The organism is Thalassospira permensis NBRC 106175, assembly GCF_000714555.1.
GTDB lineage: Bacteria > Pseudomonadota > Alphaproteobacteria > Rhodospirillales > Thalassospiraceae > Thalassospira > Thalassospira xiamenensis.
In genome coordinates, this window is the sequence record NZ_AUNC01000034.1 from 1 (window position 1) to 230,686 (window position 230,686).

General features: G+C 54.9%; 211 protein-coding genes and 3 tRNA genes. 67 read left to right on the forward strand and 147 right to left on the reverse strand.

Annotated elements, in window-relative coordinates; translation table 11 throughout:
* Nucleotides 1-802: 802 nt before the first annotated feature.
* Nucleotides 803-1,777: an HAD-IIA family hydrolase gene (locus SMB34_RS14840; protein WP_037991210.1), complete on the reverse strand. Its 975-nt coding sequence runs from the start codon at nt 1,775-1,777 to the stop codon at nt 803-805.
* A 484-nt stretch (nt 1,778-2,261) separates the two neighbouring features.
* Between SMB34_RS14840 and SMB34_RS20920 the strand changes: the two genes are divergently transcribed.
* Nucleotides 2,262-2,420: a DUF1127 domain-containing protein gene (locus SMB34_RS20920; RefSeq protein ID WP_082242478.1), complete on the forward strand. Its 159-nt coding sequence runs from the start codon at nt 2,262-2,264 to the stop codon at nt 2,418-2,420.
* A 117-nt stretch (nt 2,421-2,537) separates the two neighbouring features.
* On the opposite strand, the gene SMB34_RS14850 is transcribed toward SMB34_RS20920, so the two are convergent.
* Both SMB34_RS14850 and SMB34_RS14855 read right to left on the reverse strand, forming a co-directional pair.
* Nucleotides 2,538-4,052: a malonate--CoA ligase gene (locus SMB34_RS14850; RefSeq protein ID WP_037991575.1), complete on the reverse strand. Its 1,515-nt coding sequence runs from the start codon at nt 4,050-4,052 to the stop codon at nt 2,538-2,540.
* A 125-nt stretch (nt 4,053-4,177) separates the two neighbouring features.
* A complete protein-coding gene (locus SMB34_RS14855; RefSeq protein ID WP_037991212.1) occupies nt 4,178-5,344 on the reverse strand; it encodes a type III PLP-dependent enzyme in 1,167 nt (388 codons plus the stop codon).
* Between the two features lie 232 nt (nt 5,345-5,576).
* On the opposite strand from SMB34_RS14855, the gene SMB34_RS14860 reads away from it, so the two are divergent.
* Nucleotides 5,577-7,064: an aldehyde dehydrogenase family protein gene (locus tag SMB34_RS14860; protein ID WP_037991214.1), complete on the forward strand. Its 1,488-nt coding sequence runs from the start codon at nt 5,577-5,579 to the stop codon at nt 7,062-7,064.
* 342 nt (nt 7,065-7,406) lie between these two features.
* On the forward strand, nt 7,407-8,627 hold the full coding sequence (locus tag SMB34_RS14865; RefSeq protein WP_205618054.1) for a threonine ammonia-lyase: 1,221 nt from the start codon (nt 7,407-7,409) through the stop codon (nt 8,625-8,627).
* Nucleotides 8,628-8,665: 38 nt separating this feature from the next.
* Here SMB34_RS14865 and SMB34_RS14870 read toward each other — a convergent pair whose 3' ends face one another.
* Nucleotides 8,666-9,148, reverse strand: a complete 483-nt coding sequence (locus SMB34_RS14870; protein ID WP_037991222.1) for a flavin reductase family protein — start codon at nt 9,146-9,148, stop codon at nt 8,666-8,668.
* Between the two features lie 252 nt (nt 9,149-9,400).
* Here SMB34_RS14870 and motA point away from each other — a divergent pair, with 252 nt between their 5' ends.
* From motA to SMB34_RS14890, 4 genes are all read left to right on the forward strand, one after another.
* On the forward strand, nt 9,401-10,255 hold the full coding sequence (motA, locus tag SMB34_RS14875; protein ID WP_007089504.1) for a flagellar motor stator protein MotA: 855 nt from the start codon (nt 9,401-9,403) through the stop codon (nt 10,253-10,255).
* A 42-nt stretch (nt 10,256-10,297) separates the two neighbouring features.
* Nucleotides 10,298-11,254, forward strand: a complete 957-nt coding sequence (locus tag SMB34_RS14880; protein WP_037991223.1) for a flagellar motor protein MotB — start codon at nt 10,298-10,300, stop codon at nt 11,252-11,254.
* 111 nt (nt 11,255-11,365) lie between these two features.
* Nucleotides 11,366-12,106 carry an arginyltransferase gene (locus SMB34_RS14885; RefSeq protein ID WP_037991224.1) on the forward strand — a complete coding sequence of 247 codons (741 nt, stop codon included), beginning with the start codon at nt 11,366-11,368 and terminating at the stop codon, nt 12,104-12,106.
* A gap of 165 nt (nt 12,107-12,271) precedes the next feature.
* On the forward strand, nt 12,272-13,366 hold the full coding sequence (locus tag SMB34_RS14890; RefSeq protein WP_037991225.1) for a TRAP transporter substrate-binding protein: 1,095 nt from the start codon (nt 12,272-12,274) through the stop codon (nt 13,364-13,366).
* 76 nt (nt 13,367-13,442) lie between these two features.
* Here the strand turns inward: SMB34_RS14890 and SMB34_RS14895 are convergent, their stop codons facing one another.
* From SMB34_RS14895 to folK, 15 genes are all read right to left on the reverse strand, one after another.
* On the reverse strand, nt 13,443-14,819 hold the full coding sequence (locus tag SMB34_RS14895) for a TRAP transporter large permease (RefSeq protein WP_007089500.1): 1,377 nt from the start codon (nt 14,817-14,819) through the stop codon (nt 13,443-13,445).
* Entirely contained in the window at nt 14,819-15,364 is a 546-nt protein-coding gene (locus SMB34_RS14900) for a TRAP transporter small permease subunit (protein WP_037991226.1), read from the reverse strand. Before SMB34_RS14900 ends, SMB34_RS14895 begins: the two co-directional genes overlap by 1 nt.
* 251 nt (nt 15,365-15,615) lie before the next feature.
* Nucleotides 15,616-17,859, reverse strand: coding sequence for a DNA topoisomerase IV subunit A (parC, locus tag SMB34_RS14905; protein WP_051682324.1), 2,244 nt, complete (start codon nt 17,857-17,859; stop codon nt 15,616-15,618).
* A gap of 139 nt (nt 17,860-17,998) precedes the next feature.
* Complete coding sequence (recO, locus tag SMB34_RS14910; protein ID WP_037991230.1) at nt 17,999-18,754, reverse strand: DNA repair protein RecO; 756 nt, start codon at nt 18,752-18,754, stop codon at nt 17,999-18,001.
* A 9-nt stretch (nt 18,755-18,763) separates the two neighbouring features.
* Complete coding sequence (locus SMB34_RS21080; protein ID WP_156962684.1) at nt 18,764-18,931, reverse strand: hypothetical protein; 168 nt, start codon at nt 18,929-18,931, stop codon at nt 18,764-18,766.
* Nucleotides 18,931-19,134: a hypothetical protein gene (locus SMB34_RS14915; protein ID WP_007089496.1), complete on the reverse strand. Its 204-nt coding sequence runs from the start codon at nt 19,132-19,134 to the stop codon at nt 18,931-18,933. Before SMB34_RS14915 ends, SMB34_RS21080 begins: the two co-directional genes overlap by 1 nt.
* 77 nt (nt 19,135-19,211) lie before the next feature.
* Nucleotides 19,212-20,150 (reverse strand): GTPase Era, encoded by a 939-nt coding sequence (gene era, locus SMB34_RS14920; protein WP_007089495.1) that lies wholly within the window; start codon nt 20,148-20,150, stop codon nt 19,212-19,214.
* Nucleotides 20,143-20,826 (reverse strand): ribonuclease III, encoded by a 684-nt coding sequence (gene rnc, locus SMB34_RS14925; RefSeq protein ID WP_007089494.1) that lies wholly within the window; start codon nt 20,824-20,826, stop codon nt 20,143-20,145. Before rnc ends, era begins: the two co-directional genes overlap by 8 nt.
* Nucleotides 20,826-21,560: a signal peptidase I gene (gene lepB / locus SMB34_RS14930; RefSeq protein WP_007089493.1), complete on the reverse strand. Its 735-nt coding sequence runs from the start codon at nt 21,558-21,560 to the stop codon at nt 20,826-20,828. The genes rnc and lepB overlap by 1 nt, the downstream gene beginning before the upstream one ends.
* 42 nt (nt 21,561-21,602) lie before the next feature.
* On the reverse strand, nt 21,603-21,998 hold the full coding sequence (acpS, locus tag SMB34_RS14935; RefSeq protein WP_007089492.1) for a holo-ACP synthase: 396 nt from the start codon (nt 21,996-21,998) through the stop codon (nt 21,603-21,605).
* The gene (locus SMB34_RS14940; RefSeq protein WP_037991233.1) at nt 21,998-22,744 is read right to left on the reverse strand and encodes a pyridoxine 5'-phosphate synthase; all 747 of its coding nucleotides are present in this window, start codon (nt 22,742-22,744) and stop codon (nt 21,998-22,000) included. Before SMB34_RS14940 ends, acpS begins: the two co-directional genes overlap by 1 nt.
* Nucleotides 22,741-23,403, reverse strand: a complete 663-nt coding sequence (locus SMB34_RS14945) for a DUF2062 domain-containing protein (RefSeq protein WP_223305105.1) — start codon at nt 23,401-23,403, stop codon at nt 22,741-22,743. The genes SMB34_RS14940 and SMB34_RS14945 overlap by 4 nt, the downstream gene beginning before the upstream one ends.
* A 179-nt stretch (nt 23,404-23,582) precedes the next feature.
* Complete coding sequence (locus SMB34_RS14950; protein WP_037991234.1) at nt 23,583-25,724, reverse strand: RelA/SpoT family protein; 2,142 nt, start codon at nt 25,722-25,724, stop codon at nt 23,583-23,585.
* A gap of 141 nt (nt 25,725-25,865) precedes the next feature.
* The gene (gene rpoZ / locus SMB34_RS14955; protein WP_007089488.1) at nt 25,866-26,204 is read right to left on the reverse strand and encodes a DNA-directed RNA polymerase subunit omega; all 339 of its coding nucleotides are present in this window, start codon (nt 26,202-26,204) and stop codon (nt 25,866-25,868) included.
* Nucleotides 26,205-26,320: 116 nt separating this feature from the next.
* On the reverse strand, nt 26,321-26,848 hold the full coding sequence (gene folK, locus SMB34_RS14960) for a 2-amino-4-hydroxy-6-hydroxymethyldihydropteridine diphosphokinase (RefSeq protein WP_037991235.1): 528 nt from the start codon (nt 26,846-26,848) through the stop codon (nt 26,321-26,323).
* A gap of 191 nt (nt 26,849-27,039) precedes the next feature.
* Between folK and SMB34_RS14965 the strand changes: the two genes are divergently transcribed.
* From SMB34_RS14965 to recQ, 3 genes are all read left to right on the forward strand, one after another.
* Nucleotides 27,040-27,648 carry a LabA-like NYN domain-containing protein gene (locus SMB34_RS14965; RefSeq protein WP_007089486.1) on the forward strand — a complete coding sequence of 203 codons (609 nt, stop codon included), beginning with the start codon at nt 27,040-27,042 and terminating at the stop codon, nt 27,646-27,648.
* Nucleotides 27,649-27,713: 65 nt separating this feature from the next.
* A complete protein-coding gene (locus SMB34_RS14970; protein ID WP_007089485.1) occupies nt 27,714-28,355 on the forward strand; it encodes a uracil-DNA glycosylase in 642 nt (213 codons plus the stop codon).
* A gap of 1 nt (nt 28,356) precedes the next feature.
* Entirely contained in the window at nt 28,357-30,207 is a 1,851-nt protein-coding gene (gene recQ / locus SMB34_RS14975; RefSeq protein WP_051682325.1) for a DNA helicase RecQ, read from the forward strand.
* Between the two features lie 12 nt (nt 30,208-30,219).
* On the opposite strand, the gene SMB34_RS14980 is transcribed toward recQ, so the two are convergent.
* The 4 genes from SMB34_RS14980 to dapA form a co-directional block, all read right to left on the reverse strand.
* Complete coding sequence (locus tag SMB34_RS14980) at nt 30,220-30,720, reverse strand: glutathione peroxidase (RefSeq protein ID WP_240478842.1); 501 nt, start codon at nt 30,718-30,720, stop codon at nt 30,220-30,222.
* 88 nt (nt 30,721-30,808) lie between these two features.
* Complete coding sequence (locus SMB34_RS14985; protein ID WP_037991244.1) at nt 30,809-31,468, reverse strand: sulfite oxidase-like oxidoreductase; 660 nt, start codon at nt 31,466-31,468, stop codon at nt 30,809-30,811.
* A gap of 119 nt (nt 31,469-31,587) precedes the next feature.
* On the reverse strand, nt 31,588-32,064 hold the full coding sequence (smpB, locus tag SMB34_RS14990) for an SsrA-binding protein SmpB (RefSeq protein ID WP_037991245.1): 477 nt from the start codon (nt 32,062-32,064) through the stop codon (nt 31,588-31,590).
* A gap of 30 nt (nt 32,065-32,094) precedes the next feature.
* On the reverse strand, nt 32,095-32,973 hold the full coding sequence (gene dapA, locus SMB34_RS14995; RefSeq protein ID WP_007089480.1) for a 4-hydroxy-tetrahydrodipicolinate synthase: 879 nt from the start codon (nt 32,971-32,973) through the stop codon (nt 32,095-32,097).
* Nucleotides 32,974-33,182: 209 nt separating this feature from the next.
* Between dapA and SMB34_RS15000 the strand changes: the two genes are divergently transcribed.
* Both SMB34_RS15000 and SMB34_RS15005 read left to right on the forward strand, forming a co-directional pair.
* Nucleotides 33,183-35,225, forward strand: coding sequence for a lytic transglycosylase domain-containing protein (locus SMB34_RS15000; protein WP_037991246.1), 2,043 nt, complete (start codon nt 33,183-33,185; stop codon nt 35,223-35,225).
* A 107-nt stretch (nt 35,226-35,332) separates the two neighbouring features.
* On the forward strand, nt 35,333-36,031 hold the full coding sequence (locus SMB34_RS15005) for a haloacid dehalogenase type II (RefSeq protein ID WP_037991247.1): 699 nt from the start codon (nt 35,333-35,335) through the stop codon (nt 36,029-36,031).
* Nucleotides 36,032-36,159: 128 nt separating this feature from the next.
* Here the strand turns inward: SMB34_RS15005 and SMB34_RS15010 are convergent, their stop codons facing one another.
* Both SMB34_RS15010 and SMB34_RS15015 read right to left on the reverse strand, forming a co-directional pair.
* Nucleotides 36,160-36,618 (reverse strand): bactofilin family protein, encoded by a 459-nt coding sequence (locus SMB34_RS15010; protein ID WP_007089477.1) that lies wholly within the window; start codon nt 36,616-36,618, stop codon nt 36,160-36,162.
* Nucleotides 36,578-37,924: a M23 family metallopeptidase gene (locus SMB34_RS15015; RefSeq protein ID WP_007089476.1), complete on the reverse strand. Its 1,347-nt coding sequence runs from the start codon at nt 37,922-37,924 to the stop codon at nt 36,578-36,580. Before SMB34_RS15015 ends, SMB34_RS15010 begins: the two co-directional genes overlap by 41 nt.
* 225 nt (nt 37,925-38,149) lie before the next feature.
* Here SMB34_RS15015 and SMB34_RS15020 point away from each other — a divergent pair, with 225 nt between their 5' ends.
* On the forward strand, nt 38,150-38,632 hold the full coding sequence (locus SMB34_RS15020; RefSeq protein ID WP_007089475.1) for a phosphatidylglycerophosphatase A family protein: 483 nt from the start codon (nt 38,150-38,152) through the stop codon (nt 38,630-38,632).
* 6 nt (nt 38,633-38,638) lie between these two features.
* Entirely contained in the window at nt 38,639-39,142 is a 504-nt protein-coding gene (locus SMB34_RS15025; protein WP_037991249.1) for a CinA family protein, read from the forward strand.
* Nucleotides 39,143-39,188: 46 nt separating this feature from the next.
* On the opposite strand, the gene SMB34_RS15030 is transcribed toward SMB34_RS15025, so the two are convergent.
* The 12 genes from SMB34_RS15030 to tpiA all read right to left on the reverse strand — a co-directional run bounded on the left by SMB34_RS15030 (nt 39,189) and on the right by tpiA (nt 52,583).
* Complete coding sequence (locus SMB34_RS15030) at nt 39,189-39,647, reverse strand: type II toxin-antitoxin system RatA family toxin (RefSeq protein ID WP_037991250.1); 459 nt, start codon at nt 39,645-39,647, stop codon at nt 39,189-39,191.
* Nucleotides 39,648-39,694: 47 nt separating this feature from the next.
* Nucleotides 39,695-40,690 carry a lipoyl synthase gene (gene lipA, locus SMB34_RS15035; RefSeq protein ID WP_007089472.1) on the reverse strand — a complete coding sequence of 332 codons (996 nt, stop codon included), beginning with the start codon at nt 40,688-40,690 and terminating at the stop codon, nt 39,695-39,697.
* Nucleotides 40,691-40,808: 118 nt separating this feature from the next.
* Complete coding sequence (gene lpdA / locus SMB34_RS15040; RefSeq protein WP_037991253.1) at nt 40,809-42,206, reverse strand: dihydrolipoyl dehydrogenase; 1,398 nt, start codon at nt 42,204-42,206, stop codon at nt 40,809-40,811.
* A 95-nt stretch (nt 42,207-42,301) separates the two neighbouring features.
* Entirely contained in the window at nt 42,302-43,633 is a 1,332-nt protein-coding gene (locus tag SMB34_RS15045) for a pyruvate dehydrogenase complex dihydrolipoamide acetyltransferase (RefSeq protein ID WP_037991260.1), read from the reverse strand.
* A gap of 63 nt (nt 43,634-43,696) precedes the next feature.
* Nucleotides 43,697-45,130, reverse strand: a complete 1,434-nt coding sequence (locus tag SMB34_RS15050; protein ID WP_037991262.1) for a pyruvate dehydrogenase complex E1 component subunit beta — start codon at nt 45,128-45,130, stop codon at nt 43,697-43,699.
* Between the two features lie 53 nt (nt 45,131-45,183).
* Nucleotides 45,184-46,194 carry a pyruvate dehydrogenase (acetyl-transferring) E1 component subunit alpha gene (gene pdhA / locus SMB34_RS15055; RefSeq protein WP_037991264.1) on the reverse strand — a complete coding sequence of 337 codons (1,011 nt, stop codon included), beginning with the start codon at nt 46,192-46,194 and terminating at the stop codon, nt 45,184-45,186.
* 544 nt (nt 46,195-46,738) lie between these two features.
* Nucleotides 46,739-47,089 carry an FtsB family cell division protein gene (locus tag SMB34_RS15060; protein ID WP_051682326.1) on the reverse strand — a complete coding sequence of 117 codons (351 nt, stop codon included), beginning with the start codon at nt 47,087-47,089 and terminating at the stop codon, nt 46,739-46,741.
* Between the two features lie 288 nt (nt 47,090-47,377).
* On the reverse strand, nt 47,378-48,649 hold the full coding sequence (gene eno, locus SMB34_RS15065) for a phosphopyruvate hydratase (protein ID WP_037991266.1): 1,272 nt from the start codon (nt 48,647-48,649) through the stop codon (nt 47,378-47,380).
* A 104-nt stretch (nt 48,650-48,753) separates the two neighbouring features.
* A complete protein-coding gene (gene kdsA / locus SMB34_RS15070; protein WP_037991591.1) occupies nt 48,754-49,611 on the reverse strand; it encodes a 3-deoxy-8-phosphooctulonate synthase in 858 nt (285 codons plus the stop codon).
* Nucleotides 49,612-49,639: 28 nt separating this feature from the next.
* Nucleotides 49,640-51,268: a CTP synthase gene (locus SMB34_RS15075; RefSeq protein WP_007089464.1), complete on the reverse strand. Its 1,629-nt coding sequence runs from the start codon at nt 51,266-51,268 to the stop codon at nt 49,640-49,642.
* Between the two features lie 124 nt (nt 51,269-51,392).
* Nucleotides 51,393-51,728, reverse strand: coding sequence for a preprotein translocase subunit SecG (gene secG / locus SMB34_RS15080; RefSeq protein ID WP_007089463.1), 336 nt, complete (start codon nt 51,726-51,728; stop codon nt 51,393-51,395).
* Between the two features lie 99 nt (nt 51,729-51,827).
* Nucleotides 51,828-52,583: a triose-phosphate isomerase gene (gene tpiA, locus SMB34_RS15085; protein ID WP_037991268.1), complete on the reverse strand. Its 756-nt coding sequence runs from the start codon at nt 52,581-52,583 to the stop codon at nt 51,828-51,830.
* 327 nt (nt 52,584-52,910) lie between these two features.
* Between tpiA and SMB34_RS15090 the strand changes: the two genes are divergently transcribed.
* Both SMB34_RS15090 and trpE read left to right on the forward strand, forming a co-directional pair.
* Entirely contained in the window at nt 52,911-54,803 is a 1,893-nt protein-coding gene (locus SMB34_RS15090; protein ID WP_037991269.1) for a peptidyl-prolyl cis-trans isomerase, read from the forward strand.
* 103 nt (nt 54,804-54,906) lie between these two features.
* The gene (trpE, locus tag SMB34_RS15095) at nt 54,907-56,403 is read left to right on the forward strand and encodes an anthranilate synthase component I (RefSeq protein ID WP_037991270.1); all 1,497 of its coding nucleotides are present in this window, start codon (nt 54,907-54,909) and stop codon (nt 56,401-56,403) included.
* Between the two features lie 59 nt (nt 56,404-56,462).
* On the opposite strand, the gene SMB34_RS15100 is transcribed toward trpE, so the two are convergent.
* Entirely contained in the window at nt 56,463-57,641 is a 1,179-nt protein-coding gene (locus SMB34_RS15100) for a divergent polysaccharide deacetylase family protein (protein WP_037991271.1), read from the reverse strand.
* 229 nt (nt 57,642-57,870) lie between these two features.
* Between SMB34_RS15100 and SMB34_RS15105 the strand changes: the two genes are divergently transcribed.
* Genes SMB34_RS15105 through trpC form a run of 3 tightly spaced genes read left to right on the forward strand, consistent with a single transcriptional unit; the run spans nt 57,871 to nt 60,305 of the window.
* A complete protein-coding gene (locus SMB34_RS15105; RefSeq protein WP_007089454.1) occupies nt 57,871-58,443 on the forward strand; it encodes an anthranilate synthase component II in 573 nt (190 codons plus the stop codon).
* A gap of 33 nt (nt 58,444-58,476) precedes the next feature.
* Nucleotides 58,477-59,511 (forward strand): anthranilate phosphoribosyltransferase, encoded by a 1,035-nt coding sequence (trpD, locus tag SMB34_RS15110; protein WP_037991272.1) that lies wholly within the window; start codon nt 58,477-58,479, stop codon nt 59,509-59,511.
* The gene (gene trpC, locus SMB34_RS15115; RefSeq protein WP_037991273.1) at nt 59,508-60,305 is read left to right on the forward strand and encodes an indole-3-glycerol phosphate synthase TrpC; all 798 of its coding nucleotides are present in this window, start codon (nt 59,508-59,510) and stop codon (nt 60,303-60,305) included. Before trpD ends, trpC begins: the two co-directional genes overlap by 4 nt.
* Nucleotides 60,306-60,335: 30 nt before the next feature.
* Here trpC and SMB34_RS15120 read toward each other — a convergent pair whose 3' ends face one another.
* A complete protein-coding gene (locus SMB34_RS15120; protein WP_156962685.1) occupies nt 60,336-60,881 on the reverse strand; it encodes a hypothetical protein in 546 nt (181 codons plus the stop codon).
* 82 nt (nt 60,882-60,963) lie between these two features.
* Between SMB34_RS15120 and moaC the strand changes: the two genes are divergently transcribed.
* Together moaC and lexA are read left to right on the forward strand one after the other, a co-directional pair.
* Entirely contained in the window at nt 60,964-61,443 is a 480-nt protein-coding gene (gene moaC / locus SMB34_RS15125) for a cyclic pyranopterin monophosphate synthase MoaC (RefSeq protein ID WP_037991275.1), read from the forward strand.
* A gap of 147 nt (nt 61,444-61,590) precedes the next feature.
* Nucleotides 61,591-62,298, forward strand: a complete 708-nt coding sequence (lexA, locus tag SMB34_RS15130) for a transcriptional repressor LexA (protein ID WP_007089450.1) — start codon at nt 61,591-61,593, stop codon at nt 62,296-62,298.
* A 63-nt stretch (nt 62,299-62,361) separates the two neighbouring features.
* Here lexA and SMB34_RS15135 read toward each other — a convergent pair whose 3' ends face one another.
* Nucleotides 62,362-64,299, reverse strand: coding sequence for a ComEC/Rec2 family competence protein (locus SMB34_RS15135; RefSeq protein ID WP_240478843.1), 1,938 nt, complete (start codon nt 64,297-64,299; stop codon nt 62,362-62,364).
* Nucleotides 64,300-64,620: 321 nt separating this feature from the next.
* On the opposite strand from SMB34_RS15135, the gene gltX reads away from it, so the two are divergent.
* Nucleotides 64,621-66,030 carry a glutamate--tRNA ligase gene (gltX, locus tag SMB34_RS15140; RefSeq protein ID WP_007089448.1) on the forward strand — a complete coding sequence of 470 codons (1,410 nt, stop codon included), beginning with the start codon at nt 64,621-64,623 and terminating at the stop codon, nt 66,028-66,030.
* Between the two features lie 110 nt (nt 66,031-66,140).
* Nucleotides 66,141-67,448: a citrate synthase gene (locus tag SMB34_RS15145; RefSeq protein ID WP_007089447.1), complete on the forward strand. Its 1,308-nt coding sequence runs from the start codon at nt 66,141-66,143 to the stop codon at nt 67,446-67,448.
* A gap of 75 nt (nt 67,449-67,523) precedes the next feature.
* On the opposite strand, the gene SMB34_RS15150 is transcribed toward SMB34_RS15145, so the two are convergent.
* The 41 genes from SMB34_RS15150 to SMB34_RS15350 all read right to left on the reverse strand — a co-directional run bounded on the left by SMB34_RS15150 (nt 67,524) and on the right by SMB34_RS15350 (nt 109,600).
* The gene (locus tag SMB34_RS15150) at nt 67,524-67,964 is read right to left on the reverse strand and encodes a VOC family protein (RefSeq protein WP_007089446.1); all 441 of its coding nucleotides are present in this window, start codon (nt 67,962-67,964) and stop codon (nt 67,524-67,526) included.
* A 46-nt stretch (nt 67,965-68,010) separates the two neighbouring features.
* The gene (lpxB, locus tag SMB34_RS15155; protein ID WP_037991279.1) at nt 68,011-69,204 is read right to left on the reverse strand and encodes a lipid-A-disaccharide synthase; all 1,194 of its coding nucleotides are present in this window, start codon (nt 69,202-69,204) and stop codon (nt 68,011-68,013) included.
* The gene (locus SMB34_RS15160) at nt 69,197-70,054 is read right to left on the reverse strand and encodes an LpxI family protein (protein WP_037991281.1); all 858 of its coding nucleotides are present in this window, start codon (nt 70,052-70,054) and stop codon (nt 69,197-69,199) included. The genes lpxB and SMB34_RS15160 overlap by 8 nt, the downstream gene beginning before the upstream one ends.
* Nucleotides 70,035-70,838, reverse strand: a complete 804-nt coding sequence (lpxA, locus tag SMB34_RS15165; RefSeq protein ID WP_037991283.1) for an acyl-ACP--UDP-N-acetylglucosamine O-acyltransferase — start codon at nt 70,836-70,838, stop codon at nt 70,035-70,037. The genes SMB34_RS15160 and lpxA overlap by 20 nt, the downstream gene beginning before the upstream one ends.
* 2 nt (nt 70,839-70,840) lie before the next feature.
* Nucleotides 70,841-71,290, reverse strand: coding sequence for a 3-hydroxyacyl-ACP dehydratase FabZ (gene fabZ / locus SMB34_RS15170; RefSeq protein WP_007089442.1), 450 nt, complete (start codon nt 71,288-71,290; stop codon nt 70,841-70,843).
* Between the two features lie 11 nt (nt 71,291-71,301).
* Nucleotides 71,302-72,321, reverse strand: coding sequence for a UDP-3-O-(3-hydroxymyristoyl)glucosamine N-acyltransferase (gene lpxD, locus SMB34_RS15175; protein WP_037991286.1), 1,020 nt, complete (start codon nt 72,319-72,321; stop codon nt 71,302-71,304).
* Entirely contained in the window at nt 72,321-72,896 is a 576-nt protein-coding gene (locus SMB34_RS15180) for an OmpH/Skp family outer membrane protein (RefSeq protein ID WP_007089440.1), read from the reverse strand. Before SMB34_RS15180 ends, lpxD begins: the two co-directional genes overlap by 1 nt.
* Entirely contained in the window at nt 72,896-75,190 is a 2,295-nt protein-coding gene (gene bamA / locus SMB34_RS15185) for an outer membrane protein assembly factor BamA (protein WP_240478844.1), read from the reverse strand. Before bamA ends, SMB34_RS15180 begins: the two co-directional genes overlap by 1 nt.
* 26 nt (nt 75,191-75,216) lie before the next feature.
* On the reverse strand, nt 75,217-76,320 hold the full coding sequence (rseP, locus tag SMB34_RS15190; RefSeq protein ID WP_037991288.1) for an RIP metalloprotease RseP: 1,104 nt from the start codon (nt 76,318-76,320) through the stop codon (nt 75,217-75,219).
* 43 nt (nt 76,321-76,363) lie between these two features.
* Nucleotides 76,364-77,527 (reverse strand): 1-deoxy-D-xylulose-5-phosphate reductoisomerase, encoded by a 1,164-nt coding sequence (locus SMB34_RS15195; protein WP_037991289.1) that lies wholly within the window; start codon nt 77,525-77,527, stop codon nt 76,364-76,366.
* A 42-nt stretch (nt 77,528-77,569) separates the two neighbouring features.
* Nucleotides 77,570-78,388, reverse strand: a complete 819-nt coding sequence (locus tag SMB34_RS15200) for a phosphatidate cytidylyltransferase (protein WP_223305109.1) — start codon at nt 78,386-78,388, stop codon at nt 77,570-77,572.
* Nucleotides 78,375-79,115 carry an isoprenyl transferase gene (locus SMB34_RS15205; protein ID WP_037991291.1) on the reverse strand — a complete coding sequence of 247 codons (741 nt, stop codon included), beginning with the start codon at nt 79,113-79,115 and terminating at the stop codon, nt 78,375-78,377. Before SMB34_RS15205 ends, SMB34_RS15200 begins: the two co-directional genes overlap by 14 nt.
* A 2-nt stretch (nt 79,116-79,117) precedes the next feature.
* The gene (gene frr / locus SMB34_RS15210) at nt 79,118-79,681 is read right to left on the reverse strand and encodes a ribosome recycling factor (protein WP_007089434.1); all 564 of its coding nucleotides are present in this window, start codon (nt 79,679-79,681) and stop codon (nt 79,118-79,120) included.
* 2 nt (nt 79,682-79,683) lie between these two features.
* Nucleotides 79,684-80,415, reverse strand: a complete 732-nt coding sequence (pyrH, locus tag SMB34_RS15215; RefSeq protein ID WP_037991293.1) for a UMP kinase — start codon at nt 80,413-80,415, stop codon at nt 79,684-79,686.
* 166 nt (nt 80,416-80,581) lie between these two features.
* Complete coding sequence (gene tsf, locus SMB34_RS15220; RefSeq protein WP_007089432.1) at nt 80,582-81,505, reverse strand: translation elongation factor Ts; 924 nt, start codon at nt 81,503-81,505, stop codon at nt 80,582-80,584.
* Nucleotides 81,506-81,590: 85 nt separating this feature from the next.
* The gene (gene rpsB, locus SMB34_RS15225) at nt 81,591-82,373 is read right to left on the reverse strand and encodes a 30S ribosomal protein S2 (protein ID WP_007089431.1); all 783 of its coding nucleotides are present in this window, start codon (nt 82,371-82,373) and stop codon (nt 81,591-81,593) included.
* Nucleotides 82,374-82,608: 235 nt separating this feature from the next.
* The gene (gene dnaE / locus SMB34_RS15230) at nt 82,609-86,094 is read right to left on the reverse strand and encodes a DNA polymerase III subunit alpha (RefSeq protein WP_037991593.1); all 3,486 of its coding nucleotides are present in this window, start codon (nt 86,092-86,094) and stop codon (nt 82,609-82,611) included.
* 99 nt (nt 86,095-86,193) lie between these two features.
* Nucleotides 86,194-86,928 (reverse strand): ABC transporter ATP-binding protein, encoded by a 735-nt coding sequence (locus SMB34_RS15235; protein ID WP_037991295.1) that lies wholly within the window; start codon nt 86,926-86,928, stop codon nt 86,194-86,196.
* Nucleotides 86,921-88,171: a lipoprotein-releasing ABC transporter permease subunit gene (locus SMB34_RS15240; protein WP_037991297.1), complete on the reverse strand. Its 1,251-nt coding sequence runs from the start codon at nt 88,169-88,171 to the stop codon at nt 86,921-86,923. Before SMB34_RS15240 ends, SMB34_RS15235 begins: the two co-directional genes overlap by 8 nt.
* Before the next feature lie 88 nt (nt 88,172-88,259).
* Nucleotides 88,260-89,579, reverse strand: coding sequence for a proline--tRNA ligase (gene proS, locus SMB34_RS15245; protein ID WP_007089426.1), 1,320 nt, complete (start codon nt 89,577-89,579; stop codon nt 88,260-88,262).
* A gap of 176 nt (nt 89,580-89,755) precedes the next feature.
* Nucleotides 89,756-90,250 carry a hypothetical protein gene (locus tag SMB34_RS15250; protein ID WP_240478852.1) on the reverse strand — a complete coding sequence of 165 codons (495 nt, stop codon included), beginning with the start codon at nt 90,248-90,250 and terminating at the stop codon, nt 89,756-89,758.
* A 491-nt stretch (nt 90,251-90,741) separates the two neighbouring features.
* Nucleotides 90,742-90,981 carry a DUF1467 family protein gene (locus SMB34_RS15255; protein ID WP_007089424.1) on the reverse strand — a complete coding sequence of 80 codons (240 nt, stop codon included), beginning with the start codon at nt 90,979-90,981 and terminating at the stop codon, nt 90,742-90,744.
* A gap of 54 nt (nt 90,982-91,035) precedes the next feature.
* Entirely contained in the window at nt 91,036-91,440 is a 405-nt protein-coding gene (mce, locus tag SMB34_RS15260) for a methylmalonyl-CoA epimerase (protein ID WP_037991302.1), read from the reverse strand.
* A 103-nt stretch (nt 91,441-91,543) separates the two neighbouring features.
* Nucleotides 91,544-93,220 (reverse strand): ribonuclease J, encoded by a 1,677-nt coding sequence (locus SMB34_RS15265; RefSeq protein WP_181849851.1) that lies wholly within the window; start codon nt 93,218-93,220, stop codon nt 91,544-91,546.
* 85 nt (nt 93,221-93,305) lie between these two features.
* Nucleotides 93,306-94,088: a type III pantothenate kinase gene (locus SMB34_RS15270; protein WP_037991305.1), complete on the reverse strand. Its 783-nt coding sequence runs from the start codon at nt 94,086-94,088 to the stop codon at nt 93,306-93,308.
* 34 nt (nt 94,089-94,122) lie between these two features.
* A complete protein-coding gene (locus SMB34_RS15275) occupies nt 94,123-94,881 on the reverse strand; it encodes a biotin--[acetyl-CoA-carboxylase] ligase (protein ID WP_007089420.1) in 759 nt (252 codons plus the stop codon).
* 2 nt (nt 94,882-94,883) lie between these two features.
* Nucleotides 94,884-96,323, reverse strand: a complete 1,440-nt coding sequence (nuoN, locus tag SMB34_RS15280) for an NADH-quinone oxidoreductase subunit NuoN (RefSeq protein ID WP_037991310.1) — start codon at nt 96,321-96,323, stop codon at nt 94,884-94,886.
* A gap of 11 nt (nt 96,324-96,334) precedes the next feature.
* Nucleotides 96,335-97,852 carry an NADH-quinone oxidoreductase subunit M gene (locus SMB34_RS15285; RefSeq protein ID WP_037991316.1) on the reverse strand — a complete coding sequence of 506 codons (1,518 nt, stop codon included), beginning with the start codon at nt 97,850-97,852 and terminating at the stop codon, nt 96,335-96,337.
* 6 nt (nt 97,853-97,858) lie between these two features.
* A complete protein-coding gene (gene nuoL / locus SMB34_RS15290) occupies nt 97,859-99,856 on the reverse strand; it encodes an NADH-quinone oxidoreductase subunit L (RefSeq protein WP_037991317.1) in 1,998 nt (665 codons plus the stop codon).
* 7 nt (nt 99,857-99,863) lie between these two features.
* Nucleotides 99,864-100,172: an NADH-quinone oxidoreductase subunit NuoK gene (gene nuoK / locus SMB34_RS15295; protein WP_007089416.1), complete on the reverse strand. Its 309-nt coding sequence runs from the start codon at nt 100,170-100,172 to the stop codon at nt 99,864-99,866.
* Nucleotides 100,172-100,780 (reverse strand): NADH-quinone oxidoreductase subunit J, encoded by a 609-nt coding sequence (locus tag SMB34_RS15300; RefSeq protein WP_007089415.1) that lies wholly within the window; start codon nt 100,778-100,780, stop codon nt 100,172-100,174. Before SMB34_RS15300 ends, nuoK begins: the two co-directional genes overlap by 1 nt.
* 81 nt (nt 100,781-100,861) lie before the next feature.
* Entirely contained in the window at nt 100,862-101,350 is a 489-nt protein-coding gene (gene nuoI, locus SMB34_RS15305) for an NADH-quinone oxidoreductase subunit NuoI (protein ID WP_007089414.1), read from the reverse strand.
* Nucleotides 101,351-101,381: 31 nt separating this feature from the next.
* On the reverse strand, nt 101,382-102,395 hold the full coding sequence (gene nuoH / locus SMB34_RS15310; RefSeq protein ID WP_007089413.1) for an NADH-quinone oxidoreductase subunit NuoH: 1,014 nt from the start codon (nt 102,393-102,395) through the stop codon (nt 101,382-101,384).
* A gap of 87 nt (nt 102,396-102,482) precedes the next feature.
* Complete coding sequence (gene nuoG / locus SMB34_RS15315) at nt 102,483-104,543, reverse strand: NADH-quinone oxidoreductase subunit NuoG (protein WP_037991318.1); 2,061 nt, start codon at nt 104,541-104,543, stop codon at nt 102,483-102,485.
* 27 nt (nt 104,544-104,570) lie between these two features.
* Nucleotides 104,571-105,851 (reverse strand): NADH-quinone oxidoreductase subunit NuoF, encoded by a 1,281-nt coding sequence (gene nuoF / locus SMB34_RS15320; RefSeq protein WP_037991319.1) that lies wholly within the window; start codon nt 105,849-105,851, stop codon nt 104,571-104,573.
* Nucleotide 105,852: 1 nt separating this feature from the next.
* Entirely contained in the window at nt 105,853-106,515 is a 663-nt protein-coding gene (nuoE, locus tag SMB34_RS15325; RefSeq protein WP_051682327.1) for an NADH-quinone oxidoreductase subunit NuoE, read from the reverse strand.
* Complete coding sequence (locus tag SMB34_RS15330; protein WP_037991326.1) at nt 106,512-107,690, reverse strand: NADH-quinone oxidoreductase subunit D; 1,179 nt, start codon at nt 107,688-107,690, stop codon at nt 106,512-106,514. The genes nuoE and SMB34_RS15330 overlap by 4 nt, the downstream gene beginning before the upstream one ends.
* Nucleotides 107,690-108,319: an NADH-quinone oxidoreductase subunit C gene (locus SMB34_RS15335; protein WP_007089408.1), complete on the reverse strand. Its 630-nt coding sequence runs from the start codon at nt 108,317-108,319 to the stop codon at nt 107,690-107,692. Before SMB34_RS15335 ends, SMB34_RS15330 begins: the two co-directional genes overlap by 1 nt.
* Before the next feature lie 18 nt (nt 108,320-108,337).
* Nucleotides 108,338-108,880, reverse strand: a complete 543-nt coding sequence (locus tag SMB34_RS15340; RefSeq protein WP_007089407.1) for a NuoB/complex I 20 kDa subunit family protein — start codon at nt 108,878-108,880, stop codon at nt 108,338-108,340.
* Entirely contained in the window at nt 108,871-109,236 is a 366-nt protein-coding gene (locus SMB34_RS15345; RefSeq protein WP_007089406.1) for an NADH-quinone oxidoreductase subunit A, read from the reverse strand. The genes SMB34_RS15340 and SMB34_RS15345 overlap by 10 nt, the downstream gene beginning before the upstream one ends.
* A 287-nt stretch (nt 109,237-109,523) precedes the next feature.
* A tRNA-Asp gene (locus SMB34_RS15350) sits at nt 109,524-109,600 on the reverse strand.
* 316 nt (nt 109,601-109,916) lie between these two features.
* Between SMB34_RS15350 and fliG the strand changes: the two genes are divergently transcribed.
* Nucleotides 109,917-110,936, forward strand: a complete 1,020-nt coding sequence (fliG, locus tag SMB34_RS15355) for a flagellar motor switch protein FliG (protein WP_037991328.1) — start codon at nt 109,917-109,919, stop codon at nt 110,934-110,936.
* 743 nt (nt 110,937-111,679) lie between these two features.
* Here fliG and SMB34_RS15360 read toward each other — a convergent pair.
* From SMB34_RS15360 to SMB34_RS15400, 9 genes are all read right to left on the reverse strand, one after another.
* Nucleotides 111,680-112,348 (reverse strand): hypothetical protein, encoded by a 669-nt coding sequence (locus tag SMB34_RS15360; protein WP_037991330.1) that lies wholly within the window; start codon nt 112,346-112,348, stop codon nt 111,680-111,682.
* 190 nt (nt 112,349-112,538) lie between these two features.
* Nucleotides 112,539-112,615: transfer RNA gene (locus SMB34_RS15365), tRNA-Val, on the reverse strand.
* A 110-nt stretch (nt 112,616-112,725) separates the two neighbouring features.
* Entirely contained in the window at nt 112,726-112,998 is a 273-nt protein-coding gene (locus SMB34_RS15370) for an HU family DNA-binding protein (protein WP_007089403.1), read from the reverse strand.
* 263 nt (nt 112,999-113,261) lie between these two features.
* Nucleotides 113,262-115,676, reverse strand: coding sequence for an endopeptidase La (lon, locus tag SMB34_RS15375; RefSeq protein ID WP_037991332.1), 2,415 nt, complete (start codon nt 115,674-115,676; stop codon nt 113,262-113,264).
* Between the two features lie 130 nt (nt 115,677-115,806).
* Entirely contained in the window at nt 115,807-117,072 is a 1,266-nt protein-coding gene (gene clpX, locus SMB34_RS15380; protein WP_007089401.1) for an ATP-dependent Clp protease ATP-binding subunit ClpX, read from the reverse strand.
* A gap of 303 nt (nt 117,073-117,375) precedes the next feature.
* A complete protein-coding gene (clpP, locus tag SMB34_RS15385; RefSeq protein ID WP_007089400.1) occupies nt 117,376-118,005 on the reverse strand; it encodes an ATP-dependent Clp endopeptidase proteolytic subunit ClpP in 630 nt (209 codons plus the stop codon).
* A gap of 46 nt (nt 118,006-118,051) precedes the next feature.
* Nucleotides 118,052-119,509: a trigger factor gene (gene tig, locus SMB34_RS15390; protein ID WP_007089399.1), complete on the reverse strand. Its 1,458-nt coding sequence runs from the start codon at nt 119,507-119,509 to the stop codon at nt 118,052-118,054.
* A 114-nt stretch (nt 119,510-119,623) separates the two neighbouring features.
* Nucleotides 119,624-119,708, reverse strand: a tRNA-Leu gene (locus tag SMB34_RS15395).
* 259 nt (nt 119,709-119,967) lie between these two features.
* Nucleotides 119,968-121,425, reverse strand: a complete 1,458-nt coding sequence (locus SMB34_RS15400) for an NAD(P)H-hydrate dehydratase (protein ID WP_037991334.1) — start codon at nt 121,423-121,425, stop codon at nt 119,968-119,970.
* Nucleotides 121,426-121,584: 159 nt separating this feature from the next.
* Here SMB34_RS15400 and SMB34_RS15405 point away from each other — a divergent pair, with 159 nt between their 5' ends.
* Both SMB34_RS15405 and SMB34_RS15410 read left to right on the forward strand, forming a co-directional pair.
* On the forward strand, nt 121,585-122,835 hold the full coding sequence (locus tag SMB34_RS15405; RefSeq protein ID WP_037991335.1) for a D-amino acid dehydrogenase: 1,251 nt from the start codon (nt 121,585-121,587) through the stop codon (nt 122,833-122,835).
* A 39-nt stretch (nt 122,836-122,874) separates the two neighbouring features.
* A complete protein-coding gene (locus tag SMB34_RS15410; RefSeq protein WP_037991336.1) occupies nt 122,875-123,987 on the forward strand; it encodes a PAS domain-containing sensor histidine kinase in 1,113 nt (370 codons plus the stop codon).
* Nucleotides 123,988-124,041: 54 nt separating this feature from the next.
* Here SMB34_RS15410 and SMB34_RS15415 read toward each other — a convergent pair whose 3' ends face one another.
* From SMB34_RS15415 to bfr (SMB34_RS15435), 5 genes are all read right to left on the reverse strand, one after another.
* Nucleotides 124,042-124,482: a c-type cytochrome gene (locus SMB34_RS15415; RefSeq protein ID WP_240478845.1), complete on the reverse strand. Its 441-nt coding sequence runs from the start codon at nt 124,480-124,482 to the stop codon at nt 124,042-124,044.
* A gap of 73 nt (nt 124,483-124,555) precedes the next feature.
* The gene (gene cueR, locus SMB34_RS15420; protein WP_007089394.1) at nt 124,556-124,939 is read right to left on the reverse strand and encodes a Cu(I)-responsive transcriptional regulator; all 384 of its coding nucleotides are present in this window, start codon (nt 124,937-124,939) and stop codon (nt 124,556-124,558) included.
* Nucleotides 124,936-127,422: a heavy metal translocating P-type ATPase gene (locus tag SMB34_RS15425; RefSeq protein WP_084716645.1), complete on the reverse strand. Its 2,487-nt coding sequence runs from the start codon at nt 127,420-127,422 to the stop codon at nt 124,936-124,938. Before SMB34_RS15425 ends, cueR begins: the two co-directional genes overlap by 4 nt.
* A 178-nt stretch (nt 127,423-127,600) precedes the next feature.
* A complete protein-coding gene (gene bfr, locus SMB34_RS15430) occupies nt 127,601-128,092 on the reverse strand; it encodes a bacterioferritin (RefSeq protein ID WP_007089392.1) in 492 nt (163 codons plus the stop codon).
* A 21-nt stretch (nt 128,093-128,113) separates the two neighbouring features.
* Nucleotides 128,114-128,590 (reverse strand): bacterioferritin, encoded by a 477-nt coding sequence (gene bfr / locus SMB34_RS15435; protein ID WP_037991343.1) that lies wholly within the window; start codon nt 128,588-128,590, stop codon nt 128,114-128,116.
* Nucleotides 128,591-128,871: 281 nt separating this feature from the next.
* Here bfr (SMB34_RS15435) and SMB34_RS15440 point away from each other — a divergent pair, with 281 nt between their 5' ends.
* The gene (locus tag SMB34_RS15440) at nt 128,872-130,446 is read left to right on the forward strand and encodes a cryptochrome/photolyase family protein (RefSeq protein WP_037991350.1); all 1,575 of its coding nucleotides are present in this window, start codon (nt 128,872-128,874) and stop codon (nt 130,444-130,446) included.
* Between the two features lie 121 nt (nt 130,447-130,567).
* Here SMB34_RS15440 and SMB34_RS20925 read toward each other — a convergent pair whose 3' ends face one another.
* Complete coding sequence (locus SMB34_RS20925; RefSeq protein ID WP_007089389.1) at nt 130,568-130,732, reverse strand: DUF1127 domain-containing protein; 165 nt, start codon at nt 130,730-130,732, stop codon at nt 130,568-130,570.
* Nucleotides 130,733-131,020: 288 nt separating this feature from the next.
* Nucleotides 131,021-131,800 (reverse strand): prephenate dehydrogenase, encoded by a 780-nt coding sequence (locus SMB34_RS15445; RefSeq protein WP_037991353.1) that lies wholly within the window; start codon nt 131,798-131,800, stop codon nt 131,021-131,023.
* A 561-nt stretch (nt 131,801-132,361) separates the two neighbouring features.
* On the opposite strand from SMB34_RS15445, the gene SMB34_RS15450 reads away from it, so the two are divergent.
* The 4 genes from SMB34_RS15450 to SMB34_RS15465 all read left to right on the forward strand — a co-directional run bounded on the left by SMB34_RS15450 (nt 132,362) and on the right by SMB34_RS15465 (nt 136,629).
* A complete protein-coding gene (locus SMB34_RS15450; protein WP_037991354.1) occupies nt 132,362-133,624 on the forward strand; it encodes an ABC transporter substrate-binding protein in 1,263 nt (420 codons plus the stop codon).
* Nucleotides 133,625-133,723: 99 nt separating this feature from the next.
* A complete protein-coding gene (locus SMB34_RS15455) occupies nt 133,724-134,632 on the forward strand; it encodes a carbohydrate ABC transporter permease (protein ID WP_007089386.1) in 909 nt (302 codons plus the stop codon).
* Entirely contained in the window at nt 134,625-135,512 is an 888-nt protein-coding gene (locus SMB34_RS15460) for a carbohydrate ABC transporter permease (protein ID WP_037991355.1), read from the forward strand. Before SMB34_RS15455 ends, SMB34_RS15460 begins: the two co-directional genes overlap by 8 nt.
* Nucleotides 135,513-135,516: 4 nt before the next feature.
* The gene (locus SMB34_RS15465; RefSeq protein WP_037991357.1) at nt 135,517-136,629 is read left to right on the forward strand and encodes an ABC transporter ATP-binding protein; all 1,113 of its coding nucleotides are present in this window, start codon (nt 135,517-135,519) and stop codon (nt 136,627-136,629) included.
* A gap of 95 nt (nt 136,630-136,724) precedes the next feature.
* On the opposite strand, the gene SMB34_RS15470 is transcribed toward SMB34_RS15465, so the two are convergent.
* From SMB34_RS15470 to SMB34_RS15480, 3 genes are all read right to left on the reverse strand, one after another.
* On the reverse strand, nt 136,725-138,233 hold the full coding sequence (locus SMB34_RS15470; protein ID WP_037991360.1) for an ATP-binding protein: 1,509 nt from the start codon (nt 138,231-138,233) through the stop codon (nt 136,725-136,727).
* Between the two features lie 11 nt (nt 138,234-138,244).
* Nucleotides 138,245-139,003 (reverse strand): response regulator, encoded by a 759-nt coding sequence (locus SMB34_RS15475; protein ID WP_240478846.1) that lies wholly within the window; start codon nt 139,001-139,003, stop codon nt 138,245-138,247.
* A 147-nt stretch (nt 139,004-139,150) separates the two neighbouring features.
* On the reverse strand, nt 139,151-140,749 hold the full coding sequence (locus tag SMB34_RS15480) for a choice-of-anchor I family protein (RefSeq protein WP_167332773.1): 1,599 nt from the start codon (nt 140,747-140,749) through the stop codon (nt 139,151-139,153).
* Nucleotides 140,750-140,921: 172 nt separating this feature from the next.
* Here SMB34_RS15480 and SMB34_RS15485 point away from each other — a divergent pair, with 172 nt between their 5' ends.
* Nucleotides 140,922-141,947, forward strand: coding sequence for an NAD(P)/FAD-dependent oxidoreductase (locus SMB34_RS15485; protein ID WP_037991363.1), 1,026 nt, complete (start codon nt 140,922-140,924; stop codon nt 141,945-141,947).
* Nucleotides 141,948-141,953: 6 nt separating this feature from the next.
* The gene (locus tag SMB34_RS20930) at nt 141,954-142,151 is read left to right on the forward strand and encodes a DUF2256 domain-containing protein (protein ID WP_074624813.1); all 198 of its coding nucleotides are present in this window, start codon (nt 141,954-141,956) and stop codon (nt 142,149-142,151) included.
* Nucleotides 142,152-142,175: 24 nt separating this feature from the next.
* On the opposite strand, the gene pgi is transcribed toward SMB34_RS20930, so the two are convergent.
* From pgi to SMB34_RS15520, 7 genes are all read right to left on the reverse strand, one after another.
* Nucleotides 142,176-143,822, reverse strand: a complete 1,647-nt coding sequence (gene pgi / locus SMB34_RS15490) for a glucose-6-phosphate isomerase (protein ID WP_037991364.1) — start codon at nt 143,820-143,822, stop codon at nt 142,176-142,178.
* 142 nt (nt 143,823-143,964) lie between these two features.
* Nucleotides 143,965-144,936 carry a PfkB family carbohydrate kinase gene (locus tag SMB34_RS15495; protein WP_037991365.1) on the reverse strand — a complete coding sequence of 324 codons (972 nt, stop codon included), beginning with the start codon at nt 144,934-144,936 and terminating at the stop codon, nt 143,965-143,967.
* Between the two features lie 151 nt (nt 144,937-145,087).
* Complete coding sequence (locus tag SMB34_RS15500) at nt 145,088-145,672, reverse strand: tyrosine phosphatase family protein (protein ID WP_037991367.1); 585 nt, start codon at nt 145,670-145,672, stop codon at nt 145,088-145,090.
* Nucleotides 145,673-145,784: 112 nt separating this feature from the next.
* Complete coding sequence (gene speB, locus SMB34_RS15505; RefSeq protein ID WP_007089376.1) at nt 145,785-146,756, reverse strand: agmatinase; 972 nt, start codon at nt 146,754-146,756, stop codon at nt 145,785-145,787.
* A gap of 27 nt (nt 146,757-146,783) precedes the next feature.
* Nucleotides 146,784-148,289: an aldehyde dehydrogenase gene (locus tag SMB34_RS15510; protein ID WP_037991369.1), complete on the reverse strand. Its 1,506-nt coding sequence runs from the start codon at nt 148,287-148,289 to the stop codon at nt 146,784-146,786.
* Nucleotides 148,290-148,358: 69 nt separating this feature from the next.
* Nucleotides 148,359-148,907, reverse strand: coding sequence for a cupin domain-containing protein (locus tag SMB34_RS15515; protein WP_037991371.1), 549 nt, complete (start codon nt 148,905-148,907; stop codon nt 148,359-148,361).
* 54 nt (nt 148,908-148,961) lie between these two features.
* The gene (locus tag SMB34_RS15520) at nt 148,962-150,344 is read right to left on the reverse strand and encodes a glutamine synthetase family protein (RefSeq protein WP_007089373.1); all 1,383 of its coding nucleotides are present in this window, start codon (nt 150,342-150,344) and stop codon (nt 148,962-148,964) included.
* A gap of 301 nt (nt 150,345-150,645) precedes the next feature.
* Between SMB34_RS15520 and SMB34_RS15525 the strand changes: the two genes are divergently transcribed.
* The 4 genes from SMB34_RS15525 to SMB34_RS15540 all read left to right on the forward strand — a co-directional run bounded on the left by SMB34_RS15525 (nt 150,646) and on the right by SMB34_RS15540 (nt 154,955).
* Nucleotides 150,646-152,016, forward strand: a complete 1,371-nt coding sequence (locus tag SMB34_RS15525) for an aspartate aminotransferase family protein (protein ID WP_037991374.1) — start codon at nt 150,646-150,648, stop codon at nt 152,014-152,016.
* A 115-nt stretch (nt 152,017-152,131) separates the two neighbouring features.
* Nucleotides 152,132-153,481, forward strand: coding sequence for an NAD(P)/FAD-dependent oxidoreductase (locus SMB34_RS15530; protein ID WP_037991377.1), 1,350 nt, complete (start codon nt 152,132-152,134; stop codon nt 153,479-153,481).
* Nucleotides 153,482-153,564: 83 nt separating this feature from the next.
* Complete coding sequence (locus tag SMB34_RS15535) at nt 153,565-154,047, forward strand: group III truncated hemoglobin (RefSeq protein ID WP_037991379.1); 483 nt, start codon at nt 153,565-153,567, stop codon at nt 154,045-154,047.
* A 236-nt stretch (nt 154,048-154,283) separates the two neighbouring features.
* Nucleotides 154,284-154,955: a cysteine hydrolase family protein gene (locus SMB34_RS15540; RefSeq protein ID WP_051682328.1), complete on the forward strand. Its 672-nt coding sequence runs from the start codon at nt 154,284-154,286 to the stop codon at nt 154,953-154,955.
* 4 nt (nt 154,956-154,959) lie between these two features.
* Here the strand turns inward: SMB34_RS15540 and SMB34_RS15545 are convergent, their stop codons facing one another.
* The 5 genes from SMB34_RS15545 to betI all read right to left on the reverse strand — a co-directional run bounded on the left by SMB34_RS15545 (nt 154,960) and on the right by betI (nt 162,018).
* Nucleotides 154,960-156,273, reverse strand: a complete 1,314-nt coding sequence (locus SMB34_RS15545) for an NAD(P)/FAD-dependent oxidoreductase (RefSeq protein ID WP_051682329.1) — start codon at nt 156,271-156,273, stop codon at nt 154,960-154,962.
* 177 nt (nt 156,274-156,450) lie between these two features.
* Nucleotides 156,451-158,040: an L-serine ammonia-lyase, iron-sulfur-dependent, subunit alpha gene (locus SMB34_RS15550; protein ID WP_037991612.1), complete on the reverse strand. Its 1,590-nt coding sequence runs from the start codon at nt 158,038-158,040 to the stop codon at nt 156,451-156,453.
* A 124-nt stretch (nt 158,041-158,164) separates the two neighbouring features.
* Nucleotides 158,165-159,850: a choline dehydrogenase gene (gene betA / locus SMB34_RS15555; RefSeq protein ID WP_037991381.1), complete on the reverse strand. Its 1,686-nt coding sequence runs from the start codon at nt 159,848-159,850 to the stop codon at nt 158,165-158,167.
* Between the two features lie 56 nt (nt 159,851-159,906).
* The gene (gene betB / locus SMB34_RS15560; protein WP_037991383.1) at nt 159,907-161,364 is read right to left on the reverse strand and encodes a betaine-aldehyde dehydrogenase; all 1,458 of its coding nucleotides are present in this window, start codon (nt 161,362-161,364) and stop codon (nt 159,907-159,909) included.
* A gap of 63 nt (nt 161,365-161,427) precedes the next feature.
* The gene (gene betI, locus SMB34_RS21480; protein ID WP_007089364.1) at nt 161,428-162,018 is read right to left on the reverse strand and encodes a choline-binding transcriptional repressor BetI; all 591 of its coding nucleotides are present in this window, start codon (nt 162,016-162,018) and stop codon (nt 161,428-161,430) included.
* A gap of 378 nt (nt 162,019-162,396) precedes the next feature.
* Between betI and SMB34_RS15570 the strand changes: the two genes are divergently transcribed.
* The 3 genes from SMB34_RS15570 to choV all read left to right on the forward strand — a co-directional run bounded on the left by SMB34_RS15570 (nt 162,397) and on the right by choV (nt 165,496).
* Nucleotides 162,397-163,356 carry a choline ABC transporter substrate-binding protein gene (locus SMB34_RS15570; protein ID WP_007089363.1) on the forward strand — a complete coding sequence of 320 codons (960 nt, stop codon included), beginning with the start codon at nt 162,397-162,399 and terminating at the stop codon, nt 163,354-163,356.
* Nucleotides 163,357-163,448: 92 nt separating this feature from the next.
* Entirely contained in the window at nt 163,449-164,297 is an 849-nt protein-coding gene (gene choW / locus SMB34_RS15575; protein ID WP_037991385.1) for a choline ABC transporter permease subunit, read from the forward strand.
* Between the two features lie 2 nt (nt 164,298-164,299).
* Nucleotides 164,300-165,496 carry a choline ABC transporter ATP-binding protein gene (choV, locus tag SMB34_RS15580; protein WP_037991387.1) on the forward strand — a complete coding sequence of 399 codons (1,197 nt, stop codon included), beginning with the start codon at nt 164,300-164,302 and terminating at the stop codon, nt 165,494-165,496.
* A gap of 60 nt (nt 165,497-165,556) precedes the next feature.
* Here the strand turns inward: choV and moaD are convergent, their stop codons facing one another.
* Entirely contained in the window at nt 165,557-165,808 is a 252-nt protein-coding gene (gene moaD / locus SMB34_RS15585; RefSeq protein WP_037991388.1) for a molybdopterin converting factor subunit 1, read from the reverse strand.
* A gap of 84 nt (nt 165,809-165,892) precedes the next feature.
* A complete protein-coding gene (locus tag SMB34_RS15590; protein ID WP_240478847.1) occupies nt 165,893-166,837 on the reverse strand; it encodes a LysR family transcriptional regulator in 945 nt (314 codons plus the stop codon).
* 152 nt (nt 166,838-166,989) lie between these two features.
* On the opposite strand from SMB34_RS15590, the gene SMB34_RS15595 reads away from it, so the two are divergent.
* From SMB34_RS15595 to SMB34_RS15640, 10 genes are all read left to right on the forward strand, one after another.
* A complete protein-coding gene (locus SMB34_RS15595) occupies nt 166,990-167,862 on the forward strand; it encodes an ABC transporter permease (RefSeq protein ID WP_037991393.1) in 873 nt (290 codons plus the stop codon).
* 9 nt (nt 167,863-167,871) lie between these two features.
* Complete coding sequence (locus SMB34_RS15600; RefSeq protein WP_037991397.1) at nt 167,872-168,681, forward strand: ABC transporter permease; 810 nt, start codon at nt 167,872-167,874, stop codon at nt 168,679-168,681.
* A 109-nt stretch (nt 168,682-168,790) separates the two neighbouring features.
* On the forward strand, nt 168,791-169,945 hold the full coding sequence (locus SMB34_RS15605) for an ABC transporter substrate-binding protein (RefSeq protein WP_037991399.1): 1,155 nt from the start codon (nt 168,791-168,793) through the stop codon (nt 169,943-169,945).
* A gap of 90 nt (nt 169,946-170,035) precedes the next feature.
* Nucleotides 170,036-171,133 (forward strand): ABC transporter ATP-binding protein, encoded by a 1,098-nt coding sequence (locus SMB34_RS15610; protein ID WP_037991401.1) that lies wholly within the window; start codon nt 170,036-170,038, stop codon nt 171,131-171,133.
* Nucleotides 171,134-171,156: 23 nt separating this feature from the next.
* The gene (locus SMB34_RS15615) at nt 171,157-172,530 is read left to right on the forward strand and encodes an aminotransferase family protein (RefSeq protein ID WP_037991403.1); all 1,374 of its coding nucleotides are present in this window, start codon (nt 171,157-171,159) and stop codon (nt 172,528-172,530) included.
* A complete protein-coding gene (kce, locus tag SMB34_RS15620; protein ID WP_037991405.1) occupies nt 172,527-173,456 on the forward strand; it encodes a 3,5-dioxohexanoate:acetyl-CoA acetone transferase in 930 nt (309 codons plus the stop codon). Before SMB34_RS15615 ends, kce begins: the two co-directional genes overlap by 4 nt.
* A gap of 55 nt (nt 173,457-173,511) precedes the next feature.
* Nucleotides 173,512-174,555: a histone deacetylase family protein gene (locus SMB34_RS15625; protein ID WP_084716649.1), complete on the forward strand. Its 1,044-nt coding sequence runs from the start codon at nt 173,512-173,514 to the stop codon at nt 174,553-174,555.
* Nucleotides 174,552-175,694, forward strand: coding sequence for an NAD(P)/FAD-dependent oxidoreductase (locus tag SMB34_RS15630; RefSeq protein WP_037991408.1), 1,143 nt, complete (start codon nt 174,552-174,554; stop codon nt 175,692-175,694). Before SMB34_RS15625 ends, SMB34_RS15630 begins: the two co-directional genes overlap by 4 nt.
* A 21-nt stretch (nt 175,695-175,715) precedes the next feature.
* Nucleotides 175,716-177,011 carry a M20 family metallopeptidase gene (locus SMB34_RS15635; protein ID WP_037991410.1) on the forward strand — a complete coding sequence of 432 codons (1,296 nt, stop codon included), beginning with the start codon at nt 175,716-175,718 and terminating at the stop codon, nt 177,009-177,011.
* Between the two features lie 42 nt (nt 177,012-177,053).
* Nucleotides 177,054-177,401 carry a RidA family protein gene (locus SMB34_RS15640; RefSeq protein ID WP_037991412.1) on the forward strand — a complete coding sequence of 116 codons (348 nt, stop codon included), beginning with the start codon at nt 177,054-177,056 and terminating at the stop codon, nt 177,399-177,401.
* Between the two features lie 86 nt (nt 177,402-177,487).
* Here the strand turns inward: SMB34_RS15640 and SMB34_RS15645 are convergent, their stop codons facing one another.
* Nucleotides 177,488-178,726: a bifunctional alpha/beta hydrolase/OsmC family protein gene (locus SMB34_RS15645; RefSeq protein ID WP_037991415.1), complete on the reverse strand. Its 1,239-nt coding sequence runs from the start codon at nt 178,724-178,726 to the stop codon at nt 177,488-177,490.
* A gap of 102 nt (nt 178,727-178,828) precedes the next feature.
* On the opposite strand from SMB34_RS15645, the gene SMB34_RS15650 reads away from it, so the two are divergent.
* On the forward strand, nt 178,829-179,338 hold the full coding sequence (locus SMB34_RS15650) for a GNAT family N-acetyltransferase (RefSeq protein WP_037991419.1): 510 nt from the start codon (nt 178,829-178,831) through the stop codon (nt 179,336-179,338).
* Between the two features lie 57 nt (nt 179,339-179,395).
* Here the strand turns inward: SMB34_RS15650 and SMB34_RS15655 are convergent, their stop codons facing one another.
* The 3 genes from SMB34_RS15655 to SMB34_RS15665 form a co-directional block, all read right to left on the reverse strand.
* Nucleotides 179,396-179,896 carry a thioesterase family protein gene (locus SMB34_RS15655; protein WP_051682330.1) on the reverse strand — a complete coding sequence of 167 codons (501 nt, stop codon included), beginning with the start codon at nt 179,894-179,896 and terminating at the stop codon, nt 179,396-179,398.
* Nucleotides 179,893-180,843: a bifunctional Delta(1)-pyrroline-2-carboxylate/Delta(1)-piperideine-2-carboxylate reductase gene (gene lhpI / locus SMB34_RS15660; protein WP_037991421.1), complete on the reverse strand. Its 951-nt coding sequence runs from the start codon at nt 180,841-180,843 to the stop codon at nt 179,893-179,895. The genes SMB34_RS15655 and lhpI overlap by 4 nt, the downstream gene beginning before the upstream one ends.
* 138 nt (nt 180,844-180,981) lie before the next feature.
* Complete coding sequence (locus tag SMB34_RS15665; RefSeq protein ID WP_037991425.1) at nt 180,982-181,833, reverse strand: alpha/beta hydrolase; 852 nt, start codon at nt 181,831-181,833, stop codon at nt 180,982-180,984.
* Nucleotides 181,834-182,035: 202 nt separating this feature from the next.
* On the opposite strand from SMB34_RS15665, the gene SMB34_RS15670 reads away from it, so the two are divergent.
* Nucleotides 182,036-182,530 (forward strand): hypothetical protein, encoded by a 495-nt coding sequence (locus tag SMB34_RS15670; protein WP_037991427.1) that lies wholly within the window; start codon nt 182,036-182,038, stop codon nt 182,528-182,530.
* A gap of 11 nt (nt 182,531-182,541) precedes the next feature.
* Here the strand turns inward: SMB34_RS15670 and SMB34_RS15675 are convergent, their stop codons facing one another.
* The 5 genes from SMB34_RS15675 to SMB34_RS15695 all read right to left on the reverse strand — a co-directional run bounded on the left by SMB34_RS15675 (nt 182,542) and on the right by SMB34_RS15695 (nt 188,160).
* On the reverse strand, nt 182,542-183,612 hold the full coding sequence (locus SMB34_RS15675; RefSeq protein WP_084716651.1) for a D-TA family PLP-dependent enzyme: 1,071 nt from the start codon (nt 183,610-183,612) through the stop codon (nt 182,542-182,544).
* A 38-nt stretch (nt 183,613-183,650) separates the two neighbouring features.
* Nucleotides 183,651-185,120, reverse strand: a complete 1,470-nt coding sequence (locus SMB34_RS15680) for a M81 family metallopeptidase (protein WP_037991616.1) — start codon at nt 185,118-185,120, stop codon at nt 183,651-183,653.
* Between the two features lie 90 nt (nt 185,121-185,210).
* Nucleotides 185,211-186,266, reverse strand: coding sequence for a TRAP transporter substrate-binding protein (locus SMB34_RS15685; RefSeq protein ID WP_139192095.1), 1,056 nt, complete (start codon nt 186,264-186,266; stop codon nt 185,211-185,213).
* 95 nt (nt 186,267-186,361) lie between these two features.
* Entirely contained in the window at nt 186,362-187,642 is a 1,281-nt protein-coding gene (locus SMB34_RS15690; protein WP_007089339.1) for a TRAP transporter large permease, read from the reverse strand.
* The gene (locus SMB34_RS15695) at nt 187,639-188,160 is read right to left on the reverse strand and encodes a TRAP transporter small permease (protein WP_037991430.1); all 522 of its coding nucleotides are present in this window, start codon (nt 188,158-188,160) and stop codon (nt 187,639-187,641) included. Before SMB34_RS15695 ends, SMB34_RS15690 begins: the two co-directional genes overlap by 4 nt.
* Before the next feature lie 375 nt (nt 188,161-188,535).
* On the opposite strand from SMB34_RS15695, the gene SMB34_RS15700 reads away from it, so the two are divergent.
* Entirely contained in the window at nt 188,536-189,420 is an 885-nt protein-coding gene (locus SMB34_RS15700) for a MurR/RpiR family transcriptional regulator (RefSeq protein WP_007089337.1), read from the forward strand.
* A gap of 27 nt (nt 189,421-189,447) precedes the next feature.
* Nucleotides 189,448-190,398, forward strand: a complete 951-nt coding sequence (locus tag SMB34_RS15705; RefSeq protein WP_037991434.1) for a sugar kinase — start codon at nt 189,448-189,450, stop codon at nt 190,396-190,398.
* Here the strand turns inward: SMB34_RS15705 and SMB34_RS15710 are convergent.
* On the reverse strand, nt 190,392-194,810 hold the full coding sequence (locus SMB34_RS15710; RefSeq protein ID WP_037991437.1) for a translocation/assembly module TamB domain-containing protein: 4,419 nt from the start codon (nt 194,808-194,810) through the stop codon (nt 190,392-190,394). The two genes, SMB34_RS15705 and SMB34_RS15710, sit on opposite strands and share 7 nt — an antisense overlap.
* The gene (locus SMB34_RS15715; protein ID WP_037991439.1) at nt 194,807-196,801 is read right to left on the reverse strand and encodes an autotransporter assembly complex protein TamA; all 1,995 of its coding nucleotides are present in this window, start codon (nt 196,799-196,801) and stop codon (nt 194,807-194,809) included. The genes SMB34_RS15710 and SMB34_RS15715 overlap by 4 nt, the downstream gene beginning before the upstream one ends.
* Nucleotides 196,802-197,080: 279 nt before the next feature.
* On the opposite strand from SMB34_RS15715, the gene SMB34_RS15720 reads away from it, so the two are divergent.
* Nucleotides 197,081-199,054, forward strand: a complete 1,974-nt coding sequence (locus SMB34_RS15720) for a GNAT family N-acetyltransferase (RefSeq protein ID WP_007089333.1) — start codon at nt 197,081-197,083, stop codon at nt 199,052-199,054.
* A gap of 39 nt (nt 199,055-199,093) precedes the next feature.
* On the opposite strand, the gene SMB34_RS15725 is transcribed toward SMB34_RS15720, so the two are convergent.
* The 5 genes from SMB34_RS15725 to SMB34_RS15745 form a co-directional block, all read right to left on the reverse strand.
* Nucleotides 199,094-200,206 carry a peptidase C39 family protein gene (locus SMB34_RS15725; protein WP_240478848.1) on the reverse strand — a complete coding sequence of 371 codons (1,113 nt, stop codon included), beginning with the start codon at nt 200,204-200,206 and terminating at the stop codon, nt 199,094-199,096.
* A gap of 112 nt (nt 200,207-200,318) precedes the next feature.
* On the reverse strand, nt 200,319-202,082 hold the full coding sequence (locus tag SMB34_RS15730; RefSeq protein ID WP_037991619.1) for a SulP family inorganic anion transporter: 1,764 nt from the start codon (nt 202,080-202,082) through the stop codon (nt 200,319-200,321).
* Between the two features lie 73 nt (nt 202,083-202,155).
* Nucleotides 202,156-202,569, reverse strand: a complete 414-nt coding sequence (locus SMB34_RS15735; protein ID WP_051682338.1) for a protein tyrosine phosphatase family protein — start codon at nt 202,567-202,569, stop codon at nt 202,156-202,158.
* Nucleotides 202,570-202,616: 47 nt separating this feature from the next.
* The gene (locus tag SMB34_RS15740; RefSeq protein WP_051682332.1) at nt 202,617-203,525 is read right to left on the reverse strand and encodes an MBL fold metallo-hydrolase; all 909 of its coding nucleotides are present in this window, start codon (nt 203,523-203,525) and stop codon (nt 202,617-202,619) included.
* Nucleotides 203,526-203,559: 34 nt separating this feature from the next.
* Nucleotides 203,560-203,790: a YgaP family membrane protein gene (locus SMB34_RS15745; protein WP_037991445.1), complete on the reverse strand. Its 231-nt coding sequence runs from the start codon at nt 203,788-203,790 to the stop codon at nt 203,560-203,562.
* A 199-nt stretch (nt 203,791-203,989) separates the two neighbouring features.
* Here SMB34_RS15745 and SMB34_RS15750 point away from each other — a divergent pair, with 199 nt between their 5' ends.
* Both SMB34_RS15750 and SMB34_RS15755 read left to right on the forward strand, forming a co-directional pair.
* Nucleotides 203,990-204,730, forward strand: coding sequence for a TenA family protein (locus SMB34_RS15750; protein WP_037991621.1), 741 nt, complete (start codon nt 203,990-203,992; stop codon nt 204,728-204,730).
* Entirely contained in the window at nt 204,727-205,209 is a 483-nt protein-coding gene (locus tag SMB34_RS15755; protein ID WP_240478849.1) for a GNAT family N-acetyltransferase, read from the forward strand. Before SMB34_RS15750 ends, SMB34_RS15755 begins: the two co-directional genes overlap by 4 nt.
* A 47-nt stretch (nt 205,210-205,256) precedes the next feature.
* Here the strand turns inward: SMB34_RS15755 and SMB34_RS15760 are convergent, their stop codons facing one another.
* The 8 genes from SMB34_RS15760 to pcaD form a co-directional block, all read right to left on the reverse strand.
* Nucleotides 205,257-206,597 (reverse strand): 3-carboxy-cis,cis-muconate cycloisomerase, encoded by a 1,341-nt coding sequence (locus SMB34_RS15760; RefSeq protein ID WP_037991455.1) that lies wholly within the window; start codon nt 206,595-206,597, stop codon nt 205,257-205,259.
* Between the two features lie 139 nt (nt 206,598-206,736).
* The gene (gene pcaF / locus SMB34_RS15765; RefSeq protein WP_037991456.1) at nt 206,737-207,942 is read right to left on the reverse strand and encodes a 3-oxoadipyl-CoA thiolase; all 1,206 of its coding nucleotides are present in this window, start codon (nt 207,940-207,942) and stop codon (nt 206,737-206,739) included.
* An 11-nt stretch (nt 207,943-207,953) separates the two neighbouring features.
* Nucleotides 207,954-208,727: a CoA-transferase subunit beta gene (locus tag SMB34_RS15770; protein ID WP_037991458.1), complete on the reverse strand. Its 774-nt coding sequence runs from the start codon at nt 208,725-208,727 to the stop codon at nt 207,954-207,956.
* Nucleotides 208,728-208,741: 14 nt separating this feature from the next.
* Nucleotides 208,742-209,596, reverse strand: a complete 855-nt coding sequence (locus tag SMB34_RS15775; RefSeq protein ID WP_037991460.1) for a CoA transferase subunit A — start codon at nt 209,594-209,596, stop codon at nt 208,742-208,744.
* 131 nt (nt 209,597-209,727) lie between these two features.
* Nucleotides 209,728-210,315 carry a protocatechuate 3,4-dioxygenase subunit alpha gene (pcaG, locus tag SMB34_RS15780; protein ID WP_037991462.1) on the reverse strand — a complete coding sequence of 196 codons (588 nt, stop codon included), beginning with the start codon at nt 210,313-210,315 and terminating at the stop codon, nt 209,728-209,730.
* Nucleotides 210,316-210,318: 3 nt separating this feature from the next.
* Nucleotides 210,319-211,020 carry a protocatechuate 3,4-dioxygenase subunit beta gene (gene pcaH / locus SMB34_RS15785; RefSeq protein ID WP_037991464.1) on the reverse strand — a complete coding sequence of 234 codons (702 nt, stop codon included), beginning with the start codon at nt 211,018-211,020 and terminating at the stop codon, nt 210,319-210,321.
* A 4-nt stretch (nt 211,021-211,024) separates the two neighbouring features.
* The gene (gene pcaC, locus SMB34_RS15790) at nt 211,025-211,417 is read right to left on the reverse strand and encodes a 4-carboxymuconolactone decarboxylase (RefSeq protein ID WP_037991466.1); all 393 of its coding nucleotides are present in this window, start codon (nt 211,415-211,417) and stop codon (nt 211,025-211,027) included.
* The gene (gene pcaD, locus SMB34_RS15795) at nt 211,410-212,210 is read right to left on the reverse strand and encodes a 3-oxoadipate enol-lactonase (protein ID WP_037991468.1); all 801 of its coding nucleotides are present in this window, start codon (nt 212,208-212,210) and stop codon (nt 211,410-211,412) included. Before pcaD ends, pcaC begins: the two co-directional genes overlap by 8 nt.
* A 130-nt stretch (nt 212,211-212,340) precedes the next feature.
* On the opposite strand from pcaD, the gene pcaQ reads away from it, so the two are divergent.
* The 5 genes from pcaQ to SMB34_RS15820 all read left to right on the forward strand — a co-directional run bounded on the left by pcaQ (nt 212,341) and on the right by SMB34_RS15820 (nt 217,559).
* Entirely contained in the window at nt 212,341-213,282 is a 942-nt protein-coding gene (gene pcaQ, locus SMB34_RS15800) for a pca operon transcription factor PcaQ (protein WP_037991474.1), read from the forward strand.
* A 236-nt stretch (nt 213,283-213,518) separates the two neighbouring features.
* Nucleotides 213,519-214,553 (forward strand): TRAP transporter substrate-binding protein, encoded by a 1,035-nt coding sequence (locus SMB34_RS15805; protein ID WP_037991622.1) that lies wholly within the window; start codon nt 213,519-213,521, stop codon nt 214,551-214,553.
* 95 nt (nt 214,554-214,648) lie between these two features.
* The gene (locus SMB34_RS15810) at nt 214,649-215,152 is read left to right on the forward strand and encodes a TRAP transporter small permease (RefSeq protein ID WP_037991476.1); all 504 of its coding nucleotides are present in this window, start codon (nt 214,649-214,651) and stop codon (nt 215,150-215,152) included.
* Nucleotides 215,145-216,536, forward strand: coding sequence for a TRAP transporter large permease (locus SMB34_RS15815; RefSeq protein ID WP_037991478.1), 1,392 nt, complete (start codon nt 215,145-215,147; stop codon nt 216,534-216,536). The genes SMB34_RS15810 and SMB34_RS15815 overlap by 8 nt, the downstream gene beginning before the upstream one ends.
* 102 nt (nt 216,537-216,638) lie before the next feature.
* Nucleotides 216,639-217,559, forward strand: coding sequence for a helix-turn-helix domain-containing protein (locus tag SMB34_RS15820; protein ID WP_037991481.1), 921 nt, complete (start codon nt 216,639-216,641; stop codon nt 217,557-217,559).
* A 23-nt stretch (nt 217,560-217,582) separates the two neighbouring features.
* On the opposite strand, the gene SMB34_RS15825 is transcribed toward SMB34_RS15820, so the two are convergent.
* The 4 genes from SMB34_RS15825 to SMB34_RS15840 form a co-directional block, all read right to left on the reverse strand.
* Nucleotides 217,583-218,038 carry a host attachment protein gene (locus tag SMB34_RS15825; RefSeq protein WP_037991483.1) on the reverse strand — a complete coding sequence of 152 codons (456 nt, stop codon included), beginning with the start codon at nt 218,036-218,038 and terminating at the stop codon, nt 217,583-217,585.
* Nucleotides 218,039-218,129: 91 nt separating this feature from the next.
* Nucleotides 218,130-218,963 (reverse strand): ABC transporter permease, encoded by an 834-nt coding sequence (locus SMB34_RS15830; RefSeq protein WP_156962686.1) that lies wholly within the window; start codon nt 218,961-218,963, stop codon nt 218,130-218,132.
* The gene (locus tag SMB34_RS15835; RefSeq protein ID WP_037991484.1) at nt 218,953-219,726 is read right to left on the reverse strand and encodes an ABC transporter ATP-binding protein; all 774 of its coding nucleotides are present in this window, start codon (nt 219,724-219,726) and stop codon (nt 218,953-218,955) included. Before SMB34_RS15835 ends, SMB34_RS15830 begins: the two co-directional genes overlap by 11 nt.
* An 84-nt stretch (nt 219,727-219,810) precedes the next feature.
* A complete protein-coding gene (locus SMB34_RS15840; RefSeq protein ID WP_240478850.1) occupies nt 219,811-220,881 on the reverse strand; it encodes an ABC transporter substrate-binding protein in 1,071 nt (356 codons plus the stop codon).
* Nucleotides 220,882-221,497: 616 nt separating this feature from the next.
* On the opposite strand from SMB34_RS15840, the gene SMB34_RS15845 reads away from it, so the two are divergent.
* Nucleotides 221,498-222,703 carry a TIGR03862 family flavoprotein gene (locus tag SMB34_RS15845; RefSeq protein WP_037991487.1) on the forward strand — a complete coding sequence of 402 codons (1,206 nt, stop codon included), beginning with the start codon at nt 221,498-221,500 and terminating at the stop codon, nt 222,701-222,703.
* A gap of 20 nt (nt 222,704-222,723) precedes the next feature.
* Here the strand turns inward: SMB34_RS15845 and SMB34_RS15850 are convergent, their stop codons facing one another.
* Genes SMB34_RS15850 through SMB34_RS15860 form a run of 3 tightly spaced genes read right to left on the reverse strand, consistent with a single transcriptional unit; the run spans nt 222,724 to nt 224,858 of the window.
* On the reverse strand, nt 222,724-223,371 hold the full coding sequence (locus tag SMB34_RS15850) for a hypothetical protein (protein ID WP_156962687.1): 648 nt from the start codon (nt 223,369-223,371) through the stop codon (nt 222,724-222,726).
* Entirely contained in the window at nt 223,368-223,772 is a 405-nt protein-coding gene (locus SMB34_RS15855; RefSeq protein WP_037991489.1) for a hypothetical protein, read from the reverse strand. Before SMB34_RS15855 ends, SMB34_RS15850 begins: the two co-directional genes overlap by 4 nt.
* A 33-nt stretch (nt 223,773-223,805) precedes the next feature.
* Nucleotides 223,806-224,858: a hypothetical protein gene (locus SMB34_RS15860; protein ID WP_156962688.1), complete on the reverse strand. Its 1,053-nt coding sequence runs from the start codon at nt 224,856-224,858 to the stop codon at nt 223,806-223,808.
* Nucleotides 224,859-225,306: 448 nt separating this feature from the next.
* Between SMB34_RS15860 and SMB34_RS15865 the strand changes: the two genes are divergently transcribed.
* The 3 genes from SMB34_RS15865 to SMB34_RS15875 are packed head-to-tail and all read left to right on the forward strand — an operon-like array spanning nt 225,307 to nt 228,067.
* Nucleotides 225,307-226,728, forward strand: a complete 1,422-nt coding sequence (locus SMB34_RS15865; RefSeq protein ID WP_084716653.1) for an MFS transporter — start codon at nt 225,307-225,309, stop codon at nt 226,726-226,728.
* Between the two features lie 45 nt (nt 226,729-226,773).
* The gene (locus SMB34_RS15870; RefSeq protein WP_240478851.1) at nt 226,774-227,259 is read left to right on the forward strand and encodes a MarR family winged helix-turn-helix transcriptional regulator; all 486 of its coding nucleotides are present in this window, start codon (nt 226,774-226,776) and stop codon (nt 227,257-227,259) included.
* A gap of 28 nt (nt 227,260-227,287) precedes the next feature.
* Nucleotides 227,288-228,067, forward strand: a complete 780-nt coding sequence (locus SMB34_RS15875) for a siderophore-interacting protein (RefSeq protein ID WP_037991499.1) — start codon at nt 227,288-227,290, stop codon at nt 228,065-228,067.
* 8 nt (nt 228,068-228,075) lie between these two features.
* Here SMB34_RS15875 and SMB34_RS15880 read toward each other — a convergent pair whose 3' ends face one another.
* Nucleotides 228,076-228,996 (reverse strand): LysR family transcriptional regulator, encoded by a 921-nt coding sequence (locus SMB34_RS15880; RefSeq protein ID WP_037991501.1) that lies wholly within the window; start codon nt 228,994-228,996, stop codon nt 228,076-228,078.
* Nucleotides 228,997-229,144: 148 nt separating this feature from the next.
* Here SMB34_RS15880 and SMB34_RS15885 point away from each other — a divergent pair, with 148 nt between their 5' ends.
* Nucleotides 229,145-229,993, forward strand: a complete 849-nt coding sequence (locus SMB34_RS15885; RefSeq protein ID WP_037991504.1) for an oxidoreductase — start codon at nt 229,145-229,147, stop codon at nt 229,991-229,993.
* Between the two features lie 14 nt (nt 229,994-230,007).
* On the opposite strand, the gene SMB34_RS15890 is transcribed toward SMB34_RS15885, so the two are convergent.
* The gene (locus SMB34_RS15890; protein WP_037991506.1) at nt 230,008-230,649 is read right to left on the reverse strand and encodes an exopolysaccharide biosynthesis protein; all 642 of its coding nucleotides are present in this window, start codon (nt 230,647-230,649) and stop codon (nt 230,008-230,010) included.
* Nucleotides 230,650-230,686 lie beyond the last annotated feature (37 nt).

Below are 230,686 nucleotides of genomic sequence, written 5' to 3' on the forward strand. Positions count from 1 at the left end.
GCATGCGAGATTTACGGAAACGGGTGTTTATCATGACGGGAGAGATGTGCCCTTGGGGCAAGGGTGTTTGTTCGGGGCAGCGAGAGCCGGGCTGAGGTCAGCCCATCCCGCCGCTCCCCAACAGGTCGGTGAAGTCTGGCAATGCCGAGGATCAGCAGGCCCGAATTGCGTCTGCATTGGATCGGCTGGCTGAATTGGTAGGCTTGGCGATGGGGTCGATGGATCATTCGGAGATGCCGAAAGGCTGGTCACCAATGGCGGGATTTGTGCCTGCCCTGCGACAACGCCTTCGTCCTTGGGGCGAGGTGCGCTTGTAGTGTCCATCGAAAGCCCGAGGCGTTTGTTCGGGGCAGCAGGGACTGGGCGTGGTCGGTCTGGTGCAATCCAGTTCTGTCCAGCCTACCCGGTCGGTAGCGTTTGGCTATGCCGAGGGGTAGCGGGATCGATTGCCAGTGGGCCGAAGGAGCGTTCGAAGATGCCGAAAGGCTGGTCATCGATGGCGGGAGGTGTGCCTGCCGTGCGACAACGCTGTTGCCCGTGGAGTGAGGTGCGTTTTGGCGCAACCGAGAGCGACGGGCGTTTGTCCGGTCTTCCGGTCGGTGGCGTTTGGCGATGCAAAGGGCAGCGGGGTTGGCTTGGCTGGATTGGCTTGGCGATTGATCAAAATCGTCATTCCGGGCGCAGCGCAGACCCGGAATCCATGCCCTGTTGGAAGAGGCTGGATTCCCGCCGTTACGGGAATGACGATCAGGTCGGGAGTACCTTGTCTGCGGCCCTTCTTACCGGGCCGTTTGATCCATCATCAGGCGCAACAGGCTTCACTTTTGGCACCAGGCACGGCAAGACCATGACCGATGGCGCGCGCACAAAAATGCGGACGCAGACCCGACTTTTCAAACAGGCTTTCGATATCGTCCTGACCATCGAGGAATCCCCCCTGATGCACCAGAAGTGTCTTGATGCCGGCTGCCAGCCCGCCCAGCACATCGGTATGGATTGTATCGCCCACCATCAGGACCCGATCCCGGCTGATATCGGGATGACGGTGCAGGACTTCATCAAACACGTGACCGTAGGGCTTGCCAACGCAATCCGGTATCACGTTGCAACGATCCGCTGCCTTATGGGCGAAATATCCGGACTCAACGGACAGGAATGCCCCCATCGGCGCGCAGATATCGGGATTGCCAACCAGAATGGGGCGCGGATTGGCGGCAAGGCTTTCTTCCAGATGATTCTGCTGGATATCGGACCAGTTTTCAGAATCAATAAGAACAAAACCGTCAACCGCATCATAAAGCGCGCGATCCGCACCAAGCGGTTCCACCCTGCCCGGCAGGATATCAAATGGCCAGTGAGCCGGTGCCATGGCTCCCCAATGGGACAGATCCCTGTAGGTTTCCATCATCGGGGCCACGAATTGCTGGCTGCTGATCAGGTTTGTCGTGTTGAAATCGAACCCGCGCCCGCGATGCCGTGCAAGGATTGCCTCGGCCGAACTCGATGCATCATTGGTGACAACGGCAAGTTTCTTTCCCGATTTCTGAAGGGCAGCCACGGTTTCGACCGCGCCGGGAATGGCTTGCGCCCCGCTGTTGAGCACACCAAAAGCATCGAACACGATCAGATCAAATTGGTCCGCGATTTCCAGAAGGTTTCCAACATACTGTGTTTTTGCAGGAACAGATGCCGGATCAACCTGCGGCAAACGCGGCGCATATTGCAGATAAGCGGCGATTGCCTGCTCAAAGCTGAGCTTCGGGCGGTTGATACTCATCTGTCCGTGTCTCCTGTCCGATAGAAAGCCATCCGTGAATTCGCCTGAAGGCATCAATCCGGATATGTTCGTATGAAAATCGCGATTGCTGTTGTAGCGGTTCCGCTTTCAATTGGAAAGCGATTGGTAATTTAATTAGCTATGCGCTGAAAACATAGCAATAAACAACGAAGCAAATCTGTATTATGACGTTATTTAAGCGTTTTCGTTGCAAAAACATGACTTTCTGCGCTTTCCAGCCTCCAGCCATGCAAAAAACGCATTGGATTTCACAATCAACCGGGCGTAGTTTGCACTCACGAAATAAAAACGATGTATCGACTGGCTGATGCGAAAAATGCAGATGATCATTCGGTACATATCAAGCAGACCGACACGTCAAACCAGTTAACTATTCCTTCATGGAATATCTTCGGTGAGCACATGCCGGTTATCTGAATGACAGTGCCAATTTGAAATTGGCCGGTTTGAAATAGGTGATGAAATGATCGTAACCAAGATTTTTGCTTTCCTGCGCGCCCTTCGTGTTCAGTACCAGACCCAGACTGCGCTCCGTAAACTTGATGCACGTGAGCTGGCAGATATCGGCCTGAACCGTGACATGATTGACGATGTCGCACATCGCGTTGCTTTCGGTCGCTAAGCCAGACCGTAGCCGTCCAAAAGAAAAGCCCCGGCATTGATTGCCGGGGCTTTTCTTGTTTTCGGGATAATGTGCTGACGGGGCAAGCTGTCCCTCGCCCCGTTGTAGCGCCCCGTTCTAGTTGGCAAATACCGCGCTATAATCCTCTCGCAGGATATTCTTCTGTACTTTTCCCATCGCATTACGCGGAAGTTCGGACACGAAGAAAACGCGCTTGGGTACTTTGAAATTGGCAAGCTGCCCCTTGATCGCATTGACCACGTCATCTTCGGACAGTTTATCGCTGCTGCGGACGATCACGGCCACGACGGCCTCGCCAAAATCCGGATGCGCAACGCCGATCACGGCACTTTCGACAACACCATCCATCTTGTCGATGACCGTTTCGATTTCTTTGGGATAAACGTTAAACCCGCCGGAAATCACAAGATCCTTGGCGCGACCAACGATATGGACATATCCCTTGGCATCGATTTTCGCGATGTCACCGGTAATGAAGAACCCGTCTTCGCGGAATTCCTCGGCCGTTTTTTCCGGCATTTGCCAGTATCCGGCAAAAACGTTCGGCCCGCGTGCTTCCAGAACGCCGATCTCGTCGGTTCCAAGCACATTCCCTTTATCGTCACAGACCCGGACTTCCACATCCGGCAGAGCCGGGCCGACCGTATGCACGATCCGTTCCCCATTGAGCGGATTGGACGTAGCCATTCCCATTTCAGTCATGCCGTAACGTTCCAGCAACGCCTTGCCGGTCCGTTCCCTGAAGGCGACAAATGTTTCGGGCAACAAGGGTGCCGATCCTGAAATGAACAGCCGCATGCCCGAGGTCACATCGGCATTGAAATCATCACCAGACAGCAGGCGGACATAGAATGTCGGTACCCCCATCATGACGGTACTGCGCGGCAACAGCGCCATGACCTGATCGCGATCAAATTTCGGCAGGAAGAACATTTTCGATCCCGACAGCATCACGCAATGACACGCAATGAAAAGCCCGTGCGTATGGAAAATCGGAAGCGCATGTAAAAGAACATCGTCCGGACCAAAGCCCCACAGCTTTTCCAGGGTCGCGGCATTTGACCATAAATTGGTCTGGGTCATCATGGCACCCTTTGGCTTGCCCGTCGTTCCAGAGGTGTAAAGAATGGCTGCAAGTTCATCATCTGCACAGGCAACCGGGGTAAATTCGGCGGGGAAATCCGCCGCCTGATGGATCAACGTCCCCTCGCCCGATGTGCCAAGTGTTAGAACCTTTTCAACGCCCTGCGCATCGGCAATTGCCGTTACTTCATCTTCGCGGTGTGGCTGGCAGACAAAAATAATAGGTGCCGCATTCCCCATGAAATAGGCAAGTTCACCTGCCTGATACGCGGTATTCAGCGGCAGATAGACCAGACCTGCGCGGATACAGCCCAGATAAAGGAACAGGGCTTCGGGGGATTTATCGACCTGAACCGCGACGCGATCACCTTTTTTGGCACCAAGGGCTGTCAAAAGCCCGGCAATACGTGCGGACGCAGCATCGGCATCACCGTAGCTGTATGTTGTGCCCTCTGCCGTTTCGATCAGGACCTTGGACAGGTCGGATGGAAATCGGCTTCGTATGCGCATGAAAAGGCTGTTGGTCACGGCGTATCTTCCCTGTTTCAGATCTTGTGCCGGGCATTCATGCTGCCCGATGTCATACCGGGCAGCATAGTGCACACAAGGATATCCGCAAACAAGTACTGTTTTACCGCTATGACCGATTGTGGTCAGCCGACCTGCGGAAATTCGCCATCAATGAACGGGAATGTTTCGCCAACCGTCACCAGTAATTCCGGGTAAAAACCGTTGAAATGGGTGGCCAGCGCGTTGCTGTAGGCACCGATATGACCAAACTCGATCCAGTCCCCTTCGCGGATGTCGGCGGGCAAGGTTACCGTTGCCGGAAGCACATCCATATTGTCGCAGGTCGGGCCATAGATCGTAAAATCAAGGGTATCGGTGTCGTTGAAATCACCGCCGATCCGCATCGGTCGTACCGGGAAACGCAACTGCCCGGTGACCGCCTCGGAAAGGCTGCCATAGACTCCGTCATTGATGAAGAGCTGGTCCTCTTTACGCAGATGCACCTGCGTGATCAGCGACACGCCACTCGACACCAGTGCGCGGCCCGGCTCGCACATAAAGGTGGTATCAGGCAGGCCAAGCCAGCGAATGCAGTCCTTGATTTCCTCCATGAAGACCTCAAGCCCCGGTGCGCGCTGGTTCATATATTGGCCGGGGAACCCGCCGCCAACATCGATATACCGGACTTTGACCCCGGAAAAATCGACAACCTGCCGGATCAGTTCGACGGCAATGCGATACCCGTTCGGCGTTGTGCATTGCGACCCGACATGGAAGCAAAGCCCGGCGGTATAGCCATAGCCATCAACCTTTTTCAAAAGTTCCGATGCCGTCATCGGACGGGCACCGAACTTTGCCGAAAGGTTATAGGCCGCGCCTGCCGGCGGGGTTGCCAGGCGGACATGAATGACCAGATCGGTCTCGCCGTCGGTTTCGGCGCGGACTTTTTCAAGTTCATCCTCGGTATCGATCACGTAATGCTTTACGCCGAAAACACGGTGCGCGCTGCGAATGGCATCCCGGCTTTTGACAGGATGCATGAAATAGACGTTCATGCCGGGAAACTGGCGGCGGACAAGGGCAATTTCCTCGGGCGATGCGGTATCGAAATGACGAACACCGCCTTCATGAAGGTAGCGCATGATTTCCGGATGCGGATTGCATTTGACCGCATAAAGGACATTGCCGGGAAACATATCGACAAACCGTTTGGCCGATTCACGCAGGATGTCAGGGCGCAGGCAATAAACCGGGTAAGAAGGCTTAAGTTCACGAACAACATCAAACGTCGTATCGAAATGGCGCGGCATGGGTATCCCCTTGTCCTTACGGAATTGTATCTGTGGCGCATTCACAATTCGAAATGCAGCCCGCGTTTAAGTAACCCTATCAACCCTGCCCCTGACTGTCATGCCTAACATGGTGAAAGGACCTTGCCTTTCCGGTATCGGATCGATAAATTGGTAAACCAATACCGAATAACCGTTTATTTTGCGACGCAGCCGGAAAACGGGCGCGCAGCTATATGACAGGGAGCCTGAAATGTCTATCGAACCCGTGCTTGATCCCCACAAACTGGTCAAGGAACTTGATGGCCGTCACCTGATCGACGGGGAACTTGTACCGGCCAGAAATGGCAGAAATTTTGACGTGCTGAACCCGGCAACCGGCAAGGTTATTGCGCAGGCTGCCGAAGGTGACGCCGATGACGTCGATTTCGCGGTTTCGGTGGCAAAGAAGGCCCAAAAGGATTGGGCAAACCGCCCTGCCCGCGAACGCGGTAAGCTGGTGGCGGAATGCGGGCGTATCCTGACCCAGCATGTCGAGGAACTCGGCCGGATGGTGGCCCTTGAGTCCGGCAAGGCGTTGCGGACGGAAAGCCGGGTCGAGGCATCGGTCCTGGCCGACATGTTCACCTTCTTTGGCGGCCTTGCCTCGGAACTGAAGGGTGAAACCATTCCGTTCAACCCGAACATGATGACCCTGACAACACGTGAACCGGTTGGCGTTGTCGGTGCGATCATTCCGTGGAACGTGCCGCTGCTTCTGATGGCGATCAAGGTTGCCCCGGCCTTGGTGGCGGGCAATACGGTTGTCGTTAAATCGGCAGAAGACACACCCTTTACCGTTCTTCGCGTCTGCCAGATCATGCAGCAGGTATTGCCAAAGGGTGTTTTGAACATCCTTTCCGGTTTTGGCCCGGGATGTGGCGGCCCGCTGGTGGCGCACAAGGATGTCAAAAAGGTATCCTTTACCGGATCGGTCGAAACCGGTCGCACGGTCTACCGCGCAGCGGCGGAAAAACTGATCCCGGTCACGCTGGAACTGGGTGGCAAATCGCCGATGATCGTGATGGGTGACGCCGATCTGGACAAGGCAATTGCCGGAGCAATTGGCGGCATGCGCTTTACCCGTCAGGGCCAGAGCTGCACGGCATCGTCGCGCATTCTGGTTCATGAAAGCCTGCATGACGAGTTTGTCAGCCGCCTTCTGGCCAAGGTAAACACCCTTAAAATGGGTGATCCGCTGGACGAGGAAACCGATATCGGCACCATCATCAATCGCAAACAGCGCGACAAGGTGTGCGGTTATATCGAGATCGGCGAACAGGAAGGTGCGACCAAAAATGAACTCAGCGCCCTTCCGACCGATCCGGCACTTACGGACGGCATGTTTGTCCGTCCGGTCGTCTTTACCAACGTCAAGCCTGATGCGCGGATTGCCCGCGAAGAAATCTTTGGCCCTGTTGCGTGTGTGTTCAGGTTCAAAACCTTTGACGAGGCGATCGAGCTTGCCAATGACAGTGACTTTGGCCTTGCCGCAACTGTCTGGACCAAGGACCTTAAAACCGCACTGACGGCCACCAAACGGCTTGAAGCGGGCTTTGTTCAGGTCAACCAGAACCTTGTCGTGCAGCCAAACCTGTCATATGGCGGCGTCAAGCTTTCGGGTCTTGGCAAGGAGGCATCGCTTGAAAGCATGCTTGAACATTTCACGCACAAGAAAACCATCATCATGAATATGGAATAACCCTGCCTGCGTTCCCAAACCGGCCGGGTTGCAAATGTTGCAACCCGGCCTTTTTGTTTGCAAACTTGACCTTGCGCGCCTAATCCGCAAAGCTGCATCACGATTACCGACCCATAACCCGGAAAGAACATGGCTATGTCTGCTTGCCTTGACATCCTCGCATCGCATCCCCGTCCGACGCTTCGTGCCGGTGCGATGGCCATGATTATCGGGATTTCCGCCCTGCGAATGTGATCCCTGTCATCCGCGGATGACAGGCTTGGTTAAACATCCGAATTTTGCCCACACATGATAAAATGCCAGCACATCACGTAAGGTGCGGCTGGCCGCAGGAGTATGGAAATGACCGTTTCCTATCACGACATCGTACGCGCATCCGGCTTGCTTGAAGGCATCGTCAGCAAAACGCCATTGGTAAAATCGCAAACACTTTCAAATATTTGCGAGGCCGAAGTTCACCTGAAACTTGAAAACCTGCAATATACGGCCTCCTTCAAGGAACGCGGCGCTTATATCAAACTTGCCAGCCTCACCCCCGAGGAACGCGCGAAGGGTGTCATCGCCGTATCGGCCGGCAACCATGCGCAAGGTGTGGCCTATAACGCCAAACGACTTGGCATTCCGGCAACCATTGTCATGCCGAAAAACACACCCTTTACCAAAGTCCGTCACACCCGTTCACACGGGGCGGAAGTTGTCCTTAAAGGCAGTGTTTTCGCCGAAAGCCTTGAAGCCGCATCGAAAATTCAGGAAGAACGCGGCCTGACCTTTGTTCACCCGTTCGATGATCCGCACATCATTGCCGGTCAGGGGACTGTTGGGCTTGAAATCCTTAATGATGGGGCGGACATCGACACCATTATCGTCCCCATTGGCGGCGGCGGTCTTGCGGCCGGTATTGTTACGGCCATCAAGGCCCGACGCCCCGACATTGAAGTGATCGGCGTCGAAACCAAGCTTTATCCTTCCATGTATGAAGGCATCAAGGGCCTGCCGCTTTCGGGCGGTGGTGTGACGATTGCCGAAGGCATTGCGGTCAAGCAGCCGGGCGGCCTGACCCTCGAAATCTGCAAGGAAAAGCTTGATGATGTTCTGCTGGTCGAGGAAAGCTCTATCGAGCGCGCCATCCAGATGCTGATCGAGATCGAGAAGACGGTTGTCGAGGGTGCTGGTGCGGCCCCTCTTGCGGCTCTACTTGACCATCATGACCGTTTCAAAGGCAAGAAGGTCTGCATGATTGTCAGTGGCGGCAACATCGATACCCGTCTTCTGGCGCAGGTTCTGATGCGTGGTATGGCGCGCGAAGGCCGCCTTGTGCGTGTGCGTATCGAAATTCCCGATGTTCCGGGCGCACTTGCAACCATCAGCGCGCTGATCGGCGACGCCGAAGCCAACATCATTGAAGTGTATCACCAGCGTCACTTCTATGATGTGCCGGCAAAGCAGACCGACGTCGACATGGTGCTGGAAGTCAGAGACACCTCGCACGCGGAACAGGTGATTACAAAACTGACCGGTGCCGGATTTGGCAGCCGCCTTCTGGGCAACACATCGCTCGACTGAAATTACAAGGGCCAGCGACAATGCCGTTGGCCCTTTGCTCATTTGCCAAGGGAGCGATAACGGCCACCATAGTAAAGCAGAGGATCACCGGTATTCCCCAGTGAGATATCCTGCACATGCCCCACAATGATGCTGTGATCTCCGCCATCGTGAATTGCATGTCGTTTGCAGGAAAATGTCGCAAGATTACCGATCAGCTTTGGCACACCATGGCAATCATCTTCGAAAACAAGGTCTTCCCAACGGTCGTGAACCGGTGATGAAAACAGGTCAGACAGGTCGCGTTGATCGCGATTAAGGATATTGATGCAAAAACGGTCACACTCACCTGCAAACAATGAATGTGTGGTCGCGCGCTGGTCTACTGAAAAAAGTACCAGAGCCGGATCGAGCGACACCGACGCAAACGAATTGATCGTAATGCCTGCTTTTGCGCCATTATTCGCCCGTGCCGTAACAACCGCAACACCGGTTGCGAATTGTCCCAGACAGTCCCGAAAATCGCGCGATGAAAATGACATATTGAAGAATGCTCTTGCTGATAAAACCTATTGGACATGCCCTGCGTACAGGATCAGGGAAAATGGCGGGAAAAACTTGTGCTGTCAAACCCCACGCGTCAGCGTTTTAAACGCTATATTAATAAGATTAAAAGTTAATATGAATCATATAAATACAAGCGCTGCGACCCTGAAACTCCGGCTTCCCGGAAGGCTGTCCATAATAAGGAATTTACGGTTGCGGCGTATTTTGGGGTTAATGGGGACTGCATAATGTTTCTGATTATCGGTTACGTCATAGTACTCGGCTCGGTACTTGGCGGATATTTACCACACGGGTCATTTAGCATTCTCGTTCAACCGCTTGAAGTTCTGATTATTTTCGGGGCTGCGTTTGGTGCCTTTCTGACAGCAAATCCGCTAAGCGTTGTCAAACGGTCCTTCAGCTATACCCTGCGTGCCATGAAAGGCCCCAAGAAGAAAGCTTCCTATCTTGAGCTTTTGACCTGCCTTTATGCGGTTTTTCGTCTCGCCAAATCAAAGGGCGATCTGGCGCTTGAAAGCCATGTGGAAAACCCCGAAAGCTCAAGCCTTTTCGCAAACTTTCCGGGCGTCACCAAAGACCATCACGCCCTTGAATTCATGTGTGATTATCTTCGGTTGCTGACCCTTGGCACCACCAATGCGTACGAACTCGAAGCCGTGATAGATCAGGAACTGGAAACCCATCACGAGGAAGAACACGCGGTTTCCGATGCGGTTCAAACAGTTGGCGACGGTCTTCCCGCGCTGGGTATTGTCGCGGCCGTTCTGGGGGTTATTGTCACCATGAGCTCCGTGACGGAACCGCCTGAAATTCTGGGCGGCCTGATTGCGGCAGCACTGGTCGGGACATTCCTTGGTATTCTTGGCGCTTATGGTTTTGTCGCGCCGACGGCATCCATCATCAAGAAAACCGTTGATGCCGACGCGAAATACTACAGCTGTATAAAGGCGGCACTCATCGGACACATGCAGGGTTATGCGCCGCAGGTTTCGGTAGAATTTGCACGAAAAACCCTGCCACATGATCTTCGGCCAAGCTTCAAGGAACTTGACGAAGCTTTGCAAAATGCACCAACCGCTTGATTTTTGAATAATCCATTTCCGGTTTAGAGAAAAACGCGACGCATGCCCGATATCGTTATAAAGAAAATCAAGAAAGGCGGTCACGGCCACCATGGTGGTGCATGGAAGGTTGCGTATGCCGACTTTGTGACAGCAATGATGGCGTTCTTCCTGCTGCTTTGGCTGCTTAGCAGTGCCACTGAAGAACAGCTACAGGGTGTGTCGAACTATTTCACCCCGGAAACGATTTCTCAAAGCGAGTCCGGTTCTGGCGGCATTCTGGGTGGCCAAAGCCTTGCAGAACAAGGTGCCTTACGCTCCGAGATGGGGGCACCGACGGTCAGCATTGACATTCCCCCGGTGAAAACACCGGAAGAAATGGCCGAGCAACGTCTTGCCGAACAGGAAGACAAGGAATTCAAGGAAGCGGAAGAAGAACTTCGCAAGGCGCTTGAAAGTTCCCCTGATTTGCAGGAACTTGCCAAGAATATCCGGATCGAAGAAACCGACGAAGGTCTTCGCATTCAGATTTTGGATGAAGACGGCACCGCAATGTTCCCAAGCGGTAGTGCCGTCATGGCCGACCACACCAAACTTCTGCTGTCAAAGGTTGTCGAAGCTATCCAGGGTATGCCGCAGGATATTTCGATTGAAGGCCATACCGATGCCGTGCCCTTCTCGACAGTCACTGGTTACAGCAACTGGGAACTATCCTCGGACCGCGCCCTGGCAACCCGCCGGGAACTTGAAACCCAGGGCCTTGCATCCGGCCGCTTCGCCAAAGTTGCCGGCCTTGCCGATACGGACCCGCTGCTTCCCGAAACGCCGGAAAACGAACGCAACAGACGCATCAGCATCACGCTTCTGCGCGGAACCGGTGAACGCCCGGCCGTTGATGGCGAAACCTCCGCCCCTGCGCAGTCTGGCACCCCATCCACCGAACAGGGATCAGGACAAGAATCGGGCAATTCAGCGCCTTCAAACCGGCGCCCCAGCTTCTCTGTCCCTTCAAACCGCTAGGGAATTTTATGGCGAGCTCAGACAATCGTCGGGTTCGCCCTTTAAACCGTCATGATTCATACCTAATCTCATATTATCAGAAGAACCTCTGAAGCCGGGGCAAAACGGTAAATGACAGTCAATCAAAGGCGACTGACACAGCATTACTTCATGACCGCTCCCATGCCATGCCCCTATCTGCCTGGCAGGTTCGAGCGCAAGCTGGTGACAGAACTGCGCGGTCCCGAAGCAAATAACGTTCATGATCTGCTGTCTCGCGCCGGTTTCCGCCGCAGCCATTCTATTGCCTATCTGCCGGCCTGCAGCGAATGTGACGCGTGTGTTCCCGTCCGGGTACGTTCCGAAGATTTCCGCACGACCAAATCGTTTCGTCGTATCGCGGCAAAAAACAATGATCTGATCCGGGCCGTCTCGCCATCCGTCGCCACACAGGAACAGTTTCAGCTTTTCAGTCAGTATCAGGACGCCCGTCACGGCAATGGCGATATGGCGCGGATGGATGCCCGCGACTATCGGGCCATGATCGAAGACAGCACTGTCGACACCTCCATTTTTGAATATCGGCGCCAGAATGGCAGCCTGATCGCGGTTGCACTGGTCGATAACCTCTCTGATGGCCTGTCTGCCGTATACAGCTTCTTTGATCCCTCCGAACAGCGCCGCGGACTTGGAACCTTTATCATTCTTGATCTGATAAAAGAGTCCCAAACCCTTGGTTTACCCCATGTTTATCTTGGTTACTGGATCGGAGAGTGCCGAAAGATGTCCTACAAGATGCGCTTTCAGCCTCTGGAAGGTTTTCGGGGCGGAAACTGGGTTAGCCTTCCGGCCAGTGACGGTATTGACGGTTGATCTTTGGCTCGCGATACCCCGCCGCAACTACTAGACCAAAGTAGTAGCTCCCCCATCGATCCCCGGTTGCCACATTCTACAGACGCATATAAGCTTTGCTCCAAAGCCGCATGACGGCTTTGAGGCAATAAATCATGAGCTTGCATCTTTGGGAGGCTGTAATCTATGAAACGTCGCCAATTTCTTTCCGGCGCTGCGGTAGCCGGTGCGACCGCGGCGGTCGCGTCTACCTTTGCCAAACCGGCAATCGCACAGGAAGTCCGTGAGTGGCGCATGGTCACGACCTGGCCAAAAAACTTCCCGGGTTTGGGGACCGGGGCGAACCTTTTGGCTGAATATATAAACAAGGCATCAAACGGCCGCATGAAGGTGACCGTTTTTGGCGCGGGCGAAATCGTTCCCGCCTTTGAAGCCATTGATGCTGTCGGTAATGGTACCGTCGAAATGGGCCATGGCGCGCCTTATTACTGGAAGGGTAAAGTCGATGCCACCCAGTATATCGCAGCGATGCCATTCGGACTGAACGCTCAGGAACAGAACGCATGGTTCCAGTGGGGCGGCGGTCAGGAACTTGCTGACAAAGTCTATTCCGAACTGAACTGCAAATTCTTCCCGTCCGGCAACACCGGCACCCAGATGGGCGGCTGGTTCAACAAGGAAATGAATACGATTGATGACTATAAAGGTCTGAAAATGCGTATTCCGGGCCTTGGCGGCGAAGTCGTCAAAGCTGCGGGTGGTAACGTTGTGAACCTTCCGGGTGGCGAAATTCCGCCTGCCCTTCAATCCGGTGCAATTGATGCGACCGAATGGGTTGGTCCGTATAACGACCTGGCGTTTGGTCTCTATAAATCAGCCAAGTTTTATTACTATCCGGGCTGGCATGAACCGGCGACCGTTCTGGACAACTTCATCAACCTTGATGCGTGGAATGCCCTTCCCGACGATCTCAAGGCAATTGTCGAGCAGGCCAACCGTGCTGTGAACCAGATGGTTCTGTCGGAATTCACCGCACGGAACAATCAGGCGCTCCAGACCCTGCGCGACAAGCACAATGTCGATGTTCGCCCGTTCTCGGACGACATTCTGACAAACCTTGGCGCATTGTCGGGCACGGTTCTGCGTGACCTTGTTGCTTCAAATCCGCTGTCGCAGGAAGTTTTCGAAAGCCTGATCGCGTTCCGTACCCAGTCGATTGGCTGGTCGAAATTCTCGGAATCGGCTTTTGCCCAGGCACGTATCCTGCCGTTCAAATACTAAGTTTTCAGATATCGAAACCGAAAAGGGTCGGCATTTGCCGACCCTTTTTGCATGACAGGTTTTGGCAGGCCTGCGGTTACTTGAACAGCAAATCCGGAAGCCATGTCGCCAGTGCCGGGAACGCCGCCACAAGCCCCAAGCCCAGAACCTGGATCAGGACAAACGGGACAATCCCCCGATAAATGTCCCAGGTCTTGATTGCCGCCGGAGCCACCCCGCGCAGATAGAACAGCGCAAAGCCGAACGGCGGCGTCAGGAAGCTGGTCTGCAGGTTGATGGCAATCATCACGCCAAGCCAGACCGGATCGATATCCATCTTGAGCAGGATCGGGCCAACGATTGGCACAACCACAAACACGATTTCAATGAAATCAAGGAAGAAACCCATGACAAACATCAGCAGCATGACGACCAGCATGGCGCTGAAAACACCGCCAGGAAGGTTATGCAGCAGTTCTTCGACCAGATGATCCCCGCCAAGGCCACGGAAGACCAGCGAGAACACCGATGCGCCCAGCAGGATGACGAAGACCATTGCACTGATCTGAACCGTCTGGCGTGTCACATGGCGTAAAACGTCCCATGACAGGCGTTTATAGAACGCCGCCAGAATGACCGCACCAACACCGCCAAATGCGGCGGACTCAGTCGGTGTTGCAATACCTGTAAGGATCGAGCCCAGCACGGCAACGATCAGCAACCCCGGAGGCATCAGCGCGCGCAGAACTTCACCCCAAAGGCCATCCGGCCGTTTGTCGGTCACCAGCGGCGGTGCCGATTTGGGGTCAATAAAGGCCTGAATGATGATCCAGCAGATATAAAGCCCGACCAGAAGCATGCCGGGAATGAATGCACCGGCAAACAGGTCGATAACCGAAACCGGCTCCGGGGCCCAATTGCCCAGCGAACGTTGTGCTTCGGCGTAAGCGCCTTGCAGGATATCACCGAGCAAAACCAGCACGATCGACGGCGGTATGATCTGCCCCAATGTACCGGATGCACAGATTACCCCGGTCGAAAGACGCGGACTGTATCCGGCCTTTTGCATCGCCGGAAGGCTGAGAAGCCCCATGGTTACAACGGTTGCCCCAACGATACCGGTCGAAGCCGCCAGCAGCATCCCGACCAGCACAACCGAAATGCCAAGCCCCGCCCGCATGGTGCCAAACAGAAGCCCCATGGTCGTCAGCAGCTTTTCGGCAATCCGGGCACGTTCGAGCATGACGCCCATGAAAACGAAAAGCGGGATCGCGACATAAAGCTCGTTGGTCATCACACCGAAATAGCGTGACGGCAACGACCCCAGAAGCGGCATGTCAAACACGCCCATCGAGTTGCCGATCAGCGCAAAGGCAAGCCCCGTTCCTGCCAGGGAAAACGCAACCGGAAAACCGAGAAGAAGAACGCCGCAGGCTACTGCGAACATTACAAGGCTAAGAATTTCCCCCGACATCAGACGCCCTCGTGCTCTTCTTCTTTGATTTCAAATTCTTTATGCCCGGTCAGCACGAGAATGCTACGCGCGGCGAGTGACAGCCCCTGCAAAGCAATCAACACGCAGAAAACGAGAATAACCGATTTATAAAGGAACAGCCCCGGCAAGCCGCCGGTTTCATGTGACCCTTCAAGACGAAGCCAGCTGGTCATCACATAGGGGTAACTATAGATATAGACCATAATGATCACCGGCAGCAGCAGCAGCAGGGAACCAAAAAGATCAACCCATGCCTTGTAGCGCGCCGAAGCCGGACGATAGAAGACGTCCACTCGCACATGACCGCCATGTAGCAGCGTGTAACCGGCACCGACCATAAAGACGATACCATGCAGCCACATATAGCTTTCCTGCATCGAAACCCAGCCAATGGAAAAACCGTACCGTAATGTCGCGACCAGGAATGTGATCACGACCATCGGGATTACCAGCCAGGCCACGCCACGTCCGATCCAGTCATTCAGACCGTCAACGAAACGGACGAAACTCCCTAGAAAATTCACGTTTTCACTCCCACGCCCTTTTGGAACTCACAGGGAAATTGCGGGCTCCCTGCCAATCAGGATGCGAAGTTACATATTTACGCCTTAAAACGCTATATATTTTGCCCGTTTCCCGCCTTGTTCAGCATCCTGGATAAAATCAAACCGCGTTTTCACCCGTGATTGACAAATTTCGCCCGGAAACGAGAAAAGGGATAAGAACATCCCTGCCCATATCCCTTTGGAATCTCATCCATTCTGCGAAGGATGCGTTATTCGAACCTGTTTGACCGCGGGAACCCGGTTGGCGGCATGCGCCCGGCACCGGCACGCTTGCCAATCCATTCTGCAAGCTCGGTAACGGTACGTGTACGGCCCTCGCTGCCGCCCATGGTCCAGCTCAGTCCTTCTTCAAGATTGAACAGGACCAAATCAGCCATGCCACCCTGACGGTATTTCTGCAGGATAACACCGCGCCCACGGGTCATTTCAGGGACTTCGGAAACCGGATAGATCAGAAGTTTACGGTTTTCGCCCAGAACAGCAACATGATCCTTGTCGACCGGAAGGCAGATTTTTGCCTCTTCATCCTTGCCAAGGTTCAAAATCTGTTTGCCGTTCTTGGTCTGGGCCACCACATCGGCTTCGGCCACCTGGAAACCGCGACCGGCAGAACTTGCAACAAGCAGGTTCCGGCCCGGCTTATGGATGACCATCGCAACGATGTCATGTTCCTGGGGCAGATCAATCGTCAAACGGATCGGCTCACCATGACCACGTCCGCCCGGCAGCTTGTCGCACGACATCGTGTAACAGCGGCCTTCGGTGCTCATGATCAGAAGCTTGTCCGTCGTGAACGCCTTCAGCGCAAAACGCCCTTCGTCACCGTCCTTGAATTTCAGGTCGCTGATGTCTGACGTATGCCCCTTAAGGGCTCTGATCCAACCCATTTTCGAACAGATCACCATAATGGGTTCACGTTCAATCAGGGCTTCCAGCGGAACTTCGATTTCTTCCGGTGCATCACCGATTTCGGTACGGCGCTTGCCAAGGGCTGTCTTCTTGCCGAATTTCTCGCGCATTTCCTCGACTTCGTCGCGGATTTTCTCCCAGCGCAAGCTTTCACTGGCAAGAAGCGCTTCGAGACCTTCTTTTTCTTCGGTCAGTTTCGCATGCTCGTTCTTGATTTCCATTTCTTCGAGTTTGCGCAAGGACCGCAGACGCATGTTGAGGATCGCATCCGCCTGAACTTCCGTCAGGTCGAAAGTCGACATCAACGACACCTTCGGCTCATCCTCGAAACGAATGATCCGGATGACCTCGTCAAGGTTCAGATAGGCAACAAGATAACCATCAAGCACTTCAAGGCGATGATTGATCTTGGCCAGTCGATGGTTGGAACGACGGATCAGAACGTCCTGACGATGGGCCAGGAACGCACGCAGTACTTCGCGCAGATTCATGACGCGCGGCGTATTGTCCCCGTCCAGAACGTTCATGTTCAGACCAAACCGGATTTCCAGTTCGGTATTCTTGAACAGCATCTCCATCAAATGTTCCGGCTCGACCGCACGGGTCCGCGGCTCAAACACCAGACGGATCAGGTCGGTCGACTCATCGCGCACATCAGCCAGAAGCGGAAGCTTTTTCAGAACCATCAGATCGGCAATACGCTCGACCAGTTTGGCTTTCTGAACCTGATAGGGAATTTCGGTCACAACGACCTGGAACAGTCCATGACTGAGCTTCTCGACTTCCCATCTGGCGCGCAGACGAAATGAACCGCGCCCGGTGGCATAGGCCTCAAGAATGTTTTCGCGCGGCTCAACCAGAACCCCACCGGTCGGGAAGTCCGGACCCGGCACACAGCGGACGAGTTCCGCAATCGAGGTATCAGGATTATCGATCAGCTTGATCAGGCCGGCACATAGTTCGCCAGCATTGTGCGGCGGAATGTTGGTGGCCATACCAACCGCAATACCGGCCGCACCATTGGCCAGCAGGTTCGGAAACGCTGCCGGCATGACAATCGGTTCGTGATCCTCGCCGTCATATGTCGGGCGGAAATCAACCGCATCTTCGTCAAGGCCATTCATCAGTGCCGCGGCAACGGCTGTCATGCGGGCCTCGGTATAACGCATTGCCGCTGCGTTATCGCCGTCAATGTTGCCAAAGTTCCCCTGCCCGTCGACCAACGGATAACGGACGGCAAAATCCTGTGCCAAACGCACAAGCGCGTCATAGACAGACTGATCACCATGCGGGTGATATTTACCGATCACGTCACCGACAACACGGGCGCATTTCTTGAACCCCTGCGCCGGATCAAGTTTTAGCTGGCGCATGGCATACAGCAGACGCCGATGCACGGGTTTCAGACCATCGCGTACATCGGGAAGAGAACGCGACATGATCGTCGACATGGCATAAGCGAGATAACGTTCGCTCAACGCGTCGGCAAGGCGCGTTTCCCTGATTTGGCCGGCATTGGCCGGATCGGAAGTCTTGGTGCTCATGAACGATTTTTCTTGTTGTTTGGCAGGTTGCAATCAATTCGGCAATTCAGTCCGGTGTCCGGTGCTCAATCACCATTTTGGCAACATACTACGGTGGGTACGGTTATGGTCAACACAAGTCCGCATCAAAGTACGGTATTTATTTTTCATCGGCGTCTACTGCGCGCCAGATATGGCTTACCAGCCGGTCGCGGGCGGCAACGGGCTTCACACCCTTTGCCTCAAAAATATCGCGATGAATGAAAAATCCGGTCAGTTTGATCCCTTGGCGAAACTGTTCATTCAATCCCTGATCGCGGCTGCTTTGTGCGGCCCTGCCTGCGGCAAGGAATGCCGGTAACGGCAACAGGCGATCACGATATGCCGTTCCTGCGGCCTCGGAAACGGCCCGGCCGCTTTTGGGGGATACAAAGCAGAGGCCATCGGCAACATCGGTTGCCGCACAACGATCAAGGCTAAGCCCATAGCCAAGCTCGTCAAGCAACCCGACTTCCCATCGGATGTAAGACGCCAGCCATTGTTCCGTCTTAAGGGCGGAAAGCAGTGCAACCGTCCCCTGATACAATGTGGTGTGCGCTTCGCGTTCGGGCAATGTGACTTCCAGCATCGCACAGGCAGAACTCAACGCCATCAAGGGCCCGGGGGATAGCAGCAAATCGGCAACATGCGCGCCCGTCAGTTCGCAACGGAACTGCCCCAGATGTTCTGATAATCTGGCAGACCATCCGACACGAACTTCATTCCCCGGCTCCAGCGTACCGCGCATTGATTTGCTGGTGGCACCACGCACCATGCCTGCATATCGACCATAGTCGCGCGTCAGCACCGACAAACGGACCGAGTTCTCACCGAGCTTGCGCGTGGAAAGGACGATCGCATCATCACGCCAGTCCATCCTGCACCTCTAGAAAAAACCGCGCGGCACGATCAGACGGGTAACAAGGAAGAAAAGCCCGACAAGGCTGGATGCAAGACAGATGAACGCAACAATAAAAACAATACGTTTCAATGTGTTGCTGCTTGCAACGTGATCAATTGCATCATCAATCGGGTCATTTTCGTGCCTGGTCATTACGACGGTCCATTTCCATTCAAACGCCAAAGCAACCCAAGAACGAAGGTGGCAATAGCCGCCAACAAAGCCAGCAGATTAACCGGGCGCGAAAGGAATGATTTGTCGCGCTCGATATTTTTACCATCATGCCGGTAACGAAACGGTCGCCGGGCGACACGTGCAACGATCATCGCGGCAACGGCGCCAACGACGATCAACACTATTCCCCATAAAGATCCGTTTTCCATATCCAAACCTGCAGGCAGGGCAAATGTGCGCGAAATTGACGCGCCATATATCAAGCGTTGGGATCAAGTCCCCACATCGCAAAGCGATTGGGATCATCGCCCCAATTTTCGCGCACCTTGACGAACAGGAACAGATGAACCCGACGTTCGAAAATCGCTTCAAGTTCCTTTCTGGCATCACTGCCAAGAGCCTTGATACGCTTACCACCCTTGCCAAGGATGATGGCTTTCTGGCCTTCGCGCTCGACGAAAATCGTCTGCTCCAGCTTGACGGAACCATCCTTGCGTTCTTCCCACAATTCGGTTTCGACCGTTGCGGAATACGGCAATTCCTGCTGCAGCTGATAGTAAAGTTTTTCGCGTGTTATTTCTGCGGCCAACAACCGCAACGGCATATCCGAAACGTCATCTTCGGGGAACATCCACGGACCATCGGGCATCTTGGCCGCAAGGAAATTCACCAGATCCTGCGTACCAGAACCCTTTTTGGCCGAAATCATGAAGACATCGGTGAAAACTTCCTCGGCAAAGAATTCCTGCGACAGACGCAGCAGCTTTTCCTTGTCGGCCACCTTGTCGACTTTGTTCATCGCCAGAATGGCTTTGCGGTTCTGGGATTTAAGCTGATCAATGATCGCGCGCACCTCGTCGGTGATCCCTGCCCCGGCATCAATCACCAGAACAACAAGATCGGCATCATCCGCACCGTTCCAGGCGGCTTTGACCATTGCACGGTCAAGACGGCGCTTTGGCGCAAAGATGCCCGGCGTGTCGATAAACACCAGCTGCGCGTCATCGGTCATGACAATGCCGCGCACGCGCGTGCGTGTTGTCTGCACCTTGGGCGAAACGATGGATACTTTTGTGCCAACAAGCTGATTGAGCAATGTCGATTTTCCGGCGTTTGGCGCCCCGACAAGTGCGACAAAGCCGCAACGCTGCTGATAAGGTAATCTGTCTTCGTTCACCGGAGTGGGAACCTCATTCATGGTTCAGTGTATCCAACATCAATTGGGCAGCCAGTTGTTCTGCCTCGCGTTTCGATTTGCCCTCGGCCTTTACACTTTCACCGTCTCCGGTGCTCAGTTCAATGGTAAAGACAGGTGCATGCGCGGGGCCCTGACGACCGACCATTTCATATTTCGGCAATGGCTTGCCACGTCCCTGCAAAAGTTCCTGCAATCGGGTTTTTGCATCTTGCGGCGGCTTGGGCGCTTCATCGAGAAGCGGCAACCAGAGCCGTTCGATAAATTCTCTTGCCGGTTCCAGACCACCGTCAAGATAGAGTGCGGCAATCACCGCCTCCATGCAATCAGATAAAATGGCGGGATTGGTATCCGCACCGGCGGCACGTTCGCCTTTTGCCATCTGGATATGACTGCCAAGGCCGATCTGCTGTGCCAGTCTGGCAAGCGTTTCACGACGGACCAGCGCGACAAAACGCTTGGCCATCGCGCCTTCGCGCTCGCGCCCGAAACGCGTATAAAGCATTTCGGCAACCACCAGCCCCAGAACCCTGTCGCCCAGAAACTCCAGCCGTTCATTGCCGCCGCTTAACGCATCCTTGCCTTTTGCGGCACTGCGATGCGTCAACGCAACCCGAAGCAGATCGGGTTGCGCAAACTCGTGATCAATCTCGGCAATCAATGGCACCGTTTCGGCCATCAGTTGACCCCCTGGAACAGCCGGTCAAACCTGATGCTGCCCAAGTCATAGATCGGCTGGGAACTGTCTTTGGAATAGAACAGGAATTCAGCACGCCCCACGAGGTTTTCGATCGGGACAAACCGGAAGCGCGACGGGAAGGCCCGGCTATCGGCCGAATTGTCGCGGTTGTCGCCCATCATGAAGAAATGCCCTTCGGGGACGGTAAACGGTTCGGTGTTATCGCTTGGCCCCTGATCGCCAAAGATCTCGAGGATGCGATGAACCTTACCATTCGGAAGTGTTTCGATATATTGCGGAACGGCAATCGCCTGCCCGCTGCCATCGGTCAGGATATAGTCTTCGATCCGGTCACGTTCTACCGTCTGGCCATTAATCAGCAAACGGCCATTGGTGACCTGAACCGTATCGCCCGGCAGGCCGATCACGCGTTTGATATAATCCTGCGACGGATCAGCAGGCAGTTTGAAAACCACCACATCGCCGCGTTCCGGTTCGGACGACATGATGCGACCGGGAATCAGCGGCACGCTGAACGGCAGGCTGTGCTTTGAATATCCATAGGAAAATTTCGACACAAACAAATAGTCACCAACCAGCAAGGTCGGGATCATCGAACCGGATGGAATATTAAACGGTTCGAAGGCGAATGTCCGAACCAGAAGCGCGATCACAATGGCCCAGAAAACGGTTTTGAAGGTGTCCAGAAGTCCACCCGTTTTCTTCTTTTGCACTAGCTTTTCCATTCAGTATTTAAACCAATCACTTTTTGCCAATCAATCGGCCGAAATTACAACGACCGCATTCGCCAGCGGGTATTCGTCTGTCAGCGTTACATAAACTGATGCAACTTTTCCCTCTGGCGTCAATTCTTCAAGTCTTTTCAGCGCCCCGTCAATCAGGACCATGTCGGGTTTGCCGCTCGGCTGGTGCACAACACCCATCGTGCTGTGATACACGCCACGACGAAACCCCGTACCCAGCGCCTTGGAACAGGCTTCCTTTGCCGCAAAGGACATCGCCAGTGACGACGCCGTGCGGTGCGGGCGACGTTTGGCACGCGCAATCTCGACGTCGGTGAAAACACGGTTCATGAAACGCTCGCCATGGCGTTCCAGCGCGGTTTCAATCCGCCGGATATCACACAGATCGGTGCCAATGCCAATAATCATTATTGGTCGCCACTTTCCTGACGTGCCTCGTCCATCAACCGGCGCATTTCCGCGATACTGTTTTCAAGCCCGGCGAAGACGGCCTCGCCGATCAGAAAATGCCCGATATTGAGTTCGGCAATCTCGGGCATCGCCGCAATTGGTGAAACGGTATCAAAGCCAAGCCCATGCCCGGCATGAACTTCAAGGCCGATACTTGCACCATAACGCACGGCATCCCTAATGCGGTCCAGTTCGCGCGCCTGTGCGGCACCGGTTGCTTCGCAATAGGCACCCGTATGGATTTCAACAACAGGCGCGCCAAGATGTCTGGCCGCATCGAGCTGCGCCTTCGATGCTTCGATAAACAGCGATACCCGAATACCGGCAGCCCCCAGTTCGGCAACATATCTTTTCAGGTGATTGTGACCACCCGCCGCATCCAGCCCGCCTTCCGTCGTGCGTTCTTCACGCTTCTCCGGAACAATGCAGGCGGCATGGGGTTTTGCCGCAATCGCAATGGCCAGCATTTCATCGGTTGCCGCCATTTCAAAATTCAGTGGAAGATCAATTTCCGCACGCAACCGCTTGATATCATTATCGGAAATATGGCGACGATCTTCGCGCAAATGGGCCGTAATACCGTCAGCGCCGGCCTTTGCGGCCAGTTTGGCAGCCCGGACCGGATCGGGATGCGCCCCACCCCGTGCGTTACGGATCGTGGCAACGTGATCGATATTCACACCCAGTCTTAATTTCGCACTCATTGCGTTTCGTCCTGCTTTTTGGTGGCACTGGCCGCTGCCGAACCGATTTTCTTTTTGGCACTTTCAAGCATCGGTCCAAGACCGTGGCGTTCGGATGTTTTCATCCGGCGCAGAATGCGATTGTGACGATAGATGACCACTGCCCGACGTACCGGGAAGTAAAACAGCATCCAGACGACAAGTGAAGTGGGAACACACCCGACCATCATCGGCCAGATAATATCGACGATACTGTCCCACAACTGGCCAAGCCGGGCCTGATCGACCGTATCCCAGTGACCGAAAATCAGGCCACCACCGATATAGCTTAATCCCATGACCACAAAATCCCAAAGGACCGCCATGTTGAAATGCACGGTATCCGCGGCACGATCAACGCCAAGGATCCAGTTCCCGCACGTATATAACCACAGCCATATGAAGGGGAATGTCCAGGGATTGCCGACAATGGTGCCAAGCAATGACGCCACCAGATTGCTGCGCGTCAGCATGCTGAACAATGCCGAAAGGACAAAATGGAAGCCGATAAACGGGGTAAAGGATATTGCCGCCCCAATGGCAAAGCCCGAAGCAATGCTATAGGGCGTCCCCGGAAGTCGCGCGACCCGATGGGCGAAATATCGCGAAGACCTACGCCAGCCGCCGCGCGGCCAAAGCACATTTCTTATGCGTTGAAAAGATGTCGGTTTGATACGGCGCCGGAACATGCAGGATCAATTCATAGGCCAAACGGGACAGGCATAAAACAGGTGTGGCATATGCGTAAGTGTTAGCCGCCCGAATGGCAAGGGTTTTGCGCCCGATTTGACCAAAAGGCGAACTCCTTCACAATCCTGTTTCATCCGCGTGCACGCTCGACGGTGTTGACCACAGGTGTCGCGCGCAATGCCGCGATAATGTTGGTCAGATGTTTGACGTCAACCACATCAATATCGATCAGCATTTCAAAGAAATCCTGCGTGCGGTTGGTGAAGCGAAGGTTGGTGATGTTGCCGTGGTTCTTGGCAATCACACTGGTAATGGAACTTAGTGCCCCCTGTTCATGGCCAACCGTAAGGCCAAGGCGGCCGATGAAATGTTCTGGTTCACCGTCATTATCCCAGCCGACATCAAGCCAGCGTTCCGGCTGTTCGGTAAAGGTTTCAAGCGTATCGCAATCAATCGTGTGAATGGTAACGCCCTTGCCTGTCGTGACGATCCCGACAATGCGGTCCCCCGGCAGCGGATGGCAGCAACCGGCATAATGCACGGCCATTCCCGGTATCAGCCCCTTAAGCGGTATGGCGTGATCATGCTTGCGGTTTCGCGCACGCTCATGCGGGATCACTTTCCGGGCGGTTTCGACGTCCTTTGAGCCCGGGAACACCGCATGCACGACTTCCCGACCGGTATGATGTCCCGCACCAACCGATGCCAGAAGCGTATCAACACTCGGCATTTTGAAGATTTTCAATACGCCATCAATGGCCTTGTCGGAATAGTCATACCCTTCCTGGCGGAATGCCTTCTGCAGGATGGCTTTCCCAAGGTCCTTGTATTGTTCATCCTGTTGTTGCCGGATAAAGCGGCGAATACGCGCGCGCGCCTTGCCTGTAACAACGAAGCGCTCCCATGTCGGATTCGGGGTCTGCGCCTTCGAGGTGACAATTTCGATCTGATCGCCATTGTTCAGCGTCGTGCGCAACGGCACCATCGCGCCGTTGACCTTCGCCCCGACACAGGTGTCGCCGATATGGGTGTGGATCATGTATGCGAAATCGACCGGCGTCGCACCAGCAGGCAGGGCAATCACATCGCCCTTGGGGCTGAAACAGAATACCTGATCCTGGAACATCGCCAGCTTGGTATGTTCCAGAAACTCTTCGGGCTCGGATGCGTGTTCAAGGATATCAAGCAGATCGCGCAGCCAGCGATACTGAACACCTTCCTTGTTTTCATCCCCACTGCCCTGCTTGTAGGCCCAGTGCGCAGCAACACCGTTCTCGTTGACCTCGTGCATCTGTCGCGTGCGGATTTGCACTTCGATGCGATGGTTTTCAGGGCCAAGGACGGTGGTATGTATCGACCGGTAACCGTTGGGCTTGGGCGTTGATATGTAATCCTTGAACCGGCCCGGAATGACCTTGTAATTGGCATGCAGATAGCCAAGAACCTCATAGCATTGCGGCATGTCATCGACCAGAACGCGGAACGCCATGATGTCTGACAGCTCGCCAAATGTGATGTTCTTGCGCTGCATCTTCTGCCAGATCGAATATGGCCGTTTTTCACGCCCGTAAATATCGACCGACAGCCCCTGGCGGCTGATGACGTCTTTTAGCTCGGTAACGATGCGGTTGACGACATTGTCGTCCTTCTCGCGCAGGAATTCCAGCCGGGCGCGGATCGAATCACGTGCTTCGGGATTGATATGCTGAAAGGCGAGATCTTCAAGTTCTTCCTTGATGTCATGCATACCGATGCGTTCGGCAAGCGGGGCATAAATCTCAAGCGTTTCTGCCGCAATCCGCACCCGTTTTTCGGGTTTCGGGATGTAATGCAGCGTGCGCATGTTATGCAGACGGTCGGCAAGCTTCACCAGAAGAACACGGATGTCCTCGGACATCGCCAGCAACAGCTTGCGGAAATTCTCCGCCTGCTTTGAATCGGCAGATTTCAGTTCAATCTGTGTCAGCTTGGTCACACCATCGACCAGCTTCATGATGTTGCTGCCAAACAGCTTGGTAATTTCCTGCGGCGTTGCGTCGGTGTCTTCGATGGTGTCGTGCAGCAGCGCCGTGATGATCGTGTCGCAATCCAGCTTGTAGTTCGTCAGGATACCTGCAACTTCGATCGGATGGGAAAAGTACGGGTCGCCATTGGCACGCTTTTGCGAACCATGTTTCTGGGTCGCATAGACATATGCCCGGTTCAGCGATGTTTCGCATGCATCCGGATCATAGGCCTTAACCCGTTCCACAAGTTCGTATTGGCGCATCATTCAGTGGCTTCTCCGTATTCATCCAAAGGCCGAAATCCGGCCCTTTCATAAGATAGTACGATTTGGATAAAAAAAAGCCACGGAAGATAATCACCGTGGCTTTTCTTTTGAACTTTGCCTCAGAACAAGATTTCTTTGGCCTTATTCGTCTTCGTCAGCAGACGGAATGGTCACACCAACCGAGGCATCCTGAATTGCTTCTGCCATCAGTTTCGGACCAAAATCGTCTTCGGATTCTTCGGGTTCATCGACTTCAACATGCCGCTGCAGGCCGGAAACCATGCCATTGCGCAGATCGTCATAATCAACGGTCTGTTCTGCGATTTCACGCAAAGCGACAACCGGGTTCTTGTCGTTGTCACGATCAATGGTCAGTTCGGCACCGGCCGAGATGTTGCGTGCACGCTGAGCTGCCAGCATCACGAGCTCGAAGCGGTTCGGAATCTTTTCAACGCAATCTTCGACGGTAACGCGCGCCATAAATGTCTCCAGAAATACTTTTGGGGTGTCCAGACCGGACTTTATAGCGTCGCATTTGCTTTGTTGCAACAGCGAAGCCATCGGGATGAACAGGTTTTTAGCGGATTTTTTGCATATCAGGATTGTTTTCGGATTTCCTGATCCGTCGGAAGGTCCGATATCAGATCGTTAATCGACCGATGAAGTTGCGGATGATGCCATTCGGGCACGATATCGCGCAGCGGCAGCAGAACGAACGCCCGTTGGTGCATGCGGGGATGGGGCACCTGAATGCCGCCCTCCTCGATCAGCAGATCATCCCCGTAGGCAATCAGATCAAGATCAATCACCCGTGCTTCGTTTCTTTCGCGCCGAACGCGGCCAAATTCCGCCTCGACATGATGAAGACGTGCCAGGAGATCATGCGCACCCAAAGCGGTTTCAAGCCGCGCAACGCCGTTGACATACCAAGGCTGATCCGAAACCGGAACCGGTGCCGTCTCGTAGAACGGGGATACGTTTGCCACAGAAATGTCGCCATCCTCGGTCAATCGTCTAAGGGCTGCTTTCAATGTATCGGCTGGTGCCCCATATTCCTCCGTAGGAAGATTGGCTCCAAAGGCGATCAGAATCACCCTGTCATTACGGGCAGTATCGTTGTTCATGGTCGACTTGCTCACGAAACTGGCTGTTGCACATCATTTGCGGGGATGCTGGCGCATAACTACGGAAGCGATCCCGTTGTGTCCACGATATTTTCGCCCTTTCTTTGTGTGCAGTTGCACGGTAAAAAAGTCGGCGTTTCCCGAATTTTGGAAACGGCATTATTAAAAAGCTATGTTTGAGGAATTTTCAGATGATTTTTTACCCGCAGGAACGCATCGGGCTGTTCATTGACGGCTCGAACCTCTATGCCGCGGCCAGGGCCCTTGGTTTCGACATAGATTACAAACGCTTACTTGATCTTTTTGCACAAAAAGGTCAACTGATCCGGGCCTTTTATTACACTGCACTGATCGAAGATCAGGAATATTCCCCCATCCGTCCGCTCGTCGACTGGCTTGACTATAACGGCTATACCATGGTCACCAAACCGACCAAGGAATTCACCGATGCCGCAGGTCGCCGCAAGATCAAAGGCAACATGGATATCGAGCTGGCAATCGACGTGATGGAAATGGCACAACATCTTGATCATGTTGTCATTTTCTCCGGCGATGGCGATTTCCGCCGCCTTGTTGACGCTGTTCAGCGCAAAGGCGTTCGTGTCACTGTTGTGTCGACCGTGAAATCAAATCCGCCAATGGTTGCCGATGAATTGCGTCGTCAGGCCGACAACTTTATCGAGCTGACGGAACTGGAAGGGACAATCGCCCGCAAGATCCAGCAGCGTCGCGAAGACGACCATCCGGATTTTGATGATCACCCGGAACATCCTGATCTGAATGAAATTGATTTCGATTAATCACCTTTTTCAACTAAACGACCGGGCGCAGCACGCATTGCGCCCGGCAAACTGTCGGACACGTCATGACCACCTATCTGCAACCCGACAGGGACTGCCTACTTTGCCCGCGCCTTGTTGAGTTCCGCCGTGCCAATCAGGCAAAGTTTCCCGATTTTTATAACGGCCCCGTCCGCCCGTTCGGCCCCCTTGACGCACGTCTGCTTGTCGTCGGTCTTGCCCCGGGGTTAAAGGGGGCGAATGCAACCGGCCGTCCTTTCACCGGTGATTATGCCGGTGATCTGCTTTACGGCACGCTCAAGAAATTCGGCTTCGCCACGGGCACTTATGCAAAGCGCCCCGACGACGGGCTTGAACTGGTTGATTGCCGGATCACCAATGCCGTCAAATGCGTACCGCCTGAAAACAAGCCGACAGGCCCCGAAGCCAATACCTGCCGCCCCTTCCTGATCAGTGAATTTGCCGCGATGAAAAACCTTTCGGCCATTCTGTGCCTTGGACAGGTGGCCCATCAGGCAATGTTGCGCACCTTTGGCCTGAAGCTTTCATCCCTGAAATTCGGTCATGGGGCATCCCATCAAATGGAAAACGGGATTACACTGTTTGATAGCTATCACTGTTCGCGTTACAACACCCAGACCTATCGCCTGACGCCAGAGATGTTTGAAAACGTCTTTGTCGATATCCGCGCACATCTGGACCGTTAAATTGCCCGATACAGTACCCCTAACCGGCTTGCTCGACCGACCTGCGCAACGTCTGCCGATTGACGTCCTGCGGGACGTTTTCGGCTATGATAGCTTCCGCGGTCAGCAGGCCGAAATCATCGATCATGTGATTGCCGGAAACGATGCACTGGTCCTGATGCCGACCGGTGGCGGCAAATCTTTGTGTTATCAGATCCCTGCCCTTTGTCGTTCGGGAACGGCAATTGTTGTATCGCCCCTGATTGCCTTGATGAAGGATCAGGTCGATGCACTAAGCCAGCTTGGGGTCAAGGCGGCCTTTATCAATTCAACACTTTCCCCGGACGCGGCGCGCGAAATCGAAACCCGCGCAATCGATGGCGATATCGATCTGCTTTATGTCGCCCCGGAACGGTTTGCGACGGATCGTTTTCTGAACCTGCTTGACCGGATCAGCATATCGCTATTTGCCATTGACGAAGCACACTGTGTTTCGCAATGGGGGCATGATTTCCGCCCGGAATACCGTCGGCTTGACCTTCTGCCAACGCGTTTCCCGCATGTGCCGCGGGTTGCCTTGACCGCAACTGCGGACACGCCAACCCGCAAGGACATTGCCGAAAACCTGCATCTGACAAATGCGCAATGCTTCCTGACCGGCTTTGACCGCCCGAACATTACCTATCGGATCGAGACAAAGGGCAATTCAAAGCAGCGCCTTCTGTCGTTTCTGAACCGTGAGCATCCCGAAGATGCCGGGATTGTCTATTGCCTGTCGCGTCGCAAGACCGAGGATGTCGCGCAATGGCTTACCGATAACGGTCGCCCGGCCTTGCCTTATCACGCAGGTCTGACACAGGAAACAAGACAGCTTCATCAGGACAGGTTCCTTCGCGAAGACGGTCTGATCATTTGCGCCACGGTCGCCTTTGGCATGGGGATCGACAAGCCGAATGTCCGTTTTGTCGCCCATCTGAACCTGCCCAAGAGCATGGAAGCCTATTATCAGGAAACCGGCCGTGCGGGCCGCGATGGTCTGCCAGCCAATGCATGGATGAATTACGATCTGTCCGATATCGTTTCCATTCGTTCCATGCTGGCATCATCCGATGCGCCCGACAGTCAGAAACGCATCGAAAGCCGCAAACTCGATGCGCTGGTTGGCCTTGCCGAAACCACCAGATGCCGCCGACAGGTGATTTTGTCCTATTTCGGCGAAGAAGACACAAAACCCTGCGGCAATTGCGATACCTGCCTTGAACCGGTCGATACCTGGGATGCGACCGAGGCATCGCGTAAGGCACTTTCGGCGGTTTATCGTACCGGACAGCGGTTCGGTCCGGCCCACATCATCGAAGTCCTGATGGGACGCAAGACCGAAAAAATCCGTCAGAACAACCATGATGACCTTTCGGTTTACGGTATTGGCAAGGATGTTTCCCAACCGCAATGGCGGTCGGTTTTCCGCCAGTTGCTAGCCATGGGATATCTTCAGGTCGATGTCGAGGGGCACGGTGGCGTTTATCTGACCGAAGAATCCCGCCCCGTCCTGCGCGGTGAAAAAGTCGTTGAAATGCGCAAGGACCCCGGCGAAAGCAAACGCACCATGACCAAGCGGCTGCGTGATTTCGATACCGAGTTCGAGAACGAGGAAGATCGTGATCTGTGGGAACGCCTGCGCACCCTGCGGCGCGAACTTGCCACCAGCCAGAATGTTCCGCCTTATGTCATTTTCAGTGACAGAACGCTTTGGGAAATGGTCCGCTTCAAACCACGGACATTGCAGGATATGGCATCAATCAACGGGGTTGGCGTCAAGAAACTCGACCAGTACGGTCTTGTTTTCCTTGATGTCATGGATGGTCGGCGCTGATCGGGACCGGCATCAAGACCCTGACAGTGCTTCCTTGATTGCACTCACAACCACATCATCTTCCGGCTTGATCCGGGTGGCAAAACTGGCAACCAGATTGCCGTTCGGATCGACCAGATATTTGTGGAAATTCCATTTCGGGGCCTGATCGCTGCCAAGTTCGGCCTCCGCCCATTTAAAGAACGGATGCGCATCTTCTCCGCGAACCGACTGTTTGGTGGTCATCGGGAAATCGACATCAAAATTGACGGTACAGAAATCCTTGATTTCGCTGTCATCGGCGTATTCCTGCCCGCCGAAATCGCCCGAAGGAACCCCCAGAACAACCAGTCCGTCGGCCCGATAGTCCGACCATAGCGCCTGAAGCCCGGTATATTGCGGGGTGTAACCACACATCGACGCCGTATTGACGACCAGAACCGCCTTGCCGCGATAATCCGCAAGGTCGATTACGCCCCCGTCAATCGACGCGAATGAAAAATCATAGGCATTGGTCGCTTTATCGCTGGCCATGGCAGAGTTTCCAATCATCAGGCAAATGAAGCCGCACAAACCGGACTTCAACAAAATCCGCATTTGGTTTCCGAAAGTTCCGGTTTTTCTAGCCATATCGCTCTTCCGTCCATGGATCGGCATTATTGTGATAGCCACGTACTTCCCAAAATCCGGGTTTGTCGGTTTTGGAAAATGTTATCTGCTTCACCCATTTTGCACTTTTCCAGAAATACAGCTTGGGGATGATCACCCGAACCGGGCCGCCATGTTCCTCGGTCAGTGGTGCGTCTTCCCAATGATGGGCCAGCAACACGTCATCATCGATAAACTGATCAATCCGAACATTGGTCGTATAGCCGTCATGGGCGGTGAAAAGCACATGACGGGCATCTGATGTCGGCCTTACCAGATCGGCAAGCGATAAGGCTGACACACCCTGCCAGTGATTGTCGTAGCGCGACCAGCTGGTCACGCAATGAATATCGTTTTTGGCCATAAAGGGCGGCAGATCAAGCAACTGCCCGAAATCAAGCGTGACGGGGTTTTCAACCGCACCATCAATCGTCAGGCGAAAGTCATCCGTTCCGACATGCGGCGTGATGCCAAGATCAAGCACCGGCCAGTCCTTGACCTCGCGCTGGCCGGGTGGCAGGCGATTTTCATGTGCATGATCGGCCTGCCCCGTCAAAAGACGGCCGTTTTCTGCCCATTTCTGTTTCGCTTCGATCAGCTTTTCCTTGATCTTGCCACTGAAGCTATCAGTCATTCATCATCCTCCCTGACCACATCATACGAAAAATGGCGCAGTCATGTTCACCATGTCTGCGCCATTTATGCATTCTATCGCCATTGGCAAGCAATACACATGCTTGCGAGGCAGGACTATTATCCGAAATCCCGCATGATCCGGGCCTTGTCACGCTGCCAGTCACGTTCCTTGACCGCTTCACGCTTGTCAGCCTTTTTCTTGCCTTCCGCTATCGCCAGTTCAAGCTTGGCGATGCCGCGATCATTGAAATAAAGCTTCACCGGAACGAGGGTGAACCCCTTCTTGTTCAGGGCGTCACTCATTTTCGTGATTTCGCGTTTATGCAGAAGCAACTTGCGCGGTCGGCGTTCTTCGTGGCCGAACGGCATCTTGCTTTGATATTCCGGAATATAGGCATTAATCAGCCAGATCTCGCCGTTCTTTTCTTCGGCATAGGATTCCTGAATGTTCCCCTTGCCGTCACGAAGCGACTTGACCTCGGTCCCGCGCAGGGCGACCCCGGCTTCAAAAGTTTCCGTCAGGAAAAAATCAAACCGGGCCCGCCTGTTTTGCGCGACGATCTTATTATTGCTGTCTTCTTTTTTCGGTGCCATTACAACAACTTGTAGGCCGAAATTAATCCCTTAGGACAAAATTCCGGCAGTGCGCAGCGCGGATTCAACGCGCTGCTTGGATTCTTCGGTAATCTCGACCATCGGCAGACGCATGTGGCTGCCACAAAGGCCAAGAAGCTCGGCTGCATATTTGACCGGTCCCGGGCTGGTTTCGCAGAACATCGCCTTGTGAACCGGCAGAAGTCGATAATTCAACTCCTGAACCTTGGCAATGTTCCCGGCCGCCCATGCAGCGTGCAATTCCGCGCAAAGCTTCGGCGCGATGTTGGACGTGACCGAAATGCAGCCATGCCCGCCCTGCGCCAGGAACGGAACAATGGTGCCGTCTTCACCCGACAACTGGCAGAAATCCGCCCCTGCCGCCAAACGCGTCAATGCCGGACGTTCCAGATCGCTGGTCGCGTCCTTCACACCGACGATACGCGGCAGTTTCGAAAGCTGTGCCATCGTATCAACCGACATGTCCACGACCGACCGGCCTGGAATGTTGTAGATCACGATCGGAATATCGGTCGCGTCATGAATAGCCTTGTAATGCGCATACAGGCCACGCTGACCGGGTTTATTGTAATACGGTGTTACAACAAGTGCCGCATCCGCACCGGCATTCTGGGCATGACGGGTCAGCGAAATCGCTTCGGCGGTCGAATTTGAACCGGTTCCGGCGATAACCGGGCCGCGACCCTTGGCAACTTCAAGTGCCAGTTCGACAACGCGGTGGTGTTCCGCATGGCTCAAAGTCGGCGATTCACCCGTGGTTCCGACCGGCACAACACCGGTCGTGCCCTGTTTAAGTTGCCAATCCACAAACGACTGGAACGCTTTCTCATCGATTGCACCATCCTGTGTGAACGGTGTAATCAAAGCGGTAATCGAACCCTTAAACATCGATATCTCCAAATCTTATCGTGGATTGAAAGCGACGCGAAAATAGCGGCTGTTAAGGCATCCGGCAAGCGTCTGTATACATTAAAGCGCGCCTTGTTTGATCAAGGTTACTCTTTCGTCTTACGACCGATTGGCAATTGGCTGTTTCACTGCCATAATAAGGTTGTCTGGAGCGCATTACCTGCCGTAAGGCAAAAGGGGAATTTTAAATGGCGCATGCGTCTTTCCGCGGTGTTTCGATCTGCGCATTGGCACTCGGTATGTTCACTTTGCTGACGCCGATTGGCGATAAGGCATTGGCCGCAAGTCAGGATAAAAATATCCTGACCGAACTGCCGCCATCACCGGCGTTTTCGTCGGTTAGCCGTGCGCGGCTGAATGTTTTTCTTGATGCGCTGGAAGACGGCCGCACAAAAACATTCGAAAAACTTCTTCCCAACTTTGACGACCCGCTGCTTCAGAAAGCCAGCGAGTGGATGTGGCTGATCAGCCCGAATTCAGGTCGCAGTTTCGAAGAAATCACAAATTTCATTGATGCCAATCCGAAATGGCCCAGTCAGTCACTGCTGCGTCAGCGCGCCGAAGAAGCCATGACTGATGCCGTTCCAGACGATGTCGTTCTGGCATGGTTCAAGCGGTCCGCACCGGTTACGGCAGACGGTGCCACCCGCCAGATAAAGGCGCTTCTGGTGACCGGCGAAATTGAAGCCGCAACCACCCTCATACGCAACAGCTGGGTGAATGAAAACTTCGGCACCGGTCAGGAGAAGCGTTTTCTGGATCGATACGGCAAATATATCGATCAGGAAACCCATCAACAGCGCCTTGACCGCCTTCTGTGGGAAGGTCGTCTTGGACCGGCAAGCCGCACTGAAAAATATGTCAGCAAAGATTATCTTTTGCTGGCCAAGGCACGCGCAGCCTTACGGTCGCTCGACCCCGGTGTTGACGGCGCAATCAACCGTGTCCCCAAAAAATACCAGAACGATCCGGGCCTTATCTATGAACGCGTTCGCTGGCGCCGGATAAAGGACCGCGATCAGGAAGCGCGTGACCTGCTTCTCTCGCAGGCCAATGATCTCGCCTATATTTCAATCCGGCCGCAATACTGGTGGATTGAAAAGGCGATTCTTGCGCGCCGCGCCCTTCAGAAGGGGCATATTACCGATGCCTATCGTCTGGTTGCCAATCATGGCCAAAGTGATGCAGGCGATATCGCCGAGGCAGAATGGTTTGCCGGATGGATCGCCCTTGAATTCCTGGGCGATGCCCGCATCGCGCTGACCCATTTCCAGAACCAGTATGACGTCGTGCAATACCCGATTAGCCGTGCACGCGGGGCCTATTGGGCCGGCCGGGCCAACGATGCGATTGGGGACAAGGAAAAGGCGCGCGAATGGTACAGGCTGGCAGCCGATCATGCCCATACCTTCTATGGCCAGCTTGCCATTGATGCACTGGGTGCCAAGCCCACCTACTCTGTTGAACAACCCGTCCCGACGGAACAGCAACGCGCCGATTTCGAATCGCAGGAACTGACACAGGTTACCCGCAAACTTGGCGAGATGGGCCTTGGCAACATCATTCGTCCGTTTGTCATGGCGCTTGTTTATGCGCATGACGAGCCGGAATATCTCGCCATGGCAACCGATCTTGCGCGCGAATATGGCCGTGCCGACCTTGCAATCATTGCCGCCAAACGCAGCATCCGGACCGGTAGCGGGTATTTGGATGCCGCCTATCCCATTCATGAACAGGTACCGCTTGGTCACAATCCCGACCCCGCACTGGTCCACGCAATCATGCGTCAGGAAAGCCTGTTTAACCCCGAAGCCGTTTCGTCGGCCGGTGCACGCGGCCTGATGCAGTTGATGCCTGCAACCGCCGAACGCATGGCCAAGGACCTTGATCTTGAATACGAAACCGCGCGTCTGACTGCCGATCCGGGCTTCAATATCTCGCTGGGGCGCGAATATCTTTCGAAACTTCTGGATCGCTGGGATGGTGAAGAAATACTGACCATCGCCAGCTATAACGCCGGTCCAAGCCGCGTAAGACAGTGGATTGCAGAATATGGTGATCCACGAGACGCCGATGTTGACCCGGTCGACTGGATCGAAATGATCCCCTATAGCGAGACACGCAATTACGTCCAGCGGGTTATGGAAGGCACCTATGTCTATCGCCGACGCTTCGCACGCGACGAAATCGCAATGGGTCAGCAGGATGAAACACCCTCAAATTCCCAGTGATTTGATCCACCAACAGCGATCCGTTAGAGACAGTTGAACCGTTTGCGGTTTGCCAAAGCGAACACCATATTCGATCAAACCAAGTCCGACAGATGAGGCCAGAGCAAATGTCAGAAAATGCACTTACTTCCTGCCGCGCATTCGTTTTCGATGCCTATGGTACCCTGTTCGACGTTGGATCGGCCGTTGACCGGTTCAAGGAAACCATCGGGGATGAAGCAGACCGGCTTTCAAGTATCTGGCGCCAAAAGCAGCTTGAATATACATGGCTGCGCAGTCTGATGGGCGACTTCACGGATTTCTGGAATGTCACCGGTGACGCTCTTGATTACGCCATGGCAGCAACCGGAAAAAAAGACCCCGCCCTTCGCGCAAAACTCATGGAAACCTACCTGTCGCTTGATACTTTCCCCGAAGTTGTTGAAACCCTGAAAACACTTAAATCCCAGGGGCACAGGCTGGCGATCCTGTCGAACGGCGCCAAACATATGCTGATTTCAGCCGCAAAGGCATCCGGGATTCTATCACTGTTTGACCAGATCATCTGTGTGGATGATATCAAAACGTATAAACCGCACCCCGATGTCTATCAGCTTGCGGTCGACCAGCTAGAATTGACGCCCGCCGAAATATCATTCCAGTCGTCTAACGGATGGGATATTGCCGGTGCCGGGCATTTCGGGTTCCGCACGGCCTGGATCAACCGGACACAGCAGCCAACAGAACGCCTGTCTCATAGCGCAGACGTGGTTTTAAAAGGGCTGGACGAGCTTCTGCCGCTGGTCGCGCAGCCGGAAAAAGCCTGAAAACCGGGCCCGCGAAGCACGCCAATTCCGATCAGACCGAATAAAGAAAACCCGGAAAAGCGATTTGCAGCTTTTCCGGGTTTTATATTCTTTGCTGGCCTGCGGGAAAGATTGCCAACACAAACCTTTTATTGTTTGTGTTCTTTCTTCACGTTCGCGGCAACGATCTGGCCGGCCTGAATGACGGTAAGACCACCCTCTTCGACGGCACCTTCAATGCGACGGCAATGGCCTTCGATATGGGCACCCGGTTCGATCGACAGGCTTTCATGAAGGATATCGCCCAGCATACGGGCCGTTTCCGCCAGTGAAACGTCCCGGGCGCGAACCTGACCGGTGACAGAACCACAAATGCGAACCTTTTCGGCGACAATCTCGCCGCGGACTTCGCCGTTCTGACCAATTGTCAGGGTACGCGTGCGAATGTCGCCATTCACAAAACCGTCCACCTGAACATCTGATTCAGAGATCAGATCACCGGTAACCCGAAGATCGGAATTGATAATCGACAGACCGCCTCTTTTTTCGGTCGCCGAATTATGGGAATTAGTCGTTGTCTGCTGTCTCTTGCTCGTTTTTGAAAACATAATGTCCCGCCTCAATAAACTTGATGGGGTCTACCTGCTTATCGTGAACCAGAACTTCATAGTGCACGTGGCTGCCGGTACTACGGCCGGTACTTCCCATCAATGCGATTTTGCCCTTTAAATTCACTTCGTCGCCCTTCTTGACGAGGACCTTGTATAGATGTCCGAAACGGGTTCGAAGGCCGTTACCATGGTCAATTTCAACCATCTTCCCGTATTTTCCGCTCCATCCGGCGAACACCACCTTTCCGGGGGCCGTCGCATAGATTGGTGTTTTCATGGGCCCGGCAAGATCAACGCCGGAATGAAAAGCCCACTTGCCGTTGATAGGATCCTTGCGCTTCCCGAAAGAACTGGACAGGTAATAGGAATCCGCAGGCTCCCCCAACGGGGTTCTTTTTATTCTTTCATGCAGACTTACCAGCTGATCCATACGATCACCAACGGCAAGTGCCACATTTACAAACTGTTCGTCCTCGGGGTTCTCGGGCTCGAACGCCACAAACGGTCCCCCCACACCACCGGCAACTTCGCCGCTTCCAGACGCCTGCGGCTTCATGGGCGGCGTAATAACCTCGTCCATCGTAAGACCGGTCATTTCCAGCACCGATTCCAGCTCCAGAATGGTGCTGTCGGCGGTTTCCGCCACGCGCTGCATCGCCTGCTTCTGGATGGTATGCAGATCGGCAATCCGCTGACGTGCTTCACCAAGTTCCGATTGCAGTTTTTTCGAACGCTGCATTGCCTGATCACGTTCACGCATAACCCGCGACATGACGGTTTCGACAGTTTCCAGTTCGTCGCGCAACGCAAGATTTCGGTTGGTAATCCCGTCAATCTGGGTCTGTAGCGCGTTCATCTGATTATCCATGGATGTCCGCAAGGCGGAAATCTGGACTTTTTCCTTTTCACTGACCGCCAGTTTCGAGGTGTAATCCTGAACACGGGCCTGCAGCATCAAATTCTTTTCAGCCATCGACAGAAGATTACGGTGGGTATCTTCCATCTGTGAGGTGATTTCACCAAAACGGCGCTGGCTTTCGGTGACACGTGCGATCAACTGATTGTAGGAAAGCTCGCTGCGAAACAGCTGTTCTTCACGCGCGGCAAGCCGTTGATCAAGATACCAGGAATAACCCGATACCCCGACCGTCCAGGTGATCGCAAGGACCCCGACCGATGCCAATGTCAGTTGAGCGTATTTGCCAATCCGCACTTGAGAAACGGAATCATTGGACCGCACAAGGATGTGCCGGTCCGGAAACCATTTTTCAATCAGGCGACGGCCACGTTCGAACGCCGACATACTCAGTGTCTAACCCCTATTTACCCAACATTGCCCGTTCGATACGAAATCGACGCACAACCGTTTTTTTTCAGACCCCGGCTGAATATCTATTTTCTTTACGCTACCTGTTAGCGCGAAGACAGGCAAGCACGTTAACACATCCTTAAGGGTAAAAAAATCATCTGCTTTGCACTTCAATATGTTACTCAATGATCTCCCGATGAATTCAACAGCGTTCAAAACATGCGTTTATCCCAATTCATGCTGACCTGTGCTGCAACATGGTTTTACAGCGGACGAACCACCAAGGCACCTGGCACGATGGGATCGCTGGCCGCTGTTCCTGTGGGCTGGGCAATCGCCGTTTTGCTGGGATACCCGGCTCTGTTGGCCGGAATTGTCATCGTGTTCCTTGTCGGAATTCCGATTTCCCATAAATACAGCGAGATGATCGGGGTTCACGATCCCGGTGAAATCGTCATCGACGAAGTTGCAGGGCAATGGCTTTGCATACTTGTCGTTCCGCTGGGCAACGGGCTTGCCGATCTCGGCTGGCTGGCGGCGGCATTTGTCATGTTCCGGTTTTTCGATATTCTGAAACCCTGGCCGATCCGCTGGATCGACCGCCGGATCAGCGGCGGTTTTGGCATCATGCTTGATGACATCCTTGCGGGCATATTTGGCATGTTTGTATTGATCGCCGCCCGCTACTTTGCAGGAGTTTGACCGCCCATGAACATCGAACCGGATATTCTTGCGCGCGCAGAAAACCTGATTGCCCTATGCAAATCCAAAGGCGAAATGATCGCAACCGCAGAATCCTGTACCGGCGGGCTTATAGCTGGCGGGCTGACGGCCGTTGATGGCAGTTCGTCCGTTGTCGATTGCGGCTTTGTGACTTATTCCAACGAAGCAAAACACGGCCTGATCGGCGTACCGCAGGAATTGCTTGATACCTATGGTGCCGTCTCAGAACCGGTCGCGCGCGCAATGGCCGAAGGCGCACTGATCCGCGCACCACTGGCAACACTGGCTGTCGCGGTTACCGGCATCGCCGGTCCGGGCGGCGGATCAGATGAAAAACCGGTTGGACTTGTCCATCTTGCGTGCGCCGGAAAAGGTCGGCCTACCCTGCACCGTCGCCGGGTCTATGACGGTGATCGCCACGCGGTACGCAAGGCAACCATCATCGACGCCTATGACATGCTTTCAGAAATGGTCGGCAAAACCGGTTAATCAGATTGGCGCATCATCGCCCCTGCAGCGTGAATGCAACATGCACTCACTGATCTGACAGGGCCTTGTCCGGCTCGCCATAAACCTGATGGGCGCGGGTTTCAAATGCACCAACCATCAATTTGACGGCCTCGTTGAAAACGACCCCGATCATCTTCTGCAACAGGGCAGAACGGAATTCGAAATCGACAAAGAAGTCGAGCCACGTTCCACCGTCTTCCGCCGGTTCAAACACCCAGTGATTGTTAAGGTACTTGAACGGCCCCTGCAGATATTCGACATCGACCCGATCCGGGCGCTGTAGCGTGACTTTTGATGTGTATTTTTCGCGAAACATTTTGAAACCGATCACCAGATCGGCATGCAAAACATCGCCATCGCGCTTGCGCACACGGGATGCCACACACCATGGCAGAAATTCCGAATAGGAATCGATATCCGCGACGAGGTCAAACAGCTGTTCCGGCGTATAGGGCAGTTTCCTGCGCTCCGCATGCGTCGGCACCCTGATCTCCTTTGTCGTCGCGTTTATCGGTTTGAAATGCGGCGCACTTACTGCGCCGCTGTTGTTGCCTGCATTCTGGCTTTGGCTTCGTCAGCAGCCGCAAGCTTTCTTTCGCGTGCCTTGCGCAGTTCCTCGAAGTCACGGTCTGCATGATAGCTTGAACGCGTCAGCGGCGTTGCCGACACCATCAGGAAGCCCTTGCCGCGCGCCATCGAGGCGTAATCCTTGAACTCGTCCGGGGTCACAAAGCGGTTCACCGGCTCGTGCTTAAGGGTTGGCTGCAAATACTGGCCAATCGTCAGGAAGTCGACATCCGCAACCCGCAGATCATCCATGACCTGTGCCAGTTCATGGCGTTCTTCACCAAACCCGACCATCAGGCCCGATTTGGTGAAGATCGTCGGATCAATCTGTTTGACGCGATCAAGAATGCGCAGCGACTGGTAATAGCGCGCGCCCGGCCGGATCGAGGTATAGAGTCTGGGAACGGTTTCAAGGTTATGGTTGAAAACGTCCGGACGTGCACGGGCAACGATTTCAACGGCACCTGGCTTATCGCGGAAATCGGGGGTCAGAATTTCAATCGTGGTTTCCGGCGATTTATGGCGGATCGCCTCGATCACGCGGGCAAAATGTGCGGCCCCACCATCGGCCAGATCATCACGGTCGACCGAGGTGATCACGACATGTTTAAGCGCCATGTCGGCAACCGCCATCGCAAGGTTTTCCGGCTCGAACGGGTCAAGCGCACCGGGCATGCCGGTCTTGACGTTACAGAACGAACAGGCACGCGTGCAGGTATCCCCCATGATCATGAAGGATGCGTGTTTCTTCTGCCAGCATTCACCAATGTTCGGGCACGCCGCTTCTTCGCAGACGGTATGCAAATTCAGGCCGCGCGCAAGTTCGCGCGTTTCCTGATACCCCTTCGAGGTTGGCGCCTTGACACGAATCCATTCGGGCTTGCGTCCGGACGGACGATCCGGGCGTTTCTGCTTTTCCGGGTGACGAAGTGCCTGTGCTTCGTTGCGCGCCGTCGACATAGAGTTACCTCCGAAGGATTGGACGGGCGGCAATGTGCCGCCACGTCACGCATTTGTCAAACCGACAATCGTCCAAAACGGTCATACCGGGCATGTTTGCCCGGTACAACGCCATATTCTAGAAGTGGATCGCACGCCCATAGGCGTCAAGGACCGACTCATGCATCATTTCCGAAAGGGTCGGATGCGGGAAGACCGTATGCATCAGATCTTCTTCGGTCGTTTCGAGGCCCATGGCCACGACAAAGCCCTGGATCAGCTCGGTCACTTCGGCACCAACCATGTGCGCACCAAGCAATTCACCGGTCTTGGCATCAAACACCGTCTTGACCAGACCTTCGGCCTCGCCCAGTGCAACCGCCTTGCCATTGCCGATGAACGGGAATTTGCCGACCTTGACGTCGTAACCGGCTTCCTTGGCTTTGGCTTCGGTCAGACCGACACTTGCCACCTGCGGATGGCAATAGGTGCAACCCGGAATCTTGCGCGGATCAAGCGGGTGAACCCCTTTGACCCCGGCAATCTTTTCAACGCAGATCACGCCTTCATGCTCGGCCTTGTGCGCCAGCATCGGCGGGCCTGCGACGTCACCAATGGCATAAATGCCCGGTTCTGCCGTTGCCGAATACTCGTTCGTATCAATGACGTTGCGATCAACCTTGACCTTGGTGGTTTCCAGACCGAGATTTTCGGTATTGCCGATCACACCAACCGCGGAAATCACGCGATCAACAGTCAATTCCTGTTTCTTGCCGTCCTTGGTTTCAATCGTGACGACAACATTGTCGGCGTTGCGCTTAAGGTTCGCAACCTTGGCTTCTGTCAGGATTTTCATCCCGTCCTTGGTCATCATCTTCTGTGCAAGGGCGGCCACTTCCTTGTCTTCGACAGGCATGATCTGCGACATGATTTCGACCACCGTCACTTCCGCACCCATGGTGTGATAGAAGCTGGCAAATTCGATACCAATCGCGCCTGAACCGACAACCACAAGGCTTTTGGGCATCTTGTCAGGCGTCATCGCCTTTTTATAGTCCCAGACCACCTTGCCATCGGCTTCCAGCCCCGGCAGGGACCGCGCCCGTGCACCGGTCGCGATAATGTAATTCTTCGCGGTATAGGTGCCGGCATCCTTGCCTTCGACCTTGATCTTTTTCGGACCGTCGAATTTGGCTTCGCCGTTGATCACGGTGACCTTGTTCTTCTTCAGAAGATGGCCAACACCACCCGAAAGCTGCTTGGAAACACCGCGCGAACGCTGAATGACTGCATCCAGATCAAAGGAAGGCTTTTCGCATGACAGACCGAATGACTTGGCATGCTGCATGTTGCGATAGACTTCTGCCGAACGCAGCAGGGCCTTGGTCGGAATACAGCCCCAGTTCAGGCAGATGCCGCCAAGATGTTCGCGTTCAACAACCGCGGTTTTCAGGCCAAGCTGTGCGGCACGAATGGCCGTGACATAGCCACCAGGGCCCGCGCCAACAACGATTAAGTCGAAATTGTTATCCGCCATCGTAAGATCTCCTTCGCCTGCCCGTCACCGGTCACAGGTCTTGAAATTCAAATGCTTGCGGGGACTATTTAAAGTCCCCGCGCAATTTCCGAACCTCAGAGCAACATGCTCAGCGGATCTTCGATCAGCTTTTTGAATTCAGCCATGAATTCAGCACCGACCGCACCATCGACCACACGATGGTCGACCGAAAGCGTGCAGCTCATGACGGTGGCAATAGCCAAGGCGCCGTCCTTGACAACCGCGCGCTGTTCACCGGCACCAACGGCCAGAATGCAGCCCTGCGGCGGGTTGATGATGGCAGAGAATTCCTTGATGCCAAACATGCCAAGGTTAGAGACAGAGAAAGTCCCGCCCTGGAATTCTTCCGGTTTCAGCTTGCCTTCGCGTGCCTTGCCAGCCAGTGCCTTCATCTCGGTCGAGATTTCGGCAAGCCCCTTGCCACCCGCATTGCGGATAACCGGGGTGATCAGTCCGCCATCAATGGCAACAGCAACCGAAATATCCTGCTGCTTGCACTGCAGGATGGCCGCATCGGTCCAAACCGCATTGGCTGCCGGTACGCGTTTAAGCGCAATGGATGCGGCACGAATGACGAAATCATTGACCGATACCTTCACACCCTCGTCGGCCTTCTCGTTAAGCTGCTTGCGGGTGGCAAGCAGATTGTCGAGTTCGCAATCGACCGTCAGGTAGAAATGCGGAACCTGCTGTTTGGACTGGGTCAGACGACGGGCAATAACCTTGCGCATCGAGCTGTTCGGGATTTCTTCGTATTCCGGCAAACCGGTCAGATCCGGGTTCCAGCCAGACGCCGCCGGTGCCTGCGGGGCTGCCGCCGGTTTCTCGCCAGCAGGAGCCGAAGAAGCAGCAGCAGAAGCAGCTTTATCGGCCGGTTTGGACGACATCGCGGCTTCGACATCGCGTTTCACAACACGACCACGCGGGCCCGAACCTTCGACCTTGCCAAGATCAACGCCTTCATTGGCTGCAATACGACGCGCCAATGGGCTTGCCTTGATACGATCCCCACCGGAAACAGGTGCCGCAGGTGCCAGGCCTTTTGCCGGGGCGGCTTCTGGCTTGGACGCTTCCTGTTTCGGTGCCTCGGCTGCTGGTTCGGCATCGCCGCCGCCAACAGACGCCGAAGACGTATCCGCCCCGTCAAGGGCGCTGGCATCTTCGCCTTCTTCCAGAAGAAGTGCGATAACCTCGTTCACGGCAACGCCTTCGCTGCCTTCGGAAACAAGGATTTTACCGATTTTGCCTTCGTCGACGGCTTCAACTTCCATCGTGGCTTTATCGGTTTCGATTTCGGCAATGACGTCACCTGACTCAACGGTGTCGCCTTCCTTGACAAGCCATTTCGCCAAGGTGCCTTCGGTCATGGTCGGCGACAGGGCCGGCATCAATATCTTAACAGGCATGAACGCAATCTCCCGGTAACGGGGCGGCGCGGGTTTGCCGCGCCCTGCCCCTGTCCGTTTTACTTAGCGATAGCAAACGGCCTTGGCCGCATCGACGATGTGTTGCTCCTGCGGAAGTGCAAGCACTTCGAGGTTGGCAGCATATGGCATCGGAACATCTTCACCGGTAACGCGCGCAACCGGCGCATCAAGGTAATCAAACGCATGTTCCATGATGACCGATGCGATCTCGGCACCGATACCGGCAAAGTGCCAGCCTTCTTCGCAGGTCACGAGACGGTTGGTTTTCATGACCGAGCGAACGATGGTGTTCACATCAAGCGGACGGATGGTCCGAAGGTTGATGACTTCGGCAGAAATGCCCTGCTCTGCAAGCTGTTCTGCCGCTTTCAGCGCCTTGCCGACCATAATTGAAAACGCAACGATGGTAACGTCCGTCCCTTCGCGTTCGATCTTTGCCTGACCAATCGGAAGAACGAAATCTTCGTCGTCCGGCACTTCGAAGCTTTGTCCGTAAAGGATTTCGTTTTCAAGGAAGACAATCGGGTTCGGATCACGAATAGCGGCCTTGAGCAGACCCTTCGCATCGGCCGCCGACCAAGGTGCTACAACCTTAAGCCCCGGGCAATGTGCATACCAGGATGCATAGCACTGCGAATGCTGTGCGCCCACACGCGACGCAGCACCGTTCGGGCCACGGAACACGATCGGGCAGCCAAGCTGGCCACCGGACATATACAGGGTCTTCGCAGCAGAGTTGATGATCTGGTCAATCGCCTGCATGGCGAAGTTAAAGGTCATGAACTCAAGAACCGGTTTCAGGCCCATGAATGCCGAACCGGTTGCAAGGCCGGTAAAGCCATGCTCGGTAATCGGGGTATCGACAACACGCTTGTCACCGAATTCATCAAGCAAGCCCTGGGTGACTTTATAAGCCCCCTGATACTGCGCGACTTCTTCCCCCATGACATAAACGTTCTCATCGGCCCGCATTTCTTCGGCCATGGCATCGCGCAGGGCTTCACGAACGGTCTGGGTCTTGAACGAGGTATAGGTTTTCTCGTCCTTGGTCGCGTTCATGACGCTCATGGCACGCGGGTCCTGTTCGGCGCGTTCAATCGCACCGCTTGCAGCAACGGGTGCTGCATTGGACGAACTGGCCGGTGCCTTTTCTTCTTCCTTGGCTTCGGCCGGTGCGGCGTCGGCTTTCGGTGCAGAAGACGCCGAAACATTATCAAGGGCAGAAGCATCCTCGTCTTCTTCGAGGATATAGGCGATCACAGCATTCACCGCGACGTTTTCAGTCCCTTCGGCAATCACGATCTTGCCGATGGTCCCTTCGTCAACGGCCTCGACTTCCATCGTGGCCTTGTCGGTTTCAATTTCTGCAATCACGTCACCGGAGGCAACAGTGTCGCCTTCCTTGACGGTCCATTTGGCAAGAGTGCCTTCTGTCATGGTCGGCGACAGCGCCGGCATCAAAACTTCAATCGGCATTGTTCCCTCTCTCCCGGGAAATATCGGTCAAAAGCGGTTCGCGGGTGTCGCGATCACGCGTCGATCAGAATATCTGTGAACAGTTCGGAAACATCCGGTTCCGGGCTGTTTTGCGCAAACTCGGCCGCTTTGGCGACTTCCGCTTTCACATCCTTGTCGATGTCCTTGAGGCCAGCCTCGTCGATGATATCACCATCGATCAGCAGCTTTTTGACCATATCGATCGGATCGTGCTCTTTACGCATTTTGTCGAGCTCGTCCTTGGTACGATATTTCGCCGGGTCGGACATGGAATGCCCGCGATAGCGATAGGTCTTGAGCTCAAGGATATAGGGCCCTTTGCCTTCGCGGCAATGCGCAACGGCACGTTCACCGGCATCCTTGACCGCCAGAACGTCCATCCCATCAACCTGTTCACCCGGGATACCATAGGCAGAACCGCGCTCGTAAAGGTCCGGGCTGGCCGAATGGCGCTGTGCCGACGTTCCCATGGCATACTGGTTGTTCTCGATGCAATAGATCACCGGAAGCTTCCAGAGCGCTGCCATGTTGAAGGATTCGTATACCTGCCCCTGGTTGACGGCACCATCCCCAAGATAGGTCAGGCAGACACGGTCCTGACCGCGATATTTGTAATTGAAGGCAATACCGGTGCCGAGCGAAACCTGCCCGCCGACGATACCATGCCCGCCATAGAAGTTCTTTTCCTTGGAGAACATGTGCATCGAGCCGCCCTTGCCGTGCGAATAACCGCCTTCACGGCCGGTCAGCTCTGCCATGACCCCTGCTGGGTCCATGCCACAGGCCAGCATATGGCCGTGGTCGCGGTAACTGGTAATCACACCATCATCGCCGGTAATGGCAGCCTGCATGCCGACAACGACAGCTTCCTGCCCGATGTAAAGATGGCAGAAGCCACCAATAAGCCCCATGCCATAAAGCTGACCGGCTTTTTCTTCAAAGCGACGGATCAGCAGCATTTCACGGTAATATTTGAGGAGATCGTCACTGCTCGCCTGATTGTCGGCGCGCGTCGTGGCGCGTTTGCGTTTTGTGGTCGCCATGTTTCCTCCCGGTGGATGGCTGTCGCTTAAGCATCATGTATGAGCGCTTAATTCGGTACTGGACCACCGAAATGACTACCCAAAACTACGTGTCGAAGCAAGCAATCTAACCACCCGTAAACTGTTGTTTTGCAACGCACAATCACAAATAAACCAAATAATGGTTAATTCATGTTTTTTTGCATATATACATAATTCAAGCGTTTCCAGTGACTTGAGGAACCGGCTTCATTCCCGTTCATTCCATCAGGTCACAAATGCTATGCTTTCCTGAAAAGAATATCACAGATCCGACACGTTTATTTCGCAACTGCCAGAAGAAACAAAAGGTTGCGTTGCCCTGATCACAAACTATTGCAGGTCACAAATCAACCAAAAGACAGTTGAAACAACGCTGTATGAGAGGATGTCAAATTCCCGCCAAGCAGCCCGGGCTGTAAAATCATGGGAAATACAGCCCCGGACGCGCGCATTTTCAATTTTGGAAGTTGATCACGCGCATAAAAACCCTGCCGGATTCTAAGCACAAATCTGCCGCGACCGATTACTGGCTGGCAGCAACCGTTTCGTCGGCCGGATAGCCATTGTGATGGAAGATAATCAGATCATCCGGGTGCGCGGCATTCAGCATCGCGCGCGCACGTTCATCGAGCAGATCAGGATCAAGATGCTTCGGGCGCATCGCAATCACGCGCTGCTCGAGATGCTTGCGCTTGTCGATGATTTCGTCACGCACTTTTGCGATATCGGCCACGCGGTCCTGCATCGACCAATAAGCCAGCAAACCACGATTACCTTCGACACTGTGGAAGATGAAATAGACCATAATGGTAAATGCAATAACCGGTGCAATAGCCTGACCTAGTCGGCGAATAACCGGTGACGTTGAAGACATTTACCCCTGCCCTTTGCGGATACGAGACGAAAAACAGAAAAAACACCATTCCGAAACCGGAACGGAAAAACTGCGTGCGTTATTTCCCTTTGAACGCAAAGGTATAAATCTCGCAGCAGACAGAACTCTCGCAAAAATACTCTCATAGCTAATCACAACAGGGTAAAAATAAGCTTAAAACAGCAATGCTAATACAGGGCAGTTACGCTCAATTAGCTGATCCTGAACAACAAAAAACCGCCCCGGAATGACGGGACGGTTTTTCAGGTTCAGTCCTGCAATCGAACCTTATTTCAGGATCGAACGCCCCGGATAATAGGCACCGGCCCCCAGCATCTCTTCGATGCGGATCAACTGGTTGTATTTCGCCAGGCGGTCGGAACGTGACAGCGAACCGGTTTTGATCTGTCCGCAATTGGTGGCAACCGCAAGATCGGCGATGGTCGAATCTTCGGTTTCGCCCGAACGGTGTGACATAACCGCAGTATAGCCCGCACGATGGGCCATTTCGACGGCCTCAAGCGTTTCGGTCAGCGAACCGATCTGGTTGACCTTCACGAGGATCGAGTTGGCAACGCCCTTCTTGATGCCATCGACAAGGCGCTTCGGATTGGTTACGAACAGATCGTCCCCGACCAGCTGAACCTTTTTGCCGATTTCCGACGTCAATGCCGCCCAACCGTCCCAGTCATCTTCAGACATGCCGTCTTCGATCGAGAAAATCGGATACTTGCTGACCAGATCGGCCCAGTATTTGACCATGCCGTCTGCATCAAGGGTCTTGTTCTCGCCCGCCAGAACGTATTTGCCACCTTTGTAGAATTCGGTCGATGCCGCATCAAGGGCAAGGACAACGTCTTCTTCCGGACGATAACCGGCAGCTTCGATCGACTTCATGATGTAGCTGATGGCTTCTTCGCTCGACCCGATATTCGGGGCAAAACCACCTTCGTCACCAACAGAAGTGCTCAGACCATCTGCTGACAGGGCCTTTTTCAGGTTATGGAAGATTTCCGCACCCATGCGGATTGCGTCCGATCCGGTTTCTGCCGAAACCGGCATCACCATGAATTCCTGAACGTCAATCGCGTTGTCGGCATGTTCACCGCCATTGATGATGTTCATCATCGGCACCGGCAGGGTGCGGGCGAAAGCCCCACCAACATAACGATAAAGCGGAAGGCCTGCTTCTTCAGCCGCGGCCTTGGCAACCGCCAGCGATACGCCCAGAATGGCGTTCGCACCAAGACGGCTCTTGTTCGGCGTCCCGTCAAGATCGATCATGATGCCATCGACCTCGACCTGGTCTTCGGCATCCATACCGGCCAGGGCTTCGAAAATCTCGCCATTGACGGCGGCAACCGCTTTGGTCACGCCCTTGCCAAGATAACGGTCTTCCTTGTCACGCAGCTCGACGGCTTCATGCGCACCGGTGGATGCACCCGACGGAACGGCTGCACGACCAAAGGCGCCACTTTCCAGAGTTACATCAACTTCGACAGTCGGGTTGCCACGGCTATCGAGAATTTCGCGGCCGCGGATATCGATAATAGCGGTCATGACGGAAACATTCTCCTCACTGAGATTATCTGCACCCCTGCGGGGTACTTTGGTTACAGCATAAAAGAAATGCCGCCATCATGTCTGATGGCGGCATTTGCATATCAATCCTTGAACATGTCCAGACGAACCGGATTGGCTTTTGCCACTTTGTCCAGTTCCATCAGAACCGACAAAACTTCCGGAAGCTTGTTCAAGGGAATCTGGTTCGGGCCATCGCTAATGGCCGCATCCGGGTTATCGTGGGTTTCGATAAACAGGGCAGCAATGCCGACAGATACAGCCGCACGCGCCAAAACCGGCGCAAATTCGCGCTGTCCACCCGACGTTGTCCCCTGCCCACCCGGCTGCTGAACAGAATGGGTCGCATCAAATACGACCGGATAGCCCTGACGGGCCATGGTGGGAAGTCCACGGAAATCGGTTACCAGCGTGTTATAGCCAAAGCTGGTCCCGCGATCACAAAGCATGATGTTTTCGTTGCCGGTTGACGCAATGTTGTTCGCAACATTCGCCATGTCCCAGGGCGCCAGGAACTGGCCCTTTTTGACATTCACCGCGCGCCCGGTTTTACCCGCGGCCTGCAAAAGATCGGCCTGACGGCACAGGAACGCCGGAATTTGCAGAATATCGGCAACTTCCGCGACCGACGCACACTGATCTGGCAGATGAACGTCGGTGACAATCGGAAGGCCGGTCTTTTCCTTGACCTCGGCCAGAATGTCGAGCCCCTCGACCAGACCAACCCCGCGCCTCGACGTGCTGCTGGTGCGGTTTGCCTTGTCAAACGAGCTTTTGTAAACAAGCCCGATCCCGAGCCCCTCGGACAATTCCTTAAGCGCTGCGGACATTTCCAGTGCGTGCTGACGGCTTTCGATCGCGCACGGCCCCGCCAGAAGCGCAAAGGGCCTGTCATTGGCGAATTCGATATTGCCGACTTTGACAGTTTTGATTTCCGTCATTTCGAAGTCTTTCATTCAGGCTGTTTGATCAAACCAGACGGCTGCGCTCTTTGGCGGCCTTGATATAGGACACAAACAGCGGATGCGGATCAAGCGGACGCGAACGCAGTTCCGGGTGGAACTGAACGCCGATGAACCACGGGTGATCAGGGTATTCGACGATTTCCGGCAAACGCCCGTCCGGCGACAGACCCGAGAATTTAAGCCCTTTTTCCTCAAGCTGCGCCATGAAGTTTACGTTAACTTCGTAACGATGGCGATGGCGCTCAAGAACGGTCTCACTGCCATAGATATCACGCGCACGCGTACCGTCGACCAGTTTGCACTCGTAGTTGCCAAGGCGCATGGTGCCACCAAGATCATCTTCGCCGCTACGACGCTCAACCGAGCCACCATCTTTGGCCCATTCGGTCATCAGGCCCACAAGCGGGGTCTTTGTCGGACCGAATTCCGATGAAGACGCATCCTTAAGGCCCGCAAGATTGCGTGCGGCTTCAAGAACCGCCATCTGCATGCCAAAGCAGATACCGAAATACGGCACCTTGTTTTCACGGGCATAGCGCGCAGCGGCAATCTTGCCCTCTGTTCCACGCTCGCCAAATCCGCCCGGCACCATGATCGCGTCCAGTTTGGACAGGATTTCGCTAACATCGCCTTCTTTTTCAAGCGCGTCAGACGCAATCCATTCCAGTTTGACACGGACCTTGTTGGCGATGCCGCCATGGGTCAGTGCTTCGGTGAGCGACTTATAGGCATCGGGCAACTGAATATATTTGCCAACGATCCCGATAGTAACCTCACCTTCCGGATTACGGATGATGTTGCAGATTTCTTCCCACGGCCCCAGATCCGGGTCCTGTGCCTGCAGGCCGAAGTGATGAAGCACTTCGTTATCAAGACCATACTGGTGATAGCTGATCGGCACCTGATAGATATTGTCGACGTCATAGGCCGGAATAACAGCGGCTTCGCGCACGTTACAGAAACGTGCGATCTTGCGGCGTTCATTGACCGGGATTTCACGGTCACAACGGCACAGCAGGATATCGGGCTGAATACCAACGCTTTGCAGTTCCTTGACGGAATGCTGTGTCGGTTTGGTTTTAAGCTCGCCCGCCGACGAAATATAAGGCACCAGCGTCAGATGCATGAACAGCGTGCGGCCATCGCCAAGCTCGTTGCCCATCTGGCGGATCGCTTCAAGGAACGGCAGACTTTCGATATCGCCAACCGTACCGCCGATCTCGACAAGGACAAAATCCTCGGTCGCATCGGACTGAACGAATTCCTTGATCGCATCGGTAATATGCGGGATCACCTGAACGGTCCCGCCCAGATAATCGCCGCGACGTTCGCGCGCAATCACGTTGGAATAGATGCGACCAGTGGTCACGTTGTCGGAACGACGCGACGAAACACCGGTGAAACGTTCATAGTGACCAAGATCAAGGTCGGTCTCCGCCCCGTCTTCGGTCACATAACATTCGCCATGCTGATACGGGCTCATGGTGCCCGGATCAACGTTGATATACGGATCAAGCTTACGCAGGCGAACAGTGAAACCACGTGCCTGAAGCGAGGCCCCCAAAGCAGCAGATGCCAGGCCCTTGCCCAGCGAAGAAACAACGCCACCGGTGATAAAGATATAACGGGTCATGTCTTTGCCTCATCTCAAAGCAAAACGCCGCAGTTCGATGCCGCTCAGTGCATCACGAACCGGGGAATACAACAATCAAAAATTGAGGCGGCAATTTTGCCGCCTCTGGTCGTCGGTTTGTTTTTTAGCGGGTCGGAGCCGCCGGTCCGGTGTCCTCGGCGGGCTGTTGTTCAGCTGCCGGGGCCGGAGCCTGATCCAGTATGGATGTCGGCTGGGTATGAGTGTTGGACAACAATGCCAGGGCAAGGCTTGTAATCATGAATGCCCCGGCAAGAATAGCGGTCGTACGTGTCAGAAGGTTTGCTGCGCTGCGCGAGCTCATGACGCCGAAATTACCGCCGCCGCCACCGCCGCCGCTTCCGCCGATACCAAGCCCACCGCCCTCGCTGCGCTGTACGAGAATGACGGCAATCATGCCAAGCGCAAGAAGAAGGTGAATTACCAGAATAACAGTTTGCATGGTCTCGAAACTCTTGTCCTAAAACTTCCGATCCGAACATTATTATGGCCGGATCGGGCAAAAATTTGATGCGTATTTAACGTGTTTTATGACAGTTGGCTAGGCGCAACTTTCAATAATTTTCCAAAAATCGTCAACCTTGAGGCTCGCCCCGCCAACCAGTGCACCGTCAACATCGGGCACAGACAGCAATTCAGCCGCATTGGACGGCTTTACCGAACCACCATACAGAATTCTGAATTTGTCACCATCATCAAATCGTGCCGTCAGCCCTGCACGAATTGCAGCATGAACTTCGGCAACTTCATCAACGCTTGCCGTGCGCCCCGTGCCAATCGCCCAGACCGGCTCATAGGCAATGACGGTATTTTCCGCCGTCGCCTCATCAGGAACCGAAACCGCAATCTGGCCATTAACCACCGCAAGCGTCGCACCAAGATCGCGTTCCTGCTCGGTCTCGCCAACACAGACCACCGCAATCAGACCGGCATCATGGGCTGCCATTGTTTTCTGGCGAATAACGGTCGAACTTTCACCGTGGTCGGCCCGACGTTCGGAATGTCCGACAAGAACATGGGTCGCGCCGATATCGGCCAGCATCGGGGCCGCAATATCCCCGGTATGCGCACCCGAAACGGCAACATGACAATCCTGACCGCCAACCTTGACGGCACTCTTGGCCGTAACACCGGCAACATCGGAAATCAGGGTTGCCGGCGGACAGACCAGAATATCACATGCCAGATCACCTTTTGCCTTTGCGCGGTCAGACAGTCCGCGCGCAAGTGCAAGCCCGTCGGTGCGCAGGCAATTCATTTTCCAGTTTCCGGCGATCAGGGGACGGCGCTGTGACATATGTATATCTACCTCTTGCTGCGACAGGTTTTGGATCAGGCAATGGCTGGGCCATGCAGGAACCGATCCGACAAGTATTGTTACAAACACGGTTCGATGCGGGTTTTAGCACGCGCTCAGGCCCCGGCCAAGCCCCGGAAAACACTGTCAACCGAACTTCGGGCACGGTCAATGCAATCGGATGTTGCCGCCCTTACCTCTCGCCATTAAGATGCGCGGCAATTGCGCCGGGATTTTCGTTATGTTCCGGCAGATAAAAGAAACGCTGCCGGTACATTGTCATCTGCATTGTCATCGGCACCAACCACGAATTGTTAGGCTTATCATATGCTTGCTGGCATTCGCTCTTTTTCGAAATCAATCTTTGCCAAGATCATCCTCGGCGTGATTGCAATCAGCTTCGTCGGATGGGGCCTGAATGCGTCGATGCTCGATCTTGGAACATCGCGTCAGGTTGCTGAAATCGGCAGCCAAAATATCAGCCCCGCCGAACTGGATCGCGCCTTCCAGCGCAGCATCCAGAATATGCGCAGCGTTTTCGGTCCGAATTTCGACCGTCAGCAAGCCATCCAGATGGGCCTTTTGAACAATACGGTTCAAAATCTGGTTTCCCAGAAAATCCTGCGTGAAAACGCCAAGGAAATGGGCATCGGCATCAGCAACGAAAAAGTGCGCGAGACGATTTTCGCCTCTCCGGGCTTCCAGAATGAAACCACCGGCCAGTTCGACCGAGAACGTTTCCTTCAGGCGCTGTATTCCAGCGGATATACCGAACCGGAATTCATCGAAGGTGTTCGTGGGGACATGATGGGCCAGCAGGTTGTCGGCAGCCTCGCCGGTGCCGTCAGCGTCCCTGACGTCATGGCACAACAGATTGCCGCCTACCGCAACGAACAGCGCAGCGGCAGCTTATTTGCCCTGAATACCTCGGAATTCGACACGATCGAAACGCCCGATGACGCGACCCTTCGTAAATATCACGAAGACAACGCACCGCAATTCACCGCCCCCGAAAGCCGCGATGTGACCCTGGTCACCCTTTCGGCGAAGGATCTGGCGGCAAATATGGATGTCACCGAAGAAGAAATTCTCGAGGCATATAACCATCGCCTGCCGGAATTCCAGACTCCGGAAAAACGCGTTGTCGAACAGATCCTGTTTGCCCCCAATGAAAAGGAAAGTGCCCAGGAGGCCTATAAGGCGCTTCAGGGTGGTGCCGATTTCATGCAGGTCGCAACCGACGATGCCGGTATGGATCCGTCGATTGTCAAACTTGGTGAATTCACCGCCGACAACATCCTTCCCGATCTGCGCGATGCGACGTTTGGCCTTGAAGAAGGCGCATTTTCCGAACCGGTCGAAACAGCCCTTGGCTGGCATATCATTCGCGTGACCGGCATTACGCCGGAACAGACCGAAACCCTTGATCAGGTTCGCGACGATGTCGAGGCCGGTGTCCGGCAGTTCAAGGCCGAAGACGCGATCTATGATCTTGCCGCCAAGCTTGATGATGAACTTGGTGCCGGGACCCCGCTTGAAGAAGCCGCAAACGCGGTTGGCGCAAAAACCTATAAACTGAACGACGTTGTGCGTGGCGAAGGTCTGGGTACTGAAATCACCGACAGCGGTGAGATCAATGCCAAGATTTTCGAACTCGGCAAGGGCGAGGAAAGCTTCCTCGAAGAAACCTCGACCGGTGTTCGTTATGTCGCACGCGTTGATGACGTCACCCCGTCGGCACTGCGTCCGTTTGAAGATGTGCGTGATGACGTTGTCACCGCATGGAAAACCGATGAACGCAACCGTCTGATGCTTGAAAAAGCCGATCAGCTTGCCGCGTCGATCAATGACCAGAACGCCGATATCGCAACGCTCGCTACCAGCGACAATGCCGAACTCGAACAAAGCGGCCTGACCAAACGTACCGGTCAGGGCCTCCAAGGCAATGTCAGCCCGGCGGTTGCCGCAGCCCTCTTCACCCTTGAAGAAGGCAAGGCAAAGGCCGTTCAGTCCGGCGACAATGTTCTGGTTCTGAAACTTGATCAGATCAAAGCTGGCACCATTGCCGAAGGCGCTACCGACCCGGTCTTGACCGAACTCAAACAGGGCCTGAACGAAGACATCCTTGCAGAATATCTTGATTACCTGCAGGACGAGATTTCGGTCAGTGTCAATAACAGCGTGATCAACGGTCTTTATCCGCAAACCGCGGCCAACTGATCCCGATCAGAAATGGGGCGGCCTTTCATCGGGCCGCCCTTTTTCGTTAAACTCTACGCTGCCTCATACCGCCCACCCCTAATCGACCAAAATTGGACAGACCATGGAAATCAAACCGGATTTCAACAGTTTCAAGCAGAACTACAATAACGGCATTTCACAGGTTCTCTGGACCTCGCTGACCGCTGATCTTGATACGCCCGTCTCGGCGTTTCTCAAGATCGCCGAAGGCATGCCCAACACCTATCTGCTTGAATCTGTCGAAGGCGGTGCCGTGCGCGGACGCTATTCATTCCTTGGCCTGCGCCCCGATCTGATCTGGCGGTGCTTTGGCCAAAAGGCAGAACTGAACCGTCGCGCCCTTGCCGATGCCGATGCGTTCGAAGATGAACCCGATGCACCGCTTGAAAGCCTCAAAAAGCTGATCGCCGAAAGTCACATCACCCTGCCCGACAATCTTCCGCCCATGAGCGCCGGTCTTGTCGGCTATATGGGTTATGACACCGTACGCCTGATGGAAAAGCTACCCGATAGCAACCCGGATGAACTCGGCGTCCCTGACGGCATCTTTATCCGCCCGACGGTCACCGCAAGCTTCGATACCATCGCCGATACCGTCACCGTCGTAACCCCGGTCCGCCCCGAAAGCGGAATAGATGCCGATGCGGCCTATGATCTTGCCTGTGCGCGCCTCAATGATGTCGTGCAGCAGTTCCAGCGCAACCTATTCCTTGATCGCCGGTCCAAATCGGTTCCCGCCACCCTGCCCGATCCAAAGGTCAGCGTCGACGAGGCCGGTTTTCATAAAATGGTCGATCAGGCCAAGGAATATATCCGCGCGGGCGATATCTTTCAGGTCGTGCTCTCGCAACGCTACACGCTGCCCTATCAATTGCCGCCCTTCGCCTTTTACCGCGCCCTTCGCCGGATCAATCCGTCACCTTTCATGTTTTATCTTGATATCGGCGGGTTTCAGGTTGTCGGTGCCAGCCCGGAAATCCTTGTCCGCCTGCGCGACGGCGAAGTCACCATTCGCCCGATTGCCGGAACGCGTCGGCGCGGCAAGACACCCGATGACGACAAGGTCATGGCCCAGGACCTGTTTGATGATCCCAAGGAACGTTCGGAACATCTGATGCTGCTTGACCTTGGGCGCAATGATGTCGGCCGTGTGTCCAAGCCCGGTACGGTGCGCGTCACCGACCGCGAACAGATCGAATACTATTCCCATGTCATGCATATCGTCTCGAACGTCGTCGGTCAGATCGACGACAAATATGATGCGATGGATGCGCTCAAGGCCGGTTTCCCTGCTGGAACGGTATCGGGCGCGCCAAAGGTCCGCGCCATGGAAATCATCGATGAACTGGAATCGGTCCGGCGCGGCATTTATGCAGGTTGTATCGGCTATATCTCCGCCGATGGCTCCATGGATACCTGCATCGCGCTTCGGACCGCTGTCATCAAGGACGAACAGATCCATATTCAGGCCGGTGCCGGGATCGTCGTAGACAGCAAACCGGAACTCGAACACAAGGAATGCCAGAACAAGGCAGGCGCGCTTATGGCCGCCGCCCGCGAAGCCCATCGGTTTGCCTGATTTCCTGCATTTCGGATTGAAAGAACAAGGCCCGCTTCATTTGCGGGCCTTGTTCTTTATCAACCTGTCGCACTCGGACTTGTTCGTCGCAGGATGTCGGTCACCGGCACCAGAACAAATCCCTTGGCCTGAATGGCGGGAATCCATTTTTGCAGGGCCTCCAGCGTCAGGTCGCGCGGATGGCCAATCGCAATCGCAAATCCCTGATTGGTGGCAACTTTTTCAGTCCGCGCCAGCATTTCGGCAATTTTGGTGGCATCATCGGCGTCATCAATGAACACGTCGCGCTCAAGCGCCGGGACATCATATTGGCGTGCCATCGAAAACCCGACCGACTTGGCACTGGTTTTGGAATCAAGGAACAGAAGCCCGCGTGATTTCATCACCTCCATCACCACCTGCATGCGTTCCGGATCGGATGTGAATTTGCTGCCCATGTGATTATTCACACCGACATAGCCATCAAACCGGTCCAGCATCCAGGTCATCTCGCCCAATATCTTGTCGCGGTCAAATCCGGTGCGCAACGCATGCGGACCGGGATCGACCAATGCCGACGACGGCTCCATCGGCATATGAAGCATCACTTCATGCCCCCGCCCGCGCGCATCATTCACCTGACGCTGAAGGTCGCGCGCATAGGGCAGATAGGAAATCGTCACCGGCCCGGGCAGCCCTATAGTGCGCGCCGTGCGCGGCTGATCAAGGCCCGCATCATCAATCACAATCGCGATAACCGGTGCGGTTCCCGTATCGGGGGTAAGGGCTGCGAATTTCTGCCATGGCGGCGGACCATCACTATGCGCGCCCCCGCTGATCCCGCCGGTATCGGGCGACACGGCAGGTTCAGGCGACTTTGTGACCGGTGCCTTCTGCGGTTGTCTGGTTTCAGGCGCAGTTTTTTCACCCGGCACACGTTCACCGACCATATATCCGGTCCGGTCGCGATTGCCGTTGCTTTCGCTGAAATCATAATTGCGGCTTTCCGGTACCGGGGCCGGTGCTGGAGTATATTCCGGTTCTGAATTGGCGGCCCGTTCGCCAAGATCACGCGATGCGCGATCCAGCTCAAGCATACTGCCTGCTGCAATGAATGCCGAAATGGTCCCCGCAACAATCGCACCGCCCAGCATGAAACGGCCAATGCCGCCCGATTTCCTCTTCGGTGCAGCCTTGCTACGGCCTGTTTTTCGCGGTGCCGCTTTTTTCTTTTTGGCGGGTTGTGCCCGGCGTGCCACGCTCTGGTCTCCAGTCTCGTTTGCTGGGTCGTGTTACCCATATGGTGATTATACGCCAATTATCGCGGCTTGTGTTTGGAAGCTTTTAAACCCGATCAGGTTAGCACCCTGTTAAAGCCGCAAACAAAGACCGCAAACAATGGCAGGAAAATGGTTTTTGCAATCGCTTGACGTAGCGGCAATGCCGTTTATTCTCTGCCCGATCTGATATTCACAGCCCGGCGCCACGATGTATCTCCTCATCGATAATTACGACAGCTTCACATTCAATCTGTGGCACTATCTGCGCGAACTCGGTCCCGAGGTCGACGTCCGCCGCAATGATGAAATCTCGGTTGATGATGCGCTGGCTTTAAAGCCCGAAGGCATCGTGATCTCGCCCGGTCCCTGCGATCCGGATCGCGCGGGTATCTGTCTTGATCTGATCAGGGCATCGGCGGGCAAGGTCAAGCTGCTCGGCGTCTGCCTTGGTCATCAGGGCATCGGTCAGGCCTTTGGCGGCAATGTCGTGCGCGCGCCCGAATGCATGCATGGCAAAACCGATGCGATGGTGCACGAAGGCAAAAGCGTGTTTAACGGCCTGCCCAGCCCGTTTGAAGCGACCCGTTACCATTCATTGGTTGTTGATCGCGCAACCCTGCCCGATTGCCTTGAAATCACGGCGGAAAACGGGGATGGTCTGATCATGGGGCTGCGTCACAAACAGCATCAGATTCATGGTGTGCAGTTCCATCCCGAAAGCATCGCATCCGAACATGGCCATGCCCTTTTGAAGAATTTTATAGACTTCCCCGGCGCATGAAACCGCACCGGAACGCTAACCGAGGAAACCCGCATGTCGACTGAATATGACCTGAAGCCGATCCTGGCCAAAGTCGCAAATGGCGAAAAACTGAACGAAGAACAGGCCGAACAGGCCTTCGACGTTCTGATGTCCGGTCAGGCAACGCCGTCGCAGATGGGGGCTTTCCTGATGGCGCTACGCCTGCGCGGTGAAACGGTCGATGAAATCACCGGGGCGGCCCGCGTCATGCGCTCCAAGGCGACCGGCATTATCGCCCCGCCCAATGCGGTTGATACCTGTGGTACCGGTGGCGATGGCAGCGGCACCTTCAATATCTCGACCGGGGCGGCAATCGTTGCGGCGGCCTGCGGCGCCATCGTTGCCAAGCACGGCAACCGCGCGGCGTCGTCAAAATCGGGATCGGCCGATGTTCTGATGGCGCTTGGCGTCAATCTCGATGCCGATATGGCGCTTCTTGAAAAGGCGCTAAAGGAAATCAATCTGTGCTTCATGATGGCAACGCGCCATCATTCGGCGGTGCGTCACGTGATGCCGACCCGCGTTGAAATGGGCACGCGCACGATCTTCAACCTGCTGGGACCGCTGGCCAACCCGGCCAAAACCAAACGCCAGGTCATGGGTGTTTTCGCCCGTGAATGGGTTGAACCGATTGCCAATGTTCTGAACCGTCTGGGCTCGGAACATGCGTGGGTTGTCTATGGTCATAGCGGCCTTGATGAAATTTCAACAACCGGCCCGACCTTTGTCGCCGAAGTCAAAAACGGCGCAGTCACGACCTTTGAAATCAACCCCGAAGATTACGGCCTTGAAATCGTCACCCTTGATGCGCTTAAAGGCGGCGACGCCCAGACAAACGCGCAGGCCATTCTCGATCTTCTTGCCGGTAAAAAAAGCGCCTATCGCGATATCGTTCTGCTGAATGCCGCAGCCGCCCTTGTGGTGACCGACATCGCAACCGATCTTGCCGATGGCATCGCAAAGGCCCGCACCGCAATCGATTCCGGCAAAGCCGCAGAAACCTTGCAGGCACTAGTCCGCATTTCCAATCAGGGGACCGCAGCGTGAGCGACGTACTCGAACGTATCTGTAACGACAAACGCGACCACATCGCCGCCTGCAAGGCGCGAAAGTCACTTGCCGACCTCGAAACCGCAGCCAGATCACAATCCGCACCGCGCGGCTTCATCAGGGCGCTTGAAACATCGGTTGCGGATGGTCGTTACGGCCTGATTGCCGAGATTAAAAAGGCATCCCCGTCCAAGGGCCTGATCCGCCCGGATTTCAATCCGCCCGTTCTGGCGCAGGCCTACAAGGCCGGTGGGGCAAGTTGCCTGTCGGTCCTGACCGACATCCCCTATTTCCAGGGCGATGACAGCTATCTGATCGCGGCACGTGCCGCCGTTGATCTGCCGGTCCTGCGCAAGGATTTCATGCTTGATCCCTATCAGGTGACCGAAGCCCGGGCCCTTGGTGCCGATTGCATCCTTCTGATCATGGCCGCCCTCGAAGACGCCCAGGCCGCCGAGCTTGAAGACGCCGCAAACAGCCTTGGCATGGATGTCCTGATCGAGGTGCACAACGCCCAGGAACTCGAACGCGCCCTGAAACTGAAATCTAAGCTGCTTGGCGTGAACAACCGCAATCTGAAAACGCTCGAAGTCTCCCTGACCACGACCGAAGAACTCGCTGGTATGGTCGATGACAGCCGGATGCTGGTCGCCGAAAGCGGCCTGTTCACGCACGATGACCTCGCCCGCATGGCAAAGGTCGGCGCGCAATGCTTCCTGATCGGCGAAAGCCTGATGCGTCAGGATGATGTCACCGCCGCAACCCGCAATATTCTTGGCCTCGCGGCCTAGAGACGGTAAGCAGTCTGGCTGATTGATCCTTCACTTGGCCGGACCATTTATCGGGTCAATATGCGTAAACACCCAATAACGATGGTTTATTCCCAACATATCTTGCCCCTTTGGATGCACCCGCGCGCCGAGCATATCGTTACCTTCAAGGTCGTCAAATCGCGAAAAGACAAAACAGAAAGCCGGTGTCAGACATAATTTATCGCGATCCTGATAATCACCGACACTAAACCGCTCCCAATAAGCCTCCCCCGACCACGATCTAGCACCCCGTCCGCGGATCAGTACTTTGTTTTCAGTGGTTAGTTCCGCCCGGAACTGCCATCCGCTCAATGGGTTTACAAAGGTGAAGGCATTGTCAACGAGCGCAGCTTCAACTTCCTGACGACCAAGTTTCACATAGCCTGGCGGCAGGTACGTTGGATCCTGGGCTTCTTTCTCAAGGTAATTAATGCCAATCTCACGGATACGTGCGACGTCATCTTCTGTGAGAATCCTCTCGGGGGTATGTTGAATTCCACAGGCCTGAAGCAGGACAAAAGTTCCACCCAAAAGCAATTTCATGTATTTGTTCATCGGCCTAACCATCTTATGAACATAAAATATTTAAGTGTATTTTCGAACTAACACACAACTTTGAGATCAACAAGGTAGCATCATGGCAGACAAACTTTCGCATATCGACGCCGCTGGTAACGCCGTCATGGTCGATATTTCGGCCAAGACCGATACCGCGCGCGTCGCCATCGCAAAGGGCCGTGTCCTGATGTCGGCGGAAACGGCCCGGCTGGTTGCCGAACGCGGCCATAAAAAGGGCGACGTTCTTGGCATCGCCCAGCTTGCCGGGATTATGGGTGCCAAGAAAACCGCTGACCTGATCCCGCTTTGCCATCCCCTGCCCCTGACCTCGGTCGAAGTCACGCTGGAACTCGCAACTGACACCGATGCGGTAGATATTGTCGCGACATGCAAAACCACCGGCAAAACCGGGGTGGAAATGGAAGCCCTGACCGCCGTTTCCGTTACCGCACTCACCGTGTTCGATATGTGCAAGGCGGTCGATAAAGCCATGCGGATTACCGATATTCGCGTTGTCCACAAGGAAGGCGGAAAGTCGGGTACTTTCACCGCCGACTGATCCCTGAAAATACCCAAATTTCGTTTCTTGACCGAAAGAATGCCCTTAAACGGTGATTTTTCGGGTTGTGGTGCTTGACGAACAAGCAGAACCAAAGTAGAACATTCATGTATTCGGTTTGTTCTTATTACAGGTTCGGGAAAAATCATGCTGACGCGCAAGCAATACGAATTGCTGGTCTATATCGATAATTACCTTCGCGATCATGGCATCTCGCCCTCTTTTGACGAGATGAAAGAAGCCCTGAGCCTGAAATCCAAATCCGGCATTCATCGCCTGATTACCGGGCTTGAGGAACGCGGTTTTATTCGCCGTCTCGCCCATCGGGCCCGCGCGCTCGAAGTCCTGCGTCTTCCCGATAATAATGATGACGACGCGGCGGAAACGCCCAACAATGTTACCTCTATCGCCTCCGCGCGAAAGGCTGCGCATCGGCCGGCAACCGTGCCTTCGGCCTTTTCGGAATCGGGTGAATCCGTTTCACTGCCGCTGTTTGGCCGGATTGCGGCAGGTACCCCGATCGAAGCCCTTCGCGATCAGACCACAATGGTGCAGGTCCCGGCAGCGCTTCTGGGAACCGGCGATCACTATGCGCTTGAAGTTTCCGGTGATTCGATGATCGATGCCGGTATTCTCGATGGCGACACCGTCCTGATCCAGCGTTGCGAACAGGCCAATGATGGCTCCATCGTTGTCGCACTGGTCGACGACGCCGAAGCCACTCTGAAACGCCTGAAACGTGGCCGTGGCGAAGTTCTGCTGGAACCGGCCAATGCGCGTTATGAAACGCGCGCGCTGTCGCCTGATCGTGTCCGCATTCAGGGACGTCTGATCGGTTTGCTCCGCCAATACTGATAGAATACCGAATAAACCGAATAAACCGAAAGAAACGCCGTCGGCCTTGCCTGGCGGCGTTTTTTATTTGACCACCCTGCCCCCGATGATAATCCACGGCCAGATGCCGGACGTTTCACGCACGGTTTCGATCACCGGGGCGGCATCGGGCCGCAACGCAATCAATACGCCCCCCTGCCACCATAACAGGTCATCATCGATGACAGTCACATCCGGCGCACAGATATCACGCGGCATATCGCGTTTCAGGCTGATGATCATATCGCCATGGCGGCATGCATAGAACGGATTGGCAAGATCATTGGCAATGATCACCTGCCGTCCGGCGATCCTGACGGAACAAACCGTTGCGTCGCATTTTTCGATGACATTGCCGGCATCATGATCGGCGATACCAAATCGCGCCATCCAGACCGACTGCTGAAAATCCGAAATGCCTTCGGGCAGGACAAGTTTGTCGCGCACCCTGTCGCGAATTGCCCAGCTTTCCTGATCCCCCGAAACCAGAATATCCGCCGGGCGATACAGGATTTGCGCCGCAATCGCCACGCATAGCGGAATGACAGCAAACCGGGCAATCGCGTTCCCCCGCCAGACCAGCCACCAGGCCATCGCCATCATGATGCCGATGGCAAATACGGCACTAAACTGCTCGACATGCCAAAGCCCCCAGGCCTGATCGGCGGCAAGGCTTGCGGTTTCAATCAACAATGTCAGTCCCGGCTTCATCAACCACAATGCCAGTCCCCCGGCTCCGAACGGCATCAGAACAAGCGTCGCCACAATCAGCGGCATCACCCAGAACGCCATCACCGGAATGGCAATCAGGTTGGACACGATCCCGATCATCGAAATCCGCCCGAAATGAAACCCGATGATCGGCGCGGTCACCGCCGTAACCAGCAACCCGGTCATCACCAGCCCGGCAAAAAACAGCCAAAGCCGGAATAGCCATGACCGATCCCCCGACTTGTCAAACCATCGCCTGCCCGGACCATCATAAAACGCCACCAGAACCGACACCGCCGCAAAGGAAAGCTGAAAGCTTGGCCCCAATACCGCATCGGGCCGCAGGATCAGAACAACCAGCGCCGCAAACGCCACCAACCGCAACGATATCGCCCGCCGATCCAGCAGCAACGCAATCCAGACAATCGTCAACGTCACAAAGGCACGCTGCGTCGGCACACTGGCCCCTGACAGGCCAAGATAGATCACGGCTGCGCCCATCGCCCCGATAGCCGCCCATTTCTTGATCGGAAACCGCAGCGCAAGGGCGGGAATGGCCGCCATGCCAAACCGCAGGAAAAAGAAAACCGTCCCGCTTAAAAGCCCCATATGCAGCCCGGAAATCGCCAGAAGATGCGCCAATCCCGATTTGCGAAGATCATCGGCAATTTCCGCACTGACATCGCCGCGTTCGCCGACAATCAGTGCCTTGGCAATCCCGGCCTCTGCGCCGGTAAGGCTCTGATCGATTGCCGTCATGATCGTCAGGCGCAGACTTTCGATCCGGTCCGAAACCGGCTGCATCATTCCTGTTTCGGCCTTCTTGGTCACACTATATTTATGGCCGAAAACAAACCCGGTCGCCCCGATCCCGTCCAGATATAATCCGCGTGAAAAATCCGGGTCGCCCGGCACGGACGCCGCGCGCAACGGAAACAGCCGTGCCGTTGCCACGATATGATCCCCAACGGAAAGCTCATCGCCACCCGGAAGGCTCAATCGCACCTTCCAGTCAAATGCCCGGTCCTCAAGCCCCGCGATCCGCATTGGTGCCACGGTCATACGCATCCGCCCGCCCCGTGGCTCCAGAAGCGTGATGTCGCCCTCGATCTCTGTCATGTAAAGCGTCTTGGTGAGAAGCCCGGATGGCGCCCTTTCAAGATGGATGGATGCAATCAGCAACCCGCCACAAAAACCCGCCAGCAGCAGAATGCCAAAGAATGGCAAAACCCAGCGTCGCGAAATCCACAATCCGGACAGCAAAAGAATCACCGCTAGGCCGCTTTGCTGTACCGTCAGGCGCGCAGGGAGAGAAAAATACGCCGCACATCCCAACCCGAAGAATATAACCGTGCACAGAATCCAGGAATTTCTGCGCGCGGCCAACAACAATCCTGTTTGCGAAAATATTCTCGCAACATATTGATTTTTATTAATTCCATCACGACTTATTCGACGAATGTACAATAGCCTGCCCGGCGCACAGTTTCTATCTATCATCGGCTGTGGTGCAACACCGCCGCATATGTGTTATAGCGTGCACGCCAAAAGTCATTACGACAAGCAACAACATCCAGCCAACGGATAGAGTGAATGACGGTTGTTACCCGTTTTGCCCCGTCTCCGACCGGGTTTCTGCATATCGGCGGCGCACGCACCGCCCTTTATAACTGGCTTTATGCCAAACACACCGGCGGCAAATTCCTGCTGCGCATCGAAGACACCGACCGGGAACGTTCAACCCCCGAAGCCGTCGAAGCCATCTTTGATGGGCTAAGCTGGCTTGGCCTGACCGCAGACGAAGAACCGACCTTCCAGTTCGCCCGTCGCGACCGCCACGCCGAAGTCGCCCATGAACTGATCAAGGCCGGAAAAGCCTATTATTGCTATTGCTCGCAGCAAGAACTTCAGGAAATGCGCGAAAAGGCCCGCGCCGAAGGCCGCCCGATGAAATATGACGGCACCTGGCGCGACCGCGATGCATCCGACGCCCCGGCTGGCGTCAAGCCTGTCGTGCGTCTGAAGGCACCGCAGGACGGCGATGCCGTGATTTCCGATCAGGTACAGGGCGATGTCCGCGTTGCCAATGAACAGCTTGACGATTACGTTATTCTGCGTGGCGATGGCACCCCGACCTATATGCTGTCTGTCGTTGTCGATGACCACGATATGGGCATTACTCACGTGATCCGTGGCGATGACCATCTGACCAATGCGTTTCGCCAGAAGGCGCTTTACGACGCGATGGGATGGGATGTCCCGACCTTTGCCCATATTCCGCTGATCCACGGCCCGGACGGCGCCAAGCTGTCCAAACGCCATGGTGCGCTGGGTGTTGATGCCTATCGCGATGAAATGGGTTTCCTGCCCGAAGCCGTGAACAACTACCTGCTGCGTCTTGGCTGGGGTCACGGGGACGAGGAAATCATTTCCCAGGAACAGGCCATTGAATGGTTTGACATCAAAGATGTTGGCAAGGGTGCGGCGCGTTTCGACTTCGCCAAACTGACCAACCTGAATGGCGTTTATCTGCGCCAGGCGGATGATACCCGCCTTGCAAACGACATTGCACCGCTGATCGCAAAACAGATTGGCGTCGATGCAATTGACGCAGCGCAAAAAGAAATCTTGATCAAAGGCATGTCAGGGCTTAAAGAAAGAGCCAAGACACTCATCGAGCTCGCCGACTCTTCGGCCTTCTATGTTACGGACGGCGTCATGTCGTTTAACGAGAAAGCTCAGTCCCTGATTGATAGCGCCCCCGAAGGCCTGTTTGCCGAACTGGCAAAGGAACTCGACGCGCTTGAAAGCTGGACCGAAGAGAACGTTGACGCAAGCGTTCGCAACATTGCCGAAAAACTCGATCAGAAGCTCGGCAAAGTCGCGCAGCCCTTGCGGGCCGTGCTCACCGGTTCCAACTCATCGCCTGGCATCTTCGAAGTAATGATCGTGCTTGGCAAATCCCAAACGCTGAAACGCATCCGCAAATTCGATGCCCAATAACAGCGTAAAATAAAAAACTTAAACACTGAATTTGCGCTTTGTGCGCCGCAGCACTATGCTGCACACAACTTGAAAACCGTGTTCGTTCAAACAGGGAAGGAAAAATAGTCATGGCTCAGAATTCCAAGACTTCCCACACCGTGACACTGACCGACAATGCCACTGGCAAGTCGATCGAATTGCCGGTGATCGAGGGTAGCGTTGGTCCGTCTGTAATCGACATTCGGAAACTCTACTCCGAAACCGGATATTTCACCTATGACCCGGGCTTCACCTCGACCGGCTCCTGCCAGTCCGAGCTGACCTATATTGACGGCGATGTCGGCATCCTGCGTCACCGCGGCTATGCCATTGATGAGCTTGCCGAACAATCCGATTTCCTCGAAGTTTGCTATTTGCTGATTTACGGCGATCTGCCGAATGCAAAAGACAAGGCGCAATTTGAAAATGACATCACCATGCACACCATGGTGCATGAGCAGATGCGCAATTTCTATAACGGTTTCCGCCGCGACGCCCACCCGATGGCCATTATGTGCGGTGTGGTTGGCGCGATGTCTGCTTTCTATCATGACAGCACCGACATCAACGACCCGAACCAGCGCCTGATCTCGGCCTATCGCCTGATCGCGAAAATGCCGACCATCGCTGCGATGGCGTATAAATACTCGATCGGTCAGCCGTTCCGTTATCCGAACAACAAACTCGGCTATGCAGAAAACTTCCTGCAAATGATGTTCGGCAACCCTTGCGAAGACTATGAAGTCAACCCGGTCCTCGCGCGCGCAATGGATCGTATCCTGATCCTTCATGCCGACCACGAACAGAACGCATCGACCTCGACCGTCCGTCTGGCCGGTTCTTCGGGGGCGAATCCCTTTGCATGTATCGCTGCCGGTATCGCCTCCCTCTGGGGTCCGGCACATGGCGGTGCGAACGAAGCCGTTCTGAAGATGCTCAACGAAATCGGCGATGTGAAAAACATTCCGGAATTCGTCAACAAGGCAAAAGACAAGAACGATCCGTTCCGTCTGATGGGCTTTGGTCACCGGGTTTACAAAAACTACGACCCGCGCGCCAAGGTCATGCAGGAAACCTGCCACGAAGTTCTCAAGGAACTCAATGTACAGGACCCGCTGCTTGACGTTGCACAGGAACTCGAACGCATCGCACGCGAAGACGAGTACTTCATCGAGAAGAAACTCTATCCGAACGTCGATTTCTATTCGGGCATCATCTTCAAGGCGATGGGCATCCCGGAAAGCATGTTCACCGTGCTGTTCGCAGTTGCCCGTACCGTCGGCTGGATCGCCCAGTGGAAAGAAATGATCGAAGATCCGTCGCAGAAAATCGGCCGTCCGCGCCAGTTGTTCACCGGTGTTTCCGAACGTCCGTTCGTTCCGGTCAACAAGCGTTAATCTGCGCCACGATTGATACAGAAAAGGCCCGGATCATTCCGGGCCTTTTTGCGTTTTGATCAATTAGGTGCTGCGTTACCAGGAGCCGGTGTTTTCCATGCTGGCCCATGGCTCGGCCGGGGCAAGGCTTTCGCCCTTTTGCAGGAATTCAATCGAAATCCCGTCCGGCGAACGGACAAACGCCATATGGCCATCGCGCGGCGGACGGTTAATGGTGACACCCGCATCCATCAGCTTCTGGCAAAGCGCATAAATATCGTCGACCTCATAGGCAAGATGGCCGAAATTGCGCCCGCCGGAATAGCTTTCCGGGTCCCAGTTATAAGTCAGTTCAAGTTCCGGGGCCTTGTTGGCCTTGGCACTGGCTTCATCGGCAGGCGGCGCAAGATAAATCAGGGTGAAACGCCCCTTCTCGCTTTCAATGCGCCGGGTTTCTTTCATGCCAAGCAGTTCGCAGTAGAAACGCATGGATGCATCCACATCCTCGACACGCACCATGGTGTGCAAATAACGCATTGGAAATGCCTCCGTCATTGATTGGTCAATGACGCCAAACTATGCGTTATTGCCCGCTAATGCCAGTCTTGGCAGATGAATTTTTCTCTATGATTTCAAGGATGACGTCCGCGGCCTTCTCGCTCGGCGGCCGGTCGCCAAAGCCAAGCATGGTTGTGGCCGCGTCGAACCCGTCCAGTTGCGCCGCCCGACCTTCGCCGTCGGCCATAAGCGATTTCAGAACCGGCACGATACGGTTCGGCGTGCAATCCTGTTGCAGGAATTCCGGCACAAGCTTTTTGCCAAGCACCAGATTGACGATGGTCACCGTATCAATCCGCAACAATCGCCGCGCAATCCATGCCGTAATCGGGCTTAATTTATAGCCGATCACATGCGGCACCCCTGTTATCGCCAGTTCAAGCGACACGGTCCCGGATGCCGCAAGGGCCGCATGGGACGCGGCAAACGCATCGCGCCTGTCCTGATCCCCGGTCACGACAATCGGGCGCAGCGGCCAGTCGGCAACCGCATCACCGACGACCTGTGCAACCTTGCTCACCGTCGGCACAACAATTCTTGCATCGGGGAAATCCTCAGCCAATCGTTCGCAGACATCTCGGAAAACCGGCAACAGACGGGTGACTTCCGAATTGCGACTGCCCGGAAGAACCGTCAGGATTTTGCAGTCCGATGCGATACCGTGCTGTTCACGGAATCGGTCCGCATCGCCGCCATGCAGTTCCTCGACCGCGGAATGCCCGATAAAGCTGGTCGGAAGCCCGACCCGCTCGAAATAGGGCGGCTCGAACGGCAGCAACGCCAACAAATGATCGAGGAAACCCGCAATCTTCTTTGCCCGCCCCGGCCGCCATGCCCAGACCGACGGCGCAACATAATGCACCAGCGGAATACCCCTGCCTTTCAGCTTCTTGCCAACGCGAAAACTGAAATCCGGGGCATCAATGGTGATCACCACATCGGGTTGCTGTTCAATCGCATATTCCGCCGTCTGACGGATACGTTTTAACAAATGCGGAATATGCGGCAGGACCTCGGCAAGGCCCATGACCGACATCTCGTCCATCGGAAACAGGCTCTCAAGCCCCTCACCCGTCATGCGCGGGCCACCAACACCGATGAAACGGATTTCGGGATGACGCGCCTTTATGGCCGCCATCAACCGTCCACCCAACTGATCCCCGGATGCCTCGCCGGCCACCAGCATGATTTTCGCGGTCTGGATTTTTGGTTTATTCATCCTGTGCCGGTTCCTGCACCGAAATCCCGACAATGAACAGTCCAAGTTCATCGGCACGTTTGACGGTTTTCTCGCGATCAATGATCATCGTGCCACCCGCAAGCAACGCTATGCCGCGCAATCCGGCATCGTGCGCATTTTCCACGGTCGAAACACCAATCGCCGGAAGGTCAAGACGCCTGTCCTGCTGCGGCTTTGCCGACTTCACCAGAACACCGCCAACACCTTCGCGGCGATAGTCGGCAGACCGCCGCATCATTTCATCCGTGCCCTCGATGGCTTCAAGTGCCAGAACAAGCCCCTGCTGCACGACACAGCCCTGCCCGACATCGGCGGCACCCAAAATCCGGGCAACCTTCAGACCGTGCTGTGCATCGGCCATCGCCTGTGCATCGGGTTTCACCTTGCCCAGAACACCTTCCTCAACCGCGAGGTCTCCCAAAATCTCGTGTGCGCCGACCAGACGGAAACCGTCACGTTCAAGTTCACCCGCCACCAGACGCAGCAAACCATCATCGCCAAGCGACTTCATCCCGACTTTCATCAGCAGTTTCGCCGCCCGCCAATCGGGCCGGATCGATGCAAATGATGGACGTGCAACCTTGCCCGCAAGGACAACATCACGGCATTCTTCGGATTTCAGACGATCAAGGATTTTCGCCGCCGCCCCGATGCGAAGCGACGTATGGGGATATGCATCCAATGCCGAATCATCGGCATGGGCATCAAGCTTCACGATAAAAACATCCCGCCCGGCAGCCGTCGCCGCAGCCGCCAAACGGGCGGGAAGCGCACCACCCCCGGCAATGATACCAAGCTTTGCTGCGGGGTTATCCTGCGGAGCTGTCATATTTCGGCGTACATACGGAACGCATGCTTTCCGCTTTCAGGAAGGTGATGATTTCCATGACCGGCCCGACATCCTCGAAATCTTTCGAGACTTCCTCAACCCGCTCGGCAAGCGTACCTTCCTGCGCAAACAAAAGACGATACGCCTTGCGAAGCGCATGAATGGTCTCGCGATCAAATCCGCGGCGCTTCAACCCGACAAGGTTAAGTCCCGAAAGATAAGCACGGTTACCAATCACCGAACCATAAGGAATGATATCGCTTTCAACACCGGTCATGCCGCCGATCATCGCATGTTTGCCAATGCGGACGAACTGATGCACCGCCGAAAGACCGCCGACAATCGCAAAATCGTCGACCATGACATGGCCAGCAAGGGTCCCGTTATTGACCAGAATGCAATGATTGCCAATATGGCAGTCATGCCCGACATGCGCGCCTGCCATAAACAGGCAGTCATCGCCAATCGTGGTCTCCATCCCGCCGCCTTCTGTGCCGGGATTAAGGGTCGCCCCTTCGCGGATTTTGTTGCGTTTGCCAATGATCAGACGCGATGGCTCGTTCTTGAATTTCAAATCCTGCGGCGCATGACCAACTGACGCAAACGGAAAGATCGTACTGTCTTCACCGATTGACGTAATTCCGACGACCACGACATGGCTGTGCAGCTTGACGCGATCACCCAGAACCGCCTGCGGTCCGACAACACAGTACGGACCGATTTCTACATCCTGGCCAATCTGGGCGCCGTCTTCGACAATGGCGGTTGGATGCACTTTTGACATTATCAGTTGCCCCGGATCATCGCGGCGATGGTGGCTTCTGCAACGACCTGATCGTTAACGCGGACTTCACTTTCAAACTTCCAGACCGGGCCACGGCTCTGTTTTTTCTTCACATGAATATGCATGACGTCACCCGGCACAACCGGCTTGCGGAACCGTGCGTTATCAATACTCATGAAATAAACCAGCTTGCCTTCGGCATCCTCACCAAGGGTCTGAACCACAAGAATGGCCGCCGTCTGCGCCATGCTTTCGATGATCAGAACGCCAGGCATGATCGGCTGTTCCGGGAAATGGCCGGTAAATTGCGGCTCGTTCATAGTCACGTTTTTGATGCCAACGGCGGAATCGTCGACAGCAATATCAACAACCTTGTCGATCAGCAGGAACGGATAACGATGCGGAATCATTTCCAGAATGCGCTGAATATCAACACTTACCAATTCGGTCATAGGTATTGCCCTTACTTCTTTTTCCGTATCAGCCGCGATAAGGCCACGGTCTGTTTATGATATTCCATTACCGGCACAGCGGGGCTGCCGCCAACGGTTTCGCCCGCGCCGATATTTTTCATGACACCGGATTGCGCGGCAATTTTCGCGCCATCACCAATTTCAAGATGTCCGGTAATCCCGGCCTGACCCGCGGCAACAACAAAATTGCCAAGCTTGGTCGATCCTGAAATCCCGACCTGGGAAACGATAACACATCCCATGCCAAGTTCGACGTTATGGCCGATCTGAACAAGGTTGTCGATACGGCAACCATTGCCAATCACCGTATCAGGCCCCGCCCCCCGGTCGATTGTCGAATTGGCCCCGACTTCGACATCATTGCCAATCACGACACGGCCAAGCTGCGGCACTTTAAGGTGCCCCTGTGCGCCCATGGCAAATCCGAAACCATCCTGCCCGATGCGAGCACCCGGATAAATCAGGCACAGATTGCCAATCAGGCAATGGCTGATTGTCGCCCCGGCACCGATCCTGCTTCCGGCTCCGATCACGACACCTTCACCGATCACCGCATTGCTGGAAATGATGACGCCATCGCCAATTTCGCAATTCTCGCCAATCACGGCCCCGGCGTCGATCTGAACACCTTTGCCGATCATGGCGGTATCGGCGACAATCGCGTGCGGTGAAACAACACCATTGGCGGCGTCAAACGGATAATATGCCGTTGCCGCCTTGGCATATGCCCGGTACGGATCGCTGGTCGTGAACAGCACCATATCGGCAGGCGCACGATCAACGAACTCTGGCCGGGCAAAACACCCGCCGGCAGAACTGCTGACAAAGGCATCAAGATATTTGCGATTGTCAAAGAAGCTCAGGATCGATGCATCCGCATTCTGAAGCGGTGACACATCATCAAAGCGGCGTGACGGATCAGGTGCATTCACCAGTTCCGCTCCGGTCAGTTCGGCAATTTCCTGAACGCTGAACGGTCCCTTGCGTTTGAAAAACCGGGAATCAGCCATCAGGAGGCTTCCTTGAACTCGACGGTAAGGGTCGGCATGGCCTTGTTCACAAGGTCAAATACTTCCTTGGACGCATCCATGGCGTTGGCATGCAGGATCACCTGACTTTTGTGCAGTACCAGCGTTGCCTTGCGCTGCTCGGCAACATCGGCAATTACTTCAATCAGCGTTTTCTGGAATTTCACGCGCGATTCATTAAGCGCCTGATCCAGAATACGGTTGCGCCCCTGTGCAAACTTCTGAAAATCGGCAACTTTCTGCTGAAATTCTTTCTGTTTCTGCTGAATGACATCGGCAGACAGAAGGGTTCGCTGCTGGGCGATTTCCTGCTCTTCCTTCCGCAGCCCCTGCTGGCGCTTTTCGATTTCCTGCTGATAGGCTTCCTGACGCGTTTTGATCTGCTTTGTCATATCCTGCATGGCAGATGCTTCACGCATAATGCCTTCAAAATCGACAATCATCACAACGGCCTCTGTATTTCCGGCAGCATTTTCCTGCGCCGACGCCATTGTTACTGATGCGAATGCAAGAACAATCGCAAGTAAGGCGGTCTGGATAGATTTCATCATTTTCATCAGAATCTGGTTCCGAAACTCAGTCGGAACACTTCCTCTTTGTCGAAGTCTTCTTTGAGAACAGCCTGCGAAAGGTCAACACCAATCGGGCCAAACGGAGATTCCCAGCCTACCCCAAAACCAACAGACGCCCTGAGTGAACCTTCGTCATAGATTTCACCAGGCCGTGCGCCATCAACCCCCTCGGAAGCACCGAAATCACTGAATACACGACCTGTAAGTGCAAATTCGGACGGCAACCCTAACGGGAAGTCCATCTGTACGGTACCAGTATAGAAGAATTTGCCGCCAACCGCATCTTTCGTTGCAATATCGCGCGGCCCGACACCGGCCGATTCAAAACCACGAAGGTTTGCACCACCTGTAAAGAAGCGCTGCGAAATACGCGTATCGTCGCCAATACCAAAGATGTAACCGGTCGACGCCTTGGTCGACAGCACCCACGTCTTTTCGCGATCAAGCGGATAGTAGTACCCGCCATTCACGCGTGTACGAAGATAGGTTTCCGAACCGCCGAGCCCGGCGAAATCGTTAGAAACCTGAACGAAATAGCCTTCTTTCGGCGTAAGCGTGCTGTCGCGCTGATCATAGGTAAGCGTCTGACCAATCGTTGACTCGGAAAACTCGGGGTCTTCTTCACGAAGCAGACGCGATGCGTCGCTATCGATGTCGGAATATTCGTTAACCGCATACCCGTAACGCACCGACTGCGACAATGCTTCGGAATAACGGAAACCGGACCGCAAACCGATACCGGTCTGCTTTTCGTCATATGAACTTTCGTCCTGATTGTCTTCTTCTCGGCGATAGATATCAAAGCCCGCACTGACATCCCGATCAAGGAAGTACGGCTCGGTAAAGGACAGATCGACCTGCTGGCTGGATGACCCAATCGTAAAGCCAAGACGCAGGTCCTGCCCTTTGCCAAGCAGGTTGCGTTCGCGGATACCGGCCTGACCGAAGGCACCATCATCCGTGCCGTACCCGGCACCAATCGAAAACTCGCCGGTCGACTTTTCTTCAACATCAACCTCAAGAACCGTCTGGTCGGGCGAACTGCCCGGCAGGGTCTTGACGTCAACCGATTTAAAGAAGTTCAGGTTTTCAACACGCTGGCGCGAACGTTTGAGTTTCGAACTGCTGAACGCGTCACCTTCAACAAGGCGGAATTCACGACGGACAACTTCGTCAAGCGTGCGGACGTTGCCAACCACGTCGATGCGTTCGACATAAACCTTCGGACCTTCGGCGATGGTGAAGGTGATATTGATAACGCCGGTCTCGCGGTCACGCTGGATATTCGGGCGAATATCGATGAATGCATAACCCTGGTCACCGATGCTGTTGGTCAGGGCATCAATCGCATCATCAACAAGGTCGGCATTGTACCAGTCGCCTTTTTCAATCTCGATCAGGGGCGTCAATGTCGCCGGATCGATCTTGTCGATCTGCGATACGATATTGATATCGCCAAACTTGTAACGCTGACCTTCGCTGACCGTGTAGGTTATAAAGAAATCAGACCGATCAGGCGTCAGTTCGGCCACGGAAGACAGAACCTGGAAATCGGCATAACCGGCCGAAAGATAGTAACGACGCAAAAGTTCGCGGTCGAACGTGACGCGATCCGGGTCATAGTTGTCGTCAGAAGTCAGGATTTTCCACCAGGCGCTTTCGGTTGTCCGGATAACTTCGGACAATTCACCATCATCAAATGCCTTGTTGCCAACGAAGTTGACCTTGCGCACCCCGGTGGCCTCTCCCTCGTCAATTTCAAAGACAAGGTCGACACGATTCTGTTCAAGCTGAATGACTTTGGGCTCAACGGTCGCGGCAAACCGGCCGGAGCGACGGTACAGCTCAAGAATACGCTGCACATCAGCCTGAACCTTGGTGCGGGTGTAAACGACACGAGGGCGCAACTGAAGTTCCGTACCAAGCACGTCGTCCTTCAGGCGCGTGTTGCCCTCAAAGGCGATCCGGTTGATGATCGGGTTTTCAACCACATTTATTTTCAGAACGCCCTGATCAAATCCGATAGACACGTCGGCAAACAGGCCGGTTGAAAACAGCGACTTCAGCGATTCGTTGATTTTTTGCGGATCGTAGGGATCGCCCTCTTTTACCGACAGGTATGCGTTAACCGTCTCGCTTTCGATACGGTTATTGCCGTCAACACGGATCTCGCGAATAACGCTTGATCCCTGCGCGTAGGCCACCATCGGAATTATGGTTGGCGCGGTTCCACCAAGCAAGACTGCTGCTAACGCAGCCGCTTTTACATTACGCAGCAAATTCAACCCCCTGATGCCGTATATCATCAGCCTACCAGGCCTTTGAAGAAATTCCAGACGCCCAACTGCGTCAGGTCGTTCCAAGTTGCAAAGATGATTAAGCTGAATACCAAACCTGCCCCAAGACGGAAACCATATTCTTGTGCTTTTGCGCCCAAGGGCTTACCGCGAATGGCCTCAATCGCATAAAACACCAGATGACCACCATCCAGAACCGGAACAGGCATCAGGTTAATCAACCCAAGGCTGATCGAAAGATACGCCATAAAGAACAGAAGCGGTCCAATACCCCCCTCGGCAACCTCGCCCGACATCTGCGCGATGCGGATCGGACCGCCAAGTTCGGAACTGTCACGTTCGCCCGAAATCATCTCACCCAATGCCGACAATGTCTGCGAAATCAGGTTCCAGGTCGATGAAAACGCCTTGCCGGTCGCATCGATAATTCCATCGCGCTGGGTTTCAAACGCACCGGCGGTCACGCCCAGACGACCGAATGTCTGAACGTCGTCACCTTCGCCTGTCGTTACGGCTTCCGGCGTCACCTGAATGTCGATTTCCTGCCCGTCACGCATCACTGAAAGCGAAACCGGCGCACCGGCATTGCCCCGGATCACTTCCGAAAGCTCGCTGAACCACGCAATCGGCTGTCCATTGATCGCATTGATCCGGTCCTGGGGCTGCAATCCGGCAACCGCCGCCGGGCTGCCGGCAACCGCCTCGCCCACCACCGGCAGGGCGCGCTGCTGGCCAACGGCGGCAAACAGAACGGTGAAAACCACAATCGCAAACAGGAAATTGGCCAACGGACCAGCAAAAACGATGGCCGCACGCGCCATCAGGCCTTTGTGATGAAACGCATGCTGGCGTTCTTCTTCATTAAGGTCGTCGCGCTGCCCCGCACTGGCCGGGTTCATATCGCCAAACATTTTGACATACCCGCCAAGCGGCAAAAGGCTGACTTTCCAGCGCGTGCCCTTTTTGTCGTACCAGCCAAAAAGCTCCGGACCGAATCCGATTGAAAACGCTTCAACCTTTACACCATTGCGGATCGCAACCCAGTAATGCCCATATTCATGAACAAACACCAGGACCGAAAGAACAAACAGAAAAGCAAGAAGGGTTTCCATGAAAGACGTTCCTTTTTCGGGGCGAACCCCGCATTTTTGGTATTCAAAGACCGGTTTTGATCAGGCCCAGCGTTTCACGACGAATCATATCATCAAGATCAAACATCTGGTCGAGATCTCGTAACGGTGATGCCGCAATCCTGTTCATCATGCGCTCGACCGTTTCGGCAATTTGCAGGAAGGTAAGCTTTCCGCCCAGAAACGCCCCCACGGCAATCTCGTTTGCAGCATTCAATACCGTCGGCACCGTCCCCCCCGCACGCAGCGCTTCGCGCGCCAGACGAAGAGCCGGGAACCGTTTCATATCCGGCGCGGTAAAGTTCAACTGTCCGATCGTGGCAAAATCAAGACGCGCTACATCGACACGTATTCTTTCCGGCCATGAAAGCGCATAGGCAATCGGGGTCCGCATATCGGGCGATCCCAATTGCGCCAGTACCGATCCGTCGGAATATTCCACCATGCTATGCACGACAGATTGCGGATGCACGACAACCTCGATGCGTTCTTCAGGCACCGGAAACAGACGACAGGCCTCGATCAATTCAAGGCCCTTGTTCATCATGGTTGCCGAATCAATGGAAATCTTGGCCCCCATATCCCAGTTGGGATGGGCCAGCGCCTGCTTTGGAGACACCGATTTCATATCGTCAAGCGACCATTCCCGGAATGGCCCGCCAGATGCCGTCAGAAGAATACGGTCAACCTTGTCGACCGACTTCTGTTCAAGCACCTGGAAAATCGCACTATGTTCGGAATCAACCGGGATCAGCGTCGCCTTGTATTTCGCGACTTCCGCCATCATCAGATCACCAGCACAAACCAGCGTTTCCTTGTTGGCAAGGCCAACCCGCGCCCCGCGGCGAATGGCCGCCAGCGTCGCCTTAAGGCCTGCTGCACCAATGATCGCGGCAATGACGATATCAGACGGGCGCGATGCCGCCTCGACCAATGCTTCATCACCGGCCGCGACCAGAATGTCCGTGCCAGACAGGGCGGATTTCAGGTCTTCATAAAGGCTTTCATCGGCGATAACCGCCATCGCAGCACCAAGTTCAATGGCGGCCTTGGCCAACCCTTGAACATTTCGATGGGCCGTAACGGCATCCACGGCATATTTGTCTGAATGTGCTTTCAGGATGTCTACGGTGCTGCTGCCGACCGATCCGGTCACGCCAAGCACGCAGACTGATTTCTTAATTGTCATCAAACACCAGCTTAGCGGATTTCTGCAACCAGGGACCCTGCCCTAGCGCAACGACAATCCAATGAAATACACAATAACAAACGCGACAGGAAAAACCGACAACATCCCATCAGCACGGTCAAGCACCCCGCCATGCCCCGGGATCAGGTGGCTGCTGTCCTTGACCTTGAAATGGCGCTTAAGCGCTGATTCTCCAAGATCTCCGATCTGTGCCACAATCGCCAGAACCCCGCTTGCCAGCACGATGGAAACCTGAATGGCATTGCCGCTGAAATAGGTGATCAGCCCGCCGATCAGCATCGCACACAACATGCCGCCAATAAGCCCCGCCCAGGTTTTCTTGGGGCTGAAACGCGGCGCCAGTTTCGGGCCGCCAATCGCCTTGCCAAAGGCATAGGCCCCCGTATCGGTCGCCCACACAAGAAAGAACAGCCACATGATCAACAGCAGACCATCCCCATGCATGCTGCGCAGCCAGTGCGCTGCCAGTGCCGCAAGCGAGATATAGATAATGCCAAATGCCGCGAGAAACCGATCCTTGCCCGGCCGCAATGCCGCGGTTACCGCCCCGACCAACACCGCCGGAATGATAAGAAGATATTCCCCGGTCGTCATGAACAGCATCGAAACGGCAAGGGATACCGCGGCAACAACCGAAACCGAATTGACATGCCCCGGAACGCACATCCGCGTCCATTCCCACATCATGCCAACCGAAAACAGAAAAACGAGAATCTCGAAATACGGGGAACCGAACCATACCGCCGCAACCGCGACCGGTGTCATCACCAGCGCGGAAACAACCCGTGGCTTCAATCCTGAATTTGTATCTTCCTGGCGTCGGGCTTCAGATGACTGCACCAAAACGCCGCTCCCGTCCGGCAAAGTTTTCTATCGCTTTTTCAAGATGTTCGCGTCCGAAATCCGGCCAAAGGACGTCATCGAACACAAACTCGGTATAGGCCGACTGCCAAAGCAGGAAATTGCTGATGCGCTGCTCGCCACTGGTCCGGATCAGCAGATCCGGATCGGGCATCCCGACCGTCATCAGATGCGCTTCAACCACGCTTTCATCGATGGCATCGGCCTGAATTTCTCCAGCTGCGACTTTTTGCGCGATCTGGCGCATGGCATCGGCAATCTCGGCCCGCGCACCATAGCTTAGCGCAATGGTCAGGTTCAAACGGGCATTGCCCTGCGTGCGTTCCTCGGCATTGGCCAGAAGCACGCGAATATCATCGTCAAAACGGGTCCGGTCACCGATGATACGGATCCGGACCCCGTTTTTGTGCAGGGTCGCCAGTTCACGCTTGATGAACAGGCGAAGCAACCCCATCAGGTCGCTGACTTCACTTTCCGGCCGTTTCCAGTTCTCGGTCGAAAATCCGTAAAGTGTCAGATACTCGATACCGATTTCGGCTGCGGCTTCGACGGTGCGACGCACGGCCTCTACCCCCGAACGATGACCCATCGTACGGGGCTTTCCGCGCAACTTTGCCCAGCGCCCGTTGCCATCCATAATGATGGCAACATGACGCGGCACAGCTCGCAGATCTGAAGGGTTGGGTTGAGATGCCAGCACCGTCATGATCAGACTTGCATGATTTCCTGTTCTTTATGGGCAAGCACTTCGTCGATCTCGCTGATAACCTTGTCGGTCAGCTTCTGGATCTCTTTTTCCTCGTTATGGAGGTCATCTTTCGAGATCACGCTGTCTTTTTCCCATTTTTTGATCTGGTCAATACCGTCACGGCGGACGTTACGAACCGAAATCTTGGCCTGCTCGGCATATTTTCCGGCAACCTTGGACAGCTCCGCACGACGTTCCTCGTTCAATGCCGGGATCGGCACCCGAACAAGCGTCCCGTCGGCCGCCGGGTTCAGGCCAAGGCCCGAGTCACGGATCGCTTTTTCGACCGATTTAACCATGCTCTTGTCCCAGACCTGTACCGAAAGCATCCGCGATTCCGGAACACTGACAGACGCAACCTGGTTAAGCGGGGTCGGCACGCCGTAGGCTTCAACCATGACCGGTTCTAGAAGGCTTGCACTGGCACGCCCGGTCCGAAGTCCGGTAAATTCCTTGTGCAAAACTTCAACAGCCCCTTCCATACGGCGGGCAAGGTCCTTTTTTAGGCCAGCAACGTCAGACACCTTTAGTCTCCATTCGAAATAATCGTAAACTTACCTTTTGCACAAACCACATCGGCAAAGGCGCCGGGATTATGCAAAGAAAATACAATAACCGGAATATCATTTTCGCGTGCCAATGAAATAGCCGATGCATCCATGACACGCAAATCTTTGGCAAGAACGTCCATATAGGTCAGGGAATCATAGCGTTCCGCGGTCGGGTCGATCTTAGGATCGGCGGTGTAAACGCCATCAACCTGCGTCCCCTTAAGCAACGCGTCACAGCCCATTTCAACCGCGCGAAGTGCTGCTGCCGTATCGGTGGTAAAGAACGGGTTGCCGGTCCCGGCCGCAAAAATCACCACCCGGCCCTTTTCCATGTGGCGCACCGCACGACGGCGGATATAGGGCTCACAGACCGATGACATCGGAATGGCCGACTGCACACGGGTCTGGACCCCGTGCCGCTCAAGCGCGTTCTGAACGGCCAGTGCGTTCATGATGGTGGCCAACATGCCCATATAGTCGGCCGTGGCACGTTCCATGCCCTGAGAGGCACCCTTGACCCCGCGGAAGATGTTCCCCCCGCCAATCACCATGCAAACCTCGGCACCCATGTCATGAACGGCTTTGATTTCGCTTGCGATCCGGTCAACCGTCTCGGGATCAATCCCGTATTGCTGTTTTCCCAGAAGCCCCTCACCCGAAAGTTTCAGAAGGACACGACGAAATTTCAGTTGGCCGTTTTCTGCCATGTTGGATTGCCTCTTACTGCCGATATTTCAAACTGTCCCGAAACCCGGTTCAGCAAAATTCAGATATAAAAAGACCGGCGAGTAACAGGGCGATTATGCGCTGCCGACCTCGCCGGTCTGGGATCATACACGAAATGGCACGCGACGCACCATTTCGATCAGATGTTTATTTCTTAAGCTGCTCAGCAACTTCTGCAGCAAAGTCTTTTTCTTCGCGCTCGATGCCTTCACCAAGTTCGAAGCGCACAAAGCCCTTAAGGGTGATCGGCTTGCCCGCGTCTTTAGCAGCATTTGCAATCACGTCTTTGACTTTGCTTTCGCCGTCAATCACGAAGGTCTGTTCAACCAGAACGACCTGCTCGTAATATTTACGGATACGACCTTCGATCATCTTTTCGATGATTTCAATCGGGCGGCCCGATTCTTTGGCCTGTTCGGTCAGAACGGATTTCTCGCGCTCGACCAGTTCCGGATCCAGATCGTCAACCGTGGCCGAAGCCGGGTTGGTTGCAGCAATATGCATTGCGATCTGTTTGCCAAGGCCTTCAAGAACGCTCGCATCAGCTTCGGATTCAAGCGCAACCAGAACGCCGATTTTGCCGAGGTTCGGTGCAATCGCGGAATGGATGTAGGACGCAACAGCGCCCTTCTCGACCGAGATACCAGCCGAACGACGCAGGTTCATGTTTTCGCCGATGGTGGCGATCATGTGGGTAACCTGTTCTTCGACGTTGCGCGACGTCCCCGGGAACGGGGTTGCTTTCAGCGCATCGATATCACCATTGGCCGAAACGGCCTGGTTTGCGATTTCTGCGACGAATTTCTGGAAGTCTTCGTTACGCGAAACGAAGTCGGTTTCGGAGTTGAGTTCGACAACGGCGCCGGAAGTACCGTTAACAGCAACACCCACCAGACCTTCAGCAGCAACACGGCCTGCTTTCTTGGCAGCAGCAGCAAGACCTTTGGTACGAAGCCAGTCAACAGCAGCTTCAAGATTACCTTCGGTTTCGGACAGCGCCTTTTTGCAATCCATCATGCCAGCGCCGGTGGTTTCGCGAAGCTCTTTAACCAGAGCAGCGGTAATAGCCATTTTTAAAGCCCCTATTACGCGATCAGTGAACACCTAAAGAAACGGCGGCATGCTAGCCGCCGTTTCATCAGGTACAAAGTGAAACTTATGCGGAAGCTGCTTCCTGTGCGGCTTCTTCAACAGCAGCGGCTTCAGCCGGGACTTCTTCGGATTCACCGAGGTCCGCGCCAGAAGCAGTCATTTCCTGCTGGATGCCGTCCAGAACTGCGCCAACGAACAGGTCGCAATACAGCTGGATCGCACGGATCGCATCGTCGTTACCCGGGATCGGGTATGCAACGTTTGCCGGATCCGAGTTGGTATCCAGAATAGCAACAACCGGAATGTTCAGGTTCTTGGCTTCGTGAACAGCAAGCGCTTCCTTGTTGGTGTCGACCACGACGATGATGTCGGGAAGACCACCCATATCCTTGATCCCGCCAAGCGCGCGTTCAAGCTTGTCGCGCGAACGGGTCAGGTTCAGGATTTCTTTTTTGGTCAGACCTTCTGCACCGGCAGACAGGATTTCTTCCTGTTCTTTCAGGCGCTTGATCGAGTTGGAAACGGTGTTCCAGTTGGTCAGCATACCGCCGAGCCAGCGATGGTTCACATAGTACTGACCGCAACGCTTTGCAGCTTCTGCGATGACCGGCGAAGCCTGACGCTTGGTACCGACGAACAGAACGCGACCACCACCAGCGGTGACGTCACGAACCGCCTGCATCGCACGATGCAGCATCGGAACGGTTTCCTGAAGGTTCAGGATGTGAATGTCGTTGCGTGCGCCAAAGATGAACTGCTTCATCTTCGGGTTCCAGCGGCGGGTGTGGTGACCAAAGTGGACGCCAGCTTCCATCAGCTGACGCATGGTAAAGGTTGGCAAAGCCATGATAAATTCCTACCTTTTTCCGGTTAATACCTCCGCGGAAGGGAATTTCACGCCGTCTTGCGTGAAACACCGGATGGACGAATTTCTGCATAAAGCATTATTCGCCACGCTCCCGCGTGCGATGTTCGGGGCGGGTTTTAGCCCCCTCCTGCAAAGAATGCAAGCCTTAAAGTACGCTCAAACCGCGTGAAAGTGAACCCGAAGCACGATCACAATTTCACAGCACACGCACCAATCAGATTTCCTCGGCCAGTTCGACACCCGGAATGGCCCCGACCGCCCCGATGAGCGACGGTCCGACCTTATAGGTATCTTCAAGCTCGACCTCGGCAATACGGCCATCGGCACAGACCGTCGAAAGACTGACCAAACCGCGCCCTTTCCCCGCTTTTTCAAGCAGTTCTCGGATTTCCGCCACCGGATCAGGACGGTTCAGGCGAATGCGAATGCCCTCGGCTGCCCCGGAAACGGCATGCTCAAGGTCTTCGACCTTCTGCCCCTGAATGCGAAGCTGCCCTTCGCGCATTTCGGCCGCCACCACAAGCAATACTGGCCGCCCGGCATTGATGATTTCCTTATAGGCCGCCCATGCCTCGGCCCAGAAGGCGACTTCAAAGCTGCCCGTCGGATCGGAAAACATCACGAAGGCGAATTTCGATCCGTTTTTCTTCGAAATCATTTCACGCGCATTGATCAGCGTCCCGGCAAGCTTGATCGATCCCTTGTTCTGGGCACGCATACGGGCAGGAAGCTCCTTGATCGGCGCAATACCGATCCGTTGAAGACTTTTGCCAAAGGTATCAAGCGGATGCGCCGACAGGTAAAAACCAATCGCCGAAAATTCCTCGGTCAGTTTTTCCATCGGCACCCAGTCGCGTTCATCGGGCAACCGTATGGCATCCTTGCCAAATCCGGTATCCTCGCCAAACATCGAAATCTGGTCATTGTTGCGCGCCTGCATTTCGCGCTGGGCAACCGCCATCACCCGGTCGACATGCTCGAACATGACCTTGCGGTTTGTCGTCAGGCAATCAAACGCGCCTGCCCGCACAAGGTTTTCAAGCAACCGTTTATTGACCGCACGGCTATCGATGCGCGATGCAAAATCGGTCAGGTCCCGGAACGGACCATTGGCCTCGCGCTCCGCCACAAGGCTTTCCATTGCCGCATCACCAACGTTGCGCACGGCCGCCAGTGCATAACGGATTTTGCGCACCCCATCATGATTTTCGACCGAAAACGCCACTTGCGAATTATTGATGCAGGGCGGCAGGATTTCGATGCCAAGGCGTTCGACCTCCTGCTTGAAAATCGCAAGTTTTTCGGTGTTGTGCATATCAAGCGTCATCAGCGCGGCCATGAATTCGACCGGATAATTCGCCTTGAGATACGCTGTCTGATACGCTACCAGCGCATAGGCCGCCGCGTGAGATTTGTTAAAGCCATAGGATGCGAACTTGGCGACCTGATCAAAGATGTCGGACGCCTGCCCGCGCGGCACCCCGTTCTTTTCCGCCCCGTCAACAAACAGCGAGCGCTGCAATTCCATTTCCTCGGCGATCTTTTTACCCATCGCACGACGCAAAAGGTCTGCACCGCCAAGCGAATAGCCCGACATCGTCTGGGCAAGCTGCATGACCTGTTCCTGATAGATCATGATGCCATAGGTTTCTTCGAGGATCGGCTGCAACATCGGGTGCATGTAATCCGGCTCTTCCAGACCATGCTTACGTGCGATGTAATGAGGGATATTGTCCATCGGCCCCGGACGATACAGCGCCACGACCGCGATGATATCTTCAATCGTATCGGGCTTAAGCCCGCGCAAAACATCCTGCATGCCCTGGGATTCAAGCTGGAACACACCGACCGTCTCGGCCGCCGAAAGCAGCTTGAACGCCACCCGATCATCAAGGGGAATGGCACTGATATCAAAGTCTTGCGGGACGTCTTTTCGAAGACGCATTAGATTGACGGCCTCGATAATCACCGTCAAAGTCTTAAGACCAAGGAAGTCGAACTTAACCAGACCGGCATTTTCAACATATTTCATGTTGAACTGGGTCACCGGCATATCGGACCGCGGATCACGATAAAGCGGCACAAGTTCGTCAAGGTCACGGTCGCCAATCACAACCCCGGCGGCGTGGGTGGACGAGTTACGATAAAGCCCCTCGATCTGCATCGCGATGGAAAGCAGCCGGTCAATATCCGGGTCTTCGCGCGCAATCCGGCGCAGGTCCGGCTCCATGTCGATGGCTTCCTTAAGCGGGATCGGCTTGGCCGGATCACCCGGGATCATCTTACAGATTTTATCGACATAGCCATACGGGATGCTCAACACGCGGCCAACGTCGCGCACTGCGGCCTTTGCCTGCAACTTACCGAATGTGATTATCTGCGCCACACGGTCATGGCCGTATTTGCGCTGAACATATTCAATCACCTCGCCACGCCGGTCCTGACAGAAATCGACGTCAAAGTCGGGCATGGAAACACGTTCCGGGTTCAGGAAGCGTTCAAACAGCAACGAGAAATGCAACGGATCAAGATCAGTAATCAGAAGTGCATAGGCAACAAGCGACCCTGCACCCGAACCACGCCCCGGCCCCACCGGGATTTCATGGTCCTTCGCCCACTGGATAAAGTCCGCAACGATCAGGAAGTAGCCCGGAAACCCCATCTGATTGATGATGCCAAGCTCGTATTCAAGGCGCTCCCAATAAGGTTTGGCGATTTCTTCCTTCTGCGCGTCCGTCATGTCCTCGGTGAAGACATATTTCGCAAGGCGGCCTTTAAGGCCCTCCTCGGACATATGGCGCAGCTCATCGACCTCGGTGCGGCCTTCGCCGCAATCAAACGGCGGCAGGATCGGGTCGATCTTTTCGACATGCCACGAACACCGCTTGGCAATCGCCAGCGTATTGTCGCAGGCCTCGGGAATGTCGGCGAAAAGATCGCGCATCTCGGCGGCGGTTTTAAACCGGTGTTCGGGCGTTAAACGCCACCGGTCTTCCTGTCCGACAACCGCACCCTGCCCGATGCAGATGAACACATCATGGGCTTCATACATTTCCGCCTTGGGGAAAAAGCAGTCATTGGTCGCGACCATCGGGATATTATGCTCATAGGCCAGCCGGATCAGCCCCGGCTCGACCTTTTCTTCGATCGGTTCGCCATGGCGCTGCAATTCGATATAAAGCCGGTTGCCAAATATCCCCGAAAGCTTGTTCAGGCATTCGCTTGCCGCCTCATGTTGCTCCTCGGCAATCAATCGTGCCAACGGCCCGGTCGGCCCGCCGGTCAGGCAGATGATGTCGGAACTGTATTTTTCGATATGATCATAAAGCGCCTTGGGCTCACTGCCCGCTTCACTGGTCATATGCGCGCGTGACACGATCTTAAGAAGGTTGAAATACCCCCGGTCATTCTTCGCAATCAGTACCAGATTGTCCGGGTCCGGTTCGCGTGAAATCTTGCCGATCACCGGCTGATCGCCAAACCGCTCCACCCCGATCTGCACGCCAAGGATCGGCTGGATACCCGACCCGCTCATCACCCCTGAAAAATCGAGCGCGCCGAACATGTTGTTGGTATCGGTCATCGCAACCGCGGGCTGGCCATCCGCCTCGCACAGCTTTGCCAGTTCCTTCGTCGTGATGGCACCTTCGGCAAGCGAATAGTTGGTGTGAACACGAAGATGGACGAAACCGTTTTCCATTGCAGAAAATCCCGGACGATAAATGGCAAAGGCAGGAAACCGGCCACCCCGGATCACTCCGGGGCGCGGTGCTCTGCCAACTTAAAGAATTTCGACGGATTACGAAAGAGTATCGGGATCAAGTTCGACCAGATGCCCGTCACGCAGGGTCACAACCCGGTCCATCTGGCGCGCCAGTTCCGGGTTATGGGTCGCAATCAGCGACGCCAGACCGGTTTCCCGCACCAGCGTCATCAACATCCCGAACACCGTTTCCGCCGTATGCGGATCAAGGTTGCCGGTCGGCTCGTCGGCAAACAGCACATCGGGCACATTGGCAAGCGCGCGCGCAATCGCCACGCGCTGCTGTTCCCCGCCCGAAAGCCGTGCCGGGCGATGTTCGGCCCGTTTCTCCAACCCAAGACAGCGCAGCAGTTCAAGCCCGCGTTCGGTCGCATCCGCCCGTTTCAGGCCATTGATCATCTGCGGAATGACGACATTTTCAATCGCCGAAAATTCCGGCAGCAGATGATGATACTGATACACGAACCCGATATGCTTGCGGCGCATTTCGGTGCGCGCCAGATCGGAAAGATCCGTGCTGCGTTTTCCGCCAATCGAAACCATGCCGCCATCGGGCTTTTCAAGCAGCCCCGCAATCTGAAGCAGGGTTGATTTACCCGCCCCCGACGGCCCGACAAGGGCGACGATCTCGCCCTGATGGATTTCCAGATCGACGGATTTCAGGATTTCAAGCTGATCGGGGCCCTGATTGAACACCCGATCAATCTTTTCAAGCCGCAACACGACTTTCTGCGCCCGCTCCTTGGCGGTTGTCTTGATCATGTCACTCATAACGAAGGGCCTCCACCGGATCGAGGCGCGATGCACGCCATGCCGGATAAACCGTCGCCAGGAACGACAGACTAAGCGACATCACACAAACCAGCACCACTTCGCTGATATCCATGTCTGCCGGAAGCTGCGACAGGAAATAGATTTCCGCATTAAACAGATCGGTCCCCGTCAGGGTCTGGATGAACTGGCGGATATTTTCGATATTCAGGCAGAACACAACACCAAGGATCAGGCCGCTTAACGTGCCAAGCACCCCGATGGATGCCCCGGCCAGGAAAAAGATGCGCATCACCGATGACCGTGTCGCCCCCATGGTCCGCAGGATCGCGATATCGCGTCCCTTGTCCTTCACCAGCATCACCATGCCCGAAATGATATTGAATGCCGCCACCAGAATAATCAGCGTCAGGATCAGGAACATCACATTACGTTCGACCTGTAATGCATTGAAAAAACCGGAATTTGACTGCTGCCAATTGACCAGCCGAAGCTGCTCGCCCGACAGGTTCGACAACAGGTCGTTCATGCTTGAGGACAGACGTGACGGGTCTTCAAGCATCACTTCAAAATGGCTGATTTTTTCCGGCAGGCGGAAATAAATCTGTGCGGCCTGAAGCGGCATGAAGATAAAGCCGCTGTCATATTCATACATGCCGATATCAAACAGCCCGACCACCTTATAGGCCCGCACGCGCGGCACGGACCCGAACGCCGTCACATTGCCCTTGGGCGAGATCAGATTGACATTATCCCCCACCCCGACGCCAAGCTTCATGGCAAGACGCGCGCCCATGATCACGCTATCGTCCCCCTTGAAATCATCAAGCGATCCGAAAACGATGTTATCGGCAATCGTCTTGCGCTTGGCGATGTCTTCGGCACGGACCCCGCGCACGATGGCCCCGGTTGACCGGCCGTTATTCGATGCCAGCACCTGCCCCTCGACCACCGGGGTCACAAGCGTGACATTGCCGGTTTCAGCGATCTTCTTTTCAATCGCATCATAATTGGGCAGGCCATCGGGGCTTTGCGCGTAAACCGATATATGTCCGTTCAGCCCCAGAATACGTCCAAGCAATTCGGCCCGGAACCCGTTCATGACCGACATGACGATAATCAGGGTCGCAACGCCCAGCATGATGCCAAGCAGCGAAAAGATGGCGATGACGGAAACAAAGCCCTCTTGCCGACGGGGACGCAGGTAGCGGAAAGCCACCAGACGTTCGAACGGACTGAACATGCGCAAAAGATCCTCGTGGAAGCGTGTCGGAAAGAATTCCGGAAATCAGGACGGGGCAGCCAAGGCTGCCCCGTTTGCAAAGTCGTAATCAGGCGCCGATCTGGTTAAGTGCCGCCTCAAGCGTGACTTCCGTCCGCTCGCCCGATTTGCGGTTTTTAAGCTCGACCACACCGGCCTTGATGCCTTTCGGGCCAATCACGATCTGCCACGGCAGACCGATCAGGTCCATATCGGCAAACTTGCCGCCCGCGCGAATGTCGCGGTCATCATAAAGCACTTCGATACCCGCATTATGCAGCTTGGCGTAAACATCTTCGCAGGCCGCATCGCATTCATCATCCCCGGTCCGAAGGTTGATCAGGCCAACCTTGTAGGGTGCAACCGATTCCGGCCAGATGATGCCGTTTTCGTCGTGCGATGCCTCGATCAGCGCACCAACAAGGCGCGAAACGCCGATGCCGTAGGACCCCATCTGTACCGGTACTTCCTTGCCATCCGGGCCAAGCACGGTCGCACCCATCGGTTCGGAATATTTGGTCCCGAAATGGAAGATATGGCCAACTTCGATCCCGCGTGTCGCGATCATGTCGTCACCGGAAATCGGGCTGTTCGCCGGATCATGCTTGTCTTCGGTCGCGGCATAATCTTCAAGCGTCGTCTGGACCCAGTTTTCAAGCCCGGTACGATCATTCAGATCAACACCCTTGCCCGTCAGGTCCTTGTCCAGCCACTTCTTGTCGCAGAACACTTCGCTTTCGCCGGTTTCCGCCAGAATGATGAATTCGTGGCTAAGGTCGCCGCCAATCGGGCCGGTATCGGCCACCATCGGGATCGCCTTGACGCCAAGGCGCGCAAAGGTCCGGCAATAAGCCAGGAAAATCTTGTTATAGGCGTGCCGCGAACTTTCGTAATCGATATCGAACGAATAGGCATCCTTCATCAGGAATTCGCGCCCCCGCATCACGCCAAAGCGCGGGCGGATCTCGTCGCGGAATTTCCACTGAATGTGATAGAGCATCTGCGGAAGCTGCTTATAGGACCGGACATCCTTGCGGAAGATATCGGTGATCGCTTCCTCGTTGGTCGGCCCGAACAGCATGTTACGATCATGACGGTCGGTAATGCGCAGCATCTCAAGGCCGTAATCCTCATACCGCCCGCTTTCCTGCCAAAGCTCGGCTGGCTGGATGGTCGGCATCAGCAATTCGTTAAAGCCAATCGCGTCCTGCTCTTCGCGCACGATCTGTTCGATCTTTTTAAGCACGCGATAGCCAAGCGGCAGCCAGGAATAAATCCCTGCTGAAAGCTGGCGCACCATACCGGCACGCAGCATCAGTCGATGGGAAGCGATCTGTGCTTCTGCCGGCGTTTCCTTGAGGGTCGGCAGAAAGAACTGGGAAAGACGCATCAATGCCTCGTGATGATCAAAGCTGAAAAATATCAGGTATACAAAAGACCTTGCCCGGAAAATGCGACAGCACAGCCCGAAACGCAAGCCGGAACTTGCTTTATATCGGTAACGGGTGATCTAGCGGCCAATCGTGGCAGGTTTGCGAAGACACACGGGCTTTTTCAGGTACAACCTTAACGGAACCCTGCCGCCCGGCACGCCGCGGCCAATTCATCCTGCCCCGCCTCGTTGCCAAGCGGGATATCATTGAAATACACCCGCCCGTTGCGATAGGTAATCCTGCCGATATTGGACTCGCCGCTGATCCCGTCCGGCACGGAAATACCGGCATATTCAAAGAAATCAATCGTCACCGGAAATTCGATTTCCTTGGGCAGCGCATTCAGGATTGGGCTGCCGCCATCCAGATCGGCCGGGGCGACCTTGCGCCCATAAACATCCACACCGGGCTTATAGGCCACATCGTCATCGGGCACATGGCTGACCAGTTGCTGACAGGCCGACCGCGTGACCGTGATGGTGGGCTTCGCCTTCTCAGCATCCGCAGCACCTGCCCCATCCGGCGCGGCATTTTCCCCTGCCGTCGGCCCCGGCAAGGGGGAGTCGCTTTGTGCCAAAACGCCCCCCGCACCGGTCATGATCACGCCAGCAACAAACATCGAAACCATGAGATTCACAGGATAATTCCCGATTTTCATAGGGCGGGTCATTACAAAACTCTTCATATCGCCGGTCCATCCTATTTATGTGCGGTGCAGCATCGATTCATCTGTGAATTTTGGTCAAAACATCTTGCACAAAAGTGAAATATGTGGCTTTTTGATCCTCCGCTAACGGCGCAAGATCGTTGCGGAAGACGTATCGCAGCCGCTCATAAAATTGCGGGAGGCTTTGTTGCCAATAAGCATACAAGAAGCAGGCGCGACGTCGAAATAAAACCTGTGCCAAGTGCCCAGGTCTTAGGAGGAAGCAAAAAAAGATTACGGGAAAACAGCTATAAAAATAGCATCTTAGCAAGATCCTTGTGATCTTGCTTTTTTTTTGGCTTTTCCCGATTGATGCCTTTTCCGCCCCCCTTCCCCGACATTTTGTGCAGTCCGGCCAAACAAAAACCCCGCAACAAATTGTGCGGGGTTTGTTTCTGAATGCCGCCGCCCGATCATTGCGGCGGGCGGACTTCGATCATGCCACTGGTAATCACGAAATACGCCACCAGCCACAAAATCGCCGAAATCAGGCTGGTTGCCAGAACCTTCTTCCACATATGCGGCTTTTGCGGCGCGCCACTATCATGGCCGGGCTGAACATTCTCTTCGCGCTTCACGCCGAACGGCAACACCATGAACAGCACCAGCCACCAGATCACGATGTAAACAAGGATCGCTGAAAACCAGTTCATGCTGCACTCTTTTCTTGGTTGCGGGAAGAAGGGCCGATAAGGCGGGAAAGAAACTTAAACCTGTTCAAGCTCAACAAGCGTCCCGTTAAAATCCTTGGGATGCAGGAACAGAACCGGCTTGCCATGCGCCCCGATCTTCGGCTCCCCCGTGCCCAGCACGCGCGCACCGTTTTTCAGAAGCTGATCACGTGCCGCCAGGATATCCTCAACCTCATAGCAGACATGATGAATGCCGCCCGATGTGTTTTTATCAAGGAACCCCTGTATCGGCGATCCCTCGCCCAGCGGATAGAGCAATTCGATCTTGGTATTGGGCAGTTCAACAAAGACCACAGTCACCCCGTGATCTGGTTCGTCCTGCGGGTCGGAAACCTTCGCACCTAGCACATCACGATAAAGCCGGATACCTTCCGCAAGGTCCGGCACCGCAATCGCCACATGGTTCAGCCGTCCAATCATGTTCTACTCCTGCAATGTGATCTGCCCGATCACCGACAATCTAGGATGCACATCACGACAAAGACAACCGCCCATTTGGTCGCATGCCGCCTTCCCAAACTGCCTAGCCCTGCTCGTTCACCCGCACAAGATGCACCTCGATCATTGGCCGCTTGCCAAGCCGCTGACGCACCGGACGGCGCAGGGATTGCCGGATCGCAAGGATCACCGCCGCATCGTCAAGCACCTCGTCATCATTCAACTGATCAACCCGGTTGCCGATCTCGGCTGCAAAATGATCAAGGCGGACATCATCGCCGACCTCGTCAAACAGGCTCGGTGCCGTAATCATCGGCTCACCGACCATCTCGCCAAACTGGTTCAGCACCACGGTCACAAACATCACACCGTTCCACACGATGCGATTGCGATTGCGGATGGTATCGGAATCCCGTTTCAGCAACCGCCCGCCATCAAGGCAAAGCACGCCGCTTTCAGCCACGCCAATCACATGCGCGCTGCCCGGCGACAGGCGAATGACCGTCCCGTCATGCGGGATCACCTGTTCGGGGATCTGACATTCGGCGCCAAGGGCCGCCTGTTCACACAGATGGCGGGTTTCCCCATGCACCGGCACAAGGATTTTCGGACGTGTAAGCTGATACATCCGCGCCAGATCCTGCCTGCCCGGATGACCCGAAACATGGATCGGCTCATCACGCGCGGTAATCACGCGGATACCCCGCCTAATCAAAAGGTTCTGGATATAACCAATGGATTTTTCATTGCCCGGAATTTCGCGCGCCGAAAACACCACCGTATCGCCCGGATCAAGCTGCACGGTCGGATGATCACCCTTGGCAATACGCGACATTGCCGCACGCGGCTCGCCCTGCGACCCGGTACAGATCAGCAATACCTGATCCTTGGGGACCTCCATCGCATCTTCATCGGTCAGAAGGTTCGGATAGGATGTCAGGTAGCCAACTGCTCGTGCGGCTTCGGTCACACGGTTCAATGACCGCCCGGCCAACCCGACACAGCGGTTGTTTTCATGTGCCGCTTCAACAATCGACTGCAACCGCGCAACGTTGGTCGCAAAGCACGCAACCGCAATCCGGCCCTGCGGCGTTTCGGCAAACAGTTTTGACAGGTTCTTGGCTACATCGCCTTCCGATCCGGCTTTGCCTTCGGAAAAGACGTTGGTGGAATCACAAATCAGCGCCATGACCCCTTCATCGCCAAGCGCCTCAAGCTTCTTGACGTCGGATGCCTCGCCAATCTGTGGCTCGGGGTCAAATTTCCAGTCGCCGGTATGCACCACAAGCCCCTTGGGGGTGCGGATCGCAAGCGCATTGGGTTCAAGGATCGAATGGGTCATGGTGACGAATTCGATGTCAAACGGCCCCTTTTTGAACCGTCCGCCAAGCTCGATCACATGGATCGGCACCTGATCGGCAAAATCGGTTTCCGCCAATTTGGCCTTCAGGAATTCGGCGGCAAACGGGGTGGCATAGATCGGGCATTTCAGCCGCGGCCAAAGATACGGCACCGCGCCAAGGTGATCCTCATGCGCATGGGTCAGGACAAGGCCAAGAAGTTTGTCTTTGCGTTCCTCGATAAAGGTCGGATCGGGCATGACAACATCGACACCGGGCAGACCTTCCTCGCCAAAGGAAACGCCCATATCGACCATCAGCCACTGATCGTCATATCCGTACAAATTGAGGTTCATGCCAATTTCGCCAGATCCCCCCAGCGGCACAAACAGCAATTCGTCTTTCGGCAAATACAAATCCACGGATGATCACCCTTGTCTTTCAGCGGTGAGAAACACGATCACGGGGCGCACCCGCGTCACTTCACAGTCAATGTCGGTTAACAGTCTAATTCGATTTTGCGCTGTTGCGACGATAAATCATCAAAAGCCCCAGCATGGTCAGATCGCCATGCAGATGTTCGATCTCGTCAACCGCCTTGGTAAATAACGGTGCCAGACCACCGGTCGCGACAACTTTCATATTATCAACGCCCTGCTGCATGCGAATGCGCGCCAGAAGCCCCTCAATCATCGCAACATAGCCCCAGTAAACCCCGGACTGCATCGCCTCGATCGTGTTCTTGCCGATCACATTGCGCGGGGCCTCGATCGCGACCATCGGCAACTGGGCTGCTGCCATATGCAGCGCCTTGATCGAAAGGTTAACACCTGGCGCAATCACACCGCCAAGATAATTGCCTTCTTCATCAATCACGTCAAACGTGGTCGCCGTCCCGAAATCCAGAACCACAAGCGGCCCGCCAAAAAGCTTGTGGGCTGCAACCGCATTGACAAGCCGGTCGGCCCCGACCTCGCTTGGCCGGTCCATGATGATCTTCATATCCAGATCAACCGCCGGGTCGCCCACCACCATCGGCTCGACATTGAAATAACGTCGGCACAGGGTTTTAAGGCTGAATTCCGCCGCCGGAACCACGGTTGCGATGATTGCGCCCGTAATCGCATCTTTCGGCACATCCGACAGGGTAAACAGATGATGCAGCCACACGCCAAGTTCATCAGCCGTGCGTTCAACCGTCGTTGAACAGCGCCACTGCCCCTTGATCGTATCGCCGTCAAACACCGCGAAAACGATGTTGGTATTCCCGGCATCAATCGCCAGCAGCATGATGTTTCGTCTCCCCGTTATCGTCCCGTGTTATTTATGCTTTAAAAAACACTTCGCCAGCGCCGATGCGATGCTCCATCCCGCCCGTTTCTCTTAAAACAAGCGATCCGTCGTCATCAAGCCCGACAAACATGCCCTCAAGCGTCCTTTCGGTCAGGCGCGCAATCACCGGCGCACCAATCCCGTATGCCCGCCGAAGCCAGGCGTCACGCACCGGGGCAAAACCCTGCGCTTCCCATACGGGCAACCAGTCTGCCACCCGCCCGACATAGGCCGAAATCAGTTCGCCCACCGATACCGGCGCGCCAAGCGCTGAAAGCGACGTCGCCGGGCGTTCGGCATCATCGGGATAAAACGCCACATTCACCCCGGCTCCGATAACCAGATAATCGGTTTCCGAACCGTTATTCGATGCACTTTCCAGAAGAATACCCGAAATCTTGCGGCCATTGACCATCAGGTCATTGGGCCATTTGCAATCCGGCCTGACCCGATTGCCTGTCACCAGCTCAATCGCCTCGGCCAGGGCAACCGCAATCAGGAATGTCAGTTTTGCCGCTTCAAAAAGCGGGCAATCCGGACGCAGCAAAAGGGAAGAATAAAGATTGCCAACCGGGGATGTCCATGCGCGGCCGCGCCGTCCCCTGCCCGATGTCTGTTGGCGGGCCCAAATAAGGGCGCCACTTGGGGCGCCCTTATCAGCAAGGCGTTTCGCCTCTTCATTCGTACTGTCGATCACTTCCAGTTCATGAAGATAAAAACCTTCAGGAAGCCGGATCGTCGGCTTGGTCATCCTTACTGCCCGAGCAAGGCCGTCGCGGCAACGCCGGCACTATCCATCAACGGGTTCGGGAAGAAGACGAAAGCCAGAAGAATGACCGTCGCAACCGCCATGATCACATTCATCTCGGTGCCGTTCTTGTCGAACGCTTCGACCGGCTCGTCGAAATACATCACCTTGATGATCCGCAGATAGTAATAGGCACTGACGACCGAGGTCACCAGACCGATCACCGCCAGCGTCACAAGACCGGCATCAACCGCCGCCTTGAACACATAGAACTTGCCAAAGAACCCTGCAAGCGGCGGAATACCGGCCATCGAGAACATCAGGATCGCGGTCACCGCCGCCATCAGCGGCTTGGTCTTGGCCAGACCGGCCAGATCGGTGATTTCCTCGACCATGCGGTCATTGCGACGCATCGACAGGATCACGGCAAAGGTGCCAAGGTTCATCACAAGGTAAATCCCCAGATAAACCAGAATCCCCTGCACGCCCTCTGCCGTACCGGCGGCAAGACCAACCAGTGCGAAACCAACGTGACCGATGGATGAATAGGCCATCAGACGTTTGATATTGTCCTGACGAAGCGCCGCGAACGAACCCCATGCCATCGACAGGATCGATACCAGAACAATGATCTGCTGCCAGTCTTCGACAACACCGGCAAACGGGCCAACCGCAACACGCACAAACAGCGCCAGACCGGCAATCTTCGGCGCAACCGCAAAGAACGCCGTCACCGGGGTCGGTGCTCCTTCATAGACGTCCGGGGTCCACATATGGAACGGAACCGCGGAAACCTTGAAGCACAGACCGGCAAACATGAAGGCCAGCCCCACCAGCGTTCCGACCGAAAGGCCGCCATTGCTGATCACATCGCCCAGAACGGCGAAGTTGGTCGAACCGGTAAAGCCATAGACCATCGACATGCCATACAGCAGCATACCCGACGCAATCGACCCCAGAACGAAGTATTTCAGGCCCGATTCCGTGGCGCGAACGGTGTCGCGGCGGATCGCCGCAATCACGTAAAGTGCGAGCGACTGAAGCTCAAGACCAAGATACAGCGACAGCATGTCGGTCGCCGATACCATCGCCATCATGCCAAGTGTGGCAAGCAGGATCAGGATCGGGAATTCGAACCGCGACATGTTTTCGCGTTCGGCGTAATTCATCGCCATCACGATACCAATCGACGAACCGATCAGGATCATCACCTTGGTGAATTTGGCAAAGGCATCTGCCGTGAACTGGCCATAGAACGCCACCCCGCCGTCACCCAGAACCACCAGCACAAGGGCGATGATCTGGGCTGCAACCGCAAGCCATGAAACGGTGCGGAAAGCCCTGTCCTTACCGGCAAACACGCCAAGCATCAGAAGGGCCAGGGCCGAAACGGCCATAAAGATTTCGGGCAATGCCGCCCCGAGGTTGAGCATAGAAACTCCCATGTTCATTCCCCTCAATTCGCCGCCAGCTGCGCAGCCTGAGCTGCGGCAGCCTGCGCCGTTTCGACCTGGTTGACGAGGTGTTCAACCGAAACATGCATGATGTCGAGGAAGGAGACCGGATAGACCCCCATCCACAGAACGATGATCACAAGCGGTGCAAAGATCAGCCATTCACGCGGGCTCATATCAAGGATCGATTTAAGGTTTTCCTTGGTAAGGGCCCCGAACACGATGCGGCGATAGAGATACAGCGCATAAGCCGCACCAAGGATCAGACCGGTTGCGGCAAAGAATGCCACCCAGGTATTGGCTTCGAACGCGCCCAGCAATGCCAGGATTTCGCCAACGAAACCACCCGTCCCAGGAAGACCGACAGACGCCATCGTAAAGAACATGAAGATGACGGCATAACCCGGCATACGGTGCACAAGACCGCCATACGCATCGATCTCGCGGGTATGCATGCGGTCATAAACCACACCAACACACAGGAACAACGCGCCCGATACCACACCATGGCTCAGCATCTGGAAGATCGAACCTTCGATACCATGCTGGTTAAAGGTGAAGGCACCAATCGTGACAATCCCCATATGGGCCACCGACGAATAGGCAATCAGCTTTTTCATGTCCTGCTGTGCCAATGCGACCAGCGACGTATAGATGATCGCCACAATCGACAGCGTAAACACCAGCGGGGCAAAGGTTTCCGACGCCAGCGGCATCATCGGCAACGAGAACCGCAGGAACCCGTAACCACCCATTTTCAAAAGAACACCGGCCAGGATCACCGAACCAGCGGTCGGTGCTTCAACGTGGGCATCCGGAAGCCATGTGTGAACCGGCCACATCGGCACCTTGACGGCAAAGGATGCAAAGAACGCCAGCCACAGCCAAAGCTGCATATTATAGCTGAACCCGTGCGCCATCAGGGTCGGGATGTCGGTGGTGCCTGCTTCGAAATACATCGCAAGCAGCGCCACCAGCATCAGAACGGAACCCAGCAGCGTGTAAAGGAACAGCTTGAAGGCTGCATAAACACGGCGCTGACCGCCCCATACACCGATGATGATGAACATCGGGATCAGAACGCCTTCGAAGAACAGATAGAACAGCAGACCGTCAAGCGCGCTGAACATACCGACCATCATCGTTTCCAGGATCAGGAACGCGATCATGTATTCCTTGACACGTTTCTGGATTGCTTCCCATGCCGACAGAATGCAGATCGGCGTCAGGAAGGTCGCCAGAAGCACGAACAGCATCGAAATGCCATCCACGCCCATGTGATAGGAAATGTTCAGGCCCGGTATCCAGTCGGCTTTTTCAACGAACTGGAATTCGGCCGTGGTGCTATCGAAATTCACCCACAGCATCAACGATGCCAGGAAGGTGAAACCCGACGTCCACAAAGCAACCCATCGGGAGTTGCGGGCGACATTCGCCTCTTCCCCGCGGATCAGCAGCACGAAAAGTGCGCCGATCAGCGGTAAAAAGGTGACGATCGAAAGAATTGGATAATCGCTCATCGCCCGTTAACCCATCTTCCAAATTGTGTAAGACACCAAGGCGGCAATACCGATCAGCATCGCAAACGCATAGTGATAGACGAAACCGCTCTGAAGGGCGCTGACGCGACGTGCAATGTTACGGCATGCTGCGGCGACACCGTCCGGACCGACACCGTCGATCAGCGCGCCATCGCCCGATTTCCAGAAGCCATAGCCAAGATAGAAGGCCGGCTTGACGAAAATCTTGTCGTAAAGCTCATCGAAGTACCATTTGTTCAGCGCAAAGCGATACAGACCGTTGAAGGTATTGGCCAACTGACGCGGCAGCGACGGAACCAGCTTGTACATCACAAGTGCGATGACAAAGCCCGATACCATGGCAACAAACGGTGCCAGCTTGACCCAGCCCGGAACATGATGAGCATGTTCAAGAGCCTGATGACCTTCGGCCATGAAGATCGCGCCGTTCCAGAATGCCAGCATCTCTTCATAGTCACCACCACCGAACCAGTCCTTGGCGTACCAGCCGGCAAAGATCGCACCGATGGTCAGGAACAGAAGCGGCAGCGTCATGACGGCCGGGCTTTCATGGACATGGGCCATGGTCCGCTCGTCCGCACGCGGGGTGCCAAAGAAGGTCATGAAAATCAGACGCCAGCTATAGAACGACGTCATCAGTGCCGCCAGGATACCGGCCCAGAAGGCATAGGTGCCGACTGCGGTATGTGCGGCAAACGCGCTTTCGATGACAAGGTCCTTGGAATAGAAGCCCGCAAGCCCCGGGAAACCGGTAATCGCAAGCGTACCAACCATCATCACCGCAAAGGTCAGCGGAACCATCTTATAGATGCCGCCCATCTTGCGCATGTCCTGCTCGTCGGACATCGCATGGATCACCGAACCGGCACCAAGGAACAAAAGCGCCTTGAAGAAACCGTGCGTCATCAGGTGGAACACGCCCGCCGAATAGGCCGACACGCCACACGCAAAGAACATATAGCCAAGCTGCGAACAGGTCGAATAGGCGATCACGCGCTTGATGTCGTTCTGAACGCAACCAATGGTCGCGGCAAAGAACGCGGTCGATGCGCCGACAACGGTAATGATCGCAAGCGTGGTTTCGGCATATTCAAAGATCGGCGACAGGCGCGCAACCATGAACACACCGGCCGTCACCATGGTTGCCGCGTGAATAAGGGCGGAAACCGGCGTCGGGCCTTCCATCGCATCAGGCAGCCACGTATGCAGGCCAAGCTGTGCCGATTTGCCCATCGCACCGATGAACAAAAGGAAACAGGTGATCTCAAGTGCCGAGAATTCATGACCAAGGAACAAAAGCGTCGTTCCGGCAACTTCTTCGGCATTGCCAAAGATCACGTCGAACTGAACGCTATCGAACAGGACATAAACCGCAAAGATACCCAGCGCAAAGCCAAAGTCACCGACACGGTTAACGACAAACGCCTTGATCGCGGCGGCCGATGCCGACGGCTTGGAATACCAGAAACCGATCAGAAGATAGGACGCAAGCCCCACCCCTTCCCAGCCAAAGAACAGCTGGATCAGGTTGTCGGCAGTCACCAGCATCAGCATGGCAAAGGTAAACAGCGACAGATACGCCATGAAACGCGGCTTGTCGGGATCGTGCGACATGTAACCGATGGAATAGATATGCACCATCGACGACACACCGGTCACAACAATCAGCATGACACAGGTCAGCGTATCAAAACGAAGCGCCCATTCAGCCGTGAAGTTACCCGAAGAAATCCAGGTAAACAGCTGAACCGTCACCGGGTTGCCGCCAATCGCAACATCGACAAAGGCGAAGATCGAAATGATGAAGGCCGTAACGACACCGCCCACCGTAATCAGCTGGGAAATGCGATCAGACGTCGAAACACCATGATGATGGCTGCTGTCATGCTCGGCACCGGACGCGGACGACATGGCGCCGGCCAGCGTGATGATGCCGGCAATCGTGGCAGCGATCAGGGGCAGGAATACAATCAGAGGATACATATCTGCCTTACCCCTTCATCATGTTGATGTCTTCAACCGCAATCGTGCCGCGGTTACGGAAATAGACCACCAGGATCGCAAGACCGATCGCTGCCTCGGCGGCGGCAACGGTCAGGACGAAGATGGTGAAGACCTGTCCGACGAGGTCGCCAAGGAACGACGAGAACGCGACAAGGTTGATATTGACTGCCAGCAGCATCAGCTCGATCGACATCATGATGATGATGACGTTCTTGCGGTTCATGAAGATGCCAAAGATCCCGAGTGTGAAAAGGATCGCCGCGACGGTCAAATAATGTGCAAGACCGATTTCCATCAGATCCCCCTACCGACCGGAACTTTTTTGACTTCAAGCGTGTCAGCGCGATCGCGTTTGACCTGCTCGGAGATTTTCTGACGGCGGACACCCTCGCGGGTACGCAGCGTCAGGACAATTGCGCCAATCATCGCAACAAGCAGCACCAGACCGGCAGCCTGGAAGATGTATGCGTAATCGGTGTAGATCAGTTGGCCAAGCGCCTCGACATTGGTCAGTCCGGCGGGCGTCGGATGCGCCAGAACGGCGATCTTGTCATCTGACAAAGCCCAGCCCGCGCCGACAAAGGCCAGTTCCACAAACAGCACCAGCGCGATCAGAACCCCGATCGGCAGATAGTTGAGGAAACCTTCGCGCATCTCGACAAAGTTGATGTCGAGCATCATGACGACGAACAGGAACAGAACCGCGACCGCGCCGACATAGACGACGACGAGCAGCATGGCGAGAAACTCAGCACCCAGCAGGACGAAAAGCCCGGCTGCGTTAAAAAATGTCAAAATCAGCAGCAGTACCGAATGCACCGGGTTGCGAACGGTCACAACCGCAGTCGCGGACAGAACCGCGACAGTAGCAAACAGGTAAAAAGCCAAAGCCTGTACGACCATAAGGTACCCCCTTGGCGAGCCGCCCTGCCCCAACAGCAGAAAGCGGCCCATGAACTCTCTTTATACGATCAGACGCGACACTTACCGATAAGGTGCGTCTGCCTCCAATCGTGCAGCAAGCTCGGCTTCCCAACGCTCGCCATTTGCCAGAAGCTTATCCTTGTCATAGAGAAGCTCCTCGCGGTTTTCGGTTGCGAACTCGAAGTTCGGACCTTCAACGATTGCATCCACCGGACAGGCTTCCTCGCAGAAACCGCAATAGATGCATTTCGTCATATCGATATCGTAGCGCGTCGTACGACGCGAACCGTCATCGCGCGGCTCAACCTCGATGGTGATGGCCTGCGCGGGACAGATCGCCTCGCAAAGTTTGCACGCAATGCAACGCTCTTCCCCGTTGGGATAACGGCGCAGCGCATGCTCGCCACGGAAACGCGGGCTCAGCGGACCCTTCTCATAGGGATAGTTCAGCGTCACCTTCGGCTTGAACATGTATTTCAGGGTGAGCGCCATACCGGAAACGAGTTCCACCAGCAGGAAGCTCCGGGCCGTCCGATCAATAAATGACATCGTTTACCTCTCTCTCTCCGATGCGCGGCGATCAGGCCGGGACCTTGTCAAAAGCAACCAGGAACGTGGCGACCAGCATGACCCAGGCAAATGACAGCGGCAGGAAGACTTTCCAACCCAGACGCATCAGCTGGTCATAGCGGTAACGCGGGAATGTCGCACGCACCCAGAGGAAAATGAACAGAACGAAGCAGATCTTCAGAATGAACCAGATCGCCCCCGGGATGAATTCCAGCACCGGCAGCGGCGCGGTCCAGCCGCCCAGGAACAGAACGGCACAAAGACCGCTCATCAGGATCATGTTCGCGTATTCACCCAGGAAGAACAGCGCAAAGGTCATTGCCGAATAATCGACGTTATAACCCGACACCAGTTCGGCTTCCGCTTCCGGAAGGTCAAACGGCGCACGGTTCGTTTCGGCCAGGATCGACACGATGAAGACCACAAACATCGGCAGGTGATAGATGAAGTTCCATTCCCAGATGCCGCCAACCTGACCGCGAACGATATCGCTCAGGTTCAGCGACCCGGTGGTCAGCAGAACCGAAATGATGATCAGGCCAATCGAAATCTCGTAGGACACCATCTGTGCGCCGGAACGCAGCGCACCAAGGAAGGCGTATTTCGAGTTCGACGCCCAACCGGCCATCACGATGCCGTAAACACCCAGCGATGAAATCGCGAACAGGTACAGAATGCCGACATTCAGATCCGCCAGAACCATGCCCTCGTCGAACGGGATAACCGCCCAGGCAATGATCGCCAGAATGAAGGTCAGCATCGGGGCAATGATAAACACGCCCTTGTTGGCACTGGTCGGAACAATCGTTTCTTTCAGAAACAGTTTCAGACCATCGGCCAGCGGTTGCAGAAGACCAAACGGCCCCACAACGTTCGGGCCTTTGCGCAACTGCATCGCACCGATGACCTTGCGCTCGGCATAGGTCAGATAGGCGACAGCAACCAGCAGCGGGACAACAATCGCCAAAATCTTGGCGACGATCCAGACCAGCGGTTCAATATATCCGTCCCAAAGAAGTTCCATCGGTCAAACCGTATCTTTTGCGTTTCGTCCCTGAATTGGGACACCCCCTTGCGGGACGGGCGACGATGTCATCGCCGCCCCCCAAACTCAGGCAACCTTCTCGGCAGCCGCATCCTTGACAAAGGCCTCTGTACATTTGGCCATCGTCACCGATGCACGGCTGATCGGGTCGGTCATATAGAAATTGCGAACCGGCGAGGTAAAGCCATCAGACTTCATATCGCCTGCCTTGCCGAAATCGGTCCACTCTGCCTTGGTGACAGCATTCAGCGAGGCGAAAGTCGCGCTGAGTTCAACCATGCGCGAACGCACGGCATCAATGTTGTCATACGGCAGGGCCTGACCAAGTGCGCCTGAAAGCGCACGGACAATCGCCCAGTCTTCCTTGGCCTCGCCAACCGGGAAAACAGCACGCCAGCCCTGCTGGGCGCGGCCTTCGGTATTGACGTAGGTACCGTTCTTTTCGGTATAGGCAGCACCGGGCAGGATCACGTCGGCAGCCTGCGCACCGGCATCGCCCATCGCCCCCTGATAGACCACAAAGGCCTTCTCAAGTTTCGACATGTCGATTTCATCGGCACCCAGAAGGTAAACAACCTCGACATCGCCTTTTGCCGCGGCATCAAGGATGTCATTGGTCGCAAGACCGCCCTCGCCCGGGACAAAGCCCAGATCAAGGCCACCGACGCGCGATGCGGCGGTGTGCAGAACGTTGAAACCGTTCCAGTCGCCCGAAACCATGCCGTATTTTTCGGCAATCGCCCGGACGGTCGCCAGAACCGCATCGCTGTCCTCACGGTTAAGCGCGCCCATGCCAACGATGATCATCGGCTTTTCGGCGGCTTTCAGAACCTTGGCGAAATCGTTTTTGCCATCCAGCACCGCAGAAAGCGTTTCCGCACCGGCACCAAGATAGTCGTGCTTATAGGTCGGGTCCCAGCTTTCGCCAATGATGCCAACCTTGAAATCACCGGCCGTCGCACGCCAGCGCTTGCGCAGACGCGAATTGATGATCGGCGCTTCGGCACGGATATTCGCACCAACGATCAGGCAGGCATCGGCATCATCAATGCCCGAAATCGTGGTGTTAAAGATATAGGACGCACGCGGACCGCCAATTTTCGAACCGTCCTGACGGCAATCAAGGTTCGGCGACCCAAGGGTCCCCATCAGATCCTTTAACGCAGTCATCGATTCACAATCGACAGTATCACCGGCGATTGCGGCAATCTTCTTGCCATCAAGCCCGGAAACCTTCGCCTTGATCGCGGCAAATGCCTCGTCCCAGCTGGCGGCTTTGAGCTTGCCATCAACACGCACATACGGACGATCCAGACGCTGGCGTTTCAGGCCGTCAATCGCATAACGGGTTTTGTCCGAAATCCATTCCTCGTTCACATCGTCATTGGTACGCGGCAGAACGCGCATGACTTCGGCACTGCGGGAATCGATACGGATGTTTGATCCGACCGCATCCATCACGTCGATGCTGTCGGTCTTTTTCAATTCCCACGGACGCGCGGTAAACGCATAGGGTTTGGACGTCAGTGCGCCAACCGGGCAAAGATCGACCAGGTTCCCCGAAAGTTCGGAATTGATCGATGCTTCGATATACGGTCCGACCTCGGTATCCTCGCCGCGGTAAACCGCACCCATGGTGCCGACACCGGCGACTTCCTCGGAAAAACGGACGCAACGGGTGCAATGAATGCAACGGGTCATGATCGTTTTGACAATCGGCCCCAGTTCCTTGTCCTTCACCGCACGCTTTTTCTCGGCATAACGCGACGCGTCAAAACCATAGGCCATCGCCTGGTCCTGAAGGTCACATTCACCGCCCTGGTCACAGATCGGGCAATCCAGCGGATGGTTGATAAGCAGGAATTCCATCACGCCATTGCGGGCTTTCTTGACCAGATCGGAATCCGTCTTGATCACCATTCCATCTGCCGCAGGCATGGCACAGGACGCGACCGGCTTGGGTGCGCGTTCCATTTCAACCAGACACATACGGCAGTTGCCGGCGATTGACAGGCGCTCGTGATAGCAGAAACGCGGAATCTCCTTCCCGGCCTCTTCACAGGCCTGAAGGACTGTCGCCCCGGCTTCTACTTCAACTTCAATACCGTCAACTGTCAGTTTCGGCATGTCTCAATCCCTCTCAACAGGCCCCTCTCAGGCCGCGATCCGTGCGCGATATTCCTTGATCCGCCGTTCCATTTCGGGACGGAAGCGACGGATCAGACCCTGGATCGGCCATGCAGCTGCATCGCCAAGCGCACAAATGGTGTGGCCTTCGACCTGTTTGGTCACATCCCACAACAGATCAATTTCATCAAGCGTGGCCTGTCCCCGGACCATGCGCGCCATAATGCGCGCCATCCAGCCCGTGCCTTCACGGCACGGCGTACACTGGCCACAGCTTTCATGCTGATAGAATTCCGACAGACGCGCGATGGCGTAAACGATGTCGGTGGACTTATCCATCACAATCACCGCTGCCGTACCAAGGCCCGATCCCACTTCACGCAGGGCATCGAAATCCATCAGCACATCGTCGCAAATGTCTTTGGTCATCAGCGGAACCGACGAGCCGCCCGGAATGACCGCCAAAAGATTGTCCCAGCCACCACGAACACCGCCGCAATGCTTTTCGATCAGCTCACGCAGCGGGATGCTCATGGCTTCTTCGACCGTGCACGGCTTTTCGACATGGCCGGAAATCGCAAACAGCTTGGTGCCGTGGTTGTTTTCACGGCCAAAACCGGTGAACCATGAACCACCACGGCGCAGGATTTCCGGCACCACGGCAATCGATTCGACATTGTTCACCGTCGTCGGGCAGCCATACAGACCGGCATTGGCCGGGAATGGCGGCTTCAGACGCGGCTGGCCTTTCTTGCCCTCAAGGCTTTCGATCAGCGCGGTTTCCTCGCCACAGATATACGCCCCTGCACCAAGATGCAGATAAAGGTCATAATCCCAGCCCGAACCGCAGGCATTCTTGCCAAGCAGACCGGCTTCATAGGCTTCGTCGATTGCACGCTGAAGGTTCGATGCCTCGTGATAGAATTCCCCACGGATATAGATATATCCGGCATGGGCATTCATCGCGAAGCTTGCCAGAAGGCAGCCTTCAATCAGGGTATGCGGATCATTGCGCATGATCTCGCGGTCTTTGCAGGTGCCAGGCTCTCCCTCGTCGGCATTGACCACAAGGTAACTCGGACGACCATCGGATTCCTTGGGCATGAACGACCATTTCAGGCCGGTCGGGAAGCCTGCGCCCCCGCGACCACGCAGACCGGATGCCTTCATCTCGTTGATGATCCAGTCGCGCCCTTTTTCAATCAGGGCCTTGGTGCCGTCCCAGTTGCCACGTGCCTGTGCCGCCTTAAGACCGAAGTCCTGAAAACCGTACAGGTTGGTAAAGATACGATCCTTATCCTGCAACATCTCAGGCCTCCCCTTCGCTTGCATCAGCAGACTGATCGGCAGCGCCGCAGCCACAGAATGCCTTCAGAACCTTGGGTCCACCAATCGGCTCGCAGCCGCGACGACCGATCTGCGGACCGGCTTTCGGCTTTTCACCCTTTTTCAGGGCATCAAGAATCGACTTGGTGCTATCGGCAGTCAGGTCTTCGTAATAATCGTCGTTAATCTGCATCATCGGTGCGTTAACGCACGCGCCAAGGCATTCAACCTCGATCAGGGTAAACTGGCCGTCTTCGGTGGTTTCACCGATTCCAATGCCCAGTTCCTTCTTGCAGGTATCGACAACATCGGCCGAACCGCGCAACCAGCACGGCGTCGTGGTGCAGACCTGGATGAAATTCTTGCCCACCGGGGCAAGGTTATACATCGTATAGAAGGTCGCCACCTCATAGACGCGAATGGCCGGCATTTCGAGCATGTCGGCAATGTAATCCATTGCAACAGTCGGAACCCAGTTCCCCTCGGTCTGACGCTGTGCCAGATCAAGCAGCGGCATGACCGCGCTCTGCTGGCGGCCTTCCGGATACTTGGCGATAATCTTTTTTGCCCGCTCCATGTTTTCCGGGGAAAACGCAAAGCTGACAGGCTGAAGCTCTCTCGGAGCTGGTCTTCTCAAATGGCTCATCGGTCAATCTCACCGAACACGATATCAAGCGACCCGATATTGGCAACGACGTCGGCCAGCATGTGGCCTTTGGACATGAAGTCGATGCCCTGAAGGTGCGGGAACCCGGGTGCGCGAATTTTGCAGCGATACGGACGGTTCGAGCCATCCGAAATGAGATACACGCCAAACTCGCCCTTCGGGGCCTCGACCGCGGCATAGCATTCGCCCGCCGGAACGTGGAACCCTTCGGTAAAGAGTTTGAAGTGATGGATCAGGGCTTCCATCGAGCGTTTCATTTCTGAACGCGACGGCGGCGCCACTTTGTTATTTTCAACGATAACAGCACCATCAGGCATTTCTTTAATGGCCTGCTTCATGATCCGAAGCGACTGGTTCATTTCTTCGAAACGCACCAGGAAGCGATCATAGCAGTCGCCGTTTTTGCCGATGGGAATGTCGAAATCGAAATCTTCGTACGAGTCATAGGGCTGCGATTTCCGCAGATCCCACGCCATCCCCGATGCGCGGATGTTCGGCCCGGTAAAGCCCCAGTCAAGCGCCTCTTCGGGCGAAACGATCCCGATATCAACCGTACGCTGCTTGAAGATACGGTTGCCGGTCAGGATACGGTCGAAATCCTTGACGAATTTCGGGAACTGATCGCACCAGGCATCAATATCGGCCAGCAACCCGGCCGGAAGATCGGCAGCAACGCCGCCCGGACGGAAATAGTTGGCATGAAGACGGGCACCGCACGCACGCTCATAGAATTCCATGAGCTTTTCACGTTCCTCGAAGCCCCACAGCAGCGGGGTCATCGCACCAACGTCAAGCGCAAAGGCGGTCAGGTTCAGAAGATGGTTCAGGATACGACCCATTTCCGCGTACAGGACGCGGATATACTGGGCGCGTTTCGGCACCTCGACACCCATCAGCTTCTCGATGGCCAGGCAATAGGCATGTTCCTGGTTCATCGGCGCGACATAGTCGAGACGGTCGAAATACGGCGTCGCCTGAATATAGGTTTTATATTCGATCAGCTTTTCCGTACCGCGGTGCAGAAGGCCGATATGCGGATCGGCGCGTTCGATAACCTCGCCGTCCATTTCAAGAACCAGACGCAGAACGCCGTGCGCCGCAGGGTGCTGCGGGCCGAAGTTCATGGTCATGTTTTTGATTTTCTGTTCCGACATCAGGCCTTGCCCTCCGCCTTTTCATCGCCGGGGAGAACATGCTGGATGCCTTCCCACGGGCTTTCGAAATCAAAGTTACGGAAATCCTGAACCAGTTTCACCGGCTCATAGACAACGCGCTTCTGCTCGTCGTCATAGCGAACCTCGACATAACCGGTCAGCGGGAAATCCTTGCGAAGCGGATGACCTTCGAAACCGTAATCCGTCAGGATACGGCGGGGGTCCGGGTGATTATCAAAGAAAATGCCGAACAGATCCCACGTTTCGCGCTCGAACCAGTTGGCGGCGCTGTAAACGGAAACGGCACTTGGCACCGGGGTTTCTTCGTCGGTGCTGACCTTGACGCGCACACGCAGGTTATGCTTGAGCGACAGCAGGTGATACACGACGTCGAAGCGCTGGGCGCGTTCGGGATAATCAACCCCGCAAATGTCAACAAGCTGCTTGAACAGACAGCCCGCATCATCGCGAAGGAATGTCAGAACTTTAAGAATAGCATCGCGTTTGACCGCGATGGTCAGTTCGCCATAACGGTACTGGGTTTCCAGAACCTTGTCGGCAAACTGGGACACCACTAGATCTTTAAGATCTTTCAGCGCGGCGCTGTTATCGCTGAGCACTTCGCTCATGCAAGCCCCCTATAAGGATCAGCGTGTCAGGACACCGGTACGGCGGATTTTCTTTTGCAACTGCATCACGCCGTAAATCAGCGCTTCGGCTGTCGGCGGGCACCCGGGAACATATACGTCCACCGGCACAACGCGATCACAACCGCGCACCACCGAATAGGAATAGTGATAATACCCACCACCATTCGCGCACGAACCCATCGAAATCACCCAGCGCGGCTCGGCCATCTGGTCGTAAACCTTGCGCAATGCGGGGGCCATTTTGTTGGTCAGCGTCCCGGCAACGATCATCACGTCGGACTGACGCGGGCTAGGACGGAACACAAGACCATAACGGTCAAGGTCGTAACGCGATGCGGCGGCATGCATCATTTCCACAGCACAGCAGGCCAGACCGAACGTCATCGGCCACAGCGAACCGGTGCTCGCCCAGCTTGCCAGCTTGTCGAGATTGGCAAGGACAAAGCCCTTGTCATTCATCTCGTCGAACACGCCTTTAAGCAGGGTATCCTGATCCTGACCGGGTGCCAGGGGTGCGCCTGTATTGGTGCTCACTCCCATTCCAAAGCTCCCTTCTTCCATTCATAGACAAATCCGACCGTCAGCACAGCCAGGAAAATCACCATAGAAAAGAAACCGAAGGTGCCAATGTCACCAAGGGTCACAGCCCACGGGAACAGGAACGCAACTTCGAGATCGAAAATGATGAACAAGATGGCGACCAGATAGAACCTGACGTCAAACTTGATGCGCGCGTCCTCAAACGGCGCAAATCCGCATTCGTATGCGGACAGCTTTTCAACATCAGGAGCCTGCTTGGCCAGAACCAGCGACGCGATGACGATAACCGCCGAGAGACCGACGGCGATCCCGATGAAAATCAGGATCGGAAGATATTCCGAAAGAAGCTCTTGCATCTCTCTGACCTCTCAAGAACAGGCCTCTTTTGACCCGACCAGGTCCCCACCCGGCCTATACCGGCGCACCATAACGTATGCACCGCACAAGTTCCAGCCCCGTAAGCGGTTTTAACACCGCCTAAGGCCGGAAACTTCCTAATCTTTTTGCCATTCCCTGCTCTCCGATATCGGACCGCGCAACGCCATGATCAAGTCCCTTTCCTGCAAAGCAACATCGGCTGCGCAGGAAAAAGCGATCGCGGAAAGGACGAAACGCCCGACGAAAGACAACAGATAGGTGATCATGGCGGGAGCGACGGGACTTGAACCCGCGGCCTCCGGCGTGACAGGCCGGCGCTCTAACCAACTGAGCTACGCCCCCAAATGACCAGCTATTGGCGCGCCTTTGTTAGACCAGCACCTATGCCAAGTCAAGCTGATACCAGCGTTTTCAACCATCTCGTCAATTGCGCCAGAGATCATCACCCTGTGAAACATGTCACAGCCCCCGGATTTTCGACAAATATCGTTTTTCCAATCACTTCCATGCATGGTTTCGCCGGTTACCTTTGCATCCTGTGCACGGGTTTTATAGAATTGTTGATAAATAGAATATACTCTCGACCGCTAGGGGCAGTACCCTGGAGACAGGCATGTTCGCATAAAGCGAATAAACGCAGTGACGGAGAAGACCACCAGTGGGGCGCGTTAAAGAAGAATACAGGTCATTGTCCGGACCGGAAAAAGCCGCGATTCTGATGCTGGCACTTGGTGAAGAACACGCCACCAAAATGTTCAGCATGATGGATGACGAGGAAATCAAAGAGATTTCCCAGACCATGTCGGGCCTTGGCACCATCAGCTCCAATATCGTTGAACGTCTGTTTGTCGAATTCGCCGATCAGCTTTCCTCGACAGGTTCGCTTGTCGGGTCGTTCGATACGACCGAACGCCTGCTGTCCAAAGTCCTGCCCGAAGACCGTGTCAACGGCATCATGGAAGAGATTCGCGGCCCCGCCGGCCGCACCATGTGGGACAAGCTCAACAACGTGAACGAAGCCGTTCTCGCCAACTATCTGAAAAACGAATATCCCCAGACCGTTGGCGTGGTGCTCTCGAAACTGAAATCGTCTCACTCTGCGGCCGTTTTGTCGCTATTGCCGGAAAACTTCTCGATGGAGGTCATCATGCGTATGCTGCGCATGGAGGCCGTCCAGAAAGAGGTCCTCGACAATATCGAGAAAACCCTGCGCACCGAATTCATGTCGAACCTTGCGCGCGGCTCGCGCGGCGACAACCACGAACTGATGGCCGATATCTTCAACAGCCTGGATCGCCAAAGCCAGGATCGCTTCCTCACCGCCCTCGAGGAACGCAACCGCGACTCTGCGGAAAAGATCAAGGCGCTCATGTTCACCTTCGAAGACCTGGCCCGTCTCGACAACAACGGCGTTCAGACGCTGCTGCGTCAGGTCGAAAAAGACAAACTCGCACTGGCCCTCAAAGGCTCGACCGATGCGATGCGCGACCTGTTCTTCAAAAACATGTCCGAACGTGCCGGCAAGATGATGCGCGAAGACATGGATGCACTGGGCCCCGTCCGCCTGTCGGATGTCGAGGAATCCCAGATGATGATTGTCCAGCTCGCCAAGGAACTCGCCGCACAGGGTCAGATCGTCATCACCGAAGGAGCTGGCGAGGACGAAATGGTCTACTGACCTCCGGCATCCGCTCTGAACCGCGAGCCAGATTTTCCCCAAAAAACGGGATGGCAGATTGCCGTCCCGTTTTTTTGTCTTTCATTTTGTGATTTTGACAAACTACTTCCGTAATGACTTTTGCCATTTTCGGGCTTGCTGCCCCTGTTTCGGATGCCTTGAATGACGGCTGGCATCGCGCCGTAACTTTATCTTCCTCCGCTCACATGACAGTCCAATATACCGCTGCATGAAATCTTCATGCCCGCCGGGTTCGGAACGCGGGTTCAACAAACACCCCGCCAGCCCCGCGCCTCGGCCATTGCCCTGACGGCATCACGGCCCTTCGTCATCGACATTCGTGATCATGGCCCTCTTTCCTTTTGGAACAACACATGCGCCGTCCGTTCCGTTTGCACTGCAAACATCCTGTGACGGCGTCATGCCGGAATTGTCTGGGAAATTATTCAGAAGCCTGAAATCAGAAAATTCCGGCCTCTCTCGCCCGCGATTCAGGCGCAATTATCAAGTTGATAAAATATCTTTGCCACAACAAAAGGAACAAATCAAGAACAAAATTGAGGGGCAATGATAAAGGCAGGATACAAAGCCATTGTAGTGTGCAGGTCCGATGATCGATTTCTATCAGGAAAACAGGGCCATTGAAAAATGTAGCCCGCCTCATCCCCGCCGATGAAAATTTCCGACCTTTCGGATCCGATCACCCTGCCCGACTACTCTGCCCGATACTCTAGTCGGCAGCCCTATCCGATGATCACATTCGGCACCGGATCAGTAATCGATCTGATTTCCCAGCGCAGCCTGTTCTGCCCACCTGTCTCAATGAACTCGGCGGCGTTATGGCTGCGAATGCCGGCCGTGGTGCGCAGTTCGATCTTGCCGGTCATCTGGTAGCCCAGTGCGGTCAGACGTTCTTCATACTGATCGGGAACAAAGCCGCCGCGTATTTCAACAGTGTTAGAATCTGCGCGGAAAAACATTTCAAGGATTCGCGAATTGCGCCGGACAAACACAAAGCTTTTATCGCGCATGATGTTGCTGCGCCGTTCATAGACGATATTAAATATCCCCATGCCCTGGTAGGTCAGCTGCTTGACGCCGGAATCGCGTTTCAGGTCGGCCAGAACCTTGGCAACCCGTTCCTCTTCCTCGTCGGCATCAATTTCTTCATTCAGAAGGGCCTCGGTAATTGTCGACTGAACCAGAAGCCCGCGATAGCTGAACCGGTAATCGCCATTCTGTTCGACATTAAGATCGATGGTGAAGGCTTCGGGAAGATAACAGCTAACCAGCATCAGGGGCGCTATAATCGCCAACAGAGCCCCACGGGCGATTAATTGGCCCCGATGGACAGCAACCCTGCGCAACGACGCTACAAGCGCGGAAAACGGGATTTTGGAAATCATGGTCATCGCAGCGTCATCCTGACTTTGGGGGGCTTAATCAAGCTTGCCTGTCAGGCGCAATGGCGTCAACCGTTGCATCACGTTCCGATTCTTCAAAAGGATTCGGGGTGCACTGCGATAAGACGCTGATTCGCAAAAAGAAAATCGAATTGCCCAGAAATGCAAAAAGCCGGCACGAAGCCGACTTTTGCAAGAATGGTGGGTGATGAGAGATTCGAACTCCCGACCCTCTCGGTGTAAACGAGATGCTCTAACCAGCTGAGCTAATCACCCGTATTTTGATGCCCCGTTTTGCGGAAGCGGGCGGAACATAACATGCTTTTTTGAAAAAGCAATGCCGGTGACGCTCGTCACCGGCATTTTTTTTCAGAACATCGTCAAACTTAGTTGACGGCGTCCTTAAGACCCTTGCCAGCCTTGAATTTAGGCTGTTTCGATGCCGGAATGTCGATTTCTTCACCGGTGCGCGGGTTGCGACCTTTTGAAGCAGCGCGAGCAGCGACAGCGAAGGTACCGAAACCGACGAGACGAACTTCGTCACCGCCTTTGAGAGATTCGGTAATGGAATCGAAAACAGCGTCAACGGCTTTAGCAGCGTCTGCTTTGGACAGATCGGCTTTAGCAGCTACACTTCCAACGAGATCGTTTTTATTCACTTCCTGGCCCCCTTATTGGACGTTCGGAGTTATGAGGAAATTTGGTTTGCCCCAAACCTGTTGCATCGGCAGTGTAAGCAGGTAGCCAACATCCCGTCAATGCGACAGTCGCAGTTTTCTGCGGTTTCGAACGTTTTTTTGATTTTTTTCGCCTTTACAGCAACACGGCTGTGGATCATTGCCGATTCTGGGCCAAAGTTATCCACAGAAAAGGGGGGATGACAGCGCCATCCCCCCTTGAATTCAGACCTTTTTGACGTCAATCAGTGCGTGGTAACACCACCGACTTCCGATTCTTCGCCGTCCTTGGTTTTGACAGCGACGTCATCCACTTCTTCTTCTTCCCACTCGATGGGAACCAGCGGATTGACCAGCGCATGGCTGAGAACCTCGTCAACATGGGAAACCGGAATGATTTCCATGCCACGTTTGACGTTGTCCGGAATGTCTTCCAGGTCCTTTTCATTTTCCTGCGGGATCAGGACGGTTTTGACACCGCCGCGCAATGCCGCAAGAAGCTTTTCTTTCAAACCACCAATCGCAAGCACACGACCGCGAAGCGTGATTTCGCCCGTCATCGCGACATCCCGGCGAACCGGATTGCCCGTCAGAACCGAAACCACCGACGTCACCATGCCAACACCAGCCGACGGACCGTCTTTTGGTGTCGCCCCTTCCGGAACGTGAACGTGAATGTCACGTTTCTGGAACAGGGTCGGCTTGATCCCGAACTGGGTGGCGCGCGACCGGACAAACGAGGTTGCCGCCTGAATCGATTCTGTCATGACTTCACCGAGCTTGCCGGTGGTTTTCATGTTGCCCTTGCCCGGCACGGTGACCGATTCAATCTGCAACAGATCGCCGCCGAATTCGGTATAGGCCAGACCGGTAACAACACCGACCTGATCTTCGCCTTCGGTTTCGCCATAACGGAACTTGCGAATCCCGGCATATTTGCCAAGCGTGCGCGGCGTTACGCGAACGGTTTTCAGGTTCTCAAGCATGATGCGCTTGGTCGCCTTACGGGCAAGCTTTGCCAGCTCACGCTCAAGGCTACGCACACCGGCCTCTCGGGTGTAGTACCGGATCAGATCCCGCAATGCGTCGTCCGAAATGCTCCACTCGCCTTTTCTCAGGCCGCTTTCCTTGACCTGTTTCGGGATCAGGTGGCGCTTGGCGATCTCAACCTTTTCATCTTCGGTGTAACCCGAAATCCGGATGATCTCCATACGGTCGAGCAACGGCTGCTGCATGCGCAGGCTGTTGGCAGTCGTCACGAACATCACATCCGAAAGATCGTAATCGACCTCAAGATAGTGGTCGTTAAAGGTCGAATTCTGTTCCGGATCAAGAACTTCAAGCAACGCCGAAGCCGGATCGCCGCGGAAATCCGAACCCATTTTTTCAATCTCGTCGAGAAGGAAAAGCGGGTTGGAGTATTTCGCCTTTTTCATGCCCTGGATGATTTTGCCTGGCATGGAACCGATATAGGTCCGGCGATGACCGCGAATTTCAGACTCGTCACGCACCCCGCCAAGCGACATGCGCACAAACGTACGACCGGTCGCATTCGCAATCGATTTCCCAAGCGAGGTTTTACCAACGCCCGGAGGACCGACAAGGCACAGAATCGGGCCTTTGACTTTTTTGACGCGCGCCTGAACGGCAAGATATTCAAGGATGTGTTCCTTGACCTTTTCAAGACCGTAATGCTCCTTGTCGAGTACCTTCTTGGCCTTTTTCAGATCAAGCGAAACCCGCGAACGTTTGTTCCACGGAATAGACACCATCCAGTCAAGATAGTTGCGCACCACGGTGGCCTCGGCGGACATCGGGCTCATATTGCGCAGTTTCTTAAGCTCGGCCTGGGCTTTTTCCTTGGCTTCCTTCGGCATCTTGGCCTTGTTCAGCTTCTCTTCGATTTCAGAAGCTTCATCCTTGCCATCTTCGCCCTCGCCCAGTTCCTTCTGAATGGCTTTAAGCTGCTCGTTCAGATAGTACTCGCGTTGGGTTTTTTCCATCTGGCGCTTGACGCGGTTGCGGATTTTTTTCTCGACCTGCAAGACGCCGATTTCCGATTCCATGAAACCGAAAATGCGTTCCAGACGATCCCCGACAAGGGTGGTTTCCAGAAGTTCCTGTTTCTCGGAAATCTTGAGCGACAGATGCGACGCCACCGTATCGGCAAGCTTCGCAGGCTCTTCGATCTGATTAACCGATACCAGAACTTCTGGCGGTATCTTCTTGTTCAGCTTGATATACTGTTCGAACTGGGTCACGACGGAACGCGCAAGCGCTTCAAGCTCGCTATCGTCCTCATCCGCTTCCTCACGAACAGCGGCATAAGCCTGGAAAAATTCAGGATTGTCGACGAAACCGGAAATCTCTGCACGCTTGCCACCTTCGACAAGCACCTTGACCGTCCCGTCCGGCAGCTTCAGAAGCTGCAACACGGTTGCGACAGTACCGATTTCGTACAGATCCTTGACCGACGGATCATCAAGACCCGCGTCTTTCTGGGTAACAAGCAGAATCTGCTTGTCTTCGCGCATTACATCTTCAAGTGCGCGCACTGATTTTTCACGTCCGACAAACAGCGGAACAATCATGTGCGGGAACACTACGATGTCGCGCAACGGCAGTACCGGGTAAATTTCGCCACGCGCCAATTCAACCATTATGTTCTATTCCCTATTCTGAGCCAAAACGTTGCTGGGGTCCTGCCATAGGCCCCGCCAGTAACGCGAACATTCAAAAGATAATCTGAAATCCCCGCACCGCAATAGGATGCCGGTGCGGGATCAGAAATCAGGCACTGTGTTCGACACCTTCACGTCGTTCGGCATGGATCAGCAACGGTTTTGCCTTTCCTTCGACGACATCACGGTTGATCACAATTTCCTCGACGCTTTCAAGGGTCGGCAGATCAAACATGGTATCAAGCAGGATACCTTCCATGATTGACCGCAGGCCACGCGCACCGGTTTTACGCTCGATCGCCTTTTTGGCGATTCCCACCAGCGCATCAGGCTGGAAGGTCAGTTTCACGTCTTCCATATCGAACAGACGCTGATACTGCTTGATAAGCGCGTTTTTCGGCTCGGTCAGAATCTTGACCAGCGCATCCTCGTCGAGGTCTTCAAGCGTTGCCAGGACCGGCAGACGACCGATGAATTCCGGAATAAGGCCGAATTTCAACAGATCCTCGGGCTCAACTTCGCGCAGGACTTCGCCGGTACGACGGTCTTCGGGACTGCGGACATCCGCACCAAACCCGATCGCACTGCCCTTGCCACGCTGCGAAATCACCTTATCCAGACCAGCGAAGGCACCGCCCACGATGAACAGGATATTGGTAGTGTCGACCTGCAGGAATTCCTGCTGCGGGTGTTTACGGCCGCCCTGCGGCGGAACCGATGCAACCGTACCTTCCATGATCTTCAGAAGGGCCTGCTGCACACCCTCGCCCGACACGTCACGCGTGATCGACGGGTTGTCGGACTTGCGTGAAATCTTGTCGACCTCGTCGATATAGACGATGCCACGCTGTGCACGCTCGACATTGTAGTCAGCCGCCTGAAGCAGCTTGAGAATGATATTCTCGACGTCCTCACCGACATAACCTGCTTCGGTAAGGGTCGTGGCATCAGCCATGGTGAAAGGCACATCAAGGATGCGCGCAAGCGTCTGCGCCAGAAGCGTCTTACCACAACCGGTCGGACCGACCAGCATGATGTTCGACTTGGCAAGTTCGATATCCTCGTTCTTGCTGGCATGATGCAGGCGTTTGTAGTGGTTGTGAACCGCGACAGAGAGAACTTTCTTCGCATGGCCCTGACCGATCACATAATCGTCAAGAACCTTGCAAATCTCTTGCGGAGAAGGCACCCCGTCAGCCGATTTGACGAGATGGGTTTTGTGCTCTTCGCGGATGATGTCCATGCAAAGCTCTACGCATTCATCACAGATGAATACGGTTGGACCGGCGATGAGCTTGCGAACCTCGTGCTGGCTCTTTCCACAGAAAGAACAATACAGAGTGTTCTTGGAGTCCCCGCTATTCGATTTGCTCATACAAACCCCAATTACGTTTGACGTTATCTTTTATCGCCATGTTAGCCGGTAAACGATACCGATCTCAACGTTTAATCTGCGCTTATCGGCCATATGGCCACATGTTTGATATGGGAGCGCACCCAAGGATGCGAAACCCCTGTTCATTATCACCTGAACGTTATGGAATTTCGCATGTTCCAAACAATGTCACAGAACCTACTTATACGTCCTGTCTATGACCAGAGGATGAATGTGCGCAAGCCATAAAAAAAACGCCCCGGCAAAACACCGGGGCGTTTTCATCGGATCGTTATGCAACGATCAATCTTTTTTCGCATCAGACTCCGGCTTCGGACGCGACGTTACCACCTCGTCAATCAGGCCGAATTCCTTGGCCTGATCCGGGGTAAGGAAGTTATCACGCTCCATCGCGTCTTCAATCGTCTTGAGATCACGGCCGGTATGTTCGACATAAATCTCGTTAAGACGCTGACGCAATGCCAGAATTTCGCGGGCATGGATTTCGATATCCGACGCCTGCCCCTGGAACCCGCCGGACGGCTGGTGAATCATGACGCGCGCATTCGGCAGGCAGTAACGCTTGCCCTTTGCACCGGCCATCAGCAACAGCGACCCCATGGAAGCCGCCTGCCCCATGCACACCGTGGAAACATCGCAACGGATGTATTGCATGGTGTCATAGATCGCCAGACCCGACGTCACAACCCCGCCCGGGGAGTTGATATAAAGCGAGATATCCTTGTCCGGGTTTTCCGATTCGAGATGTAGCAACTGCGCGCAGATCAGTGACGACATGCCGTCATGGACCTGGCCGTTGATGAAGACGATCCGCTCCTTGAGAAGACGGGAAAAGATGTCATAGGCCCGTTCACCACGGCTGGTCTGTTCAACCACCATCGGCACGAGCGAGTTCATCTGTGCTTCAATCATCGACTGCAATCTCCTTGCTGCATCCTAAACCGGTATGTCGGACGGATTACTTCTCTTCCGATTTATCGGCTTTTTTCTTGGCAGCCGGCTTCTTGTCAGCAGATTTCTTGGCCGGAGCCTCTTTGTCTGCATCTTTTTTAGCCGATGCCTTCTTGGCAGCCGATTTCTTCTTCGGAGCTTCGTCTTCCTCTTCCGGTTTCAGAAGGTCTTCGACCGAAACGGTCTTGTCTTCTACCTTGGCGAGTTCGACGATGTAATCCACGACCTTGTCTTCATATACAGGGCCCTGAAGCGCCTGCAAGGCCTGCGGGTTATTTTTGTAGAATTCAATAACCTGCTGTTCCTGCCCCGGATATTTCTGGGCCTCGGCAACAAGGACCTTGTTCACGTCTTCCTGGGTAACCTGGATTTCGTTTTTACGGCCGACTTCTGCCAGAAGCAGACCAAGAAGAACACGGCGTTCTGCGATTTCGCGGAACTCGTCGGTCAGTTCTTCTTCGGACTTGCCTTTGGTCTCGTCATCTTCCTGACCCGCATCACGTGCCTGTTTGATCTGGGCAATGATGCCTTCCAGCTCGTTCTCGACCAGACTGGTCGGCAGTTCGAAGCTGTGGTTTTCGGCCAATGCATCAAGCAGCTGGCGTTTCAGTTTCTGACGGGCAACCGATTCGTACTCGCGACCGAAATCCTTGCGGATTGCGTCTTTGAGGGCGTCAAAGCTTTCCTGACCGAGTTTCTTGGCGAGTTCATCGTCAAGAGCAGCCGGTTTCTTTTCCTTGATTTCCTTGACGGTTACGTCGAACTCGGCATCTTTGCCTGCAAGTTCAGCCGCACCATAGGCTTCCGGGAATTTCACTTTGACGACAACTTCGTCACCGGCATTAACGCCGGTAAGCTGGTCTTCGAAACCTTCGATGAACGAACCCGAACCAAGTTCAAGTTCGTAATCTTCGGCTTTACCGCCTTCAAAAGCTTCGCCGCCGATTTTGCCAAGGAAATCGATGACGACAACGTCACCGGCTTTCGACTTGCGCTTGCGTGCGAGCGGCTCGGTGGTGCCTTGCGCTGCTGCAATACGGTCAAGGGTTTCGTTGACTTTCACATCGTCAAGTTCAACGACTTCGCGGGTCAGTTTCAGCTTTTTGAAGTCCATCGGTTCGATAGCCGGAATGACTTCGACAGCAATGGCGAACTCAAGGTCCTTGCCTTCGTCAAACGAGGTCACTTCGATTTTCGGCTGAACGGCCGGACGCAGGTCATTGTCGTTAAGAACCTTGCCGGTGTTTTCGTTTACAGCGGCTTCGAGAACTTCGCCCATGACAGCCTGGCCATAGCGCTGGCGCAGCAGTTTCGCCGGAATCTTGCCCGGACGGAAGCCCGGCAGGCGAACCTGGTCTTTGATCTCGTCGAGTTTGGCGACGACTTTTTCTTCGATCTGAGCGGCGGGCACAACGACTTTGAACTCGCGCGCCAGGCCTTCGTTTTTGGTTTCAGTAACCTGCATAGATAACTCTTTTGCTTGGTTCGAATAATGTCCGTTACGCGACGCAGTCCGGACCTCAGAAAGTCAATATGACTAAACGAATATGCATCCTGGTCTTAATTTATGGTCAGCTTATGGTACGGGCGAAGGGACTCGAACCCCCACGGATTGCTCCACTGGAACCTAAATCCAGCGCGTCTACCAGTTCCGCCACGCCCGCACACAAGCATACCAAACACACCGGAAGTACCGGTGTGGGTGCGCCTTAATACAAACTTCGATCATGTCATGCAAGCATCGCCTTTTAGACAGATGCATTCAGGTGGAAAATTAATTTGAAACGGGCCGGTTTTCTGCGTTCTACAAGATTGTTGGAAGGTTCAAAAAACTGCCCGAAAAAGCATTTTCGCCCATCAAACATCGGCTTCAGGGGGCCGAACGCAGCCGATTTGCGATAGAACTAGCGCCTCATCCAGACATCACTTGGGCACGCCACGCCAAAGCTGCCCCAGCAGAACCGGCAGATGATGCGGAATATCCTCGGCAATCAGACCGGGACCAATATCCCCCCCGGCACGCGCATGAAGCCACGCCCCCATGCAGGCAGCATCAAACATTTCCATCCCCTGTGCCATTAACCCGCCGATAATTCCGGCCAGTACATCCCCCGATCCGGCTGTTGCCAGCCACGGCGCATCGATCGTGTTGATTGCCGCCCGGCCATCTGGGGCGGCAACAACCGTATCCGCCCCCTTGATCAGGACGGTCGCACCGCTTCGCTTGGCTGCGGCCCGTGCCCGGCTTAGCTTGTCGCCTTCGATATCAGGAAACAGACGGGCAAATTCGCCTTCATGCGGCGTTAACACCGTTGGCCCCTGAATGGCAAAAAACAGCGTGCTTGGCTGTTCGGCGAAACTGGTCAGCGCATCGGCATCCAGAACCGTGCACCGACAATAATGCAGCAACGTAATGATCCGGCTGCATGTTTCATCCCCAACGCCGAATCCCGGCCCGATCACCAACGCGTTGTGACGACAATCCTTTAACAGGTCATCAAGGGTCGCAATCGGTGCCGTCATGATGCCGGGGCTATCCGCGGCATAAACCGAAAGGCTTGCGGGTTCTGCCACAACTGTAAGCAACCCTGCCCCGGCACGGCGCGCCGCCCTTGCCACCAGCCGGCCTGCCCCGGTCATGGTCGCCCCGCCAATCACCAGCAAATGCCCCCGATGATATTTATGCCCATCCACACCGGGCCAGTTGATGCCCGCCCGCCACACACCGGGCTCATTACATACAAGCATCGGACGGATATCGCGGATCGTCTGATCGGCGATACCGATGTCACGCACAATCACCTGACCGCACAGAATACGACCGGGCAAAAGATAGTGCCCCGGTTTCGGACGGCAGAATGTCACGGTGACGTTCGCCTTGACGGAAATACCGCGAACCGCGCCGGAATTGCCATCAACCCCGCTTGGCACATCAACCGCAACAACCGGCACGCCGGAATCGTTTACAGCCTGCACCAGACTGGCAAGATCACCCTCAATTGGCCGCGCAAGCCCCGCGCCAAACAGACAATCAACCACCAGATCGGCCCCGACCAGCAATGCAGGCGAAAGCCGCTCGACCGCCCCTTCCCAGCGTCCCGCATTCAGGGCGGCATCCCCGGTCAGCTTTTCAACATCGCCAAGCAGCCCCAACCGTACCGACCACCCGGCATTGCGTAAAAGGCGAGCAATAACAAAGCCATCGCCGCCATTGTTCCCCGGCCCGCATAACACCGTTGCGACACGCGTCGTCCACCGCGACACGATTTCGGCAACAACAGACGCACCGGCATTTTCCATCAAAACGTCGCCAGATGTGCCAGCTTCAATGGTTCTGCGGTCGGCTTCGTACATCTGTTCAGTAGTGAGGACTTCGAACATTTTCACCTGTCACATTCGGTACATTGGCGTGCTTGCCGGATCATCCGGAAAACGAACAGACACCGGTAGCTATTTGTTTTCCCGATCAGTATATTGCAAACGCAATCGCGAGTCAGAGACTAACGCGTACTTAACGATCCGTAACGAGGCTTTTCCGGTATGCATGTTGTCGTGATGGGCGCTGGCGTCATTGGGACGACGGCGGCTTGGTATCTTTTGGAAAACGGCCATCAGGTTACGGTCATTGACCGACAGCACGCCGCAGGTCAGGAAACCAGCTTTGCCAATGGCGGCCAGATTTCCGCCTGCCATGCCACACCGTGGGCAAATGAACATACCCCCGCACAGATACTGAAATGGCTTGGCCGCGAAGAAGCGCCGCTGTTGTTCCGGATGCGCTGGGATCCGCAACTGTTTTCATGGGGCCTCCGGTTCCTGCGCAACTGCACCGATAAACGGGCACGCGTGAACCTTGAAAAGGCACTGCGCGTTGCGACATACAGCCGCGCCTGCCTAAAAGACCTGCGCAGCAGCCTTGGTCTTGAATATGACCATCTCGAACAGGGTATTCTTCACGTCTGTCGAAACGAAGACGAACTGGCAACGGTCGAAAAGGCAACCCGCCAGATGCAGGAATTTGGTCTGAACCGCCGCATGGTCAGCGCCACCGAATGCCTTGAAATCGAACCAGCCTTGCGCGACAGCAATGCCAAAATCATCGGCGGCAGCTTTACCCCCGACGATGAAAGCGGGGATGCGCGAAAATTTACCGAACTTCTGGCAGACCGCTGCCGTGAACGCGGTGCCATCTTCAGGCTCGACACCACCATCACCGGACTTAAACAGGATCAGGGCCGCATTGCCGCCGTCAGCACCGATCAGGGCGATATTTCCGGTGATCGTTATCTGATGTGTCTGGGCAGTTACAGCCCGCTTCTGTTAAAGCCGCTTGGTATCCATTTGCCGGTTTACCCGTGCAAGGGATATTCGATCAGCATCGATACCACCGGCCATAACGGCGCCCCCCGGGTAGCCCTGATTGATGACAGTGTGAAGATGGTCTATTCGCGGCTTGGAAACCGGCTCCGCGTCGCGGGAACGGCGGAACTGGACGGCTATAATCTTAGAATGTCGGAACGACGCCAAAAAATGATTGCCGACAAGGCATTCGAATTGTTTCCAAATTCCGGTGATCGTTCAACAATCGAGTTCTGGTCGGGACTTCGTCCTGTAACACCTGATTCTGCCCCTGTTATTAGTGATACCAAATATGATAATCTGTATCTGAATACGGGGCACGGGACTTTGGGGTGGACGATGAGTTGTGGTTCTGGAAAGGCTGTCGCCGATCTCATTGACGGACGCAAACCCGATATCTCGCTTATTGGACTGGGTATCGACCGTTTTTAAACGATTGATTGCTGGATAACGATGGGACCAGGGGCCGACATGACCACAGACTCCCCGATTGACGCGGAAACCGCGCCATTGGCAGATCAAGTCGTTCTGAACGCACTGCCCTATGCCGCCGTCATCTGCGAGCGTAGCGGCAAGGTTTTGCAGTGCAATGACGCCATGGCGAACCTGATCGGTGTTGCCCGCGACCGCATGATCGGGCGCAAGGCGGGCTTTCTGTCTGCCGGACTTCTCAATGACATTGATGATGTCTTTGCATCCGGTCGGACATGGCGCGGCGATATCGTGCTGGTCAATGCCAGCGATGAAAGCCACATGTGCGATCTGTCCATCGCCCCACTGGAATATTTCCGCGAAAACGAAACACGCACAGCTGTCCTGATGACGCTGCTTGAAAATGACAGGCAGCAACAGGCCGAGCGCACCTTGATGGAACAGAATCGCGAACGCTCGGACGCCAATGCTTCAAAATCCGACTTCATTGCTAATATGGGGCATGAACTGCGCACCCCGCTTAATGCGATTATCGGCAATTCCGAATTGATCGCCGAAGGCGTGCTGGGCGATATTTCCGACAGCTATCGTGACTGCGCGCGCGACGTGTACGAGGCCGGAACGCATCTGCTTGAACTCGTGAACAATGTTCTTGATGTCTCGAAGCTTTCGAATGGCTCGATGGCTTTGCAACTGGCAGAAGACGATATTGTTTCTGTAACGCAGGAAGCAACAAAACTAGTCAGCGACGACATCAAAAAACGGCATCACAAACTGATCCTGAATTTGCCGCAAAAACCATTGGTGATGCCATGTGATCGCCTGAAACTGAAGCAAATCCTGATAAACATCCTCAGCAACGCCGCCAAGTTCACCCCCGACAAGGGAGAGATTTCCGTAACATTGACGGTCTTGGACGACGAAATCTGTTTTGCCATTCAGGATAATGGTGTCGGCATGAGTCCGAACGACATTCCACGTGCGCTTGCCCGGTTCTCCCAATTGCACCCATCAGGGGTCAAGGAAAGTGCCGGAACGGGACTTGGTTTGCCGCTGGCCAAGCTTTTGGTTGAATTGCACGGTGGACGACTAAGCATCGAAAGCGACCTTGGCAAGGGCACAACAGTACGAATCACCCTGCCCCGCGTTTAGGTTTTATGTCGTAAAAACATGAAGGCCCGGCAGAACATTGCCAGGCCTTGTGCTTTATTGGGCGGCCGACTTGTTCATCTGATCGTGGCGCATCCGGATTTCTTTGGGCCAGCGGCTTTTGATATAGGACAGGGATGCTATGATTTCCTCATCCGTCAGAACTTTTTCAAAGCCGGGCATCGCAGACTGATAACCATCACCGATCATTTTCGCCGGACCATATTTGGTCAATGCAAACAGCAAATCATCCGGGTGATGCCAGGTATGGCCGGTTTCATCATGGGGAGGTGCAGGCAGCAAACCATCGTCGCGTCGTTCGCGCCAGTTTGCTTCCCCTTTAAAATCACGACCGTGGCAGGATGCACAATTGGCGTCATAGATTTTCTTGCCCATTGCAACCAGTTGCAAATTATCGGGTTGCAAGCGAACCTGCGTCGCATCTTTTTTAGGGTAGGCACCTGAAAAGACAACAGCAATCACCAGGATTGCGGACACGGCCACAGCTCCGCCGAGGGCAAAAATCGTTTTCTTCTTCAACGAATGTCTTCCTTCTTCAGATTTAAGCAGGCTATCCCGCGAGATCGTTGATGATAGGACAATGAGGACGATGATCGCCTTGGCATTCGTCAACCAGATGCGACAAGGTCTTTTGCAGACTTTGCAGTTCTGCGATCTTGCGTTCGATTTCGATCAGATGTGTTTTGGCAATCTGCTTCACATCTGCCGAAGCACGGTTTCGATCCTCGTAGAGCGACAGTAACACCCGGCAATCCTCTACCGAAAAGCCAAGCCCCCGGGAACGCTGCAAAAAGCGCAATTTGTGCAAGTCATCGTCGCTGTAGTCCCGGTAGCCGTTTTCAAGCCGACCGGGCTTTACCAGTCCGATATCCTCGTAATAACGGATGGTTTTCGCCGGAAGACCGCTATCGCGGGATGCATCGGAAATATTCATGGTTTTTCTCCGCGGACTTTCCAACCGCGCAGCAACAGCGAGTTGCTGACGACCGAAACCGAACTCAACGCCATCGCAGCCCCCGCAATCGCGGGGCTCAGGATACCGAACGCCGCCAACGGCACGCCGATCACGTTATAACCAAACGCCCAGAACAGGTTTTGGGCGATCTTGCGCCGTGTTGCGATCGACACATCAATTGCCCCCTCAACAAGTGCCGGGTCAGACCGCATCAGGGTAATGCCCGCCGTCTCCATGGCCACATCGGTACCGCCCCCCATCGCAATACCAACATCCGCCGCAGCCAAGGCTGGCGCATCATTGATACCATCGCCGACCATGGCAACATGACGGCCAACCTTGCGCAGTTTTTCGACCTCGCGCGCCTTGTCCTGCGGCCGGATACGACCGCGGCCTTCTTCAAGACCAAGCTGCTCTGCAACATAGGAAGCAACATCTTCACCGTCTCCAGACAACATGATGCTGTTGATCCCACGCGCTTTCAGATCGGCTATCGCCTGTTTAGCCGACGCACGAATCCGATCTTCCAGCGTGATGAACCCGGCGAACCTGCCGTCAATCGCAACCAGAATGAAGGTCTGGCCGCGCCCTTCGTAATCGGCAATCTGGCTGCCAAGATCACCATCTGGCAATCCAATACCAAGATCGGCAAGCATTGCCTCATTGCCTATAACGACATTGTGGTCTTCAACCTTTGCCTGAACACCGGCACCGGTTTTGCTGCTAAAATCAGTGATATCAGGAATTTTAATTTCCTGTTTGCGTGCGGCATTGACGATTGCACGCGCCAGCGGATGTTCGCTTGCGGCCTGCACGGCGGCAACCATACGCAGCAGTTCGGCTTCATCTGTGCCCTCTGCGGGTTTGATGTCTCGAACTGTTGGCTTGCCTTCGGTCAGGGTACCGGTTTTATCAAAAATGACGGTATCAACATTGTGTGCCTGTTCCAGCGCATCGAAGTTCCGGATCAGGATACCGCTTTTCGCCGCGGCCCCCGTGCCCGCCACCAGTGCGGTTGGTGTCGCAAGCCCCAATGCACAGGGGCAGGCAATAACAAGAACCGAAACAGCGGCCACAATCGATGCTTCCATCGTGGCACCGAATAAAAGCCATCCGCCAAAGGTAACCATGGCAATCAAGACGACCACGGGCACAAAAATCCCGGAAACTTTATCGACCAGTTTCTGAACCGGTGCCTTTCCGGTCTGGGCATGTTCAACCAGCCGAATGATCCGCGACAGTGTTGTATCTTCGCCGATTGCGGTGACTTCGACATCAAGCCGCCCGGTACCATTGACAGCACCACCAACGACCATATCCCCTGCCACACGCGCGATCGGGCGTGTTTCTCCGGTGATCAGGCTTTCATCAAGCTCACTTTCACCTGCTGAAACCTTGCCATCAACGGGAACACGTTCACCTGGCAAAACCCTGACGGTGTCACCGATAACAAGCTGGGCGATATCGATTTCAATTTCTCCTTTGGTTTCGTCAAGTTTACGCGCACGGCGCGGACGTAGCGCCATCAGTTCACGAATAGCCGCCGACGCACCGCGTTTGGCGCGTTCTTCCATGATTTTACCGGCAAGGATCAGGGTGATGATCGCGGCGGATGCCTCGAAATAAAGATGCGTCTGCCCGTCATGACCAGCCACAATCATGTTATAAAGGCTCAGGAAATAGGCGGCCGACGTGCCAAGTGCGACCAGCACGTCCATATTGGCACTGGCGTTACGCAACGCCATCCAGGCGCCGCGATAGAACCGCCAACCGATCAGGAACTGCACCGGGGTCGCCAGCACCAGTTCTACCCACGGGCTCAAATGAAAATCGACCCCCAGATACATCCAGATCATCTGGGCCACCAGCGGCGCGGTCAGGACAATAGAAGCCGCCAGCCACCAAAACGACTTGTCGGGATTCTTTTGGTCTGCGGGATCCTGCCCGTTTTCCTGACCCGATTTGCCTCGTGAAACAGCGTGATAACCGGCCTTTTCAACAGCCGCGATGACATCGGCGTCACCAACCTGTCCCGGTAAGGTATGAATATCGGCCCGCTCCAGTGCGAAATTGACACTGGCTTCCGTAACGCCGGGCAGTTTGCTCAATGCCTTTTCGACGCGAAGCGCGCAATTGGCGCAGGTCATGCCATCAATATCAAAAGACCGGCTTTCATCGGCAACAGAATAGCCCGCAGAACGGATGGTATCGGCCAGTTTGCTAACTGATGTCTGATCACGATCAAAGGTGACATGGGCAGAATTCAGCGCAAGGTTCACCTCGGACGATACACCGGGCAGCTTGCCCAATGCCTTTTCAATCCGACCGGCACAGGATGAACAAGTCATCCCGCCGATTTGCAGGGTCACTTCGCCACGCGCCCCTTCGTCCGTCGGTTTTTTCAAACCGGGGGCACCATTGCCACGAATTTCAGGGATGTCGGGTTCTGATCGCCTGTCCATTTAGGTCACCATTCCATGATCAATAACTTGATATGGGTGACCATAGAGGTTCCAGCAACTGGAAGGTCAAGCATAAAACGGGCGGATTGATTTTGCGTTATCAATTCACCCGCAAATATCTGATAAAAATAAAAAAACCCCGGACAATACCGGGGTTTTCAAATGACATTTGGCAACCTTAACCGTGCGGGTTCGGCTCGCCAACAGCGCGGAACTGGATATAGTTCGGCAAGCCCATCATATCGATTAGACGGATCTGCTGTTCAAGCCAATATGCATGGTCCTCTTCGCTGTCATCCAGCAGCGTGGTCAGCATATTGCGCGTCTGATAATCTTCTTCCTTCTCGGCAAGTTTAATCGCCTTTTTCAGAAGATCGATCACATGATATTCGTGCTCGAGATCGTTTTTCATCATCTCGGGCACGGTTTTGCCGATCTTGATCGGACTGCGCGACGCGGTATCGGGCACCCCTTCAAGGAACAGAATACGTTCGATCAGGCGTTTTGCATGTTCGAGTTCCTCGTCCTTTTCATGATGCATACGAGCATAAAGTGCATGCAAACCCCAATCGAGATACATCTCGGCATGGGTGTTGTACTGGTCGGCGGCGGACAATTCAGCCGTAAGCTGCTTGTTCAGCGCGTCGATAACCTTCTTGTTACCCTTCATGGCGTTTAAGCTCCTGATGTGTTAGTCGCCGTCGCCAGAACGGCTTTGAATATAATTCTGCATACCGACATTTTCGATCTGCCACTGCTCCGTTTCCAGCCAGTCGACATGTTCTTCCTGATCTTCAAGGAATTTGACCAGCAGATCGCGGGTTACAAAGTCTTCGGCCTTTTCGCAGGCGCTAATCGCCTCGCGCAGAAGCGGCAGGCTTGCCAACTCGAACTTCATGTCGCAGGAGACGATTTCCTCGACATTCTCGCCGATCATAAGCTTGTTCAAATTCTGAAGATTGGGCAGACCTTCAAGGAACAGAATGCGCTCGATGGTGTCATCGGCACGTTTCATTTCCTTGATCGAAAGTTTGTATTCGTACTCGCCCATTTCTTCCACGCCCCAGTCGCGGAGCATACGGGCATGCAGGAAATACTGGTTAATCGCCGTTAACTGGTTGGTCAGCACGCGATTAAGATAACTGATGATCTTGGGATCACCCTTCATGGTGGCACTCCTGATGATTGGGCTGTCCAAATAGTGGGATCGACCATTCCCCTTTTCAAGGGAAAACCGCGCCTTTGATTACCATTATCAATAATTTAGCCGATTTTTTGCAAATTTTCAGATCATGGCACACAAGTAAAAATCATTCGCGCAGCAACCATTGCGAATGAAAATCGGTCCGCCCGTTTTCGGTTGTTTTTGTTTGCTTCAACCAATCTCTGGGACCTTTTTTCGCGTACGAGTCGGAAATATGATTTTCGCTGCCGGAGGTCGCCCGTTAAATGTCTGCCATCAAATCGTTCCGTTTCATACTTGGTGATCAGCTGTCTGTTTCACTGGCAAGTTTAAGGGATGCCGATCCTGATCACGACTTGATTGTAATGGCGGAACCGAACAGCGAGGCAAACTATGTCGCCCATCACAGGCAGAAAATTGTCTTCATTCTGTCTGCGATGCGCCATTTCGCTCAGGAATTACGTGAAAAGGGTTTCGCGGTTTGTTATTTCGATTATGAGAACCAGCCGACCAATAGCTTTAGCGATGCCCTGAAACTGGCATTGAAAAATCATCCGGTAAAACAGGTAATCATTACAGAGCCCGGCGAATGGCGGATACGCACGGAAATCGAAACATGGGCGGACAAGTTCGGTATCGTCCTTGATGTTCGCGACGATGATCGTTTCTTTGCCCCACTTTCGGTATTTGCGGAATTTGCTGAAAACCGCAAGGAACTCCGTATGGAGTATTTCTATCGGCAACTGCGACGTACAACCGGTATCCTGATGGAACCGGATGGCAAACCGGTTGGCGGTCAGTGGAATTTTGATCACGATAATCGCAAACGCCTTCCCGATGATCACAGGCCGCCAAGCCCCCTGACTTTCAAACCGGATAGCATCACGCAGGCATTGCTCAACCGGGTTAAACAGGATTTCCCGAATGCCTGCGGGGATCACGAAAGTTTCGGCTGGGCGGTTACCCGACGCGATGCGCTTACAGTCCTTGATCACTTTATAGAACATCGATTGCCGCTATTTGGTGACTATCAGGATGCGATGACTGTAAAAAGCAGCACTGTTTATCACTCTCTTCTAAGCGGCTATATCAATGTCGGCCTTTTGCTCCCCGATGAAGTATGCCGTGCCGCTGAAAATGCCTATCGCGTCGGCAAGATACCAATCAACGCTGCCGAGGGCTTTATTCGTCAGATCCTTGGCTGGCGCGAATATGTGCGCGGGCTTTACTGGCATATGGGGCCCGATTACGGAAAAGGCAGTTATTTCGATGCCAGACGCCCCCTACCCGCCTTTTTCTGGGATGGGAATGTTGGGATGAACTGCCTGCATCACGCCATCACCGAAACGCTGGACAATGCCTACGCGCATCACATTCAGCGATTGATGGTGATTGGCAACTTTGCGCTTCTATCCGGTCTGGATCCAAAGGAAGTCTGTGAATGGTATCTGGCAGTTTATATCGACGCATTTGAGTGGGTGGAACTTCCCAACACCTTTGGCATGGCACTTTATGCCGACGGGGGAAAAATGGCGTCCAAGCCCTATGCTGCGAGTGGAAAATACATCAACCGGATGTCTGATTACTGTACGGCTTGCCAATACAGTCCCAATAAGAACACAGGGCCCGATGCATGCCCCTTTAATGCACTTTACTGGCACTTCCTGGATCGTAACGTCGATAAACTCGGCAAAAATCCGCGCCTTGCTATGCCATATCGCAATTGGTCGCGTATGAATGGGGACTGTAAAACGGCACTAATCGAACAGGCCGAACATTTCCTGACACAGATCGATACCGGAAAAATCCCAAAGCCATCACATCAGGCAAGCCTGTGGTAGCCGGGATCATCTGAAATACAGCGGCGTATTCAGAAGACAGAAAAACAAAAAGCCGGACGATTTGCCCGGCTTCTGCTTACACAGCGGCCTATAAACTGGCGCTGTCGAAATTTATTCTGGCTTAGGCGATCGCGTCACGAGCGGCTTTGCGCGCGACATCTTTAATCTGCCAGTGAGAAATTCCGACATCATCCAGGTCACGCTTGTCGAGATTGTAGAGTTCATTCGCAACAGAGCGTGCATAGGCCCAACGGCGAACAGCAACGAGAATACTGGACAAGAACATGTTGAACCTCCTTGGGTTAAGAAAAAGAACGCTAGCCTGCGGGGCTTCCGCTTTTATCCGGCGCGTTCAGCACTTCACTTTCTGCAATGCAATATGCCTGTTAGTACCACATCTCTCAACCACCAAAGAATGCATATCATCTATTCCAAAACGTCACAATTGAATGGGTTCAACTCCCAAACTTATGGAGTCAGTAAACGTTAAAATCGAACCAAATCATATATTTCAGGTCCAGACATTCATGCGGCGATGCAATATAATCACATAAGACATATCTGATCATTCGACCTAAAACGCCTCCTTTGCGCATGGATTGTCTGCCAATTGGTCGCGCACGCCTGTTGCCAATTCAAAGAACTGTTCCCTTACAGCACCAGCATACGGATTGGCATTTTCAATCGCCCAGAAAACACTAGGCGCGTCATAACGGACCATTTCAGTAGCTTGGACCAGTAGATCAAAACTTGCTGTTGTCATGCGTGCTGGCAATGGGCCCATCTGCACCAGAACCTTGGCAATCAAGTGTGTCACGCCCTGCACGACCGCCGCCTCGCGGTCATGTGCCTCCGGGGTGACAACAAATACCTTAAGGCCCAGAACGTGGCGTAGAAATGCACCAACCCGGCAGAATTGACGTCCCCGAACCGGGCATATCGCGATCTTGAGTCCTGAAATGCCAGCCCGTGCACTTTGCGGCCCAAATAACGGATGAGTTCCAATAATATCGACATGATCGGGAAGCCCTTCGAGCATCATGCGCGCCGGTTCCATTTTAACGGACCCCACATCCAGAATAATGGCTCCCGCACGCACATGCGGTGAAATGGTCGCGATTACCGATCTCATTGCCGTTACCGGGACGGCCAAAATGACGATGTCGCATTGTGCAACCGTCACAACATCCGCCGCCCGCAAATTTAATTCCGAAGCAGACGCAGATACGGCATCTGCATTGATGTCATGTACAAAAAGCGCGAAATGATCCATCAGATGCCGGGCTGTCAAACGCCCAAAGGCGCCGAACCCGAAAATCCCGATGGTCGGGTGATCTGGAAATAAAAAAGGCATCGTCTGTCTCCGAAGAGCTGCGATGCCGGTGCCTGCCTTATAAATCAACCGCCGACGACGCAGCGGTTGAACATAGAAAAACGCTCCCGCCTTATGTGGCAGGGCCGTAATAGAAATCAGCAAACAGGCAAATAACGTTTTTCATGGCGGCGATTAATAATGCCAAACCGTTCCATGTCAAGGCATCTTGGCATCTCTGGCACGATACCAAGAGCAGCACAGCATCAATACTAAAGTCCCTCACCCTCTCGCAGAGCTTTTCACGCCTTCTCCGGAGGACGCATGCTGAATTCAAATTGCACCGGCACGCCTTTTCCAAGCTGTTACAAATACGGACACATTTCATTCAGTTGTGCATCATTGGAATAACTGTCTTGCGGCGAAATACGCTAATTTTTCTTGCTGCCATGCAATATAATTCAGAACTACCATGCTATTTTTGTAACAATTTGTTTCAGTTCGCATTCTGGAAACGCCCTGTTACAGTTTTGTGAGTGCAAAGGGTCCCCCTTGGCAGCATGTTGTCGCTGCAATTGGTTTAAAGCCAGGGAGGAAACCTAAATGAATCTGCGCAAAACCATTCTCGCCACCGGTGTGGCGTTCTCTGCTCTCGCGACTGCAAGCTTCGCACATGCCGAACCGACTGCCGAAGTCCTGCATTGGTGGACCTCGGGCGGTGAAGCCAAAGCGGTCTCTGCCCTGAAAGAAGATTTCGAAGCACGTGGTGGCAAATGGGTTGATAGCCCGGTTGCCGGTGGTGGCGGTGACGCAGCCATGACCGTACTGCGTTCGCGCGTTCTGTCGGGCGATGCCCCGGCCGCTGTTCAGCTTAAAGGCCCGGCTATCCAGGACTGGGCAGAACAGGGTGCACTTGCCGATCTGAATGACGTTGCCGAAGCAGAAGGCTGGGACAAAGTCATTCCGCCAGCTATTCAGAGCGTCATGAAGTATGAAGGCGATTATGTTGCCGTTCCTGTAAACATTCACCGTGTTGACTGGATCTGGGCAAACCCGGAATTGCTGGCCAAAGTTGGTGCCACCGAAGCGCCGAAAACCTGGGACGAATTCAACGCCCTCGCTGACAAGCTCAAAGCGGCCGGCATCACGCCTGTCGCCCATGGTGGTCAGCCGTGGCAGGATGCAACCGTCTTTGAAACCGTCGTTCTTGGGCTTGGCGGCCCGGAATTCTACCAGCAAGCCTTGGTTGATCTCGACGAAGACGCGCTGAAATCCGACACGATGAAAGCCGTGTTCGACCAGATGCGTAAAATCCGCGGTTATGTCGATGCCGACTTCCCGGGTCGTGATTGGAACCTTGCAACAGCTATGGTCATGAATGGCGATGCCGCCATGCAGATCATGGGGGACTGGGCAAAAGGCGAATTCCTTGCTGCTGGCAAAGTCCCGGGCAAAGACTTCATCTGTTCGGCAACCCCGTCCGAACACGGTTACCTGTTCAACGTTGACAGCTTTGCGATGTTCAATGTTTCGGGCGATGACAAGGTAGAAGGCCAGAAACTGCTTGCAGAACTGATCGTTGGCCAGAAATTCCAGGAAACCTTCAACCTTCTCAAAGGCTCGATCCCGGCACGTCTTGGCGTTCCGCTCGACAAATTTGACGATTGTGCGAAGAAATCCGAGGCTGACCTTCTGGCTGCCCAGGACGCAGGCGGGTTCCTTCCGTCGATGGCACACGGCATGGCTCTTCGCGGTCATCTTTCGGGTGCGATCATTGACGTCGTAACCGCACATTTCAACTCCGACATGTCGTCTGACGAAGCCGTTTCGCGGCTGGTCGAAGCTGTTGAACTGGCCAAAGACTAATCTCATCTGACCTGTACAGTCACATTGACTGACGACGCACCGGCCCCGGACATTTCCGGGGCCGGATTCCCGCTACTTTAATTGTTTGAGGCAAAGGGTATGGGGGCTTCTTCAAGCACCGAAAGCAACCTGACGGCCAGCATCCAGCGTCATCTTTCCAAGATCGTTGTTGCACCGTCCTTTGCTGCGTCCCTGTTTTTCGTCTACGGGTTCATCCTGTGGACAGGCTATATGGCGTTTTCGAAATCGCGCATGCTTCCAGTCTGGGATTGGGCCGGTCTGCGGCAATACGAACGTCTGTGGCAAATGGAACGCTGGCATGTTGCCATCGAGAACCTGCTGATTTTCGGCGGTCTCTTTATTGTTATCTGCCTGTTTCTTGGCTGCCTGCTTGCAGTTCTTCTTGATCAGCGCATCCGCGCCGAAGGCGTCCTTCGCACAATTTTCCTGTATCCGATGGCCCTGTCCTTCATCGTGACGGGCACCGTCTGGAAATGGCTTCTCAATCCGGGCCTTGGCCTGGAAAGCATGATGCATGACCTTGGCTGGACCAGTTTCAAATTCGACTGGCTGGTCAATTCGGACATGGCGATCTACACGGTCGTGATCGCAGCCGTCTGGCAGGCATCGGGTTTTGTTATGGCAATGTTCCTTGCGGCATTGCGCGGCGTCGATCAGGACATCATTCGCGCAGCCTATATGGATGGTGCCAGCCTGCCCCGCATCTATTTCGGCATTATCATCCCGTCGATCCGTCCGGTTTTCCTAAGTGCGATTGTCGTTCTGGCCCATCTGGCCGTTAAAAGCTTCGACCTCGTCATTGCGCTTACCGGCGGCGGCCCCGGCTATTCGTCCGATCTTCCGGCAACCTTCATGTACACGATGGCCTTCCAGCGCAACCAGCTGGGCGTTGGTGCCGCAAGTGCCATGATGATGCTGGCGACCGTGATGGCGATCATTGTGCCGTATCTGTATTCCGAACTGCGCGGAGGCAAGAAAAATGGCTGATATTCAGCATTACAGCCACGACGCAGGCTGGAAACATACCATACTGCGCGGGTTGCTATATCTCGTTCTGATCCTGTTCGCAGCCTACTATCTGTTCCCGCTTTTCGTGATGATTTCGACCTCGTTGAAGTCGCTCGATGAAATCCGGGAAGGCTCACTCATTTCGCTGCCGCGCGTCATCACGTTCGATGCCTGGAACTATGCGTGGAATGAAGCCTGTGTCGGCGTTGAATGTTCAGGCATCAAAATTTACTTCTGGAATTCGGTCAAAATGGCGGTTCCGGCGGTTCTGATTTCGACCTTCCTTGGTGCGATCAACGGATATGCCCTGACCAAATGGCGTTTTAAAGGGGCTAATATCGTCTTTGCCCTGCTGCTGTTTGGTTGCTTCATTCCGTTCCAGGTTGTGCTGCTGCCGATGTCACAGGTTCTGGGGTCACTTGGCCTTGCCAGCTCGACCACCGGTCTTGTTCTTGTGCATGTCGTTTACGGCCTGTGCTTCACCACCCTGTTCTTCCGCAATTACTATGTTTCGATCCCGGATGAACTGGTGAAGGCAGCCACCATCGACGGCGCAGGTTTCTTCACCATTTTCTGGCGTATCATTCTGCCGATTTCGACACCGATCATCGTCGTGTCGGTCATCTGGCAGTTTACCCAGATCTGGAATGACTTCCTTTTCGGTGCTTCCTTCGCCTCTGGCGATAATGCGCCGATGACTGTCGCACTCAACAATATCGTCAACACCACGACCGGCGTGAAACAGTACAATGTCGATATGGCCACAGCCCTGCTGACCGGCCTGCCGACCCTGCTTGTTTATGTTCTGGCCGGAAAATACTTCGTCCGCGGCCTGACCGCCGGTTCGGTGAAGGGATAAGCAAATGGCATCACTCACCCTTGATAAAGTTCGCAAGGCCTTCGGTCCTGTCGAGGTTCTCAAAGAAATCAATATTGCTATTGAAGACGGCGAGTTCCTGGTTCTGGTCGGCCCGTCGGGTTGCGGCAAATCGACCCTTCTTAACCTGATCGCAGGTCTTGAAGGTTCCAGCGACGGGGAAATCCGCATCGGTGATCGCGTGATCAACGATGTCCACCCCAAGGACCGAAACATCGCCATGGTGTTCCAGTCCTATGCGCTTTACCCGAATATGACCGTTCGCAAGAACATCACCTTCGGCCTTGAAATCCGTGGTGTTTCGGCAGCAGAACGCGACAAGGCGGTTGCAGATGTCGCCAAACTGCTGCAGATCGAAGCCTTGCTGGATCGCAAACCATCCCAGCTTTCGGGGGGACAGCGTCAGCGCGTTGCGATGGGCCGTGCACTGGTTCGCGATCCGGACATCTTCCTGTTTGACGAACCGCTGTCGAACCTTGATGCCAAGCTGCGCGTCGATATGCGCACCGAGATCAAGAAACTGCATCAGCGTCTGGGTGCCACCATCGTTTACGTCACCCACGACCAGATCGAAGCCATGACCCTTGCCTCGCGCATTGCTGTCATGAAAGACGGCATCCTGCAGCAGTTCGATACGCCGCAGAACATCTATGAACGCCCAAACAACATCTTTGTTGCTGGCTTTATCGGTTCGCCGTCGATGAACTTCATCAACGCAACCCTGATCAATGACAATGGCAATCTGGCCGTATCGATCAAACGCGATAACGACCCGATCATTCTGCCGCTGAAAGATGCGCCGGAAAGCTATCAGAGCTATGTCGGGAAAGATGTCGTTTTCGGCATCCGTCCGGAAGGCTTGACGCACAAGCGTACCGGTTCTGATGAACCGGGCAGCCAGTATGTCAATTTTGACTGCAAGGTCGAAGTTATTGAACCGACCGGTGCTGACACCATGACCGTTGTCGAAATCGGCGGGAAGGAAATTGTTGCACGTGTCCGGCCTGACCGTTCACCGCAACCGGGCGAGATGATGACATTCTCGGCCGACATGTCTCAGATCAGTCTGTTTGATCCGGTAACGGAACTTCGGATCTGATCTGATCGGCGGGCGGTTCTGGGGGCCGCCCGCCGTTCTTGTATATGGTACGACCTTCGAACAAAACGGCCCGGAATTCCCGGGTCGTTTTGCTTTCAACCTTTGTCGACGCGCCGCGGCAAAGCAATCGTGACTTCCAACCCGCGTCGGGGCAAATTGCGTAATCGTATCGTCCCATCATGGGCATCGATGACCGTTTTCACAATCGACAGACCAAGGCCGCTGCCACCGGTGGTGCGTGCGCGTGATCCTTCGACACGGAAGAACGGCAGAAAGACATCCTCCTGATGTTCCGCGGCGATGCCCGGTCCTTCGTCCCGAATGGACACCAGCACCGTATCGGCCGTCGCATCCAGACTGACATAGGCACGGTAACCGTATTTCAGCGCATTCTCGATCAGATTGGTGAAGGCACGTTTTAATGTTCCGGGCCGGCAGGTCAGGCGGATGCTGCGCTTGTCACCAAACGAATGCGCCTCGTCCCCGCCGCCAAATACGGTGTGAACCGAACTGAAACGAAGCGGCTGCGGTCCCTCGAAACTTACCGGACGGCCAAGATCGGCATAATCGTCACAAATCGCTTCGAGAACCGATGTGAAGTCAACTGTGCGCTCTTCTTCCTTGCTAATCCAGTCACCAAGGAAATCGAGTGCATCGTTGAGAAGCCCGTCCATTTCGTCAAGATCGCGCAACACGGTTTCACGCAATTCTTCATTTTCGATAAATTCTGCACGCAGACGCAGGCGCGTGCTGGGCGTGCGCAAATCGTGTGAAATTGCGGCCAGCATACGGGTTCTGTCACCCAGCATCCGTGAAATCCGTTCCCGCAATCCATTATATGCTGCGGCCATTGACCGGGCTTCGGTCGGCCCCCGCTCCTCCACCGGGGGGCCTTCAACTTCATCCCCCTGGCGAATGATCGCCTCGGTCAAATTCTTGAAGGGACCGGCCAGAAGATCGGCCAAAGCGGCAAACACCGCCAACACGGCAACAACCCCGACCAGAAAGATCAGAAAAACCATGGATGGCGATGCATAGTCGGACCACAGCACCGGATGAGACAACAGCATTCGCATGCCGGATGGCAACATGATTTCAACGCGAGCCTCAAGTCCCTGACGCGCTATTTCGCGCGATAGGCCGGCAAAAAACAGACTGGGATTTTCGGCGGTTTCAATCAGGTGGCGCTGTTCCGCGCCAAGACGCCCGCGCCGAAAATGGACCTTTACCGATGTCGGCCAGCCCGTATCGGCCAGACGTGCGGGCATTGCGATATGTTGTGCCGGGCGCGAAAACAGAAGAATGGTACCGATATCGTCAGATGGCAGAACACGAACAGAAAGCCCGTCACGCGCGGCTATATCAACGATATTTCCCTGTAACTCCGGACTTTCGGCAATCAGGATCAATTCGCGAATGGTAAAGCCCAAAGTATAGGCTCGGCTGATCCGCTCGCTCCGTTCGATGATGTATTTCGATGCGATTGAACTGATGCCCGCGATGATGACACCGCCGACCATCATGATCATAAAGATGCGTCCGCCCAGCGTGCGGGGCTTGAACCGCCGCATATATTCGGAAATCGCACCAATCTGATCTGTCATGGATCGAATTCCTAGACGGTCCTCGTATCGGCACAGAACTGATAGCCGATCCCGCGCACCGTTTTAATCAGTTTGGGGTTTTTGGCATCTTTTTCAATTTTGCGGCGCAGGCGACTGATCTGGATATCGATACTGCGGTCAAACGGGATAGAGCTTTGCCCGCGTACGATATCAACAAGCTGTTCACGCGAAAGCGCACGCTTGTTATGCTTGACCAGCGCCAGCAACAGCGAAAACTCCCCGGTCGACAAATGCACCGCCACATCATCAAGATCGCGCAATTCACGTGATCCGATATCGAGCGTCCAGTCGGCAAACAGGATTTTCTGGGTTTTGGTTTCTTCGTGATGGACCTGTGTAACGGTACCAGTTTCAAAACGGCGGAAAACGGCACGAATACGGGCCAGCAATTCACGCGGATTGAACGGCTTGGTCAGATAGTCATCTGCACCCAGTTCAAGACCAAGAATACGATCTGTATCCTCGCCCACCGCAGTCAGCATGACAATCGGCACCTTGGAATTGCGGCGCACATCACGGCAGAGCGCAAAACCATCCTCGCCGGGCAACATGATATCAAGGATCACCAGATCGATATTCCAGTCACGAAGCGCACGATGCATCTCCGCCCCGTCGGAAACGGTGGTGATACGAAACCCGTGCTGGAGCAGGAATTTTTTCAGGAGCTTCTGGATTTCCTGATCGTCATCAACAACCAGAATATGGGGTTCACGTCGCGTACTCAGTCTCCGCCTCCCTTCGGTCGACAAGCCCGGAACCGGACCGTGGCGCGGAGTTTAGTGCATAACGTTACAGGATTGAACCATTTTACCAAGAACCGGACATAATTGAAAAAGCCGAGGACAAAATCCCCGGCTTTTTAGGTAAAATCTCTTTATATACAGCAGCTTAAAAACCTATTTCAGGTCATAAACTTTTGTACTGCCCGATACTTCGCTTGCCACGATCAGCATGGCATTGCCGGTGGGGCTATCCTTTGCTTCGACAAACAGCATACCTTCCGGGGCAAGTTCACCTGCGGTGTCTGCTTCCGGATTGCCGGAAAAACGACGATCTGAATGATAGGTGACAAATTGCGGATTAGTCGGATTGGTCAGATCATAGACCATAAATCCGCCCTGACGTTCCAGACCGATAAAGGCATAAGGTGTGCCATTAACGTAGCCGGTTGCCAGACCTTCGGGTTCCGGGCCTTTGTCATCCGAGCGGTTATCACGGCTATAGTTTTCGGTGTTCGATGCGTTGAAAACTCTCCCGTAATTGGCCGCCATGAACTGTTCGAACTTGTCGCCACTGTCAAAAACCATGTCGCCATTCGCATTCAGGACCGAGAACGAACGTGCCCCATAGCTGTAGATCACATCGAAATCGCCATCACCATCCGTATCGCCCTGCGCAGTAGTCGTTTTCAAGCGACCGAGGTTTTCATCTTTTTGCAGGGTTGCGGCATTCGGGAAGGCGACCGGATCAAGGGTCAGTTTTCCGACGCGGGTTTCTTCGCTGTAGCCGTCATAGTCGCGTGAGTCGCCTTCGTTTGCCGTCAGGACCCAGGTTTTGCCGCCGATTTCGATAGCATCGATCGTGTCTGGCATATACATGCCCATCACAGGCCATGTACGGATGTTGATTTTGCCGTCCTTGTCGCTGGCATCAAATGCGTTGACCGAATGGTCCTTGAAGCCAAGACCGGCAACCCGGACAACGTTTGCGGTTTCAATATCAATGATCGCCACCGCATTGTTTTCCTGAAGTGAAACATAAGCCGTTTTACTGTCTTTCGAGACGGCGATATATTCCGGCTCGACATCCTGTGCCACGGTCGACGTTCCCGGGTTTGATGTCCGCATGCCATAAGGCAGGTCCACATCATTCAGGAAGCCAAAGTTTACCGTGTGAACATCGGCATCTGACAGATCGGCGAGATTTCCCGATACCGGGATAATCGAAACACTCCCTTCCGGGTCGTTGTCAAATGCGTCGTTCGGCTCGCCTTCGTTCGCGACCAGAACGTGCTTGCCATCCGGAGTAAATTTGATCATGTCGGGCAATGCACCGACAGTTACAGCCGCAATGAAATCACCATCCGTGTTAAAGAACACGGCCTTGCCCGGTGCCTGTTTGTCGTCATCCTCGACAGCCGCTGCGACAATATTGCCATGAACGGCAACGCTGTTTGCCGCCTTACCCCATGCCGAAAGCTTGACCGAACCGATTTTTGCAAGTGTTTCAGGGTCCGACATATCAAGAATATCAATCGACTTGTCGCCACCATTGACCACGAATATGCGTTTGGTCACCGGGTCAAAAGCCGGAATTTCCGCGGCCCCTTCGTCAAACATGCCGGTTCGATAGTCGCCCATCGGCACGATTGAAAGCGGCTTGGCGGCAGGCGACGCCGTATCAACGGCCATTACCATGTTTTTTGACGTTGTCGTGGTGCCGCAGGCACCGAGCATAACCGAAAATGCCACCGTGGCCATCAAAGAATAACGCATATTTCCCCCTGAAAACTGGATGAACCGTGGCAGACAAACTGCGGACAATGCGTAACGGTTTAATGACCTGACGATGACAGTTTCATAAATATCTTCGGGGTGTTGATGCTCCAAACAACGACTTCTGACGTAAGGAGGAAAAGGTTCACAAGGTTCGAACAGGAACAATAAAATGGCCCCAATGAATATTGCCGTGATCGGTGCGGGAATGGCCGGCCTTCGGGCGGCGGCCACACTTCATGCAGTCGGCTTTTGCGTAACGGTTTTTGAAAAAAGCCGTGGTGCCGGAGGGCGACTTGCAACACGTCGTACCGAATTGGGCAATTTCAATCATGGCGCCCAATATGTCACGGCACTGCATCCGGAATTTCAATCATTCCTGCAACAGGCCGAACATCAAAAATCCGTTCGGAAATGGCAACCACATCTCCTTCGTGGCGAAAAAGCAACCGCAGGGGCACCGGCATCGGCTTTGAAACGTACAAATACGGCTGCAGATATCTGGTATCAGGGGTCACCGCAAATGAACAAACTGATCACCCCGCTGCTTGATCCGTTTGAAATCCGCAAAGAACACCGTATTACCTGTATCGAAACCGCCGGACCACGCAGCTTTATTCTGCATGACGATCTGGATGGTGAATTCGGGCCATTTGACGGTGTGATTGTTACCGCCCCTGCCCCGCAAACCGCAGAGCTTCTGCAACCACTTGCCCCAAGATTTGATCCCATTGCGGATGTGGAAATGGCACCGTGCTGGGCAGCCATGATTGCATTTGCCAAACCGTTGCCCACGGCATTTGATGCCATGATCCATCCCGATCCTGCGATCAGCTGGGCGGCACGCAATGGCGATCACCGTGATCTGATCCATCGACCTTCACCTGATCTTTGGGTTCTGCACGCAAGTCCGGAATGGTCACGTGATCACCTGGAAGAAGACAAGGAACGCATCGCATTCCTTCTGCTTGAAAAACTGCATAAAGCTAGCGGTGCAAAGCTTCCCGATGTGGTGTCCATAAACACGCATCGCTGGCGATATGCCCGCACGATCAAACCGCTTGGAAAAAGTCATCTTAGCGGCATGAACGGGCGCGTCATTGCTGCGGGCGATTGGTGTCTTGGTGCAAGGGTGGAAGCCGCGTGGCGCAGCGGAAAATGCGCGGCCCATGCCATGATCGAGACACTGATCGGGTAATTTGGGATGCGCCGAAATGCCAATGGTCAAAGGCCGACAAAATCAGACCTGCCACACAAAACCTGCCTGACCTGTAATCGACCGTTTGCCTGGAGGCGCAAATGGCGTAATTGCTGGGACGATGTCAAATATTGCTCTGCCCGTTGTCGGGATCATCGCGCAAATATCAGGGGCGGTGCCAGTCAGGCTGACACCGCCCCATAAATCCACAGATTTGTCGGATCAAAATTAACCCCGAAGGGCATGCAACTGATGGATCAGACCGGCGGTTGAAGCGTCACGGCTATCGGCAGTTTCATTCCCCTGAACCATTGGCAGCAATTCCTTGGCAAGCTGTTTGCCAAGCTCAACACCCCACTGGTCATAGGAATTGACGTTCCAGATAATCCCCTGAACAAAGATTTTATGTTCATACATTGCAACCAGACGTCCCAGCGTAAAGGGATCAAGCTGCTTGTAAAGGATCATTGTGCTGGGTTTGTTCCCGGCAAAGACCCTTTGCGGTGCTAGCACATCAATCTCGGCCGGGGTCAGATTGCCACCGGCAAGTTCGTCACGTACTTCGGCCTCGGTCTTGCCGCGCATCAGGGCTTCGGCCTGTGCAAAGCAATTCGCCACCAACTTGTCATGATGGTTTGCCAATGGATTCAGGGCATTCGCCGCAACGATGAAATCAACCGGGATCAGTTCCGTGCCCTGATGGATCAGCTGATAAAAGGCATGCTGGCCATTGGTACCCGGTTCACCCCAGATGATCGGGCCGGTTTCGTAATAGATCGGCTTGCCATCGCGGGTAACCGACTTGCCATTACTTTCCATATCGGCCTGCTGCAAATAGGCTGGCAGGCGTGAAAGATGCTGGTCATAAGGCAGGATTGCCTGACTGGAGGCTCCCAGAACATTGCGATACCAGACGCCGATCAATGCCAGCGTCACTGGAATATTCCGGTCAAGCGGGGCTGAACGAAAATGATTATCCATCGCCTGCGCACCGCGCAGCATTTCTTCGAATTTCTCGTAACCAACCGCCAGAATGATCGGCAAGCCGATAGCCGACCAAAGGCTGTACCGCCCACCGACCCAGTCCCAGAAACCGAACGCATTGTTTGTATCAATACCGAATTCAGCAACCTTGTCCAAGGCAGTCGATACCGCGACAAAATGCTTGGCAACCGCGCCCTCGTCTTTCAGCAAACCAACAAGCCAGTCGCGCGCCGAATAGGCATTGGTCAGGGTTTCGTCGGTTGTGAAGGTCTTGGATGCAATGATGAAAAGCGTCGTTTCCGCATCAAGGTCTTTGAGCGTATCAACGATATGCGCGCCATCGACGTTGGAAACGAAATGGCAGCGAATACCGTCGATATGATACGGACGGAGTGCCTCGTTCACCATGACCGGGCCAAGGTCGGAACCGCCAATCCCGATATTAACGACATCGGTGATCGCCTTGCCGGTATGGCCTTTCCAGTCGCCGGTATGCACACGCGCGGCAAAGCGTTTCATACGTGCCAAGACGTCCTTGACATCGGGCATAACGTCCTTGCCATCGACCATTACCGGATTGCCATCCAGATTGCGAAGTGCCGTATGAAGAACAGCGCGATTTTCGGTGATATTGATCCGATCACCGGCAAACATCCGTTCGCGCCAGTTTTCAACATTGGTAGTTTCCGCCAATTCACGTAATGCGGCCATCACATCATCGGTGATCAGATTTTTCGAATAATCGATAAACAGATCGTCCTGCGTGACATGGAAACGCGCAAACCGCGCCGGATCATCGGCAAAGGCTTTGCGTAAATTAAGGTTCTTGGAAACTTCCGCGCCCAGTCGATCAAGCTTTTCCCAACAGGTCGTCAGATTTTCTGTGGACATTCCACCCTCGGCTTCAAACAGATAGCAAACAATATCGACGTCATGTCAAAACACTAACACGCCGATGCGACCATTTGTGGGACAGTTTGTGGGACATTTTGATGGCAATCCGGCGGGAACAGGATTGCCATCACCACGGATATTAACCGGTTAATCCGTTTGCAGAAAGAAACTCCGAAACCTGCGCTTCGGTCGGGAGGGCAGCAATCGCACCGCGTTTGGTGGCCGTTATTGCCCCGACCGCATTGGCAAAACGGCAGGCTGCCTCGACCTTTTCCGCAGATTCCAGCAATTGCGGATCTTTCAACAAACGTGACAGGAAACCGGCAGTAAAACCGTCCCCTGCTCCGGTCGCGTCGACAGCCGTGACCTTGAACGGAGCGGCCGAACCTTCGAAATCAGGTGTAAAGAACCGGCTGCCTTTCGGGCCCGACGTCACGATCATCAGTTTCCAGTGATCGCACCACAATTCACGAACGCCTGCTTCAAGATCATCCTTGCCGGTGATAAAGGCGACTTCGTCGTCAGAAATTTTCACAATATCCGCCTTGGTAATCGCAAGACGCAGCATATCACGGGCGGCATCGGCACTGGGCCAAAGCGGCAGGCGCAGGTTCGGATCACATGAAATGATCGCGCCGTTTTCACGTGCAATGTCGATGGCCGCAAGCGTCGCCGCGCGCGGATCATCGTCGATCATGCAAAGCGTGCCATAGTGAAACAGCGCGCATCCCTTCAGCATGTCCTGATTCAGATCGGACGGCGACAACAGCATGTCGGCCGACGGGCTGCGATAGAAAGAAAATTCGCGTTCGCCATCGGCCCGCAACGAAACAAAGGCAAGCCCTGTCAGGGCTTCTTTGGTCAGGACAATGCCCGATGTATCGACATTGTCGGCTTTGAGCGTATCGACCAGAAAATGACCGAATGCATCATCGCCAAGCTTGCCGATAAAACCCGTTTCAATTCCAAGCCGCTGCAATCCCACAGCCACATTGCCCGGCGCACCGCCTGCGGCCTTGGCAAATGCCGGCGCATCGGCAAGGCCGGTGCCAGTTACGGTCGGAACAAAATCGATCAGCAATTCCCCAAGGCAAACTGCTTTTGCGCTCATAGCGTTTCTCCGTTTATATCGCCCGGCAATCGGGTTGCGGGCATTATCATTTGCTGTGGGACGCGACGTTTTTAAATCGATTCAATTCATCAGGCAAAGGAAAAGCCACTTCGCGAACAAAGTGGCTTAATCCAGCGTATCTAAGACACACTCAGGCCGCTTTCCCAAGTGCCACTTCACGCGCACGGCCAAGCGATGTCATCCATTCATCGAAATGATCATCATGTTCAAGCTGATAGCGATAATGCCGGTTAAGGGCAGCCGTCAGCTTACCGTCCCGACCAAGCAGATTATCAGCAAAGGCAATCATCCGCGAATTTGGCCAGGCAATCGGACGCATGGCACGAAGGGTTGTAAAAAGTTCATCTTCGTTTGCATCGGGCTGGGTTTGCGCCATTAGCGTCAGCATCGCTGCTGTCGAACGTGAAACGCCCATATGGCAATGCACCAGCAAATGGCCGTCCTTACGGGCATCGACGGTGTTTTTGAGTCCCTCACCAAAGGCGAGAACCTCTTCGACATGGGCGACCGTCGGAGCCATCTGACCGGGCAGTTCATCAATGATATCGTGGAACCGCAAAATGGTACGTTCATGGGGGGCATAAGCCGCGAATGCATCGGGGTCCGGTCTTTCCGGATCAAGGACCGAAAGCACATGCGAAACCGACCGGGTTTGATGGGTTGGCAGTTCATCAATGCCACAAATCGTCAAAAGCGAAATAGAAACCGGTTTCATGTCTTTCCTCCAATACACTGATTAAGCGCAATAACATCACAGCAGCCGTAAAAAGCAAAGGGCCGGTACTGTTAAAATACCGGCCCGCTTTGAAATCTTTGTGATCTTGCTATTACGGCTTTCGGTTCACCGCATGGATATTCAGCATTTCCCAAGCAATCGTCGCACCGGCAAGCGATGTGATGTCCGATACATCATAAGGCGGGGAAACTTCCACCACGTCCGAGCCGATCAGATTGATCCCCCCCGCAAGACCGCGCAGGATCGAAACCGCCTGATGGCTGGTCAGGCCGCCCAGAACCGGCGTGCCGGTGCCCGGTGCATAGCACGGGTCAAGCCCGTCAATATCAAAGGTGATATAGGCGTGATTATCACCCACCACGTCCTTGATTTTGGCCACGATCTGATCAATCGACATCGCCTGCACATCCGGCCCGTAAAGGATGTTGTATCCGTGGGTCGATTCATTGTGCGTACGGATGCCGACCTGAATGGATTTCGACGCATCGACAATGCCGTTCTTCGCCGCATGCCAGAACATGGTGCCGTGATCGATCCGATCACCATCGTCTTCCCATGTGTCGGAATGGGCGTCGAACTGAATAAGCGAAATCCCCTTGCCGTACTTTTCAGCATGGGCCTTCAGGATCGGATAGCTGATGAAATGGTCGCCGCCGATCGTCAACATCTTTGCCCCGGAGCTGACGATATCGCGTGCGTGATCCTCGATCATTTCCGGGATTTTATGCGGATAACCGGGATCGATGACCATATCGCCATAGTCAATCACGGCCAGTTCCCCAAAGATATCGCGCCCGGACGGAAAATGTGGTGCCCATGCAAGATTGACCGACGCACGGCGCACCCCCTGCGGGCCAAGGCGCGTACCAGGGCGGCTCGACGTTGCAAGATCAAAGGGAATACCGGTTACCGCAACATCAATGCCCGTAAGATCACGGGTATATTTGCGGCGCATGAATGACAGCGCGCCGGAATACATCGGCTCGCTGGTATTCTGATGCACGGATTTCGCAGTAAAAGCGTTGTCGCCGCCTTTGGTATCAATAACCCCGGTACTGCTCATAATTCGTCCCCTTGTCCTTTCCGAACCTCAGGCGTCGCCCAGTGCAATCCAGGTCGACTTGATTTCACAATATTTGTCCATCGCATGCAGCGAACGGTCACGACCGGTGCCCGATTGCTTGTAACCGCCAAACGGCATGGTGATGGATCCACCGTCCCAGCAATTGACCCAGACAAGACCGGCACGCAGTTTTTTCGCGGCCAGATGCGCCTTGTTGATATCGCGCGTCCATACGGCTGCGGCAAGTCCATATGGCGTATCATTTGCCGTCTGAACAGCCTCTTTCCAATCCTTGACCGAAATCACCGACAAAACCGGGCCAAAGATTTCTTCCTTGGCGATTGTCATGTCGTTTTTGACCGCATCAAAAACGGTTGGTTCGACATAATAGCCACCGGACTCGGTGCGTGCACGCTTGCCGCCGGTGCAAAGTTTTGCACCCTCTGCCGCCCCCTTCTCGATATAGCCCAGAACGCGGTTCATCTGATTTTCATCGACAATCGCGCCCATCTGACTGTTCGGGTCCAGGGGGTCACCCGGCTGCATTTTGCGCCCTGCTGCAACCACTTTCTCGATGAACTCATCCTTGATGCTTTCTTCGACAATCAGGCGCGAACCGGCCGTGCAAACCTCGCCCTGATTATAGAAAATTCCGCCTGCTGCCGCTTCGGCCGCCGCGTCCATATCCGGGCAATCGGCCAGAACGATATTCGGGCTTTTTCCACCACATTCCAGCCAGACGCGTTTCATGTTCGACTGACCGGAATATTGCAAGAACAGTTTTCCAACTTCGCCCGAACCGGTAAAAGTCACGCAATCAACATCGGGATGCAGACCAAGCGCCTTGCCCGCTGTCGGGCCAAAGCCGGGCAGAACGTTCAGAACCCCAGCCGGAAGACCGGCTTCGACCGCCAGCTCCGCAACACGGATCGCGGTTAATGGCGACTGTTCGGCGGGTTTGAGAATGATCGAGTTCCCCATCGCCAGTGCCGGGCCCAGTTTCCAGACCGCCATCATCAGCGGGAAGTTCCATGGCACGACTGCCGCCACCACGCCCAGCGGTTCACGCGTGATCATACCGATTGCGCGTGCTTCGCCCGGTGAAATCTCGTCATAAATCTTGTCAATCGCCTCTGCGTACCAGCGAATGCATTTATAGGACAACGGAATGTCATCACCCGCCGCAAGGCTGATCGGTTTGCCCATATCAAGACTTTCAAGCAGCGCCAGTTCGGCTGCATGCTTTTCCATCAGATCGGCAAATTTCATCATGACGGCCTTGCGCTTGCCCGGTGATGCTTCCGACCAACTGCCTTTTTCAAAGACCGCACGCGCGGACTGCACCGCGCGATTGACGTCTTCAACATCGCATTCGGCGACTTGGGTCAAAATCTTGCCGTCGCGCGGGCTGATGCAATCAAACGTTTTACCCGATGCCGCATCGACATAAACGCCATTGATAAAGGCCTTGTTGCGGATCGTCAGGCTGGCGGCCTGTGCTCTAAGCTGTTCGAAATTCAACTGGTTTGTCATCGGAAATCCTCCTGACGGATCGCGCGTGCTGTTTGTTCCGCGCGATATTCAAACATGATGATTGTGCAATCAGTATGACGGTGGTGTCGCGGCACTGACGACTTCGCATTCAATGTCGCCCGCGTTACGAAACCGGTGCGGGATTTCCGCATTGAAGTAATAGGCGTCACCTGGTCCAAGAACCTGAACCCGTTCGCCCACCGTGACCTCAAGCTTGCCACGGACGACAACACCGGCCTCCTCACCCTTCTGGACGATCAGATTGTCGCCGGTATCGCCGCCGGGCGGATAAATTTCATGAAGGACGCGCAGATTGCGGTCCTTGCGTGTTGCGCCGACAAGACGCATCGACATGGTGCCATCGGAAAGCTCGACGAGTTCTTCCTTGCGAAAGAAAATCTCCTCGCCGTTTTCCAGATCAATCGTAAAGAAGTTGATCAGGCTCATAGGGATGCCTGCCAGAACCTTGGCCAGACTGTCGACCGACGGGCTGACCCGGTTCTGTTCAATCGTCGATATCGTGCTGTTGGTGACACCGGCGCGGCGCGCCAGTTCACGCTGGGATAGCCCGTACATGGTACGTACTGCTTTCAGGCGATCCCCAACCTTTTGTGACATCCGGTCTCTTCCCTGTCGGTCGCTCTTATCGGCGACCATTTTGCAAAAGTGGCGTTATACCGCGTCAAGATACCAGCGGTATTCAAGCGGCGTGACCTCCGAGAAGAATTCGTCATATTCGGAACGTCGGCAGATATCGAACACCTCGACAAACCGTTCCCCCAGATATTCCTTGACGATGTCACCCTCGACAAAACGATCAAGTGCAGAAATCATGCTGCGCGGGACGATCTTGCCGCCATGCTGTTCATAGCCGTTACCAACAATCGGATCACCTGGATCAAGCTTGTTCTTGATGCCGTAATGCATCCCTGCAAGAACGCAGGCCAGAACCAGATACGGGTTGGCATCCGCGCCCGACACACGATGTTCGATACGCGCGGCTTGCGGGCTACCGGCTGGGATACGCAGGGCAACCGTACGGTTGTTAAGCCCCCAGTTTGGAGACATCGGCGCATAGGCCTTGTTCTGGAACCGGCGGTAGGAATTCGGATTTGGCGCAAAAATCGCCATGCTTTCAAACATCGACGCCTGCAAGCCGCCAATAGCGTTCAACAGGAGGTCCGAAACATCCTCGTCGCCCTTGGGCGACAGGGCGTTGTTTCCTTCCTCGTCACGCAGCGACACATGAACGTGCAATCCGTTACCCGCCTGATCGGAATAGGGTTTTGCCATGAATGTCGCGGTTACACCATGATCCCAGGCAATACCTTTGACAACGCGCTTAAGCTGCATCGCGTGGTCTGCCGCCTGCATCGGATCATTGACATGACCCAGATTGATCTCGAACTGGCCGGGGCCTGCTTCGGCGACGATTGTATCGGCCGGAATGCCCTGACGGTTCAGTTCGGCAACCGCGTCATGAAGGACTTTTTCGAAATCCTCGATCTGCTGGAGGCCATAGACCTGCACACCATCCGACGCGATCCCGCCGCCAAGCGGTGCGGGTGGCAAGGGTGCGGCAGTTTGTTCGTTCTGATCGGCAAGATAGAATTCAAGTTCCAGCGCCACGGTCGGATAGAAACCATCCGCTGCCAGACGATCCACAACCGCCTGCAAAACGTTGCGCGGATCGGCAAAGAATTTTGTACCGTCCAAGTTATACAGGCTCATCATGACCTGTGCCAACGGTAGCTCACCATAGGGAACCGCATGCAGGGTTCCCGGGATTGGCTTGGCGATATTGTCCTGATCACCACTGGACCAAAGCATGCCGGTACCTTCCGGGTTGTCGCCGGTGATATCCACCAGACACACAGAACCCGGCATGTTGATGCCTTCATGGAAGCTTTTAAGAAACTTCTGCTTGCTGATTCGCTTGCCCCGGAACACTCCGTTCACATCAGGAATGAGTAATTCGACAAGTTCTATATCCGGATTTGCTTCAAAGAATCGTTGAGCTTCCGCCCTACTGTCTTCGACGAACGACTTGTTCATCGTCTAATACTCCCAGAAAAGCCTGTTTATTTCACTTTTCATCGTGCCCCGCCCAATGATTGCGGTCAAGCCCCTCGTTCGATATATCGTGCAAATAATGCACTGCAAAATAAACGCACGACATCATTGCATTGGATATTAAGAATGGTTTGAAACAACCAGTGCATATCAAATTTGGCGCCAAGACGACAAAATTGTTTCATAAAATTTCCCCTTGCAAAGGTGTTCAAAAAAACGAACACTTGTCTCAGATGTTCAACATATCGCACAAAGCAGGCGACTATCGCTGTCAGGAGACGTTATGAATAATTTCGACAAAACCGCCTATTGGCAGGATATCGATCAGCAGCACCACATTCATCCGTTTACCGATACGGCCGACCTTAACAATCGTGGCACACGCGTGATTACACGCGCCAAAGGCGTCTTCATCGAAGATTCGCATGGTAAACAGTATCTGGACGGCATGGCTGGCTTGTGGTGCGTCAATGTCGGTTATGGCCGCAAGGAACTTGCCGAAGCCGCTTATAACCAGATGCTGGAATTGCCCTACTACAACAACTTCTTCCAGTGTGCGAACACACCTGCGATCGAGCTTTCCAAAGTTCTTGCAGAAATCACGCCCGATGGTTTGAACCACGTATTTTATGCCAACTCCGGGTCGGAAGCGAACGACACGGTCGTGCGCATGGTGCGCCAGTACTGGAAGCTTAAAGGCCAGCCGGAACGCACCTACATCATCAGCCGCAAGAACGCCTATCACGGCTCGACCATTGCCGGGGCATCACTTGGCGGGATGGCAGGGATGCATTCACAGGGCGGGCCGATGCTGCCTGATGTTGTGCATATCGATCAACCGTACTGGTACGGCGAAGGCGGCGATCATACCCCCGAAGAATTCGGCCTGATTGCCGCACGCAAGCTTGAAGAAAAAATCGAAGAACTTGGTGCCGACCGCGTCGGCGCCTTCATCGGCGAACCGATCCAGGGTGCCGGTGGCGTGATCATTCCGCCATCAACCTACTGGCCGGAAATTCAACGCATCTGCAAAAAATACGACATTCTTCTGATTGCAGATGAAGTCATTTGCGGATTTGGCCGTACCGGCAACTGGTTTGGCTCCGACACGTTCGATATCAAGCCGGACCTGATGCCAATGGCAAAGGGCATGTCGTCGGGTTACCTTCCGATTTCGGCCGTTATGGTCGGTGAACGGGTTGCTGACGTCCTGATCAACGAATGCGGCGAATTTACCCACGGCTTCACCTATTCCGGCCACCCGGCAGCCGCCGCCGTAGCCTTGGAAAACATCAGGATCATTCGCGATGAAAAGCTTGTTGAACGTGTCCGCGATGATATCGGTCCGTACTTTGCCGAAAAACTTAAAACCCTTGCCGATCATCCGCTGGTCGGGGCGGTTGAAACCGTCGGCCTGATTGCCGGTATTCCGCTGGTCGATAACAAGGCGACCCGCAAACCGTTCGATAAACCGGGCACGGTGGGCACGATCTGCCGGGATGCCTGTGTTGAAAATGGCGTTATCATGCGAGCCTGCGGTGATCGCATGGTGGCCTCGCCGCCGCTTTGCATCACGCACGGCGAAGTCGATGAGCTGGTCAAACGCGCACGTGCCGCGTTTGATGCAACAGCCAGGAAAATCGGCAAAATGTAGGTTCCGATTTAAATCAAGACATTACACAAACACCCGGCGGGATATATCATTCGCCGGGTGTTTGTGATTTTGCCTCGAAACACTGCTGAAATGCCCCATCTCAAAAGAGTCCGCCATGCTCAAACGTCTTTATCAATCCCCCGCCTATCAAACCGCCACCCTGCCCAACAGCTATTGGGTTGCCAGTGCTGGAAATCTGCCCGAATGTGATCAAATGCCTGATGAGGGCACCATAACGGCCGATGTCGCGATCATTGGTGGCGGTTATTGCGGCCTGTCAGCTGCACTGGAACTGGCAGAAAGCGGCATTGATGTTGCGGTATTCGATGCCGGGCGTTCCGGATGGGGCGCATCAGGGCGCAATGGTGGATTTTGCTGCATGGGCGGAAGCGGCAAAAGCTATGCACAGCTTTCAAAGAAGTTTGGTGATGACCAAACACGCCATTTTGCCAAACTTCAACGCAGTGCGATTGACCTTGTCGCATCGCGGCTTGAAGAGTGGAATATTGATGCTGATCGTCATTCGGACGGGGAAGTCATACTGGCGCACAAAGCCAATCGGGTGGCGGAATTGCGCAAAGAGGCCGAGGAAAATAATCATTTTACCGGTATCGAAAGCGAATTCCTGACCAAGGACGAGCTTCGCGAACGCGGTCTTTGCGCGCAGGAAACCGATGCAGGATTGCACGTCAAAAAAGGTTTTGGCCTGCATCCGTTGAAATATCTGGCCGGACTGCATCGTGCCTGTGTAACCAAAGGTGTTCGGATATTTGAACAGGCGACCATTGAAGACCTCCAAGACACCGGGGACGGTTACATCCTGACCTGCAAAAATGTGCGAATTTCGGCAAACAAAGTCGTCATCGCAACGAATGGATACAGTGCCGAAAACCTGCCAGACTGGATCGGCGGGCGATTGATGCCGGTCTTTTCGGGTATTCTTGTCACCCGACCGATGTCAGATCATGAGCTTGCAGTGCAAGGCTGGACCAGCGACCTGATGGCGTTTGATACCCGCATCTTGCTGCACTATTTCCGTAAACTCCCTGATAATCGGTTCATGTTTGGCGGCCGCGGCGGCATCACGGCAACCCCCGCCGCATTTGATGATGCAAAACAGCATCTGTTGGCGCATTTCCGCCGGATGTTCCCCGCATGGCAGGATGTCGAAATCACCCATCACTGGAACGGTCTTGCCTGCCTTTCGCAGTCGTTCCGCCCCTATCTTGGTCGGGTTCCGGGGCATCGGGACGTCTGGGCGGGGCTTGCATGGCATGGCAACGGCGTCGCACTTGGAAGTCTGGCCGGGAAAATGCTGGGTCAGCAAATTCTGGGCACCAAGGGCCCGGATGACGTCGGTGCCATCATGGGGACACCGCCGGATCGTTTCCCGTTATCAAAGTTTCGCCGGATCGGCCGCAGTCTTGCCTATCGCTATTATGGTCTGCGTGACGAGTTTGCGTAATCAGTAAAACTGACCTATGTCATGTCGCGGATATGGCCTTTGCGCTATTGCCCGGATTAATCCTTATCGAGCACGAGACGAGCATGTCAGATCAACCGACCCTTGCCGAAATCAAAGAACGGCGTGAAATCGCGACCCGCAAAATCCGCGAGGAAACCGGTATTGATCACCAAATGATCAAAGATATCGTGCATGGCTTTTATGCCAAGGTACGCGACGACGCGATGCTGGGCCCGGTATTTGCCGAGAAGATCACGGATTGGGATCACCATCTGGAACGGATGTGCATGTTTTGGGCATCTGTGGCACTTGCCAGTGGTGCCTATGACGGTCGCCCGATGCAAAAGCACCTGACACTCAGGATCGACCGCACCCATTTTGATCGCTGGCTTGAATTATTTGCCGAAACACTGGCAGAGCATTGCGAAACAGCTGCCGCGCGTCACTTCATGGAACGCGCCCTTCGGATTGCATCCAGTTTCGAAATCGGGATTGCTGCGCATAATGGTGTCATTCTGGGCAAAGGCGAACGTTACGATCCAGTTTCGGCATGGTCCCCGAAATAGGCCAGAACTCATAGTAATCAGCACACTGCAAAACTTTTTGTCAGCTTTCTTAAGACCGACATGTTGACAACATTGTCCTGCTCTGAACAAAATATTTTTACGTGTTATTACTAGACGGGGGCAATCTTCGCGCGCACTGAACTGGCAAATCAAAGGGCTTATATTGGCAGCCCTGCAAGATTGCTATGTGCCAGACCGATTGCAGAGTACGACGGACGAGAGCGGAGAAAGACGATATGTGGTCTTGGATTGGCGTCAGCGCAGTCATCATTTTAGCCCTGATTACCTATACGATTTATGGTCACAAACGTCATCTCAGCCCGACAAAGGGTAAGAAAATCGATCTTTCTCAACGCCCAAACAGCGCGCTTCTAATCATTGATCTGCAAGAAGACTTTACGCTGGCCACCGGCAAAAACGCCTATGAACCTGCCGCGGTCGAAAAAACGATTTCCGCGATCAATGAACTTGTTGAAATTGCCAACAAAACCGGTCAATCGGTGATCTCTGTCCGTCAGATATTCAAAGGCTGGTACATCAATCTTCTGGTTAGTCTGTTCAATAAGGGGCGCGGTAGCCCGAAATCACCGGGCCTTGATCTTGATGCCCGCCTGAACGGCGATATTGATCATGACATTACCAAAGCCCGCGCCGATGCCTTCAGCGCGCCTGAACTTGAACGCGTTCTTGAACGCCAGAAAGTCGGCAAACTGCACATCGTCGGTCTGGATGGAAATTACTGCGTCCAAGCAACAATTCAGGCCGCAATTGACCGCGGATATGATGTTTCATTCACCGATGCTGGCATTTTGGCGGTCAACCCAGGCATTTGGCAAAAAACCAAGGCCCGCCTCGCGGCGAGTGGTGCCAAAGGCACCAGCACACAAGCCCCCGCCAAGGCATCCTGAAACTTTACAGCCTGTCGCGGATTGAATACCAGGTCATGGCAAGCACCAAAAACGGATAGCGCAACGCCTTCCCGCCCGGGAAGCTTGGAATTTTGATGTTTGACATCACATCAAACCGCTCCATCGTGCCCGATATCGCATCGGCCATGATCTGCCCGGCCAGTGTCGCCATGGCAACCCCATGCCCGGAATAGCCCGTCGCGGTATAGACGCGGTCCTCTACCTTGCGGAAAAACGGCATGCGGTTCATCGTAATCGCCAATGTCCCGCCCCAGCCATAATCGATTTTCACATCCTTAAGCTGCGGATAGACTTCCAGCATATACGGCGCAACAAAGGATTTTATATCCTTGGGGAAGTGATAGCTGTATGTCTCGCCACCGCCAAACAACATGCGTTTATCAGCCGACAGGCGATAATAATTGATCACGAATTTTGAATCCGCCACCGCCACATCATCGCGGATCAGTTCACGCGCCAGATCGTCGCCCAATGGCTCGGTCGCAATAACGAAATTGTTGATCGGCATCACCCGTCTGGCAACCCGGTCTTCCAGCCCGTCAAGATACCCGTTGCAGCCCAGCACCATCATATCCGCCGTCACCCGATGCCCGCCCGCCGTTGTGACAACGACCTTTTCAACATTTTCATAGCCGGTAACCGTCGCGTTTTCAAAAATCCGCGCCCCGGCAGCACGTGCCGCATCCGCAAGTCCAAGCGCGAAGTTCAGCGGATGAAGATGCCCCGCCTCCATATCAAGCGACCCGCCATGATAAAAATCCGACCCCAGCATGTTGCGGATTTCATCCCGGCCAACGGCACGAATGGCGTGGTAGCCATATTCGGTCCGGAGTTTTTCGGTATATTCATGCGTGCCTGCAACAAATCGTTCGCGATGATCGGCATGCAGAATGCCCGGTTTCCAGTCACACTTGATGTCATGCCTGGTAATCAGGCTTTTGACGATATCCTTGGATTGCTCGGCAATATCCCATAGCTTTCTGGCATCGTCGCGACCGACCATCTTTTCAAGATCGTCCTGTTCACGGCGCTGTCCCGATCCGACCTGCCCGCCATTGCGTCCTGATGCCCCCCAACCGACCCGATGCGCTTCGAGCAACACCACACTATACCCGCGTTCCGCCAGATGAAGTGCCGAGGACAGTCCGGTAAACCCGCCGCCGACAACAACAACATCGCAAACCTGATCCCCATCCAGTTCGACAAAGGGTTCGGTCTTGTTGGCCGTCGCGGCGTAATAGGACGACGGATATGCACCGGACTTGTCATTTGCGGTCAGGAAGCTTGGGGTAAACACGCGATGCCTCGGATTGGTTGTCTTGAGATTTATAATCCCGTCATGGTGCCGGAATTGATCGGACCATCAAGGGAAAACTGGCTAGAACCAGCCTTCGCACATGCTTTTCACCGATTATGTCAAAACAGGCAACAACCGGAACAAAGGATTGCGCAAAAACCGGTTTATAAGGGTAATTCAGCGCGCTTGCGTTACGGCTTCAACCATGCGTAGCGCGGTTTTGGTCGCAGCACATCCGCCGCGTGCCGTGCATCGCAAATCCGGATGCATCATGGCCCCGATTTTAACCGTCTGATCGACCAACTCGTCATATCCCAACACGGCATCAAACCCGGCCATAACCGCCATTGCCGATGAAAAGGCGTGTGACACCCCGGCAACATTGCGCGCATGGCACGGGATTTCAACATCCCCACCAACCGGATCACATACAAGGCCCAACGTATTCATCAAACACATGCTGGCAGCGTCAAAACATTGCACAGGTGTTCCGCCAAATGCCTGCGCCACACCCGCGGCCGCCATTGCCGCCGACGCCCCCGTTTCCACAGAACAGCCCCCGCATTCCGCGGCAAACGTGCCACGTGCGGCAAACACGGCCCCCACCAGCGCCATCGCCTGCAACGCATCGGTCGCTCCATCCAGATCAATGCCATGCCGGATAAGGCCATACAGTGTGCCCGGAACCACACCTGCACTGCCTGCCGTTGGTGCAGCACAGACCAGTCCGCGATTGGAATCCCGTTCCATCGCCGAAAGGGCACCTGCAATCGCATCCTGTAAAACCGCCCCGCCTAGTCCTGCGGGCAAATTGGCATCGCGAACCTTGCGCGCACGCAGGGTTAAAAACCGCATCACATTGTCTTCGGGCTTGGCATCGAACCCTTCGGCCACCACACGCAACATCAATTCACACCGTTCACGAAAAAGCGCGCGCGTTGCATCACGTGAAAGACCAAGGCGCCTTGCTTCCAGAACCAGGCCCGCCTCGGCAAGCGATCCTCCTTGCTGTTCGGCCACCGCGATGACCGCATCGCTAGTCGAAAACAGATCATCAGTGGCACACACCGGATATTGCGAGGCAGCAGCGAAACGAACGTCTTTGATACCGTCCTGATCACGCAAAGAGGCTATCAACGTTGTATCAGGCAAGGCCTGCAGGGCAATTTCGCAGCGATCATGATCCGGATCGACCGATATTCCGAGCAACCTGTTGCCATTCAAAGCAAGCCCGGCCGCAATGTTATCTGCCCGCGCACCGATATCAGGCCCCCAGACAAACACACTTGCGGTTTTGCCCGTCAGAAAGACCGGTTCGCCATTCATCGCATCGATGTAATACATCCCGCCACCAACAGATGCACCGGCATACAGATCGGCACGATCCGCGCCATTCCGCTCGGTTACGGTCAGTTCAAGGTCAACCCGGTTGGGATGGTTGTTGTTTTCAAGTTCGACGATTTCGACCGCGAAGAGAAATCCCTCGCCCCGCGTCACACGCGGTAAAATGTCACGGTAATCTGTATCCGTCAGCGCCGCCCCGGCAAAACCGGCGGCAAAATTTTCATCCGAACTTTGTGCCTGATACACGGGCGCAAACGACCCGCGCGGATCAAACCGAACAATCGCCTTTTTCAAAACCTCGCCATTGCTGCACGATAATTCGCGCGCGACCCTCGCCATCATATAAGGCGCTGCACAATGGGAACTTGATGGGCCGCGCATCACGGGGCCAATAACGGAATTAAGCAGACTGATTTCTTGCATGGCGGGGCAATCCGGGAAAATTGCATATGATTTTCCCCGATGATCGCGCGCAAGATGGACGAAAGCAATGACCGAAACGAAAAATCCCCGGTCCTGAAAGATCAAAGACCGGGGATGAGCAGTATCAGCGCTGTTTGGTTTCCCATTCAGGATGGACGAAATATGGCGCATTTGATGGTGGCAACGGATCGCGTCCGCGAATGATATCTGCGGCCTTTTCCCCGATCATGATGGTCGGGGCATTCAAATTGCCCGATGCGATTGTCGGCATGATGGAACTGTCCACCACGCGCAGGCCTTCGATACCATGCACGCGCGTTTTTTCATCCACCACTGCCATATCGTCGCTGCCCATCTTGCACGAACAGGACGGGTGATAGGCACTTTCGGCATGATCGGCGACCCATGCATTGATTTCATCATCGGTCTGAATGTCCCTGCCCGGCGAAATTTCAATACCGCGCAGGTCCTTGAAGGCATCCTGTGCGAAAATCTCGCGGGTCAGACGCACGGATGCGCGCATTTCTTCCCAGTCTTCCGGATGGCTCATGTAATTGGGATCAACAATCGGGCGCTTTGCCGGATCGTTTGATGCCAACCGGACCGTGCCGCGCGATTTGGACCGCATTGGACCAACATGCGCCTGGAAGCCATCCTTTTCGGCGGCTTTGGATCCGTTATAGTTAATCGCAGCCGGTATAAAGTGATATTGAAGGTCAGGATGCTGAACACCCGCTTTTGACCGGATAAACCCACCGGCTTCAAAATGGTTGGTCGCACCAAGCCCGGTTTTGAAAAGATACCATTCCAACCCGATCTTGAATTTGTTCCAAGGATCAAGCTTGCTGTTCAGACTGATCGGCTGGGTGCATTCCATCTGGACGTAAAGTTCCAGATGGTCCTGAAGGTTCTCCCCAACACCGGGGATATCGGCAACCACATCAATCCCGTGTTCGCGCAAATGTGCTGCCGGACCAACTCCAGACAACATCAAAAGCTTTGGCGAATTGATCGATCCTGCCGAAATAATCACCTCGCGCTCGACCGTCGCGCGTTTGAGTTCACCACGGTGGGTGAAATCAAGTCCGATGGCGCGTTTTCCATCAAAAACAACGCGCTGCGCCAGTGCCTTGTCATGAACTGTCAAATTCGGACGTTTCATTGCCGGATGCAAATAGGCCCGCGCGGTTGACCAGCGGCGGCCCTTGTAAACCGTCATATCCATCGTCCCCAGACCTTCCTGGCGATAGCCATTCTGGTCGGGAGTAAATTCATAACCCGCTTCCTGCCCGGCCTTGATCCAAGCCTTGTGCAACGGGTTTTTGCAAGCCCCCGTGGTGACATGCAGCGGGCCATCTCCGCCATGATATTCGTCACCATTGGTGTCTTCGTTGCGCGTATCGGCCTTGCGGAAATACGGCAGGCACCGCGCATAATCCCATTCTTTCAGCGCCGCATCCTGTTCCGCCCAGCGATTGTAATCAAGCGCATGACCACGAACATAGGCCATGCCATTGATTGAACTGGAACCACCAAAGACCCGCCCGCGCGGTGTTTCCATACGGCGATTGTTAAGGTTCGCCTGCGGCGTCGTCCAATAGGCCCAGTTATAGGTTTCCGACTGCATCGGATAGGAAAGTGCGGTTGGCATATGGATGCGCCAATCCCACCAATGATCAACCGGTCCGGCTTCAACCACCAGAACCTTGACTTCCGGGTCCTCGGTCAGGCGACTGGCCAGAACGGCACCGGCAGAACCGGAACCGACAATAACGTAATCGTACTTTTCCGTGGTGGTCGGCGTGTTCATGCTTTTTCCTTATCTTCAACAGGTTGCAGGCAGCCATTCACAGTTCTGAACCGTGATCAATAAGGCGCCTCGACGTCACCGGTTTCGACATAGACGGATTTGATCCGGGTATAATGTTCAATCGCGGCCCGGCCATTTTCGCGGCCCACCCCGGATTTCTTGACCCCGCCGAACGGCATTTCAATCGGGGTGATGTTATAGGTATTGATCCAGCAAGTTCCTGCCTCAAGCCGCGCGACAACTCGGTGCCCGCGCGACAGATCGCGGGTAAACACCCCCGCAGCCAGACCATACTGCGTATCGTTAGCACGTCTGATGACTTCGTCTTCATCCCTGAAGGTCAGGACCGACATCACCGGACCAAAGATTTCCTCACGCACAATAGCCATATCATCGGCGCAGCCGGTAAAGATGGTCGGGGCCACAAACAGGCCGCCTTCGGGCATGTTTTCGGTAACCGCATGACCGCCAAGAACGCATTTCGCCCCCTCGCCCTTGCCGGTTTCGATATAGGACATGATCTTGTCGAATTGAGCTTTGGTCACGATCGGACCAACCTGGGTTGTCGGTTTTTCCGGATCACCAAGAACAAGATCCTTGCTGCGCGCAATCAGTTTTTCGATGAAGGCATCGGCAACGGTTTCATGCACAAAAACGCGTGTGCCGTTCGAACAAATCTGCCCGGATGAATAAAAGTTCGCCATCTGCGCGCCCGATACGGCGTTATCCAGATCGGCATCTTCAAACACGATCATCGGCGATTTGCCGCCAAGCTCCATGGTCACGGCCTTCATGCCGCCTGCGGCAACTGCGGCGACCTTGGCACCGGTCTCGGCCGAGCCGGTCAACGAGATTTTATCAACGCCCGGATGTTCGACCAGTGCCGCACCACAAGCACGCGCGCCCTGAACCACGTTGTAAACCCCATCGGGAAGACCTGCTTGCTGCAATGCCTCGGCCACCGCAATCGCCGAAAGCGGCGTGACTTCGGAGGGTTTGTAAACAACCGCGTTTCCGCACGCCAATGCCGGTGCGGCTTTCCAGCAGGCAATCTGGATCGGATAGTTCCACGCCCCAATCGCACCGCAAACGCCAACCGCCTCGCGCCGGGTATAGGCAAAATTGCCGCCAAGATCGATATGCTCTCCCGATAGGCTTCCGGCCACACCGGCAAAATATTCAAGACATTCGACACCGGAAATCACGTCAACAATTTCGGTTTCCTGAATGGCACGGCCCGTATCACGGGTTTCTACCAGCGCCAATTCATCGTTACGGTCCCGCAGGATTTGGGCCGCCTTGAACAAAACGCGCGCCCGTTCAGCCGCGGGCGTGTTTTTCCAGATTTCAAAACCGGCACGTGCGGCCTTCACTGCAGCATCAACATCGGCAGCGGTGCTTTCCTTACCCTTGGCAAGGACCTTATTGGTCGCGGGGTTCAGCGTGACCATTTCCGCACCCGAACCGGCAACTTTTTTGCCGTTGATAAAGTTCTGGATCTGATAAAGGCTCATGTCGAAACTCCTGCAGGCCACACCGGAAACGGGCAGCCCTTTTTTTAAGTGTATGTCTCTTGACTAGCGCGCGGGCGAACTCGCCAGATGCAGGTGCATGGTATCAAGCACCATTTTCCGCGCCGCCGCGACATTGGCGCGTCCCGGTGTCAAACCGGACCGCACCCAGATGCCGTCGATCATGGCAGCAGTGACCGCCGCAATTTCTTCGGCCCGCTGATCGGTTGTCAGCCGGCGCAACTCATGGCGTAAATTCGATGCCAGTCGCTTGAAATAAACCGCATTCAATCGACGCAGCGGATCGGAAAACGGCACCTGCGACCAGAATGACAACCACGCACCAATCACCTGCGGCGTGAATTGTTCTTCGTTGAAGTTTGTATCAACAATCGCTTCAAGACGTTCGTGGGGTGTTTTCGCCTTGGCAACGCGGCCCAGAAAATCGCTACGCAATTCCTGCATCAGAAAGCGCATCGTTGCTTCCAGAAGCGCATTCTTACCGCCAAAATAGTGCGAAATAATTCCTGACGACATCCCCGCCGCCCCGGCAATCCGACTGATCGTGGTATCGGCAAAACCAAAGCGGTGAATGGTCTCGATCGTGGCATCGATCAGTTGCCTGCGGCGTACAGGCTGCATTCCAACCTTGGGCATTACTAATCCAATTCTAAGCGATCCGAAGGACTTAGGCCTGTTTGATGACGCAAATGCGACTTTTTCGCCCTTCGCAATTGACCTCGGGGGAATATGCTGTATTTTAATTGAACAATCAATCAATAAAAAACGCCGTCTTTTGTGGCGCGACGTTAACAGGGAAAGTGCCTTGGTTGCGCGGCTTTATGGCTGTTTTTATGATTATTCCGGTCTATGTGACCGGGTTCAGGGGACCCGATCACATGGTTTTGGACGGGTGTTGGCGGTGCCAGATGCGCATCGTTTTACATGCGTCTGGCCTCCGGAACCGAAAGTCTGATGGCGGCGATATTGCCACCATCAGTAACCGCTAGGTCCACACAAGGGAGAACCATAAACATGACCACACGTTCCACCATTGGCCGTCTTCTTGGCACCACTGTCATTGCCACCACCCTTCTGGGGGCGGCCGGTGCACAGGCGGCTGATAGCGATGCTTGCAAAACCGTAACATTTTCTGATGTTGGCTGGACCGACATCACCGCGACCACGGCAACCGCATCGGTTATTCTCGAAGCACTTGGCTATGACGCTGAAACCGAACTTCTTTCCGTTCCTGTCACCTATACCAGCCTTGCCAACGGGGACGTTGACGTCTTCCTCGGTAACTGGATGCCGACAATGGCAGCAGACATTGCGCCCTATCTGGAAAAGAAAACCGTCGTCAGCACCGGTGCCAACCTTGAAGGCGCTAAATATACGCTGGCCGTTTCGAAAAATGCTTATGACGCGGGCCTCAAGGATTTCGCCGACATCGCCAAATTCAAGGATCAGCTTGATGGTGAAATTTACGGGATCGAGCCGGGCAATGATGGCAACCGCCTGATCCAGGACATGATCGACAATGACCAGTTCGGCCTCAAGGGCTTTGAACTTGTTGAATCTTCCGAACAGGGCATGCTGGCCGAAGTCAAACGCAAATCGGCACGTGACAAATTCATCGTTTTCCTTGGCTGGGAACCGCACCCGATGAATGCCAAATATGACATGGCCTATCTTGATGGTGGCGATGACGTATTTGGTCCTAATTTCGGGGGCGCTACGGTTCATACCAATCTGCGTGCCGGTTACACCGATGAATGCCCGAATGCCGGTAAATTCGTCACCAACCTGAAATTCAGCCTCGATATGGAAAACCAGATCATGGATGCCATCCTGAACGAAGGCACCGATCCGGAAGATGCCGCAACCGCATGGCTTAAAGCCAATCCGGATGCCGCGATGGCCTGGCTTGACGGTGTCACCACCTTTGACGGTGGCGATGCCAAGGCAGCGCTTAAAGATGAACTCGGTCTCTAGGGTCCAGCTTCAAATACATAATGCCGGTACGTTGTCCCCATCACAGGCAGCGTATCGGCACATTTTCTTTGTTCAAATAATGGAAAAATCCAATGGAATGGCTCACGGAAACTAAAATTCCGCTGGGACGGTGGATTGCATCCCTTATGGATGCGCTTAACGAGCATGCCGACTTCGTGTTTTACACCATCTCGGACGTTCTTGAATTCATTATCGAAAACACAGTCGACCTGCTGGTCTGGTTACCGCCGTTTCTGATTATCGCGCTATTTGGCGTGCTGGCTGCATGGCTGCACAGATCATGGAAACTGACGGCCTTCACTGTTCTTTCCCTGCTTCTGATCGTCAATCTTGGCTATTGGGAAGCCACCATGGAAACGCTCGCACTTGTGATCTATGCGACGCTGTTCTGTATGGTGATCGGGGTACCGCTTGGCGTAGCATCGGCACATCGCCCCTGGCTTTATCAGGCATTGCGTCCGGTTCTTGACCTGATGCAGACGATTCCGACCTTTGTCTATCTGATCCCGACCCTGATCCTGTTTGGTCTTGGTGTGGTTCCGGGACTGATTTCGACCGTGATCTTTGCCATTGCCGCCCCGATCCGCCTGACGCATCTTGGCATCGCCAGCACGCCAAAGGCACTGATTGAAGCTGGTAGAAGCTTTGGCTGCACGCCGCGGCAATTGCTTTTCAAGGTCGAACTGCCATCTGCCATGCCATCGATCATGGCGGGCCTTACCCAATGCATCATGCTGTCGCTGTCCATGGTGGTGATTGCCGCTCTTGTCGGGGCAGATGGACTTGGCAAACCGGTTGTTCGCGCCCTTAACACGGTCAATATCGCCCAAGGCTTCGAGGCCGGCCTTGCAATTGTGATCCTGGCCATTGTGCTGGACCGCATCTGCCGCCGCGACAAATCAGAAAATACGGGGCAGTAATCATGAGCAATGCTGTTGAATTTGATAATATCGACGTCATTTTCGGGGATAAGCAGGCTGAATCACTTGCCCTCCTCGACGCCGGTAAAAACCGTGACGAAATAGCCAAGGAAACCGGCAATATCCTTGGTGTTGCCAATGTCAGCTTTGATGTCCCGCAGGGTGAAATCTGCGTTCTGATGGGGCTTTCGGGCTCGGGTAAATCCTCGTTGCTGCGCTGTGTAAACGGGCTTAACCGCGTTTCACGCGGATCGCTTCGGGTACATGACGGAGACTGGATGGTCGATGTCACCAGTTGTGATGCCAATACGCTACGCGATCTGCGTCGTAAATGCGTTGCCATGGTCTTTCAGCAATTCGGCCTGTTCCCTTGGCGCACCGTCGAAGACAATGTCGGATTTGGTCTTGAGCTTGACGGCATGGGACCGAAGGAACGCCGTGAAATCGTCCGGGAAAAGCTGGCCCTTGTCGGGCTGGATCAGTGGGCCGGAAAATATGCCCACGAACTTTCAGGCGGCATGCAGCAGCGGGTCGGCCTTGCCCGTGCCTTTGCCACCGATGCACCGATCCTTTTGATGGATGAACCGTTTTCGGCCCTTGATCCGCTGATCCGTAACCGCCTGCAGGACGAGCTTCTTGATCTTCAGGAAAAGCTTAATAAAACCATCCTGTTTGTCAGTCATGATCTGGACGAAGCCATGAAGCTTGGCAATTCAATTGCCATCATGGAAGGTGGCTATGTCGTACAGCATGGCACGCCCGAAGACATCGCCCTGCGTCCGGCCAATGAATATGTCGCGGACTTTGTCGCCCATATGAACCCGGTCAATATCCTGCGCGGTCGCGCCATCATGCACCGCATTGACCGCGATCAGCGCAACACGACCGGCGAACTTTCCGTCGAAGACGAAGATATCCGCATCACGCTTCAGGACGGCATCATTCGTGCCGCCAATAGCGGCGAACATGGCGAGTTGAAGCTAATCCAGTATGACGGCAACCTGCCGGACGATCTGGACGGGACCGACAATTCGGTCATCTTCGTTGCCGATGATACCGTACTTCTCAAAGACCTGATCGAAATGCGCAGCATCACCCAGAATCCGGTGCTTCTGACCCGCGAGGGACGCATTTCCGGCACATTGGGCCGCAAGGAATTCTTTGAAAGCCTGACGCAGACAGCAACCGTCGCAGACTGATCATCAAAAAAGGCGCCCCGCAAACCGGGCGCCTTTTAAATACCATTTCAATTTCGTCTTTTATCCACCGGTTACCGGCGGAAACAGCGCGATTTCGCTGGCACCACGAACATCACGTTCGCCTTGCGCATATTCCTGATCAACCGCAACCCGGATGATCGCCGGATCGGCCAGCGCGTCAGCGAAATTCGCCCCCCTGCCCGGCATCCATGCCAGAAGGTCGGCAACGGTTTTCACATTTTCCGGCAGTTCAACCTCTTCCTCTGCCATGCCGATACGATCCTTGACCCAGGAAAAATAAACCAGCTTCATCTTCTATCCCGTTCGCTTGAAATCCGTGTTTGGCCGCATGCTTGCGCAAACACCCGCAATCCGCAAGCCCCGATCACATCCTGTTTACGGATAAACAAAATAGCCATCCGGCGCATTGCCAAGCCGCCCGGTCAGGTTTTCAATAAAAAACCGCTCCGCCCGGCCAAGCGACATGCGCGGATTGGTCACCAGATAGATATCAATTGCCGGCGGCGCATCATAGGGCGGCAGGCGCCATAACTGCCCGCGTTCCATCGCGTTTTGCACCACATGGATCGGCAACGGACCAATACCAAGCCCGGCATTGATCAGGCGGCGTACTTCTTCCAGATGCGGGCTGGTGGCGATCACCTTGCCTTTCATGCCTTCGCGCGCGCGCAATACCGCAACCGGGGCCAGCGCATCGGAAAGCTGATCGGTGGAAAACGACACGAATGCCTCGCTGCGCAAATCGGCAAGTGTCAGGTTTTCCCGGCCAAACAAATGATGTGTCGGCCCGCAAAAGAACCCGAAATGCTCGCGATACAGTTTGCGATATTCCAGCCGGGGATGCTGTTCATTCACAAGACAAATGCCGAAACTCGCCTGTTGGGACAGGACCTGACTTGTTACATGGGCGGATGTCGCGACGTTGATTTCATAGGTGACTTCGGGATGTTCGCGATTGAATTCAAACAACGCATCGTCAAGCGGCGGAAACACCACATGACTTGCCAGCCACAAATGCAAATGCCCGCTAAGCTGATTGCCACTGTCCGACATCACATCGGAAAGTCGGCCAATCGCCCCGCAAATCTCGCGGCATTCATGATAAAGCGCCAATCCCTGTTCGGTGACCTCAAACCGGCCGCGTTCCCGGTCAATCAGGCGCGCGCCGATCTGATCTTCAAGCCGTTTAAGCGCATTGCTGACACTGGGCTGGCGCAAAAGCAGCCGGTTGGCCGCCCCTGTGATCGACCTTTCTTCGACAATCACCGTAAAGGTATGCAACAGGTTCCAGTCGAATTGCCGTTTTAAAAGGTCGCTCATTTCCCCACCCATAGCAATTGGCTATGCAATCCATTCTACTTATCTATTTGCGCTATGTGCAAGTCTGGGGTGAAATGATCAGACATATTCATTCACGGCCAGATAACCGCGCATGGCAAGCAATTGCCAGAGCACAATAACGGGAGGCAAAAATGGCCGCAGATGTAGCCGGGGCACGCAGAACGCCCTGGGTCCTGCTATCGCCGTCACTGGCGACGATATCGCTGTTATTGATCGTCCCGATGATGTTCATCGTGGTTTATTCGTTCTGGCTGCGCACCGCGACCGGTGCTGATCAGGTCGGATTTTATCTCGATAACTGGATCGAAGTACTTGGCGACCGGTTTTACCGCGATATCCTGTTTCAGACCTTTGCCATTGCCTTTTACACCACGGTGATCTGTGCGCTGGTTGGCTATATCCCGGCCTATTTCGTTGCCAACACCCCGATGAAATCGAAGACTTTCCTGCTGTTGATGCTGATGCTGCCCTTCTGGATCAGCTACATCATCCGCACCATGTCGTGGATCAACATCCTTGGCACGTCGGGCGCGCTCAACACATTGATGATCTCGCTTGGCATCATCGATGAACCGATCCAGATGCTCTACAATCAGACGACAGTTGTTCTGGGTCTTGTGCATTATCTGCTGCCCTTCATGATCCTGAATGTCTATGTCAGCCTGGATGGTATTGAAAAAAACCTTACCGAGGCCGCCCAAAGCCTTGGCTGCACCGGCTGGCAGGCCTTCCGCGAAGTCACCCTGCCCCTGTCCTTCCCCGGTCTCGCCGCCGGATCTCTTCTGTGCTTTGTTCTGGCCGCGGGCACCTATATCACCCCGATCGTTCTGGGCGGGCCACGCGACGCGATGTTTGCCAATCTCGTGTTCGAGGCCATCGTCACACAGCTTAACTGGCCGCTGGGTTCCGCCCTTTCGCTTGTCCTGCTGGCCCTGCTGGGTGCGCTGGTTGTCATTTACACCCGTTATCTTGGCGTCGATCAGATCGCCAAAAGCTTCAAATAGGGGAATGTAATGATGTCCGGCTGGTCCCTGATCCGTATCGCCACAATCCTTGTTTATCTGTTTCTGTTCGCGCCGGTCGCGGTCGTCATCCTGTTGGCATTCAACGCCAACCAGTTCGGCAGTTTCCCGATCGAGGGCTTTTCAACACGCTGGTTCGAAGCATTGTGGAACAACGATGCCATTATCCGTGCATTCAAAACATCTCTGTTGCTGGGCGCGCTGACCAGTGCAATTTCAACGACGTTTGGCACGCTCGCGGCACTTGCCATGGTCAGGTACGATTTTCCGGGGAAGCGTTCAATATCAACGCTTCTGGTTGCTCCAATCCTGATCCCCGAGGTCGTCCTGGCTGTGGCTCTTTTGCTGTTTTTGCAATTCCTCTCCATGCCCAAAAGCTTTGGCCTGCTTCTGATGGGGCATGTCGTTTTCACCCTGCCCTTTGTGGTTCTGGTGGTTCAGGCGCGCCTTGTATCGATCCGGCGCGACGTCGAAGAAGCCGCCATGAGCCTTGGCGCAACTCCGATCCAGACTTTCTTTGAAATCACCCTGCCGCTGATGATGCCGGCTGTCATGGCCGGGATGCTGTTTTCATTCACCATTTCGTTTGACGACATTACCGGCACCCTGTTCTGGAAACCAGGCGGGGTTGAAACCGTCCCAACCCAGATTTTTGCCATGCTGCGCAATTCCATCAGCCCGGAAATCAATGCACTGGGCGCTGTGATGGTGATCTTCACCATCGCGCTGCCATTGATTGCCACCGCCATTGCACGCATCGCATCAGCGCGAAAAATACGCGCACAAAAAGCCGCTGCCTAACAAACAACAGATACCGCGGGAAACCGCCAAAACCAACAACAAGACCATAAAAAAGAAGACCATAAGACCGACAAGAAAACGGATAAAAACCTTTATCAGGAGGCCTTAAATGGACGAGACGAAACGCTATGAACGCCTGCTAACCCGCCTTAAAGACGGTGATATCAACCGTCGCACTTTTCTGACCGTTCTGGGGGCTGCGGGTGTCACCGCCGGGATCACCGGTGGCCCGATGGGCATGCTGACCCGCAACGCCCTTGCCGCAACACCAGAACAGGTCCGCTTTGACGGCTGGGGCGGTGTGGTATCCGAGGCATTTGAAAAATACGCATTTGCCCCCTATACCGAGAAAACCGGGATCAAGGTCGTATCGGGCACCTTTGGCGGTGCGGACGAATATATCGCCCGCGTCAAGGCGGGCCAGCCGGGCGAGTTTAACCTTGCCCACCTGTCGGGTGTGTTTGACTATGCCCGATATCATGGTCTGGAACTGACGTCCGAGCTGAACGAAGCCAATATTCCGAACCTCAAAAACGTCATTCCCGGCCTGATCGAACCGCTGCGCAAAATCACCGGCGGTACCATTTCGGCGGTTCCCTATGATTACGGCACCACCGGCATTGCCTATAACCGCAAATATATCAGCGACGATGAAGCCAAGGCCAAAGGTGCCAAGCTGATGGTCGATGAAGCTTACAAAGGCAAGATCGGCGGCTGGGGCGAATGGAAAACCCGCGTCTGGTACGGTGCCCTGCAATCCGATCAGGACCCGAATGCGATCAAGGATATCGACGCCGTCTGGGACATGATCCGTGCCCATCGCGATCTGGCCCTGAAATACTGGAGCTCAGGGGCCGAACTGATGAGCCTTCTGGCCGAAGAAGAAATCTATGTCACCGAAGGCTGGTCCGGGCGCATCAAGGCATTGCAGGATCAGGGCCACGATATCGGCTATCACGACCCGAAAGGCGGTCTTGGCTGGCAGGAATGCCTGTTCGTTCTGCGCGGAAGCCCGATGGCAGCCTGTGAAGAACTTCTGAACTTCATGCTCGAACCCGAAGTCGCGATTGCGGTTGCCGAAGGCCAAAGCTATCCGCCTGCTCTTGATCCGCAGAAAGTCGAACTCGGCAAAGTCATCCCGACCCTGCCCGCGTTTGATCCATCCGGCACGCTCAAGGAACTCAGCTTCTTTGATCCGGCCTACTGGAACGAACACGAAGCCGACTGGTCGAAAACCTTCTCGCGGGTTCAGCGCGGCTACTAAGCCGGACTGATCGCATAAACCGGAACCCCGGTCGTTGTTTTTAAATAATGGCCGGGGCACCACCGCCTTTTTCTGACAGGGTTATTTGTGATGGCTGACATCGAAAATGCGGTCGAACTGCAAAATGTCGTCAAGCGTTACGGCGAATTTACCGCCGTGCAACGCATGGATCTGACCGTGCCTGACAACAGCTTCGTGACCTTTCTGGGTCCATCGGGCTGCGGCAAGACCACGACACTTCGCATGATTGCCGGACTGACCGACATTACCGAAGGCGATTTGCTGATCCGTGGCAAACGGGTCAATGCCCTGCCGATCCACAAACGCAATCTGGGACTGGTGTTTCAGAACTACGCCCTGTTCCCGCACAAATCCATTTACGACAATATCGCCTTTGGCCTGAAATATCGCAAGGTGTCCAAATCCGACATCCGGGAAAAGGTCAATCGTGCCCTTGATCTGGTGCAACTGCCCCATGTTGCCGACCGGTATCCCAACCAGCTTTCCGGCGGGCAGCAGCAGCGCATTGCCCTTGCGCGCGCCATCGTGATCGAACCCGATGTGCTGTTACTTGATGAACCGCTATCTGCCCTTGACGCCAATCTGCGTGAAGAAATGCGGGTCGAACTGAAACGTATTCAGCGCGAACTGGGTATTGCCACCGTTTTCGTCACCCACGATCAATCCGAAGCCCTTGCCATGTCCGACAAACTGGTGGTGATGAATAACGGTGTCGTCGAACAGGAAGGCGCGCCTGAAGACGTCTATAACAATCCCGCATCGGCCTTTGTTGCCGATTTCCTTGGTCATTCCAATATCATTCCTGCTGCCCTTGGTGCACCGGATGCGGCCTTTACCAAGGTTGCCCTGCAAAGCGGCGAAACATTGCTGACCACGTCCGAACAAACCGCCAAAACCAATGGTTCAAAAGACGTCCGCGCCGTTATCCGCGCTGAAAAAATCGGCCTGTCGGATCAGAACGGTGCGACGGACGGTGTGATTGCCATCCCCGGCAGGATCAAAACGGTGGATTATCTGGGGCAGCAGGCCCGCTATTTCGTCACGGCCAATGGTCGTGACTGGCAGGTGATCAACCCGATTGATGCCCGCCCCCATCACGAAGGTGCCGATGTGTTCATGCACATTGCCGCCCGAAATTGTGTGTTGTTACCCGGTCATAACGACTGACCGGATCTGGAGTGCCACCCGAAGTGACGCATGATAACCCCAAAACCGGCCATAACCGGGAATCCCGCCTGTTTTATCAAAGCCGTTCGCGTCGGCCGCTGATCGACCATGCCAAGGGCGTCTATATGTGGGATGTCGATGGCAAACGCTATATCGACGCCTCCAGCGGTGCGATGGTCAGCAATATCGGCCATAGCGACCCACGCGTGATTGCCGCAATGAATGCACAGCTTGAAAAGGCCAGTTTCGCCTATCGCCTGCATTTTGAAAATGATGCGGCCGAAAATCTGGCATTCCGCCTTGCCGAACGCGCACCGGGCGATCTGGAACGGGTATTTTTTGTCTCCGGCGGGTCCGAAGCTGTCGAAAGCTGCATCAAGCTTGCCCGTCAATATGCCCTGGCAAAGGGGCAAGCCCAGCGGACCAAGATCATTTCGCGTTTCCCCAGCTATCACGGCTCAACCCTTGGTGCGCTTGCCATCACCGGCTATACGCCGATGCATGCGCCCTTCGCCCCGATGATGGTGGACCAACCCAAAATTCCGGCCCCGACCTGCTATCTGGATCGCGATGATCTGAGTAATCATGAACGCGGCCTGAAATACGCCAACATGCTTGAGGCCGAAATACTCAAACAGGGCCCTGAAACCGTTCTTGGTTTCATCATGGAACCGGTTGGCGGGGCTGCGACCGGCGCACTGGTTGCGCCTGACAGCTACTATGCCCGCATTCGCGAGATCTGCGATCAATACGGCATTCTTCTGATCTATGACGAGGTCATGACGGGTGCCGGACGCACTGGCAAATATTTCGCCGCCGAACATTGGGGCATCACGCCGGATATCTTGGCCGTATCAAAGGGACTGGCGGCGGGTTATGCCCCGCTGGGGGCGATGATTGCGCCTGATCGTATTGTCGGCCCGGTTCTTGATCATGGTGGCTTTATCCATGGTTACACCTATGCTGGCAATCCGATGGCCTGTGCAGCGGGCAATGCGGTCCTTGATGTGATTGATGAAGACAACCTTCTGGAAAATGCGACCCAAAGCGGGGCGGCATTAAAGGCCGAACTTGGCAAACTTGCCGATGAATTTCCGATCATCGGCGATGTGCGTGGCCTTGGATTGCTTCTTGCGGTCGAACTGGTCAAAGACCGCGAAACCATGGAACCGATTGATCCCAAACATCTTGCGGCTGCCCGCCTTGTTGATATTGCCTATGACAAGGGCCTGATCATTTACTGGCGTCGCACCCGCGGCGGGTATCGCGGTGATCATGTGATGGTCTGCCCGCCCATGACGATCACACACGATCAGTTTGACGATATCCTCATTCCGTTGCGCGCCGCCCTTGGCGAGCTTCAGGACGAACTCACCCTTGCCGGAGCCTTCGCATGAGCCGGAAAGTCATCATCACCTGCGCCATCACCGGATCGGTTCATACCCCGTCCATGAGCCCGCATCTGCCAATCACCCCCGTCCAGATTGCCGATCAGGCAATTGCGGCGGCAAATGCCGGGGCTGCGATCCTGCATCTGCATGCACGCGATCCCGAAACCGGCTTTCCAAGCCCGGAACCGGCTGTTTTTGATCAATTCCTGCCGCGCATCAAATCGGCCACCGATGCGGTAATCAATATTTCGACCGGCGGCGGCATGACCATGACGGTCAAGGACCGTATTCGTGCGGCAAAGCAGGCAGCACCCGAAATGGCGTCATTGAATATGGGGACGATGAATTTCGGCCTGTTCCCGGCCCTTGCCGGACGCAGCGACTGGAAACACGACTGGGAACCAAAATTTCTCGAAGACAGTCGTGATTTTGTTTTCAAAAACACGTTTTCCGATATCGAAACCATTCTGGCAGATCTCGGCGATGCCAATGGCACAAGGTTTGAATTTGAATGTTATGACGTCGGGCATCTTTATACGCTGGCCCATTTTGTTGATCGCGGCCTGATCAAAGGGCCGATTTTCATTCAGTTCGTTCTGGGCGTTCTGGGCGGTATCGGGGCCGATCCCGACAATCTTGCCCATTTGAAACGCACCGCCGACAAACTTTTTGGCGATCAGTACCAGTTTTCGGTTCTGGGTGCCGGGCGACATCAGATGCCGCTTGCCACCATGTCGGCCACCATGGGCGGTCATGTCCGGGTCGGTCTTGAAGATAACCTGTATCTGCGCAAGGGCGAACTGGCCCCGGACAACGCATCGCAAGTTCGCAAAATCCGCGACGTTCTGGACGGGTTATCGCTTGAAATCGCAACACCGGACGAAGCCCGCGCCATGCTGGGTCTGAAAGGTGCCAATCTGGTCGCCTTTTAGGAAACAACAAACTGCCACCAACACCACGACGCAAAGCCAACGAAAGGCGGCACCCATGATGCATGCCTATTTCTCAGCCGATCAGCTTCGCCATCACGGCCAGACATTCATGGTCGCGGGCGAAGCACGGCCAATCCCCGAAGTCCCCGAACGGGCGGAAATACTGACCACTGCCGTCAAACGGCTTGGGCTTGATTTGCGCACCCCCGATGATTTCGGCATGGGTCCGATTGCCGCCATTCATGCGCCCGAATATCTGAAATTCCTGCAAACCATCCATGCCGAATGGAAGGCTGTTGGTGGATCTGATCTGGTGGTGCCCGGTATTCATCCGTTTGACCGGCTTGGCCCCTATCCGAGGTCACCGGCGGGCAAGGCCGGTTTTCATATGGGCGATACATCCTGCCCGATATCGGCAACCACATGGCAATCGGCCTATGCCAGTGCGCAAACCGCCATTGCCGCCACGCGCCAGGTCCGCGATGGCAATGCCAGATCGGCCTATGCCCTTTGCCGCCCCCCCGGCCACCATGCCAGCCGCGATATCGCCGGTGGTTTCTGTTACCTGAACAACAGCGCGATTGCCGCACAGGAACTGCGTGCCAAATACGACCGGGTTGCGATCCTTGATGTCGATCTGCATCATGGCAACGGCACACAGCATATTTTCTATGCCCGTGATGATGTCATGACGCTGTCGATCCATGCCGACCCGCGTGATTTCTATCCGTTTTTCTGGGGCCATGCCGAAGAACGCGGCCGTGATGCCGGGCTTGGTTTCAACCACAATTATCCCCTGTCCCTTGGCAGCGGCGATGACGCATTTCTGGCCGCCCTTGATCGTGCGCTTGCCATGATCGATCATTTCAGCGCCGATGCGGTTGTCATTGCACTGGGTCTGGATGCATCATCGGATGATCCGTTTGGCGGACTGGCTGTCACACCCGGCGGATTTGCCAAAATCGGCGAAAAAATTGGCGGCATCAATCTGCCAACCGTGCTAGTGCAGGAAGGTGGTTATGTCAGTAACACACTGGCTGAAAACCTTTTTCAGTTTATCAGCGCCTTTCACGCCACCACCGCAGGGAGCCCCAAATGAAAACATCCGATATCCTGATCATTGGCGGCGGTATTGCCGGCATGTCAGCAGCCTATTTTCTCGCCAAACGTGGAAAATCCGTCACGGTTCTCGAACGCGAAGATCAGCCCGGCTATCACAGCACCGGCCGGTCCGCCGCACTCTATAGCGAAACCTATGGCCCGAAAATCATCCGCAAGATGTCGACCGCCAGCCGGGACTTTTTCCTGAACCCGCCCGTAGGTTTCACCGAAAATCCGATCCTGACCCCACGTGGTGTGATCCTGACCGCCGCCCACGGCAATGAAGGCGCGATTGACGAACTGCTTACCGAAGGCCGCGCGAATGGCGCGAATGTTGTCGCCCTGACAGCCGATGATATCAAAAAACTGATCCCGATCCTTAATACCGATCTGATCGCGTGTGGCGCACTTGAAACCGATGCGATGGATATTGATGTTCATGCGCTGCATTGGGGCTTCATCCGCCATTTCAAAAAGCTTGGCGGTGATCTGCTGGTCAAGGCCGATGTCACTGCAATTGCAAAAACCAAAACCGGTTGGCAGGTCACGGCAGGCGGCGAAACCTATGAGGCGCAAATCCTCGTTAACGCATCCGGTGCATGGGCCGATGAAATCGCAAAACTGGCGGGCGTTACCCCGCTGGGCATTACCCCCAAACGTCGTACAGCGGTGATGGTTGATCTGCCATCTGATGTCAATGCGCATGGCTGGCACATGGTATCTGATGTCGGCGAAGGCCTGTATTTCAAGGAAGATGCTGGTCGCCTGCTGGTGTCGCCGTCCGATGCGACGCCGACGGTTCCCCATGATGTCCAGCCCGAAGAACTCGATATCGCCATCACGATTGACCGCCTGATGACGGCAACCACTCTTAAGGTCAATCGCCCCGGCGAAGCATGGGCCGGCTTGCGCAGCTTCTTTGCCGATGGCGATCCGGTATCGGCATTCGACCCAGATGCCGATGGCTTTTACTGGCTTGCCGGTCAAGGCGGCTATGGCATTCAAACCGCCCCCGCAATGGGTGAATATGCCGCCAGCCTGATTTGCGGCGATGGCGTTCCGGACCGGATGGTGAAACTTGGCGTGACCAAAGATGCCCTTGCCGCCACCCGTCCCGGCCTTGGCCAAACCGCGTAAGGATTGAACGGAAATCGTGCCATGACCCATTTTGATCGCAATGAACTGCGCAGTGCCGTTGCCAATCGCCGGGATCGTGCGATTGACGACCTTTGCGCTTTGGTTCGCCATGACAGCCTTCTGGGCAATGAAACATCCGCCCAGAACTGGGTCGCGGATCGTTTCGCCGATATGGGGCTTTCGGTCGAACGGGTTGCGATCAATATTGACGCATTGCGTGATTTACCGGGCTTTTCCCCACCGGTTACGACGGAATATAACGGACGGGAAAATATCGTCGGTATTCATCAACCGGCCAAACAAACCGGACGCAGCCTGATTTTAAACGGGCATATTGATGTCGTGCCGACCGGGCCAGTGGCGCAATGGCGACGCGGACCGTTTGATCCCTATGTCGAACGCGACTGGCTTTATGGCCGTGGGGCTGGCGATATGAAGGCCGGCATCATTGCCTATTGTAACGCCCTTGCCGCCCTTCATGATCTGGGGCTTGAGCCCGCTGCCCCGGTTATCCTGCAATCGGTTGTCGAAGAAGAATGCACCGGTAATGGCGCGCTGGCCTGCCTGCATGCCGGGTATCGGGCCGATTGTGCGATCATTCCCGAACCGTTCAATCAGACGCTGATGACCGCCCAGCTTGGCGTGATGTGGTTTCAGCTTCACGTTACCGGAAGTCCGGCGCATGTGCTTGATACCTCAGTCGGAAGTAACGCCATCGAGGCCGCCTTTGGCTTTTTTGAAACCCTGAAAGAAGTCGAAGACATCTGGAACCACCCCACCCACCGTCATGCGGCCTATGGTGCGCATATCCATCCGGTGAACTTCAATCTGGGCAAGATCGAAGGCGGTGAATGGGCATCAACCGTGCCGCCGGTTTGTTCGACCGATATCCGTGTCGGGTTCTATCCCGGCATGGAATTGGCCAAGGTGCGTGAAACCATCGAAGAAGTTGCACAAAGTGCGATGGAAAATCACCCGGCCTGCAAGGGGGCAGAATTCGACATCACCTATCGCGGTTTTCAGGCCGAGGGATGCGTCATGGACGAAACCCATCCGATGATGACCATGATCGGCGACATTCACCACGAGGTCACCGGCAATACGATCAAAAACTATGCTTCCACTGCAACAACGGATGCGCGGTTCTTCCAGATTTACGGCAATATCCCGGCGACCTGTTATGGCCCGAAAGCCGAACGAATTCATGGCATTGACGAACGGGTCTCGATTTCCAGCATGATGGAAGTCACCGAGGTCCTTGCCCTGTTCATTGCCGACTGGTGCGGCGTTACCAAACGTGATAATCACGCCGCATAATCATACCAAAACCCAATCATATCTTGATATCAGGAGACTTTGATGACCGTTCAGCGTTTTCACACCGGCCCCCGTATGAGCCAGGCCGTTGTTCATGGCAACACCATCTATCTTGCTGGCCAGGTTGGCGAACCGGGCAGCGACGTCACCAACCAGACCAAGGAATGCCTTGCCAAGGTTGATGCGCTTCTGGCCGAATGCGGCGCGTCAAAGGAAAACATCCTGTCGACCACCATCTGGCTTGCCGATATGGCCGACTTCGCCAAAATGAACGAAATCTGGGATGCATGGGTCCCGCAGGGTCACACCCCGGCACGTGCATGCGGCGAAGCCAAACTTGCCACCCCGGACTATCTGGTTGAATTCATCGTGGTTGCGGCAAAACCGTAATCCGGTCACTTCCGACTCGAAGGCAAAACGCCCGGCTGATTTCGCCGGGCGTTTTTATTTTGGCCATTTGCACGGGAATATGAATTCTACCGATCCCGCTCGTCCCGTGTCACGATCAATGACTTGGCTTCCAATGTCCGATGTACCGGGCATTTATTGGCAATCGCAATCAGCTTTTCCCGGACTTCCTCGGTAAAATCACCATGCAGGGTAATGATCCGTTCGAACCGGTCGATCTTGCCGCCCTTTTGTTCGAACTCTGCCCCGCATTCCATACAATCGCTTGCATGGATTTTATCATGTCGGACTTCGACCCGAATGCCATCGACCGGTATCTGTTTCTGATCGGCATACATACGCATCGTCATCACCGTGCATGACCCAAGGGCGGCCGCCAGAAAATCATAAGGTGACGGTCCGCTGTCAAACCCGCCAACATCTTCGGGCTCATCGGCCAACATACGATGATGCCCGGCCAGAACCATCGCCTGAAACTTGCCAAGTCCGGTTTCACGCACCACGACGGCACCGTCTGGCACTTCGTCATTTACCGGGTCTTCGTCGGTAATATAACGCCTGGCCCAGGCGCTGATCACCTCGGCGGCATAGGTCGCATCATCGGGATCGCGTAACAAATGATCCGCACTATCAAGCGACACAAAACTTTTCGGATGCTTGGCGGCATCAAAAATCCGTGCGGCATTTTCAATACCCACCGTCTGATCCATCGGCGCATGCAGCACCAGCAACGCCTTGTGCAATCTGCCGACCGATTTTTCAATATTGTGGGCACGCAGATCGTCAATGAAATGCTTCTTGATCACAAATGGCCGCCCGCTTAACGAAACTTCGGCCTGCCCGTCCCGTTCGATATCTTCAAGGTAATCGGCGAAATTATGGGTCACATGCTCGACATCGGCGGGCGCACCAATCGTTGCAACTGCGGTTGCTTCGGGCACGCTATCGGCCACGGCCAAAACCGCCGCCCCGCCCAACGAATGCCCGATCAGCAAACGGGGGGCGGCAAATTCATGCCGCAGGAAATCGGCCGCACGTTTCAGGTCATCCAGATTGGATGTGAAATTGGTCGATGCAAAATCACCGCCCGATCCGCCAAGCCCGGTAAAATCGAACCGCAAAACGCCAATCCCCTGCATGGTCAGCGACTGCGCGATCTTGCGCGCCGCCGTCAGGTCCTTACTGCACGTAAAACAATGCGCAAACAGCGCATAGGCCCGAACCGGCCCCGTTGGCAAATCCAACCGTGCCGAAAGCTGTGCCCCCAGTGCACCTTCAAAGCTAAGCTTAATCGGCCTTACAGCCATATCGGACCTCCGCCGCCGGTATTTGGCGAATTCATTGTTCATTTACGCGCATTCTAGGCTAGCATGCTGTCTTCGCCACCACGAAACCAAGGGTAATACAGTATGACAATACTGGAAACCAAAAGAACGCTTGTGCGTCACGGAACCCACAACGACGCCCCCTTTATCATGCAACTGCTGAACGAACCGGGCTGGATACGGTTTGTCGGGGATCGCAACATCCATGATCTTGATGCCGCCCGAAAATTTATTGATGACCGGCTTCTCAGCAGCTATCTGAAACACGGTTTCGGGCTTTACATCGTGGACGAAAAAGCAACCGAATGCAGTATCGGGCTTTGCGGATTTGTCAAACGCGACACGCTTGATGCACCCGATATCGGTTATGCCATTACCGAAAGCCATCATGGCATGGGTTATGCGTTTGAAGTCAGTACCGCCCTGATCGACTATGGCCACGATACGCTGGGCTTTGATCGGATATTTGGCTATACGCTGCCGGAAAATACCGTATCGCTTAAACTTCTCGCCAAACTGGGCCTGACCTATGAACGCGATCAGGACGTGAACAACAGCGGTGAAATCTGCAAGCTGTTTGTAAAGGTCGCCTGAACGCAAAAACCCGCATCACTGGATGCGGGTTTGCTCATTTCGGAGCATTGAAAATCGTTATTCCTTGCGGCGAATACCGATCTTGCGCCCGACACCCGTTGGCACCGGCAAATCGCGATGCGCCTCACGGATCAGATCAAGCGTCTTTTGAATGTCATCGGGAAATGCCGCCGAACGGCGCGTTTCCATATCGATATGCATCGTGATGATTTCATTGGTCGCCGACAGCCACCCTTCGGTCCCGTGACGCAATTCGTGATACATGTGAATGCGTTTGTGATCGCAATCCAGAATTTGCGTATGGATCACGAACGGGTCGTTAAGGTGAATTTCCCGGTCATAGGTGATGTGCATTTCAAGCGCAAAGGTCGAAAACCCGCGCCGTTCGGGATAAGTCCGCCCCATCCCGACCCCGTCCAGAAACGCCACAGATCCCAGATCAAAACCAACCACGTAATACCCGACATTCACATGCCCGTTAAAATCGATCCAGTCCTGCGGCACCGTCCCGCGATAGCTTTCCAGCATCTCCGGGGCAAAAAGGTCGGTACTGATCATTTACCGGCCTTTCCCACCGCATCGACAACCGCGACTGCCGCAACAAAATCTTCCAGCGAATGACCAACCGATTTGAAAACCGTACATTCCGTATCTGTCTCGCGTCCCTTGACCTCACCACGCGTCAGGCCGAACAGATCGCCGAGAATATCGGATTTTGAAATCGATCCGGCATTTAGCGGCTGCACCACATCACCGCCCTCGGCCGCGGCCCCTTCAAAACTATCAACATAAATCCGGCATTTCTGCATCAGGGCATCATCGGTTTCGCGCATGGTCGGCTTGAACGCCCCGACCAGATCAACATGCGTCCCCTCGCGAAGCCATTCGCCCCGCACCAGCGGCTCGGTCGAAAGTGTCGCGCATGAAATCAGATCGGCGGTCTTGCAGGCCATTTCCAGATCATCCGTGCCCACCGCTTCAAAACCAAGGGTGGCGGTTTCGGCGGCTAATGCGCGGGCCTTGTCGCCATTGCGGTTCCAGATCGTGACCTTTTTGATCGGACGCACCGACGCATGTGCATTGATCAGATTGGGTGCCATCGCCCCGGAACCGACCATGACCATTTCGCGCGTATCTTGGCGCGCAAGGTAGTCCGCCGCCAATGCCGATGCCGCCGCCGTCCGGCGTGTGGTCAGCTTGGTGCCATCAATCACGGCCGATGGTTGCCCGGTCACCGCATCCAAAAGGATATAAGTCCCAGAAACAGCCGGCAGGTTACGCGCTGAATTCCCCGGCACAACGGCCGCAACCTTGACCCCGGCCGCGCCATCCTTTTGCCAGGCAGGCATGATCAGAAACGTCGCGTCATCCTCATTGCTGCGTTCCATGTTGAAATGGCTGCGTAGCGGCGCTTCGCAGCCATCGGCAAATCCTTGACGGAGCGCCTCAACCAGATCGCGGGGCGAGACGAATTTATCGATTTCTTCGGCAGAGATGAAACGCATGGGCCTTCCTGTAAATTTATTTTCGATTTCAGCGTGGTAGCGTTGATATCTTATACCACGTCAAAGGACATGCGTCACAGGATCGCACACTGTTTTTCACTTTGTTTCCGGTCAAAAATCTTCCCGAAATGGGTGAAATTAACGCTGCAAAAAACGTTTGAAATGGCCAAACAGTGAACCGGTGCCAAGATAAAGTTCTTCAAGCACCGTGAAATGGTTCGCCCCCCATGCCTTATAAACCGGAACATGCAGTCCTTCCCGACTGCAATAGGCGGCATAAGCATCGCTTTGGCGGACAAATTCCGGGCTTTCGTTACTGCCGACCACGACCATCATTTTGATGTCGTGTGGGACGGCATCAAGCATCGGTGAATTATCCGCTGCCGTCGCGGCATTAAGTTGCAGGTCGTTGTTGATACTGGTGAACCGGATCGGTTCCAGATCAAAAACCCCGGAAACCGGAACAACCGCACAAAACGGATAGGCATCATTAAGGGTATCTTCCCAATGATGAACCGCGAGCCGCGCGACAATCTGCCCGCCTGCCGAATGACCGGAAATGCTGATACGATCCCGATCCCCGTTAAAGTCGCCGATATTCTGGTAAATGAAGGTCATGCAACGGATCGCCTGACGGGTGATTTCCGCCACCGTCACATCCGGGCACAGATCATAATTCGCACAAATGACAGTAAAGCCCGCGGCGTTGAGGTCGCGGGCAACAAACGCATAGTCCTTTTTGTCCTGGCTTCGCCAATACCCACCATGGAAAAACACATGCACCGGTGCGTCCGGTTCGGCTGCCGGATAAACATCCATGGTTTCCTGGGGTCCGCCCCCATAACGGATATCGGTCATGTGGTGGACACTTGCCCGTGTATCGTCGGACAAACGAACAAACCGGTCAAAACAGGTCATATATTCCGGCACGGTTTCGCGCGGATTATACTGCCATTCAAGCTCGGCAAGGGTAAAACCACCCCAACTCATCTGAACCTCGTTTGCGTTGCCCGGACCGGAATTATTATCGGCAGATCAAGCCTGTCCGATAATCTTTCTTTATTTTTCAGGTTTTTGCAAACGCTACGCACAAATCCATCACGCAATGCGATACAAATGCGGTCGTGATTGCAAGACCTGAAAGGCAATGGCAGAATATCGAAAATCAATTTTAAAATCAGCCGGATAGACCATGAGCAGCCGCAATATCCAAAGCCCGTTCCCCGCCGATGATGCGGATCGCAATCAGATTTGGGAAATGCTGGTGCCACGCGACATCGCGGCCTTTGTCGCGGCCGACTGGTCCATGGTGCAAGATGACTTCAAGGCAGACGGTTTTTACGCGATTGATGCCTGCAAATCCGACGATCCGGATGACTGGAAAATGATGTTTCCCGATCTGTCAGCCTATCGTGACGAATGGCTGCGTCAGGCGATTGTTGCACAGGAAATCGATTATGCCGAAGACCTGTTTGACGGAGTTTTTCGTGCCACCGACCTTTCGAAAATCGATATCACCGGCAATCGTGCACTGGTGCGCAAACATTTCAACGGCACCATAAAAAAAACAGACGGATCAACCGACCGTCTGCTTTGGAAAACCCATTATTACTGCGAAAAACAGATCGATGGAAAATGGCTGATTACCGGTTTCACCGGCTATCTGCCCAATCACGACCCGGCATAGATACGCTTGCCTTAAAGCACGCAACCACGCGCGGCAACATCAACCGTTTCGATATCGCCATTACGCACCAGATGCACCTGATCCAGCATGTTGCTGACAACGCAGACATGATTCGGGATGATTTCGATCCGCTGGCCGATTTCAAACGGTTTTGTCGCCGGATCGAAATGCAAAATACCGTGTTCCTCGGACAGAGCCTTGACCGCAACATCGGGATGCCCCACGACATAGCCGTATCCGTCAAGGCCCAGCAAATCGGATGTCAGAACCTTTGACCCGGCATCAATGATCGCCCGGCCCGGCGTTGGCAAGGATACGATTTCCGTCAAAACCCGAAGCGCACAATCATCTTCCTTGCAAACCCCACGCGCCATCAGGGATCGGTCATTATAAATATAAGTCCCGATGCGATGTTCGGTCACAGACGGCACTTCATGGGCCAACCACATATCGGGCGTCCCACCGGAACTGCGCACCGGGCATTCAAGGCCAATCGCATCCAGTTCCTTCATGGCCGAGGTGAAAAATGCCTCAACCTTGGCACCACCACCGGTCGCCGGATAGGTCATCAGACCGATAAATTTCACGCCCGGAAGCGATTGAATTTTCTTTGCCAGTTCAACGGCCTCTGCCGGGTTTTGCACCCCGCAACGTCCGCCACCGGTATCGCATTCGATCAGGATTTCAAGCGGCTTGGCACTGTCGGCAAAGGCCCTGGACAATCCTTCGACCACAACCGCATTATCGGCCACCACGCGCAGGCTTTTGATACGGTCAAACAAGGCCCGCAAACGGGCCAGTTTGCGTTCGCCCAATACGTTATAGGTCAGAAGAATATCATCCAGCCCCGCATCTGCCATTACCTCGGCCTCGCCGATTTTCTGGCAGGTGATGCCAATCGCCCCGGCCTTCATCTGCTGGGCGGCGAAGGCAGGAATTTTATGGGTTTTGATATGCGGACGCAGCCCGATCCCGTGTTTGTCGCAATAGGCCTGATAGCTTTCGATATTTCGGTCAACGATATCAAGATCAACAACCGCGCACGGCGTATCAAGTTCGGGATATTGGGGCATTCCGGTCATCGGGGCAGCGTCCTTATCACATCAGGTGGTGGCAGCAATCAGCTTGCAATTGCGGCAAACGGGTCATCAACAATCGGCCATATCGGGCGTGTCAGATGATGATATCCATTGGTTTTCGGATCGGACGGATAAGGTCCGTGGACATCGACATAAATGATCTCGCCCGCAATCTTGGCGAACGCATCGTAGAAGTGATTGGTCGATTTGATAAACAGATATTTTTTCGCCGTCGGATCAATGCCCATATTCGAAAACAGGCTGGGATCGAAGCTTTGCGATCGGTTGGAATTCAGGATCACCTCCCCCCCACCCGGAAGTTCGATCACCGCGCAATCACCCAGCGGTACGATGCTGTCACCGAAATACTGCCATGAGTCGCGCCGGATTTTTTTCACCCGCACTTCGGCATCAATCGGTGCCCCGGCATGTGCACCGGTTTTCCCGCCGAAGCGTAACGGCAATGTCGCGCCCTCGCCGGCCGATATGCAAATCCGAACCGCCATCGGATCCCAGATGGTGCCAACCGCAAAATCGCCAAGCCCGCGCGCCATTACGGCCCGCAGCAAAATCGTGCTGTCACCGGGCACACCGCCGCCCGGATTATCCCACACATCGGTCAGAACAATCGGCCGTGCGTCGCTTGCCAATGCCTGATCAAGCGCGACATCTGGGGTCACAAAACTTGGCCGTGTCGTACCGCGGAACCCAAAAAGCTCCTGACCCAGCTTTTGGGCGAGCTCGCTTGCCTTGGCCGGATTATTGTTGGTGGTCACAATCACCTTGGCACCAAGATCGGGCACATCACCGGCCATAAAGCCGTGAATAAACGATACCGAAAGAACATCACCCGCCCCCTCCATCGCCTTGGCCCGGTCAATAAAGGACCGCATCGGTTCGCGTGACGTCGGTAGAACTTCGATCATATGGCAGTCAAAAACCGCCTTTGTCGGCTTGATCTCTCCGCGAAGCGTACGCAACACCAGATCAACCACCGAACGCCCGGCATCGACAAAATCGGTATGGGGGAATTCCTTGAACGCAACGATGATATCGGCGTTCGCAATGCGCTGCTCGGTCAGGTGGCTATGCGGATCATAACTGGTGCCGATAATAACATCCGGGCCGACAATATCACGAACACGCGAAACCAGATCACCTTCGCAATCCAGATATCCTTGCGCCACCATTGCCCCATGCAGCCCCAGAATAACCGCATCAACCGGCATGGCCGCACGCAACTGCCCCAGAACCTCGTCGCGCAATTGTTCATAGGTTTCCCGATTGACCAAACCGCCCGGCTCGGCCCAGGTGGCGGTTCCCTCGATCAGGTCCCAGCCTTCCTTTGCCGCACGCACGCGCGCCTCGGTAAAGACGGCACTGCACAGCGTCGGGGTCACCGGATGCTGTCCGGGCGGTGCATAGAAGCTTTCCTTGAAATCGGAAAAATCGGTGCGCAACGGCGAGAATGTATTGGTTTCGGTCGCAATAGAGGCGCAAAAAATCCTCATGACCCCATCCTTTTTGTTCTTTGTAATCATCATATTTTATGTGCAAAAGAAAAATGCGTGCGGGTGAAGCACCACCCGCACGCGCATGGATTATTCCATGTAGCGGTGGGCGTTGGCCTTATCGACTTCCGTCTGGAACAGTTCGAGAAGTTCAACGCCTTCCGTGCCCAAAGATTCCTGAACGTGTTTGACCACGACCGGCTGGGTCACATCTTTAAGCTTCTGACGCTCTTGCGCGCTCAATGCCGTGATTTCCATTTTGTCGGTCAAACCGGCAAGACCGCGATCAGATGCCTCGATCACGCGTGAAACACCACGGCTGGCAACCACACAGGACTGTGCTGCATAACGAACAATCTTCTGCTGATCGGCAGTCAGATCATCCCAGAATGCTTTCGACAGCATAAAGGTGTAGGGCGAAAACAGGTGGTTGGTCAGGGTCAGATAGCCCTGCACTTCGTTGAATTTGGCAAAGGTCACGGTCGGAACCGGGTTCATCTGACCATCAATCACACCGGTCTGAAGACCTGCATACACTTCGCCCCACGCCATCGGATAGGCTTCTGCGCCCAGTGACTGCATGATTTTCTGGTGCGACGGCAGCGACATGGTGCGAACACGAATGCCTTTGAAGTCCTCAAGCGTTGCAATCGGATGCTTGGAGTTGGTCACGGCAAAGAACCCGCCGGTATCCGGGAAGCCAAGAACCTTGACATCGCCAAGGGTGCTTTCGATATCCGCCGCCAGTTTCTGACCAAACGGACCATCAAACACGTCATAGGTTGATGCGTTGCTGTCAAACGCAAAGGCAAGGTTCAGAACGTCGATGCGCGGATAATAGGATGCAATCGCCCCGGTCGAGGTCAGGGTCGCCTGAATAAGGCCATCGCGAACCATCTGCACATGTTCGGCCGCCGAACCAAGCTGGTTGGACGGATAAACCTCAACCTTGATCTCGCCATTGGTGTCGGCTTCGACAATGTTGGCGAAAACAGCGGTGCAGGCATGCGCCGGGTTTTCAAACGGGTCTTCCTTGTTGTCATGGGCAAATTTCAGAACCTTGGGTTCCGCATAAGCCAATGACGTGGTGCTGGCCAGCATGGCCGTCGCAAGGGCAAATGCCCCGAAACGCTTCATCGTATTCATTCTACCTCTCCTTGATTAAGGCCTTTTATTTCTGTCCGCGGTCTTGGTTTTGATGCCCCGATCCGGACCTGATCGGGGCGTTTCATTGCCGCCGGTTACCGGAAGCCCAGCAATCGCGGGATCGCGAGGGCAAGATCGGACCAGAAGGCAAACAGGAACAGCACACCCAGCTCCGCCAAAAGGAATGGCCAAAGCTGGGCGGCAATTTTTTCAAGCTTTTCACCCGTGACAGACGACAGCACGAACAGGCACGCACCCACGGGCGGCGTCATCAGCGAGATGTTAAGTGCAAGAACAAAGATGATCCCGGCATGGATCGGGTCCATGCCGATCTGAACCGTCAATGGCACCAGAACCGGAGCCAGAATGATCAGGATCGCATTGATATCCATGACCATCCCGATCATCAGCAACAGGGCGACGATCATGAAAATGACCATATAGGGATCAGACGACAGGCTCAGCACAAGGCTTGCGACTTCCTGCGGAATGCGATTGAAGCTCAGCCACCAGCCAAGGATCGACGCAAAGGCGATGATGATGAAAATCACCCCCGTAACGCGCGCGGTGCGGATCAACATCTTGAAGAAATCGGCAAATGTCAGCGCACGGTAAATAAAGATACCGATAAACAGCGCATAGGCGACGGCGACCGACGCCGCCTCCGTCGGGGTGACAATCCCGCCCAGAATGCCGCCCAGAATGATCAAAGGCATGATCAGGGCCGTGATTGATGATTTGAAAATCTTCCAGATTTCCAAAAGCGACGCGCGGCGTTCGTTTTTCGGCAGGTTCTTGGACCGGGCGGTTACCGCAATCACCGTCATGCAGATCAGACAGATCATCAGCCCCGGCAGAATACCGGCGGCAAACAGCCCGCCAATGGAAACCCCCATAAGCGATCCATAGACCACCATCAGACCGGATGGCGGAATGGTCGGGCCGATGATCGATCCGGCGGCCGTCACCGCACAGGCATAATCGCGGCGATACCCCCGTTCAACCATGGCTGGCACCAGTGTCTTGCCAAAGGCCGCCGCATCGGCGGTCGCCGCCCCGGTCAACCCGGCAAAGAAAACCGATGCCAGCATGTTGGTATGCGCCAACCCACCACGAAAATGCCCGACAAGCGCCTGCGCAAACAGGACAAGGCGGCTGGTGATGCCGATATGGTTCATGATTTCGCCCGCCAGAATAAAGAACGGCATGGCAAGAAACGGGAAAACGTTCAGACCGTTAAAGACTTTGCTTGGCCCCTGAACAAGGAACATGCCCCCGCCCATGTCATAAAGGCCAATCACCCCGGCAACGCCAAGGGCAAAACCAATCGGCATGCCCAGAACCATCAGAACGACAAAAGCAATACCGACGATCATTCTGCGCCCTCCGCCAGATCAATGGGAACAAAACGTCCCTGATCGCGAAGTGCGACCAGCAACAGCTGAATGGCAGCAAGAAGTGACGCAACCGGCACCGCCGCATAAGGCAGCATCAGCGACATGCCAAAAATCATCGCCTGACGGCGCATACCGCCCGCGGCAAAATCAAAGCCATAAATCGCCAGATACAGAAACGCACACAGCGCAATCAGATCGACACAGAACAGCACCGTGCGCTGAACCGGCTTTGGCGTATTGAGGATGAACATCCCGATGCCGATATGTTCACGCCGCGCAATCCCGGCCGATACCGCCAAAAGCGCAGCCCAGATCATCAGATAGCGCGCAAGCTCTTCGGGCCAGGGCAGTTGCCAGTGAAAAATATAACGATCAATCACGCCCAGCCAGACATCCAGCACAAGGGCCAGCATCAGGACGGCAATCACTCGTTCGACCACCCAGTTTAACGACCGGCTGATCATTGCGGCTGTGGTTTCAACACGGCGCAGCGCCATCTTACTCAATCTCTCCGCTGATGAATGTTTTGTGTAATTTTTCTACACATTGAGGATATTTTTGTAGCTTGTCTACATATTTTTGCACCATAATCTTAGATATTACCCCAAATGTTCCGAGACGAATGATATTATAGGTAGTTAAACTACATTTTTACCTATATTATTGGGTCACCTGCCCAAAACCACCGGAAGACAACAACGGCGATCAAGCATTTCGGCAATCAACGCCCTACCCGCTTTGCGGTTAAATCCGGCAGGATGGGCAATCTCGGGATCAAGATCGCAGCTATCGCCTGCAAACTGAAAAAGTGATATTTATCAGCGGGGTGTTGGCAACAACACCTCATATTCGAAAATGATCGGAACGCTTGCATGCAACCTACTGTCGATATCATCAGCCTCCTGCGTCGAAAGGCCGGAACCTTTCCCGCACGCGAACAACGGGTTGCCGACTACGTTCAGGATCATTTGCAGGACGTCACCACCATCGCGCTTTCTGATCTTGCGCAAAAGGTCGGCGTCAGCGAACCGACCGTGATCCGGTTTTGCCGGACCCTTGGCTGCGACGGATTTCGCGATTTCAAAATACGGCTGGCGCAGAACCTTGCGGTCAGCATGCAATACCTGGCCCCCGAAGATCTGGCCGACGACACAACAGCCGCCGACGTGCTTTCCAATCATGTATTGGGCGTGATTGTCGATAACCTTCGCCTGCTGCGCGATCAGCTCTCAAGCACCGAAATCGACAAGGCCGCCGATATTCTGGCCAATGCCCGCCAGATCGCTTTTATGGGCGTTGGCGGCGGCTCAACCACGGTTGCCTTTGATGCCGCCAACCGGTTTTTCCGGCTTGGCATCCCGGCACAGGCACAAAGTGATGGTTACCTTCAGCGCATGCTGGCCTCGACCTTTGGCGAGGAAGATGTGCTTTTTGCCATCTCCACCAGCGGCCGCCCGACCGAACTGATCCACAGTGCCGCCATTGCCCGCCAATATGGCGCAAAGGTCATCTCGATGACCCACCCGCAAAGTCCGCTTGCCGCCGAAAGCGACCTTGTGATTGGCATTGATATGCCTGAAAACCCTGATATTTATAAGCCAACGGCCACCCGGCATGTTTTTCTGGCAACCATCGATATCATTGCCACCGCGGTTGCCCGGCGCACGCCGGACCGAACGCTTGAAAAACTTCGCCGGATCAGGTCATCTTTGCTGACTCTCAATCCGCCGACAGGTCGCCAGCCCATCGGCGACTAATCACGCCACCATCCCATCGAGGCCCCAATGACCCGTACTGCCTTTATCGGCGAATGCATGATCGAGCTTGCCGGAACATCCCCCGGCAGCATTTTTGGCGCGGCGAACCTTGGCTTTGCCGGGGATACGCTAAATGGTGCGACCTATATGGCACGCACCAGCCGCCTGCTTGCAGCGCCTGATACAGATGTTTCCTTCATCACGGCATTGGGAACCGACCCCTATAGCGATGCGATGATTGCCGCCTGGCAGCACGACAATATCGACACATCACTGGTCCGCCGGATCGATGGCGCCCTGCCCGGTCTTTATGCCATTCAGACCGATGAAACCGGCGAACGCAGTTTTTCCTACTGGCGCAATGATGCCGCAGCCAAACAGATGCTTCAGGGCGGCCACGATGCCGTGTTGCGCGATGCGCTTCGCGGGTTTGACTGCCTTTATCTTTCGGGGATCACGCTTGCGATTCTGTCGGAAAAGGATCGCAAAACCCTGATCGATATCGCTGCAAACTTCGCCAAACAGGGCGGCAAGGTCTGCTTTGACACCAATCATCGCCCGCGCCTTTGGTCCGATCAGGACATTGCAATGGCAACCTATCTGGCGATTGCCCCCCATTGCCACACCGTCCTGCCGACATTTGATGACGACAGCGCGCTATTTGGTGACGCCACCCCCGATGCCACGGCCAACCGCTGGCATGCGCTTGGCGCAACAGAAGTCGTTGTAAAATGCGGCGGCGAACCAACCTTTTATTCGATCAAGGATGGTGAAACCGGCACCGTCACACCGCCCAAGGTCACTGATATCATCGATACGACATCGGCCGGGGATTCGTTTAACGGATCATACCTTGCTGCCCGCAATGCCGGGCGTGACGTGCCCGCCGCGATTGCGGTTGCGCAAAAGGTTGCCGGCCGCGTGATTTCACGGCGCGGTGCGCTTGTTGATATCAGCGATATCAAACTCGATCAGTAATCCAGCCGGAACTGAACGCCAGCCTTGCTGTCGATTTCGGTGGTTTCACTGGTGACACTGATATTTGGTGTCAATTCAATCTCAACCTCGACCCCGCTTGACCCCGGGGTCGTTCCGGTCTTGGTCCCGACATAGACCCCGTCCGTCAGGTATTTTCCCACCTTGACGTTCGGGCCGTCTTCGCCGCCGCCCACCTGCAAAACATCAGCCCCGATAAAGCGGCGGATCGACCCAACAATATCAAGGCCACCGCCACCACCCGAAAGCTCGTTCACCGCACTGGCAAGCTGCACGGCCTCAATCGCACTCAGGCTGCCTTGGGACTTGCCAAACAGGACCTGCGACAGGATTTCATCCTCCGGTAGGGACGGATTGGATGTCAGAACCAGTTCCGGGTCGCTTGCCGGGCCTTGGAACCCGGCGGTTACGGTCAGATCATCAGTGGTATAAACCCCTGCGATATCGAGTAACGGATCGGGCGGTGTCGCACCGGAAAACGTGATCTTGGAATCCTTGATCACGAATGTCTTGCCAATGATATCAAGCTGCCCGCGAAGCGCCTGCAATTGCCCGACAATGATCGGCTCTGCAGTTGTCCCGCTGATATCAAGCTTGCCACCCCATTCGGAATCAAGCCCCCGCCCGCGCACAAACAAACGCCCCGGAATATCAACCGTCACGTCAAGATTGCCGACAAAACCCGATGCGGCGTTTTTCTTTTCCTCTTCTTCCTCACGCTGCCTGGAATCTTCGATATTCTCGACATCAAGCGTCGAGACCGACACTGGTAGCGCAAGGGTCAGGTCGACTTCGCCACGGCGCAGCGTCACGTTGCTTTGGATATCAGCAGTCTGTTCGGTTCCGGTAACAGATGCCGTCACATCAGCCCAGAATTGCAGTTCATCCTTACGCGACAGGGCTGCGTTATCAACCTTAAGCTCCGCCTTGTAGCTGACAAGCGGATCGCCACCCAACGTCACCTCGGCCGCCCCGCTAATCCGGCCATTGCCGCCATCGGTTGCCGAGATTTCCGAAACCCGCAAACCGTTCTGATCAAAATCGCCATTGATCGTGATCTGCTTTAACAGCGTGCCATATTCCAGATGCTCATACGCCCCACCCGAAAGGGCGATGTTGCCATTCCAGTCAAGCGCATCGAGTGTACCCTTGGCAACCACATCAAGTTTGAGATTGCCAGACATGACATGATCAGGGGCTGGGACATAAGGCCAGAATTGCGCGATTTCGCCATCAACCTTGACCAGCGCATCAATCGGAGCCACCAGATCAAGGGTGTAATCCTGTTTGAGTATGGAAATACCAAGCGGCACGGTGCCGCGCGCCTCTACAATCTGGGCCTCATCATTGCCAAGGGTCGCATTGCCATCGAACTGACCGTCACGCAACGCCAGATCAAGCACCATTTCAAATGGCTTCAGGTCCTTGACCGCGACGGTCGTGATCTTGCCAATCCCGCCCGAAACGGTCGCCACCGGCAGTTCCCCGGTACGTTCCGACATCTCAGCGGTGATATTCATTGTGCCGTCCAGCCCGCTCAGGCCAAACATCTCTCCCCACGGGCCTAGTACCAGCTCGGAAATCTGCGCCTTGGCCGCAAAGCTTTTCTTTGGCGTCAGATCAAGCTTGGCAATCACCTGCCCCGCGCCGACATTCAATGCCGCATCAAGTTTCTGCTGCCCTGTGTCGGTTTGGCTAAACAGCAATGGTTCACGAAGTTCTATGTTCTGGCTGCCGATATTGATATCAAGCTGATCGGCACGAACATTGATGCCATCCGAAAGCCCAAGTTCGACCATGCTATCGAGTTTAATCGGAATAGTGTCGCGAAGCTGACCATTGGCATTCGTCGCAATTCCAATGGCCGAAAGGTCGCCGGAAATCTCGGCCTGCAACTCATTAATCGCAAGCGGCGCAAAACGAATATCAAGCCCGTTCAGGGTCAAATCAAAACCGGGCTTTTCAAACGCGTTCAGGATCGAACCGGCAAGAACGATTTCTTCGATTGCGGGCGGCTCTGTCCCTTCTTCGGCGGCAAGTCGAATGCCTTTGATGTTCGTATGCACATCAATCTGCTGCTGGCCCGATTTCGGCACAAACGCCACATCCGCGGTTAGCGCACCATTCGTCACCGACGCCCCGAAATCCGACAGCATCACCGCATCGAGTTTACGCACCGAAAGCTTGCCACGCATCGGCACCGCGTAATCTGGCAACATCAGGCTACCGACAAGCTCAAGCCGCTCACCGCTCAGGGCAATGTTATCCACCCGCAACCCACCGGCGGGCAAAACCACATCGGCCGTCAGATCGTAATTGCGCCCCATCAAGGCAAACCCGGCCTTGTTGATCAGCGACAATACCGCCTGATCGGACCAGCGCATTTCGCTCACAAGATCAAGTTTTTCAAACTTCTGCCCACCGGCCAAAACTGATGGCGTTGAAAGTTTGATGGTCCCGACCGGTGCCGCGATATCCCCATCAAGATTGATCGCAACCGTCGCCGGGGCGATGGAAACACCGATATCAGGTGGCACCACGCCGGGCTGAACCGAGAGTTCAGATTTAACCGACAAATTACTGAATTCATTTGAAATATCGATCTGCACCGGGCCGGAAACCATCGCCGCGGCAATCTGATCAAGCGTGATCGACAGATCAAATGCATCATTAAACGCAAGCTTGCCGTCAATGGTCGGCGCAGCCCCGACAATACGATCAAGATCGGCAATGCCAAACCCGGCCTGATCGGCCTTGATTGCAATATTCGCCGTCCCGCCCTGCTCAACCGACCATGCCAGATCGCTTATCGCAACCTGCCCCGTCCCGGTCAGATCAAGCCCCGAGATCGGTGCAAAAATCGCAAGATCACGGATATCGGCAATCAATTCGCCATCCGTCACCGCCATCACGTCATTGATATCGGTCTTGCCGTCAACCGAAATGCCCGGCGTTGTGATATTGATGTTGCCAAGTGCAAAATTGCTGAAATCCGGTGCGATTGCCGCATCAAGGGCAACCTGCTGCGCATTGCCCAGCATCGCACCAAGATCGGCATCCTGCCAGTCATTGCCCGAAACATCGACCCGGCTTTGAACAGAAAACCCGTCCTCATCACCACGAAGATCGGCATCAAGTGCCAGCGTCGCGATGGTTGATACCGGCGTTACGACCTTGTCCCCACGCAGCATCACCGTCACATCAGGCAATTCAAGCGGCCCTTCGGCATGGGCGGTCACATCAAGCCCGCCCCATGTCACGGCATCCTCGATCAGGGCCGATGTCGCCGGATCAATATCCCCGTGCAGATCGGCCAGAAGAGTACTCTCATCAAAATCGATTTCCGCCGTCGCGCCAATCGTCGCAAGCCCGGATTTCGCGATATCGCCGCGCGTGACCGAAAGGATATTGGCATCCGCATCAAACTGCCCGCCAATGCCCAAATCAAGATCACCCTGCAACGGGTCGGGAAGCTGATCGGCCAGTTCTCCCTGCGTTGCCAGAACACCATCAAGGTCAAACCCGATCCGGCTTTCATCAAGCCGCAAGCCCAAATCACCGCCAAGCGTCACAAGGTCACTTGCCGCAAGTTCAATCCGCCCTTTCCAGCCTGTCGCCGGGCCATCCCCCTTCAGGCTGATCGTGATATTTGGCGCATCTTCTGGTGCCAACCCGGCAAGGGTCATGACCAAGCCTGCACGATCAAGCTCGCCTTCGATATCGGCCTTTAATCGCTGCGCATCGGCATCAAGATCAAGCTCGACACGCAGCCGGTCAATGCTGTCATCAAGCGGTTGCAGATCAAGTGACAAGGCCGCTTCAAGGTTTTCGCGAATTGCCGCACTGGCGCTTAGACCATATTCAAAGCTTTTGCCGCTGGCCGGATCGGAAATACGCACATTGCCAAGCGCCAGTTTGCCAAGCTCGATGGCCAATGGCGGCGCAAAACCGCCCGATGCGGCCTCTTCGTCCTCTGCCGTTTCATCTACGCCCGACATATCGGGCAAGACCACATCAATCACGGCACTTTCGACGCGATTGATCCGAAGCGTCCCACCCAAAAGGGCCAGCGGGGACCAGTCAAACCCGAACTGACTGACATCCACGGCCAAGCCGGATGACGGCATGGACATCGACAACCGGTCAAGCGAAAGCCCCGTCCAAAGGCTGCCCTCGATCCGGCCCAGTTCGAAATCGCCCTCTATCGTCTTTGCAACCGTAGTGTTTAACCACGGCGTTAGCGCACGCAATACCGGCCCGGTCCCAGCAATACCGACAATCAGGATCACGGTCAGCAAAAGGCATGTGAACGCAATCGTGCCACGCCGCACCCATTTGGCGACCTTTCCGCGTTTGGTGGCTCTCGATGGTTTCGGATTTTCAGGCGACGTCAAAATGCTTGTCCAAGGCTAAGATAAATCTGGAAATCGTCATCAACATTGTCACGCTTATCAAGCGGCACGGCGACATCAAAACGAAGCGGCCCGACCGCCGTGTAATAACGAAAACCAAGCCCTGCCGCCCAAAGCAGATCAAGGTCTTCGGGGTCACTTGCCTCAAACACGTTGCCGCCTTCGATGAATGGCACGATGCCAAAGCTTTCCGTCAGACGTGCGCGGAATTCGATCCCGGCTTCAAGCACCGAACGCCCGCCAAGCGGATCACCATCCTCATCAATCGGCCCGACTTTCTGATATTCGTAACCGCGCACCGATCCGCCGCCACCGGAATAAAACCGTTTGTTGGCCGGAAGGTCCGATCTGTCTTCGCCGATGATCATCCCCGCACGACCACGCCCTGCCAGAACGTAATCCCCGTCCTCGTCAAAGGCGAAATACTGAGATCCATTGAATGAAACGGATGTGAATTGCGCGCTCGGGCCGCTCAGACTGGTATAGGGCGATAGGTTGAATTCAAGCCGGTTGCCCTCGGTCGGATCAAGCGGATTATCGGTGCTGTCGCGCCGCAAAACACCCCGCAAACCGCCAAGATAGAATTGCTCATTGGGCGAATCTGCCCCCGTAAGGTCGGAATATTCCGCCGTTGGGCCAAGCGTAACCGACCAGTAATCGCCAAACTTGCGTTCAATACCGACAAAGCTTTCGACCAGTTCGCCGTCATAGGCATCCGTGCTGTAACTCTTGGCCGAAGCATCCGCGACCAGCGCCTGACGCCGCTTAAGAAACTGCGGCTTGCGGAATGCAGCTTCAAGGCCCTGGCTTTGCCCCGACCCTTCGATACCAAGTCTGAGCCGTTCGCCCGCCCCGAACAGATTGCGGTTTTCCCAGAACGCATTCGCCCCCGGCCCGTCGGCAGTTGAAAAATCAACCCCGCCACCAATCGTGCGATGTTTGCGTTCGTGCACTTCGATCTCGACGGGGATTTCACCATTTTCGGCAACCGGCCCGACCGGTTTGACGATCACACTGTCAAACAGGTTGGATTGCGCCAGATCGCGGCGCGTCGTTTTGACTTCTTCGGGGGAATATTTCTGCCCTGGTTTCCAACTGCGATAACCGGCGATGAAATCCTCATCAACACTTTCAGCCCCTTTGACATTGACCTTGCCAAAATTGGCTTGCGCACCGGTAATCAGTTCATAGGTCACCGAAATGGTCTTTTCGGTGGTATTGGCGATCACGGTTCGCTTGCCCGCTTCCACCAATGGATAACCTCGATCACGCATGATATCGACGGCATATTGTTCGGCCAGAATAATCGGATCTGCGGCCGCACGCTGTCCAAGGTGCAAATTCGACCGCTCAAGCTCCTCATCCGTGGCCTCGCGTTTGGTCGTATGGTCCGGACGGACAATTGAAAATTTCACTTCAGACAGAAGATAGGGCTGCTTGACGTCGACCTGATAAATCAGATCGACCGGATCAGGCTGTTCCCCACCCGCCGGTGCGCCAGCAGCCGGCTCGCTTGTCGCGCTGACAACGTCATCGCCATCGCCGCCATTTTCGTCGTCCGATATGGTCGGATCATCGGGTTCGGCCTTGCGGATATTGAATGCGACCTGCCCGTCATAAAACCCGAAGGCCCGCAAAACGGTCTCGAACCGCTCCACATCATCCTCCGCCCGGCGTTCAAGCCCGGCAAGTGATGGCGTGGGACGCGATTGCAACCGGATCGATGTGCTGACTTCGCGCAACGCATTGATCAGCTTTTCCTCCTGCGGATCAATACCTTCTATCTTGACCTGATAGGGGATCTGGACACCCAACACATCCTGTGCTGCACTATCGCTGTCCTTACCGAACCCAAATTCGGATAAGACACCATCCCCTGAACATCCCGAAACGGCTGACCCCATCAGCAGAACAGACACAACACCAATGCCACGCAGTCTGGATTTGCGGCTGTAGCGTTTACCCCTGTTCACCAAAGACGTCCCCAATATTTTCACTCGGTCCCGATAGACTTATGCAACGGCCGGCTGCATTCGTCGCGCAGTCCGATCCATTTATTGTTTTAAGGCACTTGCCAAGCGCCTGCCATCTTTTCATTCTATACACTGGTCGAAGACGCCAAGGCTCAGAGAGCATGAAATAATGGCATGGCTGTGATCGTTAAACGCACTTGTCATAAAAATGTGCCCGGCTTACTCGAAGTTGAAGGCTATTTTTTTTGCCATTGCCACCCAAAAGCCGGAGGCCCCTAAGTGAACTCCAACGCGACATCAAATTCCTCCCTGCCCGTTATCATCCGCACAGCAACCCGGTCCGATCTGGATGGCCTTTGCGCTCTTGAAAGCGGCAGCTTCACAAGCGACGCGATTTCACGATCGGGCTTTTCGCGCTTCCTGCGCCAATCTTCCGCCCGTCTTCTGGTCGCCGATGCCGGCGAAAGCGGAACACCCGATATCGTCGGTTATGGCCTGCTTCTGCTGCGCGCCAATACGACAACGGCACGGATTTATTCGCTGGCAATTTCCGATAAGTGGCGCGGCAAGGGCCTTGGCACCCAACTTCTGGCCGGGCTTGAAAACCTGGCGATTGATGCCGGATGTGTCCGTATCCGCCTTGAAGTCCGTGTTGAAAACAGCAATGCCCGCAATCTTTATGATCGCCATGGCTATCAACAGATTGCCGATCTGCCCGGTTATTACGAAGACGGGGCCGATGGCATTCGCCTGCAACATGATCTTTATGATATTCCGACCGAACGGTCCCCTGCGGTTGCAACCGGTGCCCCCCTGATCCTTGTGGACCGCCTCAAAGACCTGCCGTTTCAGGTGCCCGGTGCGCGCATCATGCGGGTGCGCGAATATCTTGCGCTTGACCACGGGGTCCGCAACCGGCGTGTGATCAACCTGTGTCAGTCCTATGAATATCTGTCACGCGGCTATTATTGCAGCCTGCTTGCCGCCGCACGCAGCGAACGCGTGATCCCCGAAGCCGACGTGCTTCTGGATCTGAACTGGAAACGGCTGCAAAAAACCGCCCGCGCGGAAATGAGCTCGCAAATCGTCGAAGCATTGACCAAACCCGGCGATCACCCGACCAGAATTGACGTCTTTTTCGGCCGCACCGTCGATAAGCGTTTCCGCGATATCGCGCAACGCGCCTTCGATCAGTTCCGCTGCCCGATCCTGCGCCTGCATCTGAACCCGTCGGATAAGAAAATCCTGCGCGAAATCGAAGCCCCAGCCCTAAGCCAACTGGATGCCGAAGACCTTCCCGCCTTTGAAAGTGCCATTCGTGCCTATCTGCGCGGTCGCGTGCGCAAACCGGCATCTGGCGGCAATCCGCCAAGTGCGCTGGTGGCAATCCTTCATGATCCCGACGCGGTTCTGCCGCCATCCGATAATGACGCATTGGCCCTGTTCGTTCAGGCCGCAGCCGACCTTGGTGCGAAGGCCGAACTGATCACCGCCAAGGATTTCCACCATCTATCGGAATTTGATGCGCTGCTGATCCGCGAAACCACCGCCCTTGATCATCACACCTATCGTTTTGCCAAGCGCGCGCGCAAGGAAGGCATTCCGGTGATTGACGATCCGGACTCAATCCTGCGCTGCACGAACAAGGTTTACCTTGCCGAATTGCTGCGCACCCATCGCATCCCGGCACCGCGCAGCATGATTTTCGATAAACGCCGCATTGCCGAAATCGGCAAGCTGTTCAGCTTCCCCTCGGTCCTGAAGGTGCCAGATGGCTGCTTCTCGCGTGGGGTGCGCAAGGTGAAATCGCCCGAACACCTGGCCGAAGTCGCAACCGAAATGTTCAAAAACTCGGAACTTCTGGTCATTCAGGAATATGTCGAAACCACCTTTGACTGGCGCATCGGCGTTCTGGGGGGCGAACCGCTTTTTGCCAGCCGCTATTTCATGGCGCCGGGCCATTGGCAGATCGTCAAACACGAAGATGACGGCAAATCGTTTGAACAAGGCGGTTTTGAAACCGTCGCGGTTGAAGACGCCCCGGCCGATATTGTTTCAACCGCCCTTGCCGCAGCCCGCCTGATGGGCGATGGGCTTTATGGTGTCGATATGAAGGAAACGCCGCGCGGCCCGATGGTGATCGAGGTCAATGACAACCCCAGTATCGATGGCGGGGTCGAGGATGTCGTTCTGGGTATGGATTTGTATCGCCGCATCATCGCCCATCTTCTGGGCAAGATCGCACGCCCCTGAAGGTCTTCGGACACTCGAAATGACAAACAAAGGGTCGGTTTATCCGGCCCTTTTTTCGATGAACACTGCCGCCTGAAGCTTGTCCCGGCCATAGCGCGCCATAAGGTCAAACTCGTTGCGCAGGATCGGTGTCGATACGCAATCGCTGCCACTAAACGGTTCGTGATCCTCGCCAATATCAGGATCGGTGACATAGACATACCGGTCATCAAATCCCGAAACCACGACCCAATGCGGGATTTTATCGCCGTAAATCCGATACTGGCTGATCAGAACAAGCGCGATCTTGCCCTGTTTTGACCGTTCCTCGATTTCCGCAATGCTAAACGGCCCGGTGGTCACCGGAATGCCTGCTTCACGTGCCTGACGGGCGAAATCATAATGCACCAGCTCCACGACCTCGCGGTTTTTGGGTTTGCGCACGGTATCGACAAAAAGCGGCCCGTCCCGGCTGCTTAAAACCTCGACATTAAAACCGCGTTTATGCGCCGCCAGTCCAAGACCAAGCGGCCCGCACCCGCCATGCCCCGACGTCATGAAAATCGTCGTCGCCTCGCGCCAAAGCGCAATCTCCTGATTGCGATCCATTTCAATATCGGGATCAAGGGCATTCATCGCCATCATCAACGCCGCCGGACCACAGGTAAACGGCAATGTCTGATGATAAAAATGGATCGGCGATGGCCGACGCAATGATTGCGGCACCAGAACCCGTTCCATACGCAACGCGTCGGAATGGTCGGGATAATAATCCGGATAAAGCGCAAATTCGCGGTAACCTGCCGATTTGAACAGACGGATCGCCGTATCGTTATCCAGATTGACTTCAAGACGCAGGATCGGGGCCCCGAAATCAAGGCTCAGTTCCTCGGCCCGGTTCAAAAGTGCGCGGCCAATACCCAGCCCACGATGTTCGGCCAGCACCGCCATGGAATAAAGCCGCGCCATCGCAACGTTGGACCTGAAAATCACCAGCGCATAGCCAATCACCACCCCGCCCTTCTCGGCAACGCACAGACGCGCGGTCTCGATACCAAGGAAACGCTTGAACGCGCGGCGCGACAGACGGTCGATGGCAAAAGATTGGTTTTCGATGGCACAAAGGGCATCCAGATCGCCCTCGACCGCCATACGAAGTGATAAGTCGCTCAAAACGGCACCTTCAAACACATGGCATGCGCGCCATTGTCGCGCGCCGTGACCATATCGTTCTAATCCCTAGAAACTTAAAGTGCAATTTTGGCAGATGTGTCACGCAAAAACGCTATCCTGCCTCTACGGTCGCGATGCCGTCGCCATCCTGATCCGGGTTGATGATCATTGGGTCAAGGGCGGCAATCGCGGCATATTGGGATAAAAACACCTGCCCGCTCAGATGCGATAAAAACGCGGTGCGCGCCAACCGGTCCATCACCGGCCCCTTGACCTCAGATAGATGGAATTTAACCCCGGCATCGCGCAGACGCAGATTGATATCTTCAAGGCTTTCAAGACCGCTGGCGTCAATTTCATTAATCGCCGGACACATCAAAATCACATGCGCCAAACCCGGATTCTTCGCCACCAGATCATAAATCCGGTCTTCCAGATAACGGCTATTGGCAAAATAAAGACTTTCATCGGGGCGCACCGTCAAAACCCGCGTGCCGGTCAAAACCTGATGACGATGGATATTGCGAAAATGTTCGGTTCCAGGCACCAGACCGACCACCGCAATATGCGGGCGGCTGGTGTGATGCAGATGCAAAATGATCGACAGCAGCACACCGCTGATCACCCCCGGCTCGACACCAAACAAAAGCGTTACGGCAATGGTTGCCATCATCGCGCTGAAATCGCGTTTCGAATAAACCCAGACCCGCCGGATCGCCGCAATATCCACAAGGCTTAATACCGCGACAATGATGGTTGCGGCCAATGTCGCATGCGGCAGAAAATACAAAAGCGGCGTTAAGAAAAATGTCGCCGCCCCAATCGCAATCGCGGTTATCAAACCGGCGGCGGGTGTTTGCGCCCCGGCATCGAAATTCACAACCGACCGGGCAAACCCGCCCGTCACCGGATATCCGCCCGAAAAACCGGCGGCGATGTTCGATGCGCCAAGGGCAATCAATTCCTGATCGGGAACAATGCGCTGGCGGCGCTTGGCCGCCAATGTCTGGGCAACCGAAACCGATTCAACAAATCCGATCACGCTGATCAACAATGCCGGCACCAAAAATTGCACGACAAGTTCCGGGTCAAAGGATGGGATCGACAGCCCGGGAAACCCGACCGGAACATCGCCAACAATCCGCACGCCCACCGCCGCCAGATCAAACTGCCAGACCAGCCATGTTGTGACGATCACCACCAGAACCGGCCCCGCCTTGGTCAAGAACGACGCCCAAACCCTGGCCATCCCCAACCGCACCAGAAGCGACCCCATCGACATCCGCACCCAAAACAGGAAAATCAGGCTGCCAATCCCGATCAAAACCGTCGAAAGGTTGCTGTCTGCAACGGATCGCACAATCGCAATCGCGGTCTGCACCGCATTTCCCGACGGGATCTGAAGGCCCAGAATATGGCGCACCTGCCCCAACGCGATCAGGATGCCCGATGCGGTAATGAAACCTGATATGACCGGATGGCTCAAAAAGCTGGCCAGAAATCCCAAACGGAAAATCCCCATCGCCAGCAACATCAAACCCGACATCACCGCCAATGTCACCGCCGCCATCAAGGCATTAACGCCCTCGGGCAATTGTGCCGCCCCAATGGTCGATGCCGTCATCAATGAAATGACCGCAACCGGCCCGACGGCCAGGGCACGGGACGTGCCAAACACCGCATAGGCTATCAATGGCAGGATGGAGGCATAAAGCCCGACTTCGGGCGGCAATCCCGCCAGCATCGCATAAGCCAGACTTTGCGGGATCAACATTACCGTCACGATCACCGCCGCCGTCATATCGTTGGCGGCGTCGTGTCGGTTATAGGTCCGTCCCCAGTCAAGGATCGGAAAATAACGGTGCAACCGTTTCACATTCGGCACTCCGGGCCATCAAGGCCACAAATCACGTCGGCCCGTTTCCGCCAATGGCCGCACCGCTGAATTATCAGCTCCGTGCGGCAATCCGCGGTGCCAGACCAGACATGTCATACCCCGCATCCGCAGCCGTTTTGACAATATCCTCGACCGGCATCTTCCCGGCATTGGCAAGCGACCACAAAATCGCGCAACGCGTTCCGGTCCGGCAATAGGCAAAGACGGGTTTGGGAGATTCGTTTAACGCCTTGGCAAAGGCATCGGCATCGCCGTCCTGCACATTGCCACTCATCACGGGTTGAAACACCGCCGTAAGGCCAAGTTCCTCGGCACGCGCCTTGACCGCACTAAACGGTGGCTGACCGGGATCTTCATTGTCCGGCCGGTTGCAAATGATCGTCTTGAAACCGGCTTGGGCGATGTGATCCAGTGCCTCAATCGGCATCTGGGGCGATACGGTAAGATCGTCATTCAGGCGTTTCATCGTCCTTGCATCCATTCTTTCGCGTCGGAAACGTCCCGCCTTTGCCCTCAAAGGCTGTTAAGCGGGATCTTGAGATAACGGATGCCATTATCTTCGGCTGGTGGCAACTCCCCAGCGCGCATATTTACCTGAACCGATGGCAGGATCAGGCGCGGCATATCCAATGTCGCGTCCTTGGCCTTGCGCATTTTGGTGAATTGATCCTCGCTGATACCTTCGCGGACATGGACATTATGGGCGCGTTCTTCGGCCACCGTGGTTTCCCAGATATAAATATCGCGCCCCGGTGCCTTGTAATCATGGCAAAGAAACACCCGTGTTTCTCCCGGAAGGGCCAGAATCTTTTGCACCGACCGATAAAGTGTCGCCGCATCCCCACCCGGAAAATCACATCTTGCGGTGCCAAAATCGGGCATGAACAACGTATCGCCGACGAAAACGCTATCACCAATCACATAGGACATACAGGCGGGTGTATGCCCTGGCGTATGCAGCGCACGCGCCGAAAGCCCGCCGATTTCAAACGTTTCCTCATCCTCGAACAGATGGTCGAACTGACTGCCGTCGCGCTGGAATTCCGTTCCGGCGTTAAACACCTTGCCAAATGTTTCCTGCACCACACTGATCTTTGATCCGATGCCCATGCGCCCGCCCAGCTTGTCCTTCAAATACGGGGCCGCCGACAGATGATCGGCATGGACATGGGTTTCAAGTATCCATTGCACCGTAAGCCCTTCCTCGCGGACAAAGGCAACAATCGCATCGGCGGAAACGGTATTGGTCCGGCCACTTGCCGGGTCATAATCCAGAACCGAGTCAACAATCGCGCAACAACTGCTTTGCGGATCGCGCACCACATAGCTGATCGTAAAGGTCGCCTCGTCAAAAAATGCCTTCACCACCGGCATTTTCGATTTGTCCGCCCGAAGCGACGGTTTGCCTGATCCGATACTCATGCCACTCCTCCGGTATTGTCGGGCACCGATAATGCTAGTTCGTGGATGTCTGACAGGTGCAAATACCCAAAATGCGATACAGCAGGCAGAATCGCATAACCCCGGTCAACAGGATGACCGCGCCCACAATCATCGCAAGCCAGCCAAAACCGCCAAGGGTGGCAAACGGACCGGCCTCGGTCGCAAGGATGAACGGCAATACAATCAGGACAAGACCAAGGATGATCCGTACCACACGATCAAATGTTCCAACATTGGCTTTCATCGCGAAACTCCGCTTTTTAAATGGATGAATAATCTCTGGCTCAAAGGTTATAATTAAACATTATAATAATCAAATGTAATTTTATCATTTTTTTGTGTTAAAAATGATCCATCGCAATGCAATGCACAAAACCGCCCGGTTGCGGTCCTTTCCCGCGCGTGCTAAGCCCCTCTCAAATCAAAATTTCTGGGGATGGATCATGACCGACAACGTTGCATCACAACCCGAAAATGCCTCAACACCTGATTGGCCAGTCTGGCAGGCGCAAAATCCGGCGGGCACATTTTCCCAGTGGCTCAAGGCGTGTGTTGCCGATGATTGGCACAAGGTCACCCACCATCCCTTTACCGATGCCTGGGGTAAGGCCGCGGTTCCCGACCGCAATCTCAAAAACTATCTGATTCAGGACCACCGTTTCATCGACCGGTTTGTTGCCCTTCTGGCCGGTGCCGTATCACGTGCGCCAACGCTGCCGGACCGGATTCCGGCCTGCCAGTTTCTCGCCCTTCTGACCGGACCGGAAAACACCTATTTCGAACGATCACTTGATGCGCTGGGCGTCACCGAACAGGAACGCCGCGAAATGCCGGATTGGGACGTCACGAGCGCCTTCAAGGATCTGATGCGCACCGCCATGGAAAGCAACGACTACGCGAGCATGCTGGCGGTTCTGGCCGTGGCCGAAGGCACCTATCTTGGCTGGGCGGATCGGGTTCACAATGAAATCGAAAGCCACCCCAAAGAATTCTGGTACGCCGAATGGCTTGATCTGCATATCGGGACCTATTTCGAAAGCGTCGTCGCCTTCCTCAATGATCAGCTTGATAAAACCGGGCCAACACTCGATGACACGGCCCGTGCAAACTGTCTTTCCTGTTTTCGCAAGGCAACCCAACTTGAAGTTCGGTTCTTTGACGCTGCATGGGGTTCACAAACGTGATCACCATCCGCCCGTATCGCGCAACCGATGCATCGGTGCTGACCGAAATTTACACCCGTTCCGTCACGGAACTGGGATCACGTGCCTATAACCCTGATCAGGTCGGCATCTGGGCGTCTCTCGCCCCAACCGCAGAACGGTTTGCCGAACTGATGGATGATGGTCGGCTGCGCCTGATTGCGGTGGATGCAAACGACCGGGCCGTCGCCTTTTGCGATCTCGAAGCCGACGGGCATATCCATTTTCTATATGCCCTGCCCGACATTGCCGGGACCGGTGCGGTCACGACACTGTATGACGCCCTCGAAAAAGCGGCACGTGACCGCAACATCGCAAAGCTCTATTCCGAAGCCAGCGAACTCGCCAAGGGCTTCCTGTTAAAACAGGGCTTTCACGTGGTTGAACGCCGCGATTTTGAAGTCGCCGGTGTCCCGATCCATAACTATGCCGTCGAAAAACGCCTGCGCCCCGTGACCTGATGGCGGGCAAAATCAAAAGGCGGTCATTTCCCGACCGCCTTTTCATGTCAACTGTCCTTGATCGCCCGACGGGCGGTTGTCACCACCCGCTCGACAAAGGCATCGGCCTGCCCGATATAATGCGCCGGATCGCGCAGCTTGGCCCAGTCGATCCCGACATCGGTAAGTTTTGGCAATTCATCAAACAGATTGCTTTGATTGGCGGCAGACCGCGAAAGCGCATCCTTGACCAGCTTGTCCGCCCCGTCACGCCCAAGATGCTCGGCAAGGGCAAAGGTCGCGGCTTCCGCTAGCATCGCTCCGCGTGACAGTTCAAGATTGGCCGCCATCCGATCAGCATTGACCTTAAGGGTCGGCACCATATCAACCGCCTGCGCCAATCCCGCCGCCGTCGCCATGATCATCTGCGGCAATGTCAGCCATTCCAGCAACCAGCTTGCCCCGGATCGTTCATGTTCATGGATCTGGCTTTGCGCAAATGTGCCAAGCTGCCCGGCATTGAACCGCGCCAGCGTAACCAGCATTTCGGCCTGCACCGGATTGGATTTATGCGGCATGGTCGATGATCCGCCGCCCTTGCCCGGCTGGACTTCCGCAATTTCGGATTGCGCCAGCAACACCAAATCCTGCCCCATCTTGCCAAGCGCACCGCTCAGCGCGGTTAGCTGTGCGGCAAAATCGACCAGAACATCGCGCTGGCTGTGCCACGGCATATCGGTTGGGGGCAATTCAAGTTCATCGGCCAGATTGCGTTCAACCTCAATCGCCTTGTCCCCGATGGATGCCAGCGTCCCTGCCGCCCCGCCAAAGCTTAACCGGAACAGATCGGCACATAACGTATCAATCCGCTGATCAATCCGCACCAATGGTGCCAGCCATGCGGCGGCCTTAAGCCCGAATGTGGTCGGCACCGCCTGTTGTGAACGGGTCCGCCCGATCATGACCGTTGCCCGGTGGGTTTCGGCCTGTGCAATCAATGCCTTGATCAGCTTGCGCGTCCGACGGCGGATAATCCCCACCGCGTCGCGAAGCCGCAACACAAGCCCGGTATCAACCACATCCTGACTGGTTGCACCAAAATGGACAAACCGTGCATCATCCCCGCCGACCTCGGCCTTAAGCGCCTTGACCAATGCCGGCACCGGCACACCGGCACTTGCCGATCCTGCCGCCAATGTCGCGGGATCGGGGCGAAATTCGCGGCACACATCGGCAATACGGTTCGCACTTGTTTCCGGGATCACGCCTGCGCGTGCTTCGGCCGATGCCAATGCCGCCTCGAACAGCACCATCGATGCAATCTGCGCATCGTCGGTAAACAGGGCGGCAATTTCCGCATCGGCAAACAGATTGCCAAGCATCGCGGAATCAAAGGGCGAAATCGTCATCTGGTTTGGTCCACCGTTTAAACAGGTGTTATTTCAGGTCGTTAGTGTCGCGCTGCGACTGCGTTCGGTCAACAACACAAAAAGAAGCCCCTGCCCGTTCTTCAACGGCACAGGGGCCTTCTTGAAATCAACCGATCAATCAGACCGCTTCAAGCACAATGGCAATGCCCTGCCCGACGCCAATGCACATCGTCGCCAGCGCATATTTGCCGCCAGTACGTTGCAACTGCATCGCAGCCGTCCCGGTGATGCGCGCCCCCGACATGCCAAGCGGATGACCAAGCGCAATCGCCCCGCCATTCGGGTTCACACGCGCATCGTCATCGGCAATGCCAAGATCGCGCAATGTCGCAAGCCCCTGCGATGCAAAGGCCTCGTTCAGTTCGATCACGTCAAGCTGATCGGTGGTAAGACCAAGACGCGCCAGAAGCTTCTTGCTGGCCGGTGCCGGGCCAAAGCCCATGATGCGTGGCGCAACACCCGCCGTCGCACCTCCAACCACCTTGGCAATCGGTTTCAGGCCGTATTTCTTGACCGCCGCCTCCGATGCAATGATCAATGCCGCCGCGCCGTCATTAACCCCCGATGCGTTGCCTGCCGTTACCGAACCACCTTCGCGGAACGGGGTTGGCAGTTTGCCCAGCTTTTCAACTGTCGTGCCCGGACGCGGATGTTCATCCTTGTCAACGATGATCGGGTCGGCCTTGCGCTGCGGAATGGTGACCGGCGTGATTTCCGCGGCCAGATTGCCGTTTTCCTGTGCCGCCACCGCCTTGTCCTGCGACCGGACGGCAAAGGCATCCTGATCGGCACGGCTGATCTTGAAATCCTCGGCGACGTTTTCACCGGTTTCGGGCATGGAATCAACGCCATACTGCTTTTTCATCACCGGATTGATGAAACGCCAGCCAATCGTGGTGTCATGGATTTCCGCATTGCGCGAAAAGGCCGTTTCGGCCTTTGGCATCACGAACGGCGCACGCGACATGCTTTCGACACCGCCGGCAATCATCAGATCGGCTTCACCCGATTTGATCGCGCGTGCGGCCATGATGATCGCGTCCATGCCCGACCCGCACAGACGGTTGACCGTCGTGCCAGTCACAGTTTCCGGCAATCCGGCCAAAAGCGACGACATGCGCGCCACGTTGCGATTGTCTTCCCCGGCCTGATTGGCACATCCGAAAATCACGTCATCGACATCGCCGAAATCAACATTCGGATTGCGTTCGATCAGTGCCTTCAGCGGAATGGCACCAAGGTCGTCCGCACGGACCGATGAAAGACTGCCGCCAAAACGGCCAATCGGGGTACGGATAAAATCGCAGATATAAGCATCAGCCATATGTGGGGTCCTTACTGCTGGCCTTCATGGGCCTTGGCGGTGCGGGCATGCAGGTCACGCAGGACCTGAAGCTCGTGCGCGTCGGGCACCGGAGTTTCGGCGACTTCATCTGCAAATTCAACAGTCCAGCCAGTGTTTTCGATAATATCTTCGCGCGTCACGCCAGGATGGATCGATGTCACGATGAAATGCTTGCCAACCGGATGCGGTTCCATGATGCAAAGATCGGTAATCAGCCGCGACGGACCTTTGGTATCCACACCATAAGACGCACGGTCATCACCGCCCTTGCCATGACCAAGCGAAGTCACAAAATCGATCTTTTCAACAAAGCCGCGCTTGCTTTGTTTCATCACCAGAAACACCTCGCCACAGCTCGTCGCGATTTCAGGTGCCCCGCCACCACCCGGCAGGCGGACTTTGGGATCGTCATAATCGCCAATCACGGTGGTGTTGATGTTGCCGTATTTATCAAGCTGTGCCGCGCCAAGGAAGCCAACGGAAATCTTGCCGCCCTGCAACCAGTAGCGGAACATTTCCGGTACCGGCACGGTATTGACCGCCGTTTCGCAAAGCTCGCCATCCCCGATGGATAACGGCAATACATCGGGCTTCGTACCAATCGTGCCGCTTTCATAAATCAGGGTCAGTTCTGGCGCGTGCGTCAGACGCGCAAGGTTGCACGCCGCCGACGGCATGCCGATCCCGACAAAGCACACATCGTCATTCTTGAGTGCGCGCGAGGCAGAAACCGTCATCATTTCGGTAGGGGTATAGTCAACCATGATCTTTCCTCCGCTTACCCTTTGTTCGCTGCGCGCTTGGCGGCGAAATCTTCGGGGCCGCCCTTCATGACATGCTCATCGATCCACGCGGTGAAACTGTCACGATCATTGGCGATCTTGTCCCACGCCTTGTAAAACGCGTTGTCGCGCTTGTAATAGCCTTGGGCATAAGACGGATGTGCACCACCGGGCACCTCGACAATCGCGGTCACCGCCCAGTTCGGCAGCATCACGGCGTTGTAGGGAACATCGTCAAAGTTATCGACGATCTCCTCGACCGTGATGATCGACTTTTTCGCCGCCAGAACGGCTTCTTTCTGAACACCGACAATGCCTTCAAACAGGACATCGCCCTTTTTGTTGGCTTTCTGGGCATGGACCACGGCAACATCCGGGCGAATGGCCGGAACAGCGGCAAGGCTTTCACCAGTGAACGGGCATTCGATGAATTTGATATTCTTGTTCACGCGCGGCAATTCCGCCCCGCGATATCCCTTGAACACCGCACAGGGCAGACCCGCCGCCCCCGCGTCATAGGCATTGGCCATTGCCGCATGGCTGTGTTCTTCGATCTCAAGCTTATGCGGCCAGCCTTCCTGAACCGCATCGCGCAACCGGTGCAAAGACCCGACACCGGGGTTCCCGCCCCACGAAAACACCAGTTTCTTTGCACAACCGGCCCCGATCAGCTGATCATAGATCATATCGGGCGTCATCCGGATCAGGGTAAGGTCCCTGATCCCCTGCCGAATGACCTCGTGCCCGGCGGCATGCGGGATCAGATGCGTGAAACCTTCCATCGAGACGGTATCGCCATCCTTGATGCAGGATGCGACAGCCTCTTTAAGCGACATGAAACGTGCAACCACGGTAAAACTCCTGTGGTAACCAGAACAAGAAAACGCGGCATATCTCAGCCGGATGCGTTGGAATGATTTGGATGGCTGCGCCTACCGGCTTTCCCCAAAGCAGCGAACACAGCCATCCGGACCGAAGCGACTTACACGTCGAAGAACACGGTTTCCGCGTCCCCCTGCATGTGAATGTCGATCCGGTATTCAACCCCGGTACGGGTTTCGACACGCTTGGCAATCAGCGTGTCACGGCGATCAGCGGGAACTGATTGCAGGATATCATCCCTGGCGTTCAATGCCGCCTCGTCATCGAAATAGAAACGGGTAAAGGCATGAACCAGCATGCCGCGCATGAACACGATGACATTGACAAACGGGGCCGTACCGTCGGCCACAACACCCGGTTTGACCGTGTCAAAGTAAAAGCGGTTCTGCGCATCCGTGCCGGTGCCACAACGGCCAAGCCCCCGGAAACCCGATGATGCAACATCAACCGGATTTTCGGCATAGTTTCCCTTGGCGTCGGCCTGCCAGATTTCGATCATCGCGTCATTGACGACATCGCCGTTGCCATCAAGAACACGGCCAGTGATGCGGATATGTTCACCTTCCGCGTCCGGTCCGGCGATGGTCGTGTCGGCAATGTCGGTAAAGTCATACGCGTATTGCCCGGCGGTCAGGCCATAGGCGAAATACGGACCAACCGTCTGCGAGGGGGTTTCACCATATGCCATGACTTAATTCTCCATCGGGGTGGCATTGCGTCCGCGAAGGACGATGTCAAACTGATAACCAAGGGCAAAGCCTTCCTCGGTCTTCTCGATCGAGAATTTCGCAATCAGGCGTTCGCGTGCCGCGGCGTCCTCGGTACCCAGGAAAATCGGATCAAGTTCCAGCAACGGATCGCCGGGAAAATACATCTGGGTCACAAGCCGCGTGGCAAAACCCGGCCCGAACAACGACAGATGAATATGGTTCGGACGCCATGCATTGAAATGGTTGCCCCACGGATAGGCTCCCGGCTTGATCGTATAGAAAACATAATTGCCGTTGGCATCCGTCATGCACCGGCCCGACCCGCGAAAATTCGGGTCAAGCGGCGCATCATGCTGATCCACCTTATGCACATAACGCCCGGCTGCATTGGCCTGCCAGACCTCGACAAGAATGTCGGGCTGCGGGCGGCCATTGGTATCCATGACCTTGCCATGCACCACAATGCGTTCGCCCAGCGGTTCGCCATTGGTGATACCGTTTTTCGTCAGATCGAAATCAAGCTTGCGAACTGATGCCGGGGCAAAACGCGGGCCAGTGCCCTCGGTCAGACCGGATTTGATGGCAAGCGGGGCGCGCGTCGGACCGCGCAGAATGGTGGATTTGTAACCGGGCGCGATAAAGGGAGCGTGGGAACCCCAATCACGCGGTTTGAATGTGGACATGGCGTTACTCTCCCTTGGCGGCCGCATCGATCTCGGCATAGGTTTGTTTGGCAATGCGGAACGCTGTATTGGCGGTGGGAACACCGGCATAGACCGCAACATGCATCAGAACTTCACGGATATCTTCACGCGTGGCACCGGTATTAAGCGTTGCACGGATATGCATCGCCAGTTCTTCTTCATGGCCAAGCCCGGCCAGAAGCGCGATGGTCACGATGCTGCGTTCGCGCTTGGTAAACGCATCGCTGGTCCACACACCATTCCAGACATTCTCGGTGATGTAACGCTGAAAACCGGCATCGATTTCCGTGACATTCGCCGATGCACGATCCACATGGGCATCGCCCAGAACAGAACGGCGGGTTTTCATACCGACTTCATACCGGTTCTCAGACAAGGTTCTTCTCCTTGATAAATCGGTCGATCAACCGGGAAAGCAATTCAGGGGTTTCAAGGCACGGCAAATGCCCGACCCCGTTTATAAGTTCGAATTGGGCACCGGGGATCATCCCGGCCATCTCGCGCACGACATCGGGCGGTGTCGCCAGATCCTCCGATCCGCAAACACAAAGGACCGGCACCGAAATCCGGGTCGCCGCATCACGAAGATCACCATCGCGAAGGGCAACGCACGTTCCGACATAACCCTCGACCGTGGTACGCACCAGCATGTCGCGATACATCGCGGTTTCAACCGGCCGTTTTCGGCGATATGTCGGCGACAACCACCGTTCGATGATGGCATCGCCAAGAACCTCGATGCCACCTTCCCGGATGGCATTGATCCGCGTGTTCCAGCCATCCGCATCGCCAAGTTTCGGCGCAGTATCGCAAAGGATCAGGCCGCGAACACGCTCCGGCACCAGTTCGGTGACCTTCTGCGCAATCAGTCCACCGACGGACAAACCGCAAATAATCACGTCTTTGACGCCGAGATAATCCAGAAGCCCGATCAGGTCATTGGCATGCAGGTCGATATTGTAATCCGCCCCGCCAATGCCCGATAAACCATGCCCGCGCTTGTCATAGGTTATGACGTTGAACCGGTCGGCAAAGGCCGGGGCAACATCGTTCCAGATACGCAGATCCGTACCCAGCGAATTTGAAAACACCAAAGCCGGGCCATCTTTCGGGCCGGTCTGGCAATAATGGATATGTGTCCCGTTGATCGGGGCGACTTGTAAACTCATGTCATTTCCACCCTGACTTGTTACGCCCAATCTGGCAGGCGACTTTGGTTATGTAAAATGAGGATTTGCGTTAAATGCATAACTATACAATTATACAAAACAGGAATATTTGATTTCTGGAATGGTAACCATGCTTGATCAACGCATTAAATTCCGCCATCTGACCTGCTTTCTGGAGGTCGCCCGCCAGCGCAGCGTCGTCAAGGCCGCCGACACATTATCGATCACCCAGCCGGCCGTATCGAAAACCATCCGCGAACTTGAAGAACATCTTGATGCCCGTCTGTTTGACCGGTCCAAACGCGGCGTCACCCTGACCGATTTCGGCAAGGTGTTCCTGCGTTATGCCGGCGCCAGCGTCACCGCTCTGCGTCAGGGTGTCGACAGCATCAGTCAGGTGCGCATGCAGGGCGGGCTTTCGATCAATCTTGGTGTATTGCCAACCGTCGCCGCCAGCGTCATGCCAAACGCCATCCGCCGGTTCAAGGCACTCAGCCCCGATACAACGGTCAAGGTCGTCGCCGGACCAAACGTCATGCTGATGGGGCAGTTGCGCGTCGGCGAACTTGATCTGGTGGTCGGTCGTCTGGCCGAACCTGATCAGATGTCTGGCCTGTCCTTCATACATCTATATTCGGAACATATCTCGCTGGTTGCGCGGCCCGGTCATCCATTGCTGGCCGATAAAAACCCGGATATCACGCGCATTCGCGAATTTACGGTTCTGGTGCCGCCCAAACAGGCGATCATTCACTCGACTGTCGATAAAATGCTGATTGCGCATGGGATCGGTGCCCTGCCCGACCGGATCGAAACCGTTTCGACATCCTTTGGCCGCGCCTTTACCCGCGAAACCGATGCGATCTGGATCATCTCGAACGGGGCCGTGGCATCCGACATTGCCGAAGGCCACCTTGTCGAATTGCCGATTGATACCAGCGATACCTTTGGCCCGGTGGGCCTGACCACCCGCATCGACAGCCCGGTCTCACCCCCGGTCGAAATCCTGATCAATGCGGTCCGCGAAGAAGCCGCCCGGCATCATGCAACTCATGCCCGCCACGATACATAATCATATGGTTATGAAAACAAGCGCCAATATCATTATACATAACCATGCGACGACCATTAGATTGATTACAAATTGGCATGGCAGCTGTGCATAAACGGCAAACATGCGAACAAAAAGAATAACAAAAACAACAAGAAAAAAAAAACTTCAGGAAAACTTTGCAGATAAAAAACGCATCATGGCTGAGACGTTTGATGGCGTTTGGCAACGCCACGGGACGTTCAAAGGAGGAAAGAATGAAACACATCACGAAACTGCTGACAGGTGCCGCCGTTGCGACCATGGTGTCGTTTGGCGCCCACGCACAGGAAGTCACACTGACGATCCAGCACTTCCTGGGCCCGAAAGCACCGGCACAGGCCCAGATGATCGAACCGTGGGCCAAAAAGATCGAAGAAGAATCCAACGGTCGCATCAAGTTTGAAATTTTCCCGTCCATGTCGCTGGGTGGCAACCCGCCGGAACTGTATCGTCAGGTCCGTGATGGTGTCGCCGATATCGTCTGGACCCTGCCGGGTTACACCCCGGGCGTCTTCCCGCATACCGAAGTTTTCGAACTTCCGGGTGTTCATCTGGGCGATGCACGCGCGACCAACCTCGCGATCTGGGACCTGATGGAAGACATGGCACCGGACCTTAAGGACATCCATCCGCTCGCCGTTCACGTCCATGCCGGTCAGGCCATCCACCTGACCCAGAAAGAAGTCCGCACCGTTGCCGATGTCAAAGGCCTTAAACTGCGCACACCGACCCGTACCGGTTCATGGGTGATTGAATCCTGGGGCGCAGAACCGGTTGGCATGCCGGTCCCGGCCCTGCCGCAGGCCATGTCGCTTGGCGTGGTTGACGGCGGCCTGGTTCCGTTCGAAGTCGTCCCGCCGCTGAAACTGGCTGAACTGGTTTCCTATTCCGTCGAAGGCCAGGGCGTTAATTCGCGCTTTGGTACCTCGGTCTTCCTGTTCGCCATGAACAAGGACCGTTACGAAAGCCTGCCCGACGATCTCAAGGAAATCATCGACCGGAACTCCGGCCGCGATTTTGCCGCCCAGATCGGTGATGTTTTCAACAATGTCGAAGAAGTCGGCAAGAAAATGATCAACGATGGCAAGGGTCAGGTTGTTCAACTGACCCCGGAAGAAAAAGCGACCTTTGACGATGCATCCGCATCGGTTGTTGATCGCTGGATCGAAGAAGCAAAATCGAACGGCATCGACGGTGCTGCTCTGGTCGAAAAGGCCAAGGCTGCCGTTCTCGCCCATACCGAGCAGTAATCTTTCCAGATTACTGGCAAATCTGACAGGGTTACGTATCATCACGTTACGTAACCCCGTTTTCCCGCAAGATTGCCCGCGAGAATGAATGACAGATGAAACACGTGCTTAACAAGGCCGCATCATGGCTTGCCGTGGCGGGTGGTTTTTTGGCCCTGCTGATCGCGGTGGTAACCATCGTCAACGTGACCGCATTCGGCCTGGACAAACTCGCGCGCCTGTTTGGTGCGAATTTCCCGGCAATTATCGGCTACGAGGATTTCGTCAGCATGGTTGTCAGCTCGGCGGCCCTGATGTTCTTCCCCTATTGCCAGACCCGTTACGGCCATGTCGCCGTCGACGTGTTTATCAAAATGTTTCCCAACTGGTTCGCGCGCGGTGTCGATATCGTATCGGGCATCCTGGTGACGCTGCTGGCCCTGTTCCTTGGCTATATGATGATCAACGGCCTGATCGAAGTCCGCAGCGACAATACCCTGTCGGCAATTCTGGGCTGGCCGATCTGGCCGTTCTATGTGCCGGGCATCGTATCGATGTTCCTGTGGGCGCTGATTGCCGCAAGCCAGATTTTCGAAAGCGAGGCCACGGCCAATGTCTGAACGCGAATTAATCGGCCTTGGCGGTCTTGTACTGCTGTTCTTTATTCTGGCGCTCCGCGTTCCGGTCGGGCTTGCCATGATCGGGATCGGGATCGGCGGCAACTATGTGCTTAGCCTGTTCTTCCCCTTCCTGCGCTTTGAACCCTATCTGCAACAGTTCAAATCCCTGTTTTACGGGATTGTCTCGAACTATGAACTCTCGGTCGTGCCGTTATTCGTCCTGATGGGCTACCTCGCCAGTCAGGCCAACCTTTCACGCGATCTGTTTCAGGGCGTCAATGCCATTCTGGGCCGGTTCCGGGGTGGTGTTGCCATGGCCGCCATCGGGGCTTGCGCCGGGTTTGGCGCGGTTTGCGGATCATCGCTTGCCACCGCATCGACCATGGGCAAGGTCGCCCTGCCGGAATTGCGCCGCCTGAATTATTCGCCGCGCCTTGCCACCGGTACGCTGGCGGCGGGCGGGACACTTGGCATCCTGATCCCGCCGTCTGTCGCACTGGTGATTTACGCCGTCACGGTCGAGGCATCGATCATCCAGATGTTCCAAGCCGCGATCATCCCCGGTTTGCTGGCGGTGGTGTTCTTTATGGCGGTAATTGCCATTCAGGTCCGCCTTAACCCAAGCCTCGCCCCGATCCCCGAACCGATGGCACCGGCGGAACGTCGCGAAGCATTGCTGCGCCTGATCCCGGTGATGGTGATTTTCGGATCAATCATTCTGGGTCTTGGGGCCGGTCTGTTCACCCCGACCCCGGCGGCCGGTGTGGGTGTGTTTGCCATTCTGGTTTATGGCGGTTACATGCGCCTGCGCGGCAAGGGTGGCCTGACATTTTCCGGCCTCAAACAGTCGCTGCGCGATACGGCTGTCACCACCTCGATGATCTTCTTCATCCTGCTGGGGGCCGAAATCCTCAAGGGTTTCTTCAGCCGTGCCAACCTTCCGGCCTATATGGCCGAGGCCGCCGCCACCAGCGGTCTTGATCCCTGGCTGATCATGGTTCTGATGCTGCTCGCCCTGATCGTTCTGGGCTGCTTCATGGAAAGCCTGTCGATGATCGTGGTGATCATCCCGTTCTTCTGGCCGGCCCTGGTCGATATCAATGGCGGTGACTGGGCAACAGCCGCCACCGCGGCCTATGGCATGGGGGCCGAAGACCTTAAAATCTGGTTTGGTATTCTCGCCCTGATTGTCGTGGAACTGGGGCTGATAACGCCCCCGGTGGGGCTGAATGTGTTCATCATCAACGCCCTTGCCGATGGCGTCCCCATGAGCCAGACCTTCCGCGGCGTCATGCCCTTCTTTGCCGCCGAGATCGTCCGCATCATGTTGCTGATCTTTGTCCCGGTGCTGACATTGTTTGTGCCAACATTCCTCGGCGGTTAGCAACGCGCATCATAAGCTTGCGAAAAGCCCGCCCGCTGTGGCGGGCTTTTCTTTTGGTCAAACCCGAAAACCGCTAGACTGTCCCAAAGCAAACAGCAAAACATGATCATGGTCGCAACCCGCAACAGCATTCCGGTCTATAAACTTTACGGCGAAACCGGCGATACCGTCCCCGGAACCGCCGAACAGATTGCCATTTCCGAACCGGAATTCTTTCATCTCGAAAGCATCCCGTCGCGATCCAAACTGCATGACCTGCACATTCAGCCGCACCGTCACGCCAATCTGTTTCAGCTGCTTTACATCACGCACGGCGATGCCGGGATCGAATTTGACGACCGGCAATTCACCATGCAGGTCGGCCATCTGCTGACCCTGCCGCCCGGCACCGTGCACGGCTTTCGCTTCAGCCCCGATATTGATGGCTGGGTCATTTCACTGACCGACTATCATTTGCAGGAAATTCTGGCCCCTGCCCCGAAATTGCTTGCACGCCTTGACCGACCACTTTGCGTTGATGCATCGGCAACCGCCGATCAGCCAAGCCCGACCGATTTCCTGATCCGTCAACTGGTCGCGGAATATTACGGACATAATACCGGGCGGTTATATGCGCTGCGTAACATATTGGGGTTGCTGTTGCTCGGCATCGGCCGCGATGCACCCTCGGGCGATCCGGCGCGCCTAAGCCGCAAGGAACAGAAAACCGCCAAGTTCCGCAAATTCCAGTCGCAGATCGAAACCTTCTACAAACAGCACAAACCGCTGGAATTCTACGCGCGCGAAATCGGCATCACCACGACACAGCTCAACCGCATCGCCAAGGACATCTATGGCATGACCGCCATCGAAGTCGTCCATCACCGCCTGATCCTTGAGGCCAAACGCACCCTGATCTATACCGACATCGCGGTTCAGCAGATCGCCGATGAACTGGGCTTTCGCGATGCCGGCTATTTTTCGCGCTTTTTCGCCAAAAAGGCCGCGATGTCACCGGTTCAATTCCGGCAGGATCACCGGTAACATTCGGCCAAATCCGGGACCGGTCAAAGCCAGCCACCCGTCCCGCTCAGATGCTTGGGCAAATCACCAAGCGGCACATTGGTCAGATCCTTGACGATTTCACCATCAAGTGCCTCGGCCAGTGGCTTGGGCATTTTGGTGCGGACCTCGCCCATCACCTTGGGCGGCGCAATGACAATCAGATTGTCAAACCTGCCCTGCTTGCACTCATCGGCAAGATATCTGACGACATCATCGACGAATTCCTTCTGGGCATGTTCATGCGGATCGGATGCCGGGGGCATGGCGTGGCGTTGCTGATTGCCTGCTGGATTGGCAAAACCGCGTCCCGGTTTGTCGCTGGCGATTTCCTGACTGGGCCGGTTATCGGCCTGCATTTCCTCGACCGTTTCCAGATGACGGCCTTCGGCATCGCGCGTAACCGCAATCACATGCGCCTTGCCTCCATCGGCCACGAGAATCCACTGGTTCTTATGCATTTCAACCTGCCTTTTTGTTGGGACTGTCCCCGGAACGTTACGGGGATAGCTTTGGTTCCAAATCAAGGCAGATCAAACAGTCCGAAATCGATTATCGCCAGCCCAGCAACCAGCGATCAAGCCTTCCTAAAAGCCACGAAACACATAAGCCCAAAAGCGATAAAACCACCACACCGGCAATCAGTTGATCGGTCTGATACAGGTTGCCTGCGGCCAGAATAAGCGCCCCAATCCCGTATTGCGCGCCGATCATTTCGGCCGCAATCAGAAGGATGATCGCGATCGAGGATGAAATACGGAACCCCGACAGGATGGTCGGCAGCGCCCCGGGCAGGATGATCTTGCGGATCACCGACCACATCGGCAGATCAAAGCTCTGCCCCATGCGGATCAGGTTGCGCTGCACATTATCCACCCCGCCGAATGTATTGATCACGGTCGGGAAAAACACGCCAAAGGCAATGGTGGCAAATTTCGATGGCTCCCCAATGCCAAACCAGATGATGAAAAGCGGCAAAAGCGCAATCTTCGGGATCGGGAAAAGGGCCGATACAAACGCCACGCCGGGCGAGCGCGCCCAACTGAACATCCCGACCAGAAAACCGACAAAAAGCCCGGCCACCGTCCCCATGATCCAGCCGCCAACAAGCCGCTGCAACGACGCGCCAAGGTGAAGCCAAAGATCGCCACTCACGATCAATTGCCAAAGCGCCTTGGCCACCGCAACCGGGCTTGGCATCGCAAGTTCGCTGATCACACCCGTGCTTGATCCCAATTGCCAAAGCGCAATCACGGCAACGAAAAAGCCCCACGCTGCAACCGGATTGGCCTTCGGGTTAAAGCCCGTGGCACGAAACCGCACATGACTTGCCGGCGATGCCGTGCTTTGGCGTTCTGCCCGCACTTCGCTGATATCATGCGACATTTTCAAGCTCCTTATCGGCCGCAATCGCCTCATCCCGGATCAGGTCCCAAAGGGCCTGCTCATGCGCAATCAGCTCCGGCATGCCTTCGCGCCGCTCTGCTATCGGAATATCGATTGTGTGGATTTCCTTGATCGTGCCGGGGCGACGGCGCAATGCCACCACCCGGTTTGCCAGCCGCACGGCTTCGTTCAGGTTATGCGTCACATAAACCGCCGTCATGCCGGTCCGCGCAAATAACGCGGCAAATTCATCGAGCAGCAAAATCCGCGTCTGCGCATCAAGGGCTGATAACGGCTCGTCCATCAGCAAAACCGCCGGGCGCACCGAAAGCGCACGCGCAATCCCGACCCGCTGCTTCATTCCGCCCGAAAGCTGCTTCGGATAAGCATCGCGGAAATCCGATAAATTGGTCTGCGCCAATACCTCCGCCACCCGCGCATCACGGTCCGTTTTGGACAATCCGTGATCTTCAAGAACAAGGCTGATATTGCCCGCCACCGTCCGCCACGGCAAAAGCGCGAAATCCTGAAACACATAAGTCAGCGGGTTAAGGCACCCTTCCGGCGTCGCCTTGTCGCAAATCAGAATCTCGCCGCGTGTCGGGGCCAACAACCCGCCAATGATCGACAATAATGTCGATTTGCCACAGCCCGACGGCCCGATCAGGGCGACGACCTCGCCCGGTTCGATCCCGAAATCGATATCGCGCAGCGCCTCGACCTGATCATATGAATGGCAAATGCCCTTGATTTGCAGCCGCATGGCACAATCCGTTTATCTGAAATCTAAAAATGAAACGACCGGGCCAGCCGACAACGCAACCGGCCCGGTCGGGAAAATATTGCCTTACTCGGTCAAGGCCGGGATAAAGCTGGTATCGATGAATTTCGCCGGATCGGCATCAGCCGAAACAAAGCCGCGATCCTGATACCATTTGACCTGCGCCCTGACATCGGCAACGTCAAGCTTGGCTTCCTCGGTGATGAACATCGCGCCATTGCGGATTTTCGGATAGGCCTTGTCCGCCGGATCGTTGGCATAAACATATTTATGCACGATCTCCAGAATCTCCTGCGTGGTGTCGCTTTCAACAAGCTTGCCATCCGCATCGGTCGCCAGAAGGGCCGCCCGGTAATCCGCCACACCCTTCTGATAGGCGCGTACGAACTTCTCGACCATCTCGCGGTTTTCTTCGACATTCTCGGTCGATGTAAACAGGCCACCGACCTGATAAGGCACGTAATCCTTCACCCAGCCGATAATATGCGCCGCCCCGGCATTGGCCAGCGGCTTTGCGATATGCGGCACGATGATCATGCTATCGACCTGCCCGCTTTTAAGCGCGCCAATCATGTTGGGTACGGACTGCAACGGTTTAAGCGAAACACTTTCCGGGTCAAACCCGGCCTTCTCGGCGACATTGCCAATCATGTAGTGGAAGCTCGATCCGACCTGCGAAAGCGCAAAGCTATGACCGGGCAATTTATCAACCGATGTCAGCCCCGCCTCAAACGCCGCATTGGATGCCAGAATGGCCGATCCGTCATAACCCGGATCTTCATGCAACTGCGCGCCGATAACCTTAAGCGCCCCCTTGGCCGCAAGGTTAAAGAACCCGCCCGTGAACGCCGTCACGCCAAAATCGGCATCGCCCGATGCAATCGCAACCGCAACCGGCTGGGCCGCCTGAAAGATCGAAATCTCGGCATCAAGGCCCTCGTCGGCAAGGTAACCCTTTTCCTTGGCAATAAATAACGGCGCGCTTGAAACAAACGCCAGTGCGGCAATATCGACCTTCTCGTTGGCTTGTGCGGCCTGTGCGCCAAACGCCACAAGCGCGCTCGCCCCCATCGCCAGAGCAACAACCGATCCACGCGCCAGCCGTGCCGCGCCCGCCATTCCCCTCATCGAAACCATGTTTCCTCCACAGGATCATTATTTTTGAATGCATTATAACCTTCGGAATTTTGTTAGCCGATTTATCGACAAATTGCCAATCTTTGCCGCATTTTTCCGCCAAAAGGGTCGATTTCGCCCTTAATGCGCAAGTCACAGCGACCCCTATTTCCGCCAAGGTCGAATTTGCGCGGGTCTTCCGACATTGCCGTACCACGCTCTCCCATCTTTCTAGCACCCCTCAACCGTCGTTCCCGCGAAAGCGGGAACCCATCGGGCCAAAACCTCCATCACCGAAATCGGAGAAACCCGGAACCGCTGACTGGATGCCCGCCTTCGCGGGCATGACGGGGATGGGTCAGGCGCCCGATACTTGCCTTGCGCAAAACAACTGTCGCCCCGCCTCTCTATCGCCACTGCCACGGTGCCTGCCCCGCCTCGCTTCCTTTACCGTCGCCCGCCCCTTTACCGTCGCCCGCCCCTCTACCGTCGCCCCGCTCCTCTACCGTCACTCCCGCGAAAGCGGGAGTCCATCGTGCCACGCGCTCCCACGCCGCCGCCTGTAATCCCGCAAATTGCCATCCCCCGCCAAACCGGCTAAAACCGCCTGACACAACCCCGCACTCAAAGGCCCCGCATGTCATCAAACCCGGATACCCCAAAACCAAACGGCAAAACCGCGATGATCATCGGCGCGGGTCCGGCGGGGCTGATGGCGGCTGAACGCCTCGCCGGGTCCGGTCATGCGGTCACGATCTTTGAGGGCATGCCAAGTGCCGGGCGCAAATTCCTGATGGCGGGGAAATCGGGGCTCAACATCACCCATGCCGAAGACCTCGAAACGTTTTTGTCGCGCTATGGCACCTCGCGCGCACGGCTCGAACCGCACTTACGCAAATTCGGCCCCAACGAAATCCGCGACTGGTGTGCCGGACTTGGCATCGAAACCTTTGTCGGCTCCTCTGGCCGCGTCTTTCCGACCGCGATGAAGGCAAGCCCGCTTTTGCGCGCATGGCTTAGGCGTCTGGATGGTTTGGGCTGCAAAATCCATTACCGCCATTACTGGACCGGCTGGGATGAAACCGAAAATGCCGTTTTCAAAACCCCGGACGGCGAAGTGACCGCCACGGCTGATATCACCGTTCTGGCATTGGGCGGCGGAAGCTGGAAACGGCTGGGATCGGATGGCAAATGGATGGAAATCCTTAAATCCGCCGGGATCAGATGCAATCCGTTCAAACCGGCCAATTGCGGCTTTGACGTCGCGTGGACCGACCATCTGATCGATAAATGCGCAGGCTCCCCGGTCAAGGCCGTGACGCTGACGGTCTCCACCAAATCCGGCCCGCAAACCGTGCGCGGCGAATTCGTGATTTCCAGAACCGGGATCGAAGGCAGTGCCGTCTATGCCATCTCGGCAGCCCTTCGCGATCAATGGCTTGAAACCGGCGATGCCACCGTAACGCTCGACCTAACACCCGACCGCGACCTGGCCGACGTCACCGCGCGCTTAAACAAACCACGCGGCAAAAACTCGCTTGGCAACCACCTGCGCAAAACACTCGGTCTGGACACCACCAAAACCGCGCTCGTTTTCGAAACCACCCCCCGCGAAACCCTGAACGACCCCGCCAAACTCGCCACCACGATCAAGGCGCTACCGCTTAAAATCACCAAACCCCGCCCGATTGATGAAGCCATCAGCACGGCCGGCGGCGTCGCATGGGAAGAACTCGACGAAAATTTCCAACTCAAAAAACGCCCCGGCACCTATTGCCTCGGCGAGATGGTGGATTGGGAGGCGCCGACAGGGGGGTATTTGTTGAGTGGGTGCCTGAGTTAACCTCAGAAAACCGCCACTCGCTACTTTTTATCTTTTGGTTTGTGGTATAGACTAAATGGAACAAATCGCACAGTAAATGGCAATCCAGAACGCTCGTGTTTATTTACCGACCTGAAAACCAGTACGTTTTTAGGGCAATTTGTCACAGTAGCCTCCTGATAAAGGCTTTGATACTTGGACCTCCAAGTATTCACAACTCGATTAACGTCGGGTCCCTTGCAATAGATTATTACACAACCATTTTGTTGCCCGACCATACCTGTTGAATATCTGGTAGTTAACTGCAAATATCCTTTATTAAGCCATTCGTAATCGCTGTGAATCTTGGCTTCCCCCAGCCACAAGAAACCTCGCGGGCCTCTCACCACTACGTCACAGTGTCCACCAACATCAGCATCATGTTCGACGAGAAACCCATGAGCCTTAAGCAACGAAACAATATCGATAGTTAAACTATCTTCATTTCGATCCTTTCGATGATGTGCAGTCTCCGCAAATTCAAGAGCTATCAAATCAATAGCATCATCAATCAACTCAACGAATTCCTGCTCAACGGGATCATTCGCAGCATTTAAGGACATCACCCTTAAGCTTATTAACATGCTAGGGTTCGATGTAGCCATCAAAGACAAATCGCGTAATGAAATATCTCTTGCAACATTATTCATAAACTTAATGCCAGTTTATCTGAGGGCGCAAAGAATGGAAAAACTCGTGCTTCAATTTCGTCAACGGCCTCGCCTGTATCTGGGTGTATGAATGTTCCATAGAGTTGAATCTGGCGAAGTTCCTCAGAGCTTAGCTCATACTCAGTTTCGTCAATATCAACGAACAGCGCCCCAGACTTCAGCACATCAACTTTCTCACTTGTCAAAATTGCCAACGCAGCTATGAGGTCCTCATTTACGGCATCTAGTTTCGAAGCGTTGCAGAGCTGTCTGAAGGTAAGCATTCTTAATTCTTGGAAATTCGCCTCGGCAATGTAATCGAGAATACGCATGCAAAGCTTAGCGGCTTGGGTCCCTCCCCAGCCTGCAACCACTTCGTTCCGTGCGTTCTCTAAATTCATCCAATTACACCTGCGCTCAAAACACGTTAGCGCTCAATTCAAATAACTAAGGATTCGATTTCTGACAAAACGATAATCTGATGCGACGAAACATCCTCGAATCACCGCATCCTTTAAATAAGGTTTTACAGTCCCAATCTCATAGGAATTGGAATGCAAATTCAGTTCAAGTTTTGAATAAACCTGACTGGACAACTGATTAGACCACTCAATACTAATTTTGTACGGCTCAATAGGTGTTTTTAGGGCGCCCTTACCTCCAACGTGGTAGAGTTCATCTCGCAGCGAGATAGAGCCCCGCCTCATTTTTTCGTGCTTTAGTGAAGCAGTACTCGTTCCAAATGCTAGTTCGACAACAATTCCTTCATCATCATTTTCGTACATACCTTTGATGAGAGGGAACAAGTTTTCAGATTTTGACCACTCGATGGAACTTAAATCACGTTTCACGACCTCTTTGAAGCTCTCCATGGCATTTAATGTAGCAACAAGGTTCATTCCCCTAGGACAATCGACAAGAAAATCTACATGTTCTCCTTCGTATGGCACCCAAAGGACGTCAAACCCGAATGTGCGAACCAACTTCGTGCCATATACTTCCGCATATTGAGTAAGTATTTCTCGGCCAACATCATCAAAGTCAGTTGCAAGAACTTCTTCCTTAATTACTAAGGTCCTTAACGCGGCGTACACAAGCGCTTCGCCCTGCTTTAGTCGCTCGTGAGCAACTAACGTATGCCCTACAGGCGCTTCATTCATATCTTCTTCTGAAAGAGCAAATGGGTAGCTCGACTGCACAACAGAATTAGGAATCTCTATTGTTCGCATCTGAGATAGTATTTGTTCCCGAACGGCAGTTCCCACCTTCATTAAATGGGCATTCTTCTCTCCGAAGAGAATGTGCTGCTTGTGATAGTCAGCTAATTTCTTAAATTCGTCTGGATACAAACTAGTTTCTTCACAGAGCTTTGAGATTGTTTTCTGCCACCCTTGCCCCCTCGGCAATCCGCAAAGATGTAGCGCCTTCTGAGCAACAGACCAAGGCATACGCCCCTTTAGCGCCTTAAGAACCAGTTCAGTACTCAACCCCTTACTCCCCAAGTAAATCAATCACACTAAATACGCCTCTGCTTAAAAACGTACACTAGTTACCCAACTAAGCCACTGAAAACCCGATTGCACATTAGCAATCGTCTGATAACCAGCCAATCAAACCCCGCCCCAGTGAACTTCGACAACATCTAGCTTCAAAATACGATCAACTGCTCCGTAAAAAAACTAACCATAAGAGCAGGAAAACATATTTATTTAGTGCGTATTTTCCCCAAAACTTGAACATACTCGCACACCAAACCGACTGCGATAAATTTGGGGAAAACAAGTTGACAAAATCAACCACATTTTATATTGGTTGATAAAGTCAACCATATAACCGTGCCCGCAACCGCGATATCGGGTAGCATTTTGCCCCGTTTGCCCGCTCCTCGCGCCGCCTCTTGCGACCGCACGCTTTGTTTTCGGAATGTTGCCCCACATGAAGATATCAAAAACCATCCACGCCGACGGATTGCCGCAGCCCCAGCGGTCATTCGCCATGATCGCCGTGTTACTGACCGTCATGATGGCAGTCCTTGACGGGTCGATCATGAATGTCGCCCTGCCCGCCATAGCCCATGATCAGAATGTCAGCCCGGCGCACGCCATCTGGGTCATCACCGCCTATCAGCTGGCGGTTGTCGTCGCCCTGCTGCCCCTGTCCGCCCTTGGCGAGGCGATTGGATTTCGCAAGGTCTATCTGGCCGGAATGGTGATTTTTGGCATCGCGTCGGCCCTGTGTGCCTATTCCCCCAATATCGAATTCCTGACATTTGCCCGCGTGTTGCAGGGTCTGGGTGGTGCAGCACTGATGAGCATCAACGCAGCCCTCATGCGCCACAGCGTCCCGCAGGCAAAGCTTGGCCGGGCCATCGGGCTGATTGCCATGGTGGTGTCGATCTCCGCCGCCGCCGGGCCGACCATCGCCTCGGCCATTCTCGCGGTCACGACATGGCACTGGCTGTTTCTGATCAATATCCCGATTTCGATCATCGCCATTGTTCTTGGCACATTCGCCCTGCCCTATACCAAACCGACCCGCACCCGGTTTGACTATATAAGCGCATTCCTGAACGTGCTGGCATTCGGCGGGCTGATTTCGGCCCTTGGCAATGTCGGCACCCAAAGCCACCCGATGCTGATCGCGGGCCAGTTCGTGATTGCGATTACCGCCGGGTTCTTCCTTGTGCGTCGGCAGTTTTCGCGCGAACGCCCGATGCTGCCGCTTGATCTGCTGGCCCGTCCGGTCTTTGCCTGCTCCATCGGGTCATCGATTGCGGGCTTTTGTGCGCAATTCATCGCCTTTGTCGCACTCCCATTCTATTTCCATGACGTGCTGCGCTATAGCGCGGTTGATACCGGCCTTCTGATGACGCCATGGCCCGTCGCCACCGCCATCATCGCCCCGATTGCCGGGCGGCTGGCTGATCGATATTCACCGATCCACCTGACCGGGATCGGCATGGGGATTTTTGCCATCGGCCTGTTTGCCGTCACCCTGATCCCGGCCGGAAGCCCGCATACAGCCCTTGCGATCATTGCCTGCCTGATGATCTGCGGCGTTGGTTTTGGCCTGTTCCAGTCCCCCAATAACCGCCTGATGATGACAAGCGCCCCACGGGACCGCAGCGGCGGTGCTGGCGGCATGCTCGCCACCGCCCGCCTGACCGGGCAATCGGTTGGTGCGGCGCTTGCCGCAATCCTGATCGGTACCGGTGGTGCGTTTGATCTGAGTGCGATCATGGGGGTTGCGGCGGGCTTTGCCCTGATATCGGCCGCCATTTGCGAGGGCCGCAAATATGCCATCCGCACCGGCATCATTGCCCCGCATGGCTATGAAGCCGACGCAAAGCCATCATAACAAGCCCCGCAACACCTTGCGCCTGTGCGCGACAGAAACATATCGATGAGTAAGCCCATGGAAACGCCAATGGAAACGCCAACGGAAACGCCAGAAACCAACCCCGCAAATGCGCATGTCCCCGGCGAAACCCTTCACCGGCTTGTCCATGCCTTCAAGCGCGCCATGCGCGAAGGCTTGCAGGATGCCGATATGCCCTTGCCAATCTCGCAGATGCGCACGCTGAAATGGATCATCAAAAGCCCCGGCGTCACCGCACAGCAAATCGCCGCCCGCACCGGGCAGGACAAGGGCCGCATCACGCGGCTTGTCAAGGAACTCGAAGAAAACGGATTGATCGAACGCCGCCCCCATCCCGAAGACGGGCGAAGCCAGACCCTGCATTTGACGCCAAAGGGCGATGCGCTGATGGAAGAATATCGTGCCGTAGAAGCCAAAATCCGCACGCGCATGGCCACCGGTTTAAGCCAGAAACAAATCACGGATTTCAACGAAATTGCCAGCCTGATGGCCGACAATCTGGAATCCTGAAAACAGATAATCCCTACAGGAGCTTGGAATGAACAGACCAGCCCCCCGCGATCTGACCGTGATCCGCAAAACCTATGTCACGCCCAATATGCTGCGCGTGACGCTGGGCGGTGACGGCATCGCATCCTTTCCCGACGATCAGGAAAGCGCCTATGTCAAACTGATCTTCCCGATTGACGGCGATGAAAAGGACCGGGTTCTGCGCCGGACCTATACCGTCCGTCATGACCGCATCACCGATCAGGGCCGCGAGATTGACATTGATTTCGTCATGCATGGCGATGGTTCCGATGATAACGATCATGGCGGCCCGGCCTCGAACTGGGCGGTCAATTGCAAGCCCGGCGATCTGATCACCATCGGCGGCCCCGGCCCGAAAAAGCTGGTTGATCCGACCGCCGACTGGTTCCTGATTGTCGGCGATATGACGGCCCTGCCCGCCATTTCGGTCAATCTCGAAACCCTGGGCCCCGATGCGCGCGGTTACGCCGTGATCGAAATCGCGTCCGAGGCCGATATGCAGGATTTGCAAAAACCCGAAAACGTCACCATCGAATGGGTGATCAACCCGCATCCGGGCGAAAATGCCAATGCCCTGCCCGATGTGGTCAAAAAACTGCCCTGGGCCGATGGCCGCCCGTCGGTCTGGGCCGCATGCGAATTTACCGCGATGAAAATGCTGCGCGATCATTTCCGCAATGATCGGGGGCTTGGCAAGGATGATCTGTATATCTCAAGCTACTGGAAACTCGGCCTGAACGAAGACAACCACAAGGTCATCAAGGCCGAGGATGCCCAGGCCGCCTGACATGCGGACTACGACGCGTCGCGGCCTTCCTGATGGCAGTGACGCAAAAAATCGATCAAGGCACGAACAGCGGGCGGTGTCGCCCGCTGTTTCGGATAATAAAGATACCAGCCCGGAAAGGGCGGTGAAAATTCTTCAAGAACCGGCACAAGCGACCCGTCATCGATCATCGGCTGCATCCAGCGCGACGACCAATAGGCAAACGCAATCCCCACCCCCTGTGCCGCCGCCTTTAACGCCGTATCACGGTGCGACACGATCAGTGGCCCATCGACCGCAACGCTGATCCATCGCCCGTCAACGCAAAATTCCCAGTTGTAAAGCTTCCTGCGCCCCGGTTTGCGCCAATTGATGCATTTATGCCCGTGCAGATCGGCCGGTGTTTGCGGCACCCCATACCGCGCCAGATAATCGGGCGACGCCACGGCAAGCTGATGGATATCCGGGCCCAGCCTGACCGCGACCATATCCTTTTGCAATAACTCGCCCAGCGTAATGCCAAGGTCATATCCGGCATCCACGATATCAAGCGGCGCATCCTCGATCACAAGTTCCAGAACGATATCGGGATATTTTTCGTGAAACGCGCCAAGCCACGGTTCGATCTGGGTCGCAAGCGCAAGCCTTGGCAGCAAAAGCCGCACCGTCCCCGCCGGTCGCCCCTGAAACTGCATGATATCTTCCACCGCAAAGGCCATTTCGGCCATCGCCGGGCGAAACCGTTCAAAAAGCCGCTTTCCCGGCTCGGTCAGCGACGTGCTGCGCGTGGTTCGCTGCAAAAGGTTCACACCCAAACGATCTTCAAGATTGCCAATCGTCTGGCTTAACGACGATGCCGAAATGCGCAGCCGTGCCGCCGCACGCCTGAAATTGCCTTCTTCGACCACGGCGACAAAGGCTTCAAGTTCGGCATATTCCCGCCCGCGCATAATGCATTCCTTTTTAAACAGTCCATGCAGACTTTAACCCATATACCAAACAATCAGATATCACTAGCCTTGGTCATCACATCACAACACATCACGTCCCCAAGCCTGCCCCGCATGGCTTGCCCGATTGCACAAAGGACCATCGCGAATGACCACGAATACAAATTCAAAAAACATCCTGATCACCGGCGTCAGCTCCGGCTTTGGCCGCGCCTTTGCCACGGCGGCAATTGCCGAAGGCCACCATGTCATCGGCACGGTCCGCAAACAGGCCGACCTTGCCGCCTTCACCGCCCTGTCCCCGGCACAAACCACCGGCGTCATCCTTGATGTCACGGATTTTGAGGCCATCCCCGACGCGATCAAGCAGATCGAAACCGATATCGGCCCGATTGACGTTCTGATCAACAATGCCGGATATGGTCACGAAGGATTGCTTGAAGAATCCCCGCTTGCCGAACTCGAAGCCCAATTCCGGGTCAATGTGTTTGGCGCGGTTGCGATGATCAAGGCCGTCCTGCCCCATATGCGCCAACGCAGACGCGGCCATATCCTCAATGTCACCTCAATGGGCGGCTTTATCACCATGCCCGGCATTTCCTACTATTGCGGCAGCAAATTCGCCCTTGAAGGCATCAGCGAAACACTGGCCAGCGAAGTCGCCGGGCTTGGCATTCATGTGACCGCGATTGAGCCGGGATCATTTCGCACCGACTGGGCTGGGCGTTCCATGGTCCGCTCCGACCGCAGCATTTCCGATTATGATGCCCTGTTTGATCCGATCCGCGATGCCCGCCAGAAGAAAAGCGGCAATCAGGCCGGTGATCCCGCCAAGGCCGCAAAGGCGGTGATGGATATTCTGAACGCCTCCAACCCACCGGTTCATCTTTTGCTGGGGCGCGATGCGCTGTCGCTGGTGCGCACCAAACTTGATGACCTGCAGCGCGAATTCACCCAATGGGAACACATCACCACATCAACGGATTTCGACGCATAATTGCCAGCGCGACATCACGCCGCCAGCGCATTCACGCTATACCATGTCAGCCCCGCAATCCCGGTTGCCGTCACCCCGCCGACCAGAACCCCGGCGGCAATCGCCACCCCGTCTGACAGCACAAGCCCAAGCCCGACGACGACAAGGCACAGGGCCGGGATGCTATTCGCACCGGGAATCGGGATCGGGATGGCAATGATGAAGGCAATGACAAGGCAGATCAGGCCGATAACCGGCATACGCTGCGCCGGGACAAAGAACTGCCAGCGATCCGACATCCGGTTTTCAAGCCAGATCAGCCTTGGCCGCATATGCCGGTAAAGGCTGCTCAGGCGACGGCGGCCAATCCTGCGGCGACGCATCCAGTCGGGCAGATAAAGTTTCTTGCGCCCGATCACCAGTTGCAGGGCCAGAAACGCCAGCGGAATGGTCAGGATCGCGTTCGGCCCCGGTACCGGCACACAGGCAATCAGCGCAAACAGGACAATCAACGCCCCCTGGCTTTTTTCCCCCATCGCATCAAACAGCGCGCCCAGGCTGATATCATCCGCCACGCCATCTACGGGCGGCACAGCCTGATCATCGTTTAACAGGGCATCAAAGATCGATGAAAGCCTTGCCCCGTCTTTGGGAAGGGAACCTTGAGTTCGTGTCATGATATTCCGTGATCGATTGAAACCGCCCCCTCATATG

Bases quoted from the DNA above. Each gene is read 5' to 3' on its own strand.
- SMB34_RS14840 (WP_037991210.1), bottom strand. From the start codon at position 1,777: ATGAGTATCAACCGCCCGAAGCTCAGCTTTGAGCAGGCAATCGCCGCT.
- SMB34_RS20920 (WP_082242478.1), top strand. From the start codon at position 2,262: ATGATCGTAACCAAGATTTTTGCTTTCCTGCGCGCCCTTCGTGTTCAG.
- SMB34_RS14855 (WP_037991212.1), bottom strand. From the start codon at position 5,344: ATGCCGCGCCATTTCGATACGACGTTTGATGTTGTTCGTGAACTTAAG.
- SMB34_RS14860 (WP_037991214.1), top strand. From the start codon at position 5,577: ATGTCTATCGAACCCGTGCTTGATCCCCACAAACTGGTCAAGGAACTT.
- SMB34_RS14865 (WP_205618054.1), top strand. From the start codon at position 7,407: ATGACCGTTTCCTATCACGACATCGTACGCGCATCCGGCTTGCTTGAA.
- SMB34_RS14870 (WP_037991222.1), bottom strand. From the start codon at position 9,148: ATGTCATTTTCATCGCGCGATTTTCGGGACTGTCTGGGACAATTCGCA.
- motA (WP_007089504.1), top strand. From the start codon at position 9,401: ATGTTTCTGATTATCGGTTACGTCATAGTACTCGGCTCGGTACTTGGC.
- SMB34_RS14880 (WP_037991223.1), top strand. From the start codon at position 10,298: ATGCCCGATATCGTTATAAAGAAAATCAAGAAAGGCGGTCACGGCCAC.
- SMB34_RS14885 (WP_037991224.1), top strand. From the start codon at position 11,366: ATGACAGTCAATCAAAGGCGACTGACACAGCATTACTTCATGACCGCT.
- SMB34_RS14890 (WP_037991225.1), top strand. From the start codon at position 12,272: ATGAAACGTCGCCAATTTCTTTCCGGCGCTGCGGTAGCCGGTGCGACC.
- SMB34_RS14895 (WP_007089500.1), bottom strand. From the start codon at position 14,819: ATGTCGGGGGAAATTCTTAGCCTTGTAATGTTCGCAGTAGCCTGCGGC.
- parC (WP_051682324.1), bottom strand. From the start codon at position 17,859: ATGAGCACCAAGACTTCCGATCCGGCCAATGCCGGCCAAATCAGGGAA.
- recO (WP_037991230.1), bottom strand. From the start codon at position 18,754: ATGGACTGGCGTGATGATGCGATCGTCCTTTCCACGCGCAAGCTCGGT.
- SMB34_RS21080 (WP_156962684.1), bottom strand. From the start codon at position 18,931: ATGACCAGGCACGAAAATGACCCGATTGATGATGCAATTGATCACGTT.
- era (WP_007089495.1), bottom strand. From the start codon at position 20,150: ATGAATGAGGTTCCCACTCCGGTGAACGAAGACAGATTACCTTATCAG.
- rnc (WP_007089494.1), bottom strand. From the start codon at position 20,826: ATGGCCGAAACGGTGCCATTGATTGCCGAGATTGATCACGAGTTTGCG.
- acpS (WP_007089492.1), bottom strand. From the start codon at position 21,998: ATGATTATTGGCATTGGCACCGATCTGTGTGATATCCGGCGGATTGAA.
- SMB34_RS14940 (WP_037991233.1), bottom strand. From the start codon at position 22,744: ATGAGTGCGAAATTAAGACTGGGTGTGAATATCGATCACGTTGCCACG.
- SMB34_RS14950 (WP_037991234.1), bottom strand. From the start codon at position 25,724: ATGATGCGCCAATACGAACTTGTGGAACGGGTTAAGGCCTATGATCCG.
- rpoZ (WP_007089488.1), bottom strand. From the start codon at position 26,204: ATGGCGCGCGTTACCGTCGAAGATTGCGTTGAAAAGATTCCGAACCGC.
- folK (WP_037991235.1), bottom strand. From the start codon at position 26,848: ATGAACAACGATACTGCCCGTAATGACAGGGTGATTCTGATCGCCTTT.
- SMB34_RS14965 (WP_007089486.1), top strand. From the start codon at position 27,040: ATGATTTTTTACCCGCAGGAACGCATCGGGCTGTTCATTGACGGCTCG.
- SMB34_RS14970 (WP_007089485.1), top strand. From the start codon at position 27,714: ATGACCACCTATCTGCAACCCGACAGGGACTGCCTACTTTGCCCGCGC.
- SMB34_RS14980 (WP_240478842.1), bottom strand. From the start codon at position 30,720: ATGGCCAGCGATAAAGCGACCAATGCCTATGATTTTTCATTCGCGTCG.
- SMB34_RS14985 (WP_037991244.1), bottom strand. From the start codon at position 31,468: ATGACTGATAGCTTCAGTGGCAAGATCAAGGAAAAGCTGATCGAAGCG.
- smpB (WP_037991245.1), bottom strand. From the start codon at position 32,064: ATGGCACCGAAAAAAGAAGACAGCAATAATAAGATCGTCGCGCAAAAC.
- dapA (WP_007089480.1), bottom strand. From the start codon at position 32,973: ATGTTTAAGGGTTCGATTACCGCTTTGATTACACCGTTCACACAGGAT.
- SMB34_RS15000 (WP_037991246.1), top strand. From the start codon at position 33,183: ATGGCGCATGCGTCTTTCCGCGGTGTTTCGATCTGCGCATTGGCACTC.
- SMB34_RS15005 (WP_037991247.1), top strand. From the start codon at position 35,333: ATGTCAGAAAATGCACTTACTTCCTGCCGCGCATTCGTTTTCGATGCC.
- SMB34_RS15010 (WP_007089477.1), bottom strand. From the start codon at position 36,618: ATGTTTTCAAAAACGAGCAAGAGACAGCAGACAACGACTAATTCCCAT.
- SMB34_RS15015 (WP_007089476.1), bottom strand. From the start codon at position 37,924: ATGTCGGCGTTCGAACGTGGCCGTCGCCTGATTGAAAAATGGTTTCCG.
- SMB34_RS15020 (WP_007089475.1), top strand. From the start codon at position 38,150: ATGCGTTTATCCCAATTCATGCTGACCTGTGCTGCAACATGGTTTTAC.
- SMB34_RS15025 (WP_037991249.1), top strand. From the start codon at position 38,639: ATGAACATCGAACCGGATATTCTTGCGCGCGCAGAAAACCTGATTGCC.
- lipA (WP_007089472.1), bottom strand. From the start codon at position 40,690: ATGTCGACGGCGCGCAACGAAGCACAGGCACTTCGTCACCCGGAAAAG.
- lpdA (WP_037991253.1), bottom strand. From the start codon at position 42,206: ATGGCGGATAACAATTTCGACTTAATCGTTGTTGGCGCGGGCCCTGGT.
- SMB34_RS15045 (WP_037991260.1), bottom strand. From the start codon at position 43,633: ATGCCTGTTAAGATATTGATGCCGGCCCTGTCGCCGACCATGACCGAA.
- SMB34_RS15050 (WP_037991262.1), bottom strand. From the start codon at position 45,130: ATGCCGATTGAAGTTTTGATGCCGGCGCTGTCGCCGACCATGACAGAA.
- pdhA (WP_037991264.1), bottom strand. From the start codon at position 46,194: ATGGCGACCACAAAACGCAAACGCGCCACGACGCGCGCCGACAATCAG.
- SMB34_RS15060 (WP_051682326.1), bottom strand. From the start codon at position 47,089: ATGTCTTCAACGTCACCGGTTATTCGCCGACTAGGTCAGGCTATTGCA.
- eno (WP_037991266.1), bottom strand. From the start codon at position 48,649: ATGACCGCTATTATCGATATCCGCGGCCGCGAAATTCTCGATAGCCGT.
- kdsA (WP_037991591.1), bottom strand. From the start codon at position 49,611: ATGACGGAAATCAAAACTGTCAAAGTCGGCAATATCGAATTCGCCAAT.
- SMB34_RS15075 (WP_007089464.1), bottom strand. From the start codon at position 51,268: ATGACCCGTTATATCTTTATCACCGGTGGCGTTGTTTCTTCGCTGGGC.
- secG (WP_007089463.1), bottom strand. From the start codon at position 51,728: ATGCAAACTGTTATTCTGGTAATTCACCTTCTTCTTGCGCTTGGCATG.
- tpiA (WP_037991268.1), bottom strand. From the start codon at position 52,583: ATGTCACAGCGCCGTCCCCTGATCGCCGGAAACTGGAAAATGAATTGC.
- SMB34_RS15090 (WP_037991269.1), top strand. From the start codon at position 52,911: ATGCTTGCTGGCATTCGCTCTTTTTCGAAATCAATCTTTGCCAAGATC.
- trpE (WP_037991270.1), top strand. From the start codon at position 54,907: ATGGAAATCAAACCGGATTTCAACAGTTTCAAGCAGAACTACAATAAC.
- SMB34_RS15105 (WP_007089454.1), top strand. From the start codon at position 57,871: ATGTATCTCCTCATCGATAATTACGACAGCTTCACATTCAATCTGTGG.
- trpD (WP_037991272.1), top strand. From the start codon at position 58,477: ATGTCGACTGAATATGACCTGAAGCCGATCCTGGCCAAAGTCGCAAAT.
- SMB34_RS15120 (WP_156962685.1), bottom strand. From the start codon at position 60,881: ATGAACAAATACATGAAATTGCTTTTGGGTGGAACTTTTGTCCTGCTT.
- moaC (WP_037991275.1), top strand. From the start codon at position 60,964: ATGGCAGACAAACTTTCGCATATCGACGCCGCTGGTAACGCCGTCATG.
- lexA (WP_007089450.1), top strand. From the start codon at position 61,591: ATGCTGACGCGCAAGCAATACGAATTGCTGGTCTATATCGATAATTAC.
- gltX (WP_007089448.1), top strand. From the start codon at position 64,621: ATGACGGTTGTTACCCGTTTTGCCCCGTCTCCGACCGGGTTTCTGCAT.
- SMB34_RS15145 (WP_007089447.1), top strand. From the start codon at position 66,141: ATGGCTCAGAATTCCAAGACTTCCCACACCGTGACACTGACCGACAAT.
- SMB34_RS15150 (WP_007089446.1), bottom strand. From the start codon at position 67,964: ATGCGTTATTTGCACACCATGGTGCGTGTCGAGGATGTGGATGCATCC.
- lpxB (WP_037991279.1), bottom strand. From the start codon at position 69,204: ATGAATAAACCAAAAATCCAGACCGCGAAAATCATGCTGGTGGCCGGC.
- SMB34_RS15160 (WP_037991281.1), bottom strand. From the start codon at position 70,054: ATGACAGCTCCGCAGGATAACCCCGCAGCAAAGCTTGGTATCATTGCC.
- lpxA (WP_037991283.1), bottom strand. From the start codon at position 70,838: ATGTCAAAAGTGCATCCAACCGCCATTGTCGAAGACGGCGCCCAGATT.
- fabZ (WP_007089442.1), bottom strand. From the start codon at position 71,290: ATGACCGAATTGGTAAGTGTTGATATTCAGCGCATTCTGGAAATGATT.
- lpxD (WP_037991286.1), bottom strand. From the start codon at position 72,321: ATGGCTGATTCCCGGTTTTTCAAACGCAAGGGACCGTTCAGCGTTCAG.
- SMB34_RS15180 (WP_007089440.1), bottom strand. From the start codon at position 72,896: ATGAAAATGATGAAATCTATCCAGACCGCCTTACTTGCGATTGTTCTT.
- rseP (WP_037991288.1), bottom strand. From the start codon at position 76,320: ATGGAAACCCTTCTTGCTTTTCTGTTTGTTCTTTCGGTCCTGGTGTTT.
- SMB34_RS15195 (WP_037991289.1), bottom strand. From the start codon at position 77,527: ATGACAATTAAGAAATCAGTCTGCGTGCTTGGCGTGACCGGATCGGTC.
- SMB34_RS15205 (WP_037991291.1), bottom strand. From the start codon at position 79,115: ATGACGGTGCTGGCATCTCAACCCAACCCTTCAGATCTGCGAGCTGTG.
- pyrH (WP_037991293.1), bottom strand. From the start codon at position 80,415: ATGGCAGAAAACGGCCAACTGAAATTTCGTCGTGTCCTTCTGAAACTT.
- tsf (WP_007089432.1), bottom strand. From the start codon at position 81,505: ATGGCTATTACCGCTGCTCTGGTTAAAGAGCTTCGCGAAACCACCGGC.
- rpsB (WP_007089431.1), bottom strand. From the start codon at position 82,373: ATGGCTTTGCCAACCTTTACCATGCGTCAGCTGATGGAAGCTGGCGTC.
- dnaE (WP_037991593.1), bottom strand. From the start codon at position 86,094: ATGGAAAACGGTTTCGTCCATCTTCGTGTTCACACCAACTATTCGCTT.
- SMB34_RS15235 (WP_037991295.1), bottom strand. From the start codon at position 86,928: ATGAGTGACATGATCAAGACAACCGCCAAGGAGCGGGCGCAGAAAGTC.
- SMB34_RS15240 (WP_037991297.1), bottom strand. From the start codon at position 88,171: ATGTTCAGTCCGTTCGAACGTCTGGTGGCTTTCCGCTACCTGCGTCCC.
- proS (WP_007089426.1), bottom strand. From the start codon at position 89,579: ATGCGTCTTTCCCAGTTCTTTCTGCCGACCCTCAAGGAAACGCCGGCA.
- SMB34_RS15250 (WP_240478852.1), bottom strand. From the start codon at position 90,250: ATGGTTTCGATGTTTGTTGCTGGCGTGATCATGACCGGTGCGGGGGGC.
- SMB34_RS15255 (WP_007089424.1), bottom strand. From the start codon at position 90,981: ATGAACTGGTTTTCAGCGATCCTTGTTTACATCGTGATCTGGTGGCTG.
- mce (WP_037991302.1), bottom strand. From the start codon at position 91,440: ATGATTGGACGGCTGAACCATGTGGCGATTGCGGTGCCGGACCTTGCG.
- SMB34_RS15270 (WP_037991305.1), bottom strand. From the start codon at position 94,088: ATGCTGCTGGCGATTGATGCCGGGAATACCAACATCGTTTTCGCGGTG.
- SMB34_RS15275 (WP_007089420.1), bottom strand. From the start codon at position 94,881: ATGACCAAGCCGACGATCCGGCTTCCTGAAGGTTTTTATCTTCATGAA.
- nuoN (WP_037991310.1), bottom strand. From the start codon at position 96,323: ATGGGAGTTTCTATGCTCAACCTCGGGGCGGCATTGCCCGAAATCTTT.
- SMB34_RS15285 (WP_037991316.1), bottom strand. From the start codon at position 97,852: ATGAGCGATTATCCAATTCTTTCGATCGTCACCTTTTTACCGCTGATC.
- nuoL (WP_037991317.1), bottom strand. From the start codon at position 99,856: ATGTATCCTCTGATTGTATTCCTGCCCCTGATCGCTGCCACGATTGCC.
- nuoK (WP_007089416.1), bottom strand. From the start codon at position 100,172: ATGGAAATCGGTCTTGCACATTATTTGACCGTCGCGGCGATCCTTTTC.
- SMB34_RS15300 (WP_007089415.1), bottom strand. From the start codon at position 100,780: ATGGTCGTACAGGCTTTGGCTTTTTACCTGTTTGCTACTGTCGCGGTT.
- nuoI (WP_007089414.1), bottom strand. From the start codon at position 101,350: ATGTCATTTATTGATCGGACGGCCCGGAGCTTCCTGCTGGTGGAACTC.
- nuoH (WP_007089413.1), bottom strand. From the start codon at position 102,395: ATGGAACTTCTTTGGGACGGATATATTGAACCGCTGGTCTGGATCGTC.
- nuoG (WP_037991318.1), bottom strand. From the start codon at position 104,543: ATGCCGAAACTGACAGTTGACGGTATTGAAGTTGAAGTAGAAGCCGGG.
- nuoF (WP_037991319.1), bottom strand. From the start codon at position 105,851: ATGTTGCAGGATAAGGATCGTATCTTTACCAACCTGTACGGTTTTCAG.
- nuoE (WP_051682327.1), bottom strand. From the start codon at position 106,515: ATGAGCCATTTGAGAAGACCAGCTCCGAGAGAGCTTCAGCCTGTCAGC.
- SMB34_RS15330 (WP_037991326.1), bottom strand. From the start codon at position 107,690: ATGTCGGAACAGAAAATCAAAAACATGACCATGAACTTCGGCCCGCAG.
- SMB34_RS15335 (WP_007089408.1), bottom strand. From the start codon at position 108,319: ATGAGCGAAGTGCTCAGCGATAACAGCGCCGCGCTGAAAGATCTTAAA.
- SMB34_RS15340 (WP_007089407.1), bottom strand. From the start codon at position 108,880: ATGGGAGTGAGCACCAATACAGGCGCACCCCTGGCACCCGGTCAGGAT.
- SMB34_RS15345 (WP_007089406.1), bottom strand. From the start codon at position 109,236: ATGCAAGAGCTTCTTTCGGAATATCTTCCGATCCTGATTTTCATCGGG.
- SMB34_RS15360 (WP_037991330.1), bottom strand. From the start codon at position 112,348: ATGACCATGATTTCCAAAATCCCGTTTTCCGCGCTTGTAGCGTCGTTG.
- lon (WP_037991332.1), bottom strand. From the start codon at position 115,676: ATGGTTGAATTGGCGCGTGGCGAAATTTACCCGGTACTGCCGTTGCGC.
- clpX (WP_007089401.1), bottom strand. From the start codon at position 117,072: ATGAGCAAATCGAATAGCGGGGACTCCAAGAACACTCTGTATTGTTCT.
- clpP (WP_007089400.1), bottom strand. From the start codon at position 118,005: ATGATTGAAGCACAGATGAACTCGCTCGTGCCGATGGTGGTTGAACAG.
- tig (WP_007089399.1), bottom strand. From the start codon at position 119,509: ATGCAGGTTACTGAAACCAAAAACGAAGGCCTGGCGCGCGAGTTCAAA.
- SMB34_RS15400 (WP_037991334.1), bottom strand. From the start codon at position 121,425: ATGTTCGAAGTCCTCACTACTGAACAGATGTACGAAGCCGACCGCAGA.
- SMB34_RS15405 (WP_037991335.1), top strand. From the start codon at position 121,585: ATGCATGTTGTCGTGATGGGCGCTGGCGTCATTGGGACGACGGCGGCT.
- SMB34_RS15410 (WP_037991336.1), top strand. From the start codon at position 122,875: ATGACCACAGACTCCCCGATTGACGCGGAAACCGCGCCATTGGCAGAT.
- cueR (WP_007089394.1), bottom strand. From the start codon at position 124,939: ATGAATATTTCCGATGCATCCCGCGATAGCGGTCTTCCGGCGAAAACC.
- SMB34_RS15425 (WP_084716645.1), bottom strand. From the start codon at position 127,422: ATGGACAGGCGATCAGAACCCGACATCCCTGAAATTCGTGGCAATGGT.
- bfr (WP_007089392.1), bottom strand. From the start codon at position 128,092: ATGAAGGGTAACAAGAAGGTTATCGACGCGCTGAACAAGCAGCTTACG.
- bfr (WP_037991343.1), bottom strand. From the start codon at position 128,590: ATGAAGGGTGATCCCAAGATCATCAGTTATCTTAATCGCGTGCTGACC.
- SMB34_RS15440 (WP_037991350.1), top strand. From the start codon at position 128,872: ATGTCTGCCATCAAATCGTTCCGTTTCATACTTGGTGATCAGCTGTCT.
- SMB34_RS20925 (WP_007089389.1), bottom strand. From the start codon at position 130,732: ATGTTCTTGTCCAGTATTCTCGTTGCTGTTCGCCGTTGGGCCTATGCA.
- SMB34_RS15445 (WP_037991353.1), bottom strand. From the start codon at position 131,800: ATGCCTTTTTTATTTCCAGATCACCCGACCATCGGGATTTTCGGGTTC.
- SMB34_RS15450 (WP_037991354.1), top strand. From the start codon at position 132,362: ATGAATCTGCGCAAAACCATTCTCGCCACCGGTGTGGCGTTCTCTGCT.
- SMB34_RS15455 (WP_007089386.1), top strand. From the start codon at position 133,724: ATGGGGGCTTCTTCAAGCACCGAAAGCAACCTGACGGCCAGCATCCAG.
- SMB34_RS15460 (WP_037991355.1), top strand. From the start codon at position 134,625: ATGGCTGATATTCAGCATTACAGCCACGACGCAGGCTGGAAACATACC.
- SMB34_RS15465 (WP_037991357.1), top strand. From the start codon at position 135,517: ATGGCATCACTCACCCTTGATAAAGTTCGCAAGGCCTTCGGTCCTGTC.
- SMB34_RS15470 (WP_037991360.1), bottom strand. From the start codon at position 138,233: ATGACAGATCAGATTGGTGCGATTTCCGAATATATGCGGCGGTTCAAG.
- SMB34_RS15480 (WP_167332773.1), bottom strand. From the start codon at position 140,749: ATGCGTTATTCTTTGATGGCCACGGTGGCATTTTCGGTTATGCTCGGT.
- SMB34_RS15485 (WP_037991363.1), top strand. From the start codon at position 140,922: ATGGCCCCAATGAATATTGCCGTGATCGGTGCGGGAATGGCCGGCCTT.
- SMB34_RS20930 (WP_074624813.1), top strand. From the start codon at position 141,954: ATGCGCCGAAATGCCAATGGTCAAAGGCCGACAAAATCAGACCTGCCA.
- pgi (WP_037991364.1), bottom strand. From the start codon at position 143,822: ATGTCCACAGAAAATCTGACGACCTGTTGGGAAAAGCTTGATCGACTG.
- SMB34_RS15495 (WP_037991365.1), bottom strand. From the start codon at position 144,936: ATGAGCGCAAAAGCAGTTTGCCTTGGGGAATTGCTGATCGATTTTGTT.
- SMB34_RS15500 (WP_037991367.1), bottom strand. From the start codon at position 145,672: ATGAAACCGGTTTCTATTTCGCTTTTGACGATTTGTGGCATTGATGAA.
- speB (WP_007089376.1), bottom strand. From the start codon at position 146,756: ATGAGCAGTACCGGGGTTATTGATACCAAAGGCGGCGACAACGCTTTT.
- SMB34_RS15510 (WP_037991369.1), bottom strand. From the start codon at position 148,289: ATGACAAACCAGTTGAATTTCGAACAGCTTAGAGCACAGGCCGCCAGC.
- SMB34_RS15515 (WP_037991371.1), bottom strand. From the start codon at position 148,907: ATGTCACAAAAGGTTGGGGATCGCCTGAAAGCAGTACGTACCATGTAC.
- SMB34_RS15520 (WP_007089373.1), bottom strand. From the start codon at position 150,344: ATGAACAAGTCGTTCGTCGAAGACAGTAGGGCGGAAGCTCAACGATTC.
- SMB34_RS15525 (WP_037991374.1), top strand. From the start codon at position 150,646: ATGAATAATTTCGACAAAACCGCCTATTGGCAGGATATCGATCAGCAG.
- SMB34_RS15530 (WP_037991377.1), top strand. From the start codon at position 152,132: ATGCTCAAACGTCTTTATCAATCCCCCGCCTATCAAACCGCCACCCTG.
- SMB34_RS15535 (WP_037991379.1), top strand. From the start codon at position 153,565: ATGTCAGATCAACCGACCCTTGCCGAAATCAAAGAACGGCGTGAAATC.
- SMB34_RS15540 (WP_051682328.1), top strand. From the start codon at position 154,284: ATGTGGTCTTGGATTGGCGTCAGCGCAGTCATCATTTTAGCCCTGATT.
- SMB34_RS15550 (WP_037991612.1), bottom strand. From the start codon at position 158,040: ATGCAAGAAATCAGTCTGCTTAATTCCGTTATTGGCCCCGTGATGCGC.
- betA (WP_037991381.1), bottom strand. From the start codon at position 159,850: ATGAACACGCCGACCACCACGGAAAAGTACGATTACGTTATTGTCGGT.
- betB (WP_037991383.1), bottom strand. From the start codon at position 161,364: ATGAGCCTTTATCAGATCCAGAACTTTATCAACGGCAAAAAAGTTGCC.
- betI (WP_007089364.1), bottom strand. From the start codon at position 162,018: ATGCCCAAGGTTGGAATGCAGCCTGTACGCCGCAGGCAACTGATCGAT.
- SMB34_RS15570 (WP_007089363.1), top strand. From the start codon at position 162,397: ATGACCACACGTTCCACCATTGGCCGTCTTCTTGGCACCACTGTCATT.
- choW (WP_037991385.1), top strand. From the start codon at position 163,449: ATGGAATGGCTCACGGAAACTAAAATTCCGCTGGGACGGTGGATTGCA.
- choV (WP_037991387.1), top strand. From the start codon at position 164,300: ATGAGCAATGCTGTTGAATTTGATAATATCGACGTCATTTTCGGGGAT.
- moaD (WP_037991388.1), bottom strand. From the start codon at position 165,808: ATGAAGCTGGTTTATTTTTCCTGGGTCAAGGATCGTATCGGCATGGCA.
- SMB34_RS15590 (WP_240478847.1), bottom strand. From the start codon at position 166,837: ATGAGCGACCTTTTAAAACGGCAATTCGACTGGAACCTGTTGCATACC.
- SMB34_RS15595 (WP_037991393.1), top strand. From the start codon at position 166,990: ATGGCCGCAGATGTAGCCGGGGCACGCAGAACGCCCTGGGTCCTGCTA.
- SMB34_RS15600 (WP_037991397.1), top strand. From the start codon at position 167,872: ATGATGTCCGGCTGGTCCCTGATCCGTATCGCCACAATCCTTGTTTAT.
- SMB34_RS15605 (WP_037991399.1), top strand. From the start codon at position 168,791: ATGGACGAGACGAAACGCTATGAACGCCTGCTAACCCGCCTTAAAGAC.
- SMB34_RS15610 (WP_037991401.1), top strand. From the start codon at position 170,036: ATGGCTGACATCGAAAATGCGGTCGAACTGCAAAATGTCGTCAAGCGT.
- kce (WP_037991405.1), top strand. From the start codon at position 172,527: ATGAGCCGGAAAGTCATCATCACCTGCGCCATCACCGGATCGGTTCAT.
- SMB34_RS15625 (WP_084716649.1), top strand. From the start codon at position 173,512: ATGATGCATGCCTATTTCTCAGCCGATCAGCTTCGCCATCACGGCCAG.
- SMB34_RS15630 (WP_037991408.1), top strand. From the start codon at position 174,552: ATGAAAACATCCGATATCCTGATCATTGGCGGCGGTATTGCCGGCATG.
- SMB34_RS15635 (WP_037991410.1), top strand. From the start codon at position 175,716: ATGACCCATTTTGATCGCAATGAACTGCGCAGTGCCGTTGCCAATCGC.
- SMB34_RS15640 (WP_037991412.1), top strand. From the start codon at position 177,054: ATGACCGTTCAGCGTTTTCACACCGGCCCCCGTATGAGCCAGGCCGTT.
- SMB34_RS15645 (WP_037991415.1), bottom strand. From the start codon at position 178,726: ATGGCTGTAAGGCCGATTAAGCTTAGCTTTGAAGGTGCACTGGGGGCA.
- SMB34_RS15650 (WP_037991419.1), top strand. From the start codon at position 178,829: ATGACAATACTGGAAACCAAAAGAACGCTTGTGCGTCACGGAACCCAC.
- SMB34_RS15655 (WP_051682330.1), bottom strand. From the start codon at position 179,896: ATGATCAGTACCGACCTTTTTGCCCCGGAGATGCTGGAAAGCTATCGC.
- lhpI (WP_037991421.1), bottom strand. From the start codon at position 180,843: ATGCGTTTCATCTCTGCCGAAGAAATCGATAAATTCGTCTCGCCCCGC.
- SMB34_RS15665 (WP_037991425.1), bottom strand. From the start codon at position 181,833: ATGAGTTGGGGTGGTTTTACCCTTGCCGAGCTTGAATGGCAGTATAAT.
- SMB34_RS15670 (WP_037991427.1), top strand. From the start codon at position 182,036: ATGAGCAGCCGCAATATCCAAAGCCCGTTCCCCGCCGATGATGCGGAT.
- SMB34_RS15675 (WP_084716651.1), bottom strand. From the start codon at position 183,612: ATGACCGGAATGCCCCAATATCCCGAACTTGATACGCCGTGCGCGGTT.
- SMB34_RS15680 (WP_037991616.1), bottom strand. From the start codon at position 185,120: ATGAGGATTTTTTGCGCCTCTATTGCGACCGAAACCAATACATTCTCG.
- SMB34_RS15685 (WP_139192095.1), bottom strand. From the start codon at position 186,266: ATGAATACGATGAAGCGTTTCGGGGCATTTGCCCTTGCGACGGCCATG.
- SMB34_RS15690 (WP_007089339.1), bottom strand. From the start codon at position 187,642: ATGATCGTCGGTATTGCTTTTGTCGTTCTGATGGTTCTGGGCATGCCG.
- SMB34_RS15695 (WP_037991430.1), bottom strand. From the start codon at position 188,160: ATGGCGCTGCGCCGTGTTGAAACCACAGCCGCAATGATCAGCCGGTCG.
- SMB34_RS15700 (WP_007089337.1), top strand. From the start codon at position 188,536: ATGCAACCTACTGTCGATATCATCAGCCTCCTGCGTCGAAAGGCCGGA.
- SMB34_RS15705 (WP_037991434.1), top strand. From the start codon at position 189,448: ATGACCCGTACTGCCTTTATCGGCGAATGCATGATCGAGCTTGCCGGA.
- SMB34_RS15735 (WP_051682338.1), bottom strand. From the start codon at position 202,569: ATGAAACGCCTGAATGACGATCTTACCGTATCGCCCCAGATGCCGATT.
- SMB34_RS15740 (WP_051682332.1), bottom strand. From the start codon at position 203,525: ATGAGTATCGGATCAGGCAAACCGTCGCTTCGGGCGGACAAATCGAAA.
- SMB34_RS15745 (WP_037991445.1), bottom strand. From the start codon at position 203,790: ATGAAAGCCAATGTTGGAACATTTGATCGTGTGGTACGGATCATCCTT.
- SMB34_RS15750 (WP_037991621.1), top strand. From the start codon at position 203,990: ATGACCGACAACGTTGCATCACAACCCGAAAATGCCTCAACACCTGAT.
- SMB34_RS15760 (WP_037991455.1), bottom strand. From the start codon at position 206,597: ATGACGATTTCGCCCTTTGATTCCGCGATGCTTGGCAATCTGTTTGCC.
- pcaF (WP_037991456.1), bottom strand. From the start codon at position 207,942: ATGGCTGATGCTTATATCTGCGATTTTATCCGTACCCCGATTGGCCGT.
- SMB34_RS15770 (WP_037991458.1), bottom strand. From the start codon at position 208,727: ATGGTTGACTATACCCCTACCGAAATGATGACGGTTTCTGCCTCGCGC.
- pcaG (WP_037991462.1), bottom strand. From the start codon at position 210,315: ATGGCATATGGTGAAACCCCCTCGCAGACGGTTGGTCCGTATTTCGCC.
- pcaH (WP_037991464.1), bottom strand. From the start codon at position 211,020: ATGTCCACATTCAAACCGCGTGATTGGGGTTCCCACGCTCCCTTTATC.
- pcaD (WP_037991468.1), bottom strand. From the start codon at position 212,210: ATGAGTTTACAAGTCGCCCCGATCAACGGGACACATATCCATTATTGC.
- pcaQ (WP_037991474.1), top strand. From the start codon at position 212,341: ATGCTTGATCAACGCATTAAATTCCGCCATCTGACCTGCTTTCTGGAG.
- SMB34_RS15805 (WP_037991622.1), top strand. From the start codon at position 213,519: ATGAAACACATCACGAAACTGCTGACAGGTGCCGCCGTTGCGACCATG.
- SMB34_RS15810 (WP_037991476.1), top strand. From the start codon at position 214,649: ATGAAACACGTGCTTAACAAGGCCGCATCATGGCTTGCCGTGGCGGGT.
- SMB34_RS15815 (WP_037991478.1), top strand. From the start codon at position 215,145: ATGTCTGAACGCGAATTAATCGGCCTTGGCGGTCTTGTACTGCTGTTC.
- SMB34_RS15820 (WP_037991481.1), top strand. From the start codon at position 216,639: ATGATCATGGTCGCAACCCGCAACAGCATTCCGGTCTATAAACTTTAC.
- SMB34_RS15825 (WP_037991483.1), bottom strand. From the start codon at position 218,038: ATGCATAAGAACCAGTGGATTCTCGTGGCCGATGGAGGCAAGGCGCAT.
- SMB34_RS15830 (WP_156962686.1), bottom strand. From the start codon at position 218,963: ATGTCGCATGATATCAGCGAAGTGCGGGCAGAACGCCAAAGCACGGCA.
- SMB34_RS15835 (WP_037991484.1), bottom strand. From the start codon at position 219,726: ATGCGGCTGCAAATCAAGGGCATTTGCCATTCATATGATCAGGTCGAG.
- SMB34_RS15840 (WP_240478850.1), bottom strand. From the start codon at position 220,881: ATGGTTTCGATGAGGGGAATGGCGGGCGCGGCACGGCTGGCGCGTGGA.
- SMB34_RS15845 (WP_037991487.1), top strand. From the start codon at position 221,498: ATGTCATCAAACCCGGATACCCCAAAACCAAACGGCAAAACCGCGATG.
- SMB34_RS15850 (WP_156962687.1), bottom strand. From the start codon at position 223,371: ATGAATAATGTTGCAAGAGATATTTCATTACGCGATTTGTCTTTGATG.
- SMB34_RS15855 (WP_037991489.1), bottom strand. From the start codon at position 223,772: ATGAATTTAGAGAACGCACGGAACGAAGTGGTTGCAGGCTGGGGAGGG.
- SMB34_RS15865 (WP_084716653.1), top strand. From the start codon at position 225,307: ATGAAGATATCAAAAACCATCCACGCCGACGGATTGCCGCAGCCCCAG.
- SMB34_RS15870 (WP_240478851.1), top strand. From the start codon at position 226,774: ATGAGTAAGCCCATGGAAACGCCAATGGAAACGCCAACGGAAACGCCA.
- SMB34_RS15875 (WP_037991499.1), top strand. From the start codon at position 227,288: ATGAACAGACCAGCCCCCCGCGATCTGACCGTGATCCGCAAAACCTAT.
- SMB34_RS15880 (WP_037991501.1), bottom strand. From the start codon at position 228,996: ATGCGCGGGCGGGAATATGCCGAACTTGAAGCCTTTGTCGCCGTGGTC.
- SMB34_RS15885 (WP_037991504.1), top strand. From the start codon at position 229,145: ATGACCACGAATACAAATTCAAAAAACATCCTGATCACCGGCGTCAGC.
- SMB34_RS15890 (WP_037991506.1), bottom strand. From the start codon at position 230,649: ATGACACGAACTCAAGGTTCCCTTCCCAAAGACGGGGCAAGGCTTTCA.